210 protein-coding genes, 1 rRNA gene, 3 pseudogenes and 1 riboswitch (1 of these 215 cut by a window edge) are annotated in these 230,686 nt (G+C 47.7%); of the genes and pseudogenes, 92 read left to right on the top strand and 122 right to left on the bottom strand.

Translation table 11 applies throughout. The features are described 5' to 3' along the window. Together F5971_RS06505 and F5971_RS06500 are read right to left on the bottom strand one after the other, a co-directional pair. Nucleotides 1-85: the beginning of a transporter substrate-binding domain-containing protein gene (locus tag F5971_RS06505; RefSeq protein ID WP_193494483.1), read on the bottom strand. The gene continues 719 nt to the left of window position 1, outside the view; the window shows 85 of its 804 coding nt (coding positions 1-85); the start codon lies at nucleotides 83-85; the stop codon falls past the left edge of the window. 281 nt (nucleotides 86-366) lie between these two features. Next, complete coding sequence (locus tag F5971_RS06500) at nucleotides 367-972, bottom strand: PepSY-associated TM helix domain-containing protein (protein ID WP_193494482.1); 606 nt, start codon at nucleotides 970-972, stop codon at nucleotides 367-369. A 105-nt stretch (nucleotides 973-1,077) separates the two neighbouring features. On the opposite strand from F5971_RS06500, the gene F5971_RS06495 reads away from it, so the two are divergent. Further along, the gene (locus F5971_RS06495) at nucleotides 1,078-2,925 is read left to right on the top strand and encodes a flavodoxin domain-containing protein (RefSeq protein WP_193494481.1); all 1,848 of its coding nucleotides are present in this window, start codon (nucleotides 1,078-1,080) and stop codon (nucleotides 2,923-2,925) included. Here F5971_RS06495 and F5971_RS06490 read toward each other — a convergent pair. Then, entirely contained in the window at nucleotides 2,922-3,515 is a 594-nt protein-coding gene (locus F5971_RS06490) for an IMPACT family protein (protein ID WP_051514119.1), read from the bottom strand. The two genes, F5971_RS06495 and F5971_RS06490, sit on opposite strands and share 4 nt — an antisense overlap. Before the next feature lie 4 nt (nucleotides 3,516-3,519). Next, nucleotides 3,520-4,512: a serine/threonine protein kinase gene (locus F5971_RS06485; protein WP_343042573.1), complete on the bottom strand. Its 993-nt coding sequence runs from the start codon at nucleotides 4,510-4,512 to the stop codon at nucleotides 3,520-3,522. Between the two features lie 157 nt (nucleotides 4,513-4,669). Between F5971_RS06485 and F5971_RS06480 the strand changes: the two genes are divergently transcribed. Next, complete coding sequence (locus F5971_RS06480) at nucleotides 4,670-4,861, top strand: hypothetical protein (protein WP_193494480.1); 192 nt, start codon at nucleotides 4,670-4,672, stop codon at nucleotides 4,859-4,861. A 5-nt stretch (nucleotides 4,862-4,866) separates the two neighbouring features. Then, on the top strand, nucleotides 4,867-5,655 hold the full coding sequence (locus tag F5971_RS06475) for a hypothetical protein (RefSeq protein ID WP_051514118.1): 789 nt from the start codon (nucleotides 4,867-4,869) through the stop codon (nucleotides 5,653-5,655). Nucleotides 5,656-5,840: 185 nt separating this feature from the next. On the opposite strand, the gene gpt is transcribed toward F5971_RS06475, so the two are convergent. Then, entirely contained in the window at nucleotides 5,841-6,356 is a 516-nt protein-coding gene (gpt, locus tag F5971_RS06470; RefSeq protein ID WP_193494479.1) for a xanthine phosphoribosyltransferase, read from the bottom strand. 240 nt (nucleotides 6,357-6,596) lie between these two features. On the opposite strand from gpt, the gene F5971_RS06465 reads away from it, so the two are divergent. Beyond that, nucleotides 6,597-7,889: an NCS2 family permease gene (locus F5971_RS06465; protein ID WP_193494478.1), complete on the top strand. Its 1,293-nt coding sequence runs from the start codon at nucleotides 6,597-6,599 to the stop codon at nucleotides 7,887-7,889. Between the two features lie 62 nt (nucleotides 7,890-7,951). On the opposite strand, the gene F5971_RS06460 is transcribed toward F5971_RS06465, so the two are convergent. The 3 genes from F5971_RS06460 to F5971_RS06450 are packed head-to-tail and all read right to left on the bottom strand — an operon-like array spanning nucleotide 7,952 to nucleotide 12,175. Next, nucleotides 7,952-9,013 (bottom strand): lipocalin-like domain-containing protein, encoded by a 1,062-nt coding sequence (locus F5971_RS06460; RefSeq protein WP_193494477.1) that lies wholly within the window; start codon nucleotides 9,011-9,013, stop codon nucleotides 7,952-7,954. Beyond that, entirely contained in the window at nucleotides 9,003-11,522 is a 2,520-nt protein-coding gene (locus F5971_RS06455; protein WP_193494476.1) for an ABC transporter permease, read from the bottom strand. Before F5971_RS06455 ends, F5971_RS06460 begins: the two co-directional genes overlap by 11 nt. After that, on the bottom strand, nucleotides 11,522-12,175 hold the full coding sequence (locus F5971_RS06450) for an ABC transporter ATP-binding protein (RefSeq protein WP_036507813.1): 654 nt from the start codon (nucleotides 12,173-12,175) through the stop codon (nucleotides 11,522-11,524). The genes F5971_RS06455 and F5971_RS06450 overlap by 1 nt, the downstream gene beginning before the upstream one ends. 381 nt (nucleotides 12,176-12,556) lie before the next feature. Between F5971_RS06450 and xdhA the strand changes: the two genes are divergently transcribed. The 7 genes from xdhA to F5971_RS06415 are packed head-to-tail and all read left to right on the top strand — an operon-like array spanning nucleotide 12,557 to nucleotide 20,559. Next, complete coding sequence (gene xdhA, locus F5971_RS06445; protein ID WP_036507811.1) at nucleotides 12,557-14,023, top strand: xanthine dehydrogenase small subunit; 1,467 nt, start codon at nucleotides 12,557-12,559, stop codon at nucleotides 14,021-14,023. Then, entirely contained in the window at nucleotides 14,016-16,361 is a 2,346-nt protein-coding gene (xdhB, locus tag F5971_RS06440; protein WP_036507808.1) for a xanthine dehydrogenase molybdopterin binding subunit, read from the top strand. Before xdhA ends, xdhB begins: the two co-directional genes overlap by 8 nt. Further along, nucleotides 16,358-17,209 carry a xanthine dehydrogenase accessory protein XdhC gene (gene xdhC, locus F5971_RS06435; protein ID WP_193494475.1) on the top strand — a complete coding sequence of 284 codons (852 nt, stop codon included), beginning with the start codon at nucleotides 16,358-16,360 and terminating at the stop codon, nucleotides 17,207-17,209. The genes xdhB and xdhC overlap by 4 nt, the downstream gene beginning before the upstream one ends. Beyond that, a complete protein-coding gene (gene uraD / locus F5971_RS06430; RefSeq protein ID WP_193494474.1) occupies nucleotides 17,196-17,702 on the top strand; it encodes a 2-oxo-4-hydroxy-4-carboxy-5-ureidoimidazoline decarboxylase in 507 nt (168 codons plus the stop codon). Before xdhC ends, uraD begins: the two co-directional genes overlap by 14 nt. 16 nt (nucleotides 17,703-17,718) lie before the next feature. Next, nucleotides 17,719-18,060 (top strand): hydroxyisourate hydrolase, encoded by a 342-nt coding sequence (gene uraH / locus F5971_RS06425; protein WP_036507804.1) that lies wholly within the window; start codon nucleotides 17,719-17,721, stop codon nucleotides 18,058-18,060. Between the two features lie 3 nt (nucleotides 18,061-18,063). Further along, on the top strand, nucleotides 18,064-19,365 hold the full coding sequence (gene guaD, locus F5971_RS06420; protein WP_193494473.1) for a guanine deaminase: 1,302 nt from the start codon (nucleotides 18,064-18,066) through the stop codon (nucleotides 19,363-19,365). 3 nt (nucleotides 19,366-19,368) lie between these two features. Then, complete coding sequence (locus F5971_RS06415; RefSeq protein ID WP_193494472.1) at nucleotides 19,369-20,559, top strand: urate hydroxylase PuuD; 1,191 nt, start codon at nucleotides 19,369-19,371, stop codon at nucleotides 20,557-20,559. Nucleotides 20,560-20,637: 78 nt separating this feature from the next. On the opposite strand, the gene F5971_RS06410 is transcribed toward F5971_RS06415, so the two are convergent. Next, nucleotides 20,638-21,303 carry a TetR/AcrR family transcriptional regulator gene (locus F5971_RS06410; protein WP_237748496.1) on the bottom strand — a complete coding sequence of 222 codons (666 nt, stop codon included), beginning with the start codon at nucleotides 21,301-21,303 and terminating at the stop codon, nucleotides 20,638-20,640. Between the two features lie 200 nt (nucleotides 21,304-21,503). Here F5971_RS06410 and F5971_RS06405 point away from each other — a divergent pair, with 200 nt between their 5' ends. Continuing rightward, entirely contained in the window at nucleotides 21,504-22,052 is a 549-nt protein-coding gene (locus tag F5971_RS06405) for a DUF3087 family protein (protein WP_193494470.1), read from the top strand. Between the two features lie 83 nt (nucleotides 22,053-22,135). Here the strand turns inward: F5971_RS06405 and F5971_RS06400 are convergent, their stop codons facing one another. After that, nucleotides 22,136-23,773 (bottom strand): methyl-accepting chemotaxis protein, encoded by a 1,638-nt coding sequence (locus F5971_RS06400; protein ID WP_036507753.1) that lies wholly within the window; start codon nucleotides 23,771-23,773, stop codon nucleotides 22,136-22,138. Between the two features lie 165 nt (nucleotides 23,774-23,938). Next, complete coding sequence (gene fusA, locus F5971_RS06395) at nucleotides 23,939-26,038, bottom strand: elongation factor G (protein ID WP_193494469.1); 2,100 nt, start codon at nucleotides 26,036-26,038, stop codon at nucleotides 23,939-23,941. A gap of 518 nt (nucleotides 26,039-26,556) precedes the next feature. Between fusA and F5971_RS06390 the strand changes: the two genes are divergently transcribed. Further along, a complete protein-coding gene (locus F5971_RS06390; protein ID WP_193494468.1) occupies nucleotides 26,557-28,593 on the top strand; it encodes an NADH:flavin oxidoreductase in 2,037 nt (678 codons plus the stop codon). A gap of 68 nt (nucleotides 28,594-28,661) precedes the next feature. On the opposite strand, the gene F5971_RS06385 is transcribed toward F5971_RS06390, so the two are convergent. Together F5971_RS06385 and glpK are read right to left on the bottom strand one after the other, a co-directional pair. Next, nucleotides 28,662-29,633: a D-2-hydroxyacid dehydrogenase family protein gene (locus F5971_RS06385; RefSeq protein ID WP_193494467.1), complete on the bottom strand. Its 972-nt coding sequence runs from the start codon at nucleotides 29,631-29,633 to the stop codon at nucleotides 28,662-28,664. Nucleotides 29,634-29,666: 33 nt separating this feature from the next. Beyond that, nucleotides 29,667-31,160, bottom strand: coding sequence for a glycerol kinase GlpK (glpK, locus tag F5971_RS06380; protein WP_193494466.1), 1,494 nt, complete (start codon nucleotides 31,158-31,160; stop codon nucleotides 29,667-29,669). A gap of 214 nt (nucleotides 31,161-31,374) precedes the next feature. On the opposite strand from glpK, the gene F5971_RS06375 reads away from it, so the two are divergent. Together F5971_RS06375 and glpD are read left to right on the top strand one after the other, a co-directional pair. After that, nucleotides 31,375-32,145, top strand: coding sequence for a DeoR/GlpR family transcriptional regulator (locus tag F5971_RS06375; protein WP_036507732.1), 771 nt, complete (start codon nucleotides 31,375-31,377; stop codon nucleotides 32,143-32,145). A 115-nt stretch (nucleotides 32,146-32,260) separates the two neighbouring features. Continuing rightward, nucleotides 32,261-33,802 carry a glycerol-3-phosphate dehydrogenase gene (gene glpD / locus F5971_RS06370; protein ID WP_193494465.1) on the top strand — a complete coding sequence of 514 codons (1,542 nt, stop codon included), beginning with the start codon at nucleotides 32,261-32,263 and terminating at the stop codon, nucleotides 33,800-33,802. A gap of 87 nt (nucleotides 33,803-33,889) precedes the next feature. Here the strand turns inward: glpD and F5971_RS06365 are convergent, their stop codons facing one another. From F5971_RS06365 to F5971_RS06345, 4 genes and pseudogenes are all read right to left on the bottom strand, one after another. After that, on the bottom strand, nucleotides 33,890-34,369 hold the full coding sequence (locus F5971_RS06365; RefSeq protein WP_193494464.1) for a hypothetical protein: 480 nt from the start codon (nucleotides 34,367-34,369) through the stop codon (nucleotides 33,890-33,892). After that, nucleotides 34,366-34,662, bottom strand: a complete 297-nt coding sequence (locus F5971_RS06360) for a nucleotidyltransferase domain-containing protein (RefSeq protein WP_051514090.1) — start codon at nucleotides 34,660-34,662, stop codon at nucleotides 34,366-34,368. The genes F5971_RS06365 and F5971_RS06360 overlap by 4 nt, the downstream gene beginning before the upstream one ends. A 123-nt stretch (nucleotides 34,663-34,785) precedes the next feature. Further along, nucleotides 34,786-34,956: pseudogene (gene tdh, locus F5971_RS06355) on the bottom strand (L-threonine 3-dehydrogenase); the annotation flags it as partial. A 186-nt stretch (nucleotides 34,957-35,142) separates the two neighbouring features. Then, nucleotides 35,143-37,074, bottom strand: a complete 1,932-nt coding sequence (locus tag F5971_RS06345) for a sigma-54-dependent Fis family transcriptional regulator (protein WP_193494463.1) — start codon at nucleotides 37,072-37,074, stop codon at nucleotides 35,143-35,145. Nucleotides 37,075-37,405: 331 nt separating this feature from the next. On the opposite strand from F5971_RS06345, the gene F5971_RS06340 reads away from it, so the two are divergent. Genes F5971_RS06340 through F5971_RS06315 form a run of 6 tightly spaced genes read left to right on the top strand, consistent with a single transcriptional unit; the run spans nucleotide 37,406 to nucleotide 43,348 of the window. Further along, complete coding sequence (locus F5971_RS06340) at nucleotides 37,406-38,494, top strand: ABC transporter ATP-binding protein (protein ID WP_036507723.1); 1,089 nt, start codon at nucleotides 37,406-37,408, stop codon at nucleotides 38,492-38,494. A 2-nt stretch (nucleotides 38,495-38,496) separates the two neighbouring features. Further along, nucleotides 38,497-39,597 (top strand): ABC transporter ATP-binding protein, encoded by a 1,101-nt coding sequence (locus tag F5971_RS06335; RefSeq protein WP_036507720.1) that lies wholly within the window; start codon nucleotides 38,497-38,499, stop codon nucleotides 39,595-39,597. After that, the gene (locus F5971_RS06330) at nucleotides 39,587-40,456 is read left to right on the top strand and encodes a carbohydrate ABC transporter permease (protein WP_036507719.1); all 870 of its coding nucleotides are present in this window, start codon (nucleotides 39,587-39,589) and stop codon (nucleotides 40,454-40,456) included. The genes F5971_RS06335 and F5971_RS06330 overlap by 11 nt, the downstream gene beginning before the upstream one ends. 14 nt (nucleotides 40,457-40,470) lie before the next feature. After that, a complete protein-coding gene (locus tag F5971_RS06325) occupies nucleotides 40,471-41,265 on the top strand; it encodes a carbohydrate ABC transporter permease (RefSeq protein WP_036507717.1) in 795 nt (264 codons plus the stop codon). 11 nt (nucleotides 41,266-41,276) lie between these two features. Next, entirely contained in the window at nucleotides 41,277-41,549 is a 273-nt protein-coding gene (locus tag F5971_RS06320) for a DUF2160 domain-containing protein (RefSeq protein WP_036507715.1), read from the top strand. Nucleotides 41,550-41,608: 59 nt separating this feature from the next. Then, the gene (locus tag F5971_RS06315) at nucleotides 41,609-43,348 is read left to right on the top strand and encodes an ABC transporter substrate-binding protein (protein ID WP_193494462.1); all 1,740 of its coding nucleotides are present in this window, start codon (nucleotides 41,609-41,611) and stop codon (nucleotides 43,346-43,348) included. 95 nt (nucleotides 43,349-43,443) lie between these two features. Here F5971_RS06315 and F5971_RS06310 read toward each other — a convergent pair whose 3' ends face one another. From F5971_RS06310 to F5971_RS06300, 3 genes are all read right to left on the bottom strand, one after another. Beyond that, on the bottom strand, nucleotides 43,444-46,482 hold the full coding sequence (locus F5971_RS06310) for an efflux RND transporter permease subunit (protein WP_193494461.1): 3,039 nt from the start codon (nucleotides 46,480-46,482) through the stop codon (nucleotides 43,444-43,446). Next, complete coding sequence (locus F5971_RS06305) at nucleotides 46,482-47,564, bottom strand: efflux RND transporter periplasmic adaptor subunit (protein ID WP_193494460.1); 1,083 nt, start codon at nucleotides 47,562-47,564, stop codon at nucleotides 46,482-46,484. The genes F5971_RS06310 and F5971_RS06305 overlap by 1 nt, the downstream gene beginning before the upstream one ends. A 244-nt stretch (nucleotides 47,565-47,808) precedes the next feature. Continuing rightward, nucleotides 47,809-48,687 (bottom strand): AraC family transcriptional regulator, encoded by an 879-nt coding sequence (locus tag F5971_RS06300; RefSeq protein WP_193494459.1) that lies wholly within the window; start codon nucleotides 48,685-48,687, stop codon nucleotides 47,809-47,811. A gap of 223 nt (nucleotides 48,688-48,910) precedes the next feature. Between F5971_RS06300 and F5971_RS06295 the strand changes: the two genes are divergently transcribed. Next, nucleotides 48,911-49,837, top strand: coding sequence for a DMT family transporter (locus F5971_RS06295; protein WP_036507704.1), 927 nt, complete (start codon nucleotides 48,911-48,913; stop codon nucleotides 49,835-49,837). Between the two features lie 14 nt (nucleotides 49,838-49,851). Here the strand turns inward: F5971_RS06295 and F5971_RS06290 are convergent, their stop codons facing one another. The 6 genes from F5971_RS06290 to F5971_RS06265 all read right to left on the bottom strand — a co-directional run bounded on the left by F5971_RS06290 (nucleotide 49,852) and on the right by F5971_RS06265 (nucleotide 55,106). Continuing rightward, nucleotides 49,852-50,730 (bottom strand): DMT family transporter, encoded by an 879-nt coding sequence (locus F5971_RS06290; protein ID WP_193494458.1) that lies wholly within the window; start codon nucleotides 50,728-50,730, stop codon nucleotides 49,852-49,854. A 9-nt stretch (nucleotides 50,731-50,739) separates the two neighbouring features. Further along, complete coding sequence (locus tag F5971_RS06285) at nucleotides 50,740-51,177, bottom strand: pseudoazurin (protein ID WP_036507699.1); 438 nt, start codon at nucleotides 51,175-51,177, stop codon at nucleotides 50,740-50,742. Between the two features lie 17 nt (nucleotides 51,178-51,194). After that, complete coding sequence (locus tag F5971_RS06280; protein ID WP_193494457.1) at nucleotides 51,195-51,947, bottom strand: ABC transporter ATP-binding protein; 753 nt, start codon at nucleotides 51,945-51,947, stop codon at nucleotides 51,195-51,197. Next, nucleotides 51,944-52,978 carry a FecCD family ABC transporter permease gene (locus F5971_RS06275; RefSeq protein WP_193494456.1) on the bottom strand — a complete coding sequence of 345 codons (1,035 nt, stop codon included), beginning with the start codon at nucleotides 52,976-52,978 and terminating at the stop codon, nucleotides 51,944-51,946. Before F5971_RS06275 ends, F5971_RS06280 begins: the two co-directional genes overlap by 4 nt. A 6-nt stretch (nucleotides 52,979-52,984) precedes the next feature. After that, a complete protein-coding gene (locus tag F5971_RS06270; RefSeq protein WP_193494455.1) occupies nucleotides 52,985-54,004 on the bottom strand; it encodes an ABC transporter substrate-binding protein in 1,020 nt (339 codons plus the stop codon). Nucleotides 54,005-54,071: 67 nt separating this feature from the next. Further along, nucleotides 54,072-55,106 carry an ABC transporter substrate-binding protein gene (locus F5971_RS06265; RefSeq protein WP_036507681.1) on the bottom strand — a complete coding sequence of 345 codons (1,035 nt, stop codon included), beginning with the start codon at nucleotides 55,104-55,106 and terminating at the stop codon, nucleotides 54,072-54,074. A gap of 150 nt (nucleotides 55,107-55,256) precedes the next feature. On the opposite strand from F5971_RS06265, the gene F5971_RS06260 reads away from it, so the two are divergent. Further along, nucleotides 55,257-56,159 carry a LysR family transcriptional regulator gene (locus F5971_RS06260; protein WP_223116275.1) on the top strand — a complete coding sequence of 301 codons (903 nt, stop codon included), beginning with the start codon at nucleotides 55,257-55,259 and terminating at the stop codon, nucleotides 56,157-56,159. A 140-nt stretch (nucleotides 56,160-56,299) separates the two neighbouring features. Here F5971_RS06260 and F5971_RS06255 read toward each other — a convergent pair whose 3' ends face one another. Continuing rightward, on the bottom strand, nucleotides 56,300-56,545 hold the full coding sequence (locus F5971_RS06255; RefSeq protein WP_193494617.1) for an amidohydrolase family protein: 246 nt from the start codon (nucleotides 56,543-56,545) through the stop codon (nucleotides 56,300-56,302). Between the two features lie 45 nt (nucleotides 56,546-56,590). Here F5971_RS06255 and F5971_RS06250 point away from each other — a divergent pair, with 45 nt between their 5' ends. The 7 genes from F5971_RS06250 to F5971_RS06220 all read left to right on the top strand — a co-directional run bounded on the left by F5971_RS06250 (nucleotide 56,591) and on the right by F5971_RS06220 (nucleotide 64,160). After that, nucleotides 56,591-56,827, top strand: coding sequence for a hypothetical protein (locus F5971_RS06250; RefSeq protein ID WP_193494454.1), 237 nt, complete (start codon nucleotides 56,591-56,593; stop codon nucleotides 56,825-56,827). A 609-nt stretch (nucleotides 56,828-57,436) separates the two neighbouring features. Next, nucleotides 57,437-57,925: a universal stress protein gene (locus F5971_RS06245; protein ID WP_193494453.1), complete on the top strand. Its 489-nt coding sequence runs from the start codon at nucleotides 57,437-57,439 to the stop codon at nucleotides 57,923-57,925. Nucleotides 57,926-57,963: 38 nt separating this feature from the next. Beyond that, nucleotides 57,964-58,908, top strand: coding sequence for a tripartite tricarboxylate transporter substrate binding protein (locus F5971_RS06240; protein WP_193494452.1), 945 nt, complete (start codon nucleotides 57,964-57,966; stop codon nucleotides 58,906-58,908). A gap of 662 nt (nucleotides 58,909-59,570) precedes the next feature. After that, entirely contained in the window at nucleotides 59,571-61,079 is a 1,509-nt protein-coding gene (locus tag F5971_RS06235; protein WP_193494451.1) for a tripartite tricarboxylate transporter permease, read from the top strand. An 85-nt stretch (nucleotides 61,080-61,164) separates the two neighbouring features. Beyond that, nucleotides 61,165-62,304 carry an ornithine cyclodeaminase family protein gene (locus F5971_RS06230; protein WP_193494450.1) on the top strand — a complete coding sequence of 380 codons (1,140 nt, stop codon included), beginning with the start codon at nucleotides 61,165-61,167 and terminating at the stop codon, nucleotides 62,302-62,304. Between the two features lie 73 nt (nucleotides 62,305-62,377). Then, complete coding sequence (locus F5971_RS06225) at nucleotides 62,378-62,800, top strand: RidA family protein (RefSeq protein WP_193494449.1); 423 nt, start codon at nucleotides 62,378-62,380, stop codon at nucleotides 62,798-62,800. A gap of 67 nt (nucleotides 62,801-62,867) precedes the next feature. Next, a complete protein-coding gene (locus tag F5971_RS06220; RefSeq protein WP_193494448.1) occupies nucleotides 62,868-64,160 on the top strand; it encodes an NAD(P)/FAD-dependent oxidoreductase in 1,293 nt (430 codons plus the stop codon). A gap of 123 nt (nucleotides 64,161-64,283) precedes the next feature. Here the strand turns inward: F5971_RS06220 and F5971_RS06215 are convergent, their stop codons facing one another. The 17 genes from F5971_RS06215 to F5971_RS06135 all read right to left on the bottom strand — a co-directional run bounded on the left by F5971_RS06215 (nucleotide 64,284) and on the right by F5971_RS06135 (nucleotide 82,314). Further along, entirely contained in the window at nucleotides 64,284-64,646 is a 363-nt protein-coding gene (locus F5971_RS06215; protein WP_223116274.1) for a cupin domain-containing protein, read from the bottom strand. 138 nt (nucleotides 64,647-64,784) lie between these two features. Further along, the gene (locus tag F5971_RS06210) at nucleotides 64,785-66,062 is read right to left on the bottom strand and encodes a TRAP transporter large permease (RefSeq protein WP_193494446.1); all 1,278 of its coding nucleotides are present in this window, start codon (nucleotides 66,060-66,062) and stop codon (nucleotides 64,785-64,787) included. Nucleotides 66,063-66,075: 13 nt separating this feature from the next. Next, nucleotides 66,076-66,600 (bottom strand): TRAP transporter small permease, encoded by a 525-nt coding sequence (locus tag F5971_RS06205; RefSeq protein WP_193494445.1) that lies wholly within the window; start codon nucleotides 66,598-66,600, stop codon nucleotides 66,076-66,078. Between the two features lie 71 nt (nucleotides 66,601-66,671). After that, nucleotides 66,672-67,712 carry a TRAP transporter substrate-binding protein gene (locus F5971_RS06200; RefSeq protein ID WP_193494444.1) on the bottom strand — a complete coding sequence of 347 codons (1,041 nt, stop codon included), beginning with the start codon at nucleotides 67,710-67,712 and terminating at the stop codon, nucleotides 66,672-66,674. Nucleotides 67,713-68,014: 302 nt separating this feature from the next. After that, nucleotides 68,015-68,413, bottom strand: coding sequence for a carboxymuconolactone decarboxylase family protein (locus F5971_RS06195; protein WP_193494443.1), 399 nt, complete (start codon nucleotides 68,411-68,413; stop codon nucleotides 68,015-68,017). A 4-nt stretch (nucleotides 68,414-68,417) separates the two neighbouring features. After that, nucleotides 68,418-69,191 (bottom strand): 2-keto-4-pentenoate hydratase, encoded by a 774-nt coding sequence (locus F5971_RS06190; protein ID WP_193494442.1) that lies wholly within the window; start codon nucleotides 69,189-69,191, stop codon nucleotides 68,418-68,420. Next, nucleotides 69,188-70,648: an NAD-dependent succinate-semialdehyde dehydrogenase gene (locus F5971_RS06185; protein WP_193494441.1), complete on the bottom strand. Its 1,461-nt coding sequence runs from the start codon at nucleotides 70,646-70,648 to the stop codon at nucleotides 69,188-69,190. Before F5971_RS06185 ends, F5971_RS06190 begins: the two co-directional genes overlap by 4 nt. Before the next feature lie 71 nt (nucleotides 70,649-70,719). After that, complete coding sequence (locus F5971_RS06180) at nucleotides 70,720-72,330, bottom strand: bifunctional 3-(3-hydroxy-phenyl)propionate/3-hydroxycinnamic acid hydroxylase (RefSeq protein WP_193494440.1); 1,611 nt, start codon at nucleotides 72,328-72,330, stop codon at nucleotides 70,720-70,722. Between the two features lie 26 nt (nucleotides 72,331-72,356). Further along, a complete protein-coding gene (locus F5971_RS06175) occupies nucleotides 72,357-73,184 on the bottom strand; it encodes an alpha/beta fold hydrolase (protein ID WP_193494439.1) in 828 nt (275 codons plus the stop codon). Between the two features lie 38 nt (nucleotides 73,185-73,222). Then, a complete protein-coding gene (locus tag F5971_RS06170) occupies nucleotides 73,223-73,825 on the bottom strand; it encodes an amino acid synthesis family protein (protein ID WP_193494438.1) in 603 nt (200 codons plus the stop codon). 18 nt (nucleotides 73,826-73,843) lie between these two features. Continuing rightward, nucleotides 73,844-74,302: a VOC family protein gene (locus F5971_RS06165; RefSeq protein ID WP_193494437.1), complete on the bottom strand. Its 459-nt coding sequence runs from the start codon at nucleotides 74,300-74,302 to the stop codon at nucleotides 73,844-73,846. A 10-nt stretch (nucleotides 74,303-74,312) separates the two neighbouring features. Further along, entirely contained in the window at nucleotides 74,313-75,347 is a 1,035-nt protein-coding gene (locus F5971_RS06160) for a WD40/YVTN/BNR-like repeat-containing protein (RefSeq protein ID WP_223116273.1), read from the bottom strand. Between the two features lie 12 nt (nucleotides 75,348-75,359). Further along, the gene (locus F5971_RS06155; RefSeq protein ID WP_193494436.1) at nucleotides 75,360-76,154 is read right to left on the bottom strand and encodes an SDR family NAD(P)-dependent oxidoreductase; all 795 of its coding nucleotides are present in this window, start codon (nucleotides 76,152-76,154) and stop codon (nucleotides 75,360-75,362) included. A gap of 19 nt (nucleotides 76,155-76,173) precedes the next feature. After that, nucleotides 76,174-77,667 (bottom strand): aldehyde dehydrogenase family protein, encoded by a 1,494-nt coding sequence (locus F5971_RS06150; protein ID WP_193494435.1) that lies wholly within the window; start codon nucleotides 77,665-77,667, stop codon nucleotides 76,174-76,176. A gap of 9 nt (nucleotides 77,668-77,676) precedes the next feature. Then, nucleotides 77,677-79,218, bottom strand: coding sequence for an acetolactate synthase large subunit (locus tag F5971_RS06145; RefSeq protein ID WP_193494434.1), 1,542 nt, complete (start codon nucleotides 79,216-79,218; stop codon nucleotides 77,677-77,679). 347 nt (nucleotides 79,219-79,565) lie between these two features. Next, a complete protein-coding gene (locus F5971_RS06140; RefSeq protein WP_223116272.1) occupies nucleotides 79,566-80,978 on the bottom strand; it encodes an aldehyde dehydrogenase family protein in 1,413 nt (470 codons plus the stop codon). A gap of 58 nt (nucleotides 80,979-81,036) precedes the next feature. Further along, nucleotides 81,037-82,314 carry an alginate export family protein gene (locus tag F5971_RS06135; RefSeq protein ID WP_246187771.1) on the bottom strand — a complete coding sequence of 426 codons (1,278 nt, stop codon included), beginning with the start codon at nucleotides 82,312-82,314 and terminating at the stop codon, nucleotides 81,037-81,039. A 277-nt stretch (nucleotides 82,315-82,591) separates the two neighbouring features. Here F5971_RS06135 and F5971_RS06130 point away from each other — a divergent pair, with 277 nt between their 5' ends. Then, nucleotides 82,592-83,311, top strand: coding sequence for an IclR family transcriptional regulator (locus tag F5971_RS06130; RefSeq protein WP_246187770.1), 720 nt, complete (start codon nucleotides 82,592-82,594; stop codon nucleotides 83,309-83,311). Nucleotides 83,312-83,349: 38 nt separating this feature from the next. Here F5971_RS06130 and F5971_RS06125 read toward each other — a convergent pair whose 3' ends face one another. The 7 genes from F5971_RS06125 to F5971_RS06095 all read right to left on the bottom strand — a co-directional run bounded on the left by F5971_RS06125 (nucleotide 83,350) and on the right by F5971_RS06095 (nucleotide 89,374). After that, nucleotides 83,350-84,108 carry an iron ABC transporter ATP-binding protein gene (locus F5971_RS06125; RefSeq protein WP_193494432.1) on the bottom strand — a complete coding sequence of 253 codons (759 nt, stop codon included), beginning with the start codon at nucleotides 84,106-84,108 and terminating at the stop codon, nucleotides 83,350-83,352. After that, nucleotides 84,105-85,052 (bottom strand): iron chelate uptake ABC transporter family permease subunit, encoded by a 948-nt coding sequence (locus F5971_RS06120; protein ID WP_223116271.1) that lies wholly within the window; start codon nucleotides 85,050-85,052, stop codon nucleotides 84,105-84,107. Before F5971_RS06120 ends, F5971_RS06125 begins: the two co-directional genes overlap by 4 nt. A 4-nt stretch (nucleotides 85,053-85,056) precedes the next feature. Continuing rightward, nucleotides 85,057-86,043 (bottom strand): ABC transporter permease, encoded by a 987-nt coding sequence (locus F5971_RS06115; protein ID WP_164481312.1) that lies wholly within the window; start codon nucleotides 86,041-86,043, stop codon nucleotides 85,057-85,059. Then, nucleotides 86,018-86,929, bottom strand: a complete 912-nt coding sequence (locus F5971_RS06110) for a siderophore ABC transporter substrate-binding protein (RefSeq protein ID WP_223116270.1) — start codon at nucleotides 86,927-86,929, stop codon at nucleotides 86,018-86,020. Before F5971_RS06110 ends, F5971_RS06115 begins: the two co-directional genes overlap by 26 nt. Before the next feature lie 5 nt (nucleotides 86,930-86,934). Beyond that, nucleotides 86,935-87,732 carry a siderophore-interacting protein gene (locus tag F5971_RS06105; RefSeq protein ID WP_193494430.1) on the bottom strand — a complete coding sequence of 266 codons (798 nt, stop codon included), beginning with the start codon at nucleotides 87,730-87,732 and terminating at the stop codon, nucleotides 86,935-86,937. A gap of 106 nt (nucleotides 87,733-87,838) precedes the next feature. Continuing rightward, the gene (locus F5971_RS06100; protein ID WP_193494429.1) at nucleotides 87,839-88,897 is read right to left on the bottom strand and encodes a threonine aldolase family protein; all 1,059 of its coding nucleotides are present in this window, start codon (nucleotides 88,895-88,897) and stop codon (nucleotides 87,839-87,841) included. A 135-nt stretch (nucleotides 88,898-89,032) separates the two neighbouring features. Then, a complete protein-coding gene (locus tag F5971_RS06095; RefSeq protein ID WP_036508090.1) occupies nucleotides 89,033-89,374 on the bottom strand; it encodes an FKBP-type peptidyl-prolyl cis-trans isomerase in 342 nt (113 codons plus the stop codon). Nucleotides 89,375-89,550: 176 nt separating this feature from the next. Between F5971_RS06095 and yghX the strand changes: the two genes are divergently transcribed. After that, a complete protein-coding gene (gene yghX, locus F5971_RS06090) occupies nucleotides 89,551-90,438 on the top strand; it encodes a YghX family hydrolase (RefSeq protein WP_193494428.1) in 888 nt (295 codons plus the stop codon). A gap of 291 nt (nucleotides 90,439-90,729) precedes the next feature. Next, nucleotides 90,730-93,009 (top strand): bifunctional diguanylate cyclase/phosphodiesterase, encoded by a 2,280-nt coding sequence (locus F5971_RS06085; protein WP_193494427.1) that lies wholly within the window; start codon nucleotides 90,730-90,732, stop codon nucleotides 93,007-93,009. On the opposite strand, the gene F5971_RS06080 is transcribed toward F5971_RS06085, so the two are convergent. Then, nucleotides 93,006-93,476, bottom strand: coding sequence for an Lrp/AsnC family transcriptional regulator (locus F5971_RS06080; protein ID WP_223116269.1), 471 nt, complete (start codon nucleotides 93,474-93,476; stop codon nucleotides 93,006-93,008). The genes F5971_RS06085 and F5971_RS06080 overlap by 4 nt on opposite strands. Nucleotides 93,477-93,574: 98 nt before the next feature. Here F5971_RS06080 and rarD point away from each other — a divergent pair, with 98 nt between their 5' ends. Then, a complete protein-coding gene (gene rarD / locus F5971_RS06075; protein WP_193494425.1) occupies nucleotides 93,575-94,480 on the top strand; it encodes an EamA family transporter RarD in 906 nt (301 codons plus the stop codon). 29 nt (nucleotides 94,481-94,509) lie between these two features. On the opposite strand, the gene F5971_RS06070 is transcribed toward rarD, so the two are convergent. Next, a complete protein-coding gene (locus F5971_RS06070; protein WP_193494424.1) occupies nucleotides 94,510-95,610 on the bottom strand; it encodes an NADH:flavin oxidoreductase/NADH oxidase in 1,101 nt (366 codons plus the stop codon). Nucleotides 95,611-95,762: 152 nt separating this feature from the next. Here F5971_RS06070 and F5971_RS06065 point away from each other — a divergent pair, with 152 nt between their 5' ends. Continuing rightward, nucleotides 95,763-96,635, top strand: a complete 873-nt coding sequence (locus F5971_RS06065) for a LysR family transcriptional regulator (RefSeq protein ID WP_036507660.1) — start codon at nucleotides 95,763-95,765, stop codon at nucleotides 96,633-96,635. A 100-nt stretch (nucleotides 96,636-96,735) separates the two neighbouring features. On the opposite strand, the gene F5971_RS06060 is transcribed toward F5971_RS06065, so the two are convergent. Together F5971_RS06060 and aptA are read right to left on the bottom strand one after the other, a co-directional pair. Beyond that, nucleotides 96,736-98,229: a CoA-acylating methylmalonate-semialdehyde dehydrogenase gene (locus F5971_RS06060; protein WP_193494423.1), complete on the bottom strand. Its 1,494-nt coding sequence runs from the start codon at nucleotides 98,227-98,229 to the stop codon at nucleotides 96,736-96,738. A 36-nt stretch (nucleotides 98,230-98,265) separates the two neighbouring features. Next, nucleotides 98,266-99,609 (bottom strand): omega-aminotransferase AptA, encoded by a 1,344-nt coding sequence (aptA, locus tag F5971_RS06055; RefSeq protein WP_193494422.1) that lies wholly within the window; start codon nucleotides 99,607-99,609, stop codon nucleotides 98,266-98,268. Nucleotides 99,610-99,834: 225 nt separating this feature from the next. Between aptA and F5971_RS06050 the strand changes: the two genes are divergently transcribed. Continuing rightward, on the top strand, nucleotides 99,835-100,743 hold the full coding sequence (locus tag F5971_RS06050) for a LysR family transcriptional regulator (protein ID WP_036507652.1): 909 nt from the start codon (nucleotides 99,835-99,837) through the stop codon (nucleotides 100,741-100,743). 89 nt (nucleotides 100,744-100,832) lie between these two features. Here F5971_RS06050 and F5971_RS06045 read toward each other — a convergent pair whose 3' ends face one another. From F5971_RS06045 to F5971_RS06020, 6 genes are all read right to left on the bottom strand, one after another. Further along, nucleotides 100,833-101,615: an ABC transporter permease gene (locus F5971_RS06045; protein WP_193494421.1), complete on the bottom strand. Its 783-nt coding sequence runs from the start codon at nucleotides 101,613-101,615 to the stop codon at nucleotides 100,833-100,835. Between the two features lie 15 nt (nucleotides 101,616-101,630). Further along, nucleotides 101,631-102,410 carry an ABC transporter ATP-binding protein gene (locus F5971_RS06040; RefSeq protein WP_193494420.1) on the bottom strand — a complete coding sequence of 260 codons (780 nt, stop codon included), beginning with the start codon at nucleotides 102,408-102,410 and terminating at the stop codon, nucleotides 101,631-101,633. A gap of 50 nt (nucleotides 102,411-102,460) precedes the next feature. Further along, on the bottom strand, nucleotides 102,461-103,510 hold the full coding sequence (locus F5971_RS06035) for an ABC transporter substrate-binding protein (RefSeq protein WP_036507648.1): 1,050 nt from the start codon (nucleotides 103,508-103,510) through the stop codon (nucleotides 102,461-102,463). Nucleotides 103,511-103,945: 435 nt separating this feature from the next. After that, on the bottom strand, nucleotides 103,946-105,244 hold the full coding sequence (locus tag F5971_RS06030; protein WP_193494419.1) for a diguanylate cyclase: 1,299 nt from the start codon (nucleotides 105,242-105,244) through the stop codon (nucleotides 103,946-103,948). Beyond that, nucleotides 105,241-106,959 (bottom strand): sensor histidine kinase, encoded by a 1,719-nt coding sequence (locus F5971_RS06025; RefSeq protein WP_193494418.1) that lies wholly within the window; start codon nucleotides 106,957-106,959, stop codon nucleotides 105,241-105,243. Before F5971_RS06025 ends, F5971_RS06030 begins: the two co-directional genes overlap by 4 nt. Before the next feature lie 21 nt (nucleotides 106,960-106,980). Next, nucleotides 106,981-108,837, bottom strand: a complete 1,857-nt coding sequence (locus tag F5971_RS06020; RefSeq protein ID WP_246187769.1) for an ABC transporter ATP-binding protein — start codon at nucleotides 108,835-108,837, stop codon at nucleotides 106,981-106,983. A gap of 88 nt (nucleotides 108,838-108,925) precedes the next feature. Here F5971_RS06020 and F5971_RS06015 point away from each other — a divergent pair, with 88 nt between their 5' ends. Continuing rightward, entirely contained in the window at nucleotides 108,926-109,603 is a 678-nt protein-coding gene (locus F5971_RS06015) for a cytochrome b/b6 domain-containing protein (protein WP_036507645.1), read from the top strand. On the opposite strand, the gene F5971_RS06010 is transcribed toward F5971_RS06015, so the two are convergent. The 10 genes from F5971_RS06010 to tkt form a co-directional block, all read right to left on the bottom strand. Further along, on the bottom strand, nucleotides 109,571-112,711 hold the full coding sequence (locus F5971_RS06010; protein ID WP_193494417.1) for an efflux RND transporter permease subunit: 3,141 nt from the start codon (nucleotides 112,709-112,711) through the stop codon (nucleotides 109,571-109,573). The genes F5971_RS06015 and F5971_RS06010 overlap by 33 nt on opposite strands. Continuing rightward, a complete protein-coding gene (locus tag F5971_RS06005; protein WP_223116268.1) occupies nucleotides 112,711-113,784 on the bottom strand; it encodes an efflux RND transporter periplasmic adaptor subunit in 1,074 nt (357 codons plus the stop codon). Before F5971_RS06005 ends, F5971_RS06010 begins: the two co-directional genes overlap by 1 nt. Before the next feature lie 255 nt (nucleotides 113,785-114,039). Then, a complete protein-coding gene (locus F5971_RS06000; protein ID WP_036507643.1) occupies nucleotides 114,040-114,789 on the bottom strand; it encodes an amino acid ABC transporter ATP-binding protein in 750 nt (249 codons plus the stop codon). 15 nt (nucleotides 114,790-114,804) lie between these two features. Next, nucleotides 114,805-115,899 carry an amino acid ABC transporter permease gene (locus F5971_RS05995; RefSeq protein WP_193494415.1) on the bottom strand — a complete coding sequence of 365 codons (1,095 nt, stop codon included), beginning with the start codon at nucleotides 115,897-115,899 and terminating at the stop codon, nucleotides 114,805-114,807. 2 nt (nucleotides 115,900-115,901) lie between these two features. Then, the gene (locus F5971_RS05990; RefSeq protein WP_193494414.1) at nucleotides 115,902-117,080 is read right to left on the bottom strand and encodes an amino acid ABC transporter permease; all 1,179 of its coding nucleotides are present in this window, start codon (nucleotides 117,078-117,080) and stop codon (nucleotides 115,902-115,904) included. Between the two features lie 104 nt (nucleotides 117,081-117,184). Further along, nucleotides 117,185-118,198: an amino acid ABC transporter substrate-binding protein gene (locus F5971_RS05985; protein WP_193494413.1), complete on the bottom strand. Its 1,014-nt coding sequence runs from the start codon at nucleotides 118,196-118,198 to the stop codon at nucleotides 117,185-117,187. 443 nt (nucleotides 118,199-118,641) lie between these two features. Beyond that, entirely contained in the window at nucleotides 118,642-119,706 is a 1,065-nt protein-coding gene (gene fba / locus F5971_RS05980) for a class II fructose-bisphosphate aldolase (protein ID WP_193494412.1), read from the bottom strand. Between the two features lie 34 nt (nucleotides 119,707-119,740). Next, nucleotides 119,741-120,907 (bottom strand): phosphoglycerate kinase, encoded by a 1,167-nt coding sequence (locus F5971_RS05975; RefSeq protein ID WP_036507640.1) that lies wholly within the window; start codon nucleotides 120,905-120,907, stop codon nucleotides 119,741-119,743. Nucleotides 120,908-120,948: 41 nt separating this feature from the next. Further along, nucleotides 120,949-121,968 carry a type I glyceraldehyde-3-phosphate dehydrogenase gene (locus F5971_RS05970; RefSeq protein WP_036507638.1) on the bottom strand — a complete coding sequence of 340 codons (1,020 nt, stop codon included), beginning with the start codon at nucleotides 121,966-121,968 and terminating at the stop codon, nucleotides 120,949-120,951. Nucleotides 121,969-122,010: 42 nt separating this feature from the next. Beyond that, nucleotides 122,011-124,011, bottom strand: a complete 2,001-nt coding sequence (tkt, locus tag F5971_RS05965) for a transketolase (protein ID WP_193494411.1) — start codon at nucleotides 124,009-124,011, stop codon at nucleotides 122,011-122,013. A 241-nt stretch (nucleotides 124,012-124,252) separates the two neighbouring features. Between tkt and metK the strand changes: the two genes are divergently transcribed. Genes metK through F5971_RS05920 form a run of 9 tightly spaced genes read left to right on the top strand, consistent with a single transcriptional unit; the run spans nucleotide 124,253 to nucleotide 132,059 of the window. Then, the gene (gene metK, locus F5971_RS05960; RefSeq protein WP_193494410.1) at nucleotides 124,253-125,473 is read left to right on the top strand and encodes a methionine adenosyltransferase; all 1,221 of its coding nucleotides are present in this window, start codon (nucleotides 124,253-124,255) and stop codon (nucleotides 125,471-125,473) included. Nucleotides 125,474-125,485: 12 nt separating this feature from the next. Beyond that, nucleotides 125,486-126,238: a 16S rRNA (uracil(1498)-N(3))-methyltransferase gene (locus F5971_RS05955; RefSeq protein ID WP_193494409.1), complete on the top strand. Its 753-nt coding sequence runs from the start codon at nucleotides 125,486-125,488 to the stop codon at nucleotides 126,236-126,238. Then, complete coding sequence (gene gshB / locus F5971_RS05950; RefSeq protein ID WP_193494408.1) at nucleotides 126,235-127,185, top strand: glutathione synthase; 951 nt, start codon at nucleotides 126,235-126,237, stop codon at nucleotides 127,183-127,185. The genes F5971_RS05955 and gshB overlap by 4 nt, the downstream gene beginning before the upstream one ends. Next, nucleotides 127,185-128,141, top strand: coding sequence for an energy transducer TonB (locus F5971_RS05945; protein ID WP_051514077.1), 957 nt, complete (start codon nucleotides 127,185-127,187; stop codon nucleotides 128,139-128,141). The genes gshB and F5971_RS05945 overlap by 1 nt, the downstream gene beginning before the upstream one ends. 51 nt (nucleotides 128,142-128,192) lie before the next feature. Then, nucleotides 128,193-128,759: a YqgE/AlgH family protein gene (locus tag F5971_RS05940; protein ID WP_193494407.1), complete on the top strand. Its 567-nt coding sequence runs from the start codon at nucleotides 128,193-128,195 to the stop codon at nucleotides 128,757-128,759. A 10-nt stretch (nucleotides 128,760-128,769) separates the two neighbouring features. Beyond that, nucleotides 128,770-129,252 (top strand): Holliday junction resolvase RuvX, encoded by a 483-nt coding sequence (ruvX, locus tag F5971_RS05935; RefSeq protein ID WP_036507628.1) that lies wholly within the window; start codon nucleotides 128,770-128,772, stop codon nucleotides 129,250-129,252. Beyond that, nucleotides 129,227-129,736, top strand: coding sequence for a bifunctional pyr operon transcriptional regulator/uracil phosphoribosyltransferase PyrR (gene pyrR, locus F5971_RS05930; RefSeq protein WP_036507625.1), 510 nt, complete (start codon nucleotides 129,227-129,229; stop codon nucleotides 129,734-129,736). The genes ruvX and pyrR overlap by 26 nt, the downstream gene beginning before the upstream one ends. A 23-nt stretch (nucleotides 129,737-129,759) precedes the next feature. After that, nucleotides 129,760-130,785 carry an aspartate carbamoyltransferase catalytic subunit gene (locus F5971_RS05925; protein ID WP_051514074.1) on the top strand — a complete coding sequence of 342 codons (1,026 nt, stop codon included), beginning with the start codon at nucleotides 129,760-129,762 and terminating at the stop codon, nucleotides 130,783-130,785. Then, nucleotides 130,782-132,059 (top strand): dihydroorotase, encoded by a 1,278-nt coding sequence (locus F5971_RS05920; RefSeq protein ID WP_193494406.1) that lies wholly within the window; start codon nucleotides 130,782-130,784, stop codon nucleotides 132,057-132,059. Before F5971_RS05925 ends, F5971_RS05920 begins: the two co-directional genes overlap by 4 nt. A gap of 91 nt (nucleotides 132,060-132,150) precedes the next feature. Here the strand turns inward: F5971_RS05920 and F5971_RS05915 are convergent, their stop codons facing one another. Both F5971_RS05915 and F5971_RS05910 read right to left on the bottom strand, forming a co-directional pair. Further along, a complete protein-coding gene (locus F5971_RS05915; protein WP_036507623.1) occupies nucleotides 132,151-133,329 on the bottom strand; it encodes a PilT/PilU family type 4a pilus ATPase in 1,179 nt (392 codons plus the stop codon). Between the two features lie 25 nt (nucleotides 133,330-133,354). Then, nucleotides 133,355-134,389, bottom strand: coding sequence for a type IV pilus twitching motility protein PilT (locus F5971_RS05910; protein ID WP_036508078.1), 1,035 nt, complete (start codon nucleotides 134,387-134,389; stop codon nucleotides 133,355-133,357). Nucleotides 134,390-134,479: 90 nt separating this feature from the next. On the opposite strand from F5971_RS05910, the gene F5971_RS05905 reads away from it, so the two are divergent. From F5971_RS05905 to hemW, 8 genes are all read left to right on the top strand, one after another. Then, nucleotides 134,480-135,163, top strand: coding sequence for a YggS family pyridoxal phosphate-dependent enzyme (locus tag F5971_RS05905; RefSeq protein WP_036507622.1), 684 nt, complete (start codon nucleotides 134,480-134,482; stop codon nucleotides 135,161-135,163). A 47-nt stretch (nucleotides 135,164-135,210) separates the two neighbouring features. Further along, entirely contained in the window at nucleotides 135,211-136,044 is an 834-nt protein-coding gene (proC, locus tag F5971_RS05900; RefSeq protein ID WP_036507621.1) for a pyrroline-5-carboxylate reductase, read from the top strand. A 123-nt stretch (nucleotides 136,045-136,167) separates the two neighbouring features. Next, nucleotides 136,168-136,704 carry a YggT family protein gene (locus F5971_RS05895; RefSeq protein ID WP_193494405.1) on the top strand — a complete coding sequence of 179 codons (537 nt, stop codon included), beginning with the start codon at nucleotides 136,168-136,170 and terminating at the stop codon, nucleotides 136,702-136,704. 52 nt (nucleotides 136,705-136,756) lie between these two features. After that, a complete protein-coding gene (metX, locus tag F5971_RS05890) occupies nucleotides 136,757-137,905 on the top strand; it encodes a homoserine O-succinyltransferase MetX (RefSeq protein WP_036507619.1) in 1,149 nt (382 codons plus the stop codon). 2 nt (nucleotides 137,906-137,907) lie between these two features. Then, complete coding sequence (metW, locus tag F5971_RS05885; RefSeq protein WP_036507617.1) at nucleotides 137,908-138,498, top strand: methionine biosynthesis protein MetW; 591 nt, start codon at nucleotides 137,908-137,910, stop codon at nucleotides 138,496-138,498. Between the two features lie 19 nt (nucleotides 138,499-138,517). Next, nucleotides 138,518-138,973 (top strand): DUF4426 domain-containing protein, encoded by a 456-nt coding sequence (locus F5971_RS05880; RefSeq protein WP_193494404.1) that lies wholly within the window; start codon nucleotides 138,518-138,520, stop codon nucleotides 138,971-138,973. Next, a complete protein-coding gene (gene rdgB, locus F5971_RS05875) occupies nucleotides 138,973-139,590 on the top strand; it encodes an RdgB/HAM1 family non-canonical purine NTP pyrophosphatase (RefSeq protein ID WP_223116286.1) in 618 nt (205 codons plus the stop codon). The genes F5971_RS05880 and rdgB overlap by 1 nt, the downstream gene beginning before the upstream one ends. Beyond that, on the top strand, nucleotides 139,587-140,726 hold the full coding sequence (gene hemW, locus F5971_RS05870) for a radical SAM family heme chaperone HemW (protein WP_223116267.1): 1,140 nt from the start codon (nucleotides 139,587-139,589) through the stop codon (nucleotides 140,724-140,726). The genes rdgB and hemW overlap by 4 nt, the downstream gene beginning before the upstream one ends. Nucleotides 140,727-140,758: 32 nt before the next feature. Here hemW and F5971_RS05865 read toward each other — a convergent pair whose 3' ends face one another. The 9 genes and pseudogenes from F5971_RS05865 to F5971_RS18800 all read right to left on the bottom strand — a co-directional run. Continuing rightward, on the bottom strand, nucleotides 140,759-141,493 hold the full coding sequence (locus F5971_RS05865) for an HAD family hydrolase (RefSeq protein WP_036507613.1): 735 nt from the start codon (nucleotides 141,491-141,493) through the stop codon (nucleotides 140,759-140,761). Further along, nucleotides 141,486-142,400 carry a tyrosine recombinase XerC gene (xerC, locus tag F5971_RS05860; protein ID WP_246187768.1) on the bottom strand — a complete coding sequence of 305 codons (915 nt, stop codon included), beginning with the start codon at nucleotides 142,398-142,400 and terminating at the stop codon, nucleotides 141,486-141,488. Before xerC ends, F5971_RS05865 begins: the two co-directional genes overlap by 8 nt. A 4-nt stretch (nucleotides 142,401-142,404) precedes the next feature. After that, nucleotides 142,405-143,124, bottom strand: a complete 720-nt coding sequence (locus F5971_RS05855; protein ID WP_193494403.1) for a DUF484 family protein — start codon at nucleotides 143,122-143,124, stop codon at nucleotides 142,405-142,407. Then, nucleotides 143,121-143,951, bottom strand: coding sequence for a diaminopimelate epimerase (dapF, locus tag F5971_RS05850; RefSeq protein ID WP_193494402.1), 831 nt, complete (start codon nucleotides 143,949-143,951; stop codon nucleotides 143,121-143,123). The genes F5971_RS05855 and dapF overlap by 4 nt, the downstream gene beginning before the upstream one ends. Nucleotides 143,952-143,964: 13 nt before the next feature. After that, the gene (gene lysA / locus F5971_RS05845; protein WP_036507599.1) at nucleotides 143,965-145,227 is read right to left on the bottom strand and encodes a diaminopimelate decarboxylase; all 1,263 of its coding nucleotides are present in this window, start codon (nucleotides 145,225-145,227) and stop codon (nucleotides 143,965-143,967) included. An 8-nt stretch (nucleotides 145,228-145,235) separates the two neighbouring features. Further along, nucleotides 145,236-145,349 (bottom strand): LPS translocon maturation chaperone LptM, encoded by a 114-nt coding sequence (gene lptM, locus F5971_RS05840; protein WP_081763694.1) that lies wholly within the window; start codon nucleotides 145,347-145,349, stop codon nucleotides 145,236-145,238. A gap of 232 nt (nucleotides 145,350-145,581) precedes the next feature. Then, entirely contained in the window at nucleotides 145,582-145,806 is a 225-nt protein-coding gene (locus F5971_RS05835) for a CopG family antitoxin (protein WP_036507596.1), read from the bottom strand. Nucleotides 145,807-145,811: 5 nt separating this feature from the next. After that, nucleotides 145,812-146,066: pseudogene (locus tag F5971_RS05830) on the bottom strand (BrnT family toxin); the annotation flags it as partial. Nucleotides 146,067-146,270: 204 nt separating this feature from the next. Continuing rightward, nucleotides 146,271-146,674 (bottom strand): annotated as a pseudogene (locus F5971_RS18800) (transposase); the annotation flags it as partial. A 75-nt stretch (nucleotides 146,675-146,749) separates the two neighbouring features. Here F5971_RS18800 and F5971_RS05820 point away from each other — a divergent pair. Further along, nucleotides 146,750-146,995 carry a type II toxin-antitoxin system RelB/DinJ family antitoxin gene (locus F5971_RS05820; RefSeq protein WP_193494401.1) on the top strand — a complete coding sequence of 82 codons (246 nt, stop codon included), beginning with the start codon at nucleotides 146,750-146,752 and terminating at the stop codon, nucleotides 146,993-146,995. A 163-nt stretch (nucleotides 146,996-147,158) separates the two neighbouring features. On the opposite strand, the gene F5971_RS05815 is transcribed toward F5971_RS05820, so the two are convergent. Genes F5971_RS05815 through F5971_RS05805 form a run of 3 tightly spaced genes read right to left on the bottom strand, consistent with a single transcriptional unit; the run spans nucleotide 147,159 to nucleotide 149,355 of the window. Next, nucleotides 147,159-147,962 carry a ChbG/HpnK family deacetylase gene (locus F5971_RS05815; RefSeq protein ID WP_193494400.1) on the bottom strand — a complete coding sequence of 268 codons (804 nt, stop codon included), beginning with the start codon at nucleotides 147,960-147,962 and terminating at the stop codon, nucleotides 147,159-147,161. Beyond that, nucleotides 147,959-148,330: a GtrA family protein gene (locus F5971_RS05810; RefSeq protein WP_193494399.1), complete on the bottom strand. Its 372-nt coding sequence runs from the start codon at nucleotides 148,328-148,330 to the stop codon at nucleotides 147,959-147,961. Before F5971_RS05810 ends, F5971_RS05815 begins: the two co-directional genes overlap by 4 nt. After that, complete coding sequence (locus tag F5971_RS05805; protein ID WP_051514051.1) at nucleotides 148,327-149,355, bottom strand: glycosyltransferase family 2 protein; 1,029 nt, start codon at nucleotides 149,353-149,355, stop codon at nucleotides 148,327-148,329. Before F5971_RS05805 ends, F5971_RS05810 begins: the two co-directional genes overlap by 4 nt. A gap of 85 nt (nucleotides 149,356-149,440) precedes the next feature. Here F5971_RS05805 and waaA point away from each other — a divergent pair, with 85 nt between their 5' ends. After that, nucleotides 149,441-150,718, top strand: a complete 1,278-nt coding sequence (gene waaA / locus F5971_RS05800) for a lipid IV(A) 3-deoxy-D-manno-octulosonic acid transferase (RefSeq protein ID WP_193494398.1) — start codon at nucleotides 149,441-149,443, stop codon at nucleotides 150,716-150,718. On the opposite strand, the gene F5971_RS05795 is transcribed toward waaA, so the two are convergent. Both F5971_RS05795 and msbA read right to left on the bottom strand, forming a co-directional pair. Next, the gene (locus F5971_RS05795) at nucleotides 150,697-152,205 is read right to left on the bottom strand and encodes a glycosyltransferase family 39 protein (protein WP_036507578.1); all 1,509 of its coding nucleotides are present in this window, start codon (nucleotides 152,203-152,205) and stop codon (nucleotides 150,697-150,699) included. The genes waaA and F5971_RS05795 overlap by 22 nt on opposite strands. A gap of 9 nt (nucleotides 152,206-152,214) precedes the next feature. After that, the gene (gene msbA, locus F5971_RS05790) at nucleotides 152,215-153,972 is read right to left on the bottom strand and encodes a lipid A export permease/ATP-binding protein MsbA (protein ID WP_036507576.1); all 1,758 of its coding nucleotides are present in this window, start codon (nucleotides 153,970-153,972) and stop codon (nucleotides 152,215-152,217) included. Between the two features lie 110 nt (nucleotides 153,973-154,082). On the opposite strand from msbA, the gene lpxL reads away from it, so the two are divergent. Next, a complete protein-coding gene (lpxL, locus tag F5971_RS05785; protein WP_237748488.1) occupies nucleotides 154,083-155,000 on the top strand; it encodes an LpxL/LpxP family Kdo(2)-lipid IV(A) lauroyl/palmitoleoyl acyltransferase in 918 nt (305 codons plus the stop codon). Here the strand turns inward: lpxL and asnB are convergent. Beyond that, nucleotides 154,997-156,838, bottom strand: coding sequence for an asparagine synthase (glutamine-hydrolyzing) (gene asnB / locus F5971_RS05780; protein WP_193494397.1), 1,842 nt, complete (start codon nucleotides 156,836-156,838; stop codon nucleotides 154,997-154,999). The genes lpxL and asnB overlap by 4 nt on opposite strands. Nucleotides 156,839-156,840: 2 nt before the next feature. Then, nucleotides 156,841-157,920, bottom strand: a complete 1,080-nt coding sequence (locus tag F5971_RS05775) for a glycosyltransferase (RefSeq protein ID WP_036507574.1) — start codon at nucleotides 157,918-157,920, stop codon at nucleotides 156,841-156,843. 105 nt (nucleotides 157,921-158,025) lie between these two features. Between F5971_RS05775 and F5971_RS05770 the strand changes: the two genes are divergently transcribed. Next, on the top strand, nucleotides 158,026-158,826 hold the full coding sequence (locus F5971_RS05770; protein ID WP_193494396.1) for a glycosyltransferase family 2 protein: 801 nt from the start codon (nucleotides 158,026-158,028) through the stop codon (nucleotides 158,824-158,826). A 35-nt stretch (nucleotides 158,827-158,861) separates the two neighbouring features. After that, complete coding sequence (locus F5971_RS05765; protein WP_036507572.1) at nucleotides 158,862-159,827, top strand: glycosyltransferase family 2 protein; 966 nt, start codon at nucleotides 158,862-158,864, stop codon at nucleotides 159,825-159,827. A gap of 58 nt (nucleotides 159,828-159,885) precedes the next feature. On the opposite strand, the gene F5971_RS05760 is transcribed toward F5971_RS05765, so the two are convergent. The 5 genes from F5971_RS05760 to F5971_RS05740 all read right to left on the bottom strand — a co-directional run bounded on the left by F5971_RS05760 (nucleotide 159,886) and on the right by F5971_RS05740 (nucleotide 165,347). Beyond that, the gene (locus F5971_RS05760) at nucleotides 159,886-160,812 is read right to left on the bottom strand and encodes a CHAD domain-containing protein (RefSeq protein ID WP_036507570.1); all 927 of its coding nucleotides are present in this window, start codon (nucleotides 160,810-160,812) and stop codon (nucleotides 159,886-159,888) included. A gap of 155 nt (nucleotides 160,813-160,967) precedes the next feature. Then, nucleotides 160,968-162,020: a glycosyltransferase family 4 protein gene (locus F5971_RS05755; protein WP_193494395.1), complete on the bottom strand. Its 1,053-nt coding sequence runs from the start codon at nucleotides 162,018-162,020 to the stop codon at nucleotides 160,968-160,970. Between the two features lie 26 nt (nucleotides 162,021-162,046). Further along, on the bottom strand, nucleotides 162,047-163,171 hold the full coding sequence (locus F5971_RS05750; protein ID WP_193494394.1) for a glycosyltransferase family 4 protein: 1,125 nt from the start codon (nucleotides 163,169-163,171) through the stop codon (nucleotides 162,047-162,049). A 2-nt stretch (nucleotides 163,172-163,173) separates the two neighbouring features. Next, nucleotides 163,174-164,448 (bottom strand): Vi polysaccharide biosynthesis UDP-N-acetylglucosamine C-6 dehydrogenase TviB, encoded by a 1,275-nt coding sequence (gene tviB, locus F5971_RS05745; protein ID WP_036508062.1) that lies wholly within the window; start codon nucleotides 164,446-164,448, stop codon nucleotides 163,174-163,176. Between the two features lie 5 nt (nucleotides 164,449-164,453). Further along, a complete protein-coding gene (locus F5971_RS05740) occupies nucleotides 164,454-165,347 on the bottom strand; it encodes a mitochondrial fission ELM1 family protein (protein ID WP_246187766.1) in 894 nt (297 codons plus the stop codon). 268 nt (nucleotides 165,348-165,615) lie between these two features. On the opposite strand from F5971_RS05740, the gene F5971_RS05735 reads away from it, so the two are divergent. Continuing rightward, nucleotides 165,616-166,614 (top strand): branched-chain amino acid aminotransferase, encoded by a 999-nt coding sequence (locus F5971_RS05735; RefSeq protein ID WP_036507551.1) that lies wholly within the window; start codon nucleotides 165,616-165,618, stop codon nucleotides 166,612-166,614. A 73-nt stretch (nucleotides 166,615-166,687) separates the two neighbouring features. Here F5971_RS05735 and glnE read toward each other — a convergent pair whose 3' ends face one another. The 5 genes from glnE to F5971_RS05710 all read right to left on the bottom strand — a co-directional run bounded on the left by glnE (nucleotide 166,688) and on the right by F5971_RS05710 (nucleotide 174,637). Further along, the gene (gene glnE / locus F5971_RS05730) at nucleotides 166,688-169,597 is read right to left on the bottom strand and encodes a bifunctional [glutamate--ammonia ligase]-adenylyl-L-tyrosine phosphorylase/[glutamate--ammonia-ligase] adenylyltransferase (protein WP_036507548.1); all 2,910 of its coding nucleotides are present in this window, start codon (nucleotides 169,595-169,597) and stop codon (nucleotides 166,688-166,690) included. 282 nt (nucleotides 169,598-169,879) lie between these two features. Further along, nucleotides 169,880-171,343: an amidase gene (locus F5971_RS05725; RefSeq protein ID WP_246187765.1), complete on the bottom strand. Its 1,464-nt coding sequence runs from the start codon at nucleotides 171,341-171,343 to the stop codon at nucleotides 169,880-169,882. 62 nt (nucleotides 171,344-171,405) lie between these two features. Continuing rightward, complete coding sequence (locus F5971_RS05720) at nucleotides 171,406-172,626, bottom strand: MFS transporter (protein WP_036507545.1); 1,221 nt, start codon at nucleotides 172,624-172,626, stop codon at nucleotides 171,406-171,408. Nucleotides 172,627-172,637: 11 nt separating this feature from the next. Continuing rightward, entirely contained in the window at nucleotides 172,638-173,558 is a 921-nt protein-coding gene (locus F5971_RS05715; RefSeq protein ID WP_051514039.1) for a SphA family protein, read from the bottom strand. 74 nt (nucleotides 173,559-173,632) lie between these two features. Next, the gene (locus F5971_RS05710) at nucleotides 173,633-174,637 is read right to left on the bottom strand and encodes a helix-turn-helix domain-containing protein (RefSeq protein ID WP_193494393.1); all 1,005 of its coding nucleotides are present in this window, start codon (nucleotides 174,635-174,637) and stop codon (nucleotides 173,633-173,635) included. Nucleotides 174,638-174,915: 278 nt separating this feature from the next. Between F5971_RS05710 and F5971_RS05705 the strand changes: the two genes are divergently transcribed. From F5971_RS05705 to argA, 3 genes are all read left to right on the top strand, one after another. Further along, on the top strand, nucleotides 174,916-175,596 hold the full coding sequence (locus tag F5971_RS05705; protein WP_036507543.1) for a TIGR00153 family protein: 681 nt from the start codon (nucleotides 174,916-174,918) through the stop codon (nucleotides 175,594-175,596). Nucleotides 175,597-175,624: 28 nt separating this feature from the next. Beyond that, nucleotides 175,625-176,890 (top strand): inorganic phosphate transporter, encoded by a 1,266-nt coding sequence (locus F5971_RS05700; RefSeq protein ID WP_036507540.1) that lies wholly within the window; start codon nucleotides 175,625-175,627, stop codon nucleotides 176,888-176,890. A 97-nt stretch (nucleotides 176,891-176,987) separates the two neighbouring features. After that, nucleotides 176,988-178,340, top strand: a complete 1,353-nt coding sequence (gene argA, locus F5971_RS05695) for an amino-acid N-acetyltransferase (RefSeq protein ID WP_089503595.1) — start codon at nucleotides 176,988-176,990, stop codon at nucleotides 178,338-178,340. Between the two features lie 27 nt (nucleotides 178,341-178,367). On the opposite strand, the gene F5971_RS05690 is transcribed toward argA, so the two are convergent. From F5971_RS05690 to F5971_RS05675, 4 genes are all read right to left on the bottom strand, one after another. After that, on the bottom strand, nucleotides 178,368-179,735 hold the full coding sequence (locus tag F5971_RS05690; protein ID WP_051514031.1) for an ATP-binding protein: 1,368 nt from the start codon (nucleotides 179,733-179,735) through the stop codon (nucleotides 178,368-178,370). Beyond that, nucleotides 179,732-180,418, bottom strand: coding sequence for a response regulator transcription factor (locus F5971_RS05685; protein WP_036507538.1), 687 nt, complete (start codon nucleotides 180,416-180,418; stop codon nucleotides 179,732-179,734). Before F5971_RS05685 ends, F5971_RS05690 begins: the two co-directional genes overlap by 4 nt. Before the next feature lie 18 nt (nucleotides 180,419-180,436). Next, a complete protein-coding gene (locus F5971_RS05680) occupies nucleotides 180,437-180,724 on the bottom strand; it encodes a PepSY domain-containing protein (protein WP_036507535.1) in 288 nt (95 codons plus the stop codon). Between the two features lie 106 nt (nucleotides 180,725-180,830). After that, the gene (locus tag F5971_RS05675) at nucleotides 180,831-181,091 is read right to left on the bottom strand and encodes a hypothetical protein (RefSeq protein WP_036507533.1); all 261 of its coding nucleotides are present in this window, start codon (nucleotides 181,089-181,091) and stop codon (nucleotides 180,831-180,833) included. A gap of 142 nt (nucleotides 181,092-181,233) precedes the next feature. Here F5971_RS05675 and ilvD point away from each other — a divergent pair, with 142 nt between their 5' ends. Continuing rightward, nucleotides 181,234-183,069 carry a dihydroxy-acid dehydratase gene (ilvD, locus tag F5971_RS05670; protein WP_036507531.1) on the top strand — a complete coding sequence of 612 codons (1,836 nt, stop codon included), beginning with the start codon at nucleotides 181,234-181,236 and terminating at the stop codon, nucleotides 183,067-183,069. 58 nt (nucleotides 183,070-183,127) lie between these two features. On the opposite strand, the gene F5971_RS05665 is transcribed toward ilvD, so the two are convergent. Then, on the bottom strand, nucleotides 183,128-184,366 hold the full coding sequence (locus F5971_RS05665) for an EAL and HDOD domain-containing protein (RefSeq protein ID WP_036507529.1): 1,239 nt from the start codon (nucleotides 184,364-184,366) through the stop codon (nucleotides 183,128-183,130). Nucleotides 184,367-184,529: 163 nt separating this feature from the next. Here F5971_RS05665 and prmB point away from each other — a divergent pair, with 163 nt between their 5' ends. Next, nucleotides 184,530-185,450: a 50S ribosomal protein L3 N(5)-glutamine methyltransferase gene (prmB, locus tag F5971_RS05660; protein ID WP_036507527.1), complete on the top strand. Its 921-nt coding sequence runs from the start codon at nucleotides 184,530-184,532 to the stop codon at nucleotides 185,448-185,450. Between the two features lie 353 nt (nucleotides 185,451-185,803). On the opposite strand, the gene F5971_RS05655 is transcribed toward prmB, so the two are convergent. From F5971_RS05655 to F5971_RS05645, 3 genes are read right to left on the bottom strand one after another with little or no spacing between them, the layout of a single operon-like run. Then, a complete protein-coding gene (locus F5971_RS05655; RefSeq protein ID WP_036507520.1) occupies nucleotides 185,804-186,727 on the bottom strand; it encodes a 5-oxoprolinase subunit C family protein in 924 nt (307 codons plus the stop codon). Then, on the bottom strand, nucleotides 186,724-187,431 hold the full coding sequence (locus tag F5971_RS05650; RefSeq protein WP_223116266.1) for a 5-oxoprolinase subunit B family protein: 708 nt from the start codon (nucleotides 187,429-187,431) through the stop codon (nucleotides 186,724-186,726). Before F5971_RS05650 ends, F5971_RS05655 begins: the two co-directional genes overlap by 4 nt. Before the next feature lie 3 nt (nucleotides 187,432-187,434). Beyond that, a complete protein-coding gene (locus tag F5971_RS05645) occupies nucleotides 187,435-188,181 on the bottom strand; it encodes a 5-oxoprolinase subunit PxpA (protein WP_193494392.1) in 747 nt (248 codons plus the stop codon). Nucleotides 188,182-188,396: 215 nt separating this feature from the next. On the opposite strand from F5971_RS05645, the gene F5971_RS05640 reads away from it, so the two are divergent. Genes F5971_RS05640 through F5971_RS05625 form a run of 4 tightly spaced genes read left to right on the top strand, consistent with a single transcriptional unit; the run spans nucleotide 188,397 to nucleotide 191,821 of the window. After that, nucleotides 188,397-189,380 carry a TRAP transporter substrate-binding protein gene (locus F5971_RS05640; protein ID WP_036507518.1) on the top strand — a complete coding sequence of 328 codons (984 nt, stop codon included), beginning with the start codon at nucleotides 188,397-188,399 and terminating at the stop codon, nucleotides 189,378-189,380. Between the two features lie 50 nt (nucleotides 189,381-189,430). Continuing rightward, a complete protein-coding gene (locus F5971_RS05635; protein WP_036507515.1) occupies nucleotides 189,431-189,982 on the top strand; it encodes a TRAP transporter small permease in 552 nt (183 codons plus the stop codon). Between the two features lie 13 nt (nucleotides 189,983-189,995). Beyond that, complete coding sequence (locus F5971_RS05630; RefSeq protein ID WP_193494391.1) at nucleotides 189,996-191,294, top strand: TRAP transporter large permease; 1,299 nt, start codon at nucleotides 189,996-189,998, stop codon at nucleotides 191,292-191,294. Further along, nucleotides 191,294-191,821 (top strand): winged helix DNA-binding protein, encoded by a 528-nt coding sequence (locus F5971_RS05625; RefSeq protein ID WP_112157969.1) that lies wholly within the window; start codon nucleotides 191,294-191,296, stop codon nucleotides 191,819-191,821. Before F5971_RS05630 ends, F5971_RS05625 begins: the two co-directional genes overlap by 1 nt. A gap of 26 nt (nucleotides 191,822-191,847) precedes the next feature. Here the strand turns inward: F5971_RS05625 and F5971_RS05620 are convergent, their stop codons facing one another. Genes F5971_RS05620 through F5971_RS05605 form a run of 4 tightly spaced genes read right to left on the bottom strand, consistent with a single transcriptional unit; the run spans nucleotide 191,848 to nucleotide 195,916 of the window. Continuing rightward, nucleotides 191,848-192,867, bottom strand: coding sequence for an AbrB family transcriptional regulator (locus tag F5971_RS05620; protein WP_193494390.1), 1,020 nt, complete (start codon nucleotides 192,865-192,867; stop codon nucleotides 191,848-191,850). A 16-nt stretch (nucleotides 192,868-192,883) separates the two neighbouring features. Further along, nucleotides 192,884-194,401: a tripartite tricarboxylate transporter permease gene (locus F5971_RS05615; RefSeq protein ID WP_036507506.1), complete on the bottom strand. Its 1,518-nt coding sequence runs from the start codon at nucleotides 194,399-194,401 to the stop codon at nucleotides 192,884-192,886. A gap of 14 nt (nucleotides 194,402-194,415) precedes the next feature. Then, nucleotides 194,416-194,868: a tripartite tricarboxylate transporter TctB family protein gene (locus tag F5971_RS05610; RefSeq protein ID WP_036507503.1), complete on the bottom strand. Its 453-nt coding sequence runs from the start codon at nucleotides 194,866-194,868 to the stop codon at nucleotides 194,416-194,418. Between the two features lie 52 nt (nucleotides 194,869-194,920). Further along, complete coding sequence (locus F5971_RS05605; protein ID WP_193494389.1) at nucleotides 194,921-195,916, bottom strand: Bug family tripartite tricarboxylate transporter substrate binding protein; 996 nt, start codon at nucleotides 195,914-195,916, stop codon at nucleotides 194,921-194,923. A gap of 310 nt (nucleotides 195,917-196,226) precedes the next feature. Here F5971_RS05605 and F5971_RS05600 point away from each other — a divergent pair, with 310 nt between their 5' ends. Together F5971_RS05600 and F5971_RS05595 are read left to right on the top strand one after the other, a co-directional pair. Continuing rightward, on the top strand, nucleotides 196,227-196,892 hold the full coding sequence (locus F5971_RS05600) for a response regulator (protein WP_036507498.1): 666 nt from the start codon (nucleotides 196,227-196,229) through the stop codon (nucleotides 196,890-196,892). Between the two features lie 4 nt (nucleotides 196,893-196,896). Then, nucleotides 196,897-198,270: a sensor histidine kinase gene (locus F5971_RS05595; RefSeq protein WP_193494388.1), complete on the top strand. Its 1,374-nt coding sequence runs from the start codon at nucleotides 196,897-196,899 to the stop codon at nucleotides 198,268-198,270. Between the two features lie 63 nt (nucleotides 198,271-198,333). Here F5971_RS05595 and F5971_RS05590 read toward each other — a convergent pair whose 3' ends face one another. Continuing rightward, nucleotides 198,334-199,284, bottom strand: a complete 951-nt coding sequence (locus tag F5971_RS05590; RefSeq protein ID WP_193494387.1) for a LysR family transcriptional regulator — start codon at nucleotides 199,282-199,284, stop codon at nucleotides 198,334-198,336. A gap of 251 nt (nucleotides 199,285-199,535) precedes the next feature. On the opposite strand from F5971_RS05590, the gene rhmD reads away from it, so the two are divergent. The 15 genes from rhmD to F5971_RS05515 all read left to right on the top strand — a co-directional run bounded on the left by rhmD (nucleotide 199,536) and on the right by F5971_RS05515 (nucleotide 215,024). Continuing rightward, complete coding sequence (gene rhmD / locus F5971_RS05585; RefSeq protein ID WP_193494386.1) at nucleotides 199,536-200,720, top strand: L-rhamnonate dehydratase; 1,185 nt, start codon at nucleotides 199,536-199,538, stop codon at nucleotides 200,718-200,720. Nucleotides 200,721-200,797: 77 nt separating this feature from the next. Continuing rightward, nucleotides 200,798-201,805, top strand: coding sequence for a TRAP transporter substrate-binding protein (locus F5971_RS05580; RefSeq protein ID WP_193494385.1), 1,008 nt, complete (start codon nucleotides 200,798-200,800; stop codon nucleotides 201,803-201,805). 13 nt (nucleotides 201,806-201,818) lie between these two features. Next, nucleotides 201,819-202,298, top strand: a complete 480-nt coding sequence (locus F5971_RS05575) for a TRAP transporter small permease (RefSeq protein ID WP_193494384.1) — start codon at nucleotides 201,819-201,821, stop codon at nucleotides 202,296-202,298. Next, nucleotides 202,295-203,578 (top strand): TRAP transporter large permease, encoded by a 1,284-nt coding sequence (locus F5971_RS05570; protein WP_193494383.1) that lies wholly within the window; start codon nucleotides 202,295-202,297, stop codon nucleotides 203,576-203,578. Before F5971_RS05575 ends, F5971_RS05570 begins: the two co-directional genes overlap by 4 nt. Nucleotides 203,579-203,600: 22 nt before the next feature. Then, nucleotides 203,601-204,398, top strand: a complete 798-nt coding sequence (locus F5971_RS05565) for an aldolase/citrate lyase family protein (protein WP_193494382.1) — start codon at nucleotides 203,601-203,603, stop codon at nucleotides 204,396-204,398. A 57-nt stretch (nucleotides 204,399-204,455) separates the two neighbouring features. Next, nucleotides 204,456-205,892: an aldehyde dehydrogenase gene (gene aldA, locus F5971_RS05560; RefSeq protein ID WP_193494381.1), complete on the top strand. Its 1,437-nt coding sequence runs from the start codon at nucleotides 204,456-204,458 to the stop codon at nucleotides 205,890-205,892. A gap of 159 nt (nucleotides 205,893-206,051) precedes the next feature. After that, on the top strand, nucleotides 206,052-206,294 hold the full coding sequence (locus F5971_RS05555) for a hypothetical protein (RefSeq protein ID WP_193494380.1): 243 nt from the start codon (nucleotides 206,052-206,054) through the stop codon (nucleotides 206,292-206,294). Continuing rightward, nucleotides 206,207-206,905: a dioxygenase family protein gene (locus F5971_RS05550; RefSeq protein ID WP_343042584.1), complete on the top strand. Its 699-nt coding sequence runs from the start codon at nucleotides 206,207-206,209 to the stop codon at nucleotides 206,903-206,905. Before F5971_RS05555 ends, F5971_RS05550 begins: the two co-directional genes overlap by 88 nt. Before the next feature lie 165 nt (nucleotides 206,906-207,070). Beyond that, nucleotides 207,071-208,681, top strand: coding sequence for a methyl-accepting chemotaxis protein (locus F5971_RS05545; protein WP_193494378.1), 1,611 nt, complete (start codon nucleotides 207,071-207,073; stop codon nucleotides 208,679-208,681). Between the two features lie 169 nt (nucleotides 208,682-208,850). After that, nucleotides 208,851-209,360: a sigma-70 family RNA polymerase sigma factor gene (locus tag F5971_RS05540; protein WP_036507493.1), complete on the top strand. Its 510-nt coding sequence runs from the start codon at nucleotides 208,851-208,853 to the stop codon at nucleotides 209,358-209,360. Further along, nucleotides 209,353-210,324 (top strand): DUF4880 domain-containing protein, encoded by a 972-nt coding sequence (locus F5971_RS05535; protein WP_193494377.1) that lies wholly within the window; start codon nucleotides 209,353-209,355, stop codon nucleotides 210,322-210,324. Before F5971_RS05540 ends, F5971_RS05535 begins: the two co-directional genes overlap by 8 nt. A gap of 110 nt (nucleotides 210,325-210,434) precedes the next feature. Further along, the gene (locus tag F5971_RS05530) at nucleotides 210,435-212,864 is read left to right on the top strand and encodes a TonB-dependent siderophore receptor (protein ID WP_036507489.1); all 2,430 of its coding nucleotides are present in this window, start codon (nucleotides 210,435-210,437) and stop codon (nucleotides 212,862-212,864) included. 21 nt (nucleotides 212,865-212,885) lie between these two features. Beyond that, nucleotides 212,886-214,139, top strand: a complete 1,254-nt coding sequence (locus F5971_RS05525) for a PepSY-associated TM helix domain-containing protein (protein ID WP_223116265.1) — start codon at nucleotides 212,886-212,888, stop codon at nucleotides 214,137-214,139. Continuing rightward, the gene (locus tag F5971_RS05520) at nucleotides 214,136-214,669 is read left to right on the top strand and encodes a thiamine pyrophosphate-binding protein (protein WP_193494376.1); all 534 of its coding nucleotides are present in this window, start codon (nucleotides 214,136-214,138) and stop codon (nucleotides 214,667-214,669) included. Before F5971_RS05525 ends, F5971_RS05520 begins: the two co-directional genes overlap by 4 nt. Nucleotides 214,670-214,697: 28 nt before the next feature. Continuing rightward, nucleotides 214,698-215,024, top strand: a complete 327-nt coding sequence (locus F5971_RS05515; protein ID WP_193494375.1) for a hypothetical protein — start codon at nucleotides 214,698-214,700, stop codon at nucleotides 215,022-215,024. A gap of 192 nt (nucleotides 215,025-215,216) precedes the next feature. Here the strand turns inward: F5971_RS05515 and F5971_RS05510 are convergent, their stop codons facing one another. Further along, a complete protein-coding gene (locus tag F5971_RS05510) occupies nucleotides 215,217-216,545 on the bottom strand; it encodes an ATP-binding protein (RefSeq protein WP_193494374.1) in 1,329 nt (442 codons plus the stop codon). Between the two features lie 319 nt (nucleotides 216,546-216,864). Between F5971_RS05510 and F5971_RS05505 the strand changes: the two genes are divergently transcribed. Continuing rightward, the gene (locus tag F5971_RS05505) at nucleotides 216,865-217,170 is read left to right on the top strand and encodes a helix-turn-helix domain-containing protein (protein WP_004249763.1); all 306 of its coding nucleotides are present in this window, start codon (nucleotides 216,865-216,867) and stop codon (nucleotides 217,168-217,170) included. Then, entirely contained in the window at nucleotides 217,167-218,417 is a 1,251-nt protein-coding gene (locus tag F5971_RS05500; protein ID WP_193494373.1) for a type II toxin-antitoxin system HipA family toxin, read from the top strand. Before F5971_RS05505 ends, F5971_RS05500 begins: the two co-directional genes overlap by 4 nt. Before the next feature lie 167 nt (nucleotides 218,418-218,584). On the opposite strand, the gene F5971_RS05495 is transcribed toward F5971_RS05500, so the two are convergent. Next, a protein-coding gene (locus F5971_RS05495; RefSeq protein ID WP_193494372.1) for an IS3 family transposase occupies nucleotides 218,585-219,669 on the bottom strand; the annotation gives its coding sequence in 2 pieces (ribosomal slippage) (nucleotides 218,585-219,408 and nucleotides 219,408-219,669; 1,086 coding nt in all). Between the two features lie 166 nt (nucleotides 219,670-219,835). Here F5971_RS05495 and F5971_RS05490 point away from each other — a divergent pair. Both F5971_RS05490 and F5971_RS05485 read left to right on the top strand, forming a co-directional pair. Continuing rightward, entirely contained in the window at nucleotides 219,836-220,168 is a 333-nt protein-coding gene (locus F5971_RS05490; RefSeq protein ID WP_193494371.1) for an HVO_A0114 family putative DNA-binding protein, read from the top strand. A 10-nt stretch (nucleotides 220,169-220,178) separates the two neighbouring features. Further along, complete coding sequence (locus F5971_RS05485; RefSeq protein WP_193494370.1) at nucleotides 220,179-223,319, top strand: DEAD/DEAH box helicase; 3,141 nt, start codon at nucleotides 220,179-220,181, stop codon at nucleotides 223,317-223,319. Nucleotide 223,320: 1 nt separating this feature from the next. Here the strand turns inward: F5971_RS05485 and F5971_RS05480 are convergent, their stop codons facing one another. Then, nucleotides 223,321-224,271 (bottom strand): YicC/YloC family endoribonuclease, encoded by a 951-nt coding sequence (locus F5971_RS05480; protein WP_343042561.1) that lies wholly within the window; start codon nucleotides 224,269-224,271, stop codon nucleotides 223,321-223,323. On the opposite strand from F5971_RS05480, the gene rph reads away from it, so the two are divergent. After that, nucleotides 224,270-225,043 (top strand): ribonuclease PH, encoded by a 774-nt coding sequence (gene rph, locus F5971_RS05475; RefSeq protein ID WP_051514022.1) that lies wholly within the window; start codon nucleotides 224,270-224,272, stop codon nucleotides 225,041-225,043. The genes F5971_RS05480 and rph overlap by 2 nt on opposite strands. 51 nt (nucleotides 225,044-225,094) lie before the next feature. On the opposite strand, the gene F5971_RS05470 is transcribed toward rph, so the two are convergent. After that, nucleotides 225,095-225,868 (bottom strand): exodeoxyribonuclease III, encoded by a 774-nt coding sequence (locus F5971_RS05470; RefSeq protein WP_112157927.1) that lies wholly within the window; start codon nucleotides 225,866-225,868, stop codon nucleotides 225,095-225,097. 166 nt (nucleotides 225,869-226,034) lie between these two features. Between F5971_RS05470 and pyrE the strand changes: the two genes are divergently transcribed. Further along, the gene (pyrE, locus tag F5971_RS05465) at nucleotides 226,035-226,679 is read left to right on the top strand and encodes an orotate phosphoribosyltransferase (RefSeq protein WP_193494369.1); all 645 of its coding nucleotides are present in this window, start codon (nucleotides 226,035-226,037) and stop codon (nucleotides 226,677-226,679) included. On the opposite strand, the gene F5971_RS05460 is transcribed toward pyrE, so the two are convergent. The 6 genes from F5971_RS05460 to rrf form a co-directional block, all read right to left on the bottom strand. Beyond that, complete coding sequence (locus F5971_RS05460; protein ID WP_193494368.1) at nucleotides 226,676-227,275, bottom strand: thiamine phosphate synthase; 600 nt, start codon at nucleotides 227,273-227,275, stop codon at nucleotides 226,676-226,678. The two genes, pyrE and F5971_RS05460, sit on opposite strands and share 4 nt — an antisense overlap. After that, nucleotides 227,272-228,033: a thiazole synthase gene (locus tag F5971_RS05455; protein WP_193494367.1), complete on the bottom strand. Its 762-nt coding sequence runs from the start codon at nucleotides 228,031-228,033 to the stop codon at nucleotides 227,272-227,274. The genes F5971_RS05460 and F5971_RS05455 overlap by 4 nt, the downstream gene beginning before the upstream one ends. Before the next feature lies 1 nt (nucleotide 228,034). Next, entirely contained in the window at nucleotides 228,035-228,232 is a 198-nt protein-coding gene (gene thiS / locus F5971_RS05450) for a sulfur carrier protein ThiS (RefSeq protein WP_193494366.1), read from the bottom strand. Continuing rightward, nucleotides 228,216-229,193 (bottom strand): FAD-dependent oxidoreductase, encoded by a 978-nt coding sequence (locus F5971_RS05445; protein WP_223116264.1) that lies wholly within the window; start codon nucleotides 229,191-229,193, stop codon nucleotides 228,216-228,218. Before F5971_RS05445 ends, thiS begins: the two co-directional genes overlap by 17 nt. Before the next feature lie 92 nt (nucleotides 229,194-229,285). Further along, a riboswitch (TPP riboswitch) is annotated at nucleotides 229,286-229,387 on the bottom strand. Nucleotides 229,388-229,639: 252 nt separating this feature from the next. After that, nucleotides 229,640-230,113 carry an NYN domain-containing protein gene (locus F5971_RS05440; protein ID WP_193494364.1) on the bottom strand — a complete coding sequence of 158 codons (474 nt, stop codon included), beginning with the start codon at nucleotides 230,111-230,113 and terminating at the stop codon, nucleotides 229,640-229,642. A gap of 496 nt (nucleotides 230,114-230,609) precedes the next feature. Continuing rightward, nucleotides 230,610-230,686, bottom strand: a 5S ribosomal RNA gene (gene rrf, locus F5971_RS18795); the annotation flags it as partial.

Here is a 230,686-nt window from a genome sequence, read left to right as displayed (position 1 = left end):
CTTGAGCCCCTAGTGATAGGGTTACGCCAACAGCTGCTACCGTTGCAAGCAGTCCTCGTTTTACGTTTTTTAATACTTGTTGCATTTCACTCACCCTTTAAGTTGTAACTTTTGATTCACTCAAAGATATATTTGCAACAAAAGTGCCAGAATGACTAAAGTCTAAGCCACTTTTTATTAAAGCTTATAAAAACAATTAATTAGCTAGTCAGAGGGCTGATTTCGTTAAATCACACCCACTGGGTAAAACCTTGGCATGACGTTGATGAGATGCAAAAGAGAACCGAGACGGTGCACGGATGGCCAAAAACGTGCAGAGGAAATACACAGGCCTTCAACGGGATCTGGTGAAGGCCCGTTCGATACTTAATGCATCAAATAGAGGGATAAGAAAAACACCACCGAGCCTAAGGTAATCCAGGCACTGCTGGTAAGACGTTGCACTTTATTAATGAGCACTAACCACAAGCCTGTTAAACAAAACACCAGCATAAATATCGCGGACAGGTCCGACAATAAACGCCAAAAATCACTGACACTTTTTCCGCGGTGCACGTTATTGAGCATAACAAGCAAGGGCAAGGACAGTGTAAACACTTCGACAACGCCTTCATCTGGAAAGACTTCAATCGACTGATTGCCATGAGGGCTGTCGAGCGCAATCGCGAGAAGGGGCTCATCTTCGTCCCATTCAAACTCCATTTTGATGCCACGCACGTTGTGCTCCCGATCCAACCAGTTCAGCACCTGCAGCGCATACAGCGATGGACTGTCTTGCCAATCCATCTCAACTAAGGTGTCAGGTAAGTCAAACGATTGTTCATACTGCTTGGTTTGCCCTAAATTCCAATCGGTATGGTTTAGGAAAAAACCCGTCACTGCAAAAAATATCATCGACAAGAGAACAGGCACGGCGCTGTAAATATGCAACCATCGCACCCAGCGATTCACCACTAGCATCTTCGTATTCATTCATTCCACATCGAAAAGAAAGGTAAAGTTGCCGTATGATAATCGCACTCAAACTAAATTAACAATATAATACGAATCATTATCAGTATTTGAGTTGGGTGTTTTGTGGAAAAGTTTGCAACCCTAGTGGCCAATCGAGTCGCGATGCTTGTTGCCGCACTAAGCGGCGTTTGTCTATTCCTTCACCTTTTTGTTGGGGTTCTTTTTCATGAAGAGCGCATTCATTTAGCGCTTTCAGCCACTGATACCTTTGCGACCGCATCGCCTTTTGGCCAATATGCGTTTCATCTGGACGATTCGTTCGCCACAATTTGGCAAGGACAGCAAGTCACCCATCTTTTTAACCAACCCGAAGTGCTCACCTTGCACGCACTCATCGCCAGTGTCTGGCTGGGAGTGGCGTTGCTTTTGCTGAGTGCGGGTGTGTTGTTGCTGAATCACCGCAAACGTTTTAAGAAACACCTCGCGTTCATTGCCGCCAGCGTTACGTTACTTTTATGCTGTGACCTTCCCTTCTTTTTATCCAAAGGCATGGAAAGTCCTGTACTAGATATGTTGTTAATGCTGGGTCTTTTAGCCGCGGCGCTGGTTTTAAAAGGCCAGCTCAACGTAAGCATACAAACAAAAGGATTGGGCTTGTTGGCCTATGCCAGTCAGACAGGCAGTGCTCTGCAATTGGCCAAACAGTTGCAAGCTTCCACTCCGTCTGGATGGGATCTTCGCTGCCTATCGCAACTGACACCGCAGTGCCTCAACCAGTATCAACAGGTGCATTTTATTGTGAGCACTCAGGGAGATGGTCAAGCACCGGATACGGCCATCCCCTTTATTAAAGCACTGGAAAAGACCCCAGAGGTGTCAGGCTCTCCGTTTAGCCTTCTGGCATTAGGTGATCGCCATTACCCAAAATTTTGTGCCTTTGGTCACCACTTGGCTGACCGCTTACAAGTCAAGGGGTTACAAAAGCTGATGCCCATTACCGAAGTCGACAAAATGGACATGAACGCCATCAATACATGGTGGGCCGCCATTTCCAACACCGATGGGCTGACACAAGATGCCATTTCTATCGAGTACGATGAGTTCATGCTGACGGACAATCAATACTTGAACCCTACACAATCTCACCGCCCCGTTCATTGGCTGAGCCTATCGCAGCCTGGTTTACGTTACCAAGCCGGTGACTTACTGGCGGTAAAACCCAGCATTGTGCCAAGGCATTTGGCACAACGTATTGCAACCCTCGGCTGGTCTGCGGATCACACGGTCTCCTACCAAGGTCAGCCCTATGCCTTATTCGATTTACTCTTAACGCTGGATTGGACGGATGAGTCTGCACCCTCTCCTCAGCAATTGGTGGATCAACTCAAGCCTCTAACCGAACGTCTCTACTCCATTGCCTCATATGAAGCCGATACCTTGCGTTTATTGGTTCGCCAGCATCAACGTCAAGATGGCAGCATCGGCAATGCGTCCGGCTACCTAACAGAAGCATCCATCGGCACTCGTATTGAAGCAAGCATTCGCCCCCACCCAAGTTTCCATTTAGCGCATGAGGCTCCCCTGATCATGATCGGTGCTGGCACTGGCTTAGCGCCTTTTATTGGCTTTTTGCAACAGCGCAAAGCCCAGGGCTGCATGGCGCCGAACTGGCTGTTTTTTGGCGAGCAATACCAAGCCACAGATGCTTATCTATCCGACGAACTCAGTCGCTTTGAACAAGAGGGCATTCTGACTCACCTGACCTGCGCTTGGTCGCGTGATGATGGCGTGTATATTCAAGATCGCTTGACAGAGTATCAACACGAAGTTCGAAGCTGGGTGAGTGAACAACAGGCTCATATCTATGTGTGTGGAAGTCAAAAGGGCTTTGGCGAAGGGGTATTAGCCTTATTGCATGATTGGTTCGATGAATCGGTATTGGATGCTCAAATCCATTTAGATTTATATTAATCGTGACCACAGATACTCAACTGCCCACGCAGTTGATTGGTGAGGGTATCCACGCACACTTTGAGTGCTTCAACCTCACCGGATATCTGAAAATGGACTTGATGCTGGTATTCCACCGCTAGGGTTAAATTCAGTTGCTGCGCCTGATGACGAACGAGCGACTCATACTCATAGGCAACGCTCAGTTGAATGACGTCTTGGGGGCGCACCTCGTCCAGTTCTGCATCATTCAAAGGGTCGCTAATCGCTTGCGAATAGGCACGCACCAAGCCACCGGCTCCGAGCTTAATGCCACCAAAATAGCGCACCACGGTTGCTAGGACATTGTCCAAACCTTTATGCTGCAAGACATTGAGCATGGGCTTAGCAGCGGTGCCGGAAGGCTCGCCATCATCGGATTGACGCACCTGTCCTTTTACTAACATGGTGTAGCAAATATGCCGCGCTTCTGGGTGCTGCACCCATAACTCAGCCACCCGTTTCAGCCCTTCTTCATGACTGGCAATCGGCTCGATACGACCGATAAAACGCGACTTCTTGATTTCGAACTCGGTTTCCACTGCGCTAGCAAGGGTTTTCGTTGCGCTCATTCGATTACAAAATCCGTAAGACCGGTTCGTTTAAAGCCGATAATTGCTCACGCAGTTGCAAAATATGCTCTCCCCAATAGCGCTCAGTATTAAACCAAGGAAAGTTTAATGGAAAGGCCGGGTCTTCCCAACGTCTGGCCAACCAGGCACTGTAATGCAGCATTCTAAGGGTCCGCAAAGGCTCAATCAAATGAAGCTCACGTGGATCAAACTCTGCAAATTCCTCATACCCCGCCAGCACCTCGGCAAGCTGCAACTCGCGCTGGGTACGCTCACTTTCGCTCAACAGCATCCATAAATCTTGAATCGCGGGAGCCATGCGCGCATCATCAAAGTCGACAAAATGCGCCAAATCGTCACGCCAGAGCAAATTGCCACCATGGCAGTCTCCGTGCACACGCAGGTAGCGAATATCAGGGTAAAGTGCAAACGCCGCTTCGATCCGCTGCATGAGATCTTGCGTCAAACTTCGATAGGCCGGTTCTAATGACGCTGGAATAAACCCAGATAGCAAGCGTTCGATGCTTTGATAGCCAAAACTTTGCATATCGAGGGTTGGACGATGTGTGAAAGGTTTAGCGGCGCCCACCAAATGCATGCGTCCAAGGGTTCGACCGAGCTGATATAAATGATCGGGGTTGTCTAAGTCCGGTGCCCGTCCACCTCTACGCTCGTACAAGGCGATGGAAAAACCTTGATAATGCAAAAGACTTTGACCTTGTACACGCATGGGGGGCACGACTGACAGGTCTTGTGCCACTAACTCATCACAAAAATCATGCTCTTCTTGAATTTGAGCATCCGTCCAACGCCCTGGCCGATAAAACTTGGCAATGATCGGCACGTTTTCGTCGATGCCTATCTGATAGACCCGGTTTTCATACGAATTGAGCGCCAAAACACGACCGTCCGATAGAAAACCCTGTGCTTCAATCGCATCAAGAATAAAGTCTGGCATCAAACGCTCAAACGGGTGAGGCTGGGACAATTGGGTCACATGTGCTCCATAACAGGCCGCGACAGCCCATGAGTCGATCTATATTGGCGATCAGGATAGCCTAAACTAAAAAGACATACACGTCACACTCTTGATATGCTAAGATCAAGTTAGTGTAAGAATAAGCAAGACTAGCGCAACATATGGAGCAAATACCATGGCAACCCAAGCATACACTAGACGCGAACTAGAAAAATTCAGCGAGCTCTATACTGTTAAAGGTGATGGTGTAGCTGAACTAAAGCTTGATAAAGCCGTACACGATGAAAGATTTAAAAGCGCTATTAGAAAGCTTGCAGCCATAAAAATTAAAAATAATAATGAACAGGATGATAACGGAGCAGAGTAAACTAAATGAATGGAAGCATTGCAATACTTGTTGTTGCCACAGCCTCGGCCGGATATATTATTTCAAGCAAATGCGTTAAATATCGATATAAAATTGCACGCCAAAGTGGTCATAGACTTTATTTATCTTCTTTAACTCTTGGAACCTACTCATTATTTTTTGCAATTTTAACTACTTGGTTATTTTTACCAAAAAGCTATAGCGATAACGCACATTTTATTACAGCCATAGTTACAGTATTTAGCGCGTTAACTTATACCGAACTTTACAACCGAAATCCAAATTACAAGTCAATTTTTACAATTCTAAAATCATTTAATAATAATGGATTAAAAAACACCATATCTAAACTAAGCAAAGAGATAAAAGAGGATAAAGAAGATAACATAAGGGGGATTCAAGCACTTTGGAGGGCATGGCAAGATAATGATTTTGAATTAATATGTGCTCACGCACTATTTAATCTTAAACCAGTTGCAGTCACTCTAGACTCTAATAAAGTATATGTTGGTATGGTTGCAGATTCCATTGAGCCCTCAGATGGAGAATCGTATCTATCATTATTACCTTTATACAGTGGCCACAGAGATAAGGACTCTCAAAGTTTCAAACTGGATCGAAAATACACATCTATTATCGATGGTTTATTGAAACAAGACCCCTCTATTTTAAATTCAAAATTAGATTATATAATTGCCATTCCTACCGAACGAATTGTAACCATGCACATATTCAATGAAGATTTATATCAAGAGGTTTCTGGTTCATCAACAACAGATATAGAAAACAACTGATAAGCCTAAACGTCATCGAAATTGCTCGTGACTATTATTGCTATGTCAATGACGTCTTAGAATGAGCGTGTATGGACTCCTCCTCTTTTGCAAGCACTTTGTTTGATAGACCTTACCACTGAAGAAATACAGCAAATATCCCAGCGCTAAACTTCATTAAGCGCTGGGATACTGTCACTAAACGCTCAACTACCCGACTGTCCTTTCGTCCGATCCGCCAGTGGCGTCGAAAAGGTATGTTCCATATCCCATGGAAAACGTATCCAGGTATCTTGGCTGACTTCGGTAATAAAGGTGTCCACCAAGGGCTTTCCTGCTGGCTTGGCATAAATCGTTGCGAAGTGCGCTTTGGGGAGCATTTCACGAACATGGCGCGCGGTTTTACCCGTATCAACCAGATCGTCAATCAAAATCATGCCCTCACCATCGCCTTCAACGCCTTTTAAGACATCCAGCGCGCCTTGTTTTGCGGCTGTACCTGAGTCATCACTTTTTTGATAACTCACCACACAAATGGTGTCGATTAAACGTATGTCCATTTCACGCGCGAGAATCGCCGCGGGCACTAAGCCACCGCGAGTAATCGCGATAATGCCCTTCCACTCGCCCTTATCCAACAAACGCCAAGCCAAGGCTCTCGCATTGCGATGCAGCTCTTCCCAACCCACGGGAAAGTCCATTCGATAGTGATGTTCTGTCATATATAGGTTCCTAATCAGTCGGTTAAGTCGGGTGATGCGTCAATCAAATGCGTAAAATGATAAAATTATACGCAGGATACGTTGTATTATACGCATCATCGTCTAACTTATTAAGTTGACCAGTCGATCAATTTTTTGGCATGAGATTTGCCATTAAGTTCTCAGACACTCGGTCTTTACGACGAGATAATTATGCTGATCATGCCCAGCTGTGGCAGAAAACTCTAAAAGGGAATCCCTATGCTTGAACGACTCTTTCAGCTCCAAGCCCATAATACATCGGTTAAAAACGAGGTATTAGGCGGCATCACCACCTTTTTGACGATGGCGTACATCATTTTTGTTAACCCTTCGATGTTGGCCCAAACCGGCATGGATCAGGGTGCCGTGTTTGTTGCCACTTGTCTTGCAGCCGCGATTGGCTGTTTAATTATGGGGCTTTACGCGAACTATCCGATCGCGCTTGCACCAGGAATGGGCTTAAATGCCTTTTTCACTTACGGTGTGGTGCTGGGCATGGGCTATTCTTGGGAAGTCGCACTCGGCGCGATCTTTCTGTCCGGCGTACTGTTCATCCTGATCAGTGTGTTTCCTATACGCGAGTGGGTGATCAACTCCATTCCCTCCTCACTCAAGCTCGGTATTGCCGCAGGTATCGGTCTATTTTTGGCTATCATTGCGCTGAAAAATGCCGGAATTGTTGTGCAACACCCTGCCACCCTCGTAACACTCGGTGATCTTTCAAGCCCATCCGCGATCTACGGTTTCTTGGGCTTTTTTATCATTGCAGCGCTGGCTTACTTAAAAGTGACAGGTGCCGTGATGATTGGGATTCTGAGTGTTACGATTGTCGCGATGATTTTAGGACACAATGAGTTTGGTGGGTTAATGTCTATGCCACCTTCCATTGCGCCTACCTTCATGGCAATGGATATTGCGGGTGCATTTGAAGTGGGTATGATCAGCGTCATATTCGCCTTTTTGTTTGTCGATCTATTTGATACCTCAGGTACCCTGATCGGTGTGGGTGAGCGCGGCAAGCTCTTGGATAAAGACGGCAAACTCCCCCGCATCAAAAAAGCCTTACTTGCTGACTCAACGGCGACAGTTGTGGGTGCAAGTTTAGGTACATCATCGACCACCAGCTACATTGAAAGTGCATCGGGTGTTGCCGCAGGTGGGCGCACGGGGTTAACAGCGGTTGTAGTGGCGGTGTTGTTTTTGATCAGCTTGTTCTTCGCCCCTTTAGCTGGTTCAATCCCAGCCTATGCCACGGCAGGGGCGTTGCTTTATGTTGCGGTCTTAATGACAGGCAGCCTATCTAAGGTCGATTGGGACGATGTCTCCGAAGCCGCCCCCGTGCTAATTGCAGCATTGACCATGCCGTTAACCTTTTCGATTGCTCACGGTATTGCCTTGGCCTTTGTCAGCTATGCCATCATCAAGCTATTGTCAGGTCAGGGAAAAAGTGTCAGCGTCAGCGTCTATGCCTTAGCCGCCTTTTTCATTATTAAGTTTGTTTTCTTCCCCTAAACACAACCGCATACTCATCAAAACGGCCACTCTATGTGGCCGTTTTTTAGGTAAATCCTCGCTCAGTACCCAGTCATTTCCAAATAGCCCTTGCCCGAATGACTCCCTTCAAAACGAATAGGGCCTTCCCAATAGGCGATACCTGTTGCCATCCAAGCATTCGGATTCAGTGCTTGCGTGCGCAGGTCAATACCGAAATCGTCGACGCTCAGCTGCCATTCAACCGGAAGCCGTCTGCCCGCAACAGAATGTTGACGTAACGGCTGCATTCGAATTTGATTGGGTTGTAAAGGATGCGCCGTGCCATCGGCTGAAATATAGGTGCCGGAAAAGTAGTCTTGGCTTTGACGATGACGAAGACGAAACAACATCAACTTATCCCCCTGATCCAGATGGAGCGAAAACCAATCCCAGCCTTCTTGATCTTCGGCTAAGGGTTGGCTGCTCCACTCTCGGTCAAGCCAAGCCTCACCTGTGACACTCAACGTCTCATCGCCTATTTGGATTGAACCTGAGACCTGCAAAAAAGGTAAGCTCAAATAATACGAGGCTTGGCCTTGCGGAGATTTCACACTAACCCCCTGATTACCCTGCAACACGGGAGGTCCAACCTTGGCTAGCACCAAGTCATAACTAAACTCAGGTGTGTGTGCCGTCAATGTGAACTCACGGGCCTGATCGTCTGCTTGAATTGCCCAATGGTCGATCCACGCCGTGAAGGGGTCCATTGCAACCCCTGCTTGTCCCACACCACCACGTGCATATCGATCCGCCGAGAAATGTTGATTGGCACGTGTGAGCCCAACATGCCCAAGCCAGAGTTGCTGATTCGCCCACCCTTCGCGCTGGGGTGACGGTGAATTGGCCTGACGAAACAAGGTCCATTGAATGCCGAGTGTTTCACCTGACTCACTTTCTAGATTGGCTGTGACATACCACCACTCAATACGAAAATCCGGGTGCTGATTGAGTGCCTCAGGATAGCCAATTTCAGCGTCAGGCTCGACCTGAGCAAACCCTGTTGCATCCGATCCAAGCCCAGCAAAGCCGTGTGTCGAGGGAGCAGGTTCACAGCCCACCAAAGCCCACAAGAGCATCAGTAGGATGCCGACTTTATTGATCATCACGAAAGCCTTTTAACAGCTCACCGGGTGAGCAAAAGTGTAATTTTAAAATGGGAATCAGCGCCGCCAAACCTGCACTCACCAGTGCAGCAAGTGTTAAGTAAAACCATTGATGTGGAAACATCTGCCAAGGAAGTGCCCAACCAAAGGCGCGGATATTGATCACATTCACCAAGCAGTAGCTAATGATTAGCCCCAAGGGGATGGCTAACAAAGCCGTGATCAAGGCAAGCGCTAACAGTCTCAGCAACTCAATCAGCACCAAGTGTCGACGCGAGACACCACAGGCCCAAATCGGCGCAACCTGCGTTAAGCGCATATTCGATAAGGTCAGCAGGCTACTAAAAAGTGCAATGGCCGCAATCGCCAGTACCAACAGGTTTAGAGCCTGAGTCGCGGCAAAGGTGCGCTCAAACAGTTGCAACGAGTAACGCTTGACCGCTTGCTGATCCAAGACTTGTGTCCCCGTAAACCCGAACGTTTCTTTCAGAGCCGATATTAATCCATCTATCTGAGAAGGCTCCACACGCAGTGCAAAACTTCCACGTTCAGCATCAGGCCAGTTGTGATACAGGGTATCCAGCGACATCATCACCTGCCCCTTAGGGTTGCCATAATCACTGAAAATGGCAAGGATGGTAAATTCACGCTGCTGCATCCCCTGCAATGCAATCGAATCGCCTAAATTAAGCGCGAGCTGTCGTGCCAACTGTTCATTGATCATGACCGCAGACTCGCTTTCTATTGCTTGCCATACCTGTGGTGCTTCGCTCAGAAGGGGCCAGTGGTCGACATAGGTGCTATGCACCTGAAAGCCTCGTAACTCAATGGGGACTCCTTCAAGTTGGGTCGCAGCCCTCGCCGATGGAAGAACAGCCGTCACATTTGGAGTGCCTGCCAACCATTGTGTCACTTGCTGAGCTTGCCCTTCACTGTCTGTGCGCACGTAGACTTCGGCAGCAAGACGCTGATCGAGCCATCCGGTGAAGGTGTTACGAAACCCTTCCACCATGCCTCCCACACCAATACTCGTCGACAAGGCAAGCAAGAGTGCCACCAATGCAACGCTTAGGTTCGGAACTTGCAAGCGTGCATCCGCCCAGAGCCACTGAGTGATCATTGATTTAGCCGAACGTTGACAGAGGCTGAGGAGCCTATCCAAGATCACGGGCATCAACAGGGCTGCACTCAAAAACACCAAGGCTAAGAGTAAAAAGCCACTGAGTAAGGACTGACCTAGCCCTGCAGTGAGGACTGCCATCAGGAGAGATACAAGCCCCAATATACTTAGTCCTTTAAGCCGTCGTTGATCATTTAGCGATGGCATTGACTGACCTAAATGAACACCATCCTGTTTGATGAGTTTGATCAAAGGCACGATTGCGGCAATTAAAGTGCCACCCCACGCCATGAACACCCCCTGCTGCCACCATTGCCAAGACAGCTGTAGCTCACTTGATACTTGAGCACCGTACAAGCCAGCAAGACTGGCCGACAGATCAGGCAATAAAAGAGTGGCGATCCAATAGCCAGCCACTAACCCCGGAAGAGCAATCAAGCCACTCAGGAGTAAGAGCTCTAGCAGTAACCACGCCATCAACTCACGCTGACTAACACCGCAACTGAATACAATACGACGCAAGGTTAAACGCTGAGTGAGCGCTAGATGAATGGCCGAGTAAACCATAAGCAATCCCACCAAAAAAGCCAGCAGGCTTAATGCACTTAGATTGAGGTGAAAGCTAGCCGTTAAACGCGAAATATCATGATCACTTTGTGGCCGCACTAGGCGCAGAGTCGACGCTAACGCCTCAGGTAACGCAGAGGGGTTGTCTGCGTCTAGCAGCAGTAAACGCGAGAGCAGCCCCTCCATTCCCAGCCAGTGCTGAGCTAAATAGAGATCGGTGATCAGCTCGTTATGCGCCAACGCCGTGCTGGTATGAATGCTGACCTTTTCACCCTGCGGATTAAAGGGAAATCCATCTGCCTTAGCCTTCGCAAGCAGCGGCCTTAAACCTTCTGCCGTAGCGGGCGACATCCACACCTGCCAAGGAGGCGTTAAAAAGTCGTTTAAAGACAAGTTGTCCGGTAAGCCCGTTGAACCTTGATCAGATCTATTCAGGGATTGTAGGGTCATTGGGTCAATGCCAACAATCTGAATCTTGACATCCTTTTCTGGCAAATCCTCTAGCTTAAATAAAATCTCTAACGACAATACCCCCTCGACCAAGGGCGTCACTGCCCAACCAAGGCGTCGCAAACGAATATACTCGGACTCTTGAATGGGTTGATCACCAGCACTGACGATCTGCGCTTGATTGAGGCTATCGAATCGAGCTGCTGCCTGATCGTAACTCAGTCGCGCCTGCTGATTCAGCGCTTGTACGCCACTCCACAACGCGGTCGCGGCCAGTAATCCTAAAACAAGCGTGCTGAGTTGAACCGGGTGTCGCCACCAGTGACTGAGCAACGCGTGCAATATCCATAAGGAAGGCATCCGAAGGCGCATTACTTGAGTTGTCCTTGGCTTAAGGTCAATGAACGATCCAACCGTGCCGCCAGCAAAGAACTGTGTGTCACCATGAGTAAGCTTGTCCCCGTTTCTTTAACCAGCGCCAGCATGAGCGTGATCACCTGTTCAGCATTGACTTCATCAAGACTGCCAGTGGGCTCGTCGGCCAATAATAGAGGTGCACGCGCCGCCAGCGCACGCCCAATCGCCACGCGTTGCTGCTGTCCCCCCGATAACTGTGCCGGATAGCGTGTCAGGAGTGTCTCTAACCCTAAACTGGCGACAAGATAGGCTAGCCAGGCATCATCGACTCTATTCGCAAGGCGTGCCTGAAAGACCAGATTGTCATAAATGGTCAGACTCGGTATCAAGTTCAACTGCTGAAAAATAATGCCCAACTGATCGCGTCGAAGCTGAGACCTCTGGCGATCATTCATCTGACAAATATCTTGATCTGCAATCAAAATGCGCCCCTTATCGGCCTGCTCAAGGCCTGCAACCATGTGCAGCAGTGTGGATTTACCACACCCAGATTCGCCCATTAAGGCGACACTTTCCCCGGCGTGAAGGTTAAAATGCACATCACTAAACAACTGTAGCGGGCCCTGTGGCGTCTGATGAGACTTCGCTAAGTGCGTCACTTGCAGCATCTATCTTATCCTTAATCGCTGGATTTAAACCCATTTCGAGTTATTACGTTGAACACCATTTACGCCCTTGATTCTTTCGTTTCTCGCTACGCACCGCAAGAGAGATTGGTGCTTAAGTGCACAGAGATCTATCTTTATTCGACACACAGGGCAAAAAATGTGTCCCGCTCATTTCAATTATTTTCGACAGTTTTCGCCAAGCATTCGAAAACTGGCAAGATTAATGCAATACTTGACCAGTCAGACAAGTTTATTTTGATCTATAGTTGTACTGAAGCATCGGCTCTTTTTAGCCATTAAACCAAACATGTCATGCACGCAATAAAATAAACTTAACTATCAATAGGTTAAAAACACCATTCAATTTAAGGATGACTCGGGATGCAATTCATACTAAATCAAGAAGAGTTGACGGTTGAAAATTTTGCACCAGATACGACGCTTTTAGAGTATTTACGCACTCAGTTGATGCACCGTGGTAGCAAAGAAGGCTGTGCATCCGGTGACTGCGGTGCGTGTACCCTCGTCGTCGCTGACCCGAGTCCCGATGGGCTAACCTATCGAACCGTCAACAGCTGCATCACGTATCTTGGTAGCTTAGAGGGTCGACAAGTCATTACGGTTGAAGGCTTGAGCTCCTCAACGGGCGAGCTCCATCCTGTGCAACAAGCGATGGTCGATCATCATGCCTCTCAGTGTGGCTTTTGTACGCCTGGCTTTGTCATGTCGTTATTCAGTCTTTACAAGCAACGTGAACAGCTAACACAGCAAGAACGTCTGACACGAGAAGAGATCAACGAGCATTTAGGCGGCAACCTCTGTCGATGCACGGGCTATCGACCCATTATCGATGCGGCTTTATCCCTCAGCACCCAACCTGACGCCTTCACAGAACAGACTCAATCAATTCGAGAGGCCTTGCTCACCCTGCAAGCGTCCGCTCAAACGAATGTGCCCCAGCCCTCCTTAACAGCATCTTCTGCGTTTTTTCACTCACCCACGCAGTTGAGCGAGTTAATCGAGTGGCTTGAGGCGCATCCCGATGCACGCTTAGTGGCGGGTGGCACTGACCTTGCGCTGGACACCACCCAACAACTTAAGGATATTCCTAAGCTTATCTATACAGGCAAGGTGGCTGAGCTTAAGCGCATTGAGGTGACGGATGAGGCTCTGATTTTAGGCGCAGCAGTGACCTATCAAGAATGCCATGCACAGATGAAAATGCACTTCCCCCCTCTAGCTGCCCTATTTGTGCGTTTAGGTTCACAACAAATTCGCAATCAAGGCACCCTTGGCGGTAACATTGCCAATGCGTCTCCTATAGGCGATACACCCCCTGTACTCTTAGCCCTTGATGCTGAGTTAAGGCTCGTGTCTCCCGAGGGACAGCAAACGCTACCGATTAAGGATTTTTTTACGGGCTACCGACAAACCTGCCTACCCAAAGCTGGCATTCTTGAAAGTATTCGCATCCCCTTACTGGACCCCGCTGACGTTTTTAAAGTTTATAAAATTTCAAAACGCCTTGATGATGATATTTCGGCTGTGTGCTTTGCCTTGCGCATTCGATTAGATGACAAGGGGTGTATCTCGGACGCGCGTTTAGGCTTCGGGGGGATGGCCGCAACACCAGCACGCGCCTTGCATGCTGAGCAGGCCCTGTTAGGTCAAGCCTTTACCCTAGAAGGCATCCAAGCGGCACAGCATGCACTAACACAAGACTTTTCGCCCTTAACCGATGTCAGAGCCAGTGCTCAGTACCGACTGGAGGTGGCCGCCAATTTACTCGCCCGCGCAGTGCACGAATACCAGACAGGCACATCACTGGAGGTTAGCCATTATGCGTAATTTAACCACGTTAGATACAGCATCGGCGTCGATTCCTTCAGGGATAGGTCAAAAAATCCCCCATGAAAGTGCCGAGCGCCACGTCGCAGGCAGTGCCATCTACGTGGACGACATTCGCGAGCCGCAGGGGCTCATCTACGCCGCTGTGATACGTAGCACTGTTGCCAAGGGCAAGATTACCCGTCTGGATTTAACCCCCGTTTTACATGCGCCCGGCGTCGTCACCCTGCTTACATTGGACGATATTCCTGGAATTACGGATATTGGTCCGGTATTTCCAGGTGACCCTATTTTAACCAGCGACATCATTGCCTACGCAGGCCAACCGATTGCTGTGGTCGCAGCCAAGACCGAACGCCAAGCGCGCCAAGCCGCCCGTTTAGCCGTGATCGAGTACGCAAAGGAGCCTCCACAACTTGACGCTGAGGCCGCAGTTGCCGCTGGCGAACTGGTCAGACCCAGCCATCAGATGCAAATAGGGGAAGACATAGATCTCGCCCTAAGCAGCGCTCCGATTCGTCTTGAGGGCAAGATGTATGTTGGTGGACAAGAGCATTTATACCTCGAGGGCCAAGTGTCTATGGCCGTGCCTTGCGAAGAGGGCGGCATGCTCATTTATACATCCAGCCAGCACCCGAGCGAAGTGCAAAAACTGGTCGCAGAGGTCCTGCACATCCCGTTTAACCGTGTGACCGTTGATATGAGACGCATGGGCGGTGGCTTCGGCGGCAAAGAAACACAAGCCGCACCCTGGGCCTGCTTAGCGGCGTTGGTGGCCAACAAGATTCAGAGGCCCGTAAAACTCAGATTGCCCCGTATCGACGATATGGTGATGACCGGCAAACGCCATCCTTTTGTCAATCACTACCGTATAGGCACGGATAATCAAGGCCGCATTTTAGCCGCCGACATCACGGTCATTGGCAATGGCGGGCACTCGCCTGACTTAACCGATGCCATCGTCGATCGAGCCATGTTTCATGCGGACAACGCCTACTTTTTAAGCAATGCCCGCATTCAAGGCCACCGCGCGCGAACCAATACGGTTTCACATACGGCCTTTCGTGGCTTTGGTGGGCCGCAAGGCATGATGATTATTGAACGCGCCATGGATGATATCGCCCGTCACTTAGGCTGTGACCCCTTGGACATACGCAAACGCAACCTTTACCAAGCCGAGCGCGATGTCACGCCTTATCATCAAGACGTGGACTATGCGCCCCTACATCAGATTATCGAGACCTTAGAAGAGAGTAGCCAGTATTGGCTTCGCCGAGCCGCGATCCGTGACTGGAATGCCAAGAGCCCTGTTCTGAAAAAAGGCTTGGCGCTTACGCCTGTTAAGTTTGGTATTTCATTTACCGTGCAGCACTTGAATCAGGCTGGCGCATTGATTCATCTATACACGGATGGCAGTGTTCAGGTAAATCACGGTGGCACCGAGATGGGACAAGGGCTGCATACCAAAGTGTCGCAAATTGTTGCGCAGTGTTTAGGGATCAGCAGCGAGCACATTTTGGTCACAGCTACGCGCACGGACAAAGTGCCCAACACTTCTCCCACGGCGGCCTCCAGTGGCACCGACCTAAACGGCAAAGCTGCCGAACAAGCAGCGCTCATTTTGAAACAACGCCTAGCCGAGTATCTAGCGCAAACACTGTCAATCGATGTTGAGCAACTGCGCTTTGCGGACGACCGCATCTGGTGGACAGACACAGATTCAAAACACTTTGCGGAAGTGGTGCAAGACGCCTATTTGGCGCGAGTGCCCTTATCGGCCACGGGCTACTACAAAACACCGAAGATTTGGTATGACCGCACTCAAGCCAAAGGCCGCCCATTCTTTTACTTTGCCATGGGAGCGGCGGTGTCTGAAGTATTGGTCGACACCTTAACGGGCGAGTACCGTCTGTTGCAAACCGACATCCTTCATGACGTAGGCCAAAGTTTGAACCCTGCAATCGATATTGGACAAATTGAGGGTGGCTTTATTCAAGGCATGGGCTGGTTAACCACCGAAGAGTTGGTGTGGAATCCAGACGGTATACTGCTGAGCAACTCACCCGCGACCTATAAAATTCCGGCCATCAGTGATGCTCCGCCCATTTTCAATGTTGCCCTTTACGAACAACCCAATCCTGAAGCGACCATTTACCATTCCAAAGCTGTGGGTGAACCCCCCTTTATGCTCGCCATTTCGGTCTGGTCAGCCCTGCGAGATGCCATCAGCAGCCTGAGTGATTACCGCATAAGTCCCGATCTCGATACCCCGGCGACGCCTGAGCGTGTGCTTACAGCCATTAATGCGCTTCGCTTTGCGGCTAAGGAGGCTGAATGATTCGTTGGAGCGATGCCTTAGCCGATTATCAACGCGAGGGGCTGCCTCATGTGCTGGTCAGTGTCATCAACACCGAAGGCTCGGTCCCTCGCAATGCTGGTAGCAAGATGATTGTTGCCCCTGAGCACGCGATTGACACCATCGGCGGTGGAAACCTAGAGCAACATGCCATTGAGTTTTCACGCCAACTCTTAGCCGAAGGAAACGCCTGTCAACGCATCGAGAAAATCCCACTGGCCGCCGCCATGGGCCAATGCTGCGGTGGACACGCCACTTTACTCTTTGAATGCTTTGTAAACACCAGCACACAGGTGTGGCTGTTTGGTGCCGGCCACGTGGGCAAAGCGCTGAGTTTGATCCTATCTGAATTGCCCGTTCACCTGCATTGGGTCGATACGCGAGAAGGGTTTTTACCACAACAAAACGAACCCAATCGCACCCCCTATAGAGTACAAGACCCAACGGAGGTCTTTCAGAAAATCCCCAAACAAGCCGTGATCCTCATCATGACGCACTGCCATGCTCAGGATTACGCAATCTGCACGGCGGCACTCGCACAACAGCATGAAGGCTTTATCGGCTTGATTGGCTCCAAAACCAAAGCCGCTCGCTTTCGTCATCGCCTGCAGCGCGCAGGTTTTTCTTCTGAGCAGATACACGGCATCGAATGTCCGATTGGCATAAAAGGGACGGGAGGAAAACGCCCAATGGAAGTTGCGGTATCGATTGCTAGCCGCCTGATCGAGGTCTACAGCGCCCAAGCAAACCCTTTACCCCTCAACATTAATACTGGCGACCTTCATCAATTGACGGATACACTAAACGAGACCACTGATGACACTCAATGAATTTAACCAACTCGATACACTGGCCGCCGCCAACGCACTGCGCCAATGCTGTGTGAGTGAGGCCTGGGTGGTGCGCATGCTAGGTGCACGCCCATTTGAATATGAACACGAACTCTACGCAATTGCCGAGGCCTGCTGGCAAGGACTCGACCGAACCGATTACCTGCAAGCCTTTGAAGGCCATCCAAAAATTGGCGATGTAAGCTCCTTGCGGGCTAAATACGCCAACACCAAAGCCTTGGCAGCGGGCGAACAGGCAGCCGTTTCTGACGCGGATGAGCAAACACTCCTCGCGTTGGCCGAGGGCAATGCCGCCTATGAAGCTCGTTTTGGCTATATTTTCATTGTCTGTGCGACAGGAAAAAGTGCAGAAGAGATGCTGGGCTTACTCAACGCGCGTTTGAACAATGCACCCGATAATGAATTGGCAATTGCGGCGGCAGAGCAAAATAAAATTACTCAGATCCGTTTACAAAAAATGTTATCGACTTAAGCGGCAGGATTTTACCATGAGCCAAATCACCACCCATGTTTTAGATACCAGTCGCGGACTTCCTGCGGCTGGCATTCCGATTGTCCTTAGCCATTGGCAAGCGGCCGAATGGATTGAGATCGCCTCTGGCATCACCAATGCAGACGGACGTGTATCGGATCTTTTACCCGCTTCTCAACGCCTTAGCGAAGGCCGCTATCGTTTGCGATTTAGCTTAGATGGGTATTTTATCGAACATCAACAATCGGTTTTTTATCCACAGGTGGACATAGAATGCAATCTATCGGGCGAGGGTGAACATTACCATATCCCCCTGCTCCTCAGTCCCTTTGGCTATTCAACCTACCGAGGCTCCTAACCTATGACGTCACACGCCTTTCGCGCCTCGATTTTACATTACCTCGATGATCCTCGCCTTCAGGGTGAATCGGCTCGCGAGTATTTTGAAGATGGCTTATTGCTGATCGAAAATGGACGCATTGCGGCCTTAGGTCCCTATTCCGACCTCATCAAAACCCTGGATAGCCAGATTAGGGTTGAAGACTACAGCGGTCATTTAATCATGCCGGGCTTTATCGATTTACACACCCATTACCCTCAAACGGAAATGATTGCTGCGTATGGACGCCAACTCTTGGAGTGGTTAAACACCTACACCTTCCCAACCGAACGTAAATTCGCTGACAAAGACTATGCCAAGGCCATCGCCACATTTTTTGTTGATGAGCTGCTGCGCAACGGCACCACCACCGCAATGGTCTTTGGTACGGTGCATAAACAGTCGGTTGATGCCCTCTTCGAAGTCGCGCAAGCACAGGACATGCGCCTTTTAGCGGGCAAAGTAATGATGGATCGCAATGCGCCTGACTTTTTAACGGATACCGCCCAATCAGCCTATGACGACTCCGCTGAGCTGATCGAGCGCTGGCATGAAAAAGGCCGCCTTCACTACGCCGTTACCCCACGCTTTGCCCCCACCAGCACTCCTGAACAACTGCAAAAAGCAGGGCAGCTATTGCAAGACTACCCAGGTGTCTACTTGCAAAGCCATCTCGCTGAAAATCGTGATGAGCTGGCATGGGTTGCCACGTTGTTTCCAAATGCACGCGATTATCTGGATGCCTATGAGCAATTCGGGCTGCTTGGCCCCAAGAGCATTTACGCACACGGTATCCACTTATCAGAACATGCCTGCCAACGCTTAGCAGACTCCGGTACAGTGCTCGCCCATTGCCCGACATCCAACTTATTTTTAGGTTCAGGTTTGTTTGACATGGAGCGCATGCACGCTCAAGGTGTTCGCTTTGCCATAGGGACCGATGTGGGTGCCGGTACCAGTTTTTCTATGCTCCAAACGCTGGGGGATGCCTACAAAATCCAACAGTTGCAAAGTGTCTCATTAGCCCCTGATCAGAGCTTTTACCTAGCGACGCTAGGCGGTGCGAGAGCCTTATCACTGGAGACACATCTGGGCAACTTTTTACCGGGGAAAGAGGCTGACTTTGTCGTCATCAATCTGAAATCCACTCCCCTCATGGCGTTTAGAACCGGAACCTGTCAGAGCCTCAACGAGGTCTTATTTGTATTAAGCATGCTCGGTGATGATCGACTGATTGAAGCCACCTACATCTTGGGCAGCAAAGCCTATCAGCGGGAGAACTAAGCGATGGATCCTTATTTATCTGATTGGCTGCATTTATTACTCAGGCTGTTGCACGTCGTCACCGCCATTGCCTGGATTGGAGCCTCCTTCTATTTTGTCTGGTTAGACAATTCCTTGGAAGAGCCGCCTCAATGGAAAAAAGATAAAGGAATCAAGGGAGATCTATGGTCGATCCATGGCGGCGGCTTTTATGAAGTGGCTAAGTACCAGCTCGGCCCTGAAAAAATGCCCAAGCATCTGCACTGGTTTAAGTGGGAAGCCTACTCAACCTGGATCACGGGTATGCTTCTGCTGACGCTCATGTACTATGTGGGTGCCAGCAGCTACATGATTGATCCCGCCAAAGCGGATCTCGCACCTTGGCAGGCGATTGCAATCGGGCTAGGTACCATTGGGGTGGGATACCTGATATATGAGCTGTTGTGTCGCACGCCCTTAGTGGATAAAGAGCTGATATTAGGCCTTGTCTTATTGGCGATCATTACCTTTCTCGCCTGGGCGCTGAGTCAGGTGATTGGCGATAGAGCGGCGTATATTCATATTGGCGCGTTAATCGGAACCTGTATGGCCGCCAACGTGTTTACGACCATTATGCCCTCACAACGCGCGTTGGTCAGTGCGGTTGAAAAGGGTGAAGCGCCCGATCCTATTTATGGAATGAACGCAAAACGCCGTTCGACCCATAACAATTACGCCACCCTACCTGTTTTGTTCATCATGCTCAGCAACCACTCGCCCATGACCTATGGCCATGAGTACGGTTGGGCTATTTTAGGTGCCTTGGCACTCATTGGCGCTTGGGCACGGCACTTTTTCAATCTACGTCATCGTGGCATTGTGAAGCCTTGGATATTGATCTCGGCGTTTGGCGCCTTTGTTCTACTCGCGATAGTGGCACGGCCTCAACCAATTCAACAGGCCGATATAGGTGATGCGCAATTAAACGACTCACAAGCCTTTGCCATCGTGATTGAACGCTGTGCAACCTGTCACAGCCGTGCACCCACCGACGATATCTTTGCCATTTCGCCCGGTGGTATCATGCTCGAAACAGGTCCCGATATTTTGCGCATGCTGGATCGGATAGAAGCGCGAAGCATTCAGACGCACGATATGCCCTTTTTGAACAAAACGCAGATGACACTGGAAGAGCGCGCTTTATTAGGCGAGTGGATTCAGCGTAAGCGGTCTTAACGCTCAGACAGCTCCAAGCCAGGGACGGCTATTGTTTACAGATCATGGAGCTAATTCGGAAGTGATGTATATGTCGTTTTATGAGCGAACCGAATCAACCCTTTTCACCCCACACCCTTTCAAAATAATGTGAGTGATTGTTTCAGTCGCCTTTTCATAATCCTCGATATCCGGTTCGGGTTTATTCAAAGCAGCGGCAATTTGTATGGCAAAATCGGCATAATGTTGCGTGGTGGACCAAATCATAAACAGCAAGTGTTCAGGCGTGATTGGGTCCAGTTTTCCTTGATCAATCCAAGCTTGAAAAACAGCAACGCGCCCTGCAAACCACCCGTGGTAGTTGTCACTGAAATAGGTACTCATATTCGGAGCACCACTGATGATTTCAGATGCGAAGATACGCGACGCTAGACTGTATTCACGTGAGAAATCGATTTTCCGTCGGATATAATGGGTTAACACCTCGGCGGGATCGTCTTCAGCCGTAATTGCGCTCAGAGTTTCATCCCACAACTCGATAATGTCACTCAATACAGCGATATACAGGCCAATTTTGTTTTTGAAGTAATAGTGCAGGTTGGCTTTAGGGAGGCCCGCACGCTGCGCAATCGCATTCATGCTCGCACCCGCAAAGCCTTTTTCGGCAAACTCGATTTCAGCCGCACGAAGAATGAGTGTTTCATTTTGCTTACGGATTCGGCCAGCAGGCTTTTCTTGCTGGTGGGATACGATTTTGAATAGCAAAGTAAAACACTCCTTCATGCATCAGCTCGGTTTAATGACGCGAAGTATAAAGATTTATGTAGCGATAATCGACCCAAAAATCAGAAGCCTGCGACCTGAAATAAAGATGTACGCAGTCAAAAATGTTAACCTTATCCCCATCTTACTTCCGCGCATGATGAACCATGCCAATCCATAACAAACGATATCAGGAGACCCGTGTGTCAGACATTTTTGAGTTGGAAGCGCGTGACCCAGAGATTTATCGCAAAGAAACCCGAAAAAACACCCTGATCTTAATGGCGATTTTTATTGTTCTGGCAATGAGTCTGGCCACCTTGAGTGTGTCATTTTTCGGTCATCCTGATGGCAATAACTTTAAATGGAATGCGGCGGGGGTATTCACTGGTTTCATACTGACAACCATTATTTTTAAGCAGATTCTATTGAAGCAACCCTGGATGAGTTCATCGCTCTATGGCTGGAAACTTAAACGCTGCCTGATGAGCATCACAAATTGTATGCATCAGGTCGAAGCCGGTGTTGAACAAAACGATATCACCGCCATCAAGCTGCTGCGCTTCTATCATTTAGGCCTAATGCAAATGCACCAATTAGAGAGCAATGACGGCGGTGTTAGCGAGTTGCAGAAGCCTATCCAAAAGCTCTTGCTCAAAATTGAGGCACTAGAACTGGACCCACAACAGACACGCTTTGATTCAGCCTGGATAGACTCAATAAAGCAATCCGCTAAACAAAAATCTGTTTAACTTGATAGAAGGGTACGGCGTTTCCGCCTCACCCTTCTCACAGAAGTGTCTGGATGAGCCTTGAGTAGGCTTCAAACGCATTTCTACTGAAACCTTGCACAGCCTTGGGATAGTTTTACCGCTAGACGATTCAAGCTTTCACTGGCACCTTCTGAGAGATTTGCGGTGCGGCTAATTTGTTCAATATCCTGATTGAGTAAATGCATGGACCGGCCTAAGTGATCCGTGACACCGGTTTGCTCTTGTGTAGCCAGTGCAATATTGTGATTTAAAGAGACAATTTCTGTCACCGCTGAACTGATATCACTGAACAGCTCATCCGCTTTGCGAGCGTCATCCACACTGTGAACGGCTTGCTGACAAGCGATATTCATGACTTCGGTTGCTTTTAATGACTGTGCTTGCAACTTCTCAATGATTTGGTTGATCGACTCCGTTGCTCGCTGCGTGTTTAATGATAGAGTTCTTACTTCATCGGCAACAACCGAAAACCCTCTTCCAGCTTCACCCGCGCGAGCGGCTTCTATTGCAGCATTTAGCGCCAACAGGTTGGTTTGTTCCGAGATGTTCTTTATCACTGTCAGAACGTCTGCAATTTCTTTGGAGCCTTCGTTCAGCAGTTTGATAACCAATTGTGTCTGTTGTAGATGCTGTTCTAACTCAATCACCTTACTCATGCTGGACTTCGAAATACGATTGCCTTGTCCGCTGATCTCTTGCGCGTTGACAGCGACATCCACTGCACGACGGGTATTGGTATTCACCTGTTCTATCGCACCGGCCATTTGCTCAATGGCTGATGCTAAGGCACTGGCTTGCTGACTTTGACTGTCAACACCCTCTGCCACTTGATTGCTCACCTGCTGAGCCGCATTGGCTTGTTTTTCCAGAGCCTGCGTATCCTGAACAATTTCTTGTATCAGTTCACGAAAATGCTTGAGCATCTTATTCAAAGCATTCGCCGCCGCAGCGACTTCATCCCGACCCTTTTCATCCGCTTGCAAAGACAAATCCGATTGGGTTTCGATATTGACCAACACATCTCGTAGCCGTCGGATCGGGTCTGCAATCGATTGTTGAATGATCACACCAATGCCTCCCAAGATTAAGCTGACCAAAAGAGCCCCTAAAATATACCCCCATACCAATTGGTCTGTTAGCGTTTCAGCTTCCACTCGAACATCGCCAGCGGCTTGTATTTGCGCTTGAATATATAGATCAACGCGTTCGTTAAATAAGCCTATATTGCGTGCTTTTTCAGCATTTACGGTCGACTCGTTCAGAATGCGTATCGTTAGAGCATCACTGCCTGCATATTCAATCCACTCTTGATACTGCCGAACAGACTTTTCAAACAAATCATCCAGTTCAGCAACCAACGAATCGGGCTCACTGTCACCCTCATCAGGTCGAATCTGCTGGAATTTATGCCAATGTGACTGCGCATTTTCCATTAACTCAGTCACTGTTGTTTTCGCCTGTTCAGCCCCCATCCATCCAGTTCGATATTGATTTAAATAACTCAACCCTTCATTCATTAAAATACTTTGCACTCGAAGCACATCCGACAATACGGCCAAGTGATCATTGTAAAGTCGATGAAATAATTGATCTTTTTGAACAGATACCCAATAGTTAATACTCAAAAGTCCCAACAGAATCATGATGGGGAAGACAACTAGGATGGATAATTTCTTAGCTATACTGAGGCTGGACAACATACTCAATCTCTCTTAATAAACAGGCCTCTTTATACCCAAGTGGTATGACAGAATTGTTTCAACGAGAGAGGGATTGAATCTGAGATGGATGACTTAATAAAAAATTCAAACAAAAAAGCCCCGTCAGCGTAAACTGACGGGGCTTTTTAAAAGCAGGTTAACAACTTAGTTTTTAGCAGCCGCTGCTTTCTTTTCTTTCTCTTTCGCAACAACTGCTTCAGCAACGTTAGCTGGGCAAGGCGCGTAATGAGAGAACTCCATGGAAAACTGACCACGACCTGACGTCATGGTACGCAAAGAGCTGATATAACCAAACATTTCAGACAGCGGTACATCTGCTTTAATACGAACACCTGTCACACCGGCTTCCTGGCCTTGAATCATGCCGCGACGACGGTTTAAGTCACCGATAACATCACCCACGTGATCTTCAGGGGTGAATACGTCAACTTTCATGATTGGCTCAAGCAGTTGTGGACCGGCTTTTGGCATGGTCTGACGGAAAGCACCTTTCGCTGCAATCTCAAACGCAATCGCAGAGGAGTCAACCGCGTGGTAGGCACCGTCGAATACTTCAATCTCAACGTCCAATACAGGGAAGCCAGCCAAAGGACCTGTTGCCATCATGCCAGCAAAGCTCTTTTCAAGTGCTGGGATGTACTCTTTAGGTACGTTACCACCCACAACAGTTGATGAGAACTTGAAGCCAGAGTTTTGCTCGCCTGGACGAATGCGGTAATCGATCTTACCGTACTGACCTGAACCACCGGATTGCTTCTTGTGGGTATAGCTGTCTTCAACGGCGCGTGTGATGGTTTCACGGTACGCAACCTGTGGTTGACCCACAACCAGTTCTACACCGTAAGTACGCTTCAGGATGTCAACTTTAATATCCAAGTGCAACTCACCCATACCTTTCAGGATGGTTTCACCAGAATCTGGATCTGTCTCAACACGGAAAGTTGGATCTTCTGCAACCATTTTACCGATTGCAACGCCCATTTTCTCCATAGAACCTTTATCTTTTGGAGCAACAGAGATAGAGATTACTGGCTCTGGGAACACCATTGGCTCAAGTGTACATGGGTTCTTAGGATCACACAGCGTGTGGCCTGTTTGAGTGTTGTTCTTCAATCCAACCAGAGCGATAATGTCACCCGCCTGAGCAGACGTCAGATCGATACGGTCGTTTGCGTACATCTCAACCATACGGCCGATACGCTCAGTTTTACCTGTGTAAGAGTTCAGGATGGTGTCACCTTTGTTCAATACACCTGAGTAAATACGGATAAACGTCAGAGCACCGAAGCGGTCATCCATGATTTTGAACGCTAACGCACGGAAAGGCTCATCAGCCGAAACGATAGCGAATTCGCCAGTTTCGTTACCTTCTTCGTCAGTCAAAGGCTGTGGATTAACTTCTGTTGGAGATGGGAGGTACTCAACAACACCGTCCAATACTAACTGCATACCTTTGTTCTTGAACGCAGAACCGCAGAAAGTTGGGAAGAATGCTAGATCACGGCAACCCTTACGGATACAACGCTTGATGTCTTCGATAGATGGCTCTTCACCTTCCATGTACGCCATTAGAAGATCGTCATCTTGCTCAAGTGCAGTTTCGATCAACTGAGTGCGGTACATTTCAACATCATCCAGCATATCAGCAGGTACGTCGGTCACAGTGAAGTTTTCAGGTAAACCCGTTTCGTCCCAGATATAAGCTTTTTGGGTTAGCAGATCAACAACACCCGTAAAGGTGTCTTCACGGCCGATTGGAAGAACCATGATCAATGGGTTTGCACCCAATACTTTTTTAACTTGCTCAGTTACACGTAGGAAATCGGCACCGATACGGTCAAGCTTGTTGACGAAGATCAGACGCGATACACGTGCATCGTTTGCATAACGCCAGTTGGTTTCTGACTGAGGCTCAACACCACCAGAACCACAGAATACACCAATACCGCCATCCAATACTTTTAATGAACGGTACACTTCTACGGTGAAGTCAACGTGCCCCGGGGTATCGATTACATTGAAACGATGGCCTTTCCAGAAACAGCTTACGGCTGCTGACTGGATAGTAATACCGCGCTCGGCTTCCTGTTCCATGAAGTCGGTAGTCGATTCACCTTCGTGAACTTCACCTAACTTATGAATTTTACCGGTCAGTTTTAGGATACGTTCAGTCGTCGTAGTCTTGCCAGCATCAACGTGGGCGAAGATACCAATGTTTCTGTATAAGGATAAATCTGCTGACATAGTCATCTCAATAAGCTAGGGTTTTAATATAGTGCGACAGAATTATTCAAATACATAACGCACCAGAAGAAGTAAAAGGCCTGTATTATATATTCAAGTGGCCGTAAATCAAAATTTCAGACTCACGAACGCATCCTTGAACAGTCTGTTCAAAGAACGAATCCTACTTGAAGCCAATTTCTGCTAAGTATACAGCAAAATGGGGCCTTGCCATGCATTCTCTTTCTGTAAATCGAATTGTTTTCCGCCCCAAATCTCTCCACTCAACTGCGGCTACCCGATCCTCTGCAGCAAAGGCTTGTTGATCATCGAACGGAATCCTCTTCTCCCTCGTTGATGAGCATCCTGTGCATAGGTGTTCACATACACTGCCAATACAGGCAGCGCAATAACGACACAGCATTCCAAAAGCGACACCCTCTCAAAACAACAATGAACACATAATTGACACATATGTACATAAAGCCTAAATTTGATCAAAAAGACGCCACCCAAACACACCATGCGGGAGCACAACCATGTCAAATGATCCCTTATTACAGCCGTATCAACTGAAACACCTCACTTTACGCAACCGCATTATCATGACCTCCCACGAGCCCGCTTATCCTGAAGATGGTATGCCCAAAGGACGTTATCGTGCCTACCATGTTGAGCGAGCCAAAGGCGGCGTAGCGATGACCATGACGGCAGGGTCGGCGGCGGTGTCGAAAGACAGTCCACCTGTTTTTAACAACCTGCTGGTGTACAAGGATGAAGTGGTGCCTTGGATGAAGGATCTGACCGATGCCGTACACGAGCAAGGCGCGGCCATTATGATTCAGCTCACCCATTTAGGACGTCGCACGCGCTGGGATAAAGGCCATTGGCTTCCGGTTGTTTCCCCCTCTCACCATCGCGAAGCCGCACACAGAGCCTTCCCCAAAAAAATGGAAGACTGGGATATTGAACGCATTATTAAGGATTACGCCGATGCTGCCGAGCGTATGAAAGCCGGTGGAATGGATGGAATTGAGTTACAAGCCTATGGTCACTTGATGGATCAGTTTTGGTCGCCCTTAACCAATGAGCTTGAAGGCCCTTACGGCGGCTCGTTAGATAACCGTTTGAAGTTTACGTTTGATGTCTTAACCGAGATTCGTAAACGCGTCGGAACTGACTTTATCGTGGGTGTTCGTTACACAGGGGATGAAATGCTTGAGCAGGGCTTAAGTGCAGCCGATGGCATGACCATTTCTCATCGACTTAAAGACAGCGGTATGGTTGATTTTTTAAATGTGGTGAGAGGGCATATTGATACAGATGCAGGGCTAACCGATGTGATTCCGATACAAGGCATGACCAACAATCCGCACTTGGACTTTGCCGGTGACATCCGTGCCGCAACCAATTTCCCGGTTTTCCATGCGGCCAAAATTCCCGATGTCGCGACCGCACGCCACGCCATTGCCTCAGGAAAAGTGGACTTGATCGGTATGACCCGAGCTCACATGACCGACCCACACATCATCAAAAAAATCATCGAAAAACGTGAGGATGAAATACGCCCCTGTGTCGGTGCGAACTATTGTTTAGACCGTATTTACCAAGGCGGATCAGCCTATTGCATTCACAATGCCGCCACGGGTCGTGAAGAAAGCATGCCGCACGAAATTGAGAAAGCCCCCACTCGTAAAAAAGTGGTGATCGTCGGCGCAGGACCCGGCGGTTTAGAGGCCGCTCGAGTAGCGGGTGAGCGCGGGCATGAAGTGGTAGTCTTTGAAGCGGCCAGCCAACCGGGTGGGCAAATTCGCTTAACGGCACAAAGCGAGCGTCGCAAAGAAATGATTTCAATCATCGATTGGCGGATGGCCCAATGTGAGCGCTTAGGGGTGCGTTTTGAGTTCAACACCTGGGCCGAGTCTGACCAGGTGCAAGCCGAACACCCTGACGTGGTCATTATTGCCACGGGGGGCTTACCGCATACCGATGTGTTAGCGAAGGGCAACGAGTGGGTTGTCTCGTCTTGGGACATTATTTCGGGTGATGTTAAGCCTGGTAAAAATGTATTGGTGTTTGATGATGCAGGTGATCACGCAGGCCTTCAGGCGGCTGAAATTCTCGCTAAAAGTGGTGCTGCCGTAGAAATCATGACACCTGATCGCGCCTTTGCACCTGAAGTCATGGCCATGAACCTCGTTCCCTATATGCGCAGCTTACAAGCCTTGAACACACGCTTTACGGTAACCTTCCGTTTACACGCACTTGAGAAAGTGCCATCAGGTTTAAAAGCCTACATCGGCAGTGACTATGGCGGCGTCGAGCAAACCCGTGAGTTCGATCAAGTGGTGATCAATCATGGCATTATTCCGTTGGATGAGCTGTATTTTGAGTTAAAACCCTTGTCATCTAACCATGGAGAAACTGCTCATGAACAGCTGTTGGCTGGGCAGCCTCAAACCGTCGTGCGCAATTCTGAGGGGCAATTTCAGCTCTTTAGAATTGGCGATGCCGTCGCGACACGCAACACCCATGCCGCAATTTACGATGCGTTGCGTTTAGTGAAGGATATTTGAGTAGATATGCCCAGTGAGTCAATTAAAAGCACTCACTGGGCAGGGTTCAGAGCATATGGGTTCAGATCTTATATATCCACATGCACCAAATTCTGCGGCTGCCCTTGCGCAAACGCCAGAACATTCTCAAATGCAATGCGGAAGTAAAGCTCGTAGCTGTTACGCTCAACGTAGCCCAAGTGAGGCGAGCAGAGAGCATTGGGTAACGCCAATAAAGGTTCATTATCCAGCGTGGCAGGTTCGTGGCTGAACACATCCACTGCGGCACGCTTGGTTGGGTGAGCCTTAAGCTGACGATAAAGTGCACCGTCTTCGATCAATTCAGCACGGCTGGTATTCACCAATAAGGAATCGGCTTTCATCAGTGCTAAATCCTGCTCTGTCACGCAAGCCATTGTCGCCGGATTCAAACGTAAATGCAGGCTTACAATATCGGCGGTTTTAAAGAAATCGTCTTTCGATGCAGCCGCCTCAAAACCTTGCTCTTGCGCCAATTGCAGCGAAGGCTCACGCCCCCAGACCAATACTCGCATGCCAAACGCTTCAGCATACCGCGCAATGCGCTGACCAATTTTCCCATACCCCCAAATCCCAAGCGTTAAGCCCTGCAACACACGTCCTAACCCCAAGGAACCTGATTGTTGCCAAACACCCTGGGATAGGTTTGAGGCATAGGCAGGCAAATGTCGAGAAGCGGACATTATCAGTGCCCAGGTCAACTCCGCAGGCGCGATGGGCGAGCCGATGCCCTCTGCAACGGCCACCCCATAGTCATGACAGAGCTTAGGGTCGATGTGATTACTGACTTTACCCGTCTGGCTAATCAGTTTTAGTTTGGGCAGCTTCGCCAGTAACGCTTGGCAAATGACAGTACGCTCTCTAATAAGTACCAAGGCTTCGAAATCCACTAACTGTTCAGCCAAGCTATCAACATCGGTATAGGTCTCATTGAAGACCTGCACCTCGTGTCCTTCAAGCAATTTAAAACAGTCCAATGATTTCACAACATTTTGGTAATCATCCAGCACCGCTATCTTCATATCACACCTGCTTGCTCGAACCTTAATTAGCAGTCACAACGCTTCTGGTGTTGCTTTAACCCTAGAAACGGCATCCAACCATCGATCATAGTAGCCAGCACGAACATCTTCAATGAGCGAGGGCTGATAGTTTTCCGCCACCTTCCAAGTTTGCGACATCTCTTCAAGGCTGCTAAACAATCCCATTTGGTACGCCGCCAATAACGCCGCACCTTTTGCGGTTGTCTCTGCGGTATGACTTTTAACGACCGGAATTCCAGTCAGGTCCGCCAACACCTGCAAGAACCAACGATTCTCAACCATACCACCATCTACACGCAAAGACGTAATATCGATTCCATCCTGCGCCATGGCCCGCAAAAGATCTTCCGTTTGGAAGGCAACGCTGCGAATGGCAGCGGCCACCAATTGCGCGGCCCCTGTGTCCCGCGTCATACCAAAAATGGCGGCTCGGGCATCGGGATCCCAGTAGGGCGCGCCCAAGCCCGTAAATGCAGGGACCATAATTTCAGATTGGTCGTGACGAATACTGCGTGACATCACCTCAGAATCAGCGGACGATTTGAGAATGCCCACGCCATCCCGTAACCACTGAATAATGGCTCCCGCCATAAAAATACTGCCTTCAATCGCGTAGGTGGTTTGGTTCGCAACCCGATACGCCACTGTGGTCAATAAACGGTGCTGACTGGTAATGGCCTTATTGCCCGTATTCACAATCGCAAAGCATCCTGTGCCATAAGTGCTTTTCAACATACCGGGCTCCAAACACGCCTGCCCTACCAAGGCGCTTTGCTGATCGCCAATCATACTGGAGATTGGAATCTCGGCACCTAACCATTGTGCATCCGCCACACCAAAATTATCCGCGCTGTTTAAGACACGTGGCATCATGGCAACGGGAATTTGAAGCAGGTCGAGAAGTTCTTTATCCCAAGTCTGTGTATGAATATTGAACACTAGGGTGCGTGATGCATTGGTTGCATCAGTGGCATGCATGCGCCCTTTGGAGAAACGCCAAAGCAAAAAGCTGTCGACCGTACCAAAACACAAGTCACCCGCTTCAGCCCGCTCTCTGGCATTTTTGACAGTATTGAGCACCCAATTGATTTTGGTGCCCGAGAAATAAGGATCGAGCAGCAACCCTGTTTTCGCTTGAAACCTTTGCTCCAACCCTTCTGCTTTTAAGGTTTGGCAGAGCTGGGAGGAGCGACGGTCTTGCCAAACAATCGCATTATAGACAGGCTCTCCGGTCTTTTTATCCCAAATCACACTGGTTTCACGCTGATTCGTAATACCTATGGTCAAAATGGCGCTTGCAGGCACGTTGGATTTTGCCAGAACAGCGCGACAGGTACTTAACACCGTTTGCCATAGATCTTCAGGGTCATGCTCAACCCAGCCGTTGCGTGGAAAGTGCTGTTGAAACTCTTCTTGTGCGGTTGCAACAACCTCCATGGCTTTGGTGTAGAGGATTGCACGGCTAGACGTCGTACCTTGATCGATGGCGAGGATGTAATCAGTCATATTTATTTTCTTATTTTTTCTTGATTGTTCGAATATGAGAATTTTAATCTAATTTGAACTTATAGCTTGTTTGCTCACTTTTTTCAAGTGAACAAATTTAATCGAAAACATGTCGAATAGGCACCCGAGCAACACCGCATCCAGCCTCATTCTTTCAAGATGAATATGGTACTATTCAGGATATTTAATCGCCTAATCGACCAGTGATGATGTTATGAACCAAACCTTACGACAAGCGAGTATTCTTGAACGCATCAAACAAAAAGGCTATCAAACCATTGATGAACTCGTTGCTGCATTAGACGTCACCCCTCAAACCATCCGACGTGATTTGAATCAGATGGCCAAGCGTGGCGATATAGAGCGTCATCATGGTGGAGCGGGGCCTATTTCGAGCACAGAGAATACGGAATACCATACGCGTAAATCGCAGCTCTCTGAAGAGAAGCAAAAAATTTCGCAACTACTCGCCGATCATATCCCCGACCATGCGTCATTGTTTATCAACATAGGCACCACCAACGAGGCCATCGCCCAAGCCCTATTGAGTAAGACAGGCTTAAAAGTCGTCACGAACAATCTCAACGTTGCTTCAATACTCAGCGTCAAACCTGACTTCACGGTGATCATTGCTGGGGGTGAAGTCCGCAGTCGTGATGGCGGCATTGTTGGCGAGGCCACTCGCGACTTTATTCATCAGTTCAAATTAGACTACGGCATCATAGGTATCAGTGGTATTGATGATGAGGGCAGCTTACTCGACTTTGATTATCAGGAAGTGCGTATTGCTCAAGCCATCATAAGCAATTCTCGTTTTGTGTATCTGGCGGCTGACCACTCAAAGTTTGGCCGCAATGCGATGGTTCGTTTGGGCAATCTCACACAATGCACGGCTTTATTTACAGATCAAAAGCCACCAGAGAAAGTCAGAAACCTTATGGACAAAGCTCAGGTGCAACTTTACATCGCTAAAAAAGAAAAATAACGAACATTTGAGAACAAAAATACTTGTAAAAGCCAACATCTACTTCTATATTTATCCAATATCGAAAGCATCGAAGGATGTTTTCGTTTTTTGAACCTTAAGTGTAGAGGCAAGCATGGGCAACCCTATTCAAGATCTTGTTGTGATTGGCGGTGGTATAAATGGTGTCGGTATTGCGGCAGATGCAGCAGGCCGAGGTTTATCCGTTACCCTCATCGAAGCATCAGACCTTGCTAGCGCCACTTCGTCTTGGAGTTCAAAACTGATACATGGCGGTTTACGCTATCTTGAACATTATGAATTTCGTTTAGTTAAAGAAGCCCTTGCCGAACGTGAAGTGCTACTGAACATGGCACCTCACTTGGTTACGCCGTTACGCTTTAAACTCCCCCATCACTCAGGGCTGCGCCCAGGCTGGATGATTCGAACAGGCTTGTTCCTGTATGATCACTTGAGTAAACGCGTGTCTTTGCAAGCGTCAAAGGGTATTCGCTTTGACCCAGAGAAAGGTCCTTTGCACCCAACGTACACACGTGGATTTGAGTATAGCGACTGTCGAGTGGATGATGCGCGCTTAGTCATCATGAACGCGAAGCTTGCTGAGCAAAAAGGTGCTCAAATTGTCACTCGTCAAAGAGTAACCAGTGCTGTTAGAGAAGGAGATGTATGGGTAGTCGAGTTTGAAAACCAGCAAGGATTACGTGACACCCTCCGTGCAAAAGCACTGGTCAATGCCGCAGGCCCTTGGGTCAGCCAAGTACTTAGCAAGGTTGAAAACACACAACCTGGAAAAGGGATACGTCTGGTCAAAGGCAGCCATATTATCGTGCCCAAAATTCATGCTGAAGAAGAGGCCTATATTCTACAGAACCAAGACGGCCGCATTGTCTTCGTTATCCCCTATCTGGACGATTACTCGCTCATTGGCACAACGGACGTTGATTATGTTGGCGACCCGCGTCATTCTGAGATAGATGACGATGAAATCGATTACCTTATTCGGATCACACGTGACTATTTCACCTATCCACTGACCCGAAATGACATCGTCTGGACTTACTCCGGCGTGCGTCCTTTAATGCAGGGTGAGCGCGAGGAAGGAAAGGCTGCCGCTAAAGTCACACGCGACTATCACTTTGAAGTTGAAGATCGCCAAGGACAGGCTCCCTTGTTGTCGGTATTTGGTGGCAAACTCACCACCTATCGCAAACTGGCCGAGGCCGCCGTGAATGCCTTACAGGCGTATTTTCCAGAGGCAACACCCAGCTGGACTCACCACGCCCGTCTGCCAGGCGCTGAAGGTGTGACCTCACCTGAAGCCTATGCCATTGAGCTCAAACGAGCTTACCCATTTTTGGACACAACAACTGCACGCCGATTGGCATCCACCTACGGAAGCCTTGCCAAAAATTGGTTAGCGAATGCACAGCAGCTATCGGATTTAGGGCGCCGTTTTGGCCCTCTATTTGAAAAAGAAGTTCGCTACTTGATTGAACACGAATGGGCGAGGAGCCTGGAAGACGTGATCTGGAGACGGACTAAAACAGGCATCGGCATGGCTCCAGATATTCAAAATGAGATATCTGGAATGATTCAAACCTATTTGGGCGTTGGGCAGAGTGAAGAATCTGGTTCTCAAATAACAGTTAGTGCTTAAGCAGCGCCAATAGAGGCTCGGTAGTTTGTAGATGTCGGTACTGATAATTTATTTAGTTGCGTGGTGGTGACCTTGCCCAGGATACCTTTAATCAACGAGCTGTTTTTTATGCAAATACTCTTTAATTTGCTTAAACGTAGAAATCACATAGTCAGATTCATCTATAACCAAATTAAGCCGCTCAAGTCTATCTGCGGTTTCGTCCGGGTAGTGGTGGGCAAACTTATTTCTAAGCAGTGTAGCTGTTCCGAACAGCTCTGCTGAATTGATAGCACCCAGCTTTTCCATCAAAAGTGCTCTATCACGATTGGATTTATCTGAAATATCCTCCTGCTCTACTAAAGCAATACCACGAAAGATATGATCTTGAATCATGGCAACAGACTGAGAGTAACGTAAAATTAAAGCATCTATCGATTCTTCTTGCTCATCATTTAATAACGAAGCGGTGCTATGTGTAAGCGGAAATAAAGCAGCGACTTTGTCGAGAGAATACTGAAGCTTTAGAATACGCTGCTCACAGGCCAACAGGTTAGAACGAAGCAACTTAACAGCATTCGAATTCATAAATGGACACCTTGTCTAGCGATATCATGAATAGGCTGATCGGGCTCATCAATGTTCTTAACCAATAAATCGACCTTTGTATTACACTTTGAGCCCATCCGGTATTCCAATATCAACCGATGCTTTAGTGTCAATTTTTTGTTCGTCTGGAAAAAAACATCGATATCTCCACCACGCTTATTTAAATCCGCACGTGAGCCAAAAACATAAATTTCACCCTCTGGGTCAGCTTCATGCAGAATGGATAGAATTGCATCTTGTTCTTCTTGGCTTAGCCTGACGTTATTGCTCACAGCCCCTCCTTTTATCTAAAGATATTAGGCTTTAAAAAGCTCAGCTACAAGTATGAAGCCATCAGCTTACACTTACACGATAAACACTCCAACAAAGTCAATACTGCAACATAGCCTCATCAATCACCACTCCAGAATCACCTTACCCGACAGCCCTGAGCGCATCACATCGAAGCCCTTTTGGAACTCGTCTACCGGAAAATGGTGGGTGATCATCGGCGTGAGATCCAGTCCTGACTGAATCAAGGCCGCCATTTTGTACCAAGTCTCGAACATTTCGCGACCATTCATCCCAATTATAAATATGAACATCTGTGCCACAGATGGCGGTTTTTCGAATGCGGATCAACAGATCGTTGTGTCCTACAACAGGCGTTGGACATTCCTATCTCCTTTATTATTAGAATGAGTCACGCCATAAGATTAACCCTCTGCACGCCAAAGTGTCTAGCGTTCAAGACGCGTAAATCCACCTTAGCCTTAAAGATTCAAATACTTATACACCGTATTGCGACTCACACCCGCTGCACGAGCGGTTTTGGAGATATTTCCACCAAAACGCGCATAGAGCTGAGGAATCTGCTCGGCTAAATTGCAAGACGTATCCATATCCTCCGAGTCGCCACCGGTATTGTCCTCGTCCATTTCTGAGTTGGGAGAAAGGCGAATCTCCTCTAGAATATCGAGCGGTAAATGTTCGAGTTCTAGCAACTCACCATCGGCCATGGCTAAAGCGACCTTCAAGACATTGACCAGCTGCCGAACATTGCCAGGCCAAGGGTGAGACTCTAACAGCCTCCGCACCTCTAGGCTCATGCCCGCCGACTCGTATTCTCGGCAAATACGCTTAAAGATATATTGAATCAAGGCTGCTTTATCTTGCCGTTGACGCAAGGGCAAAATTTCAAGATTGAGTCCAGCGATACGGTAATAGAGATCCTGACGGAAACGGCCCGCCGCGATTTCGTGCTTTAAATCTCGGTTCGTCGCCGACACCAAACGAATATCAACCGGATACGACTCAGTCGAACCCAGTGGGGTAACAATTCGATCCTGCAACACACGCAATAATCGTGCTTGAACATGGATCGGCATTTCGCCAATTTCATCTAAAAATAAGGTGCCTTTATGCGCACGGCGGATCAGCCCTTGGTAGCCACGACTGCTGGCACCAGTAAAAGCACCTTTTTCATACCCAAAGAGTTCAGATTCAACCAACTCCGTTGGAATTGAGGCACAATTCACCGCCACAAAATAGGCATTGGCCCGCGAACTGTGGTAATGCAGTGATCGAACAAGCACCTCTTTACCCGCCCCCGTTTCGCCGGAGATTAAAATCGGAATGTCTTTCTCAATAATTTTTTTGGCTTGGTGCAACATTTTACGCAGAGTGTCGTCGCCCTGCTCCAACTCAGCAAAGGGGATGACATCGTCTGGCAGCGAGTTGGTTTGGGCGGGTGTGGGCTGTGCTTTCGGTTGAAGTTGCGCTTTTGGTTGTTCATAGTTGGCATGCGTTCGATAATCCGGAAGCACCAAGGCTAATGAAGGCTTAGCGGGGGGTTGCACACGAACCCACACTCGAAAGCGCCCTTGAACCATCAAGGATAAAGGAACGGTGGCCGGCTGATTGATGAGGTCCCGAACACGACAACCAAACAATTCTTCAACGTTCATCAACGCCAAATGGTCCGATAACATAATCGACGCACGTCGATTGGACGAAATAATCACGCCTTCCGAATCGATCACGACCAAGGCTGCCCAATGGCTGTCCAAGCTGCGCGTGTGAGTACTGATGGTTAAGATATGATAGTTGTCTTGAAACGCACTCAGTATCAGTTGATTTTCAACACAGAGCGACATGAGTTTGACCAACCCCAAGGTATGATCTTGAGGTAAATAGGCATCCGTGGAGATATCAAGCACCCCCACTAATGACTTTTGTGTGTCGAAGATGGGCGAAGCCGATCCTGCCATAAAGCGGTTTGCGCGTAGAAAATGCTCATCACGATTGACTTGCACCGCTTGCCCCGTCGCTAATGCCGTTCCGATGGCATTGGTCCCCACGCCCTCTTCTTTCCACAAATGACCGGGTAACAAGCCATGCTGCATCCGAGGCAAAAAACGTGAGGCTCCCCAAGTATTGAGCACCTGCCCTCGGCTATCGGCCAAGACAATAATACAAGAGGAGTTCGTCAGAATATTTTCATAATAGGGTAAGACTTCACTCTCGGTTGTCTTAACCAAATTGTGATGTTGATCCAGTAACGCTGACACCTCTCCGGCTTGGCGTTCCCCAAAATCAGGATCACTTCCATGAGACAAGCCATAAGACTCGCAGCGATACCAAGAAGCTTCAATCACCTCTTTATGAGACAAGGAGGACTCATCTGTTTCAGATACTGGGTGCATAAACGCTGTTCTTTTTATTATGAATTAGGATCACGCGATCCCCTAAAGGATTTCCCTAGTTTGAAAGCAAACGAACAAAATGTAAAGCCACTTTGATCAATTGTGTTCACTGTTAACACAAATGAACAGAATTGATCACCTGTGAGCAGAAATTTAACAGTTCCGAACGGCTATGGATTTTCATTTTATTAGACCACTCCATTAAAAAACAAAATAAATCATGAAGTTAAATATTAAAGATCGGATTTTCTTTTTATGGCACGCCCCTTGCTTTCTATATAGAGATTCTTACCCAGTCGTCATAAACATAACAATAACTATGGGTGTAAACATGTCCTTAGTGTTAGAAAATGTAACGAAAATCGTTGAGGGACAGACTTGGGTTTCTAATATCAACATGACATTAGAACCAGGCTCCTTCAACGTGCTGCTTGGCCGAACGCTGGCTGGTAAAACCACCTTAATGCGCTTAATGGCGGGTCTCGATAAGCCCTCTGAAGGTCGCATCATCATGAACGGTGCGGATGTGACGGGCAAGCCTGTTAGGGAACGCAACCTATCGATGGTTTACCAACAGTTTATTAACTACCCCAATTTAAGCGTATTTGAAAACATCGCCTCCCCTTTGCGTCTCGCCAGAATGTCTGAGAAAGAGATTAAAGAGCGCGTATATGAAACAGCCAAAATGCTGCGCATCGAGCCCTTTTTAAATAGGCTACCCCTTGAGCTGTCAGGTGGACAGCAGCAGCGTACGGCCATGGCAAGGGCCTTGGTGAAGGATGCCGAGTTGATTTTGTTTGATGAGCCCCTAGTCAACCTCGACTATAAATTGCGTGAAGAACTCCGTGAAGAGTTGCGCAGCCTCTTTAGACAACGCAACTGTATTGCTGTCTACGCGACCACTGAGCCGAATGAAGCCCTCGCATTAAGTGGAAATACCGCAGTGCTTCATGAAGGACGGCTCTTGCAGCATGGCAAAACAGCCGAGGTCTATCATCGTCCAACGTCCATCGAAACCGCGGTGATGTTTTCTGAGCCACCGATGAATATCGTGAAAAGTAAAGTCACCGAGAGTGAAGTGACCTTTGATGAGACGGTGCATTTCCAACTGAACAAAGATTTAAACCATCTCACACCAGGTATGTACAACCTCGGTGTCCGCGCATCGCATATCGGCTTAGTCCCGCATGCGGACGATGACCTAGAACTTCCGGTCACCGTTGACCTCGCTGAAATTAGTGGATCAGAGACCTTTTTGCATGTGCGCAATGACCATCTTTCCTTGGTTTTACATTTACCGGGGGTTCATGAGTATGCTGTCGATGAAAAAATTACCATCTATTTTCCGACGCACAAACTCTACGCCTTTGATTTGCAGGGTCAGTTGATTCATGCACCTGCCCGTATTTCAGGAGTTTAACCATGGCTGAAATCGTCTTAAATGCCCTCGCGCATACCTATTCCAGAAAGCCAAATGCCCCCCAAGACTATGCCATACGGCAAATGAATCAAGTCTGGGAGCAAGGGGGCGCTTACGCCCTACTCGGACCATCAGGCTGTGGTAAGTCGACCCTACTGAACATTATCTCAGGCTTGCTTGAACCCTCTGACGGCGAAATTCTGTTTGATGGCGTCAAGGTCAATAGCTTACCTCCTGAGGAGCGCAACATTGCTCAGGTGTTTCAGTTTCCGGTGATTTACGACACCATGACCGTGTTTGATAACCTCGCCTTCCCTCTGCGGAATATGAAAACACCGGCACACTTAATCCAATCCAAAGTCCATGAAATTGCCGACATACTGGAACTCAGCCCTCTACTCCATAAAAAAGCAAAAAACCTAACCGCTGATGAAAAGCAGAAGGTCTCCATGGGGCGTGGCCTAGTTCGGGACAATGTGTCCGCTATTTTATTTGACGAACCCCTCACGGTGATTGACCCACAGTTAAAATGGAAGCTGCGGCGCAAGCTCAAGCAAATTCACGATCAATTTAACATCACCATGATTTACGTCACCCACGACCAGCTGGAAGCCGCCACCTTCGCCGACAAAATTGCGGTGATGTATGAAGGCCAAATCGTTCAGTTTGGCTCACCCCACGAACTCTTCGAAAACCCCAAGCACACCTTCGTTGGCTACTTCATTGGCAGCCCAGGGATGAACTTTATGAATGTGCAACTTGAAGAGCAGCACTTCGTGTTTGAAGACATGAAGCTGAAGGTGCCCGAAAAGATTCTCGATAAGATTCAGCATTTGCCCTATGAGTCGATCAAGCTGGGGATACGTCCTGAGTTTGTTCATGTTTGGGACAAAAAGAACGATGAAGCCTACGAAGTGGATGTGATTGACAGTGAAGACCTAGGCACTTACCACATCATGACCTTCAAGCTCAGAAACCAACTGCTCAAAGCACGTTTACATGAAGATCAACGCATTCCTAAGCACAAAGCCTGGATCAGCTTTCCTGACCAGTGGCTGAAGGTATACGTGAACGAATACCTCGTGGAGGCTGATGATGAATAAAATCGAAAACAATAAAGCCTGGTTCCTAGTGCTGCCAGTCTTCGTATTGGTCGCTTTTTCCGCGATCATCCCATTAATGACCGTTGTTAACTACTCGGTACAAGATGTGTTCGACACCAATACTCGTTATTTTGTCGGAACCGAGTGGTTCAAAGCCATCTTGAATGATGCTGCGCTACAAAGTGCTTTAATGAAGCAGTTTATGTTTTCATTTACCACGCTCAGCATCGAAATTCCTTTGGGTATCGGTATCGCGTTGCTCATGCCAAAGCGAGGGATGGCGGCGTCCCTGTGTCTCGTGTTAATTGCACTTCCCCTGCTCATACCCTTGAATGTGGTGGGTACCATTTGGCAGATTTTCACACGCAGTGACATTGGCCTGATGGGCTGGAGCCTGCGCGAAATGGGCGTTGCCTATAACATCTCACGCAACCCTGTGGATGCCTGGGCCACCATTATTCTGATGGATGTTTGGCACTGGACACCTCTGATTGCCTTGCTTTGTTACAGCGGATTGCGCTCTATCCCCGAGGCTTACTACCAAGCGGCACGCATTGACCGTGCCTCGCGCTGGGCTATTTTCCGCTACATCCAATTGCCCAAGCTAACCAATGTTTTAATCATCGGTATTTTACTGCGCTTTATGGACTCGTTCATGATCTATGCCGAGCCCTTTGTCTTAACTGGTGGCGGTCCGGGCAGTTCAACCACCTTTTTAAGCCAAGCCCTGACGACCATGGCTATCGGTCAGTTTGATGTTGGACCTGCAGCGGCCTTCTCGATTATTTACTTCTTGATCATCTTAGCCGTGAGCTGGGTGTTCTACACCACCATTATGAACATGCAAAAAGAAAAATAATAAAGGATCGCCTTATGAAATCCCGTATCGCGCTAATTGTGTACATTCTCTTTATTTTGCTGCCCATCTATTGGTTATTGAACATGTCGTTCAAAACCAACCAAGAGATCCTGGGTGCCATCACCTTTTGGCCGCAAAACTTCACCTTTGAGAATTATCAAAAAATTCTAACAGACCCAAGCTGGTACAAAGGCTACATTAACTCAATGATCTATGTGTCCCTCAACATGGTCATTAGCTTAACCGTTGCCTTGCCAGCAGCCTATGCGTTCTCTCGCTACAAATTTGTGGGCGACAAACACCTTTTCTTCTGGCTGCTCAGCAACAAAATGGCACCACCGGCCGTCTTTGTTTTGCCTTTCTTTCAGCTGTATTCATCCGTCGGGCTCTTTGATACCCACATCGCGGTAGCCCTTGCGCACTGTTTATTCAACATTCCACTTGCCGTGTGGATTTTGGAAGGCTTTATGAGCAGCGTGCCGAAAGAAATTGACGAAACGGCTTATATCGATGGCTACAGTTTTCCACGCTTCTTTGCCAAGATTTTTATCCCTCTGATTGGTTCAGGGATCGGTGTGACGGCCTTCTTTTTATTCATGTTTTCGTGGATTGAATTGCTCCTCGCCAGAACCTTAACGGCGACAGAGGCCCAACCTATTCAAGTCATTATGACCCGTACCGTTGGCGCATCCGGTATTGACTGGGGCGTCTTAGCTGCCGCCGGCGTACTGACCATTATCCCCGGTATTTTTGTGATTTACTTTGTTCGTAACCATATCGCTAAGGGCTTTGCCCTCGGTCGAACCTAAGGAGACATATCATGAGCTGGATGGTTTGGACCACGCCCACAGCAGGCTTTTTTATCGGTATCGGGCTGATTTTGGCAAGCATGTCAATTTGGCAATACGTTTCGCCCTCAATTGAGCGAAAAGGGTTTCTTCCGATTAAAACCACACGTGGAGACCGCCTGTTTATTGGACTCTTAACCAGTGCCTTTATTCATTTAGGCATTGTTGGGTTTACCGACTTATCAATTTTAGTAGCCACAGCCATTTCCGCCATATGGATGGCGATCCTAATGCGCTGGGGTTAATGAAAACCAGGACGGACCAAAATTGAAAAGGACGTCGTTTTAATAAAAATGAGGTGGATATGAAAAACAATAAAACCATGCGCCTTTCTGTTCTTGCGGCCAGCTTATTATTTGCCAGTGCGCAATTGCATGCCCAAGCGGATCAGTATCGAGCTGCCGCCGAGCGATGGATCGATAGCAACTTCCAACGCTCTACATTAAGCCGAGAAGAGCAGTTGGCTGAACTCGAATGGTTTATTAAAGCCGCTGAGCCCTTCCGTGGTATGGAAATCAGAACCGTCGCCGAGGGTTTAACCACTCACGAGTATGAAGCCAATGTGCTGGCCAGAGCCTTTAGTGAAATCACGGGTATCAAGGTGACACACAATATCATCAGTGAGGGGGATGTTGTTGATACCATGCAAACCCAGATGCAATCGGATCGAAACATTTACGATGCGTTTGTAAACGACTCCGATGCCATCGGTACCCATCTTCGTTACGGTAAGACCATCGCGATTTCGGATGCGATGGAGAACGAATGGAAAAACTACACCCTGCCCACGCTGGATCTCGAAGATTTCATCGGTATTCAATACACAACAGGGCCCGACGGCAAAATCTACCAACTGCCCACTCAACAGTTTGCCAACCTCTACTGGTTCCGTGCCGACTGGTTTGAACGTGAAGACCTGCAACAGCAATTTAAAGAAAAATACGGTTACGATTTAGGCGTGCCTTTAAACTGGTCGGCCTATGAAGACATTGCGGATTTCTTCACTAACCATGTAAAAGAAATCGATGGCGTGCGCGTCTACGGCCACATGGACTATGGCCGCCGTGATCCGTCGTTGGGTTGGCGCTTCCATGACTCCTGGCTTTCCATGGCAGGTATGGGTGACCCTGGTGTGCCCTTTGGGAACCCTGTCGATGACTGGGGTATTCGCGTCAACGAAACCGGAAACCCAGTGGGCTCTAGCGTGTCTCGTGGTGGTGCCACCAACTCACCTGCGGCTGAATACGCCGTGCGTAAAATGGTGGAATGGCTGCGTGACTATGCTCCACCAGAAGCACAAGGCATGACCTTTGGTGAGGCAGGCCCCGTTCCCGCTCAAGGCAACATCGCTCAACAAATCTTCTGGTACACCGCCTTTACGGCGGATATGACAGATCCAGCATTGCCAGTGACCGACAATGAAGGCAACCCAAAATGGCGTATGGCGCCATCTCCTGTTGGACCTTACTGGCAGGAAGGCATGAAAGTCGGTTACCAAGACGTGGGCGCTTGGACCTTCTTTAACTCAACACCTGAAGATCGCCGTACCGCCGCTTGGTTATGGGCGCAATTCACTGTAGCCAAAACCACTTCCTTGGAGAAAACCATTCGCGGTTTAACACCGATTCGCCGTTCTGACATCGAATCCGATGCCATGACAGAGTTGGCTCCCAAATTTGGTGGTTTAATTGAGTTCTACCGCAGCCCGAACGAAAGCATGTGGACACCGACAGGCACCAACGTCCCTGACTACCCACGCTTGGCACCACTCTGGTGGCAAAACCTTGCACCCGCCGTAAGCGGTGAAATTTCGGCTCAACAAGCGCTGGATAATCTAGCCGCAGCGATGGACAACACCATGATGCGCCTGGCACGTGCCAATGTCTTTTCACAATATGCCCCTGTATTGAATGAACCAAGAGACCCTGAATACTGGTTTGCTCAACCGGGCGCACCTAAGCCACGCTTAGAAAATGAAAAAGAACAGGGCCGGACTCTGCCATATGATGAGTTAATGGCCAATTGGTTAGAAGCGGGGAATTAAGTGTAAGTGAAATCTAAAATTGGCAGCCTCATTTGCCCGAGGCCGCCAATTTTTTAAACCAACAGTGATTCATCAAGGCAATACGCCTTAGCGATTTAAGTTGGACGTATCCGAAATACCAGAACATAAAAGAGCGGTAAAACAACTAACGTCAAGGCTGTCGCAAAGGTAAGACCAAACATAACAGTGACGGCCATACTCTTAAAGAAAGGATCCACTAAGAGCGGAGCCACACCTAAAATGGTGGTTAATGCCCCCAGCACCACCGGTCGTGCTCGACTCAAACAGGCCTCTACAACGGCCGGATAGTGTGCTTGCCCTTCTTGAATGCGATTCCCTGCTTCATCCACTAAAACGATGGCATTTTTGACCATCATGCCGATCAAACTTAAAAACCCCAAAATAGCCATAAACTCAAATGGGGTGCGAAAGACAATCAGTCCCACCACTACACCTATCATTGCCAGAGGTGCCGTCATCCAGATCACCAAGGGCTCTCTAAAGGCATTAAACATAAACACCACAGCCAGAACCATGGCCGCAAAACCAAAGGGAGCCGATACGGCAAGCCCTTCATTGGCCTCTCGTGACGCATCGTATTCACCATACCACTTCAATTTATAACCCGGTGGTAATTCGATGGCCTCTATCTGAGGTCGAATGTGATTAAACACTTCACTTGTTGCTAAACCGGGAGCGGGATCTGCTTGCACCTTAATCGTCGCTTCTCGATTAATGCGTCGAATAATAGCGTCTTGCCAGACAACATCTACAGACTCAAGTAACTGACTCAGTGGTAGGGTTCTGCCAGCAACTGAGCTAAAGACTTCCGTATTTTGGATCGCATTCACCTGCTCTCTTTCAGCGAGAGGGGCTCGAACAATTAAGGGAATTAAATCCTCTCCTTCACGGTAAATACCAATTTGTCGACCTGTTAAAGTCTGAGCCAACGCTGCATTCACATCCAAAGCGGTTAAGGCCAATCGCTGAAGCTGTTCTTGCCTCCAAGTCGGTTCAGCAACAGGAACTTGTTGTCGCCAATCATCTTGAATAGCAATGAGACTTGGGTTTGACCCCATTAGGCTCTTCGCTTCTTCAGCCAAACGCCTTAACTCAGCTGGATGAGGACCTGTAAACGCCGCTTCAATCTTTTTGCCTCCGCCGCGACCCAACATAAACTTCCACACTTTCACGGACGTATCCGGTAACAGACTTGAAAGTTCATTTTGTAGATGCTCCACTAAACCGCTAATGCGGGCCTGATCATCGACCGTTACGAGAAGTTGAGCAAATGCGGGGTTTCTAGGTTCTGGTGAGTAGGTCAACATGAAACGTAAACCACCCCCGCCAATAAAGCCCGACGTATTCAAGACACCCTCTTGAGATGAGACGTTCGCATCCGCACGGGCCAAAACATCAGCCGTACGCTGAATGTCTGTTCCTTGAGGCAGATAGAGATCAACAACAAACTGAGGGCGTTCAGACTCAGGCATAAAACCCGGCAGTACAAACCGTGTTCCCCAGGCGGCACAGAACAGGATTAACAATACGATTGCGACAGATATAAGCCGATGTGTCAGCACCCAGTGTAATAGACCCGAGTACCACTGCGTAATCAGATGCGGTTTTACAGGCTCTATTTGAGTGGGCGCTTTAAGAAAAAGGTAACACAGCATAGGTGTCACAGTGACCGCGAACAGCCAGCTCAGTAACATGGAATAGAGGATTACCCAGAATAGAGAGCCCGCGTACTCACCCATATCGCCAGGCGACAGACCTATCGCACTGAAGGCCAAAATCCCCACCAGTGTGCCACCTAATAATGGCCAAATTGTGCTGCGCACAACTGCGGAAACAGCCTCCTTCCGATCCTCTCCTTTTTGCAGCCGAACCACTACGCCATCACTGACCACAATGGCGTTATCCACTAACATCCCTAGAGCAATAATCAATGCACCGAGAGAGATACGCTGCATTGCAATGTTATCGATCAGCATCACGATCAACGTTCCAGCAACCGTGAGCAGCAGAACAAAACCAATAATCATGCCAACGCGAAGCCCCATAAATAGGAGCAACACCACAAAAACAATCGCAACGGCTGCTAATAGATTAGCCGCAAATGCAGACACAGCTTGATCGACAGATTCAGACTGCAATGAAATAGGGTGTAATTCCATTCCGACCGGACGAAGGTTTTCCAGCTCCAGCAATCGTTGGTTAACAGCTTGTCCCATCTTAACCACATTACCGTCACGTACATTGGAAATACCTAAACCAATGGCTCTCTGCCCCTTAAACGTCATCATCATACTGGGAGGATCTGCATAGCCACGGACAATATCTGCTATATCGGAAAGACGCAGCACGGTATTATCAGCACCTAAACCGATTTGCAGGTGCTTCAAATCCTCAAATGCCGCCACACTGCGTTGGGGAATAACAGGAACACGAATACCATCCGCCAATATATCTCCCGCCACACTGATAATGTTTTGCTGTTGCAACACTTGATAGACTTGCTGAACACCCAATCCGAAATGAGCCAACCGTTCCTTAGACAGCTCAATAAAAATCTGCTCTTGAGGAGCCGCCAATAAAGCGGTTCTAGCAACCCCGGGAACGAGCGCCAGCTCTTTCGAGAGCCGATCAACATATCGATACAGTTCACGATCAGTAAAGCCTTCGGCGGTTACCGCATAGAATTGAGCATATACATCCGCAAAGTCATCATTGACTAAAATAGGCCCCGCACCGGGTGGCAAGCTGCGCTCGGCATCGGACATTTTGCGCCTGAGAATATCCCAGACCTGCTGCAGCTCTCCGTGCGTGCGTGCAAATTCAATTTTAATTTCCACTGTCACTTCGGAGTACCCCTGCTTCGAGACAGACTCCACTCGCTTCACTTCCTGTAACATCTGCACAGCCGCTTCAACGCGATCCGTTACCTCGTTAGCCACTTCTTGAGCACTTGCACCGGGATAAGGCGTGACAATAACGGCCTTGCGGATAATAAACTCTGGATCCTCAAAACGCGGTAACTGAATATAGCTAAGATAGCCTCCTAGCAAGATAAGAAGAATAATGACCCATAAACTCGTGCGCTTAGCAACGGAGTAAGCTGCAATATCCATTACTCAATGACTCCAATAAGCTCCATGGGCCGGACTTTCATTCCCTCTCTGACACTGTTTACACCCGCCGTAATAATCTGTTCGCCAGCATTCAAGCCCGATCGTATAAAGACTCGATCACCAACCAACTCACCAATCTCTACGGGGGTTAATGTTGCATGACTTTGCTGATCCACTGTCCATACGAACTGCTGGCCTTGATTATTCGGCAGAACCGCACTTAACGGAATACTGATATGCTCTCCATCCCCCTGCTGAGATGCAAATACACGTGCAGACATGCCGGGCAAAATATTGGCATCGCCTTTTTCATTGAGCGCCAAAATGACTTGATAGGTTTGAGTAACGGGATCAGACTCGGTCGAAAAGGACTTCAAGGTCACCGGAAAGGTTTGTTCTAAACCCGGAATTTCAGCATACGCACCCGTACGACGAGCAGACTGTAGCACCACTTGATCCGGCACTTGAATAACGACTTCAAGCTCAGTCGGATCTTGAATCAACACAACAGGTTGATTCGCCGATACTCGTGAAAAATTTTCAACCAATTTGCGACTGACTACGCCATCAAATGGTGCTTTAAGGAGTGTTTCTTCAAGCGCGATTCTAGCCGTACTCAAACGATTGGCCGCGAGACTTCGTTGTGTTTCAAGCCTTTCTAAGTCTCTACGAGAAATGGCTTGGGTACTGTCAAAAATAGCTTTCCCTCGACGATAATCGTTATCCGCCGATGTAAACTCAGCTTGTGCTGAGTTAAATGCCGCTCTGATTTCTCGATCATCCAAGCGCGCAAGCTCATCGCCCTGTTGAACCAGCTGTCCCTCATTGACTCGAATCTCCTCGATACGGCCCGCCACTTTGAATGCCATTTCAGCACGCTGTGCCGACCTTAGTGTTCCGTTGAAAACAAGATCTGTGGCTAATACAGCTTGCACCCTTTCAATACGGGCTGGACGAACAACCTCTTCAGAAAGGCTGGACGATGGCGGTGGAGCTGCATCACACGCAGCCAAAGCAAGCGTGCATACAAAGAGCACAAGGAGCTTAAAGGGAACCAGGTTACGAACATTAAATTGCACCACTGCGATGCCTCCTGCGTAGGTCAAACTTATTAGATATCGTCACTTTTCCAGTCAAGAACGTACTTACACAACAACCCGTTTCGTCAAACAATGGGTAAAGGATTGCTATCAACCACTAGCAGGATTAAATCTAGCCACTTGAAACACTAGTACACATTTGAATATTGTTCCAACCGTCATGTCTACTCAAACAAGACTGGTTAAGTCTATACATTTGAGATGTCTTTATAACGACAGTATTTGTTTAGACCGTAAGTGATTTTCTTAGATATGAAGGCTGCACACCCTTCACCTGCCGAAATCGATTGGATAAATGGCTCGATGAGCTGAACCCGCATTCCAGGGCGATATCCACTAAGGGCAAGGACGTCTCTTTCAACAACATTTCGGCCCGCTGTAGGCGTCTGTGCAACACGTATTGATGCGGCGCCAGGCCTTGACTCTGACGAAACATGCGCGAGAAATGGTACTCGCTAAGGCATGCCTGAGCCGCCAAGTCTCGCAACAACAAGGGTCGATTCAAATGACTTTCGATGTACTCACGCACACGCTTGAGTTGATAGGGTGCCAATCCGCCCCGTGTCTGAGGGAGCTGCCAATTGCACTGAGCATAGGTTTTGAGTAAATGAATCAGCAATAAGGTTGTCGCACTGCTCAGGGCCAGCTGATCACTGCGCTCTTGCCAATTTAGATTTAACAAAAACTGATGGTAAAGAAGGGTAATACTGGCATCTTCAGCAAAATGCATTTCATCAAGCAACAGGCTGGATGGCGACTTGTCCCACACCTGTTCAGTCAGGGTATTGAGGTGCTGGTCCGTGAAATAGAGATGCACAAACTCCAGTGGGCCGCGAATATCCCAAGCGGACTCGTGCTCCTTTGGCATCAGGCAAAAACGACCGGGCGCACCACCGTTGCGCCATCCATGTGGTGTTTTGCGGTAGCACTCGAAGCCATCGGCAACGTACAGGCTCAATGTGTGATGCTCTGACTTGTCCAGAGCAATATGATCATCGTCATTAAACCAGCGCGCCAATCCCATACCGTTCTCAAGGCTAGAGCCTGCTTTCAACACGGGTTTGTGTCGACTCATCTGCTTAAAAACTTGATAGTGTGAATGCATAACGCCCCCTGCTCAATGTTAGCCTCTCCTATTTCAGGATACTAAACATCCCTCCGGCTGCTGCCAAGCAGACATCATCCCTACCTGTTAAAAAAGCGCAAGAATATGAAAGTTAAGTGCAGCAATCTGCAAGATCAAACACAGCCATCCTCGCTATAGTGACACATCACCAATACATAACCATCGCAGAAGATTTGATCAGCTGCAGGTTTCGAGGATCAACATGAACGCTTTTTTGTATATCACTACGGTTTTAATTTGGGGCACCACTTGGATCGCTATTGCATTTCAACTTGGTGAAGTCGCTGTCACTGTCTCGGTATTCTATCGCTTTGCGCTGGCCGCATTGTTTTTGCTGACGTGTCTTGCCGTACTTGGAAAACTGCGCCGTATTAATCCCCGTGATCATCTTTTCTGTCTGATGCAGGGCATGTGTGTTTTTTGCTTCAACTTTCTACTCTTTTATACGGCGACTCAATACATCACATCGGGGCTGAACTCGGTCGTTTTTTCCATGGCCGTGATGTTCAATGCCATCAATGGCGTGATTTTCTTTCGGCTCCCCATTACTTCGCGCATTTATCTGGCAAATGGATTAGGTCTGATCGGCATGCTGCTACTCTTCTGGCCAGATCTCACGGGCGAGTCTTTCAATCTGGACGTTCTCTTCGGACTGGGCTGTGCACTCCTTGGCACCTACGGGTTCTCTCTGGGCAATATGATTAGTCTGCGCCATCAACGCAAGGGACTGGATTTACTCTCAACCAATGCCTATGCCATGTCGTATGGCGCCCTCACTCTGCTCGCGATTGTCCTGCTCACGGGTACGCCTTTCACATTGGATACGTCTTTTAGTTATTTAAGCGCTTTATTCTATCTCGCAATATTTGGCTCAGTGATAGGATTTGGCGCCTACTTCGCGCTGATTGGACGCATTGGGGCGGGCCAAGCCGCCTATGCCACTCTGCTCTTCCCACTGGTCGCTTTGGGTATCTCCACGCTCTTCGAAGGCTATGTCTGGACACTTCCAGCCGTGCTCGGTCTAGTTATGATTTTGGTGGGTAACGGGGTCATGTTTATTAAAGGGGGCTCGGTAAAACCTACAACAACCAAAATGGCTGAAGAAAAGGGGATGAAAACGGCGAACTAAGCCTCGCTTAACAACTACCCCCTTACAGGTCGTGACTCTATTTTCAGCACACCGACTCCAGCCAATACAATGATCACGACACCGACCAGCGCGATGGGATCGGGCAAGCCGCCAAAGACGCTATAGTCGAGCCCGAGCGCCCAAAAGATCGCCGTGTATTCAAATACTGCGAGCGTAGAAACCGATGTTCTCGCCATGGCTTCTGTCATAACAACATGGGCTACGCCTCCAAATAAGCCTGCACTGATCAGCCAAAAGAGGGTGTGCGTATCCAATGGTGCCCACCCTAAGAAAGCGGTCAACAAGCCGAACAGGCTGCAAATCAGTGCAAAATAAAAGGCAATACTACCCGCATGCTCTGTGTGCGTTAGCTGTTTGATTTTAACTTTTGCAATTGCGGTGGTGATCGCCATCGCCAACCCTGCCATACACCCCAGCAATGTGCTTTTGGTCATATCAGGCGATTCCAAAGAAGAATATAAGATAATCAAAACACCTAAAAACCCTGTCAATACCATGATGACCAGATAAAAAGAGGGCCTTTCTCCTAGCAGCATAACCGCCAAGGGAATCGCAAAAATCGGGGCCAAAAAGCCCAGTGCTGCGGCTAAGGATAAAGGCAAATACGCCAAGGAAATAAAGGATAGAAACATCGCTAGACAACCATACGCACTGCGCGAAAGGTGTCCTTTCCAATGCCGCGTCCGCAAGGCCGTTGGAAAGGCATTCATCCACATCAAATAGAGCACAATGGGAATCAAGGCGATACTGCTACGCCAAAAGACAATCTGCCCCACTGGCGCGTCGGCTGACGCGATCTTCACACAGAGCGCCATCCCGGCAAATAAACCCGTCGCAATGAGCCGTAGCGAAATACCCTTCCAAGCGTTCATGTCTGAGAATTACCTTGTCACAGCCACATGTTGATCAATAATCGTATTAAAACGCTCTAATGCTGCAGCGGGCAGGTCATCTGGGAGAACCAGCTGATCAATCGATGGATTGCCAACCTTGACCAGCATAACCATCCCCATGGTGTAATGGGGCGGACATCTCAGCCCATACCATCCTTCAAGGGTAAACTGCGTTGTAAAGTCTTCGTCTATTTTACTCATAAATGTTGCGGCACCTTCAGGGATAAAGTTTTTTATCGTTCCGACATTATGCCCCCGATGCTCCGGTATGAATCGAATGCTGTCTCCTGGATTAATCGCCAAAAAATCGGGCTCAAATGGCATCGGACCTGTTGCATTCATATTGAGCATTTTCACTTCGTGAAGGGTGTCAGCCGCGAGATACGGCATAAACAGCACACACGCCAGTAATAGCAAGGTTCTCATTGGAGTATCCTATGTAATTAGAAAAAATGAAGTAAGGGTCGTTGCAGTTCAGGGTCATGAATTGTTCGAGTCTTTACCCCAAACACGTCCCAAATACGATCAGGTGTGAGCACCTCTTCAGGCTTACCGATCGCAACCAGACGACTGGCGTGCATAATGATCAAACGATCACAGCGAGCGGCCTGATTCAAGTCATGCAAAGCAACGACAATGGTCGTCTTTAACGTCTCGACCAACTGCAAAATAGCCAGCTGATTTTGAATGTCTAAGTGGTTCGTCGGCTCATCCAGCAGCAGTATTTCAGGTTGCTGCGCTAGAGCTCTGGCCAGATGAACGCGCTGGCGCTCGCCACCCGAAAGAGTCTGCCAAATACGATCCCCAAGGTGCTGAATACTGAGCGCGTGCATGGCGTCGTCGACAATGTAACGATCCCGTTCTGACCAAGGGTTCAGCAGAGAAAGCCAAGGCGTCCGTCCCAGTTCAACAGCATCACGAACCTGAATATGCTCGTGTGTTTCGGCTTGCTGTGTCACAAAGGCCATCTGGCGTGCAACCTCTCCTCGTTGGAGCTGATGTATCGCTTTCCCCTTTAAGAAGACCTCACCACGACTTGGCTGAGTAATGCCCGCCAGTAAGCGTAAGAGCGTTGATTTACCCGAGCCATTAGGGCCAATCAATCCCAGAACCTCACCAGGCTGCACCTCAAAGGACAGCGGGCTGATCAAGGTTTTACCACGCAGTTGATAACTGACATTCTGAACCGAAATCATTTGTGCTTCGCCCCCCGAATCAGAATCAAGGCAAAGGCAGGTGCGCCAATCAAGGCCGTCACTACGCCAATGGGTAAGACTTGTCCAGGCACGACAATACGAGAAAGAATATCGGACATGACTAGAAACACAGCCCCCATCAAGGCGGAAACAGGCAGTAGCACAGCATGACGTACCCCGACGAGATAGCGTGCGGCATGCGGAATCACCAACCCTACAAAACCTATTGATCCAACCATCGACACCATAACGGCTGTCATGGATGCCGTTACCAAGATCAAAATTAACCGCACTCGCTTTACTGGAATCCCCAACGACGCTGCAGCCTCCGACCCAAAGGTAAAGGCATCCAGAGCGCGGGCATAGTATAGAGCGATGGCCAGACCGATGAGAGCGATAGGAACCGCAAGCCAAGCATCTCCCCAACGCACACCACTGAGATTCCCCAACAGCCAAAACATGATTCCACGGGCGGCCTCAGCATTAGCTGATTTGGTAATCATTAACGCCGAAAGTGCATGAAACAATTGAGCCCCGGCTATTCCGGCCAAGATGATCTGTCCTGTGACTCGGGAAAGTGCCAACACGAGACCGAATGACAGCAGCGCTCCCAAGAACGCCCCTGCTGACATAGATAGCATACCAGCACCTATGCCCACAATCGTGACAGCGACAGCCCCGGCAGAGGCCCCCGCAGAGATCCCTAAAATATAGGGATCAACCAGGACGTTTCGTAACAACGACTGTAAAATTACGCCGCTCACCGCTAAAGCAGCTCCACAGCAAGAGGCAATGACAGCTCGGCTCAAGCGGTACTCCCATAGAATACCGGCATCGATCAGATCAACGGCATACTGAGCACCTAAAAGTTTGTTGGCCAGTGTTTGATACACCGTCCGCAAGCTAATCGAACTTTCGCCAATGGTTACGGCCAGTAAAATAGCCGCCAGAAGAATACTGGCCGCCAGCAATAAGCCTCTGAGCAACTGAATCACAAGGCTGGCGGTTTTGTGCAAAACAAGTGTGGACATGTGCAACTATTTCCCAGCCAAATCCATTGGGCTCAAGGCCTCGACCAGATGCTCAAGCCCCTCAATCGAACGCAACGTAGCTCGCATTGCATGAGCGTCCATGACAACAATGCGATTATTCACGACAGCTGACATTTGGCGTGTCACAGGGTCTGAGCGTAAAAATTCCAACTTCTTCTGATAATCATCGGCATCGAAGCGACGACGAGTCATGTCTGCGATAACGATCACATCTGGGTTTGCTCTGGCAATGCTTTCCCAGCCCACAGAAGGCCACTCTTCCGGAGCGTCGATGACATTTTTAATGCCCAAGGTTGACATCATCCAAGCAGGTACCCCAGTTGTTCCGGCCACCCAAGGGTCCATTTGTATATCAGCGCTGGAAAACCAAAACACGGCAGAAAGAGTATTCAGATTACGCTGCTGAGCGTCGGCAATGGCAGCGGCTTCACGTCCTTGTATCTCACGAATCAGCTCATCGCCCTGCGCTTGCACATCAAACATACTTGAAAGATTTCGAATACTCTGGAACAAACTGTCCAAGCGAAATGCCGTTGGAGAACCATCCGAGTTCGACCCGACACACTCAGAGTCAAGCACATAGCTTGCAATCCCAAGTGACTGAAACTGTTCAGGCTTGCCGACTACACCCTGAGGCCCTACTGCAAACAGAAAATCTGCCGTCACAAGATTTGGGCGTTTAGAGACAACACTTTCAAAACTAGGGAAATTATCCGCCAAGCGCTCGATCTTAGCATTGACCTCCTCATACTGGTCGGCAACATCCGTAAACCAGTTAGACGTGCCGATCACCCGTTCATGCAAACCTAAGCGATACAGCAACTCAGTGGAGGCTTGCCCAACCGTAATCACACGCTCAGGTGGAGCACTCATCTGCACAGTTTTACCACAGTTTTCTATTTCCAAAGGAAAGTTTGACGCTTGACTATAATTGAGCGTTACCGCCCCCACTAAAACGCCCGTTATGGTGATAAACCGAGACAATTTCCCAAATAAAAATGACATATCTATTCTCTTCAATCTTGATGATTTTCCGCTGTTAAGAGGGCCTCTTAACGCTACAACGGCTCACTCAACTCTTATTCTTAAACGTCTCTAGCGCCGCCCCTAACCTTTCTAAACCTTCTATTGAACGAAGAGTCACTTCCATCGCATGCGCATCCATAATGATGATGCGATCATTCACCACAGCATCCATATGGCGCGTCACGGGGTCTGTACGCAAAAATTCTAATTTTTTCTCGTAATCATCGGCTTCGAAACGACGACGCTGCATCTGTGCAATGACAATAAAGTCTGGATTAGCCTTGGCGATTGACTCCCAACCAACAGATGGCCAGACCTCATTCGACTCAACAACATTGCGTATACCTAACGTGGACATCATCCAGCCAGGAACCGCTTGACTACCTGCAACCCAAGGATCCATTTCTAACGCAGCACTGGAAAACCAAAATACAGCGGACACATCACCAAGATTCTGCTCAGCCGCTTTAGCGATAGCGTTCGCTTCCCGTTGCTGAATGTCACGAATGATTTCTTCACCTTTTGGCTGTACATCAAACACTGTTGCTAAATCACGAATGCTTTTATATAGGTTATCCAGTGTAAACATTGCCGTGCGAACGCCATCCACACCACGGCTGGAATCCTGATCCAAGCACTGTGAGGCCATTACATAGGTCTGGGTGCCTAATGTATGAAACTGCTCACGTGTACCAACCACGCCTTGAGGTCCTACGCTGAACAAAAAATCAGCCGTGACAAGATCGGGCCGTTTTGACACGACACTTTCAAAACTCGGAAAGTTATCCGCCAAGCGTTCAATATTGGCATTCACCTCTTCAAACTCTTGGGCAACATCCGTAAACCAGTTAGACGTTCCCACAACCTTTTCATGTAACCCCAAGCGATATAGCAACTCGGTAGAGGCTTGCCCAACCGTAATCACGCGCTCAGGTGGAGCACTCACATTCAGTTGATAACCACAGTTATCAAGTGTTTCAGACAATTCCTGCGTTTGACTGATAGCGACGCTCGAAAGCCCAGTCATCAGACTGCCCATTAGCAAGGCACGTGAAATAGGATGTGAAAATATAACTGCCATGTAGATCTCCTTCAGTTCAAACACTGCGTGATTTAATCAGAAGGCTATTATCCTTGCAATTGCTAATGATTATCAATTGATTTAATATTAAGTCAACTTTCCTAAACGGAATACCCCCTTCTCAACTTGCGTTCAATAGGCTGGCAACGTATGTGTGATAGTTTCAATATTCGTCAAATGGAAGCCTTCAGAGCCGTTATTAAGCATGGATCCATCAGCCGTGCAGCCAATAGTTTGTTTATCACCCAATCCGCCGTTAGCAAACTCATTTCAGCACTGGAAGAGGATGTTGAGTTGACCTTGTTTGAACGGCGCTCTGGACGCCTGCAACCCACACCTGCAGCACTAAAACTCTACGAACACAGCGATGGCGTCTTTACCGAACTGTCTCAACTGGGTCGAGAAATAAAGCTTTTAAAAAAAGAAGGTCCTCGAGTCTTTTCAATTGGACTCCTGCCTGTACTGGCGAGTCGCTATTCGGCAGAGGTGTGTAAAGCGTTTCGTCAACGACACCCGACGATCCATCTTTCTCTGATGACGGGGAATACCGCCATGATCAAAGATTTACTCATTAGCCGAAAACTGGATGTAGGCATTATTTCAACCCCCATTAATCACCCTGCATTTGTCTCTGAGACGGTGTTGGGTTCCTCCTTAGTCTGTGTGATGCCGCAAGACCATCCACTCACGAGTAAAGACGTCATTCATGCACAGGATCTTCATCAGTTTGAGTTCGTTGACTACAATCCAAATGACCTATGCAGTGCAGTACAAAGCAAACTATTTGATCAGTTTAATTGCAGTCCAAAACTCACGATAAACGCAACCACAGCCTCGTTGGTCATGAACCTCGTTGAATCTGGGTTTGGCGTGGGACTGGTTCATCCTGCAACAGCCTATTGGCGAAAAACAGGTCTCTGCATCAAACCCTTTTTACCTCAAACACCTATTTCGTATTATTTTTGCCATGATCAGAACCTACACAACGCAGACCTCATTCAGTCATTCGCTGAATGCATGGATGAAGTTCATGCTCAAACCTTCGATGTCTAATCCGTACATACAACCTCACAATTTTAACTGGGCTCTCTCTCAATGACACCAAACGAAGAAAATGGCATCCAATACAGCCATAGACCTTATTAACTACGTGACTCTCCCAACTGCTTAAACTAACGCTGGATAAGAGTTTTTTAAGAGAGTCGGTATAGAGCCTTAGGTGACTCCTCAAGCACCCTAAACGCCTCCGCTGGATCAGCCACCCACGAACTTAACCACTTTAATGTTTCTGCATATGTATGCTTTTGCTCATGTCGAGTCCAAGGCCAATCGCTACCCCAGACGAGTCGATCGCTCCCTAAATACGCTAACAATGCGTGTGTATATGGCTTTAAATCAATCACTGGTGAGCGGTAGGGGGCTGACAGTTTAAGCCAAATATTGCCCTCGTTACCGGCTTATATGTGATGCTGGGATTTGGTCTTATGGGTTATTTACTAAACCGCTTAGACTTCCCACTGGCTCCAATTGTCCTAGGAGTGTTATTAGGTCCTATGGCTGAAAGCAATTTTCGCTTATCCATGTTGATTTCACAAAATGACTGGACGCTTTTCTTCACTCGTCCTATCTCTCAGGGCATTATTGCGCTACTGGTAATCGTTCTTGGCTCACAAGTATTCAAATTTTATCGACGAGAAAAGGGGCCTAATACCCTAGGCTAAATGTACATTTTGATAAAAGTGACTGCTTTCGGGTAGGTCTTCATGACCCACCCACATCCACGGACATGCGACACCATAGCACTACGCAATAAATTATAATTATCAAATTATGAGAAATGACCCAATACAGTGCAAGTATGCACAATAATGAACCGTCTCAAATACCCGCAAAAACATGAGCACATTCGGGTTGGCCAAGCGGCTATTTCACGCCCAATTAAGACTCTAGCCTTCCATCTATCCAGCTTATCTAAACAACTTCATACCAAAAACTGTTTATAAATATTGATTTATAATCAATAAATTAAACAAACATTTCTAAAAAAAGATTACTTCAATACACATACAACGACCCACTCTTACTTTTATAATTACGTTTCATCCCAGACAGTTAAGCTGTCTTTATACCTCCTAACACCTTAACTCTAGACTCAACTTTCTTTCATTTTCCTCGAATCGCTTGAACAATAACGAGGCAAAGCTGCAGGGTTAAAATGAATTATTTTCATCATAAAAGATACGTAAATGACTATAAATATAACAATCAACTATTGCTCAAGCACCAAATAATCACTATTCTCACATTATGAGATTTAACTAGGTGTAGTCATGAAAAACATTAGCGTTATCTTATATGCATCAGACATGGGGAAAGGAAGTAAGCCTGCTTTTCAAGCGGCAATTCATCAAGCATTTCTCAGTAATGCTCAGATTATTTACTTACACGTCTTGGAATCCGATGCCGGAACAGCTGAAGAACTCATTAATGCCTACATGCCGGAAGCCTTCAACAAAGTAAGACTTCAGAACATGTACACAGAGCTACGTAAGAAGATCAAGAAAAGGCTAACCGACTACCATGAAGAAGCTCTGATAAAGCAGGAAATGCCCAATATTCCAGAACCGATTATCGAAGTTGTTCAAGGAAAAGCCGATCGAGTCATTCTCGATACCGCTGACCGATTCAATGCAGATTTGATTGTTATGGGGGACAGATCAAGCTCTTCTCTGGCGCGTGTTTTTCTCGGATCAACTGCCCGAAAAGTGATACATCACAGCAACATACCCGTTTTAATCATCCCACTTGAGGCCGAATAAACAGACTCAAACCTAACTCAAACAACAAGAGGCTTAACATGAAAAAACTTACAAAAACAGTTATAGGAGGCCTTTTGGCCTGTGTCGCCGCATCGGCTCCCATTGCATTTGCAAGTGATTATCCCAATCGCCCTGTAAGATTTGTTGTCCCTTGGCCACCAGGTGACCTTGAAGATATTTTGACGCGTATTATCGCTGAAGAAATGAGCAAAGAAACAGGAAAGCCAGCAACTGTCGTGAATAGACCTGGCGGCGGAGCCGTCATCGGTGCGAGCGATGTAGCACGAGCCAGGCCTGATGGGTTGACCATAGGCTCTTTTGTAAATGACTTGCTCACATTAAAAATCATGTCTAAGTCTGTGCCTTGGGATGAGTCAACCTTCGAACCTGTCGGCATTTTTCTTGACTACCCATTTGTTATCGCCACACGAAGTGATGCCCCTTATAGCACCATTCAAGAGTTGGCTGAATACTCACAAACAAACCCAGTGTCACTCGGTCACTTTGGATATCAAGCAGGCCCAACTGCAATGACATTCAGTGCAGCAAAACAATTGGACATCAATTTTAGCTCTGACGCGCCATTTGATGCTACAGACTGCTCTGTACTAACCAATGGAGATGCTGACGTAATCAACACAACGACACAACTTATCCTCCCATGTTTAAAATCAGGAGAGGTCAGGGTCCTTGTATCCTTTACATCTGAACGAATAAATCTTGCTCCTGAAGCACCAATGCTCAGTGAAATAACGGATATTACACTGACGACTTGGAATGGCTTATTTGTTCCAAAAGGCACTCCGACTGAGATCAAACAACGCATTGCTGAAATTGCTAGGAATGCTCTGAGATCAGAGCAAGTTAAACAAATAAGTGAAACAACTGGTGCGATTATCTATTGGCAAGGCGAAGCGGACTCTCGCCAGCGTATCATAGAAGAAATAGAACTGAGCAGAGAGCTGCTTCAGTACATGAGATAAATAATCCCTGATAAAGCATTGTGAATGCGGGATGTGCTGAAGCAATGCTACATTCGGAGTCGTAGCACATGAAAATAACAAAAGCTGATCAATCTAGATCCTTAAAGGATATAAGAGTGACTTCAATACTTTATGGGAATGAAAGATACCCATTCTACATAGGCATACTTTTAATTAGTTTTGCATTGTTACTCTTTCTACCAAGTCAAGTGACAACAATGGAAGGTAAGAATTGGTATCTTCAGCCAGCGTTTGGACCAATTATTGGTCTATCTGTTATGACTTTATTTTCATTTATTTATGTATGCAGAGTCCTTATAAAAGCGTTAAAAACACACCCTAAATACTGGATAGAATACCTCTACGAAGGCTTATCAGACACACGGGTACCTATTCTGACATGTCTTCTTTTTTACATTTATATAAAGTCAATTGGAATACTAGGCTTCTTTCTATCTACGCTAATTTTTATTTGCACATTGTTATTTCTGACACGATTGATAAATCGATTTTGGCTATCCATGAGTCTAATTGCAACCATCATTATTATTTTAATTTTTAGAGTTTCTTTGGGTTTATGGATGGATAACGTTTGGCTCTATGAGTTTTTTCCCATTCCAATTTCAGACTTTTTAAACAAGTATTTTTGATGAGCTGTAGAAATGGATAATATCATATTAGGTTTCAATGAAGTTTCAACACTAAGTGTTATTCTTGCTATTATTATAGGTGCCTTAATTGGTGTCACTATTGGCTCAATACCTGGGCTAGAACCTGCAGGGGTCATTGCTATTCTGCTGCCATTGAGCTTTTCAATGGAGCCGCTAGCGGGCGTCATGTTGCTGGTGGGTGTCTATGGTGGGGCATGGTATGGAGGGGCGATACCTGCCATTCTCATGAATACTCCCGGAACACCGGTTGCCGTTCTGACAACCTATGATGGCTACCCTATGGCTCAAAGAGGCGAGGGAAAGAGAGCTCTATCTATCGCTTACACGTCTTCATTTGTGGGTGGGATGATCAGTGTCACCTCATTAGTACTGCTTGCACCAACCCTAGCCAACGTTGCTAGAAAGTTTGGATCACCGGAGTTTGCGATGCTCGCGCTCCTCGGCATGATATTTGTCGTTTTAGCCCATCGTAAGCACGTCATTGCGGCCATCATTATGTTAGGGTTCGGTTTTTTTCTTGGGACAGTTGGCTTAGACCGAGCCTATAACACTCAAGTATTTACTTTCAATCAAACCTGGTTGCTCGGCGGCATCCCTCTAGTACCAGCCGTCATTGGATTGTTTGCCATGTCGCAAGCCTTTGTACTCTTATCAAGCAAAGGCAATGATAGCTTCGAAACAAAGCTTGATGGAGGCGGATACTTTTCAGGCGTGATAGAACTCCTGAAACACAAGCTGGTTGTTCTCCGCTCGGCATTTCTTGGCGTCATTATGGGCTTAGTACCAGGTGTTGGTGAGTTTGGCTCCCAGTTTTTTTCATACACCCTGACTCAAAAGTTTTCAAAAGACCCAGACAGCTTCGGAAAAGGCAATCCTGCCGGTTTAATTTCTTCAGAAACCTCGAATAATGCTGTTACGGCTTCAGTGATGGTACCTTTGCTAGCGTTTGGTATCCCAGCCGATGCGCTAATGGCAATGCTACTGGCTGTATTTATGGTGCATAACTATATTCCAGGCCCAACTTTGTTTGTTGAAAGACCGGAGTTTATTTCAGGACTTTATATATCTTTATTTTTAATGAATATTGTCGCATTCTTTTATCTCACTTTTGCAACCAAATGGATGGTTAATTTAACACGAATTAAAGGACGTTTTATTGGAGCTGTCATTCTTGTTCTTGGTTTCATAGGCAGCTACAGCCAGAATTATCAGATTACAGATACTTTAATCGCCCTTTTCTTTGCTTGCGTTGGCTACGTATTAAGAAAGAATGACATACCGGCCATTCCAATTATTCTTGGCATGGTACTGGGCCCAGTATTTCTAACACGACTAACTCAGTCGATGGGGATATCAAATGGTGATTTATCAATATTTATTTCGCGCCCAATTAGCTTAACACTTCTGTGCATAATATTGGTTACCATATTTATTTTCGTACTCGGAAAGATACGCTCTTGGAACTTTATAAAAATTCCAAAGGTGCATAATAACCCCTAAGACTTTTATATTAAATCCCTCTCAATATACCTAACCTCACATGGTTAAACACAAATAAAAACTTATCTTATATTTAGGTAATACTATGAACGATAACACTAAGATTGATTTTATTTACCTTTCTGAACAAGACATGATTAAAGCGGGCGTTACTGATATGCCACGTTGCGTTGACACAATGGAAGAGATGTTTTCTCTGTTGTATCAGGGAGATTATCGTATGGCTGGACCCAATAGTGATTCTCATGGAGCGTTGATTACATTTCCTGACACTTCCCCCTTCCCTAGTATGCCAAAACCCACAGCCGATAGACGCTTAATGGCCATGCCTGCCTATTTAGGGGGCGACTTTCAGACCTGTGGGGTCAAGTGGTACGGCTCAAACATTGCTAACCGAGAAAAAGGCCTACCAAGGTCAATCCTGATGATGATCCTAAATGACATCGATACAGGTGCTCCTTTAGCCTTTATGTCGGCTAATTTGTTATCGGCTTACCGCACGGGAGCTATCCCAGGCGTAGGCGCACGCCACCTTGCACGCAAAGATGCTAAAGTCATTGGTCTTCTAGGACCGGGGGTCATGGGTAAAACCACAGTATCGGCTTTTATGGCTGCCTGTCCTGATATAGACACCATTAAAATTAAAGGTCGTGGCCAAAAAAGCTTAAACGATTTTATTTCATGGCTGAAATTAACCTTTCCTCAGATCACCAACATACAGGTGGTTGATACCATTGAAGAGGTCGTCAGAAATTCTGACATCATCACTTACTGCAATTCTGGAGCCGTCGGTGACCCTCTAACCTACCCAATCGTCAAACGTGAATGGGTCAAGCCCGGGGCTTTTCTGGCCATGCCAGCGAGCTGTCGATTAGACGAAGGCATGGAACAAAAAGATATACGCAAAGTACTGGATAACACCCGTCTATACGAAGCATGGTATGAAGAAGTGCCCAAACCAGCTCACAAGTATATTCCTTTAATCGGTGTTCGCTGCATGGACATGATTGCAGAAGGCAAAATCACTTTGGATGAATTGGAAGACCTCGGAAAAATTGTCGCTGGTGATGCTCCTGCTCGTCGAAATAATGAAGAGATTATCATCCTTTCTGTTGGTGGCATGCCTGTCGAAGATGTCGCGTGGGCTACGGTTGTCTATCGCAATGCAATTGCTCAAGGTATTGGTACTCAGCTTAATCTTTGGGAAACACCAGTCCTGCGATGAACCTGACCTTAGATCTATCGGCTTAACGTCAACAACAAAACTTAGCTTACAAAAAATGATTAAGGAAACGAACATGACCCAAGTAATTAAAGTAAAAACAGGTTCAAAATTTGAAGAACTTGGAAGCTATTCACGTCTAGTGGCTGTCGATAACTGGATTTACGTGTCAAATACGGCTGGCCGTAATCCTGCAACTCAACTGATTTCAGACGATGTTATTGAACAGGTAGAGCAGGTTTTTAACAATATTGAACGAGCTCTGGCCGCCGTAAACTCCAACTTAGGCGATGTCATCATGTCACGTGTATTCATTCAAGATCCAGCCGATACGCCTGCTGTTATGGAGTTTATTGGTCGAAAATTTAAAGGTATTAATCCAGCGACCACGGTTACTTGCCCCCCGCTCGGTTCAAACATCTACAAAGTCGAGTTAGAAGTAACCGCTTTTCGAGGTGCAGCAACAGCCGATGTAAAAGAAATCATGCTGTCTCAATAACCTTTGTATTAGGAGGCTAAGCCATATCAAGCTCGGATATCAACCACCTCCTCATCTGGATACGTATATGACAAAAACAGTTGAAACAATCAAAACACAGGACACAATTCCGGCATCAACCCATGTTGTCATTATTGGTGGTGGCATTATTGGTATCACAGCTGCTTTAGCCTTAGCAGAACGAAACATTCCAGTGGTACTGCTTGAAAAGGGGCACATTGCCGGAGAACAATCCTCTCGGAATCTAGGGTGGATACGTAAAACCAATCGTCATTTTCACGATGTTCCACTGGCCATAGCCGCAGATAAACTCTGGGCCGAAATGCCTAAACGCATCGGCAGAGACGTGGGATATCGACAAGCAGGCATACTGTTTCTGGCTCAAACGGAAACTCAACTGGCTATGCACGAAGCGTGGGTTCAATCTGTTGAATCATTATCCCTCGACTCTAAAATGCTCAGCACACGCGAAATAGATCAAAAAGTTCCTGGGGGACAAGGAAAATGGTTAGGAGGGGTTTACACCGCATCAGATGGACGTGCTGAACCCGCAATTACTGCGACAGCAATCGCCAAAGCGGCGATGAATAAAGGAGCAATTCTTGTTCAAAACTGTGCGGTTAGGTCACTGTCGACGTCTGGTGGAAAAATCAGCGGTGTCATGACGGAACAAGGTGAGATCCGCTGCGATCAAGTTCTGTTAGCAGGCGGAGCTTGGTCAAGGCGATTTTTAGGTAACTTAGGCATCTCCTTGCCTACACTGCCACTCATTTGTTCAGTGTTAAGAACCAAGCCAATGCAAGGCCCTACCGATATAGCCGTTGGTGGACCTGATTTTTCATTTCGAAAACATCAAGAGGGTGGTTTCATCATCACTCAGCGCGGGGCTCTCGATGCGCCTATTACGCTTGATCATGTATTACTAGGACACCGCTACCTTGAGCAATTACGAACCCAAAGGAGTTTTTTACGTATCTCGTTTGGACATGAATTTATCAAAGATCTCAAGCTGAGCCGTCGGTGGAAAGCGCAGTCCCCTTCTCCCTTCGAAACGATCAGAACACTAAACCCCCACGCCAACCCTAAACTTAATCAAGAGGCTCTTACCAACCTTCGTAATGCTTGGCCGATTTTTGAACAAGCCGAAATAGATGAAGCCTGGGCAGGGGTGATCGATGTGACCCCTGACTCTCTTCCTGTCATTGACAAGATTAGCCAAATCCCAGGACTGACGATTGCGTCGGGTTTTTCAGGACATGGATTTGGAACAGGCCCGGCCGCTGGACAATTAGCAGCAGATCTCATCTCCAATAGTCATCCAATTATTGATCCCAAGCCCTATGCTTTTGATCGATTTTGACAGGGTTAGGCGAAAGTGTATGTAGAGTTTTCTGAACCGTTATAGGGAGTAAAAGACTTATATTTGACCCAAATTGACGGTTTATCTAAGAAGAGCAGAACAAACGCTCTGCTCTTCTATGTATTAAAATGCCCAGTACACTTTTGTAAAGCCCTCTTCACCCACTTCGAACGTCACTTTCTGCCCCTTTTCAACAACCCACCCCTCTCCAATAGAGTACTGTTGACTCAATCCAGTATTCATATCAGTAATGATTACCGAGCCTTCAACAACAATGGCATGCTCTGAAAAAGGATACTCGACAAGGTATTGTCCCTTTTCACTTCTAAAAACAGCAAATGAAGAGTCAGCATTTGTTATTGACCCTATTTTCTTTTCATATACCTTTGCATCATCCTTGTCATTTTTCGTAATTGCTCCTAGCTCCGAAGCCTTTCCAATCAAATCCAATTTTTTATAATCACTCTTCAATATTGATTTCATCATACTTACCCATGACTGATATTATTTTACTTTAAATAAATATTTAACTATTGATGTAATTTATACAATACTGTTTAATAATAATCCAACTCAAAAGACAAAAGGGATTTCCCCTTGTCTCTCACTCCCCAATATAATCACTTAAATTAATTGCGGAAAAATCAGCAATATAATTAGTGTTAATAAAAATGCAGGCAAGAAAAGGCTTATTCCTCTCATAATGTTTTTAAAACCAATACTCGGATCAAGTGCATTCACAATAAAAGCATTGACTGCTATTGGTGGTGTGATAGCTCCCATGCCCGTTGCAAGGCAAACCATGATTCCAAACCATAAAGGCTCGTAACCAAGCGACAAAGCCACCGGAAGAAAAATTGGCATTGCAATCACCAAAAACCCCATTGCATCCATAATCGCACCACCTAGTAGAAAAATCAGCAGAATAGTTGCCATAATGAAAAGGGCCGAGATAGGTAACTGAGTTGCCCAGTCAGCAATAATAAAAGGAATGCGAGTGATCGCTAGAAAACGCCCAAACACCACTGCCCCAATAATAAGCATCAATATCATTGAAGAGTATATCAGTGTATTTTTCATAGAGCTCTGGAACGACTCCCACTTTAACTTTCCTTGAATAGTACATACAACAAGAGCGCCAAGACAACCAACAGCAGCAGCTTCTGTCGAGGTAAACCAACCCGCAAACAAACCACCCAATACAATTGCAAATAATAAAAATGACTCAATTACACCTGACATTTTTTTAATTTTTTGAACTAAAGGTGTTTTTTTACCAGCAGGCCCCATCAATGGATATCTATAGCAAATCAAAGCAATGGTTAGCATAAAAAATGAAACCAATATAAATGCGGGAATAATGCTGGCAAGAAACAAATCGCGAATCGCTAATTCGGCTTGTAAAGCAACAATTATCAGTACGGAGCTAGGAGGGACTATGGTTCCTAATGTCCCAGCTGCAGCAACCACCCCGGCCCTAAGGGTCGGATCATACTCATATTTTTTCATTTCGGGTAAAGCAATACTCCCAACAGCAGCCGTTGTCGCTGAATTTGATCCACAAACAGCCCCAAAACCAGCTCCTGTTAGCACTGTAGTGCTGGCCATAGATCCCTTCATGTGCCCTACCCATGCGTAGGCCGCATTCATAAGTTGTTTCGTAATTCCTGAGCGAGACAGTATTTCCCCCATTAAAATAAAAAGTGGAATAACACTCAATGGATAGGATGAAACTTGCTCCCAAATCCCTGCACTAATTAAATTAAAGGCTGCCATTGGGCCTATAATATAATAAATACCTGAAAATCCAACAATTAACATTGCAAAGCTAACGGGGACGCTCATCGCAATCAACAAGAAAAGGCTGACTACACCTATAAGAGATATAATATAATAATCCATCTAACCTTCCTCTTTAGTATCGGTTTATCAATCTATTAAGAACCAAATACACATCAATAATTAGCGTGATACTAAATGCAAAAAAACCAAAAGCAGCAATCATGATAAATCCGTAATACGGTATCTGAAGGGTTGGCGACAAGCTCTGACGATCCATAATATTGATACCAAACTTGCATAACTGCCATGACAAGACTAAAAAAAATATCGCACTCAATACAGCAATACAAAGTTGAATAAACAATGATATCTTGTTTGGTAGAACATCAATTAATGCACTCATCGATACATGTACTTTTTTACTTTGTGATTCAGCTAAAGACAGAGATATCACAACGGCGGTCAACCACCCGACTACCTCAGCAGTGCCTCCAAATGAGGTCGCGAATTGTCTAAGAAGAATGTTCGTCGCAACGATGATAACAATCGAGACGAGAGCAACCCCTGCAATACTCAGTAAAAGATTACTGACCATAGAATGCATACGGAAAATGAGTGCATTTGTGCATTGATCAGTTGATTCGGTTTCTGTATTCATTGACACGATCACCTTTCTAACTCGAATACGAGAAAAGAAGGGCTATAAAGCCCTTCGTCATTGGATTTTGGTTATTGGTTCAACTGATGATGGGCAATTCTATCCCTCAATGTGGCCACCAATTCACTTCCAGGCAACCCCATTTGATCCACCGCCGTGATACGCGCATCCAATAGCGGCTGCAACTTTTCATCCCAACGACCTGACTCGTCTTCGGTTAAGGTAACGACATTCAGGCTTTCCTCGCGTCCGGACCATTCAAGAGACTCTTTCACTCGACCATCCAAATAACCACCTGCAAACCCTGCTATTTCTGATCCCATTTCTTCGATAACGCGTTGCACAGCGGAGGGTAGTGAATCCCAGCGATCCTGTCGCATCACCACTACAAAAACAACATTGGTTAATGGATAATCAACCACGTGCTTGGCCGTGCGGGCAAAACGAAGATCCATTAGCGTTTCTCTAGAGCCTACATAGCCTGAAATAACGCCTGTCTGAAGAGCCTCACCTGTTTCTGGCATACTTAAGCCCACTGGCACCGCGCCAAGCTCACGTAACACTGCAGCACTGTCACCTGGAACTCGTAATTCTAATCCTTTGAGATTTTCAAGGCTGTCCACACGCCCTTTGCTGTGAATACGACCGGGCTCTGAAGTAAAAGCGGTCAATATTTTGAAATTATTAAACCCCAATTGCTCTGAACTGTAGATCTGCGTGAGATCATAAACCGCTTGACTCGCAACAGAAGAGCTAACATTAAGCCCAGTAACCGCACCCGCAAGGCTTAGTAAAGGGAAACGCCCAGGATCATACGAAACAGCAACCTGACCTATATCAGCAACCCCTGCATGAACTCCATCAAACATGTTCCCTGCACTTAACAATGCCCCTCCAGAGAACACACGAACTCCCACACGCCCATTGGTTCTTTCTTTAAGAACTTCAGCCCATTTATTTGCGGTGACTACGGGAAACGTCTGAGGAGGGGATTCTGAAGCATACACAAGCGAGATCTCTGCGGCGGATACATCCTTTAAAGGGATCGCAATCAGAACAGACAGACCAATAGCGGTAAAGAGTGAAAGGCGCTTCATTCGATTCTTAATCATCACTAAATCCTCAAAACATAATTAGATAAAATCTCATATAGTGATAATTAATATAAAATATAACACAAATCAACAATTATTTTAATTCTAATATCATATTGTAGGATTATGTCGCAAATAGATAAGAAATAGATTGAATTATAGTGTATGTACAATCCCTTAAATACAACAAACACTCTTTGGTAACACTCATGGGGTCAGCATAAATAGACGAGTCTGAGCGATGAGCGAGACATCCTCAGACACCACAATTTCATAACTAAATCGTTATGGAATTGTGGTTTTTTAAGTGGTGTATAAAATCACAGTTCTGATAGGTCGTTTAGATCAATGCCAGCGTCTTTAAGTACTTTGGTTGCCACACGAAACGCATCAATCGATGCGGGCACACCGGCATAAATCGCTACTTGCAACAATACTTCACGAATTTGAACAGGTGTAAGGCCATTCTTTAATGCACCACGCAAGTGAAGCTCTAATTCATGTGGTCGATTTAAAACAGCAATCATGGCTAGGTTAATTAAACTGCGCTCAGATTTTTCAAGCCCCTCTCTCTGCCAAACATTTCCCCAGCAATACTCGGTGACAAGTCGCTGCAAAGGCTTTGTAAAATGAGTGGCATTATTGATTGACTGTTCAACATACTCATCACCCAATACAGCCTTACGCGTTGCCATGCCTTTTTGATATTGATCATTCATGGTGTTACCTGTACTCCAACTCGAGAGTTTGCCCCAATAACTCTAACCGATAGCGGGAGTTGAGCTTCATGTCCAAAGGGGGAGTTAACGAACCACTCAAAAAATGTTGTCCCGCGCGTAAGGGGCCAAAACGAGGAACCAGATCACGCACCATCGTGATCATCGTTTCTAAAGGCCCCCCTATTAAGTTGAAACTCGAGCCGACCACACAACTACTCTCTGTATGCAGAGAGCAGCTTAACGTTTCAAAGTCATAATCAGGATCAAAGCGCAACAGGCGTCCTATTCGATAGAAGCGGGCAACAGCCCCATCAGCCAAGAAAGTTGGGATATCAAACGTCCATGCAGTTCTCGAGTCCGCCACTTCAAAGGCCGGAACAACATAGGCAATCGAAGCCAAAATTTCATCACGAGAGCTGCTCGCATCTACAATATCTCGCCCCAAGATAAACACAACCTCCGCCTCAAGTTTAGGCGCTATCGTCTGGGCTGCAGGCACGAGTTGATTACTCAATTGCATAAAATCGAATAATGGAGCATACACGGGCGTTTCTAACGAAAAGCGCGTCAATGCCGCTTGGTTGGCCATTGCGACTTTCCAGCCATTTAGGTGATGCCCCCGTGCCCTGTTTCGTTCAATCATTTTAACTTGTACAGCATACCCATCTTCTATACTGGCGCCCTCAAATCCAGAAAATCTTGATAGAGATAATGCTTGGCTAAGTGCATGATCTTGCTCTATGGCAATGGATTGATAATCGAGAGTTGGGGCCGTCATTCCAAGCCTCCCAAGCACACATATTTGATTTCAAGATAATCCTCAATGCCGTATTTCGACCCTTCACGCCCAATACCGGATGATTTAATGCCTCCAAAGGGAGCCACTTCATTTGAAATCAAACCGGTATTCACCCCTACCATGCCGTACTCAAGTGCTTCAGACACCTGTATATACGTATTGATGCTGGATGTGTAGAGATAAGAGGCCAGTCCAAACTCGGTGTCATTCGCCAACTCAATGGCCTCTTCAATGCTATAAAAGCGGAATAATGGCGCAACTGGACCAAAAATTTCGTCTCGATACACACGCATTTCCTTGGTTGCACCGGACAATACAACCGGATTCATAAATCGTTGTGATGGGTCAGTATGAATCTCTCGTTTCGTCACTTGCTTAGCGCCCAAAGCCAATGCTTCATCAATCATGCCACTAACGGAGGCGTAAGCTTTTGTATCGATAAGGGGTCCTAAATCTGCCCTAGGGTTTGACCCGTCAGCAACGACCATACGATCAACCGCGTCGGCAAGCTTTGCTGCGAAGCGATCATATATGCCGTCTTGAACAAGAATTCGGTTTGCACAGACGCACGTCTGACCATTATTACGATACTTCGCTATCAATGCTCCCTCTACGGCTTTATCAAGATTCGCATCGTCAAAAACAATAAATGGGGCATTACCTCCTAGTTCCAAGGAGACTTTCTTGATGTTATCTGAGCACTGTCGCATCAGTAACCGACCCACTTCGGTCGAACCCGTGAACGATAACTTTCGAACCAAAGGATGTGCGCATAAAGTATCGCCAATATCAGCCGAACGCCCATTCACGATCTGTAACACACCCGCAGGAACACCGGCTTGTTCTGATAAAACGGCTAAGGCAATGGCGGTCAGTGGCGTTTGTGTAGCAGGTTTAATAATGATAGTACAGCCAGCGGCCAGTGCAGGACCCGCCTTACGCGTAATCATTGCGGCTGGGAAATTCCAAGGGGTTATGGCTGCACAAACACCAATAGGTTCTTTTCGAACCGTTAAACGGGTTCCTGGCATCACCTCTGGGATGACATCGCCGTAGACACGTTTTGCTTCCTCTGCAAACCACTCAACAAATGAAGCGGCATAGGCAATTTCGCCCTTCGCTTCTTTAATTGGCTTTCCCTGCTCAGCAGATAGAATTTTGGCCAAATCGTCCTGATTGGCAAGTAGCAACTCGAACCATCGACGCAATATCTCCGCTCGACTCTTCCCTGTCAGTTGACGCCATGCTTTACCCGCCGAGTGTGCGGCTAAAACAGCACGTTCTGTTTCAGCCTTACCCATCATTGGTACGCTGGCCAGGATCTCGCCCGTAGCGGGATTCGTGACATTAACGCGATCACCCTGATCCGCCTCACACCACTTCCCATCAATTAAACAAAGATTAGGCATTAAATCTTTATTCGTAAGATCTATCATCACGCTATCCATCCACAATTGATTCATTTAAAAAATACTGCGGCCTTTTCTAAAGGCCGCAGCTAAAATGACTAAATTAGCTTTTTTCGAAGTGCGTCGAGGGCATAATTTAATCGATGGGGCGAAGTGATCGCAGCAACAAATCGATCTGGACGGACAATGACAATTTTATCTCTGACATCGGTAAACCAATTGGATAATTGGTTATCCACATCTTCAACACTGATTACACCATCTGCTTTGAGTCGGTCATCATAATTATTGCCACTTCGCGAACGGTTAACTTGTATATATCGGGTGTTGAGTGTTTCCCAGAATTGACGATTTTCGTCTGTCATATGTTCAAGTGGATTCGTTCTAAAACCAACAATCGCAAACCAATCACCTAATATAAAATCCAACTTCTGACGCTGACCATGTGCATCCTCAACATCGGGCTGGATGAATAACTTACCGACGTGGCTGTCTTCATACACTTCATCTGTCTCGTGATGAACCACACCGCGAACAATCTGAGCCACAGGCTTGAATTTAAACTCAGTCAAATGCTCACGCAGATTGTCTACTGAACCAGTGGCTTTGAATATCCAATCTCTTACACCTGCCAGTACCGGATTGGTCATACCTAAAACGGCACCCATATTATCCGCAAGAGCTATCAAATCGGTTGCGTGGCCTCGGCGCTCACTGTCATAGCTTTCAAGAATGGCTGGCGAGACTTTTCCTTTAATCACCGCTGCTATTTTCCAGCCAATATTAACAACATCTCGCAAGCCTGAATTCAGACCTTGTCCTGCCCAAGGTGGCGTTATATGCGCCGCATCGCCACAGAGTAGAACACGTCCTTTGATAAAGGTTTCGGCTACACGTGAATTATGGGTATAGGCGCGAATACGAACGATATCGAGTTTATCGACCGCGTCTCCGATATGCTTGCGTATGAGGCCTCTGATAACCTGTTCATCACACATTTTCTCTTCGTCTTCACCAGGGTGCAGCATGAACTCCCAACGACGGTACTGATACGGAAGATAGATGCAAACAAATGGGCGTTCAGGATCAGCATGCAGCGCCGTATAGGGTGCATCAAGGGAATCATTGGCTGCATCGACCACAATCCACTTGGCAGGATGCGTCACACCGCTATACCCTATTCCAAGATGGTTCCGCACAGGGGAGCGACCACCATCAGCAGCCACAACATACTGAGCATCAATACCGTACTGCTCTCCTGATGTATGGTCCATTACTTTCAGCGAAACCTTAAGGTCATCCTGATTAATCGACTCCATAGAATGACCCAAACGAACATCAATGCATGGATAGCGTTTAAGTCCATCTCGAAGCGTCACTTCTGTCAGCTGCTGCATAAATATATTGCGCATTGGCCACCCAAACTTAGCGGCCGATGGCTTTACTTCTGCAAAACACACCCCTCGGGCATTGTAATAGCGCAGAGGGACATTTCTGATCATATCCCGACTGGCAATCTCAGCAAGGCCAACGCCCTGCAACACTCGCATGGCTTCATCATCCATACCCACCGCACGGGGGTAGGGCAAAATTTCATTTGAGCTTTCCAAAACAATCGTATCGATTCCGTAAAGGCCCATGTAGTTAGCTAAGGTAATGCCGTTAGGACCACCTCCCACTATGACAACATCAGTTTTTTTAATCTGCACGTGACACCCCCAAAGCGCATATCTTTTTATGAGTTCAAAAAACGCAAAATGGCTGCATTAAATTTTTCCGGTTGGTCATCATGAACATAATGACTCGCCTCATTGATAACGATTGAACTGAAACAAGCATTGGTGGATATCACCTCTGCAATCGTGGCGTGAGGTAAAAAATCGGATTGAGCTCCCTTCACCAACAACGCTGGACAACGCACGGATTTGACGGCTGGCCATAAGTCGATTGGCTCAAATTTCAAGCGTGCGGTTGCTATCCCTTCCTGATCATGTTTCCAATACACTTGCCCCTTCACCTCTCTAAATGAGTTGTGTAGACGTGCTTGCAGTGACGCTTCCGTTAAATGCGGTCGACTCTTACGCCAGAAGGTTTCAGCCTCTGCCCATGAATCAAATGAGAGCGGGGTGTTTAGCATCTCACGGCGAATACGATCAGCGCCTTCTCCGTGGCTAGATGAACCAGGACCGATATCCTCAATGACAAGCTTATGAACCTTATCAGGATGCAAACGCGTATATTCCAACGCATTTGTACCCCCCAAGGAGTGCCCAATCAAAATGAACTCTGTTAAGCCCAAATGCGTTATAAAGCTCTCGATATCTTTGACATAGGTTTCAGTCTGATAGCTGTCGATATCCCCCCAATCACTCTCGCCCCTTCCACGCTGATCCAGTGCATAACAGCAGTAACCATCACCCAAAGCGAGCGCGAGTGATTGCCAAGTATTGGCGAAGCCTCGAAGGCCATGCAGCATAATGACAGGGACGCCACTCGTATCGCCCCATTGCAAATAGTGGAGTTTTAACTCACCACTCATGAAAAAAGCACTTCTGGCAGACATCGCTAACAAACCTTTTGTATTAAATTGTTGAAGCCGCTTTAATGCAGTCCATCTTCACCTTTTACGTTTTCAGCCTTTAGCCCTCCCAAACGAGCATGAAGACGTCCGCGAGTTGCAAAAGCCCATATCACAAGCAATTCATCACGCCGTGGAGCATCGTTAAATGACACTGAAATAGAGTCATAGTGTGAACGAACATATAAAGCATCTTTATGTGCCAGAGGTATATCAAGGATGGCACCCGGTCCACCGATCTTGCCCGTCGATGGAACCCAGGATTTACCGCCCCCCAAAGCGTCTCGGACAGGATCTGCCGCGGGGTTTGTTAGAAATGCATTGCCATGCTCATACTCCCCATCAGCACCAACGAGAATGGCCTTGCCATAACTAACAATTTCATTATCACCGGCCAGCTCGTTAATTCGGCGACCAAACTCCTGCCCTAACAAAGGCGAGTTTTCGATCAGTTGGGATAAGTCTTCTTTAAATTGGCCTGCAAATGGATTGTGTATAGCAGCTGCAATGACGTATTTTCTTACAGGCTCACCGTCAGCCAATATACCGGTTTCATTGGCCAAGGTTTCTTCATAAAAAGAAAACCATTTACGAATATGGTAAGCACTAAAATTGGTTTCTTTCATCGTTTTCCCCTAATTCATTTATTCAAAAATGGGATCGAGTTTAATATCACGACTCGGCGCACTGGTCATTTTGAAGCGCTGTTTTCCTAACTCGTCGTTATGCTCGGTTTCAAGAAAAAACTCCAAGCGGTTATCATCTGGGTCTGTAAAATAAACACCTTTACCCACTTCATGGTCGGTAATTTTTACTATGTTCACCTTTTTGGTCAGCAACATACCGTAGAGTTTACGAAGTGTGGTTTCATCTCCATCAATCTCTAACCCATAATGCTGGAGCCCAAGTCCACCTTGTTTCGCGCCTTCTGGAGCTTTGATGAGGGCAATATCATGGTGCTTTTGACCGAATCCCATCATGACCCAATCACTGCCATTACGGGCTGTTTCTTCCATATTAAGGACATCTGCATACCACTTTGCAGATACGTCAGGATCTCTAACAAACAGAGACAGGTGTGTCCGAACGACTTTAAACTTCATCTTCACATCCTCACTTTGTTATGACGGACTGATGCCCTGCTTCAATCTCAGCGACTGCTGACGTCCATAACACATCAGAGATTTCACTAAATTCGCGCCATTCCTTTTTCCAAGACTTACCCGCATTTGTACTGGTAAACAGATGGCCATATTTCGTGCCTATGACTATTTGATTGGAATTGTTTGGGTTTACATGCATCCCCCAAACACATGAGTTGGGCTGTAAAGGCAGTGGCAAAGTCTCCCAGGTTGCTGCCGCATCTTGCGATACCAATACTCGACTGGTGGTGCCTGGCGTTCCATCGGAAATACTTAAGTAAATTGTGTCTTCTGATCCCGCGGGCATAGCCGTTGCTCTTGCGTAATAAAGACCAAAGGCTTCGTTCGGATTCACTCCTATCCATGTCAGCCCGTCATCAAAACTGCGATAGATGGCATTAACACAGATCACAACAATGACTTTTTTGCCATGATTGGGTAATACACGAATGGAGTGTATGTCTGAGTTATACTCCCAGAGTAACCGTGAATCGACGCGCTCCCAGCTATCGCCTCCATCTACGCTCTTAAACAATCCTCCTTCCTCAAGGCCAAACCAAAGGTTGTTAGAGTCGGTAGGGTCGTATGAAAAGGCCAACAGACGTGGTTTTGACACCCCTGCACAAAATTCAGGAATTTCGACAGGCGCTCTATCCCAAGTAACACCACCATCAATTGTTCGCCAAAGAACGGCTCGTGACGGTGCGCCCGTACCCACAAAAATTCGTTTTGGATTTTTTGGGTCTACAGCAACCTTCCATACAGTTTCACCATTGAAGGGTGAGTCGACTCGTACCCACTTTTTGCCAGTATCCTCACTCACACACAAACCCGTATCTGTTCCGATATAAATCCGTTCAGGATTAGAGGGATCTAAATCTAACGAACGAGTAATAGCATCAAACTCTATATCCTGACCTAAGCCAAGACGATGCCAAGTTTGTCCATTGTCAGAGCTTTTAATAACCGCTTGACCTACTGTTGCAACAAGAATCGTACCGCTCATAATGCTAACTCCTTAGATAAAGATGCCTCGAGTAAGGCCACCGTCAATACCAATAGACTCTCCAGTGACGGCTCCCGACTTAGGTGAAGCCAAATAACCAACTAACCACGCGATTTCAACGGGACTTAAGGTGCGTCGAATCGGTGTTGCGTCGATATAGCCCTGCTCAACTTGCTCAGGTGTCTTCCCTTGTAAGGTTGCTTCTCTCTCATACAGCTCTTGTATATGAGGTGTATCAACAACACCAGGATGAATGATGTTGCACGTCACTCCATTTGGCCCCAATTGATCGGATAGATTTTTCGTCATATGAACAATTGCAAGGTTTCGCATACCTGACATGACCTTACTGCTTCGTCCGGTCAATCCGCCAATATTAATGATTCGGCCCCAGCCTGCCTTTTTCATATAAGGCGCTACAGCCTTTGCACACCGGAAATAACCAATCACTTTGGTATCTAAATCACCTAATAGCTCGCTGTCTTTGGCAAACTCAATCGAGTTTCTTACCACTCCTGATGGAGCAGCAGCCCCATTAACAAGAATGTCGACTCGACCAAACTCTTCAACCGTTTTTTCAACCATACGGTTCACTGAATCCATATCTGTCGTATCACAGCTAATCGGAAGGACTCTCCGACCCGTTGCTTTCGATATTTCAGCGGCTGTTTTTTCTAGCACTGACATTGTTCGGGAACAAATCACCACATCGCAGCCTTCTTCAGCGAGAAAAAGCGCGACATCCTTACCGATCCCCATGCCACCACCGGTTACAATTGCCACTCGATTGTGCAGTTCTAAATCCATTATCTAATCCTCAACTTTGTTAACTTAAGTCAATAAAAACGCTTTTTGTCTCGGTATAAGCATCAATGACGTTTTTACCCATTTCGCGTCCCCATCCGGACTGTTTGTAACCGCCAAAGGGTGATGCAGGATCAACCACATTCCAGCAATTAACCCATACAGATCCCGCTTTTAATTGGGCAGCAATTCGATGTGCCTGCTGGAGGTTATTTGTCCAAACACCTGCAGCAAGACCAAAGGGTGTGTTATTCGCTCGATAGACCAATTCATCAATATCTGACCAAGACATAACCGTCACGACGGGACCAAATATTTCTTCGCGTGCAATGCAGGCTTTTTCTTGTTTATCGAGAAACACCGTAGGCTCCATAAAATAGCCATCTGAGAGATAATCAGGCGTTTTGCCACCACAAATTAACTCTGCACCTTCATCTATGGCCTTCGAGATGTAACCTCTGACGATCTCATATTGATCCGAGGAAACGAGCGGTCCCATCGTCGTAGAGGGATCAAGCCCTGGACCAATGACATGTGCGGATGCATGCTTGCGTAACTCGTCTAACGTTTGCTCCAATACACTGTCGTGAACATACAAACGCGAGGCAGCTGTACAAACCTGCCCTTGGTTATAAAAAATTCCATCCGCCGCACCTTTGGCTGCACGGATAATATCTGCGTCTGGCAATATGATATTGGGAGATTTACCCCCCAACTCCAGTGACACCTTTTTCATATTGCCAACCGCGGCTTGTGCAATCAGACGGCCTACGGCTGTTGAACCCGTAAACGCAATTTTGTCAACGTCTGGATGAGCTGCTAAAGGTGCCCCTGCCCCCTCACCAAAACCAGTAACCACATTGACAACACCGCCAGGAAATCCAGCACGTTGAATCAACTCAGCCAAACGCAAAGATGAAAGTGGGGTTTGTTCTGCTGGCTTAAGAACCGCTGTGCAACCCGTTGCCAAAGCTGGACCGAGCTTCCATGCGCACATCGAGAGTGGAAAGTTCCAAGGCACGATCATCGCGCACACACCAACCGGCTCTTTAACCGTATAATTCAGCATCTGTGCGCCACTGCGAGGTGAAATAGGAATGGTGCTGCCTTCAATTTTCGACGGCCACCCGGCAAAATATCGCAGAATATTGGCCGTGATGACCACTTCCCCACTATAAGCATTGGTATAGGGCTTTCCGTTTTCCAGAGAGATAATCTGCCCAAGATGATGGGCGTCTTCCTCAACTAAGTCCGCCAGACGCAGCATTAACCGAGTACGCTCAGATGGCTGAACCCGCCCCCATACTCCCTCTAAGGCATAACGAGCAGCCTGAACGGCACGATCAACATCTTCTTTCTCAGCACTTGAGACGGTTGCAATAACCTGACGATTTGCTGGGTTTTCGACCGTGAAGCTTCCCCCAGCAATCGGCTTGACCCACTCACCTGCAATAAACAAGCTTTTTGATTCCGACAGAAAACGCTCAACATCTGGAAATATATCTATATTCGCCATGATCAATCCTCACAGTGACATTTCAATCAGTCGCGGCTCTTTCGCTTGAACTGCTTCTTTTAAAGCCAGCATCAGCTCTGCGTTGTGTGCGACTTGAACGGACTTAACCCCATAACCTTTGGATAAAGCTTGCCAATCAACCCGAGGACGATCTAATTCGGTTAACTGAAGCGAGTTGATGCCGAACGTCTCGACACCATATCGACGCAATTCATTTTGGAGGATGTTGTATTTGTGATTCGCCGCAATCAAAATGATGACAGGAAGGCCTTCTCGCGCAATGCTCCAGAGTGTCTGAATGGTGTATTGTGCACTGCCATCCGATTGCAGACAGATCACCGTATTGCCTGGCTCAGCTAGGGCTGCCCCAAAGCCAGCAGGAATACCTTGACCAATCGCACCACCCGTATTGGTCATCACACGATGCTTAGCCGCATTTGCTGAAGCGGTGAAGAAAGGATACCCGCAGGTACCCCCTTCAACCGATACGATTGAGTCCTCTGGCAATAAAGCAGACAGGATCTGCCCTATGGATTCAGGCGTTAATGCTTCTGAAGCACTCGGCAAGACGACGGCTCCTTCGCTGTTTTTAAAAGCAGGAGCATCCACTTCGTCAGCCAGCATTGATAGCGCACCCACGACATCATGTCCGACCTCGGCCAACATGGTCAGTCGATCAAGCTCAGCCAAGCGTGAAGGCAACCCTTCATACCCAAAGTATGAGATGGGTTCGGGAACACCTGCACAGATGACTTCATCGTATTGCTCCAAAACCTCAATCGCTTTTTCTGGGAAATAAGGCAAACGATCTAAATCTGGAAGACCACCCCCTCGGTAACTCACACGCGGAAAGGTTTCCGCGTACATTTTGATGCCTGGTAACTGCGCAATTCTTCCTGCCGCTTTTAACCCTTCCTCAGTAAGCCCTGTGTCACCAACGATAAAAACCAGACGCTTTCCTGAATTGATTTTTTGAGCTACGTCTAACACCCAGTCTGAAACAAAGTACCGACTCGGTGGCGTTATCTTTATTTTTCCAACCGTGGAGGTCAGCTCATTTGCCTGTAGATCCATCGGTAACATAAGCGTTGATATCGCACCTTTAGCACTCCAAGAGGCATTGACAGCCGCCGCGAAATCCTCAACCAAATGATCCGCCGATTTAGACGTACGGACAAATTTGGACACCGTGCGCGCCAGAGACTCTATATCGCTGGCCAGAGGTGGATCGTAGTTCACATGCCACGATGCATGATCACCGACTAAGTTAACAATAGGAGTGTTTGCTCGACGGGCATTGTGAAGATTGGCTATGCCATTCGCAAAACCCGGTCCAAGATGCGTCAATGTCAACGCAGGGCGCCCAGCTATACGACCGTAACCATCTGCCGCTCCCGTACACACCCCCTCGAACATGCTCAGAACAGGGCGAAATCCGGGTTCTTTATCCATAGCGGCAACCAACGGCATCTCTGTGGTGCCTGGGTTTGCAAAACAATACTCAATTCCGGCTTCAGCCGCGGCCCTAATTAAGGCTTCTGCACCATTCATAACAACCACCCTATAATTGATTAAATCTCATCTTATGAGATTTAATCAATTACTGTCAATGCAAAATAGTAAATTTTTTAACTAAAAATCAAAATGAGAGATTTTGTTAAAACTATGACTGATATTTGCTTATACCTATCTCAAAGATACTAAATGGTGAGAATGTGGCTCTACTTCAGCGCATGAAGAAGTCCAAAAAAAAAGCGGAAGCAAACCCTGACAGCCTGCTTCCGCTATGAATATCTCGTTAACGAGAAGGGGGATCGACCAAAATATTAGACGTGTCACTAAGTGCAACAGACATCATCAAATCGAACTGAAGCGGTTTAACCTATTTAATGCTCCATTCATTTGCTCAAATACAAAAGTTGATGAGACGTAAACTCCAACAAACCTTCTAACCCAAACTCAACACCAAAACCTGACATTTTGCAGCCTCCGAAGGGGGTATTGGGTTGAATTTGGGCATGCGTATTCACCCAAGCCACCCCTGACTCTAATCGTGATGCAACGACTGTAGCCGCGTTAGAATCAGGCCCCCAAACAGACCCCCCAAGTCCAACTTCACAATCATTCGCCATTGCAATAGCATCCTCTAAGTCCGTGTACTTAATGATGGGAAGTACAGGACCAAATTGTTCCTCTTTAACGACCCTAGAATGATTACTAACGTCAGTAATGATCGTAGGTGGAAAGAAATAACCCTCTCGATTCAGCCTTTCACCACCGCACATTATGTTGGCGCCATGATGTCTGGCGTCTTCAACCAAATCGATGATCAAATCGAGCTGTGCTTGATTCTGTACTGGTCCAAAAGTCGTCGACTCTTCAAAGCCATCTCCTACAACCTGCTCCTGACAGATACGAACTAACGCTGCAGACAGCGCCTCATATTCTGATTCGTGAACATAGAGACGCTTCAGCGCTGCACATGTTTGACCCATATTCAGAAATGCCGCAGCAAACACACCGGCTGCCGTTTTATTGATATCTGTTCCAGGCAACACAATGGCGGCATCATTCCCACCCAACTCCAACGTGAGGCGTTTTAACGTATCAGCTGCATTGCGCATTACACTCTGCCCTGTCGGCGTAGAACCAGTAAAAACAATCTTTTGAATCGCCGAGTGCTGAGTGATCGCACTGCCAATACCACGCTCACCTGTCACTATATTAATAACGCCTTGCGGGACGTGACGATTAATAATCTCGACCAGTTTAATGGTACTTAAAGGCGTCAGAGAGGAAGGTTTGCTAATCACGGTATTACCCGCTCTCAGCGCCGGGGCAATATGCCACACAGCAATCATGAAGGGCCAATTCCAAGGTGTAATTGAAGCCACCACCCCTAAAGGTTTACGATGCAATTCAATCCGCTTTTCAGCTGTTTCTTCAACAAGCTCAACTGGAATTTCCTGATCAGCAGCATAACGAAGCCAAGCAACACCACCTTCGACCTCACCTCGCGCTAAAAACAGTGGTTTTCCTTGCTCAGCAACAATTAATGTTGCTATTTCATCACGTGCTTCGGTCACATCATCGGCAATGCGATGAAGTATCTGCTGTTTTTCAGCATGGGAAACATTTCGCCAATGTTTAAATGCCTCAGTGGCAGCCTCGACAGCCAGGTCTAACTGCTCTGGTGTAGCATTAGCACAAGTAGCAATCGTCTCCAACGTTGATGGATTTTTTACCTCAAATGCTTGATCGGCTCCTTCCTGCCATTGTCCATTGATTAGGAGCTTGTAGTGATTAATCATTTCATTCACCTTGTTATTCGTATAATTGACACCCTACCGCGACTCAGTCTTCAGTAGTTCAAAAAGGAATTACTGCCATGATCTGCCCATAGGTATTGAGCTTTGTACTTCCTTGCGTGCCGTTAGCCGAATCGGGTTTGTAGAAACCAATCAAGGGGCTAAGGATCAGGTGATCATTAACAACCCACTCAGCCCAAAAATTTAGCTCTCTGGCATCATTATCGCCACTACCGCCTATGGTCTTATTAAAATCAAAATATCCAACTCCAACCGACAGCAGATCAGCGGGCTGTGCCGTTACACCCAAATAATGGATCACAGAATCAGTCCCAAAAGGCCCTGCATAGTTTGCGGCCACTTCTCCCTGGAACCAGGTACCATAGCCGCGGTTAAAACCAAAGAATAGTGGGTCATAGCCCGTGTTATATCGCGTATAGCGGTAATTAACACTTGGCGACCATGATAAATCCGCAAAAGTCCAACCCGCTTCAGCATACCATGCTTTACTGCTGCCACTATTGTCACCCTGGGACTGATGCACGTATTCGGCTGACAAAAACAGATTGTCAACTCCAGCACTGCCTTGATATCTCAAGCTTGTCGTCTTCTGACCATCACGAGCGGGGTTACCCCACACGTCATCAACATCCAATCCTTTAAGGTGCATGAATCCAACAACACCTAACTCCGAAACATGCTCAATATTAATACCTGCCATTTCTGGCTTTCCTTGGGCAACATTATCCGACTCAAACCAGAACAGGTCTGATCGCACCCCTAAGTCACCGCCTAACCTGACCAGAGCGGTCTTATCAAACGCTTTACGAGGTGCCAACCAGTAAGCACCTCCTCGATTTAGCTCTTCAGGACCAGCCCCTTTACCTAAATTCAGACCGTCTCCATTTAAGAGAAAACCATCACCAATCGTTATGTTTTGACGACCAACCGACACCTCAAAAAAATCCGAACGGTACCCTAAAAAAAGATCTTCGAGATCCGTCTTACGCTCTTTCCCTGTGGTGGCACCGGAAGCATCTCCGTCCCCCCAAGTACCGCTAGTCACTGCATTAATCGCTCCAAAGACCTCACCCTGGTTGAGCTGATGAGCACCTGAAAACCCATACTTAATATATCCCTCCGTCCATGAGGGGGATGAATTGCTGTTGCCATAGGTCTCTCCGCTGCTAAACACCCCCATGACCGCCTCTACATCCAGATTAATCTGGGTGGAATCACTCTCAATTAACGGATATGCCTGTACCGCGGCAGAACTACATGCCAATACAGCGACGGCTAAACGACATTTTGCACCCATTTTCCACATATTATTATTCATAGACACCCTCACAGATCATCATTTATTGACATGTGAGATTATTTACATACAGCAAGCCTATTTGCAACATAATTTTTCATATTATTCTCACAATAAGATACTGAATAAATATTACAAAACTACGCTATATCCTTTAAAAACGCCTAGATCGCTTAACTTATAAGCACTTAGCATGGCTAACACACAAAACAGGCTATTCCCTAAAATATCTCATTATGTGATAATTTTGCCACCTAAAGTGACTATAGTGAGCGGGTAGATGACAAGCCTTACCAAAATGTTAAACGTACTGGATATTTTTTCTCCTGACAGACTTGTAATCAATGTAGAAGATATCGCGCAGCAGATGTCTCTTTCGCGCGCAACGGCCTATCGCTATGTCAAAGAGCTATGTGATGTAGGTCTACTGTCGCGAGTTGACGGTAACTACACCTTAGGACCCCGTATCATTGAACTTGATTGGATGATGCGAAAGTACGACCCATTAATCTCTACTGGTCGTGAAATGATGGCAGAGCTTGCAATAACAACTGGCCTGACCGTTTACTTAAGCGTTTACTATGATGGGCATATCATTAATACACATATTGAATCCGCACAACAAAAGCTAGGGTATGCTTTTGGTCGGGGCCGCCCACTTCCTTTGTTTAAAGGAGCTCAATCTAAGGTACTGATTTCATTTCAAAAAGCAAACAGACTTAAGCGTATTTATGAAGAAATGATTCAAGATAACCCCGAGTATGATTTAAGCTGGAAAGAATTCAACCAGATCACCAAAACGATACGCAAAGATGGCTATAGCCTAACTCATGATGAGCTTAATTTAGGGTTAACAGGCATTTCTGCTCCTATCCTCAATCCTAAAACAGACGATATTCTGGGCAGCTTAGCGCTGGTCGGCAGCTCTACAGCTTTTGAGCTGTTTAATCAGGAAGCTCTGATTTCTCGCTTAAAAGAAGTCACGGCCATTATTGGGCATAAAGCACAGTCACTGTAACGTCACTCTACTAACCTTAATAACTGGCAAGCTCACTCCTAACAATAATAAAACGCAACTGGCTTGCCCCGAACCTGCTGAATGGTCATCTCCAGATCATACAAGTCCAGCATAATCTCAGGCGTAATGACGACCTCAGGGCTGCCCATATACACCAATTGCCCTTCCTTCATCGCTAAAATACAATCCGCGTAGGTGGCAGCAAAGTTAATATCATGCAGCACCAGCACAACCTGCTTGCCCATTTCATCTGCCGCACGACGCAACAGTTTCATAATACCAACGGCGTGTTTCATATCTAGGTTATTGAGTGGCTCGTCCAAGAGCAGATAACGAGTATCCTGACACAGCACCATGGCAATATAGGCGCGTTGTCGCTGCCCGCCGGACAGCTCATCCAGATAACGATGACGCAGGTCGGTTAAGTCCAGAAACACCAGCGCCTGCTCGATTTTATACAAATCCTGTTCATTGATCCGTCCCTTGCTGTAAGGATATCGACCAAAACTAACCAAGTCCTCGACCGTCAAACGTGTGCTGATTTGATTTTCCTGACGTAAAATCGCCAGAGTCTGCGCTAAACGATCACCCGCACAGTGATGAACATCCAGCTCATCCACACGAACCCAACCTTGATCTGGATGCTGCAAACGACTGATCAACCCCAGTAGCGTCGATTTTCCGGCACCGTTTGGACCGATGATGGCTGTGACACCCGCGCCTTTCAGTTGAAAACTCACCTGATCAACGACTTTTTGTGTTTGATAGGCCTTATTCAGCCCATTTACCTCGATCATCTTCTACCCTGCCGTATCACCAACATCAGAAAAAACAGTCCACCTATAAACTCAATAATCACACTCAACCCGGTTCCAAAGCTAAGCAAATGCTCCAACACCGCCTGCCCGGCAATCAAAATAATTGCCGCTAAACCAAAAGCCATCGGCAATACATACACATGTCGATGAGTACCGGCTAACGAATACGCAAGGTTGGCCACCAGCAATCCAAAAAAGGTTACCGGCCCCACCAACGCCGTCGAGACCGAAACCAATATTGCGATTGCGATCAAAATCAGCATCATCAATCGACGTGGATTTAAGCCCAGATTCACGGCTTGATCACTGCCCAGCGCCAATACATCCAAGGCATGATGGTATCGCCATCCCAAAACAGACACAAGTAACGCCATCAGCGCAGACACACCCAGCAATGCTGAATCCATTTGATTGAAACTGGCAAACATCACATCCTGCAGCAAATCAAATTCAACCGGATCCATTAACCTAGCAATCATGGCATTTAGGCTGCGAAACAAGGTGCCCAGAATAATCCCGACCAAGACCAGTACATGCAGGTGACGCTGTTGACGAATAAACAGCCAATAGAATAATAGGCACATGACACCGACCATCACCAGCACTTCACCGATCCATTTTAAAGAAGGGGATATTTGGCTGAAAAAAACCGTCCCAAAGCTGTACACCATCAGCGACTGCAGCAACAAATAGAGAAAATCAAACCCCATGATGCCGGGGCTTAAAATACGATTATGGGTAAGGGTCTGAAACAACACCGTCGAGATAGCGATACAATACGCCACCAACAGCAAGCCCAAGAGTTTTTCGCCGCGAAAGGGCAGTGTAAATGCCCAGCCAGCTCGCACATTGAGTGTCATAAAAAGGAGGCTGGCGAGGATAACACCCCCCAACAGCAACCACAGACGTATACTAGGGGACAAAGATCTAAACATGGCGTGGCTGAGTTCGCTTCAGTAACAGATAGATAAAAAACACACTACCCAGCACCCCCATCACCGTACCCACTGGCACCTCATAGGGGTAACGAAGTAAGCGGCTTAAAAGGTCGCAAAACAGCATAAAACCAGCACCGAGCAAGGCGACCCAAGGCAGACTCCGACGCAGATTATCGCCCATCAGCAGACTCACCACATTCGGTACGACCAGCCCAAGAAAGGGCACCATACCTGCTGTTGTCACCGTAATGGCCGCAATCATCGATACCAGCAACAATCCTGTAAACAGCACGACGCTATAGTTCATCCCCAAATTAGTGGTGAAGCTTCGCCCCATGCCAGCCAGAGTAAAACGGTCTGCATAGAGATAGGCCAAAACGGCACAGACCAAGGTGATCCACAACAACTCATAACGACCGCGCAGCAATACAGAAAAATCACCATTGGTCCAATTCGCCAAGGACTGCAACAGATTAAAGCGATAGGCAATAAAGGTTGCCACGGCCGCGACAACACTGGAGAACATAATGCCCACCAACGGTACCATGACAGCTGAACGTAAGGGTATTGAGCGTAGGAGCAACATGAATATCAAACTCCCCCCCATTGCAAAGGCCGTTGCAATCAAGGTCTTGGACATCACGCCCAAACCGGGAGCAAACAACGCCACCACTAGCATCCCCAGCAAAGCGGACTCCAGCGTGCCCGTAGTGGACGGCTCTACAAAACGGTTACGGGCCAGCATTTGCATCACCATACCCGCAACAGCCAAAGAAACCCCGGTGAGCATGACCGCCAAGGTTCTGGGGATTCGACTGATCAGCAAGACCTGAGTTGATTCATCGGTTAAATTCATCAACGAAAGGTCCATCACTCCAACCATCATGCTGCATAATGCTAAGAGTGCTAAAACAGCCACGCCTAGCATCAAACGCATGGAGACAATCGGCTTACTGTGCTCGTTGAAGCGCGTCATGAACTTCCTCAATCATGGCAGGCGTCGCATTCAGCCCTGACACAGTCACGTACCAAATTTGCGGATTAAGGTAGATCACTCGGTCCGCTTGCCAAGCACGAGTCTGATGCATCAGCTCATTATCGAGCAGAGTCCGAGCAGCACCCGCACCTGAATTGATGGCCGTATCACGATCCAGAACAAACAAGTACTCAGGATCTGTTTTTAGGATAAACTCAAAGGACACAGGGTCACCATGCGTACCTTCTTTAAGATTATCAACCGCTGGCGTGATCCCTAGATGTTCATGCAACCAGCCTGTGCGTGAACCCACGCCATACGCAGATACCCGCCCACCCGAGGTAATGATGACCAATCCATTTTCAATATTGGCTGCCAATTCACGGGTGTCTTGCAACTGGGTATCAATTTGTGACAGACGTGCTTCGACGTCCTCTTCTTTATCAAAGACTTTCCCTAATATTCGTGCATTTTGATAAAAATCGGGAAGAAAATCGGTATAATCGTGGGTTAAATCCAATGTAGGCGCAAGACGACTTAATTGACGAAAACTGGGTGCTGAACGGCCACCAATGATAATTAAATCGGGCTTTAAAGCCGCCAATGCCTCAAAATCCGGTTCAAATAAGGAACCTATCTGTTGGTAACGGTCATCGGCATACTGTGTTAAATGAGGTGGCAAGAAGTCCTTAGGCACCCCTACGACATCCACCCCTAAGGCATCCAACGAGTCCAAAACACCTAAATCAAATGTCACCACTCGCTGTGGAACCTGCTGAAGCCGCAACTCTCCTTGTTTATGCTGCACTAGAATCTCAGCCGAGACAGGCCCGATCAACATCACTGACAACACAACCCATCCACACACCTGTCTAAACAACTGCATCCAACTCACTCCTCATCCATAACTTGATGTCGTTCACGGTGATACGCTTCCTCATCCGCTTGTCGCTTCCAATACGGCACCGCATATAGGTGCGATTTATCGACACCACATTCCTGTCTTAACCAGTTGCGTAAGGCCACGATTTCATGGTGCTCCCCTGCAAGCCAAAATGACACGGACTTAGGATCAGGTAGCTTTGCTTCCTGCAGGGCCGGTAAGAGCTGCAAAGCGTCCGGTGTAGAAGACGCTGCAAGCCAATGCACCTCGATACCAGCGGGTACTGCACCCAACAAATGACGCACGTTTTCTGCCATCTGCAGCCAGACTTGTCCTTGAGCACTGTCTGGGAGGTTCTCCAATAATGCGGCGATACCTGGCAGGGCCGTCAAATCACCCGCTAACCAGTAAACATCCGCTGGCGGCAACATCGGGTTTGGGCCACCCGGCAAAGTAACGGCCAGTCGACTGCCAATAACCGCGCCATTTGCCCAGTCGCAAGCGGGCCCTGCCCCATGCAGCACCATATCCACTGTCATCAATTGGCGGACTGAATCGAAGTGACGCACGGTATAGGTGCGCACCCAAGGTTTACTAGAGAGATCTTCCCATCGTGGTTTACCCTGAACGATGTCGGGTATTTGAGGTGATGTCTGCCCTGCTTTAGGTAACATCAACTTGATATGTGCAGCAGGCTGCGGAACAGGATAATCCTCAAGATCACCCTGTAACTCTAAACGCATAAGTTGAGATGACAAACGCTGCTTTGAGCGCACCTCAACAATACGAGGTCGTAACTGACGCATCCTTAACTCCTTAAACCTATGTAATGATCGCCAAGTTAAGACGAATAATTATCATAAAGGTTCATGTTAACAGAGTTATTTTGTAACGAACAGTCTAGAATACTGTTTACGTTCGGTGCAATGCATCAATAAACTGCACGACCTCGCAGGGCTTAGTTTGGAAGGAACAGACTAAGCGTACCATCGCCTCATGCTCTCGTACCCGCTGCTCTGCAGGAACAAAACTGGGCGTCCACTCATAGAATATACCACCTTGGTCTCGAAGCGATTGAATCAATGCTTTGGGCATCACTGCAAATACCTCATTGCCTTGTGTTGGCCATACGATGCGGCACTTGGGGTGTTCAGCAATGCCTGCCGACAGTTGCCGTGCCTGCTGGTTAGCATGAAGTGCCAACTCCCGCCAGTGGTCGTTTTTTAGCCAAGCCAGAAACTGGGCACTGATCCAACGACTTTTGGATAACAGATGCCCAGAACGTTTACGCATATGAACAAATTTTTTGGCTAAGGTGGGTTTAAAAAAGATCACGGCTTCGGCAGTCATGGCACCATTTTTGGTTGCCCCTAGGCTCAACACATCAATGCCAACACGCCATGTCATTTCAGCCGGACTGCAATCCAAACTCACCAACGCATTTGTAAAACGAGCGCCATCCATGTGGACAATTAAGCCATACTGATGAGCAATGTCCGTGAGTTCACGCAGTTCTTCTAGGCTATAGACTTGGCCTGACTCTGTCAGCTGAGTCAGGCTGAGTACCGCGGGTTCGGCATTGTGTGGAGGATGCGCAGAGCCTTGGCTTAGTGTATGCGCTAGGGTTATAGCACTCAGCTTAGGTGCTTGCGCATCAAGCCCAAGTAAACGTGCGCCCCCTGTAAAAAACTCGGGAGCCGTTAACTCATCATTGATAATATGAGCTTGCCCATGGCACAACGCAATTTGCCAAGGCTCTAGACTACAGGCTAAAGCTAGACAGTTAGCAGCGGTACCGGTGCTGACAAAATGAACATCAGCGTCACATTCAAACCAATCGGCAATTGCTGCCCGAGCTCGATGCGTCCACTCATCATCACTGTACGCAGCAGCGATGCCCTGATTCGCCTCAACCAATGCTTGCATGATCGCTGCAGAAACCCCCGCTTGATTATCACTACCAAAATACATTCACATCACCTCAAATTAGGGGGTTAAAAGCAAAAGAATGGAGACCAATGCTAAAGGCCACCGTACCCTTAACGCTTACTCGATAGTATTACCTATCTCGGCAACGTACAAATACGAGCAAAGGAGTCGTGCTGCTTAATCGTCTCGCGTTAATACGTCGAGCAACTCGATTTCAAAAATCAGATTGCTGTTTGCGGGAATCATTGTGCCGATCTGACGTTCACCATAGGCCAAAGCAGCGGGAACCCAGAGCTTTCGTTTTCCACCGACTTTCATGTCCTTAAGGCCCAGTATCCAGCCTTGGATCACGCGCTTATTGCTCAGCACCACTTGGAAGGGTTCGCCGCGTTTGTAGGACGAATCAAACTCAGTGCCATCTTCCAACCAACCGCGATAATGCGCCGTAATCAGCGCACCACGCTCAGCGGTTTTGCCATTGCCTTCGATCAGTTCTTCGATTTTTATTTCGGGTTGCATAGTGCGCTCTTCATATAAGGAAATGAATGGCATTATAACGGCCATGGCGGCTCATGATAAACCGCTGTCGATTTTGCTTGGGCAGGAACTTTACCTCCTTAATTATCGACTAAACTGAATCACAAAACGCATACATCCACCACTCGGTTTAAAATGAATATCTCAAGGAGAAATATATGTCTCGCCTCACTGCCAAAGATTTTCATCCTGACCTACTGGAACTCTACGATGGATATGTTCACGGACGCCTCAGTCGGCGTGACTTTTTGGATCGAGCCGCACTGTTCGCTGTCGGCGGCCTTACCGCTTCGGCCATCCTAAGCTCACTCAGTCCTAATTATGCTATGGCTCAACAAATTGCCTTTACTGACCCTGACATCCATGCACAATACATTCACTATCCTTCACCCAATGGGCATGGTGAGGTTCGCGGGTATTTCGTGCGCCCAACGAACCTGCAAGAGAAGACAGCTGGTGTCGTGGTTGTCCACGAGAATCGCGGCCTCAATCCCTATATTGAAGATGTTGCCCGGCGTGTTGCAAAGGCAGGTTTCGTGGCACTAGCCCCCGATGGCTTAAGCTCAGTCGGTGGATATCCTGGAAATGATGACCAAGGTCGAGTTCTGCAGCAACAGGTTGACCCTCAGAAACTCATGAATGACTTTTTTGCGGCGATCGAATTTTTACAAGCCAGTGAGCACACCACGGAGAAAGTTGGCATCACTGGATTCTGTTACGGTGGTGGAGTTGCTAACGCAGCCGCCGTTGCATATCCTGACCTTGCCGCCGCTGTGCCCTTCTATGGACGACAGGCGAATCCAGATGATGTTACTCGGATTCAAGCCCCTTTACTCTTTCACTTTGCCGAGACAGATCCAAACATCAACGCCACTTGGCCAACCTATGAAGAAGCCTTGAAAGCCGCCGGTAAAACCTACGAAGCACACACCTATCCAGGTACTAATCATGGTTTCCACAATGACTCGACACCTCGATACGATGAAGCTGCGGCTAAGCTGGCTTGGGATAGAACGATTGCTTGGTTTAGGCATTATTTGCTTTGATATGTGGAAAAAACACCCTGTTTATAGCCCTTCCTTAATACGGAGGGCTCTAACACAAATGTATGACAGCCGTTAAAAAATAAACAGCATATCATTTATAAAAGTTCACTAACCTTCATGAAGCACTGAACACACACAACTCTGAGACACAAACACGAAGACAAAACCTAGACAAACGTCAAGTTTATAACAACAATGTATAAGCTTATTAGCATAAAATACGCCGTACCGAAGAGCTAAGAATGGCTTTGGCAAGTTGGGCTCATACAAGCTTCATAAAAGGTCAGTTGCATGGCACTCCTGAAAAAGAACTTATGGTCAATTTTTTATATTTTAACCACGTGCTTAACCCTTTACTTTGCCTATGTCTCTTATGCTCAGTGGCAGCGACTGTTCGGTAATGCTCAAAACTCCCAAGAAAATACCCTTAGGCTCATTGCCAACTCTACCCAAGCCCTATATCGAACCAATGAAATCATGCTGGATATACTCGGGCATCGTTTTCTAGAAGATGCATCCTACCAAGACAATCAGAGCGCCATGGACATTCTTGATGCCGCCCTTGAAGGCAGCCCCGCTATAATTTCTATCGCTCTTGTCGACCCACAAGGTAACATGCTTTTTGCAACCAACAACTTAGATGTGTCGAACTTTCCAAATCTGTTGGAGCAACCTCAATCTCGTGAATCATTTATTGAAGTAATGAATTCAGACACCATGGTGTTTGGACGCACCTATTTTTTCGAACCCTTTCAAGACTGGATTGTTCCCATCCGCAAAGCCATACGTAACCCAGATGGTAGCGTCTATCGTGTCATTACAGCCGCCTTACGTTTAGATGACTCGTTTGGACATCTCGTCAAAAACATTGATCAGGAAAACCGCTACCTTTCGTTGATCGTTCGAGATGATATGTACGTGCAATATGCAAGCGATAGTCAAGGAAATGAATTCTCGCGCTATCAACAATTACTGCCAACGAACAAACAACAGGCGATGATAACAGCCATTGAAAGATTGCATGGCAATATCCAAGAAGATGCATTTTGGAGGTTAGATCAACCCTTATCCTTTGTTTACACCTCCGAAAAGAGCCCACAATTAATCTCTTTCCAAAACAACACCGTCTATAAGCTCCGGTTCATGCTTATGACACCACTGGATGCGTTATGGAAAGATTTTGCTAAACTTTTTTCGGCTCATTTTTTGATTTTTTTATCCGTTGTTGGTGTGCTGTATGCCCTCTTTCGCATCATTGCCACCGCCGAAGCCAAACGCAACGCAGATTTACTTCATCAAGCAACCCATGACCAACTTACAGGACTTTTGAACCGAAGCTATCTCAACAAGAATGTGCATTATTGGATCCATCCGCAAGCCTCCCCCTTTGGACTGCTCTATCTGGATCTGGATAATTTTAAAAACATTAACGACAGCTTTGGCCATCACCTCGGAGACATGCTCTTGCAGGAGTTGGCCAAACGGTTGCATGCGGTATCACCTAAAGAAACAGCCTTGTTGCGACATGGGGGCGATGAGTTTATTTTACTGAGCAGTATTCACGACGACAGTGAGCTCGTAGACTTAGCCAATACGCTCATCGAAACAGCATCAAAGCCTTACTTAATCAACTCCATGCGTTTAAATGTCGGGGCAAGTGTTGGTATTGCCAAATACCCCGAGCATGGTGAATGTATTGACGATTTATTGCGGGCAGCCGACATCGCCATGTACGAGTCTAAGCGCCTTAAAAACAGTGTTCATCTGTTTCAAGATACGATGCAAGAGAACTACCTTCGCAATGTCAACATTGAACAAGCGCTACGCGGAGCGATAGAGAACCATGAACTTCACATGGTTTATCAACCTCAAGTCTCCACCGATGGCTCTTTCTATGGTGTGGAAGCATTGATTCGCTGGACCAATCCACGCCTTGGCAGTATTCCCCCTGATGCCTTCATTCCTATTGCGGAAGAGTCAGGGCAAATGCCAACCTTAGGGCGCTATATTATCGAAACTACCTTCGCCGATATTCAGCAAATACAACACTCACTTGGCATCTCTTTCTCTACGTCCATTAACCTCTCTGCCCGACAACTGTTGGAGCCTGATTTTGCAACCTACTTTATTAATAAGATGCAGCAAGAAAACATCGAGGGCGTTTGGCTTACACTCGAAATTACGGAAAGTTTGCTGATTGAGGATACCTCAAGCGTCTTGCCGCTTCTGCATGCTATTAAAAACAAGGGGGTGCAACTCTCAATGGATGATTTTGGAACAGGATATTCGTCCTTGAGTATGTTGCGCATGCTTCCCATTGATGAGCTTAAAATTGACAAAAGCTTTATTGATGCGGCATTAACAAGTAAAAATGCGCAGCAAATGGCGCAAAGCATTGTCACCATAGGTAAAAATCTTGAAATGGACGTGGTCGCTGAAGGGATTGAAACTAAAGAACAGTTAGAAATGCTGACGCGCTTTGGATGCGACAGGTTTCAAGGGTACTATTTTGCACGACCGATGGACAAAGATGCCTTGATTCGTTATGTGAAAGGCACCTTTTTCCCCTAACTCAGTAATACCTCCATCCCCACCTTCACTCGATCCAGCACCACAATGGTTCTAAACCATTTCACATTCGGATTGCTATGGAACAAGCGATCGCAGATCGCTTGAAACGCCGACATGCTCGGCACTGTTAATACCAGCAAAAAGTCAGCATCACCCGTAACGTAATAACACTGTTGTATCTCAGGCCCAGAAAATGTCTTCTTCAGTACGTCCAGATCCGCCGCTTGTGTTTTCTCGGCATGCACCTCGACCACGATAGTAATCACTTGGCCGAGTTTTTCGGGGTCCAAAACCGCCACATTCGCTTGAATGTAACCCGCATCCTTTAGCTTCTGAATGCGGCGTTGAACCGACGCTGTGGATAAGTGAACAACTTCGGCCAGCTCCCGCAATGGCGTGTGGCAATCCTTTTGTAAACGTTCAAGCAAAGCATAGTCAAACTTATCCAAGGATAGCGTGTTTTTCATGCGAGAAATTTTCCCATGTAGATGCCGCAAATAGAGACCTTTTATTAAGCCTTGCGTAATAGAATACCGCATTGTCTAAATTACACTAAGAATTCATTATGCACACTAGCCCCAATACCACACTTGGCGTCACGTTGAACGTCATAGGTTCGGTTTTCTTCGCACTCATGTTTGCGTACACCTCTTTGCTCACAGCACTAGAGGGTGAGGAGATTTACGGTTGGCGTATTTTACTGACCCTTCCCTGCCTCACGCTGTTTATTATTTTCAGTGGCTATTGGCCTCAGGTGACGAGTATTTTTCAGCGTTTGTATCGTGAGCGCTATTTTTGGGCGACTCGGCTCGTGTCGTCTTTTTTGGTGGGTATACAGCTCTGGCTGTTTATGTGGGCACCGGTGAATGGTTATGGGCTGGCGGTGTCATTGGGTTATTTTATGCTGCCTATTACCATGGTAATTGTCGGCCGTATTGCGTTTAAGGACCGAATGTCACGCTTTCAACAAATTGCCTGTTTTTTTGCGCTGATTGGCATTTTAAATCAACTGGCGTTGTCACAAACTCTGGCTTGGCCAACGCTGGCTGTCTGTTTAGGTTACCCTGGTTATTTTTGGCTAAGACGAAAAACGGATACAAATAATATAGGCGGACTTTGGTTTGATATGACACTCAGTTTACCTCTAAGCCTGTTCTTTATTGTTAAAGGTGGAGAGGTACTCGCCAACCTTAGCTCCGACTCAACGTTGCTTTGGCTAGTGCTTGGCTTAGGCTTAATTAGCGCCTTGGCATTAGCCTTCCAAGCATTGTCTGCCCCCCATTTAAACCTAAGTTTATTTGGACTTCTGATTTATGTTGAACCCGTCATGTTAATGCTGGTTGCCGTGCTGCTCGGCGAGACCATTACCGCGGCCGAATGGCCTACGTACATTGCGATCTGGTTAGCGGTTTTGGTGCTGATTGTTGAAGGATTTCAGGGATTACAAAAACATAAGCGGCGCATGGAGTGAGCGGTACAGGTGTACCGCTCTGGTTCTCATCAATCGTTCGATTGGTAACGTGCTAACCAATGAGCATAAGGCGTCGGCAATACCCAAGCTGGATCTTTAACGTTTAAGGCTTTCGCCGCTTTAAAGCTCCAGTGGGGATTTGCCAAGTGTGCTCGACCAATCATAACCAACGCCATTTGTTGATTGGCGATCGCACGTTCAGCCAACTCAGGCGTATCGATTCCCCAAGACGAGGCCACAGGAAGCCCCGACTCACGCTGAACACGTTCAGCAATCGGCGCTAAAAAAGCAGGCCCCCAAGGTATATTCGTATCAGGAATCGTAAAGCCGACACTTACGCTCAGCAGGTCTAAGCCTATTTCTTTCATTTGTTTGGCTAAGGTAATCGCATCCTTCAGAGTCTCTTCATCTCGGCCATCAAATTCGATCACCCCGAATCGGGCGGTTAAGGGTAAATGCTCTGGCCAAACCTCACGAACGGCTTGTAGGGTTTCTAATAAGAAGCGGCTTCTGCCGATTAAATCACCGCCGTATACATCTGTTCTAAGGTTACTGTGAGCCGAGAAAAAGCTCTGAGCCAAATACCCATGCGCAAAGTGCAGCTCTAGCCACTCGAAGCCGGCCTCTAAGGCACGACGTGCCGACGCAACGAAGTCAGCTTTGACGCGCTGGATGTCCTCAATAGACATTTTTTGAGGCTGCTTTGGCAAATTCGCACCAAACGCAATGGCCGATGGTGCAAGAGTTTGCCAACCACGAGGGTCATCTTCGGCAATATGATCATCCCCTTCCCATGGACGATTTGCACTTGCTTTGCGACCTGCATGCGCAATTTGAATGCCCGGAACAGCACCTGCCGCTTTAATGCCCTGCGCAATAGCGGCCATACCTGTTTTATGCTCATCACTCCACAGCCCCGTGCAAGCGGGTGAGATGCGGCCTTCAGGCGATACCGCTGTGGCTTCGACAATCACGAGTCCCGCCCCGCCTCTCGCTAAAGAGGTGTAGTGCGATAAATGCCACTCATTGGTAAAGCCATCTTCCGCGCTGTATTGACACATCGGCGGAACAGCAATGCGATTGCGTAAGGTAATGCTTTTGAGTGTAAAGGGAGTAAACAGTTGGCTCATGGTAAATTAGCACCTCAGGTTTATGTAAATAACCGCGTAAAAACACCGACGAAAATTAAATCAAGAATGGGTAGTTATGGATCTGTGCATTCTAGAAGAGCCAAACTATAATAAAAACATCATTACCATTATTAAAACCATAAGTATTCATTATGATCAATCCACAATGGCTCATGAGCTTCCAAGCAATTGTTGAGCAAGGAAACTTCACTCGAGCCGCCGAACATTTAAATCTCACACAAGCGGCCGTTAGCCAGCATTTACGCTATTTAGAAGATGAGTTTGGTTTATTAATTCTGCGGAAAACACGACCACTTGAGTTGACTCCAATTGGTCGCGAAGTTCTATCATATGCGCAAGAGATTAAGGATGCAGATGAACGGCTACGATTGCGCTTAAGCAGTACCGATAGTCTCGTGGGTGAGGTTGGTTTAATCACTCCCGGTAGCAGTGGATTGTTGCTATATCCGAGGTTATTGGCTTTGCAGCATCAATACGATGGTTTAGTCATTCGACATCGATTCGCACCCGATACGGAAGTGCTTCAAGCCATTCTTACGAATCAATACGATATTGGCCTTATCACCTTTGATCCGCAAGATGCCAAAATACGGGCTGAACCCATTGCGAAAGAGCCATTAGAGTTGGTGTATCCACGCAATGAAAATGTTGAAACATGGGATGACTTAATCCGCATCGGAATTATCGACTATCCAGACGGGCGCGCCATGGCTGACCGCTTGCTCAGCCGTCATTTTCCGGGAAATCCTGGAGTTAAAACCCTTCCTAGATCAGGTTTTAGCAACCAAATCAGCTTAATATTGGAGCCTGTAGCATTAGGACTGGGCTTTACCGTACTGCCCCGCTATGCACGACAAGCCTTTGCTAAACAAGATGAAATTGCCTTTAAGCACTGTGAAAACCCAGTGGTAAACACACTTTGGGCGATCTATCGGGCAGATTGGCCCTTATCACGTCGCGTCCTGAACGTATTAAACTGCGTCAAAACAACGCTGTCTTCGTGATGACAAAAGTGATGCGGTCGTCTACACGGAAAACAATTGACTCGAATCCGAAAACCGCCTTCTGAACCATCAAAAGGCGGCTGCAGTCTTTTTTCAGGACTTAACTCGGGAAGGAGAAAGACACGCCTTCACGCACGCCGCTGGATGGCCAGCGTTGAGTGATGGTTTTACGACGTGTATAAAAGCGTATCGCATCCGGGCCGTAGGCACTTAAATCACCAAAGAGCGAGCGCTTCCAACCGCCAAAGCTATGGTACGACACTGGCACTGGCAGAGGGACGTTAACACCGACCATACCCACGAGAATTTTATCGGTGAAGTAACGTGCAGCCTCACCATCACGTGTAAAGATACAAGTACCGTTGCCATACTCATGGCGATTGATCAAATCGATACCTTCTTGCAGGTTCTTGACGCGTACCACCACCAACACAGGCCCAAAGATCTCGTCGCTGTAAATCGACATGGACTCCGTCACGTGATCAAACAGGGTCGCACCAACATAGAAACCCTTTTCATGGCCTGGCACTTGGATATCTCGGCCATCGACCACTAAGGTCGCACCTTGCTCAACACCCGCATCAATATAGCCCTTCACACGATCTCGTGCTTCGGCGGTAATCAACGGCCCCATTTCATTGCTGTTGTCTAAACCTGAACCGACTTTCAGCGCCGAAATGTGGCCTTTAAGACTCGCCACTAACTGATCGGCCACCTCATCGCCCACGGCCACGGCCACAGAAATAGCCATGCAACGTTCGCCACACGAACCGTAGGCAGCTCCCATCAAGGCATTCACGGCATTATCGAGATCGGCATCCGGCATCACAATCGCGTGGTTTTTTGCACCGCCGAGTGCTTGGCAACGCTTGCCCGTCCGAGCGGCTTCATTGTAAATGTACTCCGCAATAGGCGTGGAGCCCACGAAACTCACGGCGTGTATTTTCGGAGACTGTAGCAGCGTGTCCACTGCTGTTTTATCACCATTCACAACATTCAACACCCCTTTGGGCAAACCTGCCTCTAGCGCAAGCTGGGCAATGCGCAGTGTGCTGGACGGATCCCGCTCGGACGGCTTAAGGACAAAGGTGTTGCCACACATGATCGCTGCCGGCCACATCCAGAGCGGAACCATGGCTGGGAAGTTAAAAGGGGTAATGCCGGCCACCACGCCCATGGGTTGAAACTCACTCCAACTGTCGATAGATGGCCCTGCATTCTTGCTGTGTTCACCCTTCAAGAGTTGGGGGATACCACAGGCAAACTCAACGTTCTCTATACCACGCTGCAGCTCACCTTTGGCGTCATGGAGGACTTTTCCGTGTTCTTGGCTGATCAACAGACAAATTTCATCGGCGTTTTCTTCCAAAAGTGATTTAAAACGGTACATCACTTGAGCGCGTTTGCTTGGCGGTGTATCACGCCACGTCGGATAGGCCGCTTCGGCATTCGCAATCGCCTGCTCAACGGTTTCCACACTGGCTAAACATACCTCACCACTCACTGCACCTGTTGATGGGTTGTAGAGGGCTTGACTACGACCGTCTTCGATCAGGATTTCACCACCAATTAAATGGCCAACTCGCTTACTCATTGTACGTCTTCTCCAAAATTTGACCCCAGAACTCACTTAGGCGCCATAAAGTGTTGTAAAGGCATCCCCGAGGGTATTAATAATTTGATCCATTTCACTGACGTCCATCGTGAAGGGTAAGCCTAACTGTAACGTGTCACCACCGTAACGTACATAAAGCCCCTTCTTCCAGCATTCCATAGCCACTTCCCAAGGACGACGTGTCGGTTCGCCAGGATAGGCTTCGAGCGTCATACCAGCCGCAAAGCCGTAGTTGCGAATATCGGTAATATGCTTAATGCCTTTTAAACTGTGCACTTTTTCTTCGAAGACGGGTGCTAGATGAGCGACCCGCTGAATCAGTTGTTCCTTTTCGAGAATATCCAATGTTGCCATCGCGGCAGCACAGGCAACTGGGTGACCGGAATAGGTATACCCGTGCGGTAACTCAACATTGTAATGAGCACCGCCTGCATTCATAAAGGTCTCGTAAATTTCATCCTTGATAATGACCGCACCCATGGGAATTGCCCCATTGGTAATTTGCTTGGCCACGTTGATCATATCCGGTACGACGTCAAATGCATCGGCACCAAAAGTAGCTCCCGCACGGCCTAAACCTGTGATAACTTCATCGAATATCAACAAAATTCGGTGTTTATCGCAAATCTCACGCAAGCGCTTTAAATATCCCACAGGCGGAACAATCACCCCTGCAGAGCCTGCGAAGGGCTCGACAATCACTGCCGCAATATTCGATGCATCGTGTAGCGCGACTAAATCTTCCAGCTCATTCGCAAGCTCAGCGCCTTCGGTGGGCATCCCCTTACTAAACGCCATGCTTGGGCGCCAGGTATGGTTCAGATGGTCAGACTCCATGGCCTGTCCCCACATCTTGCGATTGCCGCCAATTCCACCAAAACTAATACCGCCCCAACTGGCACCGTGATACCCCTTGGCACGGCCAATGATCCGTGTTTTCGTCGCTTCACCACGTTGACGCCAATAGGCACGCGCAATCTTGGTTGAGGTATCGGCTGACTCCGAACCCGAATTGGTAAAAAACACCTTGTTCATGCCCGCAGGCGACATATCCGCAATACGCTCTGCCAGTTGGAATGCCAATGGATGACCGTATTGGAAGGCTGGCGCATATTCAATCGTGGTCAGTTGTTTGGCCACGGCTTCGGCAATTTCAGGACGGCTATGGCCCGCACCACAGGTCCAAAGACCCGATAGACCATCAAGAATCTTTCGCCCTTCAGCATCGTATAAGTAGTTGCCTTTGGCATGGGTAATGATGCGTGGATTGGCCTTGAACTCTCGGTTTGAGGTGTAAGGCATCCAATAGGCATCGAGTTGTTTATCGGTCAATCCGGCGGCGTGTGCTTGATTCATCATCGTCCTCATTTGGGCTTCGCCCACAAAGCTCACTGTTCAGTGCAAGAAGGTGTATTAAGGACATACTAAGCAACCTCATTGGTTACATAAATCTTAACTTTTAAACTTTTAGTTTAGAAAAAAAAAAACTATTCTACACAGACCTCCTAAGGGTAACCAAACCAAGACAAACAGAGCACGAAGGCAACACAACTAGCCGTCAACCTCATCCGGACAGCGTCATTCATGAAGAAGAAAAACACCTTACGGCAAGTCTCCGATTTCGATTTAAAACTCTTACGCCTGTTCAAGACCATCGTTGAATGCGGTAGCTTTTCGGGGGCAGAGGGGGCGCTCGGCATGACAAAATCAGCGATTAGCCTGCACATGAGCGACCTTGAAAAGCGACTCGGTTTACGGTTGTGTCAACGAGGGCGCAGTGGCTTTTCTTTAACCGATGAGGGGGCCGAAGTACTAAAAGCGGCCGAGTCTTTGTTTTCATCCATCGAAGACTTTCGCAGTCAGCTCAACAAAATCAGTCATCAACTGAAAGGTGAGTTGAATATTGGTATCGTGAATAACCTTGTCACTCAGCCACAAATGAAAGTGACTCAGGCATTGGAGCACTTAAGCCAGTTCAAGGGAGATGTCAAAATCAATATTAGCATGAGCACGCCATCTGAGATTGCCAAAGGACTATTCGATGGTCGTCTGCATGTCGGCGTGATTCCTTGGACAAATACTCTGTCTGGGTTGGAATATCAGCAACTCTACGAAGAAACCTCTTACTTATATTGCAGTAAACAGCATCCCTACTTTGACACCCCTAGAGCCCTTAGCTCAACGGAGTTACGTCAAGCCAGCACAGTGATTCCAAGTTTCCCGATGACGCTAGAGGCCATTGAAATGCATCAGTCGCTCTCATGCACGGCGTCTGCTTCGGATCGAGAAGGGATTGCGTTTCTGATTTTGACAGGAGCCTATATAGGCTTTTTACCCGATCACTATGCGGCCAACTGGGTGAACAAAGGCGAAATGAAACGCCTGAACGAAGACACCCTGGCCTTTAGTACACCTTTGGCGGTGATTACGCGCACAGGGCGGCGATCAAATCTGGTGCTAGAGCAGTTTTTAGGGGCTTTGTCTCTATCCTGAACAGGCTCGCTCCCTTTGCATCTGAGCGAGCCTGTGTCTATCCATAGTTTAGCGTGTGTCTATCGTCGATAGTTTAGCGTGTTGCAAACTTACACTGCTGCCGCATTCACACCCCGGTTCGCCCAACGTGTAAAGCGCTTCTCCATCCATGCAAACAGCTCGTACATCACCACGCCCATGACCCCAATTACAATGAGGCCAGCAAACACCAATGCCATGTCCATGGATGAACTGGCCGCCATCATTAAATAGCCAATGCCCATGTTCGATGCCACGGTTTCGGATATCACGGACCCCACAAAGGCCAGCGTAATCGCCACCTTTAGGGATGCGAAAAAGTAGGGTAAAGCTCGCGGCAGTCCCACTTTACGCAAAATATCAAGCTTCGAGGCTCCCAAAGAGCGCAAAACATCTTCCAACTCTGGCTCAAGCGTTGCCAGCCCTGTCGCCACATTCACTAAGACGGGGAAAAACGAGATCAGAAAGGCCGTCAGTATAGCGGGAACAGTCCCTATGCCAAACCACACCACCAATACAGGGACAAACGCCACTTTTGGAATACTATTAAACCCAACCAATAAGGGGTACAGGGCCTTGTAGACAATCGGATAGGTACCGACCGCCACACCTAATACCACGCCCACCACCACGGCAATCGCAAACCCCACAAGGGTCGTAAAAAAGGTTTGCCAAGCATGCATCATGATCGGTTCCCAACGCGCGATGCCCGCCGACCAAACGGCAGAGGGGGCTGGGAAGAGGTACTCGGGGACGTTAAGCCCTACGCAAATAATTTCCCATATCAGTAACAACAGCAGGATGAGCATCCAACTGGCGTTTTTAATCATGAACTTTCTTCGATTAAATGCCATTTTATTCTTTCCTTCTCAGGACTTACGAATGGAGCCAATATGCTCGCGTAAGACATGGACTTGGGCTGCAAAAGGCTCAGTGTAGGTCACCGCGAGTGTACGAGGACGCTCAATGGCAATGTCTCGTTTGACCAATATCTGACCGGGGCCTTTACTCATCACATACACGGTATCAGCCAAAAACACGGCTTCACGCAGATCATGCGTCACCAAAATAACGGTAAAGGGCTGCTCCTGCCAAAGGTCTTGCAACATGCACCACAGCTCTTCACGCGTAAACGCATCCAAAGCACCAAAAGGTTCATCCAACATCAGCAACTGAGGTTTATGAATTAATGCACGGCAAATGGACGCCCGTTGCTGCATTCCACCCGACAGTTCCCAAGGGTATTTATGCTCCCAGCCTTTAAGGCCCACACGCTCAATAAGCTCCATTGCCATCGTTTCAAACTCTTTTCGTTTGCGCCTGAGCTGTGAGCGATAGGGTTGCACGATTTCTAAGGGCAACATGACATTTTCAAGCGTGGTTCGCCAAGGCAAAAGGTTCGACGCTTGAAAGGCCATACCTATGCATTTTTGAGGGCCGCCTATCTGGCGTCCATCAATATAGACATAACCTGAGGTGGGCTCTGATAAGCCGGATACCAATTTCATCAGCGTTGACTTACCACAGCCTGAAGGCCCAACCACCGCGATAAATTCATTTTGCTGAACCGACAATGATATATCTTTAATTGCCAGCGCTCCCCCTTCCTCGTAGGCTAAGCTGACTTCTTCAAACTTTACAAACGCCATAAAGACTTCTCGAATACAGAAAGGTGTCCGGTATCACCGGACACCTCATATTAATGGGGAAGGATGCGAGTGCTCTTCTCAGGTAACATCGCAAAATTGAACAGGGTCTCAGCATCTGGCGTACTGCTCAGTCCAAACGACTCAACGGCTTCATCAATGGATTGCTTGAGACGATCAAGCGTGACCGCCCCTAGACCTTCCTCACGGGTTTCATCCGTCACCACCTGAGCGTCAAGCGCTAAGGTTAAACGACGCAGCTCCAAGCCTTCATTCACCAAAGGATCACGCTTCGACACATACTTAACCGCACTTTCAGGATCCGCGATGGTTTCCAGCAACGCTTTATTAAAGGCTCGGTTAAAACCGGCCACGGCTTCAGGTTGCTCAGCCAACATTTTCTTGCTGGCAATGATGGCATTGCCATACAAAGCCACACCATAGTCGGCATAAGGCATCACGGTAATCTCATCTAAGGAGACACCGCGCGCTTCAAGATTTAACAAGCTGGTAAAGTAAAATCCTGTGATGGCATCCACTTGGCGACGGGCAAGCAGGGTTTCACGAATCGCAGGGTCTACACTTTGCCAAGTGACAGAGTCGACAGCTAAACCATTGTGTGCCGCAAAGGATGGCCAAGCTTTACGGCCTGCATCAAACACGGGCGCCGCGAGTGTTTTACCGGCAAGATCAGCGGGGGTATCAATACCAAACTCTTTGAGCGTGAAAACAGCAGCAGGGGTTTGGTTATAGAGCATATACACAGCCTGGATACCGGCGTCTGCATTGGCAGATGCGTATTCAACCAAGGCACTAAAGTCAGCAAAGCCCATATCATACGCGCCAGTTGCCACACGGGTCACCGCTCCAGCGGAGCCATTACCTGAGTCAATCGTGACATTTAGCCCTTCTTCCAAAAAGTATCCCTTTTCTAAGGCCATCAAGAAGGGTGCAGACGGCCCTTCAAAGCGCCAATCTAAGGTGAAATTGATTTTAGTAGCAGGGCTACTTTGAGCCAATCCCAAGGTCGGAAAGGTCAGCACAGCCGCCGCACCACAAAGTGCAGCCAGCTTTTTGAGTGATCGGCGTTTTGCAATATTCATGGTTCATCCTTATATCACGTTAGGCCCGAAACAAGGACAGGGCGTTGTTAAGGGGTAAATTCATCAGACGTATTAAAGGGCCAGGGAAATAGAGAACATGCTAACAAGAAGACTCTAGAATCTGACCACTCAGTCAGATTCTTACAAGCAAAGGCTGTGCCAAAGACACTATGATAAAGGTCGCTTACAGCGGAGCCCAATCGTCGGCTAGCGGTATTGCATTCAAACTTACCTATATAAGGGTCAATGTGTAATCAACTGATCCCTTAGCCGTTTGAGATTCCACGCTACACTCACACCGATTGATCAGAATAAAACCCTCGCGACGCACCAAAACGGGGATGTATATCGAACAAGGTTGCTTCAAATCAGAGCAGCTTTGCAACGATCATCAGCCTCCTCTGCACATAATGACGTTATGAAGAACCGTTACGCTTAGGCAGAGGATTGATTCCAACGTACACAATTCCGACCTTCGCGCTTGGCTTCATACATTGCAGAGTCGGCTTGGCTGAGCATATCATCGGGAGAGGTCGCATCAAGCGGAAAAGATGAAATACCGATACTCGCGGAGATAGCGAGGTCAATCTTGTCAATTCGAATCGGAGCTGCAAGGCTATCTAAGAGTTTTTTAGCAACGAGGTTGATGTGAGCAGGTACAGCACTGTTTTTAATCAATACTGCAAATTCATCCCCTGATAAACGTGCCACGGTATCAGACTCACGTACTTCGTTCAGCATCCGCTCCGCGCACACTTGCAAAACCCGATCACCTACGGCATGTCCCCAAGTATCATTAACCGCTTTAAAACCATCCAAATCAATAAAAAGTAATGCGAAACTCTGTCCGTATCGACGACTTTCGACAATGCTTTGCTGGAGCCGATCATTGAATAAACTGCGATTTGGCAATCCCGTTAAAGCATCGTGTGACGCTTGGTATGCAAGTCGTTGCTCGGCCTTTTTCTTTTCAGTGATGTCATCCAGCATCATGATGTAGTTGGAAAGATGACCATCTGGGCGATCCAACCGGTGCATTCTCATCAAAAATGTGAGTGCTTCGTCAGGGGCATGAACGGTCACTTCTTTCTCAAAGCATCCCCCTTCCTCTAATTGAATCTGTATATCAGGCCAGCAACACTGTCCCAATAAAACATCCAAGACACCATCCAATGTTTGTGTGACCAATGATGCATCGCAGGACTGCATGAGCATCGAAAACGCTTGGTTGCGTTGTTTGGCGCGAAGATGTGAGTCAAACACGGCAATGGCTGTGTGGGTAATATTAAACACTGCTTCCGATAAACGAGCCGTTTGATTAAATGCATGACGTAAAACAGCATAGTGAACCGCTTTTCGAAGTGCACGGGGTTCCTCACCTTTCACGAGGTAATCCTGAGCACCCGCCTGCAAAGCATCTTGGATCAGTTTGTTATGTAATACACTCGTCAAGATTACCACAGGAATATCAGCACAGTGACGGCGTAGCGTTCTTAAGGTTTCGATACCCTGGCTGTCTGGCAGCATCAAATCCAGTAATACAACATCAAATTCGTCCTCCTGTTGAGACAGCTGCTCAATGGCTTCTTTTAACGAGGTCACGATTTCAAGATGGAAGGTTTGACCATCCGTGATTCGAAATGCATAACGAATCAGCTCAATATCACCAGGTTCATCCTCCACGAGCAAAACTCGACAAGATTTCTCTGACTGTAAAATGGAAGTATTATTCATAAAGCTCTCGTATCGCTCTTTGGCAGTGTAAAGATCAAACGGCACCCTTGATTAATACCCTCTGATTCTGCATGGATCGATCCACCGCAACGTTCAATAATTTTTTTGCAAATAGACAGACCTATACCCGTTCCTTCATATGCACTGCGCGGATTTAAGCGTTGAAACACTAAAAAAATTCGGTCAAGCTGATTCTGCTCCAGTCCAATCCCTTGATCTTCAACTATAAATTTATAGCTGTTTTCTACCTCCTCTGCATAGAGGACAATAGTCGGTAATTGAGATGGCTGTCTAAACTTAATGGCATTACTGATAAGGTTTTGAAAAAGACGCACCCCTTCATTATGAGGCAGGTAAACCCTTGGCCATTCCCCTTCCAGAGAAATAGACGCCTGAGATTTAACAATATCCGGATGCAAATACACCAAAGCCTCCTGTACGAGTGCTAGGCTATCCTGCTCTATAATCGGCTCGCCATCATGGCCAATCCGTGAGTATTCAAGCAGTGCCATCAGCATTTCATCCATTCGCTGACCCGCTTCGAGCACATAACTCATTTGCTCTTTTGCCTCTTGATTCTCAGCAATTGAGGGGTGCGCACTCAGTATGCGACTAAAACTCACAATCATTCGTAAGGGTTGGCGCAAGTCATGAGAGGCAATGTAAGCAAACTGCTCCAATTCATCATTCGAACGTTTCAACGCATCAGAGTAATGGGTTAAATAATGCAACTCCTGCTGCTTTAAATCTAATTCCAAACGTCGTCGCCGTTCGATTAACCAACCACACAGTGCAAGTATGAGCGTGGCGCTAGCAAGAAAAAAACTAAATTTAAAGCGTTCATTTTTAACAAATGCCTGATAGTCCAACATTAACGGCTCTAAGTCACTTGTTACAACAACTAAAAGAGGCCAGTTTTTTAAGTGCTGATAATGTATTTGGCGTAAACGTCCATCCACAGGCGCCATACCGCGATAACTATAATCATCAGGCGGGGCTCCCTGCCATTGATGTAAGGTTTCAATGACTGTGCCGGGCTCAATGGCACCAAAAGGAACCCGATAAATTACCTCGCCATCAAACTTCAAAAGTGCCGTTGTTAACCCTAAACCTGCAGAAATACCTCCTAAATCATCTGCTAATCGTTCAATATCTAAAGCCGCCATCAGAACGCCAGAAAAGGTATCTTGATGACGTAATGGACGGGCAACTGCAATAAAAAGCCTAGAGTCTTTAACCCGCGAGTGCTTGGGTGAAGAGAGGTACGGAACATCATCTAAAGAGTTCTGAAAATGTTGAAAATAGGCTCGATCTGATAAATGTGGCCTTTCTTCATCTCGAGACCAAGTATCAACGTCACCTTCAGCATTGATCAATAGATAATCCAGTAGTTCTGTATTCACCTCCTTTTTAGCAAGCATGATTTTTTGAAGAGTGATAATGTCTTCAGGGGATTCAAACCATAGGTCCCTTAAAAATAACAACGAACGATCAACTTCAGACAGCTTGGCCTCAACCAACTCTTTCTGAGTCAATGCCAAGGCACGAACATTTGCCTCACTTTGCATCAATGCACGATTCAAGTAACCACGGGTCGTTTCAAAATAAAAGTAACTCAACACCGTTAATAAAAAGATCCAAAGGACCATTAATGAGATGCGGGTTAATGTCATATCGGGCATCCAGCCTGATAACCCAGTTACCAAGCGCTTCATCTCAGCCCCCTCATATTGAAATCAGTCATCCAATTGATAGCCTTTCGCTTGTATTCGAAACAATTCGGCATAACGGCCATTCAGCGCTAACAAAGAGTCATGATTACCTCGCTCAACAATACAGCCCTGTCGCATGAGGATAATGTGATCTGCACTGCGGACACTGGAAAAGCGATGCGAAATTAGAATCACCATTCGCCTCTCCGTATGGCGCCGAAAGTGTTCAAAAATCTGTGCTTCGGCTTCTGCATCCATCGCGGCGGTCGGCTCATCTAAAACAAGAATATCGGCTTTAGAGCGCATAAAAGCACGCCCCAGTGCAATTTTTTGCCACTGTCCACCAGACAGCTCTTGCCCTCCTTGAAACCATCGACCTAATTGAGTGTGGTACTGTTGGCTTAAATCGTCAATAAATTCACTGGCCAAGCCCAAACGTGCGGCTTCTTTCCAACGCGTTTCATCATCAAAGGCTGACACATCGCCCGCACCTAGATTTTCACCCACTAAGAGCTGATAGCGCACGAAGTCTTGGAAGATGACACCAACACGCTCACGCAGCACGTGCGGTGCCCAGTCGTTAAGATCATTGCCATCCAGCAAAATGCGCCCACTGGAGGGTGTATACAAACGAGTCAGCAATTTAATCAGGGTCGTTTTTCCCGAACCATTTTCGCCCACCAAGGCCAAGGATTGTCCCGGCGGCAAATGAAAACTCACATTATCTAAGGCAGGTTTTGTCGCCCCGGGGTAAGTAAAACAGACGTTCTCAAAGACAATTCCCTGCGTCGGGTCTTGTCCTTGGGTTAACACCCCTGCTTCCTTTTCCACAGGCTGCTCTAAATACTCGTAGAGATTCGAAAGATATAAGTTGTCCTCGTACATGCCACTAATCGCAGTTAGATTGGTACTGATCGCGCTTTGTCCTTGTTTGAACACCAGCAAAAACATGGTCATCTGCCCAAGCGTAATCATGCCTTGTATGGTGTCGACTACTATCCATACATATGCACCATAAAACGCCAAGGTCCCTAACAGCCCTAGTACAAATCCCCAGAGATCGCGCCGAATGATCAGGCGCTTTTCTGCACCAAACAGCGTGTTGAAAATCTCACGGTATTTATCCAAAAAACGAGGGCCTAAGCCAAAGAGCTTTACTTCTTTAATGCTATCTTCTCTGGCCAATAACGTTTCCAAATAAAGCTGTTTGCGCAACTCTGGGGAGCGCCATCGCGACAGCTGGAAAGCATCGCCCGAAAATTTAGCTTCGGAAATAAACACTGGCAATGCCGCTACAAATAGAATCAGCAATACCCAAGGCGAAAACTGAATGAGCAGAATCGAAAAACTCAAAAGCGCGAGTGAGTTTTGAATCAGGCTGAAGGTTTTGTTTACCAAGGCTAAAGGACGTGTCGAAGCCTCGCGGCGTGCACGCGTCAGCTTGTCATAGAACTCAGAGTCTTCGAACTGCGCTAATGACAGCGTTTGCGCCTTTTCTAGAATCATGACGTTCACTCGCTGCCCCATGAGTGCGCGTAATATGGATTGTTGTGCCGAGAGTCCTCGCTGTGCAGCCGCCAACATCATCAACACTAAGGCTTCTAGCAATACCCACTGAATCACGGGCTTATAGTCAACGGCCAGTCCTTGCGCATTCAGCGCAACGGAACTTACCACTTCATCAACAATCAATTGACCTAAGTAAGCAGCAACCGCTGGCAAAACACCAGCGACCAGCGTTAAGAGTGTCAACCCCACCGTCAGGGGCTTCGATGTACTCCACACCAGCTCTAACGCTCGACGACTGTACTTAAAGACTGAAAAGAAGTTTTTCAGTGTGCTATGGATAGGAGACACTGGTCGGGACACTTGAGCACGCAATTCACGTTCCTTAACACAACTTAATATATGAGTATGTTATGATTTTACAAGATTTAAGCCGTTATTGCTTATCCACAAGGAGACAATTATGAATACACCCGTCAAAGTCTGGGATTGGAGTATCCGTGTTTTTCATTGGTGTTTACCCCTTTTGCTATTTTTACTTTGGTTCTCCGCCACTCAGAGCCAAAGCTTTGATGCCTTAGAACATCATATGCTCCTCGCGCAAATACTCATGGGGTTGCTCGTGTATCGGGTTATTTGGGGATTTATCGGAACGCCTGCCGCTCGTTTCAGTCGTTTTTTGGTCGGCCCAAAAACCCTAGTTGAATACACTCAGTCCATCCTGACCCGCAAGCCTTTACACTATGTTGGCCATAACCCGCTGGGTGGCTTGATGGTCATCGTCTTACTGGGTGCGGTTGGTTTTCAGCTACTTACAGGCTTGTATACCAGTGACGACATTCTATACTCGGGTCCCCTTTACAGCAGTGCCAGCCGAGATACAACGCGCTGGATGTCCAGTTGGCATCATCAGTTTTTTGATTACATCCTGATCTTAGTGGGTCTTCACCTGCTGGCCATTCTGATACACAAACTGATGGGAGAGGGGCTGGTAAAAGCCATGTTTACGGGCAATAAGCCATCAGAAGGTGCTCAGGATTTAGCAAAACTAGAACCCACGTTGGTATCCTTTCCGTGGATACGCTTTGTCATTGCTGTTTTTTTAGCCCTAGCGAGCGTGGCTTACATCTTCTATTTTTAAGGCACTCTGCTCTTTGCGTTGCATTGGATGCAGCAAAGAGTAGATAACGGGTACCAGCAACAGTCCCACCAGGGTTGAAAAACTTAAACCAAATACGATGGCCACCGCCAGTGGCCTCAACATTTCTGAGCCTTCACCTATACCAATTGCCAACGGCAGCATCCCCGCAACAGTGGTTAAGGTCGTCATCAAAATAGGCCTTAACCGAAGTTTTGCGGCTGCAATAATCGCCTCATCTCGCAACATGCCTCGGTCACGTTGCAATTCAATATACTCAACCAGGACGATTGCATTATTAACCACAATCCCCGCCAACATAATCATGCCTAGCCAAACGGGCATCGACAGCGGCATGCCGAGCAAGACCAAACCACCCGCAACACCTATGGCTGAAAAAGGCACACTCAGAATAATAATCACGGGGTTACGCAACGACTCGTACTGCACCGCCATCACCACAAACACTAAAAACAACGCCAGGCCTAATAAAATGCCCGTTAAGGCTTGTCCCTCTTGTAAGGCTTGACCGGCTCCTCCATCAAATCGAGAGTAGCCTTCGGGCATCTGCATATCCGCTAAACGCTGATCGATCTCCTGCATCACATTCGCTAAGGAGTAACCGTTCATTAAGGAGGCGCTGACGTCCACCACTCGCATTTGACTGTCACGACGAATATTACCGGGCGCTTGCACAACCGAGACACTCACCAAGTCCGATAGATAGACAGGATCAGCATTGCGACCATTGACGAACAGCATGACAGATTCAATATCTTGTATGTCTCGAGTCAAATCTGCTGAAAAACGAATACGGATATCGTAACTACGCCCTTGCTCAACATAGTCATTTACCACACGTCCTTCCAATGCCATCAGCAGTGCGCTATTGATGTCCACTACATCAATTCCAAGTGCCGCTGCTCGTTCTCTATCCACTCTAAAATCCAGCTCTTGGGTTTCTTCTTCCGCCGAAAACGCCAAGTTTTGTAGACCCGGAACCCCTGTTAACCGCTGCAGCGTTTCACGGGCTAAGCGATTAAGCTGTTCAAGATCATCGCCCTGAATGCGAATACTGATGTCATCATCGCCACTGCTGGTACGAATACCTCGCACCCCCTGAGGCCTCAGTCTGGCCTGAATACCCGCTAACTGCAGTTCAGCAATCGCGCGGTTGGTTCGATTAATCCACTCTTGTGAACTGAGTTCCCGATCCGATAAGGGCACGAGCTGAATGGTCATTGAGGCTTGATTGGCCGCTTCACGGGTGGAGCGGCCCCATACTCCGCCACCCGATACAACAAACAAACGCTCGACTAATGGGTCTTGCTGGATAAGATGCTCAATCAGCAAAACGCGCTGATCCATCTCTTCCAACGTAATATCCGGGTCGGCAATCAATCGCGCTTGTATCTGACCATCATCCATTGCGGGAAGAAAAATTTCGGCACCCTTCAAAAAAACGGGCGCGGCATATGCTAAGCCTGCCACGAAAACAATGGGGACCATCCAGCGTACCTTGAGCACCTTAGCAATAAACGCCGAATACGCCACTTGCAGACGGTAGATGCCAGCATCCACAATTTTTCTAAACCTCGAGGTTTTATGAGTAATCACACGTGCAGATAAGGCTGGAACAAGCGTCAACGCAATCACCATCGACGCCACAACTGCCGCCGAAATGGTGATGATCAGCTCACGGAACAAAAGCCCCACTAAGCCACCGACAAATAAGAAAGGTAAAATAGCGGCTAAATTTGTCGAAGTTGACGCTAAAATTGCAGAATTAACCTCTGCTGCTGCATTCGCCGCATCCTCATGACTGCCCTCACCTTCACGTTGATGCCGATAAATATTTTCCAGCATTACAATGGTGTTATCCACCAACATTCCTACGCCGAGGGCCAATCCACCTAACGTCATGATATTCAAGGTCAGGCCACTTGCGCCCATCAAGACAAAGGTCACCATTACAGCAATAGGAATGGCGCTACCAATGATTAGCGTCCGGCGAATATTGCCCAAAAAGAAATACACCACAGACATCGCTAAAAGTGCACCGCTGACCACCGCAATCACAGAGTTATTGAGCGCTTGTTTAACAAAATACGATTGATCAGACAGGGGTTGGATAAAGATATCGGCCGGTATTAAATCCTGATCCTTTAACCACTGCATTCGCGCGTTGACATTATCAGCGACAGTGATGGTGTTGGCATCAGGCTGACTCTGAATTGATAACTGAACACTGGGAATACCATCGGCTCGAACGCGTATACCTTCATCTTTATGTGTATCCAGGATTTGAGCTATTTCATCCAGATACACCACGCTGCCGTCAGCGAGACGGATCGTCAGTTGTGCCAACTCAGCCACTGACTCAAAGCGCCCACTAATCCGACCCGCAATGTCTTGACTGGCCCCCCGTAAGCGTCCTGCGGCATCTTGACGATGGTTACGGTTCAGCGCATCAATGACATCCTCAACATCTAAGCCCAAACTGGCAAGACGTTTGGGATCTGGCAAAATCCGAATTTCTCGCTCAAGCCCACCACCGACCTCCGCCGATGCCACTCCTGGTAGGTTAATAAACCACTTTGAAAACACATCGTCCGTCCAACTACGCAACTCAATCGAGTCCTTCAGTGCCGAACTGATGGCAAATTGCATCACCGGTATCTGCGACGGGTCGCGCTTAAAGATGGTGGGTTGTTCGACACTGCTGGGTAAAAAGCGGCGGGCTCGATCTAAGCGAGTACTGGCATCTCGCAGCGCGATATCAATATCCTTACCATAGGGAAAAATCAGGTCAACACTTGAGCGCCCAAGCTCGGTTGACGATTGAATACTCACCATATCCTCTGTTACGGCAAGCTGCTCTTCTAAGAAGCGCGTCACCTGATCTTCCATCACCAGCGCTGGCACGCCCGGATCGGTCACTGTCACCCGTATTTCAGGGTAAATCAAACGTGGGAGTAAATCGATAGAGAGTCGACCTAATGAAAAAAGACCGAGTATTACCACCGCCAACGCCAGCATGGTCACCCCGACGGGGTGCTCAATTGACCAGCCCGCAAGACCCGCACCATGACGTAGGTTAGCTTTTGACATCAGCCCGCTCCATTTCGCAAGGCTAAAGGTGTCACAGGCGTGACCCGACGACCATCAGTGAGCCCCATAAAACCACGAATGACAATGGACTCGCCATTGGACAGGCCCGCAATGACTTCCACTTGATCAGCAATACGCTGTCCTAGTTGAATGGACCGTTTTTCGACCTCATTATTTGGGTTCACCACATAGACATAGTTCTCACCCTCCACTCGAATGGCTGAGAAGGGAACCATCAAACGCTCAGCGATGGCACTGGTCAAGCGTACTCGAACCAACTGGCCGGATCGAGCCGATGACGGTAAACCGGATGCCGTAATCTCTAACTGGCCACGACGTGTTATCGGATCAATATCGGGATAGATGCGGCTAATGTACGCTGGAAAGCGCGATGAGCCTGCCGTATCCAACTGTAACTCAACTGCATCACCGACCGATAACAACACCAATTCCTGCTCCGACACTCTCAGATCCACTCGTAAGACTGAGGGATCTGACAGGCTCATCAGGTGTGTATTTTTAGCAACAAATGCACCAGGCTCCACCAAACGCTGCGTCACAACGCCAGCAAACGGCGCTGTCATTTTTGCAAAAGCCATACGAACATCCAACAACTCACGTTCAGCTCGCAAAACCGCTAAATCTGTTTCACGTCGTTGCAACTCTTCTGCCGAGATCAAATTTCGTCCTGCCAAGGAGCGAGCGCGTTGCAAATCACTGTCGGCACGACTGAGTTCTGCCATCACTCGACGACGCTGGGCACTCAGCTGCGTATCATCAAGCTCGGCTAGCAACGCTCCGGCCTCTACGCGATCACCCGGATGATAGGGCAAATGCAGAAGCTGTCCTTCTTCACGCGTGAATAAATCGAACGTCTGCTTCGCTCTTAAATTTCCTGTACGTACACGATCCGCGCCCACCATTACAGGAGTCACTTCAAACAACTCGACTAGGTGAGGACGAGGCGTTGGCACAGAGGCAGGATTGGCTGCCGTTTGAGCCTCACACCCAATTAGAGCAAACATTAAGATCAGTGTTAGCATGCACCATCGATAGTGCCAAGGAGGATGCATTGAGTACCTATTCATACTATTAAAAACACACAAATACCTACGAAAATAGACATGAACCCGATCATAGAGTTCGAGCTCTGGATTCGCCACCGATCTCAGCCACTTTTCACGGCCTTATCTTTGTCACCCTGATTAATGACATCAAAATACCATAGAAGTGCGTCACTATTACGTCTATTCAACGCTCTTTTACAAAAATAAAAAAGGCCGCAGCCCTGTCAATCAGGATGCGGCCTTGTTGTCAGTCTCGGTGAATTAGTGCCCTAATACCTGACTTAAGAAGAGTTTAGTACGCTCAGACTGTGGATTATTAAAGAAAGATTCAGGGTCGTTCTCTTCAATAATTTGACCGGCATCCATAAAGATGACGCGGTCTGCCACTTTCTTGGCAAAGCCCATTTCATGCGTCACGCAAAGCATCGTCATCCCTTCACCCGCCAACTCAACCATAACGTCCAGTACTTCTTTGATCATTTCAGGATCCAACGCCGAGGTTGGCTCATCAAAGAGCATGACACGTGGGTTCATACACAAACTACGTGCGATGGCCACACGTTGCTGCTGTCCACCCGATAACTGCCCTGGAAACTTATTGGCCTGATCCGGAATCTTCACACGCTCAAGAAATTTCATTGCAATTTTTTCGGCTTCTTTCTGTGGCATTTTTTTCACCCAGATTGGAGCCAACGTACAGTTTTGCAACACGGTCAGATGTGGGAATAAATTAAAGTGCTGAAACACCATCCCCACTTCTTTACGAATTTGTCCGATGTTCTTCAAGTCATTGTTTAAAATAACGCCATCAACAATGATGTCCCCTTCTTGGTGTTCTTCAAGATGGTTAATGCAACGAATCATCGTCGACTTTCCCGATCCAGACGGACCGCAGATAACGATTTTTTCGCCCATTTTGACATCCAAATTGATGTCTTTAAGCACATGGAACTCACCGTACCACTTGTTGACGTTTTTCAGAGTAATGATGTTGCCAGTTTCTTGTGTCATAAACCAAAACCCCTGTTAGCGCTTATGGCCGGTATTAAGTTTGTTTTCTAAATAAATACTGTAGCGTGACATACTGAAACAGAAGATCCAGAACATAAAGGCCACAAATAAATACCCCTCGGCGGGATAGCCTAGCCAAGCAGGGTCTGCCAAGGCTTGACGCACCATCCCCAAGATATCCAACAGACCAATAATCACGATCAAGCTGGTATCTTTAAACAAGGAAATCAAGGTGTTCACGATTCCTGGAATCATGATCTTCATTGCCTGAGGCAGTACAACCAAAAACATTTTTTGCCAGTAACTCAACCCCAACGCATCGGCACCTTCAAATTGCCCTTTGCTAAGCGCCTGTAAGCCACCCCTCACCACTTCGGCCATATAAGCCGACTGGAACATGACAATACCGATCAAGGCTCTCATCAATTTATCAGCATCTGTTCCGCCGACAAAAAACAAGGGCAACATAACGGAGGCCATGAAAAGGATCGTGATTAGCGGGACACCGCGCCAGAACTCAATAAAGATGACACAGACCATGCGTATCACAGGCATTTCGCTTCGGCGTCCTAACGCCAGCACCACACCAATAGGAATAGCGACCACTATACCAATCAAGGCCAGCACAAGCGTCAACATCAACCCGCCCCAACGATGCGTCGGGATGACTTCAAGACCGAAGCCGCCATATAGAAGCACGTAAGCCAATACCGGATACACGGTCAATGCCAAAATGGCCCCTAGCTTCTTGAACGGAATGCGCGGGATTGAGAGCCAAATCAAGAATCCAATCAATAGAATGAACGCCAAATTGGGCCGCCAATAGCTATCCTCCGGATAGAAGCCGTACATAAACAGGTTAAAACGTACACTGATGAAAACCCAGCAGGCTCCACCACTGGTACAATCGGCTCTGGACGAGCCAACCCAATCAGCATTCACAAACGCCCAACCCAAAAATGGCACCAAAACAGACCAGAGCACATAAGCGGTCAGCAAGGTGATCACGGTATTTGGGATACTTGAGAATAGATTTTTTCTTGCCCAGCCAATCGCACCAATTTCGGTTATGGGTGCAGGACGGGCAGGTTTGGGTACAAATTCAGACATATCTATCGCTCCACCAACGCCACACGACGGTTAAACCAGTTCATAAAGGCTGATACCAGCAGACTGATGGTTAAATACACCAACATTGTCATACTGATGATTTCGATGGCTTGCCCTGTCTGATTGAGTGTTGTTCCTGCAAATACAGACACCAAATCGGGATACCCTATCGCGGTTGCCAAAGATGAGTTCTTTGTTAGGTTCAAGTATTGGCTCGTCATTGGAGGAATCATGACGCGCATAGCTTGCGGCAGAATGACTAATTTCATTCTATGCCCTTCGTTAAGACCTAGCGCTCGACAGGCTTCTGTTTGTCCATGAGAGACGGACTCAATGCCTGAACGAACGATCTCACCGATATAGGTACTGGTATAGATGGTTAACGCAAACCACAAAGCAATCAGCTCAGGAAGGATTGTGATCCCACCTCGGAAGTTAAGCCCTCTTAACTCAGGGTAATCCAACATAATTGGACGTCCAGTGATAAAAAAGCCAATCACAGCCGTACCAAACAATATGGCAATGGATGTCCAAAACACAGGGAACTGCTGACCCGTATCGCGCATTCTACGTTTTGCCCAAATAGTGAGGGCGACTACCGCCACCACAGCGGCCACTAACAGCGCGATATAAAAGGAAAACCCAGCATCAGGAACCGGTTTGGGTACGAACACACCCCGTATATTGATAAAAATGCTTTCCCCAAACGATAAGCTATCTCGTGGCCTTGGTAGAGTTTGTAGCACCACGTAATACCAAAAGAAGATCTGTAACAACAGCGGTATATTTCGTAGAATTTCCACGTAGACCATGGAGATTTTTCGCAGCAGCCAGTTCGGTGATATCCGGCTGATACCAACCACCACTCCCAAAAAGGTTGCAGCAATAACCCCCAAGAAAGAGACAAGCAAGGTGTTTAATAAGCCGACAAAGAAAGTACGACCAAACGTAAAGGTTTCGTTATATTCAATAAGTGTTTGTGAAATACCAAACCCAGCGGGTTGACTTAAAAAACCAAACCCTGTGGATATGCCTCGTTGATTTAAGTTTGTCATGACGTTACCTACAATCGTCATAACAAAATAAAGCAATAGGCCCAGAATTAACGCTTGAAAGAAAAGACTTCTCGCCGTTGGATTGTAAAACAGACGAGAAAGCCCATTACGGTTATTTGGATTCATGATGTAATCAGCCCCATAAACGGCTAGGAAAGCCCAGCAAAATCGAAGCGACCAGCACAAGCAAGGGATCTCCTTGCTCGGCTGATCATTAGGCTAATAACCGATTAACGGACAGGAGGCGCGTATTGCAGACCACCATCGGACCACAGCGCGTTCAAACCACGAGAAATGTTCAGCGGTGAGCCAGTACCAACGGTACGCTCAAACACTTCACCATAGTTACCCACTTGTTTAGAAATGTTGAATGCCCAGTCATTGCTGACGCCCAACAATTCACCCATATTGCCACTTACACCCAAGAAACGCTGGATTCCAGGGTCATTAGAGGACTTCATTTCCTCTGCATTGGCTGTTGTAATACCCATTTCTTCAGCATTGATCATGGCGTAAAGAGACCATTTCACAACGTTGAACCAAGCATCATCGCCTTGACGAACAACAGGACCTAAAGGCTCTTTAGAAATAACTTCTGGCAGAACAACGGCTGAATCTGGATCAGAAAGTTGGATTCTTAACGCGTAAAGTTGAGATTGGTCAGAGGTTAATACATCACAACGACCCGCTTCAAAACCACCAACGGTTTGATCAGATGTATCGTAAAGAACAGGCTCGTAGCTCATGCCGTTCACACGGAAGTAATCCGCCAGGTTAAGCTCGGTTGTCGTACCGGATTGGATACAAACAGACGCTCCATCCAATTCTTTGGCGGTGTCTACGCCTAAATCTTTGCTAACCAGGAAGCCTTGACCATCGTAGTAATTCACACCGGTAAAATTCAGACCCAGTGACGCATCACGTGTCAGTGTCCAAGTTGTGTTACGGGATAAAATATCGATCTCGCCTGATTGCAGTGCGGTAAAGCGCTCGGTTGCTGTGAGTGATACAAAGTTTACTTTTTCGGCATCACCAAAAACAGCCGCCGCAACTGCACGGCATACATCAGCATCGATGCCTTGCCAACGACCAGAACTGTCGGTTGCCGAGAAGCCAGGAAGACCATCACTGACACCACACTGCACTGCGCCTCTGTTTTTAACCGTTTCCAATGTGTTCGCATGAGCTCCAGCAGTTGCCATAATCGCGACTGTAGCGCCTACAAGTGTTGCAATCTTCTTCATGTAAAATCTCCCATGAACATTATTTATTGTTTTACGCAACATTAAGATGTCACGCATAAACGCCCGAGAGATAATGCAATCCGCATGCCAAAGAGGTGTAACTACTTCAGAAGGAGGAATCTTCGAGCGTTCATGCCGCTTCTATTTATTTAAAGGCTTTAGCCTTGATAGAAAATAGCGCAAAAAATGGAAGATGAACAGCAGAATTTTAGTAAAAAGCGCAGTTTTGGTGCATTATTTTTTAATAATGGTCTAAAAACCTAGTTCGCTATCTAAGGATTGAAACTAAAAATAGACTTCAAACATAAAATGCAGATCTCTTATAACCAAGGCATAAATTAACCTTTGTTAATTAAGAAATTAGTTATAGGGAAAGGGGTGTAAGTAAAAAATTTTAAAACAAAAAAAGAGGGCTAGTACAGCCCTCTTCAGCGGTAAGATGCTTAACGAACCGTCACGTCTAGCAAGCCAGCCTCATAACGATCCGCCATATTTTCAAGTGAAATCGGCGTAATTTTGCTCGCATGACCCGCCGTACCAAAGGCTTCATAACGTGCGATACATACATCTCTCATCGCCGTCATTGTTTCTTTTAGGTACTTACGCGGATCAAATTCTGATGGATGCTGCGCTAGGAAGCGGCGCACAGCGCCCGTTGAAGCCAAACGCAAGTCGGTATCAATATTCACTTTGCGCACACCGTGCTTAATCCCTTGTACGATTTCCTCTACAGGCACACCATAGGTTTCTGGAATTTCACCACCGAATTCGTTGATGATCGCCAGCCAGTCTTGTGGTACAGAGGACGAACCGTGCATCACGAGATGGGTGTCTGGAATACGCGCATGAATCGCTTTGATTCGCTCAATGGCCAGGGTATCGCCTGTGGGTGGACGGCTAAACTTGTACGCACCATGGCTGGTGCCAATAGCAATTGCCAACGCGTCAACACCGGTTTTCTTAACAAAGTCCGCAGCCTCTTCTGGGTCTGTCAGCATTTGATCGTGAGACAGGATGCCTTCGGCTCCAATGCCATCTTCTTCGCCAGCCTGCCCTGTTTCAAGGGATCCTAAACAGCCCAGTTCCCCCTCAACAGAAACACCGCAAGCGTGCGCCATTTCAACGGTGCGACGCGTCACGTCAACGTTGTACTCATAGGTTGTCGGTGTTTTGCCATCTGGGCCTAACGAGCCGTCCATCATCACAGAGGAAAAACCCATCGCGATTGAACGCTGGCAAACCGCTGGACTGGTGCCATGATCTTGGTGCATGCACACAGGAATTTGCGGAAACTCTTCAATGGCAGCCAGAATCATATGACGCAGGAAGTTTGAACCTGCATACTTACGTGCCCCAGCAGATGCTTGCACGATAACAGGTGAGTTGGTTTTTGCGGCCGCTTCCATAATTGCACGCATTTGTTCTAGGTTATTTACGTTAAACGCAGGTATGCCATAACCGTATTCTGCTGCATGATCCAGCAGCTGTCGCATAGAAATAAGAGCCATCAGAAATCCTCAACTGACTAAATTTAAAATAATTTTATTCTGCTGCACGCTGCTCAAGCATGGCGACAGCGGGCAATACCTTACCCTCTACAAATTCAAGAAATGCACCACCGCCTGTTGAAATATAAGACACTTGTGCTGCAATTTCATATTTATCGACGGCGGCCAAGGTGTCACCCCCACCCGCAATCGAGAAGGCATCGCTTTCCGCTATGGCTAAGGAAACCGTCTTTGTGCCTTCACCAAACTGGTCAAACTCAAACACACCAACGGGGCCGTTCCAAATAATCGTCCCAGCCGATTTCAGTAACGCAGCGAGATTCTGAGCTGATTGAGGACCTATATCCAAAATCATCTCATCTTCTGCGACCTCGTCCACTAGCTTAATAACAGCGTCTGCCGTCTCAGAAAACTCTTTGGCCACAACCACGTCGACAGGCAACGGAATGTTCACTTTGGCCATCAAGGCTTGAGCGGCTGGAATCAAATCATGCTCGCACAGTGATTTTCCAACAGGCTTACCTGCTGCGGCTAAGAAGGTATTCGCTATCCCACCGCCTACAATTAACTGATCGCACTGATCGGATAAGGAGTTCAGTACTTCAAGCTTTGTGGACACCTTCGACCCACCGACGATCGCCATCATCGGACGCACAGGATTCGCCAACGCCTTTTCAAGCGCATCCAGCTCATTGGCTAAGAGAGGTCCAGCACAGGCAATCGGCGCAAACTTAGCAACACCGTGCGTTGATGCCTGAGCACGATGGGCCGTACCAAAGGCATCCATAACAAAGACGTCACATAAGTCCGCCATGGCTTTAGCAAGTGCGTCATTATCCTTTTTTTCACCCGCATTGAAGCGAACGTTTTCCAGTAATACCAAGTCCCCTTCCGCCACTTCAAATGGCGTGTTAATCCAATTACGAATCAGGGGAACTGGACGCTTTAACACCCCAGACAAGTATTCAGCAACGGGCGCTAAAGAATATTTTTCGTCAAACTCACCTTCGGTTGGACGTCCCAGGTGAGACATAACCATGACTTTAGCACCGGCTTTCAATGCCAACTCAATGGTGGGTAAAGAGGCGCGGATTCTGGCATCAGAGGTAACCTTGCCATCCTTAACTGGAACATTAAGATCTTCGCGGATCAACACCCGTTTACCGGATAGATCCAAATCTGTCATCTTAAGCACGCTCATACTGAGTAGTCCTGTTTTGTCTGAGTAGTTTAATTAAAAAGTTAACGTTGATTTAACCAATACTGCGCTACATCCAGCATACGATTAGCATAAGCCCATTCATTATCAAACCAACACATCAGCTTAAGTAAGCGTCCACCTGACACCCGGGTCTGCGTCCCATCGACAATGGTCGAGCGATGATCACCGTTAAAATCAACGGAGGCATGCGGCTCTTCTGTGTAGCCAACCAAACCGAAGTGTGCAGTTGACTCCGCATAGTCTTTCAGCAAGCGGTTCACCTCTGCAGGCGTTGTCGACCGCTCAACATTGACTGAAAGATCCATTAAAGACACGTTAATGGTCGGCACCCGAACATGCAAACATTCGAAACGACCTGCAAGGTGGGGCAATAATCGATCAATGCCTTTACTTAATCCCGTATCCACTGGAATGATCGAATGCAAAGCACTTCGCGTCAAACGTAGATCGGTATGATGGTAACTATCAATCACGGGCTGATCGTTCATCGCAGAATGGATCGTCGTTGTGACACCATTCAGGATACCATAGGCTTTATCCAGCACATCCAACACCGGGATTAAGCAGTTCGTGGTACAAGATGCGGCGGATAACAAACGATGCTCAGGTTTAATCAAGTGATGATTAAAGCCATACACCACCGTTGCATCAATATCAGGTTCAGCTGGATGCGAAAACAACAAGCGCTTAGCACCGCTGCGTAAATGCTGCTCGGCAGCCTCACGGCTCGAAAAACTGCCCGAGCACTCCATCACCAAATCAATGTCCAGTGACTGCCAAGGCAATTCGTTCGCGCACGAGATTCCCAACACCTGTATTGAATCCTGGCCGATCAACAACTGATCGTGCTGATGAGAGACCGACAAGGGAAAGCGCCCATGCGTCGTATCGTAACGTGTTAGATACGCCAAGGTTTCAATATCGGCTAACTCATTGAGCGCTACAATCTTAAGATCTGATTGCAGCCCTCTTTGATACACCGCTCTAAGCAGACTTTGGCCTATACGACCGTAACCATTGATCGCAACTCGAAACGTCATTCTACTGCTCTCATCAACACGCCTGCTCAGGTGGTGGTATTGTTAAACGTTGATAACGGAGTTTGCCGTTTTTACTAGGTTATCAAGGGTAAATCCAAAGTGAGCAAACAGCTCATTTGCTGGGGCAGACTCACCGAATGACGTCATTCCCACGATCGCACCTTGCAAACCGACATATTTGTACCAGAAGTCAGCCTGAGCCGCTTCAACCGCCACTCTTGCAGTGACTGCAGCCGGAAGGACTTGTTCACGGTAAGTGGCATCTTGTTTATCAAAACGCTCAGTACAGGGCATAGAGACAACACGTACCGCTTTACCTTCAGCGCTGAGTGCATGCGCTGCGTTAACCGCCAACTCCACCTCAGAGCCTGTCGCAATCAAAATAACATCGGGCACGCCAGCACTGTCTAGCAAAATATAGCCACCGCGCGCGATGTCAGCCACCTGCTCCGTAGAGCGTGGTTGATGTGCTAAGTTCTGACGAGAGAAAATCAAAGCGCTGGGACCGTCTACGCGCATAACAGCAGATTTCCAAGCCACGGCCGATTCCACCGCATCGCAAGGACGCCAAGTTTCCATGTTCGGTGTATGACGCAGGTTAGAGATTTGCTCAATCGGCTGATGTGTTGGTCCATCTTCCCCTAAGCCGATGGAGTCATGGGTATACACGAAAATAACACGCTGTTTCATTAATGCCGCCATGCGAACTGCATTGCGTGCATACTCCATGAAAACAAGGAAGGTGGCGCCATAAGGGATGAAGCCGCCATGAAGGGCAATGCCATTCATGATTGCGCTCATGCCAAACTCACGAACACCGTAATAGACGTAGTTACCCGCCGCATCGTCTTTGCTGACGCCTTTCGCGCCAGCCCACAGCGTCAAGTTAGAACCCGCCAAGTCAGCCGACCCACCCAAAAACTCAGGCAAAATCGGTCCTAACGCATTGAGTGCATTTTGCGAGGCTTTACGCGTCGCAATGGTTTCGCCTTTAGCCGCAATGTCTGCGATCCAAGCATCAACCTGTGTTTCGAAATCCGCAGGCAAGTCGCCACTTAAACGACGCAACAGCTCCGTGGCCAACTCAGGATAGGCTGCATTATAGGCAGCTAAGCGCTCATTCCAGTCATTTTCAGCATGCTGGCCGGCTTCACGCGCATCCCAGTCATCGTAAATTTCCCCTGGAACATCAAAGGGTAGATGTGGCCACTGCAATTGCTCACGTGCCAGTAACACTTCATCGTCACCAAGAGGCGCGCCGTGACAATCTTCTTTACCCTGTTTATTGGGCGATCCAAAGCCAATAATGGTTTTGCAGCAGATTAACGTGGGTTGCTCTGTATTGGCTTGCGCCTCTTCAATTGCTGCACGGATCTGATCTGCATCGTGACCGTCAACATCAGCAATCACATGCCAGCCGTAGGCTTCAAAGCGTGCTGGGGTATTATCGGTGAACCAACCTTCAACCTCGCCATCAATTGAAATGCCGTTATTATCCCAAAATGCAATGAGTTTACCTAAGCCAAGTGTTCCTGCCAAAGAGCAAGCTTCGTGAGAAATACCTTCCATTAGGCAGCCATCACCTAAGAATGTGTAGGTGTAATGGTTGATAATGTCATGACCTTCTCTATTGAACTGAGCAGCAAGCACTTTTTCAGCGAGAGCAAAACCCACGGCATTGGTGATCCCTTGGCCCAAAGGTCCCGTAGTGGTTTCAACGCCAGGACAATAGCCATACTCTGGATGCCCAGCTGTTTTGCTGTGCAGCTGACGGAAGTTCTTCAAATCTTCGATGGAGACATCGTAACCGGACAAATGCAGCAAAGAGTATATCAGCATTGAGCCATGCCCGTTTGAGAGTACAAAACGGTCACGATCAAACCACAAAGGATTAGCCGGATTATGTTTCAGGAAGTCGTTCCATAGGACTTCAGCTATATCAGCCATTCCCATGGGGGCTCCGGGGTGACCGGATTTTGCTTTCTGGACAGCGTCCATGCTCAATGCACGAATAGCATTGGCAAGTTCACGGCGAGAGGACATTGACTCAACTCCTGGGTCTAAACCCAATTAGATTTTGGTTCGGATAATTTAGTTGCTAATTTTCGCCCAGATAGGGCTTAGCTTCAAATGCAATTCACCTAAAAGAGAGAATTTCATACGAAAACACAGAATATTTCACCCTAAATGGGCAATTCAATTATGAAAAACCTAGCCAGAGCCGTTAAAATGTCGGCAAAGGCCTAAATAAAAACCCTTACCCTTTTGAGGATATAGTCCGGATATGAGCGAATACACACTGTTTACGTCAGAATCGGTGTCTGAAGGACACCCAGACAAAATAGCTGATCAGATTTCCGATGCTGTTTTGGATGCCATTATCGCACGCGATAAGCACGCACGTGTTGCGTGTGAAACACTGGTCAAAACAGGTGTCGCCATTGTAGCAGGCGAAATCAGCACCAGCGCGTGGGTTGATCTAGAAGACCTCGTGCGTAAAGTGATCAGCGACATAGGCTACACATCATCGGATGTTGGATACGACGGTGCCACCTGCGGCGTCATTAACCTGATTGGCAAACAGTCACTCGATATCGCTCAAGGCGTTGATCGGAGCAAGCCCGAAGACCAAGGCGCAGGCGATCAAGGTTTAATGTTTGGCTATGCCACCAACGAAACCGAGTCCTATATGCCAGCCCCCATTCATTACGCGCACCGTTTGGTCGAGCGCCAAGCCGAGTTGCGTAAAAATGGCATGCTGCCTTGGTTACGTCCCGATGCAAAAAGCCAAATCACGTTCCGTTATGATGACCAAGGCAAGCCTTGTGCCGTTGATGCAGTTGTACTCTCTACCCAGCATGCACCGGATATCAATCAAGAAGATCTGCGCCGCATGGTACGCCGTGAAATTATTGAAGCCGTCATCCCGGCTGAATGGTTGTCTGACTCTACACGCTACCATATCAACCCAACGGGCAAGTTTGTAATCGGCGGCCCTGTCGGTGATTGTGGCTTGACTGGGCGCAAAATAATCGTCGATACTTACGGCGGCATGGCACGCCATGGCGGCGGTGCGTTCTCGGGTAAAGACCCTTCTAAAGTCGACCGTTCAGCGGCTTATGCGGGTCGTTATGTTGCCAAAAACATCGTTGCCTCTGGTTTAGCTGACCGCTGTGAAATCCAAGTGTCTTATGCAATTGGTGTCGCCGAACCGACGTCTGTGTCGATCAACACCTTCGGAACAGGCAAAGTGAGTGATGCACGAATTATCGAACTGGTCAAACAGACCTTCGACCTACGCCCCTATGCGATTACACGCATGCTGGATCTGTTGCATCCTATGTATCAATTAACAGCCGCCTACGGCCATTTTGGTCGTGAGCCTTTTGAAACCACCTATTCATGGACTGATGTTGATGGCAAAGAACAAAGTGAAACATTTACGGCCTTCCCTTGGGAAAAGACAGATCGAGCCGACGCACTTAGAGCTGCAGCCGGACTGTAATCAGGGCCCGTTATGAGAATCCCTCGCTTTTATGACCCTCAGCCTATGGCTGAGGGAATGCATATCGACTTAGGTGAAACCGCAACACAGCACGCCTTAAAGGCACTGCGGCTGCGTGAAGGGGATGCGCTTTCCCTATTCAACAATGACGGTCATGAATATCGAGCAGAGGTTGTTGCCACGAGCAAAACCCGGATGCAAGTCAAGATCCTTCACACTCAGTCCCCTGAGCGTGAAAGCCCATTGAAAATCGAGATAGGCCAAGCCCTATCCCGAGGTGAGCGTATGGATTATGCGATTCAAAAATCAACCGAAATGGGCTGCACTCGTATTTCACCTTTGTTCACCGAGCGCTGCGAAGTCAAACTCAGCCATGAACGGCAAGACAAACGTCAACGCCACTGGCAACAAATCGCGGTGAGCGCGTGTGAGCAATCTCTACGCTGTGTTGTTCCCGAGGTTCACTCGCCTCGCCCCTTAGCCGAATGGTTGCAGGATGTCCAAGCAGACCTTAAATTGGTGCTTCATCACCACAGCGCACAACCTTTGACTGACTTTCCGCCTCCATCCTCCGTTGCGCTTTTAATTGGCCCCGAAGGCGGACTTACAGAAGCGGAAGTTGAGCTCGCCATCGCTCAGGGCTTTTATCCCGTTGCGCTTGGCCCGCGTGTCATGCGTACTGAAACCGCTCCCGTTGCCGCCACTGCTCTACTTCACTATTTATGGGGCGACCTCGGGCCGACCCAACAGGACTCATCAAAATGACGATCAAAATAGGCATAATCATGGACCCTATTGAGTCCATTAACTTCAAAAAAGACAGTTCCTTAGCCATGCTCTGGGCCGCGCAGCGAAAAGGTTGGGATCTCTGGTACATGGAGCAAAGCGATCTTTTCTTAGAGGCCGGATGTGCAAAAGCACGCATGGCACCACTAAAAGTTGCCATGGATGCTGACTGCTGGTTCGAGAGAGGGTCCTTTGAACACATGCCTCTGCATGATTTAGATGTGATCCTTATGCGGAAAGATCCGCCCTTTGACAATGAGTTTATTTACTCAACACACTTGTTAAGTATGGCTCAGGCCGAAGGTACTCTGATCGTCAATGATCCTCAAAGCCTTCGAGACTGCAACGAAAAGCTATTTGCCACGCACTTTCCTCAATGCACCCCACCTTTGCTGGTCAGTCGCCGCGCCGATCTTTTAAAGGCCTTTCATGCCACCCACAAAGACGTCATTTTCAAGCCCTTAGACGGCATGGGCGGTTCGTCGATTTTTCGAATTCAAGAGGACGGCATGAACCTCGGTGTTGTCATTGAGACACTGACGCAGCATGGCCAACAAATGTGCATGGCGCAAGCCTATCTCCCGGCCATTAAAGACGGCGACAAGCGCATTCTGATGATTGACGGTGAGCCCGTTCCTTACGCACTTGCGCGCATTCCATCGGCAGGTGAAACCCGTGGCAACTTGGCGGCAGGCGGACGTGGCGAAGGCCGCCCTTTAACTGACCGAGATCGCTGGATCTGTGAGCAAGTCGCTCCAACCCTTAAAGCAAAAGGGTTGCACTTTGTCGGACTTGACGTGATTGGCGACTATCTCACCGAAATAAATGTGACCAGCCCAACCTGTATTCGTGAACTGGACAAGCAGTTTCAATTAGATATCGGCATGGACTTAATGAATCTAATCGAAAAAAAACTTAGGGCATAATGAGATACAAAGCAGGACAACTCATTTTATGGAACGCCCCTGAAGCAGATCGCTTCAGGGCATATCTTTTTATTGCACTCGCCTTGCATGGAATTCTGATTCTCGCAATTAGCTTTAAGCTACCGGAAACGCACAAGCCTGAACGCACACTCGACATCACCTTGGCTCGTTATATCAGTGAACAAGCACCTGATGATGTCGACTTTTTCGCGCAAAGCAACCAACAAGGCAGTGGAGACAGTGAGGAACGATTGCTTCCCTCCGTAACAGAGGAGGCACCGCTTGAGAGCGAGGAAATCAACACTCAGTCCATGCAACCTCAACCCACACCGTCTACTGACATGGAAGCCGTTGAACCCACACCGCCGACACCTGAGCCGCCCTCTGCTGAGCCGAACCCCACGGACCAGACGGGTAGCACACCGGTCATCGCAACCACGCAACCCCAAACCGAAAGAGTGACCGTTCAGCAAGAGCGCACGACCTCCAGCCAACCTCAGCCCTTATCCGGCCATTCAGCGTCACTCCTTTCCCGAAGCATGGAGATCGCGAGCCTGCAGGCGCAGTTGGAGTACGAACAACAAAAGCTGGCGAAGCGCCCCAGAATTCGCCGCTTAACATCCGCGCCTTCAACCATGGCACATACGGACGCCGTCTATTTAGACAACTGGAGGCGACGAATAGAAGCAATCGGCAACCTCAACTACCCGGATGAAGCACGCCGTAGCAACACCTATGGCAGCCTACGCTTACTGGTGGCCGTAAAACCCGATGGCAGCGTCGCTTACATAGAGATACTACAATCGTCAGGACACCAAATACTGGATGATGCCGCCACTCGTATCGTTCAACTGGCGGCTCCATTTCAGCCTTTTACGACTGAAATGAGGAAAAATACCGACCTCTTGGAAATAATTCGTACCTGGAAATTTGAGAATCGGGCGCAGGTGTACTAAGCCTAATACATACCTGCGCTTTAATTGCGTTCATTTGCCAGGGTGATAAACATGTCAGAACTACTGTCACTGAGAGACCATTTTTTAATTTCCATGCCTCATCTGAGCGATCCCCATTTCTCTCAGACACTTACGTATATCTGTGATCATAGCGAATACGGCGCAATGGGCATTATCATCAACCGTCCAGCGGGCCTATTGGTCCATGATCTTTTCACACATATTGATATCGACTACAGCCAAGTCGCCATTGCTCCAACGCCGGTCTATAACGGCGGCCCGGTCCACGAAGATCGGGGCTTTGTCTTGCATCGCTCCACTCTGCGTCCTTGGATATCTTGCCACCCGATCACTTCGGATATCAGCCTAACAACCTCTATGGACATTCTTGAAGCGCTTGCATTGGGGGAGGGTCCAAAAGAGTTTTTAGTCGCACTCGGCTACGCCGGTTGGGGCCCCGGTCAACTGGAACAAGAAATACGTGACAACGTATGGTTAAGCTGCCAAGCAAATTCAGATATACTGTTTCGGTTACCAGCTGAGGAGCGACTTCAGGCAGCAGCCAACACACTGGGTGTTAATCTACATTTGATGACATCGCATGCTGGGCACGCCTGATCGAAAGTAGATGAATCAAGACAATCAAACCGCGTTGGGCTTTGATTTTGGCACAGGCCGTATTGGTGTGGCCATTGGACAACGCCTGACAGGCACAGCCCATCCTTTACCCCCTATCTCGGCCAAAGATGGGATTCCTGATTGGAATGCCCTTGTAGGGCTTATAACGACTTGGCAACCTGAATGCCTTGTTGTGGGCCTTCCTCTGAACATGGATGGCAGTATCAGCGAAATGGCGCGCAGGGCACGCAAGTTTGCCAATCGCCTCCATGAGCGCTATAAACTCCCTTGCTACCTTATCGATGAGCGCCTCACGACACATGAGGCCAAGCAGATTCATCGTGCCCAAGGCGGAAGCACACACTACAAAAAAGACCCCGTCGATAGCATCGCTGCTCGTTTATTATTAGAAGACTGGTTTGCTTCGAACCACCTCATCCCAAGCCACACCCCATTGGAGACTGTTTATGGTATCGGGACACCTGAACGCTGAAAACTTACTAGAATCCGTTACGCAAGAGCTTCGCGTGCAAATGATGCATCGTGATCTAACTGACCCCATCATGATCGGTATTCGGACAGGAGGTGTATGGTTAGCAGAGCGGCTTCACACAGCACTTAATCTTAACAGCCCTTTGGGTGTACTGGACATTTCGTTTTACCGAGACGATTTTTCGCAGTCCGGCTTGAACCCCAAGGTTCAACCCACACAACTGCCTTGCCCAACAGAAGGGCGCGATTTGATTTTAGTCGATGACGTTATCATGTCAGGAAGAACGATTCGGGCCGCCATGAACGAACTGTTTGATTATGGTCGACCCGCCTCAATACTCCTGGTGACTCTGATTGATCTCCAGCATAGGCATTTACCGATTCAACCTGATGTCGTGGGTGAGCGCTTGACCCTAGGTGAAGATCAACAAATAAAGCTTTCTGGGCCCTTTCCCTTAGCGCTTGAAATACGTAACCGCAGCTAACTTAATTTTATTGAGTCCCGACTATGTTACCTAAAGAATACTACGACGCTATTCAGCTAACGCCTGAGGGTCAACTTAAACACTTCTTGACCATCGAGGGCTTGTCTCCTCTACTCCTGACTGAAATTCTGGACACGGCCGATTCATTTGTTGATATGAACGCCCAACAGGTCAAAAAAGTTCCGTTGTTACGGGGCAAAACAGTAGCCAACCTGTTTTTCGAGGCCAGCACCCGGACCTTATCGACCTTTGAGCTTGCCGCCAAGCGGCTCTCAGCCGATGTTTTGAACCTGAATATCAGCACATCTTCGACGTCAAAAGGGGAAACCCTGAAAGACACACTCATGACGCTACAAGCCATGCATTGTGATATGTTTGTTGTTCGCCACTCTGCCAGCGGTGCTGCTCACTTCATTGCTCAGCATGTTACACCCGATGTCGCTGTTATTAATGCAGGCGATGGCCGTCATGCCCATCCAACACAAGCCATGCTCGACATGCTGACGATACGCCAACATAAAGGTGACTTTAAAAACTTAAAAGTCGCGATTGTGGGCGACATTCTGCACTCGCGTGTCGCGCGCTCCGAAATCCATGCCCTGCGCATCCTGGGAGCAAACGAAATTCGCGTTATCGCCCCTGCCACACTCTTGCCTAAACACATTGAAAGCTTAGGCGTCAAAGTCTTTACCGAAATGTCACGCGGACTGAGAGATGTGGATGTTGTCATCATGCTCAGACTGCAACGAGAGCGTATGCAAACCGCTCTTCTTCCCAGTGAATCCGAGTTTTACAGCTTGTACGGCCTCACCGAAAACAAATTGGCCTATGCCAAGCCTGATGCCATTGTTATGCACCCAGGGCCGATCAACCGAGGAGTTGAAATTGAGTCGCGCGTGGCCGACGGCCCCCGCTCTGTCATTCTCAATCAAGTCACGAATGGAATTGCTGTGCGCATGGCTGTAATGTCGATGGCTATGAGTGGCCAACAACTCAACACCCAATCCTCTTCGTTCACTGAGTCTTCAGCAAGGACTGAATCCCTATGAATATTGTTATTGAAGGTGGACGTATCATAGATCCTGCTCAAAAGATCGATACGGTTGCAAATCTCTACATTCATCAAGGTACCATTCTGGCGATTGGACATGAGCCACCCGAAGGCTATTTCGCCGATGACACGCTGGATGCACGCAACAAAATTGTCTGCCCGGGTCTGATTGATCTGTTCACGCACTTACGCGAGCCTGGTGCTACGCAAAAGGGCAGCATTGCCAGCGAAACCGCTGCCGCAGCAGCAGGCGGCATCACCACACTCTTAACCTCGCCCGCCACGTCACCGATTGTTGATACACCCGCGGTAGCTGAGCTGATACAAGACCGCGCGGCGGATGCAGGCTTTGTACGCGTTCTGCCCATCGGGGCGCTTACACGTGGGCTACAGGGTGAACAACTGGCGCCGCTTCATGCCTTAACCCGCTCGGGATGCGTTGCGTTTACCAATGCACGATTACCCATGGTGGATAGCTTAGCGTTATTGCGCTGCCTTGAGTACGCCGCCACCTTTGATTTGCTTGTGATTTTCCAAGCGCAAGATGCCGGTTTAAGCCGTAAAGGTTGCATGCATGATGGTGCTTCATCTGCGCGCATGGGGCTTGAAGGAATACCAGAAGCCGCAGAAACCATTGAAGTCTCACGGTGCTTACTGTTAATTGAGCAAACTGGAGTAAGAGCTCACTTTGGACAACTGTCTTGTGAACGCTCGATTCAACTGATTGATGCAGCGCGCAAGCGTGGATTACAGGTCACGGCGGATGTCGCCATTCATCATCTTCTTTTATGCGACGAAGATGTCAACGGCTTTGATTCATCCTTACATGTTCAACCGCCATTACGCAGCCCGCTGGACCGTGCCGGATTAAGACAGGGCTTGGTCACGGACACCCTGTCGGCGATTTGCTCAGATCACCAACCTCTGGATGTCATTGCGAAACAAGCCCCTTTCTCGGAGACTGAGCCTGGCATCAGCGGTCTCGAAACGCTGTTACCTTTGAGTTTAAAGCTTGTGGAACAAAAGCTCATTGAGCTACCGCAACTGATTGAGAAGCTGACGCTTGGGCCTGCTAAAATCTTAGGACTGGATAGTGGAACCTTGCAGTCAGGCGTCCAAGCCGATGTGTGCATTTTTGATCCAGAGGCAACTTGGACTGTGAATGATCAGAGTTTATTGTCCATGGGTAAAAACACGCCTTACTACGGGCACAGCTTAAAGGGTCGTGTTGATTGCACACTCTTAGGTGGACGCATCGTCTTTAAGCGTTAAAACGATCACGACTGACGTAAATCCAAATGGAATAACGACACATTAAAAAGGCGGCCCTAAATGGAGCCGCCTTTTTATCAAACAAGCCGCCTTACATCTTACGAACGGTGGCCTGCCCTGTTAAATTCATGTCATCGTCTTCTTCTTGCAGTGTAAAGAGTGTTGGAATGAGCTCATCTTCCACGCCCCCTTTTGCCTGGGTAATCGTATCGGAACCCAGCTTAATGCTAAGTCTAAGATCATTCGCAGAGTCTGCATGCGTCAAGGCGACATCGTAAGAGATGACACCTTCCTTGTAGAGATGGTACAAGGACTGATCAAAGGTTTGCATACCAAGGTTCGTTGATTTTTTAATCACATCTTTAATTTCGTGAACAGATCCTTTACGAACCAAGTCCTGAATCAAAGGTGTGTTAATCATCACTTCGATGGCCGCTCTTCGGCCCTTACCATCAACCGTCGGGAGCAATTGTTGCGCAACCACCGCCTTCAGGTTGAGCGATAAATCCATCCAAACCTGATCATGCTGTGCTGACGGGAAGAACGAAATGATGCGATCTAACGCCTGGTTTGCATTATTCGCATGCAGGGTTGCCATGCAAAGATGCCCTGTTTCGGAGAAATTTAGACCATACTTCATCGTGTCCGAATCACGTATCTCCCCCATCAAAATCACGTCTGGCGCTTGGCGCAAGGTGTTTTTCAACGCGACTTCATAGGAGTCGGTATCCAGCCCGACCTCACGCTGAGTCACAATGCTCTTCTTGTGGTTATGGATATACTCGATAGGATCTTCGATAGTAATGATGTGTCCAGCGTGATGCGTGTTACGGTAATCAATCATTGACGCCAATGACGTTGATTTACCTGTTGAAGTGCCACCCACAAACAAAATGAGTCCACGCTTAATCATCGACAAATCTTTAAGCACTGGAGGCAACCCCAGCTCTTCAAGTGTCGGAATATAGGTATTGATGCGACGCATCACCATTCCAGGCGTATTGCGCTGTACAAAAGCACTCACACGAAAACGACCTATACCCGGAGCGCTAATGGCAAAATTACACTCATGCGTCCCTTCAAACTCAGCCAACTGTCGATCATTCATGGTGCTGTAGACCAGCTTACGGGCTTGGTCAGGCTTTAACGCCTCTTTGGTCAATGGCTTAATGGTGCCGTCGACTTTGATTGCTGGCGCTGCGCCAGCCGTCACAAACAGATCCGACGCTCCACGATCCGACATGACTTTGAGTAACTGTGTAAAATCCATTATCAGATACCTTTACTCTCTGAACTCAGAAGGATGCCGGGCTATTTGCTTTTTCACGCGCGGCATCACGCGAAATAATTCCTTTACTCACCAACTCAGACAAGGATTGATCCAATGTTTTCATTCCAAAGGCCGCCCCAGTCTGAATTGCAGAATACATCTGCGCTACTTTTTCTTCACGAATCAGGTTACGAACCGCAGGCGTCCCGACCATGATTTCATGGGCGGCCACTCGTCCACCCGACAGCCGCTTCAACAGGGTTTGGGATATCACCCCTTGTAACGACTCGGATAACATGGAGCGAACCATCGACTTCTCGGCAGCAGGGAAAACGTCCACAATACGATCCATCGTTTTCGCAGCTGAGGTGGTGTGAAGGGTTCCAAACACAAGGTGACCTGTTTCGGCAGCGGTGAGCGCTAAGCGTATGGTTTCCAAGTCACGCATCTCACCCACGAGAATAACGTCTGGGTCTTCACGCAAAGCCGATCGTAGCGCATTTGAGAAACTGTGCGTATCTCTGTGTACTTCACGTTGGTTAATTAAACATTTTTTACTTTCGTGTACAAATTCGATGGGGTCTTCGATGGTCAGAATATGATCTGAGCGGGTATTGTTGATGAAATCAATCATCGCCGCCAGCGTTGTACTCTTACCAGACCCCGTCGGACCGGTCACCAATACAAGACCACGGGGTTTACTCGACAAGTCTTGGAACACTTTGCCCAAGCCTAAGTCATCCATGGTCAGAACGCGACTGGGTATCGTTCGGAAAACCGCTGCCGCACCTCGATGCTGATTGTAAGCATTCACACGAAAACGAGAAAGTTTAGGAACCTCGAAGGAAAAATCGACTTCCAGGTTTTCCTCGTACTCTTTCCTTTGCCTATCATTCATGATGTCATAGACAAGTGTGTGAAGTTGTTTGTGATCCAGTGCGGGTAACTTAATACGGCGCACATCGCCATCAACACGTATCACGGGAGGCATACCAGCGCTTAAGTGCAAATCCGATGCACCTTGCTGTACAGCAAATGATAAAAGTTCTGTAATATCCATAAGTATCGAGCTCGCAGCGACTTCCATTAATGTATTTGGATGAATCCAGAATAACCCGATTAATCCGGGTACAACAAGCAGATTTTAATCATGACTATAATAGCAGAGAAAATCCAGAAGGTACGTAGTGATATTGATAATGTTTGCCTAGCCTGTCACCGGGATCCTAAATCTGTATTACTGCTTGCCGTCAGCAAAACCCGGACGGATGCTGAGATACGGGAGGCGTACACATCAGGCTTGCATGCATTTGGCGAGAACTATCTTCAAGAAGCATTGGAAAAACAAACACTTCTCAGTGATCTCGAGATAGAATGGCACTTTATCGGCCCCATACAATCCAACAAAACACGGGCAATTTCTGAGCATTTTGACTGGGTTCACAGCGTTGATCGTCTTAAAATTGCAGAGCGTTTTTCAGCACAGCGCCCTCCTCACCTCCCTCCTCTCAATATTTGCATTCAAGTTAATATTAGTGGAGAAGACACAAAATCGGGTTGCCATCCTGAGGAGTTACCCGAATTAGCACGGGCGATTGCTCAACTACCCGGTGTTCGTTTGCGGGGGTTAATGGCCATTCCTGAAGCCGAGCCAGATTCAGAACGGCAACGCACCACCTTTGCCAAGGTTAAAGCCTTAATGACTCAACTACAGACTGAAGGGCTTGATTTAGATACACTTTCTATGGGAATGTCAGGAGACTTAGCAGCCGCCATTTACGAAGGAAGCACCATCGTCCGCGTAGGCACAGCTCTATTTGGACAGCGAACTTAATTGTCTAAGTCTCTTTTTTCTAATTTTTGAACTCAACTGGAGTGCATATGTCCTTATCATCACCCTCTCGCATCGTTTTTATTGGTGCAGGCAACATGGCCCGCGCCATCATCTCGGGATTATTAAAGCAAGGCATTCCTGCTCAAAACATCACCGCATGCGAACCTTCTTTAGAAAAGCTACACGACCTTGCGGAACTTGGCTTAGAGGTTTCAACCGATAATGTTGAAAGTGCAGCCAAAGCCGATCTTCTGATCTTGGCGGTTAAGCCACAAATTATGAAGTCTGTGTGCACACCCTTGCATGCTGCCGTTCAAGCTCGCCAACCCATTATCATGTCGGTTGCAGCAGGCTTAACGCTTGACAGCTTTGAACGCTGGTTAGGTCCAAACTTAGCCATGGTGCGCTGCATGCCAAACACGCCCTCACTGATTGGAAAAGGTGCCAGTGGCTTATTTGCGAACTCACACGTACAAGCTGAACAAAAGCAGCTGGTCGAGCAGGTCATGACAGCGACAGGCCTAGCACTCTGGGTAAATACCGAAGATGCGCTGGATGCCGTGACCGCCGTGTCTGGTTCAGGGCCTGCCTATTATTTTTTGATGATGGAAGCCATGATCAAAGCCGGTGAAGCCTTAGGCTTATCCGAAGAGAATGCAAAAGCCTTAACCCTGCACACTGCGTTGGGTGCAGCAGAAATGGCCACATCCAGCGACGTTTCACCTGCCGAACTACGTCGTCGTGTGACATCGCCAAAAGGCACGACAGAGCAAGCCATTCTTCGCTTCCAGGACTGTCAATTTGAACAGATCGTTGAACAGGCAATGCAAGCCTGCCATCGTCGTGCAAAAGAACTTGCCATTGAGCTTGGAAATACCTAAGAACGGTTCATTCAGTCTTAGAAAGACTCTATACTTCGATCTATTATTGGGAAACCCACTGGCTAAGTGGGTTAATTTTAACCGCTATTCGTTAGCGATCGCCGTCTCAGACAAGGGTAAAGCATGGATCCGATATTTCTGATCATACGCACCATCGGTGAAATTTTTGCATTTATTGCGATTTTGCGCTTTTTGCTTCAAGCCGCTCAGGCTGATTTTTACAACCCGATTTCGCAGGCTGTAGTGAAGTTCACTCAAGCGCCCGTAGCCCCAATTCAAAAAGTTGTGCCCAAGATCGGACGTTTTGATTTTTCACCTTTAGTTTTGGCATTTCTGATTAAGCTGATCACCTTAGTGATTCTGGTCACACTGTCCAGCAACATTGGCCTTGATGTCCTGACACTTGCCATGCTGGCTCTAGTGGGCGTCATTGATTCACTCCTGAGTATGATTTTTTGGGCGACCATAGGGTCAGTGATTATTAGTTGGGTTGCCCCCGGCTCTCCGCACCCGGCCCCACAGATTTTACTGCAGATTACAGAGCCTTTGTTTGCCTTGGTAAGACGTGTCCTCCCCTCAATTGGTGGATTAGACTTATCACCCATCGTTATTTTCTTAGTCATACAAATTATTCAGTCGCAATTGCCTCGTGTGATGTGAAGCTCACAAACTTTTTTGTGTTCACCTCATCATCACAATACAGAGATTGATTATGCCCACTGAAATTCCACATGACTCCGTGGGTCTGGTGAGTCCCCAGACCCTTCGTTTTGACACTCCGCTGACATTGGCGTGCGGGCGCAGCCTTGACCACTATGAACTGGTCATTGAAACCTATGGCACACTCAACGCAGATGCATCCAATGCTGTTTTGATCTGCCACGCATTGTCAGGCCACCACCATGTCGCTGGATACCACTCAATGGAAGACCGTAAGCCCGGGTGGTGGGATTCAGCCGTTGGCCCAGGAAAAGCAATCGACACCAATCGTTTCTTTGTCGTTGCTCTTAATAACCTCGGAGGTTGTCATGGATCTTCTGGCCCCAACAGTCTGAATCCTGCAACCGGTAAGCCCTATGGCCCTGACTTTCCAATCGTGACCGTGGTTGACTGGGTGCACAGTCAAGCTCGCCTGGCCGATAAACTGGGAATTTACCAATGGGCAGCGGTGGTTGGCGGCAGTCTTGGCGGCATGCAAGCCTTGCAATGGTCAATAACCTACCCAGATCGCATTCGACACTGCATCGTCATTGCTGCAGCTCCCAAACTCAGTACGCAAAACATTGCGTTCAATGAAGTGGCAAGACAAGCGATCAGCAAGGACCCTCAGTTCCATAACGGACATTATTACGAGCACAACCAAGTCCCCAAAACGGGGCTTATGCTTGCGCGAATGGTCGGTCATATTACCTATCTTTCTGAAGATGGTATGAGAGAAAAATTTGGACGAGAATTACGGTCGGGTAAAATCAACTTTGACTTTAACCCACAATTTCAGATTGAGTCTTATCTTCAATACCAAGGCGAGCAGTTTTCGACCGCCTTTGATGCCAATACTTACTTGCTAATGACCAAAGCACTGGATTACTTTGATCCCGCGGCCGATTTCGATAACAATCTTACGCTGGCCCTTTCTCAGGCACAATGTCAGTTTTTTATTGCGTCGTTTACCACTGACTGGCGCTTTTCGCCTGAGCGTTCACGCGAAATCGTCGATGCGTTAATCGATGCTGGAAAGGACGTCTGCTATACCGAGATTGAAGCCGCTCACGGGCACGATGCGTTTTTAATCCCAATTCCTCGTTACATGGAAGTCTTCAGTGCCTATATGAAACGCGTGCACACAGGTGGAGGGCAGTGATCATGAGAGCCGACTTAGAAATTATTCGAGAATGGATTCAACCTAATTCACGCTTGCTAGACCTTGGCTGCGGCGAAGGCGAATTACTGGAATACTTGATCAAAGAAAAGCAAGTGAAAGGCTATGGCATCGAGATCAATCCAGACAATATCACCTCTTGCATAGAAAAAGGGGTAAATGTGATTGAAAAGGACATCGATAAGGGCTTGGTCAGCATCCGCGATGGCAGTTTCGATACGGTTGTCATGAGCCATGCCTTGCAAACCATGCATCGGCCAGATTTAATTGTTGAAGAAATGTTACGCATCGGAAAAGAATGCATCGTTACCTTCCCAAACTTTGCGCATTGGCGTGTCAGAAGCTATCTCTCTGCTCGTGGTAAAATGCCTGTATCTAAATTTCTTTCCTATACTTGGTACAACACACCTAACATCCACTTTTTCACCTTTAAAGATTTTGAGGAACTCTGCGTCGAACGCAACATCCATATACTGGACCGAACCGTAGTGGATCATGAGCATCGCCACCGTTGGTGGATTCATTTATGGCCCAATATGCTCGGTGAAATTGCGATTTATCGCATTACTCGTTAAATCCTTGGGGACAAATCTCATGTTCGACAACAACGCTTTCTCAAAAAAACTGATGATGGTATTGCTCGGTGGCGCTCTCTCCATGAGCCTACATGCTGAGCAGATGTTCAGCGATGACCGTTATGAAATTCACTATAATGCGTTTAATTCGACCTTTGTGACGCCCGACGTGGCGGCTCGTCACGGATTAACACGAAGCGGCAATCGTGGTCTGATGAATGTCGCCATACTCGAAAAGCTGGACGATGGCTCCACGCGCCCCACTACGGCACTGGTCACGGCCAAATCCAACAATTTGCTTCAACAGGGTCAGGATATCAGTTACCGCCAAGTAACAGAAAGCGATGCCATTTATTACTTGGGTGAGTTTCGCTTCACCAACGAAGAATTATTGAACTTCACACTCAGCGTGCAGCCCGATCCAAATCAACCGGCTTACCAAATTCAGTTTCAACAAACCTTTTATCAGGACTGATCGTGAAACCATCAAAAATTGTGCTTGCAAGCAGTAATGCTGGCAAGCTGAAAGAGTTCTGTGACATGCTCGCCGACTTTCAAATAGAGGTTGTGCCGCAGTCGCAGTTTAATGTCATAGATGCCGAAGAAACGGGGCTTAGCTTCGTCGAAAATGCCATTATTAAAGCACGACATGCCTGCCAGCAAACGGGACTGCCCGCTCTCGCAGATGACTCAGGCTTAGAAGTGGATGCCCTAAACGGAGCTCCAGGGATCTATTCTGCTCGCTACAGCGGCCCGAATAGCTCAGATCTGAGCAATGTCGACAAACTTCTACTGGACCTGCAAGCGATACCTGAACCTCTTCGAACGGGCCGTTATCAATGTGTACTGGTGTTTATGCGCCACGCCCTAGACCCTACCCCTTTAATTTGCCAAGGCAGCTGGGAGGGTAAGCTCCTCTTCGAACCAAAAGGCCAAGGAGGATTTGGTTACGACCCCATTTTTTACTGCCCAAAGCTGGGTTTAACCGCAGCCGAAATGAGCGCTGAAACGAAACACAGCGTGAGCCACCGAGGATTAGCGATGAATGTGCTTGTCAGTCAACTGAATCGCTGGTTGGGTGTTCCTGCGTGAAACGTCCCCCTCTATCCTTATACATTCATATTCCATGGTGCGTTCGTAAGTGTCCCTATTGCGACTTCAATTCACATGCCGCAAAACAACCACTCCCTGAACAGGAGTATGTAAACGCCTTGCGAGATGATCTCGCCGATGAATTACGTTTGCTTGATCAGGCACCCAATCTGCATTCTATTTTTATTGGTGGCGGGACTCCAAGCCTCTTCAGTGCAGAGTCTATTGCCGCGATTTTAGAGGATGTTGATCGTCAAATGGGCATTGCCTCAACGACCGAGGTCACATTAGAAGCCAACCCAGGAACATTCGAGCAGGAACGTTTTAAAGGGTTTAAAAAAGCGGGCGTTAATCGCTTATCAATAGGGATTCAAAGCTTCAATGATGCACACTTGCAACGCCTAGGCAGAATACATTCCTCAGAGAATGCGATCAATACTGCCACCTATGCCCGCACTATTTTTGATAATATCAATCTTGATTTAATGCACGGATTACCAGAGCAGACCACCGATCAAGCACTGGCCGACTTACAACAAGCCATCGCTTTGGAACCTGATCATCTGTCATGGTATCAGCTCACTCTAGAACCCAATACCGAATTTCACGCGCGTCCTCCCACCTTGCCGTTGGATGAGGCACTCTGGGAAATACAAGAATTTGGACAGGCTTTATTGGCTGAATCAGGCTATCAGCAGTATGAGATATCGGCTTATGCGCGTGCAAACAAACGGAGCCAACATAATGTTAATTATTGGCAATTTGGGGACTATTTAGGGATTGGCGCGGGTGCACATGGCAAAGTGACACAGACGTCACCGCACGGCTTGAGCATCTCACGCCATAACAAATCACGGCAACCTAAAGCCTATCTAAACCCTATGACACGCATTGCCGAGCGCACTCAGGTCGAAGCCAGTGATCTTGCCTTTGAGTTTATGCTCAATACGCTGAGGTTGCATGAAGGCGTTCCGACTCAACTCTTGTTGGAGCGCACAGGACTCAGCCTTGACGCTATTGAATCCCGTTTAAAAATGGCTCAGGCAAAAGGCCTACTCCACCCGTATGACACTCAACTTAAGCCAACTCAACAGGGTCGGCTCTTTTTAAACGACCTATTAGAGATGTTCTTATAATCTCGAATAGGTCGTTTTACAGGACTCGCTGTTTATAAAATATGCCGCTTACCCGCCTTCTGCGCGAGAGACGCCACGGCCGTCACAATCTGATCTAGGCTTACAACCTCAAAGTCAGCTCGCGTTCCACCTGGCCAAGGCACTTGATTGATGTTGACCCAGATTGTTCGCATGCCAATGTTTTGTGCCGCTTGAACATCATTAACAGGATGATCTCCGACATGAATCACCTGATCAGCACTCAGCTGCATATGATGCAGGGCTTTTTCGAACATAAGTGGATGCGGCTTTGCTTGCCCCACCTGATCCGCATTGTATTGAAAGTCAAACACATCGGCCAAGCCCGTTCGCTTCACCTCAGCATTGCCATTGCTCAATGCACCAATCATCATTCCCAGGTCGCGTAAAGCTTCTAACATTGTCCGAGCGTGCGCAAAGAGTTCGACTTCATGGCGCGCGTGAAGAAAAGCCTCAAATGCATTCCGAGCGTAATCTATTGCTTGCTGCTCAGAATAACCACTGCTCTTTAAACATTCCTCAAGCAATTTTAAACGTATTTGCGTAACGCTGTGTTCGATACCCGGGTATCTAGACAATAAATCGGCTCGCAAAGGTGATCGCTCACTTAAATCATGAAGCGAATAAACCGACGTGAAAGCGGGCGCATTAGCATCTAACCACTGCCAAAGCGTCCGATTGGCATGTTCGATCACAGGGTCAACGGCCCAGAGTGTATCATCTAAATCAAAAGTCACGGCCTTAATCATCTGCCTTTCTCCTTGCTCGTGGGTGAGCTTGTTCATAGACACTCATCAGATGCTGAAAATCAAGATGGGTATAGATTTGGGTTGTCGATATATCTGAATGGCCTAACAGCTCCTGCACCGCTCTAAGGTCATGACTAGACTCAAGGATATGACTCGCAAAGCTATGACGCAAGCGATGTGGATACACCTGCCCTTGAGTCCCTTTTATGCGCCCCCAATGGGCAAGACGCAGCTCGACTGAGCGTGTCGATAAACGACGTCCACTTTGACTCACAAAGACGGCGTCTTCTTGCGATTTAGCCCACAGAGGCTTAATTTTCAACCAGTCTTCTATGGCTTGCACCGCTAAGCGTCCAATCGGCAAAACCCGTGTTTTTTGCCCCTTACCCAACACGCGGACACTGGCATCCGCCAAATCAATATCCTGCTGATTTAGCTGAACCAACTCAGATACACGTAAGCCTGAAGAGTAAAGCAGCTCCATCATCGCAAAGTCTCTTAGCGTAAGAGGCTCATCATCCGGGCGCTTGAGCAATTCATTTAGCTGATCTGGATCGAAGGTTTTGGGTAGACGCTTAGAGGATTTAGGTGCTTGAATAGCCAGAGCAGGATTGTGAGAAACCCAATTTTCTCTGACTAAAAAACGATAAAAACTGCGCAAGGAGGACAGAAGTCGGTGTAAACTCCGTCCCGACACACCCTGTCCATGCAATACGCTGATGATATGGCGCAGTTGCTTCTCGGTTAAAGAAGCCCAGCCTGACAACTGTTCTAACTCTAGCTGCTCATACACCTTAGAGAGATCTCTAAGGTAATGCTTCACGGTATGAGCAGAATAGTGCTTCTCAGTCTCAAGATAACGTTTGAACGCTAATTGCCACAGCGCATCCGTTGACGAATCTGACACAGAACTACGCCTGAGGTTGCTGAAGAATATGGGCAACCACTCGACTTAACACCTCACCCACATAACTCAAGAAAAGTGTACCTTGACTGCTTTGGAAGTACTCCGCATCAAAGCTGCCTATCGCTAGCAAGCCCAACGTATCGCCCTTAACTAACGGAACAACCGCTGCGGACAAGACACGCGGGGCATTTTCTTGGAACAAGAAACGGTTCATCGCCTCACTGAGACGTCCACAGCTAGGCAAACTCGTTTCAATTAATGGTTGAACAATGCTGCAATCGGCCTTCGACAACATCCGTAGACTGTTTACATTCAGTGGTTTATCACTAAACAACAATAAACGAGCATCATCACCATAAAAATCTTGGCATAGGCTTTCTTCAATCGCAATCGCGACATCATCCAGCGTCTGAGCTTCCAACAGCGCCAGCACCATACGCTTCGTCTTATCAAACTGGATATCATTGTGACGCGCGATATCAATTAACTCAGACAAATGCCCATGCAGCTTTTGATTACGTTCGCGCAACAGGGATGTCTGCCGCTCCACCAACGAAACCGCTGTACCGCGTTGATGGGGTACATAGAGTTTTTCTAACAACCACGCATGTTCGGAAAAGAAATCCGGATGGCTGGATAGATACTCAGCGACCTGTGTTGCACTCAGCGATTGACTCTGTGCAACAGGTTTACTTTTAGACCCCGCTAACACTTCTTTGCTCATAGATACACCTGCCCTTCAAAAACAGTCGTCGCGGGCCCTGTCATCATCACAGATGCCCCATCACCACGCCAGCCAATATACAACTCACCACCCGGTAAAGATACTTTGACCTGAGCATCTAGAAGACCTCGCAAACGACCCGCAACAACCGCTGCACAGGCACCCGTGCCACACGCCAGCGTTTCACCGGCTCCGCGTTCAAAGACCCGCAAAGCAATATGAGAGGGAGAAAGCACCTGCATAAACCCCACGTTCACACGCTGAGGAAAACGAGGATGACGCTCAATCAATGGGCCAAGTGTTTTGACTGGGGCCGTGTCTATATCATCCACCACCAGCACCGCATGCGGATTTCCCATCGAAACAGCCGACACCTCGTATAGATTGCCTTTGACGTCTAGACTATAGACTGGTGCCTGAAGCTCCGCTGCAAAGGGAATTTCCACCGGATTTAAGCAAGGCGCCCCCATGTCGACTTCCACTAAACGATCCGGAAGCATTCTTAGAATCGCCTTACCTCTTGCGGTTTCCACGGCTATTTCATCTTTCACCGTCAAACGCTTATCTCTGACAAAGCGAGCAAAACAGCGGGCACCGTTACCACAGTGTTCCACTTCAGAACCATCCGCGTTGTAGATCCGATAGCGAAAGTCCAAATCAGGCCGTGTTGGGGGCTCAACCAGCAATAGTTGATCGAAGCCAATACCCGTATGACGATCGGCCAAGCGTCGAACCGTTTGTTCACTTAAACGAACACGTTGTGAGACGGCATCAATGACCATAAAATCATTACCGAGGCCATGCATTTTGCTAAAACGAACGAGCATTAGCGGCCTCCACTTAACGATCAACAGGGAGAATAGACTCCCCTTTAAAGAGATCTGCTACCTGCTCACGCTCGCGTACCAAAAACACTTGGTCGTCATCCACCATCACTTCGGCAGGACGCCCGCGTGTGTTGTAGTTAGATGCCATAACAAAGCCATAAGCACCCGCTGAACACACCGCCAGTACATCCCCGGCTTCGAGGTTCAATGATCGATTTTTGCCCAAAAAGTCACTGGTTTCACACACAGGACCCACCAGATCCCACGACTTCGCTGTATCAGACGACGCTTCAGACATGGTGACCGGAATAATTTCTTGATACGCACTGTAGAGCGCGGGTCGAATCAGATCGTTCATCGCCGCATCAATAATGGCAAAGTTTTTCTCACCGTTTTGCTTGAGGAACTCAACCCGAGTCAACAACACCCCAGCATTAGCTACAATTGAGCGGCCCGGCTCAAAAATCAACTGAATGGGACGGTCACCCAAGCGCTCTAACACTTTAGAAATATACTCTGATGGTGTCGGTGGAGTCTCATCGGTGTAACAAACCCCTAGACCACCACCTAAATCCAAATGATGAATGCGAATACCATCTTCATTTAGTTCATCGATCAACGCCAATAAACGATCCATTGCATCTAAAAATGGATCCATATCAGTGAGCTGGCTACCAATATGGCAATCCATCCCGACGACTTCAACAGCATCCAGTGCTGCCGCACGACGATAGACCTGACGTGCATGATCGATATCAATACCAAACTTGTTTTCTTTCAGACCCGTGGAGATATAAGGATGGGTGCCCGCATCAACATCGGGATTCACCCGGAATGAAATACGAGCCACTTTGCCCATGTCTTTGGCCACTTGGTTCACACGATCCAGCTCGGCATCGGACTCAATATTGAAACAGAAGATTCCAACCTCTAAAGCCCGTTGAATCTCATGCGCTTGCTTACCAACCCCTGAAAAAACGATTTTCTCAGGCTTGCCACCTGCCTGTAATACGCGCTCCAGTTCGCCCAATGACACAATATCAAACCCAGCGCCCAAACGCGCCAGGATATTCAAAACAGCAAGATTGGAGTTTGCTTTTACGGCATAGCACACTAAGGCATTTGTGTGCTCTAACGCCTGTGCATAACTTAAGTATGCTCGCTCAATGGCATCACGTGAGTACACATACAAGGGCGTACCATAGTCACGCGCCAAATCCGATAACGCGACCTCTTCGCAATGCAAGCGGCCATCAAAATATTCAAAACTGTCCATTACAAATCTCACTGTGGCTGTTGAGTCTCAGGGGTACTTTCAGGCATATATAAAGGCCCCTTTTGTCCGCAAGCACTCAACAACAGGAACCCTGTAAACAATACCGGCCATAATCGTTTCATGTTTGGCAATCCTCAGGGTTGGGTTCTATAAACGGGTGATTATAACCTGATGCTCTGCCCTTGACATCCTCTCGGCGCTATAAACGAAGAGAATGGGCATAGCTTCTGCTTTTGGGAAACATGTTTCTCTGGCTACGCTTCACCTGTTTTGTTCGTGGGAATTCCACCCACTCCGCCATAGGCGTGAGGAACGAGCGTCCTGCGACTGTAGGGAGCGAATTTCATGGCTTTGTTATGGCTTGGTATGCCAGGAAATATCTATCTTTTTATGATGTGCCGCACAATCTCTAAGATACAGATTGATGAGACTTTGATAGGGCACACCTGTTTCCTCTGCCATTTCTTTAAAATAATCAATGACATCCTCACCAAGCCTAATAGTGACAGTTTTTTTTAACTTTGAAACATATGGATTTTTACGCGATTTCATTTTTGAAAAATCATATTCATCTTTCATGACAGTCACCCTTCATAGAACTTGCGTTCCTTGCTGGTTGCTTTGCGCGCAGAAATGATTCGTATAGTACTTCCTTGATCACGCTCACAGTGGCACACGACCAAGACCCTAGATTCATTACTCATTCCCAACATAAGGAAACGATCTTCTGATGGGAGTGAATTTTCATCATCAAAGAACTGAATCGCGAACTCATCGTAAAAAACCGATTTCGCTTCATAAAAGGAAACCCCATGTTTTTTGAGGTTCGAGTCAGCCTTTTTTGGATCCCATGCGAATTAAATCATAAATATAATGCATGTACATTACTGTAGACTGTCAAGCTTGTAGAGCCAATCGTGGTAGAACGACCCATTACTGCCCCCCCCACACAGTCCCTTCGCCATGTGATCGGCTTTACCGTCTTAGACTACTATGTTCATCCAGTCAGTACAGGTCGGCGCACGCTGGTCGTTAAGTGCAATCGTCATCTTAGCTGACTCTGGATCAGTGATATTGCTCTTCACTTCTTTGCTGCGCTTGCCTTTGCCCATCCTCGGCTGGTTCTGCTTTAAAAAAGCATCGATCTTATTGGCAGCCACATCGAATGTTTGAATGGTTTGAGTCTTGCGATTATTACGTTCCAGTGATTCTTCACATTCACAGGTATCTTTTAATGCGGCACGGTGTCGCAAGATAAGGCTTTGAAGATGATATTGGTTTCGCAGCACCACTGGATCTCACGTCTGGAGCTAATGCCCTTGGAATAAGCAAATAATATAATTTTGAGCAGTCTCGCAGGGTCGTATGCTGGGCGACCTTCGGCATCATTTTTATAGGGCTTGTGAAAAGCCGATAAGTCGAGTTTTTCAGAGATCAGGTAATGCACCTCTTGAAGCGTTTGTCATGCGCTATCATACTAATGTTTAACTATGTAATACATTGTGCAACAAAAGGTACTGTTATGAGAACAGAAATGCTAAGTACTCGCATAGACCATGATACCAAAGTTGCTTTTACTAGCATCTGTGACGAAATAGGTCTTAGTACATCACAAGCTATTAAAATTTTTGCAAAAGCCGTGATTAATCATGGTGGTATTCCATTTGACTTACGTGTGCCTCAACCAAATGAAACAACGATTTCTGCAATGAATGAACTCGTTCAAGGTCATGGGCATAAAGCAGAATCTGTTGGTGAAAAGTGCTGATTTTAGGCTAAACTGAACTCCGAAACTTGACTTAGAACTTTTAAAGTTTCATACATCACGGCACCCGTTAATAAACTCATCCCTCGACCCTAGCAAGTCGTTACGACAACCTACATTAGCATCTATACGAATACTAAAACGTGACCAGAGCTTTTGATTATCCTTACTCTTGATCTGTCGCAGGTGTAAGACTGGGCTTTGTCGCGAGCAGGATTGATAAATTTGACATTAGCGTGTCAAACTCTGATCCAGAAAGATAAGAAAGCTCCTTTTGCCGAGTCAGTGCCAATCCTAGCGAATTCGCCTTCGCACGTCCTGGATGACACATCACCACACACCCATCCGCAACACTCTGAAACCACTGCTCAATTAAAGACGGAAAATCCGCATCAGGTGAGAGCGAATAAAGGCCCGCAAAGTGCTTAGATAGCGGAATAGCTCGCTCAGATGCAGCCGCCGAAAACCCTTTTGACATCACCCCTAAAATAATGGCTTTCAAGCGTGCATCATGACCGTAAATGGATGGATTCACTTGGCGAACCCAAGGGGTGGATTGAGGGTAGCGTTTCTGAATTTCATCTAACACCACATCGCGAATACCTCTAAAGACATGCACATGTTGATGGCCATCGATAAAATCTGGAGGTGCGCCCCAAGCCTTTTCAAACTGATCACATTGATAAGCAAACTGCTCTCTAACCCAAGCTAAATCCAGCTGATTCAACATTGACTGCTTCATCAACTTCACCAAGGGGATGCGATGCTCAAACTCCGTTAAATTAAAATGCAACCCGACGGCCACTGAGGATGCAAAGGGCTTTAAGCGTTTTGCATCGGATTGCCAACGTGGTAAAGAAGTCATGCAACTGACCGCAGACAAACGGGCATTTTCCACTAGGTCAAGAATGCCATCACTGACCTCAGCGGACATACCAAAGTCATCGGCGCACAGGACAATTGATTTCATGATGCAAACGCCCACAAACGACTCAATACAAACGTCATGACCGCTACAACCCCCAACACAATGAGTAAAGCAATATCATAGGATAAAGATGTGAACGTTAATAACGCTGCATACATGGCTTCATTGACTAAAAAGCTTGCCACCGCAACTCCCGCAAAGCGCACAAAGGTTTGGCGATGCGAAACCCCTGCAGCTTGAAATGTAAAATGACGGTGGCCAAAGTAGCTCACATTAAACGCAACGAGAAAGCCCACGACATTTGCCCACAAGGGCGCTAACCCAAGTGGAACAAGGATGAGGACAACGCACCAGTGCACAATCAAGGCACTCACGCCGACACCCGCAAAACGGAATATCTGCATGATCATACCGAGCTTGCATCCTTTGTGGAGGCTTTATCTTGAGATTCAACATGTACGGGGCGACGATAATCCGAAATCAAGTACACGGGCCGTCCTTTTACCTCTGAAAAAATGCGTGCAACGTATTCGCCTAACACACCGACAGACAAAAGCTGTACACCACCCAAAAATCCAATTCCAGCAACCAATGTTGGCCAGCCCGGCACATCCGTACCCAAAATCAATGTGCTAAGCACCACAATGACCGCATAACTCATTGCCAACAATGAAACGCTGGCGCCAATAAACATCCAAATACGAAGAGGCGCACTGCTAAAAGCCGTGATCCCCGTGAGCGCCAATGAGGATAAACGGCGTATGCCAAAACTGGTTTCACCGCTAAAGCGCGGATTGACCTTAAAAGGCACACCTATGCTGCGAAAACCCACCCAAGCAAACAAGCCCTTCATCATACGTTTACGTTCAGATAAGGAACGCAGAGCCCTCACGACTTTTGCATCCATCATGCGAAAATCCCCAGCATCGGGCTGGATTTCCACATCAGCACTTTTACTCAGCATGTGGTAAAACGCACGTGTTAACTTACGCTTGACCATTCCTTCATCCGAGCGATCGGCACGCACGCCGTAAATCATGTCATAGCCTTCTAGCCAGCGTTGATAAAAAACTTCCAGCATTTCGACGGGGTGCTGCATGTCTGAGTCCATGATGATCACCACATCACCCTCGGCATAGTCTAACCCGGCGCTCATCGCGGCTTCTTTACCAAAGTTTCTGGATAAACTCAGCAGTGAAACAGGGTACTGTTCACTGAGTTTTAACACTGTTGCTTCGGTTGCATCTCGGCTGCCATCATCAACGACCAGCACCTCAAAACGATCAGATAGCTTAGGTAAAGTGGCACATAACAGCGGAACCATTTCTTTAAGGTTGTCGGCTTCGTTATAAGCTGGCAGGATACAGGTAATCAACGGTGCTGGTTGGCCGCTTCTTGGCGTAAGCATTGACTGGTTTGACGTATTCTCTGACATGTAAAAGACCCAATTTGCATTCAGCGTAAGCGGTTAATGATAAACTATTCTTTTATAACGCATCACAGGCAACTCAGTAAGTCATATGGCACGCTTTTTTTACAATTTGATTTTACATCTGCTGCTACCTGCCATTCTATTCAAGCTCTGGCTAAGAGCTCGAAAAGCACCCGCCTATGCCCATCGTTGGACTGAACGCTTAGGGAAAGTTCACTTTCCGGCTTACGATCAGTCACCGATTTGGATTCATGCCGTGTCTGTGGGCGAGGTTCAAGCCATTGCAACCTTTGTGAAAGACTGTTTACGTGAGCACCCGTCCACCCCGATTGTCATTACCACCATGACACCAACAGGTGCCGAACGTGTCCAAGCATTATTCGGCGACCAAGTGACCCATCGTTACTGCCCTTACGACTTCCCATGGGCCATGCGGCATTTTGTTCAAGCACTTAAACCACAGCTTTGCCTGATTGTTGAGACTGAGCTATGGCCTAACCTGCTTCACGCTTGCCAAGTATCAATGATCCCTGTGATCTTGGCAAATGCCCGTTTGTCCGAACGCTCGGCAAAAGGCTATGCCAAATTCAAAGGGTTAACTCAGTCTATGCTGGACCGCATCACCCATATTGCCGTACAAAACCGCGATGATGCCGAGCGTTTTGCCAAGCTCGGAGCTCACCCAGACCGCATGAGCATTATCGGTAGTATCAAGTTTGATGTCGACATTGACCCAGAATGGTCGCACAAAGCCACGCAGTATAAACAGGCCTGGGGCACAGAACGCCCAGTCATACTGGCGGCCAGTACCCACGATGACGAAGAAGCTCAGCTTCTTAGCGCCTTCGAGTCGCTTCGCCCGCGCTATCCCGATCTTCTATTATTGATCGCGCCGCGCCATCCTGAGCGCTTTAATGCCTGCGCGGAACTTTGCGAACACACGGCTCTTAAATGGCGAAGGCTCAGTGAACACTCACTGATTGATGCTAGCACCCAAGTGTTTCTGATTGATCGCTTAGGCGAGCTTATGCCTTTTTGCAGTGCAGCCGATATCGTTTTTGTTGGTGGCTCTCTCGTGGAAAGAGGCGGACACAACCCACTTGAGCCAGCCATGCTCGGCAAACCCGTCATTATCGGCCCACACACCTTCAACTTCGCGCTGATCACGAAAGAACTCGCCAATCAAGGTGGATTGGTACAGGTGCCCGATCAATCCGCACTGGGCAAGGCGCTCGAGCATTGGCTCGATAACAAACATCAGCAACTGCATGCAGGACAGCAGGCACGAGCGTACGTCGAGCAACATCAAGGCGCGTTAGACAAACTCAAAACCCTTGCGTACGCTTATTTGTCATCCAACGCATAGCAGCCTTTTTCAGGCAGTATCATCATCCAACTGAGCGACAAAGGCTGCGCTTGAATACCGGGCCACTCCAAAGCAGCCTGCCCTGTCGAGCGCTTTACATCCCCTAACGCAGACATCCACTCATAGCTAGGCGCCTGCGTCGCATCCCCGCGCCATACGAAGACAGCACCGCGCTCCCGCACATCATCAAGGGTTACCCAAGGGGAATAGTGGAACTGGCCTTCAATTAATACCGACGGACGCGTTGGTACCCGTAACGACACCAAACCGGCTAACCAATAGTCACCAACCACTAAGGTTAAAGGACAGGACGTTTCTTGCTGCCATGCCCGCTCAAGTTCAACAGCAATCGCTTTATCCGGCCAAAGAATTCGAGTGGGTTTATTTTTCAAATACGGAAGAATTGCCAAATCTAAAAGCCTCAGCAGCGGCAACACTAAAATAAACACTGTAAATGTTTTTAAAATCCTTGACGTCTGCGCAGACGTGAAGCCTTTGGGTAAGAAAAATGCCACCAATAAACCTGACACACTCCACATAGGCGTGCCCCACATGTCGCGCAGCCCTGTCCCTGTCATCATGGCGACAAGAGTGGTTAACAGCGCAGGACCTAGACCGACCCACAGCAGAAAGCACAAGGTCTCTTGCTCTGGCTTAACTGACCAATAACGACGTCCAAACAGCCCCGCCACGGCCAATAACAACAGGATAAAGACATGATCAAGGAGTTGAACCGCAATAAACTTCAAAGGCCCTATCACATGTGCTTGCAAGGCACTGGTGGTGTTCGCTCTGTCTTGCATATAGGTCAAAGGCAGGAAGTCATGCTGCACCAACCAATACAGATGAGGCGAGAACACCAGTAATAGAACAAAGATCGCTGCAATCACCTGTCCAGAAACAATCCGTTTTCTTAAGGGAGCCTGCACAAGCATGTAAAGAAACAAGGTCGCCACCAGTACAACAATGACATATTTCGTTAGCAGTCCTAAACCCACACATAGGCCTAGGGCACACCAATCTAGATAACGCCAATGCGTAATGCCGCGATGAAAAAAGAAGATAGCCGCCGCCCAAATCGGCATTTGGGCAACATTGTGATTGTATTCAAGCGTAGGCCAAGTGAAATAGTACACTCCCATTAACAGGAGTGTACCCAGCAAAGCTTGCTGAGTACTTAAGAGGCGCCGCCCCAAGCGCCAAGCAAAAAAGACCGTTAGCAGAATATTGAGCTGACTAAGTAGAAAAGGCCCTAAATCCGCGAATAGCTGCCAAGAAATATGAACCAACCAAGCGGGTAAAGGAGGATGTTTATAGTATCCCCACTGCCACTCTTTTCCCCAAAATAAGCCCTCGACCACGTCTAAGGGCAAACTGTAGGATGCCATCCAAGGCAAGAGCGTCCATAAACACGCATGCAAAAACCAAAGACCCGCAACGGCAAAACCCAGAGAGGTGGACGCTTGCAACTTATCCTGTTGATTCATTTTCCCGCATCACATATCTGAAAACTGCATATTATAGAGCGCAGCATAACTGCCGCCTTTTGCAAGAAGCTCTGCATGAGAGCCTTGCTCGACCACCTGTCCATGCTCCATCACTAGAATACGGTCTGCACGCTCAATCGTGGATAAACGATGTGCAATAATCAACGTGGTACGATCTTGAATCACGCGCTCTAGCGCCGTTTGAATGAAGCGCTCAGACTCTGTATCCAAGGCGGAGGTCGCCTCATCTAAAATCAATAAAGGTGCATCTTTCAAAATGGCTCTCGCGATGGCGATACGCTGACGCTGACCACCTGATAACAGGAATCCATTTTCACCGATAATCGTATTGAGCCCTGCAGGTAAACGATCCGCAAACTCAGACACCATCGCCGCATCGGCTGCCGCACGTATGTCGGCTTCTGAAGCATTGGCAAGCGCACCATAGGCAATATTTTCAGCAATGGTGCCTTCAAAGAGCACCACATGCTGGTTCACTAAACCAATCTGGCTGCGTAAGCTGCTCAACCAGTAGTCTGATAAGGGCCGATCATCGAGCAAGATTTGTCCCTGTTCAACATCAAAAAACCTAGGCAATAAACTCGCCATGGTCGACTTTCCGCTGCCAGAACGTCCCACTAGAGCAACCGTCTCACCTGGCTGAATCACAAAACTAATATGCTTTAAGGCAGGCTCTTCACTGCGTGGGTAAATGAAAGAAACATCACGAAATTCAACCTTTCCCTTCGCATGTGCAAGCTTAACGGTGCCACGATCAACCTCTGGCTTTTCATCAAACAATGAAAAAAAGCTTTCGGCCGCGGCGAGGCCTTTTTGAATCGTGCTGTTCACCTCAGTGAGTTGGCGGATCGGCTTTGCCATAAAAGACGCCGCAGAAATGAACGCAATAAACGCTCCCGTTTGCATGGACTCAAGCAGCGAAGGTGACATGGCGATGTAGGTTAACAGCGCCACAACCGAAGCCACCAGCATTTGCACTATGGGGGTGGAAATGGATTGTGTGACCACCATTTTCATAAACTGACGACGATTGCGTTCAGAGACTTTGACGAAGCGTTCACGCTCTGCGTCTGCCCCCCCAAAGATGCGCACCACCTGATAGCCTTTGATGGCTTCGGAGGCAGCCGTTGAAATATCGCCCACCGAGCTTTGTATTCCATGACTCAAGCGCCTTAATCGCTTAGATGCCAATGCAACAACCGCCCCCACCAAGGGCGCAACCAAAACAAACAGTAAGGTGAGCTTCCAGTTAAGATAGAGCATGTAACCAAAAAGGCCGACGACGGTTAAGCCCTCTCTGACAATGGTTTTTAATGCATCGGTGGCAGCCCCCGTCACTTGCTCAACATTATAGGTTAACCGAGACAAGAGTTCGGCTGACGAGTGTTGCTGATAAAATGAACATGGTAATACCAACAAATGATCAAACATCTGACAACGCAGACGATTGACCAACGAGCGAGCAACGTAGGAAAAGCCATAATTTCCCAATAACGTTCCCGCACCACGAACCGCAAAAATAAGGATAATACTGAGCGCCAGCCATCCTCTTTCAGAAAAATTATTGGCTTCGACGGCATTAATAAAATTTTCTAACCACTTTGCCGCTGCTGTTTGAGTGGCGGCATAAAGAACAAACCCAAACAACGCAAGAGAGAACATTGGCCAGTCCCCTTTCACGTACTGCATTAAGCGACGATAGACTACCCAACCATTGGAAGAATCTTTTATTAACTCTTTTTGCATAGACTTCTCTGTTAGTTAATCACACAAACGGCCTAGTATAACTGCACCTTCGGCGGATATCAGGGTAGAATACGATTAAATTGCGATAAATCAGTGGAAAAGTGGCCGTCGTGACTGAAAAAAAACCTTCATTGAGTTCCTCTTTAGCCCTTTTACCCACCCGTTTATGGGTCGGGCTACTCCGTCTTCTTGTCCGTTTACCTTACTCGACTCAGCTGATATTGGGAAAATGGGTAGGTCTAGGATTGTACTTTTTAGCACGTGATCGACGTAATGTCACTGAGGTGAATGTCAGACTCTGCTTTCCTGAGCTCAATTCTGAGCAGCAAAAACAATACGTTCGAGACATTTTCATTAATAACGGCATTGGAATTTTCGAAGCCGCTATGTCATGGTGGGCACCCGATGCCTGGTTTAAAGACCGAGTAACCCTAACAGGCACCGAGCATCTTGAAGAAGCATTGGCGGAAGGGAAAGGGGTAATTCTGTTAGGCGCGCACTTTTCGACACTCGACATCGGCGGGCTGCTCTTTTCCTACTACTATCCCGTCGATGCCATGTATCGCAAAAACAATAACCCACTCTTAGAAGACGTGATCACTCAGGGACGCTTACGCTTCTTTAAGTCAGCTATCGAACGCTCCGACATTCGGACAGTTATTCGCAACCTCCGTAAGAACCACATCATCTGGTATGCTCCAGATCAAGACTTTGGACTGCATCAATCGGTTTTTGCTCCTTTTTTTGGTGTTCCTGCTGCCACCATCACGGCAACCTCGCGCATGGTTAAACTCAACGGCTCACCCATTTTGATGCTTGCTCAGCACCGCACGCCGGATAACCGCTATGAGTTAGAGATTTTTCCGATCCTTCGCCCTTTCCCAACTGGCGATGATGTCCAGGATGCAACCCTGATCAATGCTGAAATTGAAAAGGCTATACGCAAAGACCCCACTCAATATATGTGGGTACATCGACGCTTTAAGAGCCATCCAAAGGGCAAAAACTACCTGTACAAAAAGTCTTAAGTTGCTAGCAACCAATCGAGAGGATCGATGGAATACGGAGGGGCCAGCCCATCCCCTTCCAAGAACAACTTCGACCAGACGGCCAACTGCAAAAGCACTGCAAGCGCCTCAGCTAAAGACTTATCAATAGGCGCACTACTCTGAAGCCGTAATGTCAGTTCCTGAACTTGGCAGACGTCTTGGATAATCGCGCTGCTTAACAAGGCTGATGCCAGCTTCTGACGAGAAAGGCCTTGAATCCAGTCGGTCACGGGTACGCTAAACCCCTTCTTTTTACCCGATGCATTGAAGGCTTTTTGGTGCTGCTGTAACCAGGCTCTTGGCACCTGTTTGCCTAATCGTTGCTGAATTTTTAACTGTGCAGGTAAAGATAGGCCCATTAGGACGAGTCGATGATCTAAGAAGGGCACTCGACCCTCAACGCCTTTAACCATGAGCATACGATCCGCTTTCAGCAGCAAATCGTCGGCCAACCAGGTTTGCATATCAACATATTGGCGTCGAGTTAAGGGATCTAAGCCCTTACCGGCTTGCCAAGCATCGATAAAGGGCTCACGCCAGTTCTGTTTCATCCCCGCACGGACCGAAGGAGACAACAACGCACTCAAAGACGCTTTATCAAAACGTCCCCGCGTTCTAAAACCACCCGTACCTGGCGTTTTTAACGCATGCCAAGCGCTCTGAAGCCAGGGCATGCGATATCGGCCGTAGCCTGCAAACACCTCATCACCGCCTTCGCCCATCAACACGACCTTGTGCGAATGCGCCGCTGCATCCGCGAGCATTAGGGTGGGGAGAGAGGCAAAATCACCCATCAGCTCATCCATGGCCCAAATGCTATACACCCAGTGTTTAAACAGGTCGGAAGGGTCCATGCGAATTAACGCAAGCTCGATTCCAGAGGCATCCGCCGTCGCTTGAGCGGCATGCACTTCATCATGAACAGAGGTAGAGGGAAAACCCAAGCTCCAAGCTTTAGGCCGACCCGATGACAAGGCTGTGCGCCCAAGTTGCGTTGCCAAAATACCCGAATCAACACCACCCGATAAGAACAACCCCACTGGCACATCTGAGCGTAAATGCTCGGTTAATGACTGCTGCAAACACTGATCAAATTGTTCAACTGCTTCGCCCATAGAGCCTTGAAAGGCTACTTGCGTGGCCAAGGCTTCAGATAAAGACCACCAGTTTCGCAGGGTCTGACGGCCTTCGGCATCCACGCGCAGTGCTTGACCTGGCAATAGCCGCTTAATCGACGCGAAAGCCGTATCAACACCCGCATTAAAGTTAATTTGCAGAAAACGCTCCACCCCTGCAGCCTGCATTTTGACAGTGTCTAATAAGGGAAGTAACGCCTTGATTTCAGACGCAAAAGCAATCCCATCCTTCAATTGAAGATAGTACAAGGGCTTAATACCAAAGCGATCCCTGACCAACAGCAGGCTTCGTTCAACTCGATCAAATACTGCAAACGCGAACATTCCGTTCAGTTGGTCAATAAACGCCCCAGGCGCACGTGCAGCCAAGGGTAAAATCACTTCGCAATCAGACCCCGTCAGGAACTCAGCACCTTGCGACTTCAACTCCGCTCGCAACTCTATGTGATTGTAGATCTCGCCATTGGCAACCAGCACATAGCGTTGATCAGGGCTTTTGAGCGGCTGCTGCCCTTGCTCTAAGTCGATGATGGAAAGCCGAGCATGGCCTAAGCATACATCTTGATCGTCAAAGATGCCGTGTCCATCCGGCCCTCGATGCTGCAAACGCGTCAGCATCTGCGCCACTCGGGTCGAGTCGACCGAATGATTAGGCGTATAAATCCCGACAATCCCGCACATGCTTATCGCCCCTTCTGTAAAAGCTGCTCGTATAAATGACGATACTCAGACAGAATGACGTCCTCGCTGAAGCGCTCTGCTAACACTCGAAGACCCGCTGCAGACACCGCGCTAAGGTCTGTGTCAGAAGCAGTCAGTGCCTGTTGAATGGCCTGACCCATGGCATTCGCGTCATCGATTTCGACCAAAAACCCAGATACATCCGGTTCAACTAACTCTAATGCTCCATGTGTTCGCGTTGAAACAACAGGCAATCCATGCGCCCAGGCTTCTAATATCACATTCCCTAAGGGCTCGTGACGCGAAGGGCACACAAACAGATCGGCCAAGTGAAAATAAGGAGTGGTCTCACGCTGCCAGCCAAGAAGCTGTATTCTTGAAACCGCCGATGAGTCAGCCACTTGCTGGGTAATCTCATCGGATAAAGGCCCATCCCCCGCGATCAGCAAGTGTAGTGCACGCCCGTTGACCTCCGCTGGCAAATCGGAAAAGGCCTTAATGAGGGTATCAAACCCTTTATTCTCATGCAGTCGACCGAGGGCAAACACAACTAAATCATCTTGATTCAATCCCAGTTTTTGCCGCAACACTTGCAACTCAGCCTCTGGTGTAGGCGCAGGAATCGATACAAAATTACTGATGAACGACACCCGCTCCGAGGGCACACCTTCGCGCACAAGATAGTCACAAATACTCAGCGTATTGCCGACCAATGCATGAGCATGTTGATACTGTTTAGGGTTATAAAAACCACCGAGCCTTGCAACATGGACAGGCCCTTTAGACGGAGGCAGCTTCACCAAGCGCGTTGCGCGCCCCATCCAAGTTTGTACGATGTCAGGCTGAGTATTGCGAATCAAACGCTTTAAACCAAAATATGAAAAAGGATCGAAGACACTGCGCATAGGAACCGTGCTCACGCTCGGTCGCAAAGCAGACACAAGCTCACTGTCAGGAGACGTCACTGCAATCGACGTCAAATCCGAACGATCCTGGATGGCGTTGTGCATACGGATAAAAAAGTTTTCCGCCCCTCCGAATTGCTTGCTGCCAATAATTTGTAGGCTTGATATAGGTGACATAACCGATCCTATGTTCGTCAGACTTGCTATCTAAGGGCAATAACCTGAAAATAAACGCGATTATAGCAAAGCCCCCTTAAGATCCCAGTAAAATCCGGATATCACATGAACAATACGCGTTTACCCATCAGTGTTACCATCATCGCCATCAATGAGGCTGACCGTATTGGCGCCACCATAGACAGCGTGATCGACTGGGTTGACGAAGTGATTGTGGTCGACTCGGGCAGCCAAGATGGAACACCAGACGTGGCAACACAGCATGGCGCACGCTGTATACACAATGATTGGCCTGGCTATGGGCAACAAAAACGCTTTGCGGAAGACCAATCTAAAAATGATTGGATTTTCAATTTAGATGCTGACGAGCGCGTCCTTCCTGAATTACGAGACGAGATTTTGAAGTGTTTCGAATCTCCTGAGGATTTGGCCGACGGCTATTTTATGGCGATTCACGACCGTCTGTATTGCACAGACAAACTCAGTCAGTATACCCCCTACAAACCTGTCAGACTTTATCGTCAATCAAAAGGTCGCTACAGCTCCAGCCCTGTTCATGATCGTGTGATTATGAACGCGCAAACAACGACAGCAACACTGAAGGGTCGGATTGCCCATGACTCACTGCGCTCATTTCATCACCGTATTGAAAAGATGAACGAGTACAGTGAAGCGCAAGCCGCGGACATGATGACTAAAGGCCGCAAACCGTCCAAATTCCGTATTATTGTCGACTTTTGGGCCTCGTTTATTGTCGGCTACTGCTTCCGAGGCTATTGGCGTGGCGGCTTGATGGGCTATATCTATGCGGTCAATTTCGCCTATAGTCGTTTTTTACGCCAGATAAAGCTTTATGAGCAACATCACCACTCAATCGCATCTAAACAATCGTCATTGCCTAAATAACCATGCGCTAAGGCGTATACCCCTTTGGAGATCCCTTGACTGCCATTTCCGTCATCATCCCTGTGTTTAATGCTGCCCCCTATATTGAAGAAACACTCTTCAGTTTAATGGAGCAAACCTGGCAGGATTTTGAAATTGTTTGTGTTGATGATGGATCAACCGATGACTCGCTTGCGCAGTTAAATGCGATAAAGACAAAAGAGCCAAGGCTGCGCATTCTGACGCAAGCCAACGCAGGACCGGCCATCGCTCGGCAATCAGGCTTAGGCGTTGCACAGGGCGAATATGTGTATTTTATGGACAGCGACGACTTTCTGCACTCGGATACGCTCAATAGACTCTATGAGTTAGCCGTGGCCCATCAAGCTGACTGGGTTTGTCATCGTTTAAGTTACGTTGCAAAGGACCACCCAATTCAGTCGATTTATGCGGATGTCAAAGCATCGCCAGCCAAGGCCATTGAAGGGGCGAAAGGCATTCTTTCAAAAAAGATTAGTATTGTCAGCTGTGGAAAACTCTATCGGCGTAGCGTTTTCGATGATTTTCAGTTTCCTGAATTAAGCTTTGCTGAAGATTATTACTGCACCAGCCTTCTGGCTCTAAAGGCTGGAAAAATTATTTATATTCGTGACAAACTCTATTTCTATCGCCAACATGACGCTTCATTAACGGGGAGTTTGACGCAAGCCAAGGTGGCCTCGATTTTTGAAGCATCCAATCAATTGTTCACAACTCTTGAAAAGACCCAAGCCCATCAATCAGCAACCCTAAGGCTGAAAAATTATACCGCTCGCTATCAGTTTTACCCCGCATTATCCGTATTGCTGCGCCGACAAAATCTAGACGACCTTGCTCACTTTCGCGATTGCTGGACGCAGCAAGCCCATATTTCGTTAAAACACCTCACCTGGATTAAGCGCTGGATCATCTCTAATGTTCTAAGGGGTGAGTTTTTGAAAGCGATCAACATCTTTCAACGGTATGAGAAGTGGAAGGTCTAGCTCTGCTTGAGTGCATCTTTTTTTAAGGACTGTTCCAAACCTGGCCAATATTTGGCGACTAGACTTTCATGTTCCGAAGCGCCTGCAACCTATTTAAATAGCGATCCCGCTCAGCCAACCAATGATGCCATTGACGACGCAGCTTTTGGTCTTGCCAGCCTGACAGGGCGATCACGGGTTCACGAGCATTGGCGAAGACCTTAGTGATGGCTTTGGATTGTTTGCCCGTTAATAAGGTGACCTCAGCCAGCTCACGATCAATAACCCAGTGAGCAAATTCCGGCAGGTGGCTGCGGAATACCTGCATATCGTGGAAATTCCCCAGCAACTCTTGAACCTCTTTGCACCAAGCAACGAGTGCTTCCGATTTATTAATGATACCCGTAAAGGGTTCAAGCAAATAACGCAGATATTTAATCTCGATGCGCGCAAGGTGCGCGTCTTCCATCCCTGCATGCAAATGTTGGTCAATCGACTCGATACGCTGCTCAATCGTTTTATCCAGCCATTGCCCTAAGTTAACAGTCTCTTTTTGTTTGGCCCGAGGTTTTAGCCTTTGCTTTGTTGAAAAACTCAACTCATAGGACAACTGGTACGCCTGCTTACCATACTCAAGCAGATTATAGAGGGCGGGCATCTCACCTATCTGTTTTTGTGCCAAGGACAACCAATCCAGCATGACTTCGTGATCACGCACGGGATTGCTTGCCTTAGCCAAGGCTTGAAGTTGTTTACAAGTAGAGGTATTGGTTTTGACTTCACCGCGCGTCAGCTTTATCCACACCCGTAGTCGACGCAGATCGACACGCATCGTGTGCAATGCCTCGGGATCATCCTTTGACGCTTGATAATGCGCCCAAGCCGCATGAAATGCGGTTTCTTTTTCCCGAAGGATGTTTGCCAGCACCCTACCCGCTGGCTTTAGCAAGCGATTATTGCCACCATCGATTGTCTCGATCTGTATTTTCTTGCGTTTTTTATTCATAGTTATATTTTGTATGTATTCATATTTTCACAAGAATTTAAAATCCTCTGGAATTCCCCTATCTCTTAACCTCATCACTAAATGAAGCCATGAAAATTGGAAATCAGTTACTCAATAGTAGCACGCTGATGCATATTAGCATGCGATAACACAGATTAACGATCAATCACTCCCCGAACGATCTTTGCAATTCGAGGCAGCATCTGCTGATAATGATGCGCCTTTGCTTTATCGTAGGCGCATGATGCGATTTGTGGCCATTGGTCTTGCTGACGAATAGCCAGATCAAGGACTCGCGCAAGGTCATCGGGGTTGCCGGGTTCAGCGAGCCAGCCATTCACACCGGCCTCAATCAATGACTGAGGGCCTGGCACTTGTGTCGAAACCACGGGTTTGCCATGGCAAAAACCTTCTAAGATGGCGATACCAAAAGTTTCATTTAAGGAAGGGACAACCAGCAAGTCAACATCACGCATCCATTCGTCCAAGTCACTTACCCAGCCACTAAAAACGACCTGTTTTTCCAAGCCTAGCCGCTGAGTCTGTGCGTTAAGATCTGACTCCAAGGCACCTGCCCCAGCTAATTTCAGCGTCAGAGATACAGGGCTTTTCTGCTGCAACTGATGCATCGCCTGGATCAAATCCGCAATGCCTTTCTCAGGATCAAAGCGCCCAACAAACCCCAAGCAAATATCAGTTTTTTGGACTGGAGCAGTTTGAAAATGTCGATCAGGAATTGACATCAACATATTCGGCATCACAACAAGCCGAGAGGGGTCATAACCTTTAGCACCAAAATGCGTCTTCATATGCTCAGTCAGCATAACCGTCTGAGTCGCGCCTTTCATGCGTTTATGTTTATAACTGTGCGAAAAAGCGAGCTGTGGAATCCCTAAGCCAAGCCGTGCATAGCGCATCACGGTGGTTGCCCTTGAGTTATGGGTAATAATAAGATCCGGGCGATGCGCTTTAAGCCATGAGCGGGCCTTGAGAATAGACAGAGCATCATAATAGCCACGAGGCTCAAACCTGACACGTTGCGTTGATATGGACAAGCCATCCGCATACGAAGCCTTATCGGGCAGCCATATACTGACATTGGCGTCCAGTGCCAGCAGACAGTGAGTCAAGTTAACAAACGCCTGCTCCAGTCCCCCTCTTCGATCTGAGCAAAGAGCATGAACAATCCTTAGGTCTTTACAGTCCACTGTCACCCACTCCGTAAACGCCTGTTCTAATGAGCATTGGCCTTCGCATCACTTAGCATTAATAGCTCGTCATAGACTGCCAAGGTCTGCGCCACCATGTCTGCTTTTAATGGCAAGGGTTTATCCAAGTTCAGCTGACAGGATAACACCTGAACGACCCTTTCGTTCAGCGCATTAGGATCGGACATAGGACACAAACCCTCGGGGAAATAAACAGACAACATTTCACCCACGCCACCATGATCATATCCCACAACAGGGGTGCCGACACTTAGCGCTTCGATAACGGTTCGTCCAAAGGATTCAGGCTTAGTGGACAAGGACAAAACCGCATCCGAAACCGCATAAATGTCTCGGATATCGGAACGATTCCCCGTGAACAAGATTTTGTCCGAGAACCCTTCCTCTTTGACCCGCTGATAAAGCTCGGTGGCGTATGACTGACGTTTAGGGTCTTCCCCTCCGACAATTAAGCCGCAGACCGGAACGCCTGATTCAGAAAGATGCTTAATGAGTTGGATAAAGTCATGATGCCCTTTTAAACGCGTTAAGCGTCCTGGAAGGGTCAGTACTTTTTTGCCAATGAGTTGTGGATAGGCCTTTTGCCATTCTTCTCGCCACTGCTCAGATGCCTGATAGCCCGCCGGAAACTCGGCAGGATCGATGCCTCGATACACCAGTCGCACTTTGGACATGTCCGTTGTTGGGTAATTCTGACGAATATAGTCTCGAACCGTGTTAGAGACTGCTATCACACGCTCACCTTTACACATGATGCCACTGTAGCCTGACACAGAATAAAGACCATGCACAGTGGTCACGAGTTTAGGTCGTGATGAGATAGGTAAGGACTTCCACGCCAACCATGCCACCCAAGCAGGCAGTCTGGAACGTAAATGCAGAATATCGGGGCGCTCAGCCAGTAACCATTTCCGCAATGCAAATACGTGGCGCAACGTCAGAAGAGACTTACGCCCAAGCTCCCACATCACATGACGGCTGCCTTCAGCCTCCAATTGTGGGACCATACGGCCACCCGCAGAGATAACAATGGACTCATGCCCTGCCTGCACCAATCCTGCTGCAATTTCCAGCGTTCCCCGCTCAACACCGCCGCCATGGAGATCTGGCAATATCTGGACAACTTTCATTTTTACAACCGCATATCGACTTCATCTGCCGCCAGAATATATTTCAAGTCATAGAGTAGATGCTCTGGTTTACCCCACGAACGAATTTTGCTCGCACCCAGCTCTCGAAACACCTGATGCCCCACCGCAATTAAAATCGCATCATATTGACCCGCTTCGGGCTCTTGAATGGGCCTAATACCGTATTCTGCCTCGGACTCCTCAACCGCTGCCCAAGGATCGTAAATATCGATATTCGCTCCATACCCCCGCAGGGTCATTTCAATATCCGTGATTCGAGTGTTGCGCAAGTCAGGGCAGTTTTCTTTAAACGTCAGTCCCATAATCAAGATACGACTGCCCGCCACATGAATGCGCTTCCTTAGCATTCCTTTGACAAGCTCATCCGCAACATAAGCGCCCATATTGCTGTTAATCCGACGTCCAGCCAGAATCACATCGGGAATATACCCCGCCGCTTGTGCTTTATAGGTCAGATAATAGGGGTCTATGCCGATGCAATGTCCACCAACCAATCCTGGACGAAATGGCATGAAATTCCACTTGGTGCCCGCCGCTTCCAACACTTCGAGGGTGTCGATACCCAGTTTGTTAAAGATGATGGCGAGTTCATTAACGAGGGCAATATTCAGATCACGCTGAGTGTTTTCGATGACTTTGGCGGCTTCAGCTATACGAATGCTGCTGGCTTTATGTGTTCCAGCCACAATAATTTCGCGGTAGAGCGCATCCACCAAGTCAGCCACTTCGGGCGTAGAGCCTGATGTAACCTTTTTGATGGTCGTCACACGGTGGACTTTATCACCCGGATTAATACGCTCAGGACTGTATCCAGCAAAAAAGTCACGGTTATAGACCAATCCCGATACCTGCTCGATATAAGGTATGCAGTCTTCTTCCGTCGCGCCCGGATAGACCGTGGATTCATAAATCACGATGTCACCCGGCTTAACCACCTGGCCCAGTGTTTTTGAGGCACTGATCAAAGGCGTTAGATCCGGCTGTTTTTGACCGTTAATGGGGGTCGGAACCGTCACGATATAGGTATTACAGGCCTTTAAATCCGAGACGGTGGCTGTAAACGTCAACTGAGTTGCCGCCTTTAACTCTTGCGCACTGACTTCTAAGGTACTGTCTTCGCCTTGATTCAGTTCGTTGATACGATGCTGATTGATATCAAAGCCCACCACCTGACGGTATTTTCCAAATTCAACGGCCAAGGGCAAACCCACATAGCCGAGGCCGATTATTCCAAGCTTTACCTGATCAAGTGTCATTAGGCTCATATCCATCCTCTTGATAAAATCATGTTCGCACAACGCTCGGCTTCATTAAACTGTACACTCGGTAAGGGTAAGTCGCCCCCCGACCATTGTTCAAAAGACGTTATTATCCCCTTCTCCTCCAACTTTTGCAGCCCCAGCGTTAAGCGGTTTTCTCTTTTTTTAGGGACACTTAGCGTTCCAACGGCACAACCCGCCGTCAAGGCCTCGTACACCATGGAGACACTGTCCTCTGTTACCCAACACCTCTCTGTAGTGCTGAGTAACGACGGCAACCAATCCGTTGCAACCTCGTGACAGGATTTGAAGCGATCCCCAAACAAGGCTTTCAGCGCCAACTCTGTTGAAGGAGGGGTTCGTCTAGAGCTCGTTAAGGTCCATTCAACACGTGCATTGGAGGCGATGGTTTGAATTTGCGTCAACACTTGGCGCTCATCCCAAGCATATTGCTTTGAAGGCCCACCGATTAACAGCATCCCGGTGGCAGCGGACTTGGTATTGGGCTGCATCAGGTTGAGTGCTCCTTGCGTAACAAGGATATTGGGCTTGTTCGGAGGGGAGTCGTGTTCCGGAATAAGGCAAAGATCAAACCAAGACAAAGGCAATGAGGGGGTCATTAAAACAAGTGCCGGAACATTAAAATAGGCTTTAAGCGCCAACAATGTTAAATGTGTTTTATGGCCGGCCCCAATCAGTAAACAGGGGCGCTCTTGATGTATATCAGCGTGCCGATATGACTTGAATACTCCAGCTTGCAGACTCTCTCGAAATGACAAAGGTGATATCACTTCGTACTGAAGATCGGGTCTCAACCGCTGCATGGCTTTCACTAAGCCCATGGATTGGTTAACGTGTCCGGGCTTTCCATCATTAATAATACGGACTACTGCCACGCTAACCCCTTCATACTAAAATCCTCATTTTGAACCCCTTATTGACGCATACTAGCACGTTACTCCACTGGCGAGTGCTCGACCCGCAGATTTCGTCCCCTTCTTTTTAAAACAATCATGCGCACCTTATTAAGACAATCATTATCTATTTTTAATTTGAGATTCAAGAGGTAATTCCTTTTCCTTGCCGGGATGATTACAATCATGACCTTGTCACACACTCCGACAACTTAATTTTTTGAATACCCCTATAGTGAGGATACACAAGATGGCAGCTGCATTTGGTACCGTTTTTATGCCTGAAATGGCGATCTCCTGGTTTGACGGATCAAGCTGGAGTCCGGTGGAAATGGTCCCAAGTGACAGTTTGACATTGCACCCTGGCGCGCATGTGTTGCATTACTCCAGCACCTGCTTTGAAGGGCTCAAAGCCTTTAAGCATGAAGATGGCAGCGTCAATATTTTCCGCATGGATCGTAACATTGCTCGCTTAAATCAAAGCAGTCAGCTGCTTGGCTTGCCTGACTTAGATACCGAGCAAGTCGCTCGCATGATCACTCAGACAGTCGCTCGTTTTGCGGATGAAGTCCCTGCGCCACCGGGATCACTTTACATCCGTCCAACGCACTTCGGTACTGAACCCGCTATTGGCAAAGCCGCAGTACCTTCAACCATGTCCTGCTTTTTTGTTCTAGTGTCCCCCGTCGGTGACTATTTTGCAGGCGGTGATAAATCGTTACGCTTATTACTCGAAGATCAGGGCATGCGCTGTGCGCCACATATGGGCATGATTAAAAGTGGCGGTAACTATGCCAGCGCTTTGCAACCCATCATGAAAGCCCGTAATGAAGTTCAAGCAGACCAAGTCTTGTTCTGCCCAGGCGGTGATGTACAAGAAACGGGCGCCGCTAACTTTTTATTGATTGATGGTAATGAAATCATCACCAAAGCCTTGGATGAAAGTTTCTTACACGGCGTTACCCGTGACTCAATCTTAACGCTTGCAAAAGATATGGGCATGCAGGTATCCGAGCGTCAACTGACGGTGGACGAGCTTCTTGAACGAGCGGCAAAACCCGGTTGTGAAGCGGCGCTCTCGGGTACCGCTGCAGTGCTTGCACCCGTTGGCACCTTGATTTACAAAGGTCAAGAATATGCAGTGGGCACAGGTGGTATCGGTGAAACCACACTCAAACTGCGTACAGCACTGAATGATATCCAGTGGGGCAAGCGTGCGGATACACATGGCTGGCTAACACGCATCTAAAGGCTTAAGCACAGCCTGTTAACATGATTTCGCGCAGGGATGTCCTTGCGCGAAATCCATGCCCTCACCAACGTCAACTCGTCATAACTTCATCCCAAATCGTCACCACGCATTCACGCCATTTACCCAACTCCTCATCGGCAATAACGGTATTCGATTGCTCTTGTAAGCTCTGACGATGCCCAACCGACCGGAAGGTTTTATAGGCCTCACGTAGGGTCTCAGCCTGCTCTGCCGTCAAAATCTGCACACCCTCAAGTGCATCCAGAATACGAATATTGTCCGTATAGGTGTAAAGCGTGGCAAAGGTCTTCGCATGCGCCAATACCAAGAACTGAACCAGAAACTCTATGTCGACAATCCCACCTCTATCTTGCTTAAGGTCAAAGACATTCAGCGTATTACTAACCTCCTTCGAGGATAAGTGTTGGCGCATTTTTTCTCGCATATGCACCACCTCCTCAAGCAACCGAGATCGATCTCTAGGCTTCGATAGAATATCTGCACGAACCTGTTCAAAGGCCCCAGCCAATTCGGAATCCCCTGTGACCACGCGCGCGCGAATTAATGCCTGGTGCTCCCAGGTCCAAGCTTCCTTATGCTGATAATCACTAAAGGCTTTCAGACTCGAAACCAGTAAACCCGAGTTACCTGAGGGTCTCAAGCGCATATCAATTTCATAGAGCTGTCCTGAAGGAGTAAAGGTGTTCAATAGATGAATCACTCGCTGCCCCAGTCGGTTAAAGAAGACAGCATTGGACAGGCTTTTTTCACCATCGGTGGATAAATTAGGATCCGAATCATGAATAAAGACCAAGTCCAAATCTGAACCATAGGACAACTCAATACCGCCCAATTTGCCATACCCCAATACAATAAAGCGAGGCTGCAACATAGGCCCTTCATCAGTCATGGGATAGCCATGTTTCTCGACTAATCCCCGCCAAGCATTGTCTAATACTGCCGCCAGCAGCACCTCTGCTAACCAGGTTAAGTAATCACTCACTTTCATTAGAGGCAGCGCTCCTGTGATATCGGAGGCAGCTACTTTTAACACATGCGCATGTTTAAAGTAACGTAGAGCCTCCATCAATTGCTCAGTATCTTGCTCAGAAATGCGCAAGAGTTGCTGATTTAACTCCGCCTGCAAACGCGCTTTATCAGGCGGTGTAAACAAGGTTCTTGGATCAATCAGTTCATCCAGTAAGACCGGTTGTTTTGCTAAGAGAACGGAGAACCATGCACTTGCCGAACATAAACGCACCAGCTGTTGTAACGCCCCCGGATTCTCAGCCAACAACACTAAGTAGGCCGAGCGTCGTAGCACCGCTTCGATCAGCAAGAGCACACGCTCAAGTGTTTGTGTTGAGTTGTCACAAGTGGCGATGCGTTCCAGCAACTCAGGAAGAATCGTATATAAGCGTTCGCGCGCCACTTGTTGTGTTAACTGCATCGTTCTCGATTTACGCAAATCGCTTAAACGTTTGAGGGCTTCCTGCGCTTCTGGGAAGCCCTTTTCGGTTAAAAACTCCAGCGCTTGAGCCTCTTCGATTTCGCCTTCAAAGACCCACATCCATTGCTCTGCGGCTTTATCTTCCTCGTCATTTTCTTCAACAACAGGGGCGATTACGTCAGCAAAATGCCTTGAAACAGCCTGTCGATGCAAAGACAACTGCTCACTGAACGCCCTCCAGTCTAAAAAGCCCATACTAAAGGCAATTCGAGCTTGACCCAGCGCGTCATCCGGCAACTCTTGTGTTTGCTTATCTGCGATTGCCTGGATAGCATGCTCAGTATCTCGCAAGAATAAATAGGCCTGTGCCAGCTCCTGAACGGCCTCAATTGGCATACCAATTTTCTCAGGCAACAAGGGCAAAATGTTTAAAAGCTCGCGCTGCTGCAGATCACGGTCTCGCCCCCCTCGTATCAACTGAAAGGCTTGGGCAATAAATTCCACTTCACGAATACCGCCCGATCCCAACTTAACATTTTGTTCGAGACCTTTACGACGAACTTCGCGATTGATCATTTGCTTCATCTCACGCAGAGATTCAAAAGCACTAAAATCAATATACTTGCGATAAACAAAGGGCCTCAGCTCTGTAAGTAAGCGCTCACCTTCGACTAGATCTCCAGCAACAGGCCTTACTTTTACCATGGCATAACGCTCCCAATCACGCCCTTGCTCTTGGTAGTAGTTCTCCATCGCGTTAAAACTGATCGCCAAAGGGCCTGCGGAACCAAATGGACGCAGGCGCATGTCCACTCTAAACACAAACCCATCTAGCGTCAGGTTATCGAGGGCTTGGATTAGCTTTTGCCCTAAACGAATAAAGAAGTCCTGATTCTCTAAAGATGAACGCTCATGGTCAGTCTCACCGTTCTGGGGATAACAAAAAATCAAGTCGATATCCGAGGACAAGTTCAGCTCGTTTGCACCTAATTTACCCATACCCAACACAACCAACCGCTGTGGATAGGTAACCCCTTCAGAATTAGGGCGAGACTGCGGGACACCCCAACGCTTACAGGCTTTTGCATACAACCAGTTTAACGCCTCATCAATGCAAGCATCCGCAAGTGCAGAGAGCTCAATGACCGTGTTGCGCGTATCACTTTTGCGGGTCAAATCACGCCAGATGAGTCGCACCATTTCATAATTACGAAAGACGCGTAGCTGACGATGAAAAGCGGCTTCGTCCTCTAGATCGATAATGCGCTGACGCAATCGTACCGCATATTCTCCCGAGGTATACTGACGCTCTAACCCTCCCTCCGCCATCAAATCAGCTAAAGTTGATTGATGTCGAGATAATTGTTCCACAACAAAATCACTGCCGATCAAAACCTTCAAACAGTCCTGCTGAAAGGCGTCAGGGAGTGATGGCATGGATTCAAAAACGGACTGAAGGGCTTCAACCTGCTTGTGCGCAAGGGCTTGAAGCTCAGAAGGCAAGGCGGCGATGGCTGACTGAAATGACAAAATGAATTCCCCTGTGCTATGCCGAAGTTAAGGTAAAGAGAATATCAGACGTGCGCCGTTTTTAAACCTACATTTGCTTATCAACGATCAGGCTCTATGGCTGGCGTTACATTAACCTGCAGATAATCGAGTAGCTGGCGCAAAGAGATGTTGTCAGGATTTTGGCTCCTGACAATAAGATAAGGCTGTACCGCCAGCAAAGTGCTCAAAAGGTCAATGAATCACCAGACTGTCGATTATATTTACCTAGACCTTCCGGCCTAGGTAAATTCTGCACAGTTTTCAGCTAACGCAAGCATTTATTTGCGGGCGACGATGTGCCCAAGGCTGGGCCTGCTCCAACTGGTGCGCCAGTGCGAGCAGAGTAACTTCTTCACCAAAGCGTCCAACGAAGTGAGCGCCGATTGGTAACCCACCCGGTGTCCAATACAGGGGGACAGACATGGCTGGCTGCCCAGTTGCATTGAACAGTGCGGTATAGGGGGAATAGCTATGAAAGCACTCAATCAATGTCCCTATATCCTTTTGGTCATCAATCACATCTAGTGTGCCAATCAATGGCGGCTCACGTGTCAGCGTCGGCGTTAAGATAACATCAAAGTCGCACATGAAATTTGCAAAGGTACGGCCTAGAGCATGGATCCCTTCGATTGCACGCACATATTTCACCGCACCAATCCCTCCCTTATCTCTTAGGTAGATCCGTGTACGAGGCTCAAGCTCCTCCGCTTGAACAGGTGCACCGCGCATCTGTCCCAGCATATCCAAATAGCGGCGCGTATTCGGGCCGATGATATCAAATGCCATGTCATAGAACTTCAACAGATCCACTGGCAGATTGATTGGCGTGACCAAATGCCCCAAGCCTTCACACAGTGCAGCGGCATCACGTACCGCCGATAAGGCTTCGGTCGATGACGGCCAAGGCTCCATCTGTTCGACCAACGCAATCCGCAAGGGCCTAGGAGGACGCCCCATCGCCTCGAGGTAAGAACTGGGCCGAGCCGGTGCTGCGTAAGGTGCGCCCAAATCAGCGCCAGATGTCAGATCCAACAAGGCTGCACTGTCACGCACCGATAGAGTTATCGCGTGGCCAACTCCCATCCCGCCCCACCCCTCGCCAATAAGAGGTCCACTCGGCACCAGTCCACGACTGGGCTTAAGACCAAATACACCACAACAGGACGCAGGCACTCTAAGTGAACCTCCACCATCATTACCATGGGCAAAAGGCACTACACGTGATGCGACCAGTGCAGCTGAACCACCGCTTGAGCCGCCCGCACTGCGCTCGGTATCCCAGGGGTTACGAGTCGCACCGAAACGAGTAGATTCGGTGGTATAGGACGTACCAAACTCAGGCGAGGTCGTGGTACCTATGAATACACAACCCGCTCGACGCAGACGGCTGACCAATTCATCATCCAGCCCTGGACGAGCCTCACCTAATGCCAAGGAACCGTTGCTCATCCGCGCCTCCGTTAGAGGTGCAAACAGATCCTTAATCAGCGTCGGAACACCTGAGAAGGGTCCTGTTCCAGGTACCTGTCGCCTTGCTTGCTCATAGAGCGTTTCGGCTACCGCATTTAGGCTAGGCTCGACTTTCTCCAAACGCGCAATAGTTGCTTCCAGAAGCTCTTTTGGCTGCACCTCCCCTACTCGAATGAGTTCAGCGAGGGCTGTGGCATCCGATTGATCAATCAGTGCTTGTATATCCTGCATAATATTTTCCTTTAAATCTTGCATGATTTTTTCCTTACAACTCGAAAGGCCCTTTAGACATCATAAGCAGATGCCTGGTCCACAAATCAAGCCACGGGGTTATCCGTCACGCTTTGCGCTCTATGTCTAGGCATTAGATAAGAAAGCATCCAGATACACGCACCGACCAAGCTGATGAGCGCCAATATAACAATGGCATCGCGTAACTCACCAACCTGAGCCATTAAAGCCGCAACCACCAATGGACTGACGAACTGCCCCATATAAAGACAGGAAGTAAAACCACCCATTCCTCGCCCACGGGTAACGGTCGTCAGCGCATTCATAACCGGAGACATGGTATTGGGGACTAATAAACCTGCGCCGATACCGTGAATAAAAACCGCCACCAAAACGTCGTTATAGCTCTGAGCGTTGGAAAGCAACCAGAGCCCCAGCGCGATCAACAACATCAACAACGCATTACAGCCACGAATCCCCAGCAAACGACGCATCAAAGGCCAGGTCAGTGAGCCTGCAAGTGTAGCGAGCAAGCCAAAACCAGCAGAAGCACCAATCAAAGTACTGGAAGTTACCCCCATGCCAACCAACAACGCTGGTGTCTGAATGGGTACGATAAAGTTCAAAACCATACCAGTGAACACCAACAGATAACCGACCAGTAGCGCCCAAGCGTTAACCTGCTCTGGATCACTCACGGTGATCTGTTCCGTGTTTTGGCGAGGCTCCCACAGCACTTTCATCATAATTGGCACCAACAGAATCGGCAGCAGATAGAGGTAAAACGGAGTACGCCAAGAGTGCTCGCCGAGTACTCCGCCAATTACGAAGAACAGCGACCCGACTAGGCCAATCGTGACCACTTGGTAATTGATGAATCGCATACGATCCTCACCTTTCCAATAATCCGCAATCAGTGCTGCACAGCACGTCATGATCGCCGCCTCTGTACAGCCAAATAACAAACGGACACTGACGATCGTCTGCAGATCATTCAGAAATGCCGGAATAACACCCAACAAGGCATAAAGTAATGTCGCTATGACCAACAAGATCTTGCGGCCAAGTCGGTCTGCCAACCAACCCGCAACTGGTGCAAACAGTGCGATAGCCAGTGCTGGCCCAGTAATCGCCATCGGTACCAGCAGAGCGGCATTCGGTTCCATAGGACCAAACTCGGCTCCGAGCTTGGGCAGGATCGGCGCCACCATTACCGAACCGACAATGGTCAGGCTACTGCCAAGCATCAATACCAACCCTTCACGCCGCCCTGTCGCCTGACGGAACATCATATTTTTATCAGCCATCTCTACCCTCCTCAGAAGCTTTGGGCTATACGTAATGCTAGGCTGTAACCCTCGGCACGGTTTCGAGTGCCGAACTCTTTATAACCATGTAACCAAACCGCGGGCATACCCGGGCGGAAAAAACTCAAGGCGGGTCCTGCAGCGATTGTTCGAGCTCGGTTACCACTCGTTAGTGAAGGCGCTTTGTCATCGGTAAGCTGATGGTAGTAGTAGCCGCCAAGCCCCACAGTCCAATCCTTGACATGCTGACCCATTGCAAATTCGTGCCGATACTCCACGCCGTTGCGGTAATCAGTAGCACGATTACGGGTATTGAAATCCAGCTCGAAGCTGGACGATATTTCAAAACCGGTATCGGAGATGTAGGTGGCGTTGAAAATCGGGGAAAAGGTCCAATGATTTAGACCTGGTGAAACCAAGCGGTCCTTGTCATAGTCGCCAGTAGGCGCCTGAATCTGGAACTGTGCGTTCACGCCTAAGTTGCGTGATGGATGCCACTGCAATATCAAGGGTATTACCTGAATATCCGCTTGGCGAAATACATCGGCACTGCGAGAAAAAGTACCGACGGGCGTGGACACATCCAACGATGCTTCCATGTGTAAAAATGGAAACACAACTCCCCAGCCATATTTCGCACCGAGAACCTCATGATCTGTCATACGCACATGCGCTAGGGATAGTGACAAGACATCGAGTGAGAAATCCACGGGTGCATCCTTTCCCGAATTATCCTTGAAACTATTGGCAGAATAGAAGGCCGTACGCAGACCAAAGGCCCCCTTCGGCGTTGCCGGAGGCATAAAACCCGCTCCAAAATTGTACAAGCCTGCAGCCGTCGTCGGAGCACCATTCTCGGTCGCCAGCACGGATGCCGAAGGGTGGATCAGGATCGTGCCAGCAACAGCACCTATCAGCTTTTTCAGATTCATAGACTACCCTCATCGGTGTATTGTTTTTGTTGTTACAATCAACAAAAACAATACAAAGGAGTCAGTCCTATGAGTTATCCGAAATCAGCAAAATCCTTACGTGCTCTACGCAGAGTATCCGAAGGGAGCTCACCAAATAATTGTCGGTATTCAGAAGAGAATCGGCTCAGATGCCAAAACCCCCAATGCATGGCGATATCCTGTACTGCCATGTAGGAATGGGGTTGCAATAGTTCGCGATGTACGGCGTTAAGCCTCAACATACGTAAGTATGCAACAGGATTAATGCCAAGTGTTTCTTGGAAACAGTACTGTAGTTTACGTCGGCTAGCGCCCACACGATTACATAAGTCGATGATTGAAGGAGGGGCATCAGGATTGGCCAGAGCATACTCACATGCACGGTCGACAATCAACTTGCGGGCAGTTGTGGGCAATGATATAACCGCTTCGCAGTCAACAAGATCCAGCAGATGCATCAACACTGTATCACGGATACCCGCACGAATAGCGGCATAAGCCATGAGCTTTCGCCCCTGACTATCCTGCCCCCCAAAAACGCTGTCGACAAGAGCAACTAGATCTTCTCGACACGCGGGATTGGTCAGATGAAAGCAGCCTGGAGCCACACTGAGGTCCAATTTAAAATCACGTTGTTGACGTTCAAGTATGTCTTCAAGCAGCGATCTCTCTACAGCAACACATAACAGGTCAATTCCAGCGGGTGTACGTAAATCAGGTAGATGATCCCCCGATGCCGCTAAGACGCTCTGCACATTGATCTCATGACCATCACAATAGAAGTTATGAACATTCAACGCCAAGGGGAGACTGAAAGTCACCGCCCCTTCCCAAGCCTCCCCACTTTTGACCATTGCCTGATTGGAGCAATCGCGGATCAGCTGCATGCCCTGCAAATCCAGTTCAGTAATACTCCCTTCGAATAAACCTTTAGTCACTTGATTATAATGTAGTTTCCAACCACTGAAGCAGCGAGCATGATCTTCGACATTACTTGTACGTCGATGACGGAAGCCGGAAAGTTCAAACCCTAACTCTTCTGCCCGATCAAGGTGCATAACAGTAACACCCACTATCTTCTTTTGATTAAAAATTCATCAAAGCAACTTTTACGCCCGTTGGCAACTGATCTAAGCAATTTTGCCGAAATTGGATATTGGATAGCCGCAACGCAACATCAGAAAGGCGTTGGGCACGTAAGACCCTAAGCTTTAGCGGACAAACTCCCACATCATGACATCTTAATGACACTTTTATGAAGTTTTAATTACATCGACTGGGTGAGCGAGTATAATTTGACCATTACACTTTAGCTTAACTCTAGGAACCTTCCCATATGGTTAGCAAAAACCCAATCACGCAAATGTTTGGCCGCTCCCCTTTTAAGCCCATGCAAGAGCATATTGCGAAGTCTCAAGCGGCCGCCGCAGAGCTTATCCCCTTTATTAAAGCCATTCTGATTAAAGATTGGGAAACAGCGGATGCGTGCCAACAGCGCATTGCGGTTATGGAAGGCGAAGCGGATAAGATGAAGCGGGAAATTCGCCAAAACTTACCGGGCAATTTGTTTTTACCCGTTCCCCGAAATGATCTTCTTGAGCTGTTGAGAACCCAAGATAAAGTTGCAAACCGTGCCAAAGATATTGCTGGCCTCATGGTTGGACGTCGCATGGAAATCCCAGCGGTCTTGAGTGAAGAGCTCATGGCCTTTGTTGAAATTGCCGTGCAAACCACCGAACAAGCCGTTACCGCCTTGAACGAATTAGACGAACTGCTGGAAACCGGATTTCGTGGCCACGAAGTCAAAATTGTTCAGCGTTTGATCAGTGAACTTGACCGTTTAGAACATGCAACCGATGAAAAAGAGCGCGCACTTCGCGCTTCATTATTTACCGTTGAAAAGGAGTTCAATCCGATTGATGTCATGTTTTTATACAAGACCATTGATTGGATCGGTGACCTTTCTAACCGAGCACAGGTTGTGGGCAGTCGCTTGCAACAACTGCTTGCCAAATAATATTTTTCTTATTGTCTGAGATTGTTGTATGGATGTTATTGCTCAACACGGCACACTGTTAATTGTCATTGCCTGCTGTTTCGGTTTTTTTATGGCCTGGGGTGTCGGTGCGAACGATGTAGCGAACGCCATGGGAACCTCCGTGGGTTCAAAAGCCATCACCTTAAAACAAGCCATTATTATTGCCATCATTTTTGAATTTGCCGGTGCTTATTTAGCAGGAGGGGCTGTCACTGCAACGATACGTAGCGGCATCACGGATGCGGAGCTACTGGCTGACTCTCCAGACCTCCTTATTTTTGGAATGATGTCAGCATTATTGGCGGCAGGCATTTGGTTGTTAGTGGCCACTCACTTCGGCTGGCCTGTTTCAACCACGCATTCCATTGTCGGTGCCATTGTCGGCTTCGCGGCTGTTGGTATTGCCGTCGAAGCGGTTCACTGGAATAAAATCGGCACCATCGCCGCCAGTTGGATTATTTCACCTCTGACGGCAGGCTTTATCGCTTTTTGGCTGTTCCGAAGTGTCCAATACCTTATTTTGAGTACGGAAAGCCCGTACGAAAATGCCAAACGCTACGTGCCTTTTTACATTTTTCTAGTCGGCTTCATTATTTCAATGGTCACCTTTACCAAGGGTTTGACACACATTGGACTCGACTTGACCTATACCCAAGCAAGCCTTGCCTCAGCCGTGATTGGGCTTATATCCATGGGCGTTGGCGTCCTAATGATCAAACGCATCCGCCCCAACCCCGAGGATGATAAGGACTTCCACTTCACCAATGTAGAGAAGATTTTTGCCATTTTGATGCTGTTTACGGCCTGCGCGATGGCATTTGCACACGGCTCCAATGACGTTGCCAATGCGGTTGGCCCACTGGCGGCCGTTGTGAGTGTTGTTCAATCCGGTGGCGAAGTGGCCTCACGCTCAATCATGCCCTCGTGGATCTTGTTACTCGGCGGTGGTGGCATTGTTGCTGGACTCATCATGTATGGCCACAAAGTCATTGCAACGGTTGGCCAAAACATCACAGAACTCACACCCAGTCGTGGTTTTGCGGCAACGCTAGCAGCGGCCGGTACGGTTGTGGTTGCATCGGGTACAGGCTTACCCATTTCAACCACTCATACCCTCGTAGGTGCAGTGTTAGGTGTCGGCCTTGCGCGTGGTATGGCCGCGTTGAATCTTCGCATTATTGGTACGATTTTTATCTCCTGGATTGTCACTCTGCCAGCAGGTGCCTTCTTATCCATTATTATTTTCTTTATCTTAAGTGCCATTTTTCTGTAGAAGTTTTCTGGTCTGATCTAAAATGCGTTGGATTTCTGTTGAAATGTGGTATCAATAGAGATTCAACGCACTTACTGAATCGAGATTAGGCCTGATTGTGAATAAACCCTCTTCAACACAAGATGCACTGCAATACGTAAATTGGTTTAGGCACTCCTCTCCATACATCAATGCCCATCGTGATAAAACCTTTGTCTTGATGCTCAGTGGAGAAGCACTGGACGACCCTAACCTAACCAATATTATTCATGATATTGCGCTACTCAATAGCCTTGATGTCAGACTGGTGGTCGTTTATGGTTCGCGCCCTCAGATTGAAATGCGCTTACAACAACGCAATATTCCCACTCGACTTCACCATCATCAACGCATCACCGATAGCGACACACTCAGCTGCGTGATTGAGGCCGCAGGTGTACTGCGTGCAGAATTAGAAGCACTGTTTTCAATGGGTTTATCGAATACGCCCATGCATGGCTCTAGAATTCGAGTGTGCAGTGGCAACTTTGTGACGGCTAAACCCGCAGGGGTTGTTGACGGTGTTGACCTCGGCCACACGGGTGAGCCTCGTCGAGTCGATCATAAAGCCATCAATCAACAATTAGACCTCAATAATATTGTCTTGATTTCAAACCTTGGCTTTTCTCCGACAGGAGAAATTTTTAATTTATCAGTGGAAGAAGTCGCAACCCGGACCGCGATTGCGCTGAAGGCGGATAAGCTCATTTTATTTGGCAGCGAAGACGGGATACGCGACAGCCGTGGTGACCTGCGCAGTGAGCTCTTGGTCGCAACCGCGAAGCGAATGGTATCGCAGTACTTGTCACGCATTGAGGATGCCAGCCTTGCCTACACAGAAACGGCTCGATTGCTGCAAGCCGCCGCCGATGCCTGTGAACACAATGTGCCACGCTGTCATTTGATTAGTTATCAACAGGACGGCGCTCTCCTTGCCGAACTCTTTACCCGCGATGGTTCCGGCACCATGGTGATTAAAGAATCGTATGAGCAAATTCGTCAAGCGAGTATCGACGATGTCGGCGGTATTCTTGAGTTAATCGCGCCACTGGAGTCTCAGGGCGTATTAGTCAGACGCTCACGAGAACGTTTGGAAGCTGAAATAGAACGCTTCACACTGGTTGAGCGCGATAATGTCATTATTGGCTGTGCCGCTTTATATCCCTTCCTTGAAGACAAGGTCGGTGAGCTGGCGTGCGTTGCCATCGACAATCAATACCGTGGCGGTGAGCGAGGTGATCGCTTATTAGAAGCCATTGAGGCACGCGCACATGAATTGGGTCTCACGTCTTTGTTTGTGTTAACCACACGCACGGCGCATTGGTTTGTAGAGCGAGGCTTTAAACCTGCTCCCTTAGACGACTTACCCGGTGAGAAAAAAGCCTTGTATAACTTCCAGCGTAACTCCAAGGTGTTTTTTAAAACACTTTAAGCCTGCTTTCCTCTGGCGAACCTAACCTTACGCCAGAGGAATCATCATGCGAAAACGTGCACCTCCTAATTCCGGCGAGTTATCGGCCTCCAACGCCCCACCGTAGCTGCTCAGAATATCAACCGTAACGGCGAGACCTATTCCTTGCCCACTGGTCGAGGTGTCCATACGCTTGCCCCTTTCTAGAATCACACGGGACTCACCTGGCAAAATACCATTGCCATCGTCTTCGATCATCAATAACACACCATTACGCGTGGTATAGGAGGTCACTCGAACCCGGCGTTTGCCATATTTGCAGGCATTTTCCATTAAGTTACCTAACAACTCCATTAGGTCACTTTCATCGCCTTGGAACTCAGCCGCCTCTGACACCTGATTCTCAAACTGGATCTGTTTTTCAGCATAGACTTTCAATAAAACACCGCCTATGCGTTGCACAACAGGTGATATTTTAATGGGTTTAACGAGTAAGCGGCTTTGAGACTTAACCGATCGGGACAGTTGATACTGCACTATCTGCCCCATGCGTTGAGCCTGCTCTTCAATTAATTGCTTATACGCCTGGTTATCCAGCTTTTCATTACTCGCACCGGCAATAACAGCCAAAGGCGTTTTCAGGCTATGAGCCAAGTCGGCAAGTGTATTGCGATAGCGTTCTCTCTGCTGGCGCTCACTTTTAATAAGCTGATTTAGATTATCGGTAACGGCCTGCACCTCAAGAGGGTATACACCCGTCAGTCCTTCGGCATCACCTTTTTCAATGCGATTAAGATCATCGGCTAATTGATGTAAGGGTTTTAAGCCCCAGCGCATGATCACATACTGGACGAAGAGCGCGAGTAAAAAGACGCCCGATAACCACCCCCACAAACGGGTTTTGAACGCCAACATTTGCTCATTTACAGACAAATCAGCGCGTAACACAGACACCATAAAGTCAAGATCGCCTTCGGGCGACTCCCAAACGACGGGATACTGCATCAAAAAATAGCCCTGCTGGCGTAAATACCGAAAGTGCATCTGTCCAGGATCTGGGTAACGTCCCTTTAAGCTTTTCTCCGCGATTTCATTTGCCAAAAACTGAGCCGATAGCGAACGCCATAAGACCTCACCAGAGGGATTGGTCATGTAACCATAGACACCCGAGTCGGGCCGCATGAAACCCGGCTCAGGGAGCAACTCGGGCAACACCGGCTGATGATCAACCAACTCCACTGCGCTTAGAATTAAATAGACCTGAAGCTGCGCTTGAGATTGCTCGGAGGTCACCAAGCTATCATAGAAGGAGCGCTGCAGTGCAACCGCTGCAGCGGCAATCACCAAGGGCAGTAAAATGAACGAAGCCCATAATAAACGGGCTTGCAACGAACGCGGAATCAATTTGAATTTCAAGATTGCGTCTTAATATCCGGGTTAAATCGGTAACCTAAGCCTCTCACCGTCATAATCGGCTGCAATGTCTGATCAGGATCGAGTTTTTGCCGTAAGCGACGTACAAAAACCTCAAGCACATTGCTGTCTCGATCAAAATCCTGATGGTAAAGATGCTCGGTTAATTCTGTTTTAGAAATTGTTTTACCTGCATTCAGCATCAGGTATTCAACCGTACGGTACTCATAGCTGGTCAAACGAACCTCTTCGTTGTTCAAGCACACAACACGGCTGACCGTATCCAAACTGATTGGACCAAACGTCAACTGAGGCTTTGCATGACCTGCTGCACGTCTCACCAATGCATTCAATCGCGCAATTAATTCTTCTGGCTGAAATGGCTTAACCAAATAGTCATCAGCTCCCGCTTCCAAGCCTTCAACTTTATCCTGCCAGTGACCACGCGCAGTTAAAATAAGCACAGGAAAATCTCGCTGCTGTTGACGCCAAGCTCGAATGACCTCCATTCCCGATAGACCCGGCAAACCTAAGTCGACAATCGCCACATCGTAGTCGTACTCTTGCCCCTGGAAAACCGCATCTTTACCTTCGGCACACTCCTCCACGGTATAGCCTTTGTCAGCCAAAATAGAGACCAACTGCCGACGTAAATCGGGATCATCTTCAACAATCAATAACTTCATGCCTATGTCCTTACTCTACTAGGGTGCAATGATTTCACCCGTGCTCGCCTTGATTTGCACATCTCTAACACGGCCTTCATTGACAATGCGTATGTGATACACCTTGTCACCACTGGCTTCGTCCTCTTCGGCTTTGAGGACTTGTCCACCAAAGGTTTTCTGAGCGATTTCGGTTGCTTGTTTCAGACTCACGGGTGAGTTGGCGACCGTGGCAACAGAAACAAACATCAAGGGAACGACAGCTAAACATAAGAGCGATATCGATATGAGCTTACGTCGCCCTTCATTCAACAAAGCTGATGGCATTCATGGATCCTCCGTTCAGTACAACACCCGAACATTTAAGATTTAGCATTGAAGGCAATCCTAAATGAATCCAGATGAATCGCTTCTGAACAGCTCAAAAATGCCCCTATTTTTTCTGTTTGGCGTGTTCTTCTTGTTCACGAATGGATCGAACCGAGAGCATCACAAAACGAACGTTGTAGGCCAAACCTATCAAGATGGCCAGCGAGGTACAGAATACAAACAACGGGTTCACGTACGGAAAGGGCAAATACCCGCCACCCCAGAGTAACAACACAGCCAATATGGACAATGGAATACCTGTTTTCATACAGAAACGCAGAAAAGGGTCCTTTCGAATTTCTTTTTTATCAACTCGGATAGTCATGCGCGAATTTACCTGTTTAAAATGTGACAGAATAGTCGTCAACCTCTCTTGAAACAAGGCTGTCTTTGGTATACTCAGGACTGTGTTTGAATCTGTTATACTGATAAAAATCGCTCGTGAACCCTAAGCAAAGGATAACAACATGCCTGCGTATCGCTCCAAGACCTCCACAGCTGGCCGTAATATGGCGGGTGCTCGCGCACTTTGGCGCGCCACCGGAATGAAAGATGATGATTTCCAAAAGCCCATTATCGCGATTGCCAACTCATTTACTCAATTCGTTCCCGGCCATGTCCACCTAAAAGACATGGGACAACTGGTGGCACGTGAGGTGGAAAAAGCAGGCGGCGTGGCAAAAGAATTCAATACAATTGCGGTTGACGATGGGATCGCCATGGGTCACGACGGCATGCTCTACTCCTTGCCATCACGTGACATTATTGCCGACTCGGTTGAATACATGGTCAACGCACACTGTGCCGACGCCCTTATCTGTATTTCAAACTGCGATAAAATCACACCGGGAATGCTGATGGCGGCCATGCGCTTAAACATCCCCGTTATTTTCGTATCAGGCGGGCCGATGGAAGCGGGTAAAACCAAGCTTTCTGAGCACAAGCTCGATTTGGTCGATGCAATGGTCATTGCTGCTGACGACAGCGCCAGCGATGAAAAAGTCGCTGAATATGAGCGCTCAGCTTGCCCCACATGCGGCTCTTGCTCGGGTATGTTCACCGCCAACTCTATGAACTGCTTAACCGAAGCACTCGGCCTTTCTTTACCAGGCAATGGTACGACACTGGCGACTCACAGTGATCGTCGCCGTTTGTTTGAAGAGGCCGGACACCGCATTGTTGAATTGGCAAAACGTTACTATGAGCAGGACGACACTTCGGTATTACCGCGTAACATTGCCAATTTCAAAGCCTTTGAAAACGCCATGTCTTTAGACATTGCCATGGGCGGGTCAACCAATACGATTCTGCACTTATTGGCAATTGCCATCGAGGGTGAAATTGCGTTTGATTTAAAAGACATAGATCGTCTTTCACGCAGTGTTCCACAGTTATGTAAAGTCGCACCTAACACACCAAAATACCATATTGAGGATGTCCACCGCGCCGGTGGTATCTTCGCGATTCTGGGTGAGCTGGACAGAGCAGGCAAACTCCACTCAGATCTCCCTACGGTGCATAGCTCTTCGATGAAAGAAGCCTTAGAAACCTGGGATATCATGCGCAGCCCATCACCCGAAGTCCTTGAGTTTTACAAAGCGGGTCCTGCGGGCATTCCAACCCAGGTTGCCTTCAGTCAATCAACGCGTTGGCCTACCCTAGATGGCGACCGTGAAAATGGCTGTATCCGCTCTGGTGAACACGCCTTCTCGCAGGAAGGAGGCTTGGCTGTTTTATTTGGCAACATTGCCGAGGACGGTTGTGTTGTAAAAACTGCAGGTGTTGATGACTCCATTATGGTGTTTGAAGGTCCAGCCCACATTACAGAATCTCAAGATCAAGCCGTTGCCCACATTCTGGACGACAAAGTAAAAGCGGGCGATGTCGTGATTGTTCGTTACGAAGGCCCGAAAGGCGGACCGGGCATGCAGGAGATGCTCTACCCCACATCGTATCTTAAGTCGAAAGGCTTGGGTAAAGACTGCGCTTTATTAACCGATGGACGCTTTTCGGGCGGTACATCGGGGCTATCGATTGGTCACGTGTCACCCGAAGCGGCCTCCGGTGGTGCCATCGGTCTTGTTCAAAATGGAGATCGCATTCGCATCGACATTCCAAACCGACGCATTGATGTCCTCTTAAGCGATGAAGAACTGGCGGCGCGCCGTGCTGAGCGTGATCGTTTAGGTTGGAAGCCTGCGGACGAAAGACCACGCAAAGTATCAGCCGCACTTAAGGCTTATGCAAAACTGGTCACCTCTGCTGACAAGGGTGCTGTTCGCGATATATCGTTGCTGGATTAAACAGAGAATGCGTCAGCTTCGATAAGAGGCTGACGCAGATTTGAGAACCGCTGAGGGTTTAGGTGTGCATGGCATTGAGGACTTGATCCGCCCACTTCAGGCTATGACGATAGGCAACCTCGTAAAACGGCCGATCAAGCAAATCACTCAAACGATCAAATTCGCCAGTCTCATAAATTTCAGCCTCCTTCAACACTTGACCCAATGGACCTTCACGCTCCAGCAGGGCACTTTTAACATTGAGCTGTAAGGGCACCTGCTCTAATAATGAAGACATGTCTATGTCCATCATCACATCTAACTGAGACAACAAACCGACGATAAAGAAATCCATGGGGGTCTCGTACTCAAGTATCTCAGCCATCAACTCACACATTCTCGCACGAACCAACATGGTGCGCGTCAGCTCAAGCGGCTTTCCCCCTTCGCTTTTCGTCAAGAACAACATGACCCAACGCTTAATTTGCTCCATACCCAACAAGGTGATGGCGTGAGACAAAGACCTCACTTCTTTTTGCACATTAAACGCAGCCGAGTTTACAACGCGTAGGATTTTATAGGTCAACTCAGGATCTTTGAGTGCAATTTCTTCAACAGACTGCGGCGACGACTTGGGATTATTGAGTTCGTTTAAGACCTGCAAGAGCACCACTTTATTGCCAGATATTTTCTTGCCTCGCACCAAACAAGGCTTACTCAAAAAATAGCCCATGTAGAGCTCAAAGCCCATTTCAAGGCACTGTCTAAACTCGTCTTGGGTTTCAACCTTATCGGCTAAGAGCTCTAAGTTAAACGGCTTTAACTTTTTAACCAGATTGGGGATGCGATGCAAACCTATCAGTTGAATATCAAGTTTTAAAACATGAATCACCTTAAGAAGCGGATAAAACTTAGTATCGGCGGGATCAAATCCCGACAGCGCTAATCGATACCCCTGCTTCGCCAGTTGTTGTAGTCGATTAATCAACGCAGGTGTCACATCCGTATGCGCCAGCAATTGTAAAACAAACATATGGCGCGGAAGATCTGGAAGCTGATTACTCAGTAAGATTTCATCCGTGACTTTTAAAAAGAATGGAACATTTTCATTCTGATTATTGGCATTGACAGACGAATAGGAGTTGATGAGTACGGCGAGTGTCGCTTCATCATCTTTCAATCCCTGAATAAAATTGCCCTGCTCATCTCGATAGAGCAGCTCATAGGCGGCCACATCCTGACTTTTGGTATAAATTGGCTGACGCGCCATTAAGACAGGCAAATTCTGATCATTTGCATTTAATTTAATACCGGCCATCGATTACTTTTCTCCCAATACCTGTAACGCTCGGCTTAGACAGGATGCTTCCTGATATTATCGCACGCGATTCAATAATGATTTAAACATCATAGCACTCTCAGCAAGATTTCTTTACCATTACCTATCCTATGTGCCGCTAAACTCATTCTGGACCCACCTCATGTCAACTGAAACTGAACAAATCCGCCAAGATCTGCAAACTATTCGTGACTACATTCGCCTTGCAATGACACATTTTCAGAAACACAGTGTTTTCTATGGGCATGGTACGGACAATGCGTGGGATGAAGCGGTGCAGTTAGTGCTGAATGCTGTCCATCTGCCATGGGATGCCAACCCCGCTATTTTAGATGCGAAGCTTACTCAGGACGAGCGGATCAAGGTATTGGATTTTATTCGGCGTCGAGCTGAAGAGCGAATCCCCTTGCCTTACTTAGTTGGAGAAGCATGGTTTTTAGGCATGCCTTTTTATGTCGATGAGCGCGTCCTGATTCCTCGTTCACCGATTGCAGAACTCATTGAGCAGGAGTTTGATCCTTGGCTGAGACCCGGACAAGTCGACAGAATACTCGATCTATGCACAGGCAGTGGATGCATAGGGATTGCCTGCGCGTATGCGTTTCCTGAGGCCGAAGTTGATCTGGCCGACATTTCCACAGATGCCTTAGACGTTGCGCAGAGCAATGTCGAACGCCACGAACTCAACGGGCGTGTGCAGGTTATTGAGAGCGATCTTTTTAATGCCCTAAAAGGTAAGCGCTACGATCTGATTGTCAGCAACCCTCCTTATGTTGATCTTCAGGATTTATCCAATATGCCCGCTGAATTTCATCACGAGCCTGCATTGGCACTCGGATCGGGGGATCAAGGCTTGGATATTACACGGCGCATTTTAAGAGAGGCCTGTGAATATCTTGATGACGAGGGTCTGCTGGTCGTTGAAGTCGGTAATAGCGAAGCACATTTGATCGAACTCTACCCTGAAGTTCCATTCATGTGGGCAGAATTTGAAAAGGGTGGAAATGGCGTATTTATGATCTCAGCAAGGGATTTACGTCCACATATATCCTTGTTTCAGTAAGGGTTTTAACGCGATAAATCGACCGTCGAACCTGACTGACGTCAATCCACACACAACTTATACACAATATCAACACAGTTTTGCACACCCTTTACCCCCTGAAAGGCCCCATTATCTGGGCCTTTCAGGGAGTTTTCGCAACTCACTGCATTTACTAACACGCTCAGGTGTTGATAAGTGTATTATGCACATGAAACCTGAATAAGACTGTGCATAACACTGGGACACTCGGGGGGAAAGCGATTCCAGTCAGCATCAATGCTCGGTTGTGAAAAACTGATTATTTTTTGATCAACACTAAAGATGCAATGCATTGGATGGTCGGAGTGAAAGATAAAGGATTCACACAGGGCTCATTGGAATCGAGATAAAAATTGAGCATAGGCTTCAGATGCCGCAATTTGCCCACAAGCTCTAAACCGAACGGACTGACCTGGCTGCACCTGAGCCAAACGCGCACAGGCCAAGGGCGTTAAACTCCCTAGCTTCGGATAGCCACCTATCGTTTGACGATCATTTAACAACACAATCGGGCAACCATCCGGTGGAACTTGCACCGCCCCCAGCCCGATTCCCTCAGAAATCAACGAGGGTAATTTCACTTGCAACGGGTTCCCAGTGAGACGAACCCCCATCCTATCCGCGCGCAAATCCACTTTCCAAACGTGATTGAAGGCTTGAAAAAGACTGCGGCCTGAAAAAAGGTGCACTTGAGCACCGGGAATCAAATCTAAATCGGTTATCTGATCGAAGGCGCGCGGTTGAGTCTTTTTATGTACAGAGGCCGACTCGAATAGTGTCGAAGCAAACAACACATCCTCTCGACTTAACCGACTGCCATCCCCTTTATGTCCACCCAACTGCTCACGTTGCACAGAAGCGCAACTCTCGAGAAAACGCGGCGCATCAAACCCACCTTTTACCGCCAAGTAAGCCCTCAGTCCTTGCTTGGGCGATCCGAAGGCGAGACGTTGTCCTTTTTTAAGCGGTAGACTTTGCCAAAGCGGAATCGGTGATTTATCCACCGTTGCACCTAAATCGGCTCCAGTCATTGCACAATCAACATCCTCTAGGCATTCAAGGATTAAGCCACCCACGGTGATTTCCAAAACGGCACAACCCCAAGCATTATCCAATAGTTGATTGGCCAGCGCCCAAGACTCCAGATCCATCGGCCCACCCTGAGTAAGTCCCAAATGACGTACACCAAATCGCCCCGCATCCTGCAACTGTGCTAAAGGGCCTGCTTGAATAACTCGAAAGATCGGATGGCTCATCGATCATCTCCGCCAAGTCGCTTAAATTCCTGTTGAGTAATACTGACAAACTGAACCCGATCCCCGACTTGTAGATAACTCATAGCCTCACGTTGAGGGTCGAATAATCGCAAAGGTGTCCGCCCAATCACATTCCACCCACCCGGTGTTGCTTGTGGATATGCCGCCGTTTGTCGCTCAGCAATCGCAACACTGCCAACCGCTACTTGCTGACGCGGTGTGGATAAACGCGGCAAGACTAAGGCATCAGGCAGGCTGCCCATAAACGCAAAGCCTGGTGCAAATCCTAAGGCAAAAACACGAAAAGGGTTTTCAGTATGGAAAGCAATCACCTCGCCCAAGGACAAACCTTTTGCATCCTGCAACCGCTCAAGCTCAGGCCCAACACTTGAGTGGTACCACACGGGAATTTCTTTAATACTGCCTGCATGACTTATGTCCAACAGACGTAAGTCTTGAAGCAACGAAACGAGCATCTGACGGGAGACTTGAGAGGATAACTTGGTTAAGTTGTACTGAATCCAAACCGTTGTGTAAGACGGGACAATATCGATCAGCGCCTCAGAGAAGAGTGCCTCACACCCTTTCACTAAACTTAAGATCCAAGGCATATTCTCTTCGGCAATATCGTCGAACAAACGAACCGTCCATGCATCAACACCCGCATGTTCAATACGAGGGGCGAGTCGTGCTGTCTTCATCATAAATTAGCTTAACTCATCCAATGCGGTGCGAATACGCTTCACCGCCGCGATAGACTCTTCATTATCGCCATGAACACAAAGAGTATCGGCTTCTAAAGACAGCCAGGTTCCGGTATTGGATAACAAGGGTTGTTTGTGTGCGATTCGTATCGCTTGTTCGATAATAGTGTCAGGATCGTGATGAACTGCATTGGGCAAGTGCCGAGAAACGAGGAAACCTGCATCATCGTAGGCACGATCGGCAAAGGCTTCAAACATCAGGCTCATGCCCTCCTCTGCTGCCATGGCTTTAGCACGTGAGTTGTCCGCCGTAGACATGATCATCAAGGGTAAATGTTCTGAATAGGCCTTCACACCTCGCAAGATCGCACGCAGCAACGCTTCATTTTTCATCATATCGTTGTACAACGCGCCATGGGGTTTAACATAGGTCACTTCGGTGCCCTCGGCACGGCACAACGCCTGCAACGCACCCAACTGATACAGCACTAAGTTTTCAACCTGCTCAGGCGTACACTGCAATGAACGCCGACCAAACCCTTGTAAATCAGGATACGCTGGATGCGCCCCTATTTTAACCTGATGTTGTTGTGCCAAACGTATGGTTGAGCGCATGACATCTGGATCGGATGCATGGAAGCCGCAGGCAATATTCGCAAGGTGAATGTGCGGAATAACAGCTTCGTCCTGTCCCATCCGCCATGCTCCAAAGCTTTCTCCAACATCTGCATTTAAACGTAATTGGGTCATGACACGGCTCTTTCTCAGTTATTTTTAAATGAAATTTAACAAAACAAATACAATTTGCAAATAAATTATCGATAAATTGTAAAAATAATGTTGACGAATCGACGGGTTCTTGTCTACTCTCCTTAACACAAGAAGCATCGTGAATGCTCTGTGATCATTTTTCAGTGCCCCTTATGCGAAAAATAAGATAAATAAACCTTTTGAGGTCGAAAAATATGTCTACAAACCGTCTGCTGAAAACGGCACTCGCCGTTGTAATGAGTGCTAGTGCTGTCACGTCTGCCTTTGCAGCGACCAGCTGGGATATGCCCACACCCTATGGTGATCGAACCTTTCATACCGTTAATATTCGAGCATTTGCTGATGATGTTGCCGAACGAACAGGGGGAGATTTAACCATCAATGTCCATTCTAACGGCTCGTTAATCGGTCATGCCGAAATCAAAAATGCCGTTCGTCGTGGAATCGTGCCATCCGGTGAGCTCATTATGTCACGCTTGGCCAATGAAAATGCGATCTTTGATGTCGACTCTGTTCCCTTCTTGGCATCAAACTACGATGAAGCTTGGGCCTTATGGCAAGCCTCAAAAGAGATCATTTCCGAAGAGTTAGCAAAGCAACGCATCCGTCTACTCTTTGCCGTACCCTGGCCACCACAAGGTTTATATTCACAAAAAGAACTCAATGATGTTAGTGACCTTAGAAATCTTAAAATTCGTGCCTATAACCTATCTAGCGAACGCTTATCACAACTTGTACACGCCGTTCCGACTCAAATAGAAGTGCCCGATATCCCAACGGCTTTCAGTACAGGTCGCGTGGACGCGATGATGACCTCACCAGCAACGGGTGCCGATACCAAAGCTTGGGATTATCTTAGCCACTTTAACCACACTCAGTTGTGGATTCCAAAGAATATGGTCATCGTCAACGAGCAGGCCTTCTCGCGTTTAAGCCCAGAGGTACAGCAAGCCGTATTGGACGCGGCCGAAGCCGCTGAGAAGCGTGGCTGGGAAATGAGTCAAGCAGAAACGCAATCCGCCATCCAAGTGCTTAAAGACAATGGCATTCAGGTAAGCGAACCGTCTGAAGCCTTGTCAGCTGCCCTTAAAGAAATCGGCGACATCATGACACACGAGTGGCTTGAAAGAGCCGGTGCTCAAGGCCAAGCTATCCTCCAGCGCTACGCCGCTCAATAAGCATCATGACCGGATCGCCAAGCGACCGGTCTTTTTTCAGGTAACTCATCATGCATTACCGACTGCGACCTTTATATACTTTTGGGGCGTTCGGTGCCGCGGCTTGTCTGGTGCTCATCTGCAGCTTAATTACCTTACAAGTACTCGGACGCCTTCTCGATAAACTCAGTGCTTGGCTCGGCTTCGACAATCTTGGCTTAGTCATTCCCGGTTTGTCCGAAATATCCGGATTTCTTCTGGTCGGCGCGAGCTTTTTAGGCTTAGCCTATACCTTTATACATAATGGCCATATTCGCGTGACCCTGCTCATCAGCCATTTATCACCCAAAGTGCGCGTATTTGTTGAGCTTTGGTGTTTATCCTTGGCATTGGCCCTATGCGCATACCTCAGCGTGTATACCTTTCGCTTGGTTGAGGACAGTTGGAGCTTTAATGAGATGTCCTACGGATTACTACGCATCCCACTTTGGATACCTCAAACCGTCATGCTCACGGGCGTTGCACTCTTTTCGTTGGCCTTATTTGAAACGTGGTTAAATCGGCTCATTCAAGCCTTCACGCATCCAAGTGCCTTTCAAATAGACGACTCCGGACACGAATGATAGGGGCTATACTATGCTGTTAATGATGATTGTTTTGACCCTAGCCCTATTTATTTTTTTAGGATCAGGCGTTTGGGTTGCCTTCTCCCTGTTAGCACTGGGCTGGATAGGCATTAGCCAGTTCACATCAATTCCCGTTGGGGACATGATGGCCTCTGATATTTGGAGCGCCAGTTACAGTTGGGAATTAACCGCCCTCCCCATGTTTATCTGGATGGGGGAGATTCTATTTCGTTCACGCCTTGCCGAGGACATGTTCACAGGGCTCGCGCCTTGGATGCAACGCATACCCGGACGCTTATTGCACACCAATGTTGTGGGCTGCGGTCTCTTCGCTGCCGTATCAGGTTCATCTGCAGCCACCTGTGCCACCATGGGTAAAATGACGCTGCCTGAACTGACACGCCGCGGTTATGATGAACGTCTGATTATCGGAACACTGGCTGGCTCGGCAACGCTTGGCTTACTCATCCCGCCATCCATTATTCTTATTGTCTTCGCTGTCGCAACTGATCAATCCATTGCGCGGCTGTTTATGGCAGGTGTTTTCCCTGGCCTCATGCTGATCAGCTTGTTTGCAGCCTATTTGGTGTATTGGTCATGGCGCTACCCTGATCGTGTGCCTGCGGCGGATGCGCCGATTTCATTTAAAGAAAAGCTACACCGTTCTCGTCGGCTGATTCCAATGATGGCACTGATCATCGGGGTCATTGGCTCAATTTATGGAGGTCTCGCCTCCCCCACAGAAGCAGCAGCAATCGGCGTGGTCCTGTCTTTAGTGCTGGCCTATGCCAACGGCGCTTTAACTTGGCAGAGTTTTTCCGATGCCACCCTCGGTGCCGTCAAAACCTCTTGCATGATTGCGTTTATCTTAGCGGGCGCATCCTTTCTAACCGCCGCGATGGGCTTTACGCAAATCCCAAGTCAGTTAGCGGGATGGATTGCCACCTACGACCTATCGCCCTTCATGCTGTTGGCCGTGTTAACGCTGTTTTTCATTATTATGGGCTGTTTTTTAGATGGCATTTCTGTCGTCGTGTTAACCACCTCCATCATGCTGCCGATGGTTGAAGCCGCCGGTATCGACTTGATCTGGTTTGGCATCTATCTTGTTATCGTTGTGGAAATGTCGCAAATAACACCGCCCGTTGGTTTTAACTTATTTGTGTTACAAGGTATGACAGGGAAAAATATTCTACAAATTGCCTATGCGGCACTGCCTTTCTTTTTCTTAATGTTATTAGGCGTTATTTTGATTACACTCTTTCCTCAGATAGTAACTTTTTTACCTGAGGCTATGAGTAATCGCTAATGCCCCTTACACACTTAAAAAAAGACGGACTAGGGCCCATCGTGTCTTCAGAGCATCTTTCGCGTAAAGCGAAAGAGCTCTCTGAATTCGAGTTTGGTTTGATCATTGCAGGCCATGCGTTTAATCGCTGGATGGTGCGTTGCATGACGGCGGTTGGCTTTTCGGAGCTTAACTCGTTGGATATTTTAGTGCTCCACAGTGTAAATCACCGTGAACGCGCTAAGCGTTTAGCGGACATCTGTTTGGTGTTAAATATTGAAGACAGCCATACAGTCAGTTATGCCCTTAAGAAACTGACGAAACTGGAACTCCTGTCTAACCAGAAGCAAGGTAAGGAAACCTTCTTCAAAACCACAGAGTTAGGTCAAACAACCTGCATGCAATATGCCGAAATACGCGAGGCCTGTTTGGTTGAGTCTCTGGCAAGTTTAGGCATTGCTCCTGAAGATATGCATCAAATTGCGGCGTCTTTACGTGCCATGTCGGGTCTTTATGATCAAGCGGCACGTTCGGCAGCCTCTTTGTAAAGCCTATCGGTTGTATTCATCTCAACTTACGATTCAGTTTTGCTAGCGTAGCGCCCCAATAAATGACTAATTAATGGGGTGCATAAGATTAAGATGAACATCCTAAACACGTGAATAAACACAACATAGATCGGATCGATCCCTGCGACCGTCGCAATCAAGGCCATCTCACCCACTCCACCCGGCACTAAGGCTAGAAATGCATGAGACAAGGGGATATCGGTTAAAGTCCAAGTGACCGCCGCCATGATTGCAGCAATCACCATGCCGATGGCCGTGGCCAATACCGCAAACACACTGACTTTGAGCAGTTCCCGAACCTGAGTCCCAAAAAAACGACTGCCGATTGACGAGCCCAACACCACAAAGGTCATCATCATGACCCAACCGGGTAAATCGATGTCGATCCCAGACACAGCAAGAACTGCACTGATCATCAAAGGCCCCAGAAACTCAGCCATTGGGATGCGCAGCCTTCTCGCACCCCACCAACCCAACGGCACGAGCAACACCCAAAGTAGATCCAGCAGCTGCCCTACTTCTGGGCTTGAGCCCTGTAGGTTTTGTCCCGGCATAAAGTAGAAGATAAGCGTTGTACTGATCACCACCAGAGAGATACGCAGGGTCTGCGCAATGGCAATCCAACGTGCATCTCCACCTAATTGCTCACCTTGGATCACAACCGCATTCATCGTGCCTGGCAAAGATGAAAATACCGAGGTAATCAAATCTAACTTTGCAATTCGATTAAACAACCAGGTATTCACCACAAGGGTAAGTGCCACTGACACCACCATAAGCAAGACACTTGAGTACCAATGAAGGGCTTCACTGAGTAAGCTCGCTTCAAACCCGGTGCCAAGCCAAAAGCCTAAAACACCGAGAAAGAAGCGATTAACTCGACGATCAACCCGCACAGAGATGCCCTTGATGGCAAGTAACGTCACCAAGAAAAGGGGGCCTAGCATCCAAGGCAGTGGAAGATTCAGCCACCAGGCGAGATATCCGCCCAGTGCCCCAAGTACGCAGGTATAGAGTGTTTTCAAAGAGAAAGCCCTAGTGTCAATTTTTAGCTGCTGACATCTTGTGCATGGAAAAACGCATCAGTGCTAACAGGTGACGTCCAAATAAGGATAACAACAATAAGCCTATAATAGCGAGTGTTACAGGACGCTCGAGCAAATAGCTGATATCGCCACCACTGATTTGATAGGTGTGCAATAAGGTTTTTTCAGCCATGGCCCCAAGCAAGATCCCGATGACCGCTGCCGGAACGGAGTAGCCGTAACGACGCATCAACCAGCCAATCACTGCAAATGCCAGAACCGTGAACGGCCCAACAAAGTTACCCGTCAATCCAAACGACCCCATCACAGCTAAGACCAGCACAGTTGGTATCAAATAGCGCATCGGCACCTTGATGATATTCGCCAAGAGCGGAATAAATAACAGCCCCAGAATCATCAAGAAAAACACCTGCGCAAAATTGGCAAAGATAATGGCATACACGATATCAGTCTGCTCACGAATAAACTGTGGGCCGCCCGTGATATTGTGCATAGCAAAGGCCGCCAGCATCACCGCCGTTGCACCTCCCCCCGGAATACCCAGTGCCAGCAGCGTTGCCATAGAACCGGCCTCGGATGTGCTGTTGGCCGACTCGGACGCCACGATGCCTTTCGGGTTGCCCTTGCCAAAGGAATCTGGATCGGGATCACGACGTTTGGTTTCCACATATGAAAGCAGATTTGAGACAGATGAGCCCACACCAGGAACCGCACCCACAAAGACCCCCATCAAACATCCCCGCAACATGACTAAGGGGGATTGAAAGGCCATTTTGCAGCCTTGGCCGATTTTACGCAGCTCCACTTTACGCGACGCTTTGTTTTCGACAATGAATTGCTTATTGGCAATACGGAACAGCTCAGACGCGGCAAACATCCCCATCATTGCGGGAATCACCGGAATTCCGTCAAATAAATAGAAGCTTCCCAATGTACCGCGGGCCATTCCAATTTCATTGAAGCCAATGGTTCCAATCAGCAAACCAACAAGACCTGCAATCAAGCCTTTTAAAACATACTCACCACGTAAGCTGGCAATTAACGTCATCCCCCACAAGATCACCATAAACATTTCAGATGGACCCAATTTGAGCACCATCAATGAAATCGGCTGAATCATCATAAAGAGAATCAAATACCCGACCAAAACCCCAAACACAGAGGATGCCAAGGCAATGCCCAATGCTTCATTGTGCTTGCCCTTCTTGGCCATCGGGTAACCATCAAAAGCTGTGGCAATGGCAGACGATGTGCCCGGTATATTCATCAAAATAGCGGGTATACCACTGCCGAATGACCCACCTGTGAAGATAGCCGTTAAAAACAACATGGCTTGCAGAAAGTCCATGTAGAGGGTCATGGGTAAGAAAATGGCCATGGCCATGGAAATTTGCAGGCCCGGCGTGGCACCAAAAATCAAACCAATAATAATGCCCGGAATCACAATCAGCCAAGGCGTCAAACTGGTCATCAGCATAGAGAGTGCTGAAATACTCGCAGCAACATCAATCATGATACGTCACCTTGTTAATCTATCGGAAGAAACGTCATTGGCATGGGATATGGCAACATCAACGCAAAAAACAGCGCAATGGCTAAACCAAACCCAACGCTGTAGCCAATCACCCAATACCAGTTCGTTTCTTTTTTCATGCGAAGAAAAATCGCAACAAACAAAATTGTGCCTAAATCAAACCCCAGCCAAGGCAAGGACAAGACATAGACGGCAAACAAAAGAATAATTGGCAGTATCTCGCGCACAGGCTCATCATCAACCGCCTCAAATAATTTACCGCCACGCCAGCTCATCAACAGTTCAGCTAAGGCTAGCATCAGGATGGCGATTGCAACGGGCATAATCAGCAGTAGATTGGGTACGGTAAATGAAACACGAATCGCATCACTCAAATACCAAAGCGTAAATCCAACCAACCCTATTAACATACAGAGATGGCCGACATCGTATCGGGGCTTGTTCATCACTCGAATCCTGTGCTGCCCAGTGGATGGGCAGCATTAAGTTGCAGAGAAGTTAGTTTAAGAGTTGGGCATAACGACTGAAGGTTTCGAAGTTCTCTTTCATCATCTGTTTTGATTTTTCAGGACCGACCCAAATACCACCGATATCGTGACGACGTAGCTCTTCTTGCAGGTCTTTTTTGGCCAGCACATTTTGCATCGCATCGGCCAGTTTTTTATAACGCTCAGGGTGACGACGCTCAAACTCTGCACTCACGGCAAAACCGCGCATTGATCCCTGCAGTACAGGCACTTCAATGTTAAGTGGAGCTAAGGCTTCATTGACCGTTGGTACGTCCCACTGTTCAATGCGCTCATCACTCACAATCGCCAGCGGAATTAAAAACTCGCGGATGCTCTCGCTGCCTTCAGCACTGATCAAAACCAAATCCACTTGGCCACCCGCTACGGCTGTCCTCGCTTCACCACCACTGTTATAGGTCACCAGATTTAAATGGTTTTGAGGAATACCATAGGCATCCAACAGAATCCTCGCCATCAAATGCCCTGCCGAGCCCTGCACCACAGACGCACGCACTTTACCCGGTTGGTTTTTGATGGTTTCAATCACTTCAGCAAGACTTGAATAACCACTGTCTTTATTGACGGCAATCAAATCTTGGTCAAACCATTGAAAATTCACATAGGAAAAATCATCAACACTGTAGGTCGCATCACCCGCCAAAATGGTATTGGTCAGATAGGGTGCGAAGGTCGACGAAAAAAGATGGTAGCCTTCATCCGGTGCATTCAAAATGTAGTTTGCAGCGATTTGAGTACCCGCCCCTGGGCGGTTAGTCACGCGAACAGGAACACCTAACTCTTGAGAAAGATGATTCGACATGATCCGTGTCATACGATCGGCACTCCCGCCCGTACCAAAACCGACAACCGCCTCAATAGGACGATTGGGATAGTTATCAGCCGCGGCAAGGGTTGAAGAAACCAGCAGGGGAATGGCCAAAGCACATGCAGCCAGTTTGATGGATTTGCGTAAGGATATCGCCATGATGTTTAAACCTTTTAATTATTGTTTGAATAGATGCCAACTACATCACATGGACTGTAAGGGCATGATTGCACTATATGAGGCTAAACTGTCATAAAGCTGTCAAGACTGACTTATTTTCCTAATTTTAGACTAAAGTATTAACACAAAGAGACTCAGTCGATACAAGCGACCTACCTGCATTAATGAGTGGCAACATCCTTTTAGATAGCGTTAAATAATGACATGAACAATGTATTTGGAGGACAATGTCTCATACAGTGACCGCTCTTGTCTCTTTTCCTCCACCGTCTTAATACGTGGTTTTGACATGAAGATTCTGATTCTAGAAGACAACGCCATTCTTGCAGAGGGCCTGAAGACAGCCATTGAAGAAGCAGGCTACTACGTGGATTTACTAATGGATGGTATGCAAGGCATCCCTTGGCTTAAAAGCGGTCAGTACGATTTATTGATGCTGGATCTTGGCTTGCCCGGCATGGATGGAATCGAAATTCTTCGGTATTTACGTCGCCAGAAGAACCCCATACCCGTCATCATCATTACGGCAAGGGATCGACTCGATCAACGGATCACAGGGTTAGAGGAAGGTGCGGATGATTACCTCTGCAAGCCCTTTTCGCTCGAAGAGGTTGTGGCACGCGTCCGAGCCGTTATCCGCCGAAGCCGCTCATTTTCAGACAATCGCCTCAAAAATGGGGATGTAGAGTTATGTTTAGCTTCACGAACCCTCACGTTAAACGGTGAGATCGTATCCCTGCACCGACGTGAACTCGCTGTACTTGAGTACTTTATGCTGAATCGCGGACGCTTACTGAGCAAAGATCAAGTGGCCGACAGCATTGCCTCTCTGGAGCAAGACATCAGTGCAGGTGCTATCGAAACCTATGTCTCGCGTATCCGTAAGAAACTGGGGGCTGCGGTGGCCATTCGCACGGTGAGAGGCTTAGGATACATGATGGACAGCTTGGATTAATTCAATGCGCTATTCAATCCGTGCTCGACTCATACTCTGGTTTATCCTCCCGCTGATCATCTTGATTTCCTCGTCTTTGTACGTCAGCCGCATAGTGTTCGCGCAGCGGATTGATAGTAGTTTTGATACCCTGCTGCGAATGGGTGCCGAACGCTTCGAAGAGCGCTTGTTCGTTTCAGAAGGCGATGTTCGGATCAATATGAATTATTTTTCCGTAAACTCGCTGGGTACAGGAGGACAAGGCAAACTGTTTTATCGAGTAAAGGATGCCCACGGCCGCCTACTGACTGGATTTGAAGGCTTGCAAGGTCCAGTGGAGCAAAATAATGAGGCTATCTTCTACGACACAGTCTTTGCTGGAACTGAGTTGAGGGCATTGCGTTTATTTATTCCTGTGCGTGGTTCAACAACGGGGAGCCCTGTGGAGGTCATTGTCGCTGAATCACGCGAGGGACGAGAAAATTTACTGGACGCCTTTTTATCAAACCTGCTCGGCATCAACCTCGCACTGGGTATTAGTCTACTCGGCATCGCCTTATTTGCCATTCACAAAGGCCTGATCCCTTTAAAACGGATTGAGCGGGCCTTACGTCGACGCTCCGCTCAAGACCTTTCACCTTTGCAAGAAAAGGTTCCGAATGAGGTTCAAGCCTTGGTTGATAGCATTAATCATTTAATGGTCAAAATAAAGCAAAATATGCAACATATTCAACAATTTAACGCAGATGTCTCACACCAACTGCGCACGCCAATCGCTGAAATCAGTGTGTTAGCTGAAATGTCCGAAAAACAGTGCACCGACCCCGCTCTAAAACACTATTTGCAGTCCATCTGCAAAACAACGGAGTATGCCGCTCATACAACCCAGCAGCTCCTGAAGTATGCCAAAACAAAAAGTGATTTGGTGGATGCGTCTGCATTGATGCCTCATGATCTACAACCCATCTGCCGAGAAGCCTGTGCTCGCCTGCTCAATCGCCTTCTAAAACGAGACCAAGAACTTGAGTTTATCGCCAATGACCGACCATTTCTAATCCGCTGCGATCCCATTATGGTGCAATGGTTATTAACCAATTTGATCGACAACGCCAGCGTGCATGCGGGTGGTCCCCATGCGGCTTATACGGGAGTGATTCGCGTAAAATTAGAGCAAATCGACAATAGTGTGTGCTTAAGTGTCGAGGATGAAGGGGTAGGTATACCGGATGATGCCATTGCACACGTGACCGAACGCTTTTATCGCGTGAATCGGGATGAAAAAGGCAGTGGATTGGGCTTATCCATCGTGAGCCAAGTCACGCAATCGCATAATGCTCAATTGCGTCTGGGCCGGTCCGAGCAAGGTGGTTTGTCGGTTGCAGTGACCTTTCCGTTGTAGACTGGCCTCTCCATATGGGATAAGCCCTTCGGTATCACCACAATAAGAACTCAGGTTCAACGTTTAATCTCCCACAATCTTCCTCCATTGGTAGGCATTATTTCGAATAATCTCACAAAAACCAGTGATCGGCTCACCATAGACCGTATCTTTTCGGGTAAGCAAGCCAAAGGGAGCAAGCGTTTGACTCAGTGACAGTGGTAGCTTTTCAATCAAACCCGCGGTTAAGTGATCCTTTAAAACCGTTTCAGCCATCACCAGCAAAGCATCGCTTTTTTGAATCAATTGCAGCGCCGCAAATATAGAACCGCACTCAATAATGTCACGAGGAGACACCAACCCTTCTAACTCAAGCCCTTTCTCAAACGCTTGACGAGCGGGAGTCGCTATAGGCTGAAGTATCCACGGCCAGGACTCCAGCAACTCTTTAAGCGGCGGTAAATCGGCCTGTATAAGAGGATGATGACAACGAACAACGGTCACTAACTTCTCATTACCGAGTGGCTCAAAGTCAAATTGGTTATGCTGGATCGATGTGACATAGCGGGCAATGGCTAAGTCGATACTCCCCTGTTCAAGCAGTGTCACTAACTGATCGCTCGTTTCACCCATCAGGCGAATTTGTAAGAGTGGCCGTTGGCGCTTAATTTCAATGATAGACTGTGCTACCAGGTCAGGAGCGGCCCCCATAATGGCACCTACGGTAAGCTGACCTCGCCCACCTAGCTTGTAACGATGAATTTCTTCGGCGCAACGATCTAAACGTGTTAAAGCATTGTCGGCAAATTCAATCAACATGGTACCGACAGCGGTGGGATGCATGCCACGCGCGGTACGCACAAACAATGAACAGTTCAAGAATCCTTCTATTTCACTCAGCATTCGGGTAGCCGCCGGCTGAGACATATGCATCGATGCAGCGGTTTGATGTAGGTTTTCGCATTTTCCTAATGTTGCAATCATCAGCAGATGCTTATAGCGCAACCTTGTGACAAGTGACGGAAAGCTATCCATTGTTATTTCCTGACGAATTGATACCTAAACAGTATGGCAAAGCGCCAAGCCAACCTATGCGACTTTAGTCTAAACAACCCGATCCTCTTACGCCTCACTCCACTCCCCAAAGCCGCGCCACTCTAGGGCGTAGGTCCTACCAATAACAAAAAGGTATCGGACAGAGCTTGATAAGCATTGGCTGCCATGCCCACTTTTACATAGAGTTTTGCTAAAGGTCACTGTATTAAAAATATGTTAAAGGAAATTAAATGAACAACATAACTATAACGCAATTGCGTGCCTATACTGTTCGTGGTGGCGGTGCGGATTACCATGATCAAGCTGAAGGCCATTGGATCGACTCGCAAATCGCGACGCCTATGAGCAAATACCCTGAATACCGCATGACACGGCGTAGCTTTGGACTCAATGTACTCGGTACTTTAGTGGTCGAAGTTGAAGCCAGTGATGGCAGCATTGGCTTTGCGGTTACAACTGGAGGTGAAATCGGCGCTTGGATCGCTGAAAAGCATCTCGCACGTTTTGTTGAGGGTAAGCAAGTCACAGAAATCGAAAAAATCTGGGACCAGATGTTCAATGCCACCCTTTACTACGGCCGCAAAGGCGTTGTGATCAATACTATCTCCTGCATTGACTTAGCACTTTGGGATCTACTGGGTAAGGTACGACAACAACCCGTCCATCAGCTACTAGGTGGTCCTGTTCGTGATGAATTGGTTTTTTATGCCACGGGCGCACGCCCAGATCTGGCCAAACAGATGGGCTTTATTGGTGGAAAAATGCCGCTGATACATGGTCCTGCAGAAGGTGACGAAGGGCTGCGTAAAAACATTGAACACTTGGCAAAAATGCGAAGTGCCGTCGGTGATGATTTCTGGTTAATGTATGACTGCTGGATGAGCCTTGATGCAAACTACGCGACACGTTTAGCGCAAGAAGCTCAAGCCTACAACCTAAAATGGATTGAAGAAGCGCTGCCACCCGATGATTACTGGGGCTATGCTCAGCTTAAGCGCGACGTCCCTAAAGGCATGTTAGTGAACACTGGCGAACATGAGGCTACGCGCTGGGGTTTCCGTATGTTATTGGAAATGGACTGCTGTGACGTTATTCAACCGGATGTAGGCTGGTGTGGCGGAATGACGGAGCTGATTAAAATTTCAGCGCTTGCCGATGCACATAATAAGCTCGTCGTACCGCATGGCTCTTCAGTTTACAGCTACCATTTTGTGATTACTCGCCACAACAGTCCCTTTGCCGAGTTCTTAATGATGGCACCACAGGCCGATGAAGTCGTCCCCATGTTCACCCCCTTACTGTTAGATGAGCCAATACCCGAAAAGGGACGCATGTCCGCCACCAAGCTCGACAAGCCTGGATTTGGCGTTCGCCTTAACCCGGAATGTGACCTTTCTAGGCCATACCAACATTGACCATACCCTTGCCACAAATGCCCTTTTAACAATAAAAAGTAAGGGCGTTAAACCTACTGAAAGCAGAGGAACTTACAATGAAAACAAATAACACCTCACGCACTACATCCGTCATCACCACCCTGAGCGCTATTGGCTTAAGCATCATGCTGCCATTTTCTAGCGCCTATGCCGAAACAAAAATTCGATTTGCTCATCACATATCGACAGACTCGGAGCAGCACCTAGCGGCCGAAAGATTCCGCGATCTCGCCGCTAAATATAGTGATGGCGATATCAAGGTAGAAATTTACCCTTCTGGGCAAATGGGTGGACAACGGGAAATAATCGAGTCTGTTGAACTGGGTGTTCTCGAAATGGGGTATGGTGAGTCTGGCTTATATGCCAACTATGTTCCCGAGTTCGGCCTACTAACGCTACCGTACCTCTACCGCGATGTTGATCACTGGGAAAATGTCGTCACGGGTGACATTGGCCTTGGGTTGATCAATAAGCTCGTTGACACCTCTGGCGTTCGACCGCTGAACTGGATTCTGGCCGGGTACCGAGATACCTATCTAGCAAAGCGAAAAATAGAAACACCCGATAACTTTAGAAATTTAAAAATCCGAGTGCCAGAATCACCCGTCTTTGTAGGAACCTTTTCAGCATTAAGTGCCCAACCCACACCTGTTCCGATGCCTGAAGTCTACACCGCATTGCAAACAGGTGTTGTGGACGCGATGGAGGGAACTCCTGAAGTTGGCTACACCTTCCGTATATTTGAAGTGGCGGAGTCGCTGTCCAAAACGCGCCATATCCTGTTCGATGGCAGCTTTGCTATCAATGATGCTTTTTACAACAGACTCTCTGACAAAAACCGTGAGGCGGTGACGCGTGCAGCAAAAGAGGCCGCTCAGATGCAACGTAGCGAGTGGGCTGAGCGAGAGCAAGCTTGGTTTGATAAATTGGCTGAAGAAGGTATCACGATTAATGAAGTGGACGCCGCACCATTTCAAGATGCTCTGGCTCAATTTCGTCAACGCTTTGCGACGAACATCGGTTCTACTGACCTTTTAGAGTCAATTGAACAACAAGGACTCTAAAAGGAGCATGCAAATGCGTCGTTATCTAGATACTGCATTTGCCACCTTGGGAGCCATAGTCGTCACGATCTTTGCGGTGATTATGGCTTTGATTTTCATGCAGGTCATCAACCGATTCTTCCTAGGCTTACCACTTTTTTGGACAGAAGAAGTGGTCAGAATGCTGCTGGTTTGGATGGTACTGCTTGGAACGCCCGTGGTGGTTTACCAATGCGATGAGATTAAAGTAGAGCTCTTTCACTTTAAGAACAAACACTTGGAAACATGCAGATATGTCCTTGTGGCTATTTTATCAATCATTTTCTGCGCGTTCTTAGCCTATTGGGGCTACCGATTCACCTTGCGTGCTTTGGGAACGATGCAGCCATCCTTAGGGATCTCCAGAGCCTGGCTATATGCTCCGATATCGCTTGGCGGAATGCTAACGATTATTGCCTTTGTCGTTCGTCGTGATGCGTTGAATGAACAATCAGACGAAGAGGATTTAACATGACCGTTGCGTTAATGTTTATCATATTTACTGTTTTGCTTGGCATTGGCATGCCTATCGCGTTTGCGATGGGACTCAGTGCTGTTACGGTACTTCTCATCGATGGTGGCGTTCCTCTTTTGGTACTGCCTCAGCGCTTTTTCAGCTCGCTGGATAGTTTTCCCTTACTCGCGATTCCGCTGTACATCTTTGCTGGAAATCTCATGAACTATGGTGGTATCACCACGGCTATTGTCGGGTTTTCACGTTCGTTAGTGGGACATATTCGTGGTGGATTAGGGCAGGTTAACATTCTGACCAGTGTATTGTTTTCGGGTATATCGGGTTCAGCATCAGCCGATGTGGCTGCGGTTGGCGGCATGATGATTCCGGCAATGAAAAAAGAAGGTTATAAACCTGAGTGGGCTGTCGTGATTACAGCGGCCTCCGCCATCCTTGGGCCAATCATCCCGCCGAGTCTGCTCATGGTGATCTATGGTGCGATGACAGGCCTTTCAATTGGTACCTTATTTCTGGCTGGCATTGTCCCAGGGCTATTTCTGGCATTTATCATGATGGCACTGGTCTATTGGAAAGCAGATGAAATAGGAGCACCACGCCACCTTAAGGTTGGTCTTAGAGAAACAGGTAAGATATTTCTAAAAGCCGCACCTGCGCTTGTCATGCCTGTGATCATTGTAGGGGGTATCCAGAGTGGACTGTTCACTCCAACGGAAGCGGGCATCGTCGCTGTTGTCTATGGCCTTGGCTATGGTCTGATTACACATCGCTTAAATGTCAGGAACACCTATCGCTTTGCTTTCCAGTCTGTGGTGACCTCGTCAAGTATCTTGATCATTCTTGGCAGTGCCGCACTATTCAGTTGGATTATGGCCCGTGAAGGTGTGCCTGCGGCAATCGCTGCGGCACTATCCAGTATGACGAATGAACCTGCCATTGTGCTGTTGCTGATTGTATTGGCACTCATATTGGTCGGTATGTTTATCGAAACCATTTCAGCACTTATCTTGATGGTGCCCATTTTGACACCGGTTGCTCAGGCATTCGGCTTCGATATGATTCATTTCTCTGTAGTGGTCATTATTGCGCTCCTTTTAGGGTCGCTAACCCCTCCCGTGGCTTTGATCGTCTTGCTGGGCTGCAAGATTGCTAAAGTCGACTACATGAAAACCCTGCGCCCACTCATACCCTTTTTCACAGTGCTTGTGGTCGGGTTGCTGTGCATCATGTACCTGCCTTTCATCACACTTGGCCTGCCTGAACTGCTTGGGGCCTTTGACTAACATCGAGCATGAGGAAATCCTTATGAAACTTCCTGTAAATACATTTAAAGAAGCACTGCTGAAAAATGAGCCTTTGTGGGGATGCTGGGCAGGCTTTGCAACGGGATATTGTGCCGAAATACTTGCAGGGACCGGTTTCGATTGGTTACTGATTGACGGTGAACATGCACCGAATACCTTGCAGACTATTTTGGCGCAGTTACAAGCCATTGCCCCGTACCCAGTCGCACCGGTAGTGCGGAGTGTTAACCAGGATCCAGCATTAATCAAACAGTTACTGGATATTGGTGTACAGACATTAATGGTGCCCATGGTGGAAAGTGCAAGGCAAGCGGCGGCGTTAGCCACTGCCATGCGCTATCCACCGCATGGCATTCGCGGTGTCGGGGGTGGTTTGGTGCGTGCGACTCGCTGGGACGCTGTCGATGATTACCTGAATATCGCACATGAGTCGCTGTGCCTGATCGTGCAGGTGGAATCACCCAAGGGTGTTGAGCAGGCGGGCTCCATTGCAGCAGTTGATGGCGTCGATGCCGTATTCATTGGTCCAGCAGATCTGTCAATTGGTATGGGGTATCCAGGTAATCCGGGGCATCCCGATGTGCAACGAGCCATTGAACAGGTGATCAAGGCCGTTCAGGCAGTGGGGAAACCGGTCGGTATTCTTGCGCCACTTGAAGAGGATGCTCGTCGTTATCAGGCATTAGGTTGCCAGTTTATTGCGGTGGGTATCGATATCAGCCTGCTGCGCAAAGGTGCGCTTGATACCCTTGCGCGCTACAAGAAGCAGCCAACCAGTTTGCCATCCAGCACTTACTAAAAAGTTTTACTGAATGTGGCCTCAATGGGCAATTATAAACACAATAGGAGAACCAGCATGTCGCAGCCAATAATCTATCAAAACTATATTAATGGTGTGTTCGAATCGAGCCAGCAGCACCTTGAAGTCTTTAACCCCTCAAACCAACGGTTAGTATCACAGGTGCCTGCTTCAACGGCCGCCGATGTCGAGCGAGCACTGGATGCGGCACGTGCTGCACAAAAAGGCTGGGCCGCGAAGCCTGCTGTTGAGCGTGGTGCTTTTCTACACCGTTTAGCCAACAAGTTGCGCGACAATGTGGCTCATCTGGCACGTACGATTACTGAGGAACAAGGGAAAGTTCTTGGGTTGGCTGAAGTAGAGGTTAATTTTACCGCCGACTATCTAGACTATATGGCCGAATGGGGGCGTCGTATCGAAGGTGAAATCATTCAAAGCGACCGCCCAAAGGAAAATATTTTTCTTTTCCGTAAGCCGCTGGGCGTTGTGGCGGGTATTTTGCCATGGAATTTTCCGTTTTTCCTGATTGCACGCAAAATGGCACCGGCGCTTATCACGGGTAATACAATTGTCATTAAGCCCAGTGAGGAAACACCCAATAACTGTTTTGAGTTTGCGCGATTGCTGAATGAAATCGGGTTGCCTAAAGGGGTTTTCAATGTCGTCAGCGGCACGGGCGCGGAAACAGGCAATGCCCTGACGGCGAGCCAGCAGGTCGATATGATCAGTTTCACTGGCAGCGTGGAAACCGGGTCACGCATTATGGCCAACGCGGCCAGTAACATTACCAAGCTTAACCTGGAACTGGGCGGTAAAGCGCCGTCTATTGTCCTGGATGATGCGGACCTCGAATTGGCCGTAAACGCTATCCGAAGCTCGCGAATTATTAATACGGGGCAAGTGTGTAACTGTGCCGAACGGGTTTACGTTCAACGCGGTGTCGCCGATGAATTTATTGCGCGTATCGCAAACGCGATGGAGGCAACTCGCTATGGTGACCCATTGGTAGACAGGGATGTTGAAATGGGACCCATGATTAATCGCGCAGGCCTAGATAAAGTCGCGGCCATGGTTGAAACCGCTCGCAGGAACGGAGCTGAATTAATTACCGGTGGTAGTATTGCAGATCTGGGTAAAGGGTTCCATTACCAGCCTACGGTACTGACTTCGTGCCGCCAAGACATGGAGATCATGCGTAAGGAGATATTTGGTCCGGTGCTTCCCATCCAAATCATCGATAGTCTGGATGAAGCCATCACGTTAGCAAATGATTGTGAATACGGGTTAACTTCATCGATTTATACCCGAAACCTTGGACACGCCATGCAAGCCTGTCGTGAGCTTGATTTTGGTGAGACCTACATCAACAGAGAAAACTTTGAAGCGATGCAAGGGTTTCACGCAGGTGTGCGCAAGTCGGGTATAGGTGGTGCCGATGGCAAGCACGGTTTATATGAATACACCCATAGCCATGTGGTGTATTTAGAGGGCTAGATCAGCGATGATCCGATCTCAAGGGGGCGACTCACAGGGTCAGCCACCTTGATTCCAGTGGACTAGACCGCTGAAAAGTGGAAGGGGTTAGCAAGCATATTAATCCTACAATAAACTTGCTAATATCCCTGTACTCTGTACTTAAGGGAAGCAGCATTCATGTCATCCGTAAATGTGAATCGTCGTCGTTTTTTACATCGGGTTGGATTGGCCGGAGCCAGCTTGCCCTTACTGGGACTGATTGTCGGTAAAGCCACGGCTGCAGCAAGCAGCCCTACGCCTACGCCTCTTGGACAACTACTGGATCCTACTGACTGGGCTTCCGGCGCACAGGTTCACTCATCGCGGAATTCCCACCGACCAGCCTGTTCGATACGGCAACGTCTTGTAACCTATCACTAACCAAATCGCTTACCGAAGGCCCTTGTTACTTTCAGGTTGATAACCGCGTCGATATTTCCGAGCAGGAGAAGGGTCTACCGATGCAACTGTGTTTGCAGGTTGTGAATGAAGACTGTCAGCCGCTTGATGGACTTGAAGTGGAAGTCTGGCACTGCAATACCGAGGGAGCCTATTCCGGTGACACCTCTGCTAGTGATGATCGGAGACGCTTCACCAGTGGTTTCTGTACGGGCAATAATGTCACAGCTCAGCAAGCCAAATGGTTTAGAGGTGGGCAAATCACAGATAAGGATGGCAGAGTCAATTTCCAAACCTGCTTTCCTGGCTGGTATTCCGGTCGAGCGATTCACATTCACTTCCGAGTGCGAAACAAAAACCGAGATGAGATCGTATCTCAATTCTGTTTCGAGGATGCGTTTGCAGAAATGGTATGCACACAGCTCCCAGATTACAAAAATCGTGGAGCACAAAATACACCACTCTCTGGTGGCAGAGACTCCGTTTACCGATCCAACTACCAAGATTTTCTGTTTGATTTGATCAAAAATTCAGACGGTTCGTTGCTGGCGTATAAGACGATTGTTATCGCTCATACGTTAAATGCTGAATGAGCCTCCCCACTCTACTCTGTTACACATCCCACAAGGTGCAAACGTGCATCTGCAGTAATGACGCACGACACCGATCCTGAGATAAAGTGTTTTTCAACGGTTTGTACACTATGCTTAACCCATTTGTAGAAAACTATGTTTAAAAACAACAAGAGTGATTCATCTATGACTGTAAAACAAAGATTAATCGGTATGGCAGCTCTAGCGGTCTTGCTTCTGTTGGTAATCGGCGGTTTTGGTTTTTCCGGCATCGCCCAGTTGAACCAGACCACAAGCCAGTTGCAGCTGCAAGCCAAGATTTTGGGTAATCACCTGACCGCCGATATGATGCACGATGCACTGAGTTCCGATGTCCTTGCGGCCGTAATTGCCAGCAGTACCGGAGACCGACAAGCGCTCTCGGAAGCCCGCTCTGATCAACGTGAGAACGCTGCAACCTTTCGTGAAATGCTGCAATCCAATCAAAATCTGATTACTGACCAAACAACCCAGAGAGCGCTACAAACGGTATTACCCGTGCTGAATGACTACATACAATCAGCTGAACGGATCGTCTCCCTAGCGGAAACGAATCAAAATCAAGCACTCAGAGAGCTAAACGACTTTCGATCGGCTTACAGTCGTTTGGCTGATGAAATGGAAAATCTAACAGAGCTAATTGAGGGAGAAGCCGCAGCGGTAGAGGCCCGTGCCAACAGCAGTGCCCTTCGTTCCAATCTGCTCATGGGTACCGCCCTAGGAACTGGAGTCTTGTTGATGGTATTTGTCGCCTGGATTGTGAGTCGTAGCATTATCCATCCTTTGAACCAATTGGTGATAGGGGCTGAAATTGCGGCCACTGGCGATTTGAGCCAACACATTGAGATGAATGGTAAAGATGAAATTGTCAACACAGCACGAGCACTGGAACTCATGCGTGCGAATCTTGCAACCATGGTCGCCAGTATCAGTGAATCTGCGAATCAGCTATCGTCGGCTTCAGGAGCTATGACCTCCGCCGTGGTTCAGAACCGAAGCAGAGTCGACTGGCAGCAAGCCGAAATCTCACAGGTAGCGACGGCCATGCATCAAATGACAGCGACAGCACAGGATGTCTCACAGAATATCAGCCACATTGCAAATGCCGCGATGGAGGCCAACCGTGAGGGTACAGCAGGTACAGAGGTAGTCGACAAGACAATCAAAGAAATACAGAGCCTAGCTCAACAAATCGAACAATCGTCTGTTGTTATCAATCAACTCAGCGAAGACAGTGAGGATATATCGCAGGTATTGAGTACAATTACAGGGATCGCCGAGCAGACAAATCTGTTAGCCTTGAACGCAGCCATTGAAGCCGCCCGTGCTGGTGAGCAGGGTCGAGGTTTTGCGGTCGTTGCGGATGAAGTCCGCAATCTAGCAAGTCGTACCCAACAGTCTACCGAGCAAATTCAGACGACCATTCAAAAACTCCAAGGTGGATCCCGTTCTGCGGTTAAAGCCATGGAGAGCAGTCGCAACAAATCAAATGAAGTAATGGATCAGGCCCGAAACGCTGGCGCTTCTTTAGAAGCGATCGTGCGCAGCGTAGCAGACATCAATAATATGAGCATTCAGATTGCCAGTGCAGCCGAGCAGCAGAGCTCGGTCTCAGAGGACATCAGCCAGTCACTGGAACGCATTGATAGCAAGTCCCGGGAGACAACAGAGAGTCTTGAACATACAAATAATGCGGCCTCATCTGTATCGAACATTGCGTCCGAACTGAGTAAGGCGGTGTCTCGCTTCCGCTTGTGAGGTTCTCCCTATATTACTTGTAGCCCTCTTCCCTCTAGAGGTTACTGGCATTGAGCGATACCGGAAAGGATCTAATACCTGATCGGTATCGTCCACTGGACTTGTAAGCCGGCATATCGACATATAAAATGATAACCATTATCACTTTTATGTTGATTAAGGATTATTAATGCCTGACGTTAACCCAATGCAGCACAATCAGGTGGGCTCGCTGTATCGCGACCATCGCGGCTGGCTGCACCAGTGGTTACGTCAACGTCTGGGCTGCTCTGAAACGGCAGCAGATTTAGCGCAAGATACTTTCATTCGACTTTTAACAAAGGAAGCCGCTCCACAACCTGAAAGTCCTCGGGCGTATCTCAGTACCATTGCCAAAGGTCTGATGTTTAACCACTGGCGGCGTCAAGCCTTAGAACAAGCCTATTTAGAAGCACTCGCCTTACAACCCGAACACGAATCGCCTTCGTTGGAAGAGCAGCATTTAGTGGTTGAGACGCTCTTGCAACTGGCACAGATACTAGAGGGCCTACCCAATCGCGATAAACAAATATTTCTAATGGCTCGTTTAGATGGACTTAAATATCAGGAAATCGCGGACAGGCTCAATATAAATGTAAACCGGGTACAAAAAGCGATGGTCCGGTGCATGCAACAGTGTTATCGAGTCTTATATGACTAATCCACGCCTACCCACTCGCAAACTCGTGACGGAAGCAATTCATTGGCAGGTTAAGTTCGAGGCTGGAGACGTTGATGCAGTTGGACAGCTTGCGTTTACACACTGGTTATCACAAAGTCCTGAACATGCGTTGGTATGGGAACAGCTGAAGCTGGCCAATCGACACTTCTCCCGCATCTCACATCTCAGCAGTGAGAAAGCCTTACATAGCCTAAACAGTGCTGAACAGCGCTTGCACCAAAAACGCCGCACACTTAAAACACTCGCCGCGATCAGCGGTTTTGGAACAACCCTTTGGCTAACACGCGATGTCACGGGGTTCGCTCACACAGGACGCTATCTGTACGGCAAAACGATGGCAGACCTACGAACCTCCGCAGGCGAACAGAAAACACTTATACTTGATGACAACAGCCAACTCATTCTGAATACAAAATCGGCCCTAGACGTTGATTTCAATACCCAGCCGGAACTTATCCTGCACTACGGTGAACTCGCCATTGCTAACAGTGGTGGTGCACAGGTTCGGGCAGGCGCCCATCTTTTCACTCCTACCTCGGGAAGCGAGTTCACCCTATACCGGGAAGATAGCCACTGTGTCTTGCAGGTGATTACGGGGCAAGTCCAATGTATCTTCAGCAATAAGAAAGAACATCAAGTCAATGCTGGCCAGAAGATACAGCTACAAGGCATTCAGATGCTGCAAACAGCGCTAACTCCTTTTCATCTAAGTTGGCGCCAAGGCTTATTAACAGCTGAGCGTACGACATTAGGGGACTTTCTGAGGCAATTAACCCGTTACCGAGCGGGCTATTTAGGCTACGCCGATGAGGTTGCCCACCTGACCTTCTCAGGCAGTTTTCCAATCGCGGATACCGACGCGATTTTACATAATCTCTGCCAAATACTACCCATTCGTCAACACAGAGTGAGCCAATACTGGGTACGGCTCATGCCCGCGTAAAAATTATAAAAAAATAAGGCAGATTTTGTCTGTTCGTGGGGCTTATCAAATAAGAAGCACCTGTGGCAACTCGCTCAGGTGTATTGGCCACCCAACAAGGAATCTAGAGCATGCCGTTTGTCTCACCCTCTGTGCGTACATTATACAGATACCGCCCCTCTCTGAGTCATCTCGTTTTAGCGATGGGTATAGGACTCAGTGGACTCATAGCGTCACCACTGATACAGGCAGCTCCCGTATCGACGGTTAAACAAGCCTTTTCCATTCCAAGCGGTCGTCTCGACTCTGCCCTCGTACTATTTGGTCAACAAAGCGGTGTCTTAGTGTCGGTGAACGGTGATCTCAGCCAAGGCAAACAAACACGGGGTCTGCAAGGCAGCTATCCAGTTGATCAGGCCCTAGGGCTTTTGCTTCAGGGCAGTGGACTGGTCGCGGTACCGCAAAGTGGCGGGGGCTATATTATTACTCTACAAGCTATAAACGGTGCGGTCGCTTTACCTTCCGTCACGGTAACCGCCAACCAGCTTGGCGAAATTACTGAAGGCAGTGGCACTTACACCCCAGGCGCCATCGCAACCGCCACCCGTCTAGTACTCACGCCACGTGAAACACCGCAGTCCATTAGTGTCATTACACGTAACGAGATGGATGACTTCCAGCTCACAAACATCGATAAAGTCATGCAGAACACCCCTGGCATTAGTATTTTGACTTACGATAGTGAACGAACGGTATATTACGCACGCGGGTTTGCGATCAACAACTTTCAATACGATGGTATCCCAATGGAACGAAATGCGGGATATTCAGCAGGCAATACACTCAGTGACATGGCAACGTATGACCGAGTAGAAGTATTGAAAGGTGCCACTGGCTTATTAACAGGTAGCGGTGACCCAGGAGCCACCATCAACTTAATCCGCAAAAAACCTACCCGAGATTTTCAAGGGCATGTCAGCCAAAGTGCAGGCTCATGGAACAGCTATCGAACCGAAATTGATCTTTCGGGCCCGCTTAACTCAGAAGGCACCGTGCGAGGCCGAGCGGTGGCATCTTACCAAGATCAAGAATCCCACATGGATGGCTACCGCCGAAAAACACCTGTTTTTTTTGGTAGCATCGAAGCCGATATCACGCCTAGCACCCTGCTTACAGTCGGCGCTGACTATCAAGACAATAAACCGACTCGCTCAACCTGGGGCGGGATCCCAATTTATGACACTGAAGGTAACTTCAACGAACGCCCACGTTCTTTCAACAATGGCGCCAGCTGGAGCAGTTGGGAACAATACACTCGAACAGCTTTCGCGACGCTGGAGCACTACTTTGATAACGACTGGGTCGTAAAACTACAACTCAACCACCAAATCAATGGCTATGATGCTCCTCTCGGTGCTGTAGGCGGGGGCAATCCAAACCCTACTGATGGCTCCGGCACACGCATGTGGGTCGGCCGATACGTTGGGAAAACTCGGGCCAATGCAGCAGATTTCTATGCGAGCGGCCCATTTGAGTTTCTGAAGCGTGAACATGAACTGGTCGTCGGTGGTGGCTTGAGCGAACGACGCTGGACCAATAACGGAGATGGACCACATGTCGGCTACGCAACCATCCCAAGCAACTACTATGAATGGAACGGACAGGTACCAGAACCCGATTGGAATGACCCTAATGCATGGCATGGTCAAAATGATGAAACCACGCGTGAAAAAGGCCTGTACACCACGGCACGTTGGAATCTACGCGACGATCTAAAACTCATTACGGGAGCTCGCCTCTCTAACTACAAGCGTGAAACCATGCAAGAGTCAGGAGTGTTGACCCCCTACCTCGGCCTCGTCTATGACCTCAACGATACCTACTCTGTTTACACCAGCTACACCAGTATTTTTAAACCTCAATCTCGACGTGATGAGTCTGGCAATACACTCGACCCCTTAGAAGGCACCAACATAGAGCTCGGCTTGAAGGGTGCCTTCTTCAGTAATCGCCTGAACGCTAGCGCTGCCGTTTTCCAACTTGAACAGGACAACTTTGCTGAAGCCACAGGAGCGCTAACACCTGACGGAGGTGTCGCTTATCGAGCCATTAACGGTGTAAAAACTAAAGGGTATGAACTGGAGGTGTCCGGTCAGTTGAATGACTATTGGAACCTGCATGCAGGCTTCAGCAACAGTGTTTCACGTCGACAAGGCAATAAGGTTTCTACCCTCGCACCGGCCAATCAAGTCAGCCTCTTTGCCACTTACAAACCCTGGGGGCAAAATAGCAAATTGACACTCGGTAGCGGCGCACGTTGGCAAGATAAAACTTGGGGAGATGTCTACAACCCAGCCGTGGCTGGCATGGTTAAGCATACGGTGGATGACTACTGGGTTGTTGATGCTATGGCCAGCTACCGTTTTACGGATCAGTTAACAGGATCATTGAATATCAGCAACCTATTCGACGAGAAGTACTACACAATTTTCAGCGCGTATAGTACCTACACATGGGGTGAGCCCCGAAGAACCATGCTGACCATGAAATATTCCTTCTGAGACAAAACGGAAAGTGACCTAATGCCGACATCCACTTCAACTAAGTCAATGACCGAAAAACCACGCGCCAATCGTGCCAAAATCTGGTTTCTCGTGCATAGCTGGATGGCCATGCCAATTTGGGCATTTGTATTTTTCATTTGCCTAACGGGTACGATTGCTACCGTGAGTCAGGAAATCGTGTGGCTGGCTGACCCCGCCTCACGCGCCAATCCTCCGGCACAGGCGGGGAACCTGCTCAGTTTTGATGAAATTGTCGCCGTGGTGAATGAGGGTCATCCCGAAGCGATTATTCAGTCGATTTCCCGACCGGTAAAATCGCAATTTGCCCTAACGGCACGCATCAGTTATCCAGACACCACCACGCGAACACTCTACATCAACCCCTATACTGGCGTGATTCAAGGCGAAAGTTCTCGTTTTGATTTTCGACAATTTGTACGGGGCCTACATGGCTGGCTACTCATGCCCTGGACCAATGGCTACAGTTGGGGATGGTATCTGGTGAGCATCACGGCGGTTCCCATGCTCATTTCATTGATCACGGGTCTTGTTGTCTATAAACGCTTTTGGCGAGGTTTTTTAAGCCCAAGACTGCGCTTTAACGTCAATGCACGGGTTTTCTGGGGAGACTTTCATCGCTTAGCGGGGATTTGGTCTATTCCCTTTATTGCAATTATTTCGATCACCAGTATCTGGTTTCTGCTACAGGGCATACTGCAGGATAATCAAGTTTCGTTTTCAACAGCGGGGCCCCCTATCTATGTCGACAGGGCTGATGTCCCGCAACTGAGCAGCAACAGCCAGACACCGCCTTTTATCAGACTAGATGAAGCCACAGCCGCCGTCGAAACCGCCTTTCCCGATTTCCAAGCGTCTTTTGTCTCTATGCCGGGCAATGCCTACGCACACTATCGTATCGGCGGACGCAGTGTCAGTTATCCACTGCTGTTCGAGAGCGTGAGTGTGAACCCCTACAACGCCAAAATTGAGCAGACACGCCGGATTTCCGATCTGTCTTGGCTTGAAATCATCACGGGCTCCATGCGCCCGCTGCATACCGGTGATTTCGTCGGTCTGAGCTTGAAGCTGGTGTATTTCTTCTTCGGCATACTGCTGACCCTGATGGTATTCAGCGGCATGATGATCTGGAGCAAACGCACCTTCAGGGACACGGCTGCGGTCCTTCGCGAGCGAAAAATCAAACAACAACCCAACAAACAGATGGACTCCCAAATACCTGCTTATGCTTTAAAAGAAGGAGAAAGCGCATGAGTCAGCCACGTGCCTCTCAATCCCGTCATACCAAAAGTTTCTGGTTTCGCTGGCGCTTTCATCTCAGCGGATTGTTGCTGATTTTACCAATGGTCGCGATGCCGTTTTATTTTGATGATCTGGCCATGTCTCGGGGTGAAAAAGGTCTGGGCGAACGGGATCTTGGTCAACACCAAGTCGGTCCTTGGCAGATTCAGTTGGCAGAATGGGATACCAACCCACCTTGGCGAGATGGAGTGGCCAGTTATATGAAAACCTTTTCACTCTCCCTCTGTGAGACGTGCATCCCAGAGGTGAAAGCGGCCTATATGCGCATTGGTAAACCGCGTAATTTGCGTACCGCTGGTGCCATTTCATTCGGAACGCCCTATCGCCAGTTTATATCGGTTCCCATTACCGATAGCGCAACGGCCGATGCCGATATTTGGCTAACTCTGGAAGGTTGGGATGGCTCTGTGCACCAAATATCCATGCCCTTGGCTGACGCCTCACCCAGCGCCGCGACCTTTATTCAACGTCGCAATCATTAACCAAGGCACCCTAGATTGAGAACGGATTATGAGAACGAATAAACGCTTTTTTTACATAGTACTACTGATATTCAGCAGCCTAGCAACCTTACCCGTTTGGGCCCACTCTCCGTACTGTCAGTGCAAACTTGAAGGGGATTTTATTGTCTGCCAAGGTGGTTTTTCAGATGGCTCCGGCGCTGAGGGTATACAGCTAGATGTCATCACCTATGATGAAGACATTATTCTATCGAGCACGTTAGATGGACAGTCCAGCATCCGCTTCCCACGCCCTGAGGGCGATTTTTATATCTTAATGGATGCAGGCCCTGGGCATATTGTTGAAATAGATTGGCCGGAAATTGAAGGGATATAGTCTTAATCGACAGGTGTTATACCCTTCATTGAGCAGCGGAAAGTTAGGATTAAGCTCCCCAGCCTTTTTTAACTCTGCTACAGCGGCGCGTGCAGGAATACAGGCTTTTAGCACAGCCCTAGTTTCTATGGCATCTAGGCTTGGGCGGTGTGACCCCGTTGTATAGACCTCCAAATTATGGGCAAAGCGCTTTTACCATCTCTGCGGCAAATACTGGGTGAAATACAAGGGCATCACGATATTGGTTTGTTCTAACGCTGAAGAGCCTTGTGTACCCGTTAACTTAAAGGTTTTACTTGGAGTACATTTTTCAACGTAGGATGCCAACGATTTTGCTCGTGTACGTTTGCCGCTTTTTACTTCGACAGGGATGATATCGCCTTCATCTGTTGCCAAAATAAATTCGATTTCGGCACGAGCATCATTCCATGAATAACTTGGGTCAATGCCAATGGCGGTGAGTTCTTGCTGCACAAAGTTTTCAGCTACATAGCCTCTGTAGTTATAAACAGAGAGATCATAGTTTTGTTGCTTAATCTCTTTATAACTGCTGCCCAGCATATGATTGAGCAGGCCCACATCGAACAGAAACAGCTTGACCATATTTTCTTTTTTATAGGCCGCAAGTGGTGATTTCGGCAACCCTTCAATAGGGTAGTTTGGCAAGGCTAAGCGGCAACAGTTAAGCCAATGGATTGCGGTTTCAAAATCGCTATATCGAGATTTACGCTCATGGACATATTTAAATTTAAAGCGTTTAACGGACTCATCGCTCACAAGTGATAGCTGCGCTGGAATGCTATTGAACACCGATTCAATCAGTGTGGCATCGACCTTGCCGGCGTATTTACCAAAATCGCGGCGATAACCTTCAACTAAATCGGCATGAATTTTAGTGACTTTTTCAACACGCTCTAAAATGCTTGAATCTTTAAACTGATACCAAGCAGAAACAGCTTCCGGCATACCGCCCGTAAAAAAGTAGTCCGTCAGTTTATCCATCAATTTAGTGTGCACTGCCGGTGTACTTGCTTGGCCATCAAACGCTTTGATCAGCGCTTGCTCATTTGATGCGTAAATAAACTCTTGAAAGGTCAGTGGTCGTAAATTGTATTGCTCTACCTTACCAACGGGGAAAGTGTTAAGCAAACCAATATTCGAGCCGCTGGCCGCGACAAAATAGGAAGGTGTTTTTTCAGCAAAATACTTTAGTGAGGTAACGGCACGTTCACATTCGCCAATTTCATCTAAGACCAGCAGATCTGTTTCTGGGTTAAACGCCTGATTGGTCAACAGCTCAATGTTCATGAGTAGCTCATCAGGTGACAGTGAGCCATCGAACGCTTCTTTGTAGGCGGGATTTTCAAGAAAGTCGATACGAAGAATGTTGGAAAAGGTATTACCAAACAACTCTTGTAGCAGATACGTTTTGCCCGTTTGCCTTGCACCATCGATCAATAATGGCTTGCGCACAGGTTGGTTTTTCCAAGCCATTAGGGCCTTGAGTAAGGTGCGCTGCATTGTCCTTTCCTGCCAATTATGATTGTTAATCAGCCTACACTATAACCCACCTTTCACTTTTATGCGCATAAAAGTGCATTATTTTACATTTTTATGCGCATAAAATCGTGATTTTGTGGCTTATGGTGTTCAGGGGCTCGTATCATCGCCTTGGCCAACGCGCAAGGAAAACCTAAAAGTAGGATATTAATCCAATTATGGTCATTAAAATGGGAATATAGTCCAATTTATTGCGCTATAGAGTTGCTTGAATTTCATAGTGGGACTATATTCCCATTAATGATTAAATAATGGGAATACAGTCCCTATGGTTGGTGATATGGCTAAGCGTGATTTACACAATGTGCTGTTTCCAAAGCAGCGCAAAATCCTGACTCATTTTGGTGAGGATTTGCTGTTGGCGATGAAACGACGTGGTTTTACAAAAAAGCTACTGTGCGAACGAACTGGCTTTGATCATAAAACCGTGAACAAAGTCTTCGCAGGTGATCCGGGCGTTGCCATAGGTACTTACTTAAAGGTAATGGCCGTACTTGGCATGGAAAGCAACTTTGCGGAAATGGCCGCTCATGATGAAGTTGGTATCAAGCTGCAAAACATAAAATTGCTGGAAGGTTCAAGATGAGCCGTGCAATCGTCGAAGTCTATGCCGACTGGCAGCCAATTGAAGCGCCTTTGCTAATAGGGCAGCTTACTTACAGCGACTCAAGCCGAGGTGGCGTGTTTAGTTTTGCCTACGATAAAGCGTTTTTAACCTCAGCCTATCGCTTGCAAATCGATCCAATCCTGACGCTTCACTCCGGTGAACTCTACAACGATGAAGCCGATAAAAACTTCCGTGCATTTCTTGATTCGTCGCCTGATAGATGGGGACGTATTTTAATGCAACGACGTGCGGCCATTGAAGCTCGCAAGGACATTCGAGCAACAAGTCGATTAAACGAGTTGGATTACCTGTTGGGCGTACATGACTCTTACCGAATGGGTGGTATTCGATTTAAGCGAGCAGGCTCGGATGCTTTCTTAGATGACAATGCTGAATTTGCTGCGCCGCCAATGTCGTCTCTGCGAGAGTTAGAGCACGCTGCAATGCAGATTGAAAAAGACGATAACATCGACAGTGACGAGTATTATCGCTGGTTGAAGATGCTGATTTCTCCAGGCTCATCATTAGGTGGCGCAAGGCCTAAGGCTTGTGCGACAGATGAACAAGGCCATTTGTGGATTGCCAAGTTTCCCAATCTAAATGATACCTTTGACGTGGGGGCGTGGGAGATGGTCTGTTATGAATTGGCTTTGGCGGCAGGTGTTGACATGTTTCCATGTGAGATTAGGCAGTTTTCCTCTCAGCATCATACCTTTTTAACAAAACGGTTTGACCGTGACGGCGATCAACGGCTGCATTTTTCATCGGCCATGACACAGCTCCAATACTATGATGGTGAACAATCTCAAGGTGCCAGCTACTTAGAGCTTGCTGAATTTATTTCCAATTCTGGTGCACAAACAGAAGCTGATTTAGCACAGCTATGGCGTCGTATCGTGTTTAATATTGCGGTGTCCAACACAGATGATCACCTGCGTAACCATGGGTTTTTATTAACAAAGAAGGGTTGGAAATTATCACCCGCTTACGACTTAAACCCAATAGTTGGTAAGCACGGCCTGCATCTGAACATTACAGATGCAGACAACGCTTTAGACTATCAATTAGCCTTTGACGTAAAAGACTTTTTTCGGCTTTCTCAAACCCAAGCCACGCAAGTTTACGATGAAGTATTAATTGCGGTGAAGCAATGGCAAGCCGTTGCTAAGCGCCTAGGGATCAGCCGAGCCGAACAAGCCATGAAAGAATCGGCGTTTAACGTTTAATGAGTAAGAAACGATGCACCCAGTATCAGCCCGTCACCTTAGAGTGTATGGGGTTGTTATGGCCCGAAACGGAAAATATTCTTGCACTATTATCAGTAGTTGATAAGGTGTTTGGCTTATGTATAAGTGTAATCCCCCCATTTTAAGCAGCAGTTATTCGTAGAAAGTTAAGCCGCTTGCAATAGTTGTTTAGGAGGTACGCCTCCGATAGCCGTATGAGGCCGTTCATTGTTATAAAGCCAAAGCCATTCTGTCGCAAGTTGTTGTGCTTGTTCAACGCTATCAAACAGATGTAAATCGAGCCATTCGTGGCGTGCTGTCCGATTAAATCGTTCAATATACGCGTTCTGTGTTGGCTTACCTGGTTGAATGTAAAGTAGCGTGATTCGACGCTTCTCTGCCCAGTTTATCAGCTCACCAGAGATATACTCAGGACCGTTGTCACAGCGAATGGCAGCAGGCTGTCCACGCCACTCAATCATTTGCTCTAGCGCCCGTATAACGCGTAGGCTCGGCAGTGACAGATCAACCTCAATACCCAAACCTTCACGGTTGTAATCGTCAATGACATTGAAGGTGCGCAGTGACCGGCCATCGGACAGATTGTCCGACATAAAATCCATTGACCATACCTGGTTGATAGCTGTGGGTACGCTCAACGCATCCGGCTTATCACGTTTAATGCGCCTCCTTGGTTTGATTCTCAGGTTCAACTCAAGCGCTTTGTAGATGCGATAAACCCGCTTGTGATTCCAGGTGAAGTGCTTCACATTACGCAAATACAAAAAGCATAAACCAAACCCCCAGCGTCGGTGAGTTTCAGTCAGGCGTAACAACCAGTCAGCAACCAACGCATTCTCGCCGCTGAGTTTGCACTGGTAGTGAAAGCAACTTTCGCTAATACCCATAGTGATGCAGGCAAAACGAATGCTGATCCCGTGACGTTGAATGGCTGCACGTGCCATCTCCTTGCGCTGAGATGGCTTTATAACTTTCCCTCTAGGGCTTCCTTGCGGATTTCAGCCTTGAGGCGTTCTTCTGCGTACATTTTTTTAAGACGCTTATTCTCGTCCTCAAGCTCTTTGAGCCGTTTCATCATGGATGCATCCATACCGCCAAATTTGGCACGCCACTTATAAAACTGAGCGGAGCTCATACCATGTTCGCGGCATAGCTCTGGCACTGGGACACCTTTCTCGTTTTGCTTCAGAATCGCTAGGATCTGACTGTCTGTGTATCGTGATTTACGCATAGAAAACTCCTTCGTTTAATTTTAACGGAATTTTCTACTTATAACTGCTCCGATTTTTCGGGAGGATTACATAAGCGTACAGTCTTTTTATTGTTCAAACGCTGTTTTACGCACCCGCTGACTGTAGAGGAAGTAGAGAGTGCGAGCAAATTATGCGAGTAAAGCAATGAGAAACGTCAAACAATCGCGCTGCGTAATTAGTATTACAGGTCAAACGCCCGACCCTGAGTATCCCGTCGATATCTGGTTCGACTCGCTTAAATCGTTGGCCAATGTGTTGTCAAGAGAAAACCAGCAGTTGTTAAAAGTGATTGCCGAGCAGCAGCCGCAATCGATAACTGAGCTGGCAGCACTTACCGGCCGTGCAGTCAGTAATGTGTCGAGAACACTGAAAACATTGTGCAAGTACAACTTGGTTGAAATGACAAAATCACAAAATGGATTGGCGGTAAAACTACGATATCAATCGATGTTGTTATTGATCCAGCCATTAGAATAAAAGGAATATCATGCAACAAGTCGGAATTTATGAGCAGCTTATAACGCAACTTATCGAGAGTCGTATTGACCGAGAGCGATTCTATGTCGGCGAACGTGAGCTCAATAGCAGTGAAGCATCAACATGGTTATCTCGCTTCCTCTCACACATTCTTGAGTATGCGATTGATTCTGTGCCTGCGGGTGATGATCGGCTGCAACAGCAAATTACTTTGTCCAACCAATTGTTATTGTGGTTAAAAACACAAATTCAGGATGATGATTTTATCGAAGACAACTTGCTTGCCAGTCAAGGTAAAATTCTAACTGCGCTCTATGAGCTCGAAAATCCTGTCTCAGCCAATTTAAAAAATTATATTAACGACATTTTTCCGTTAACGGGCTTAAGCCAAAGCGAGCTGTTTTGTGGCAGTAATGCGGGTTTGTCGCTTGAATCTGAATTGAAGCGAGAGATTCTGTCTGCGGATAAAATTTACTGGTTAGTGTCATTTATTAAGTGGGCAGGGATCCGCATTTTTCGCAAAGAGCTAGAAGAGTTTACCTCAAGTGGGCGCGAGCTAAAAATCATCACCACCTCATACATGGGAGCAACGGATGCCAAAGCGGTGGAGTATTTGGCGAGTTTACCGAATACCGAGGTGAAGTTGAGTTACAACACTGAGCGTGAACGTTTACATGCCAAGAGCTACTTATTTTTACGCAACACGGGTTATCACACTGGTTATATCGGCTCTTCCAATCTTTCCCATTCAGCGCTAACCAATGGCTTAGAGTGGAATTTAAAAATCACTTCACAAGAAATCCCACACATTATCAATAAATCATTGAGCACCTTTGAAACCTATTGGGTTTCTAATGATTTTGAACACTTTAGTGGCGATGCAACAAGCAGTGAAAAACTCAAAAAAGCCTTGAGTCAGCAGCGCGGAGGTTTTGAGGCCAGCCCGACGCACTTCTTTGATATCTCTCCGTTTCCTCATCAAAGTGACATTTTGGAACAACTGGCCGTTGAGCGTAGTGTTCACCAGCGCTTTCGTAATTTAGTCGTTGCGGCTACCGGCACCGGAAAAACCCTGATTTCGGCCTTTGATTTTGCGCGCATTATCAAAGCCAAGCCGCAGGCTAAGTTCTTATTTGTCGCTCACCGAGAAGAAATCTTAAAACAAGCCAGAGCGGCATATCGTGGGGTGTTGCGTAACGGTACGTTTGGTGACCTTTGGGTGGGCGGACATACACCAGAGCATTATCGGCAGTTGTTTGTTTCTATTCAAACTCTGAACAATCAGCTTACTCAGCTTAACCTAACTGCTGACTATTATGACTACATTGTCATTGATGAGGTGCATCATATTGCAGCTTCAAGTTATCGCGCGCTGCTGGAGCACTTTTCCCCAACTATTTTACTCGGCCTGACTGCAACACCTGAGAGGCATGATGGCGGTGATATTTTAGCGGATTTTGGTGGCGTGATTGCGGCAGAGATCCGTTTGCCGGAAGCGATTAATCGTCGCCACCTTTGTCCATTTCAGTATTTTGCTATTGATGATGATACCGACCTTCGCAACATTGCATGGAGTCGTGGACGTTACGATATCGCTCAACTGACCAATCTGTATACCCACAACCAAGTCCGCTTTGACAAGATTTTGCTGAGTATGCAGGAGATCATCACTGATATACGCAAAATGAAAGCATTGGCCTTTTGTGTGAGCAAAGAACATGCACTGTACATGACAGAGCAACTCTTATTAAAAGGCGTTAAAGCGGATGTGTTGACCAGTGATAACAGCCTCGAGCGGCAACAAAAGCAGCAAGCGATTCGTTCTGGCAGCATTAACGTGCTTTGCGTGGTCGATATCTTTAATGAAGGTGTAGATATTCCCGAAGTCGATACGTTATTGTTTTTACGACCGACAGAAAGCCTCACCATTTTCTTGCAACAGCTTGGCCGAGGTTGGCGTTTAGCCGAAGGCAAAGAATGTTGTACCGTGCTGGATTTTGTTGGTAATTCCCGCCCAGAGTATGACTTTGCCAATAAATTTAGAGCCTTAATCGGTAAAAGTCATCGCGCGATCAGCGAAGAAATAAAGCAAGGGTTCCCCCACGCACCACTGGGTTGTCGCATTGAGTTGAGTAAGCGCACGCAAGAAATGGTGCTCAGCAACATTCGTCAAGCTTCATTAACGTTGAAGCGCCTAGTCGCAATGATCCGCCAGTATCCAGAGCATTCCACACTGCCGTTAACGCTTTCGAACTTCTTAATCCTAAATCCGCATATCGACTTGAATGAACTTTATAAACGGGGCAGTTGGTCGCAGCTGGTTCAGCAAGCTAAGGATGAAATCAACGAAAACTCAGTTGATGAAGATCTGCTGAAAATGCATAGAAAGGCTATTCATAACCGAATTTTGACCTGTGATGATCATGCCTATTTGAGTTTCTTAAAACAGCTTTGCCAAAGTAATTTTGTTATTGAAGATGCTGACCATCGTTATGCCTTAATGTGTCATTTCGATTTTTGGCAGAAAACGGGGCCTGAATGTGGATTCGATTCCATTGTTCAAAGCTTAGCGAAACTGAATGCTTGCGAGTTAAAAGCAGAGTTAATGGATGTTGTGAATTGGCAACTCGCACAAACCAAGCATGAGCAATCGGCAATGCACGCTTTGTCTGAGGTTTCACTAAGGCTGCATGCACGTTATGCGCGTGAGCAAATATTGGTGGCATTTGGTGCGACCACGTTTGAGCGTCAGCCGCCAGCACGAGAAGGTGTGTTTGTTCTGAAAGATCAAAATATTGAACTGATGTTTGTCACCTTAGACAAAAACGAAAAGCAGTTTTCACCCACTACTATGTATCACGATTACGCGATCAACGAACACCTGTTTCACTGGCAGTCGCAAAATAGCGCAAGGCCCGACAAAGGACGTGGTTTGGAGTACATCAAGCATCAAAATATTGGTAAGCGTCTGTTTTTATTTGTGCGTGAGCAAAGCAAAGATGAATACGGCCGAACCATGGGTTTTGTAAATTATGGTGAAGTGGAGTATGTATCGCATACAAGTTCACAGCCGATGAGTATTACTTGGCAATTAAAAGAGCCAATGCCGCATTTTATGTGGCAACAAGCCGCTAAGTTGGCGGTGGGGTAATCTATTCAATATTCTGCACCTGCTCTCGCATCTGCTCAATCAACACCTTCAAGTCCACCGCGTAGTGAGTCGTGAGTGTGGCAATCGATTTAGAGGCTAAAGTGTTCGCCTCACGGTTAAGCTCCTGCATTAAAAAATCCAAGCGCCGCCCACTGGCCTCCTCTACCCCCAAGACTCGCTCAACTTCCTGTAAGTGTGTCTCTAATCGATCCAACTCTTCGGCAACATCCGCTTTTTGTGCCAAGATCACTATCTCTTGCTCCAAACGGCTTGGATCTAACTGTTCCTTAAAACTCTCCAGCCGAGAGCCTAACTGCAAGGACTGGGCGGCGAGTAAATCCGGTAATTTCTGTTTAACCTTCTCTAATATCAAGCGAATATCATCTATACGATTCTGAATCAGCAGCGCTAATTGTGCCCCCTCTCTCGCCCTTGCACTTTCTAGCTCATCTACAGCAAGGTGAAAGGCAGCCAATGCAGCTTGGGACAAGGCTTCGATATTCAACGTCTGCGCTTGCAACGCACCCGGCCACTTCATCAACTCAAGAGGCGAGATAGGATGAGAAGTGTCTAGCTGATCGTTCAGCTGTTTTGACAGCACAATTAACTGGCTGACCAATGCTTGGTTAAGCTCGAGTTGATCGGTGCCCTCTTCTGCCTGATAACGCAGCGCACACTCAATTTTTCCTCTCGCAAAACGGTTTTTTAGCACATCACGCAGTAATGGCTCCAGCGAACGAAATGCTTCAGGTAATTTAAAATGCAGTTCTAAATAACGACTATTAACAGAGCGCAGCTCCCAAGTCAGCTCACAGGATTGATGGATTTGGCTTTGGCGTGCAAAAGCTGTCATGCTGCGTGTCATAATCATCGCTTCTCGTTTAGAATAGGCAATCAATTCTAACAGTCCTGAGCGTCCAGCTCTATGCATACAACTGAAAGGAAACACCATGAGTTCTCCGCTGTCTGAGCAGCTAAAAAATCTGGGTCTGGATAAACTGCGTGCCGGTGGGCGTGCACCCGACCAGTTACGCCCGATAAAAATCACTCGTAATTTCACACAGCATGCCGAAGGCTCTGTGTTGGTTGAGTTTGGAAATACCAAGGTGATCTGTACTGCCTCTGTAGACCGTGGTGTTCCTCGTTTTCTTCGTGGCTCAGGCTCCGGTTGGGTGACAGCAGAATACGGCATGTTGCCGCGTGCAACCAATACACGTAATGATCGCGAAGCCACTAAGGGTAAACAAAGTGGACGGACGCTTGAAATTCAACGACTGATTGGGCGCTCGTTGCGTGCCGCGGTAGATCTTAAAAAACTCGGTGAGAACACAATTTTAATTGATTGTGATGTCATTCAAGCCGATGGTGGAACCCGTACAGCCTCTATAACCGGAGCCTATGTAGCGCTGGTCGATGCGATTAATGTTTTACGCCGAGACAAAAATGGCGCGGTAAAAGGCAATCCGCTAAAACAAGCCATCGCTGCTATATCCGTTGGGATACACAAAGGCCAAGCCATTCTAGACTTGGACTATAACGAAGATTCTGATGCCGAAACCGACATGAATGTTGTTATGACAGACCAAGGAGGCTTCATTGAAGTTCAAGGTACAGCAGAAGGTGCCGCTTACTCGCAAGAACAGCTTAATGAAATGCTGGGGCTTGCCCAAAAAGGCATCAAAGAGTTGTTAGAGATACAAAAAACAGCGTTATCAAACACCTAAGAACAAGATACTGAGAGGGCACTGTTCGTGTCCTCTCTCATGTTTCTAAGTTTAAAATGTCAGGTCATAATCAATAATTAGAGGCGCATGTTCAGAGAAGCGCTGCTCTTTGTAAATAGACACAGACTTGACTGATTTACGCAAGTTCGGCGTGGTGATTTGATAATCTAACCGCGCACCTTCATTGAGCTTCCAGGCACGGTTATACTCCGGCCACCAAGTGTACTGTCGCTCCGCTTTATTCACCTGACGAAAAGCATCTACAAAAGCCATTTCACCAAAAACTTCTTCAATCCAGACACGCTCTTCAGCCAAAAAGCCAGACACTCGTTGATTGACGTACCAATTACTCAAATCTATTGGTTTATGTGCAATATTGAACGTGCCTGTAAAAATGAAATCACGACGCTTACGGAGTGTCTTTTTCAAGTGCCCCATAAATAAATCTAAATATTCCATTTTCGCCGCTTGCGCTTCATCACTTTTCAGACCAGATGGGATCGTCAACGATGATATGCTGAATTTGTCAAAATCCGCTTGGATAAAGCGCCCATTAAAATCACACTGTTCAAACCCAAGGCCAGTCATGATGGCTTTGGGCACATGTCGAGTGTAGATCGCGACTCCACTGAATCCATCCTCGAACGCATCAAAGAAATAGGCATGATAGCCCTCAGGATGATAGCGTTCGTCATCCAGCTGATACTCTTTGGCTCGCAAACTTTGCAAACAGACAACGTCTGCATCTTGCTTAACCATCCAGTCAAAAAAGCCTTTTTCAGCTGCTTGTTCAATACCCTGTGTATTGAATGAAATCACGCGCATAGTAAGTTAGCCCCATTGAGCAAGTAGCCAGTTATACTTATTGACTATAGATTGTATCGGGAAGCGACCAAAAATGAAATTTATATCCAATCAATTAATGACGGATATGGGATCAGACAGGTATTATTGTTCGTACACCATCAGACGAAACCAGTGAAATACTAAAATGCTTGACTATCAACGTGAGTTTATTGAGTTTGCTATTGAAAAAAATGTCCTCAGATTTGGCGAGTTCACGCTCAAGTCAGGACGTGTCAGTCCCTATTTTTTTAATGCAGGTTTATTCTGTACAGGGGAAGCACTGGCGCGTTTGGGTAAATTTTACGCAGCGGCCTTGATCAATTCCGGAATAGACTATGACGTTCTATTAGGTCCTGCCTATAAAGGTATTCCATTAGCCGCGAGCACGGCCGTCGCGTTATACACTGATCATAATATTGACACACCTTATGTGTTCAATCGCAAAGAAGCGAAGGATCATGGCGAGGGCGGTAGCTTGGTTGGCGCGCCATTGATTGGCAGAGCCTTAATTATTGATGATGTTATCACGGCAGGCACAGCCATCCGTGAAGTCATGGAGATCATACAACAGGCCAATGCGGAACCTGCTGGTGTTCTGATTGCACTGAATCGTCAAGAAAAGGGAACGGGCGAACTCTCCGCTATCCAAGAAGTAGAATTGGATTTCAACATCCCTGTTGCCAGTATTATTACACTCAATCTGTTAATTGATTACTTGCAAGAGCGCGGCGACTTAACCAAGCAATTAGACGCCATCAAACGCTACAGAGACAGCTACGGTGTTGCCTAACCGTAGCTGCTTAGCCACTCACGAATGCGCTCGGCCGGGTCAGGATGCAACGAAACATCACTCACGACGGCAATGATGTCAGCACCTGATGCTAAAACAGCGCTCGAGCGCTCCAACGTAATGCCACCTATGACACAAAGCGGAATCTGACCCAGCTGGGCTTTCCACTCAGAAATACGCTCTAGCCCTTGCGCAGACCAAGTCAACGACTTCGTTTGCGTAGGGTAAATAGGGCCTAGAGCTATGTAGTCAGGATTTAACAAGAGTGCACGCTCAAGTTCTTCTTGTGAGTGAGTGCTGATACCTAACGAAATCCCTGCTCTGCGTAACGCATTTACATCGGCTTGGATAAGGTCTTCTTGCCCTAAATGCACCCAATCAGCCCCCTCTTCTATGGCCAACTGCCAATGATCATTAATCACCAACATCATATTGGCCTCACGGGCAATGGCTAGGCTTTGACGAATGCGATCTCGTATCGTCTCATGCCCTCCTGACTTAATCCGAAGTTGTGCAAAGCGAACATCTAATCGCGCAGCCAGCTCAACTCCTTCAACAGAATCGAGCAACGGATAGAAAATGGGAAGAGACGTCATAACCAGGCCTTACCTATCACGGGGGTGGATGGAGAGGCCATATCGCGCACTTCCATCGGTCCAGCCTGATAACCTAGGGCACCAGCCTGGATAGCTAGCGAAAATGCCTGTGCCATTTTGACAGGGTCTTGCGCTTTGGCAACAGCGGTATTCAGTAGAATGGCATCGAAACCTAGCTCCATTGCTCTAGCGGCATGAGAAGGAAGACCGATTCCGGCATCTACAACTAAAGGAATGTCAGGAAAGTAGTTTCGTAAGGTTTTTAGTGCATACACGTTGTTCAGGCCTAAGCCCGAGCCAATAGGTGCTCCCCAGGGCATTAATACTCGGCAACCCACTTCAACCAATCGATCCGCTAAAACCAGATCATCCGTCATGTAAGGAAAAACTTGAAACCCATCCTCACTCAGAATCCGAGCGGCTTCAACCAATGCAAAGGGTTCTGGCTGTAATGTATCCGTATGACCGATAACTTCTAATTTAATCCAAGGTGTATCAAAGACTTCTCGCGCCATGTACGCAGTTGTCACGGCCTCTTTCACTGAATAGCACCCTGCTGTATTAGGAAGTAAACGCAAGTTCATAGACTTAATTAAAGACCAAAAATCCTGTCCTGCGCCCTGCTCACGACGTAAAGACACTGTCGCAATTTCGGCACCAGATACTTTAAAAGCGTCTTTCAATATTGCAGGAGAAGGGTAAAGTGCCGTGCCAAGCATCAAAGGATTTGTGATGTCGACATCGTAAAATCTAGCCATGTTAGCCACCTTGCATAGGGGAAACGACTTCCAGCCGATCTCCCTCTGTCAATTGTAATTGATGACGCTGAGAACGAGGTACAAACTCTCCATTCACGGCGGTTGCAATATGCTGATCTGACACACCTAACAAAACCAAGCACTCTGCCAAACTTGAGGCGTTAACTTCAACGTTCTCACCATTAAATAGTACATTCATCCATCAACTCCGGTTGTTTATGAGTCAATATGTAGTCTGCCGTCATCTCGGCTAGCGCCGGAGCCAAGAGATACCCGTGCCGATAAAGGCCATTAATAAATAGCCTGTTGCCTCTGCGTCGTATTCTCGGAAGGTTATCTGGGAAGGCTGGACGTACATCCACGCCAATTTCAAGAACCTCAGACTCGGCAAAGGCAGGATGAAGAGCGTAAGCAGCCGATAAAAGTTCTAACATCGAACGAGCAGTAATACGAGATCGATCTGAAGATTCAATCATCGTCGCACCCAGCATATACACCCCACTCCCTCGTGGTACGATATATAGAGGCATACGCGGATGAATAAAGCGAACTGGACGACTAATATTAAGTTCAGGATTCTTTAAGATTAACATTTCACCCTTAACACCGCGCAGATCCGCTAAGGTATCCTTCGCTGCCAACCCCCGACAATCGATTGTGAGTATGTCACTTAAAGGCTCCTCTTGAGTACATACAACACCCTGAGACGCTAAAGTATCGACAAGACGTGCCAGCGCAACTCTGGGGTCGAGGTGAGCTTCAGAGTCGAAATAAAGCCCCTGACGTATATGACCCGCTAAATCGGGCTCTAACTCAGCAATAGAAAGGTGATCCACCCAGCGATGCTGGCGAGTCATACTGGCAAAACGCAATAACTCATTTTTATCACGCTTGGCCGATAAAACTAACGAGCCTTTATACTCAACAGCGCCCGTAAACTTCTGCCACCAAGATGCTGCACGTGTACCCAAGCGTATGACGGGCTCTTCGGCACTCTCACCTTCGCAGAAGGGCGCTAGCATGCCACCTGCCCACCATGAGCATGCATGCGGACCTGGCGGACGATGCGTGTCGTGTAAGCTGACTTCAACACCGCGAGAAGATAGCTCATTTGCAACGCATAGACCTGCAACCCCTGCACCTACTACTTGTACTCTCATCATTCCCCCTAGATAGGTCAATATGAGCGATATGCAAATATTAAAATTAGCGGATTAAACGTATGGGGAATAAGCATGGGGGAATGGCAAAGCACAAGAAGATCACCGTTCCCTTCGCCGGTATTACCCGTATCAGGTTCGATGGGTTAGTTTATAAAACTTCTCAGCCTTTCACGGCACCCCAACGGATGCATTGATGATATAGAGTGGCTAGCAGAGTGTAAAGAGAGGTGGAGAGAGACAATTAGTGTGCTGCTTCCTTGCAGCGGAGCCACGATCCTGTGAGATAGACAGAGGCCTGAATCCTTCAGGCAATCACAATCCCTTGCGCTCTGTCTTGATGAGATTATCAAGATAAAGGCTTAGGCTGTATATAGGAGTTCTTCCTAAAGAGTCATCAATATAAAAAATACAAGGGTGGCAGTAGCAAAGAAGCTTCATATACTCTATTGCAGTAAAGAATCATCTATAGAAACCCACTCGTCCGCACTTGCAATTAACGAATGGGCGGTGAGCCCAGGAACACTAAACAAATAACTATAAACCTGATATCGCTCCCTAAGGGTGTGCAATAATAAATCAAAATCACCGTCTCCAGACAATAAAATTACTCGGTCGACAGCCTCTGCACAAAGCAATGCGTCTATAGTAATACCGACATCCCAGTCACCTTTGGCAGAGCCATCACCACGTTGAATATAGGGCTTGAGCTTTACATCAAATCCGATATGTCTCAGGGCATCCTGAAACTTTTGCTGCTGTGAATCTCCACGATCTATCGCGTAGGCAGTAGCAAGCACTATGTCGCCAAGTTCACTCGCTACCTGCCAAAAAGCACGATAATTAAACTGCCGTCCAAATACTTGACGTGTGGTGTAATAAATATTTTGAACATCGACAAAAATGGCTATTCGGGTCAAAACAGATTCTCTTGATATGAATTGGAGGATCGGGACTACCTGATGATAACCCTGAACTCATCATAGATACTATAACTGAAGCAACGAGCTAACTATAAAAGCCCCATAGCAAGATTGTACGGCATGTAATTTATCAATCTACAAACGGCTTTAGATAGATGAATATATTTCGAATTGCAAAAATACTTAATATTTAAAGAGAAAACTGTACTGGAGAGGTTATATGGAGTGAGAATCTTTGATTCTGCTATTTTGCATCCATGCAGCTGCATCCCTGCAGCCATACACCTTCCTTGAAGGAGACAGAGGCCCACTCCCTGTGGGCTGTCGCAATCCTTTGCGCTCTGTCTTGAGGCTATTTTCAGCGATTCACCTTGGTGTGTATATAGGAGTTTTTCCTAAAATCATCCCAAAGGTACTCTTTTTCATTTCAATTTAAATTCTGTAAAAGCAAAAAGCCCCTGACTCATGGAATCAGGGGCTTCTCTAAATAAATGCCTGGCGATGACCTACTCTCACATGGGGAAACCCCACACTACCATCGGCGATGACGCGTTTCACTTCTGAGTTCGG

The sequence above is a fragment of the Nitrincola alkalisediminis genome (assembly GCF_009821115.1).
GTDB classification, from domain to species: domain Bacteria; phylum Pseudomonadota; class Gammaproteobacteria; order Pseudomonadales; family Balneatricaceae; genus Nitrincola; species Nitrincola alkalisediminis.
Note: the sequence above shows the minus strand (reverse complement) of the source record. Positions and strands in the feature narration are given on the sequence as shown.

Excerpts from the sequence above, each read along its gene's own strand:
- aldA (WP_193494381.1), top strand. The coding sequence starts at position 204,456 with ATGTCGCAGCCAATAATCTATCAAAACTATATTAATGGTGTGTTCGAA.
- F5971_RS05820 (WP_193494401.1), top strand. The coding sequence starts at position 146,750 with ATGAGAACAGAAATGCTAAGTACTCGCATAGACCATGATACCAAAGTT.
- F5971_RS05995 (WP_193494415.1), bottom strand. The coding sequence starts at position 115,899 with ATGTCTGAATTTGTACCCAAACCTGCCCGTCCTGCACCCATAACCGAA.
- F5971_RS06195 (WP_193494443.1), bottom strand. The coding sequence starts at position 68,413 with ATGAATGATCAATATCAAAAAGGCATGGCAACGCGTAAGGCTGTATTG.
- F5971_RS06280 (WP_193494457.1), bottom strand. The coding sequence starts at position 51,947 with ATGATTTCGGTTCAGAATGTCAGTTATCAACTGCGTGGTAAAACCTTG.
- F5971_RS05710 (WP_193494393.1), bottom strand. The coding sequence starts at position 174,637 with ATGCACCTTGATCGGGCAGAAGAGTTAGGGTTTGAACTTTCCGGCTTC.
- F5971_RS06170 (WP_193494438.1), bottom strand. The coding sequence starts at position 73,825 with ATGAAAGAAACCAATTTTAGTGCTTACCATATTCGTAAATGGTTTTCT.
- F5971_RS06130 (WP_246187770.1), top strand. The coding sequence starts at position 82,592 with ATGTTAAACGTACTGGATATTTTTTCTCCTGACAGACTTGTAATCAAT.
- F5971_RS06490 (WP_051514119.1), bottom strand. The coding sequence starts at position 3,515 with ATGAGCGCAACGAAAACCCTTGCTAGCGCAGTGGAAACCGAGTTCGAA.
- xdhA (WP_036507811.1), top strand. The coding sequence starts at position 12,557 with ATGCAATTCATACTAAATCAAGAAGAGTTGACGGTTGAAAATTTTGCA.
- F5971_RS06070 (WP_193494424.1), bottom strand. The coding sequence starts at position 95,610 with ATGAGCCAACTGTTTACTCCCTTTACACTCAAAAGCATTACCTTACGC.
- F5971_RS06460 (WP_193494477.1), bottom strand. The coding sequence starts at position 9,013 with ATGATCAATAAAGTCGGCATCCTACTGATGCTCTTGTGGGCTTTGGTG.
- F5971_RS06250 (WP_193494454.1), top strand. The coding sequence starts at position 56,591 with ATGGGTTATTTACTAAACCGCTTAGACTTCCCACTGGCTCCAATTGTC.
- F5971_RS06235 (WP_193494451.1), top strand. The coding sequence starts at position 59,571 with ATGGATAATATCATATTAGGTTTCAATGAAGTTTCAACACTAAGTGTT.
- F5971_RS05705 (WP_036507543.1), top strand. The coding sequence starts at position 174,916 with ATGGTTAGCAAAAACCCAATCACGCAAATGTTTGGCCGCTCCCCTTTT.
- F5971_RS06160 (WP_223116273.1), bottom strand. The coding sequence starts at position 75,347 with ATGAGCGGTACGATTCTTGTTGCAACAGTAGGTCAAGCGGTTATTAAA.
- F5971_RS06105 (WP_193494430.1), bottom strand. The coding sequence starts at position 87,732 with ATGCGTCAGTTACGACCTCGTATTGTTGAGGTGCGCTCAAAGCAGCGT.
- F5971_RS06035 (WP_036507648.1), bottom strand. The coding sequence starts at position 103,510 with ATGAATATTGCAAAACGCCGATCACTCAAAAAGCTGGCTGCACTTTGT.
- F5971_RS05770 (WP_193494396.1), top strand. The coding sequence starts at position 158,026 with ATGAACAATACGCGTTTACCCATCAGTGTTACCATCATCGCCATCAAT.
- F5971_RS06325 (WP_036507717.1), top strand. The coding sequence starts at position 40,471 with ATGAAATCCCGTATCGCGCTAATTGTGTACATTCTCTTTATTTTGCTG.
- F5971_RS05895 (WP_193494405.1), top strand. The coding sequence starts at position 136,168 with ATGGATCCGATATTTCTGATCATACGCACCATCGGTGAAATTTTTGCA.
- F5971_RS05535 (WP_193494377.1), top strand. The coding sequence starts at position 209,353 with ATGACTAATCCACGCCTACCCACTCGCAAACTCGTGACGGAAGCAATT.
- ruvX (WP_036507628.1), top strand. The coding sequence starts at position 128,770 with ATGAATCAAGACAATCAAACCGCGTTGGGCTTTGATTTTGGCACAGGC.
- pyrR (WP_036507625.1), top strand. The coding sequence starts at position 129,227 with ATGGTATCGGGACACCTGAACGCTGAAAACTTACTAGAATCCGTTACG.
- F5971_RS05520 (WP_193494376.1), top strand. The coding sequence starts at position 214,136 with ATGAGTCAGCCACGTGCCTCTCAATCCCGTCATACCAAAAGTTTCTGG.
- F5971_RS06465 (WP_193494478.1), top strand. The coding sequence starts at position 6,597 with ATGCTTGAACGACTCTTTCAGCTCCAAGCCCATAATACATCGGTTAAA.
- rph (WP_051514022.1), top strand. The coding sequence starts at position 224,270 with ATGAGTTCTCCGCTGTCTGAGCAGCTAAAAAATCTGGGTCTGGATAAA.
- F5971_RS06500 (WP_193494482.1), bottom strand. The coding sequence starts at position 972 with ATGAATACGAAGATGCTAGTGGTGAATCGCTGGGTGCGATGGTTGCAT.
- F5971_RS06115 (WP_164481312.1), bottom strand. The coding sequence starts at position 86,043 with ATGACGCGCTTCAACGAGCACAGTAAGCCGATTGTCTCCATGCGTTTG.
- fusA (WP_193494469.1), bottom strand. The coding sequence starts at position 26,038 with ATGTCAGCAGATTTATCCTTATACAGAAACATTGGTATCTTCGCCCAC.
- F5971_RS06100 (WP_193494429.1), bottom strand. The coding sequence starts at position 88,897 with ATGTATTTTGGTAGTGATAATCAAGCGGGGGTTTCTGCAGCGATCATG.
- F5971_RS05675 (WP_036507533.1), bottom strand. The coding sequence starts at position 181,091 with ATGACTATCCGAGTTGATAAAAAAGAAATTCGAAAGGACCCTTTTCTG.
- F5971_RS06045 (WP_193494421.1), bottom strand. The coding sequence starts at position 101,615 with ATGGCATTTAATCGAAGAAAGTTCATGATTAAAAACGCCAGTTGGATG.
- F5971_RS05510 (WP_193494374.1), bottom strand. The coding sequence starts at position 216,545 with ATGCAGCGCACCTTACTCAAGGCCCTAATGGCTTGGAAAAACCAACCT.
- F5971_RS05565 (WP_193494382.1), top strand. The coding sequence starts at position 203,601 with ATGAAACTTCCTGTAAATACATTTAAAGAAGCACTGCTGAAAAATGAG.
- fba (WP_193494412.1), bottom strand. The coding sequence starts at position 119,706 with ATGGCTCTTATTTCTATGCGACAGCTGCTGGATCATGCAGCAGAATAC.
- F5971_RS06260 (WP_223116275.1), top strand. The coding sequence starts at position 55,257 with ATGTGTGATAGTTTCAATATTCGTCAAATGGAAGCCTTCAGAGCCGTT.
- F5971_RS05605 (WP_193494389.1), bottom strand. The coding sequence starts at position 195,916 with ATGGCGATATCCTTACGCAAATCCATCAAACTGGCTGCATGTGCTTTG.
- F5971_RS06155 (WP_193494436.1), bottom strand. The coding sequence starts at position 76,154 with ATGGATTTAGAACTGCACAATCGAGTGGCAATTGTAACCGGTGGTGGC.
- F5971_RS05835 (WP_036507596.1), bottom strand. The coding sequence starts at position 145,806 with ATGAAAGATGAATATGATTTTTCAAAAATGAAATCGCGTAAAAATCCA.
- F5971_RS05760 (WP_036507570.1), bottom strand. The coding sequence starts at position 160,812 with ATGAATAAAAAACGCAAGAAAATACAGATCGAGACAATCGATGGTGGC.
- F5971_RS06270 (WP_193494455.1), bottom strand. The coding sequence starts at position 54,004 with ATGTCATTTTTATTTGGGAAATTGTCTCGGTTTATCACCATAACGGGC.
- F5971_RS06050 (WP_036507652.1), top strand. The coding sequence starts at position 99,835 with ATGAAGAAGAAAAACACCTTACGGCAAGTCTCCGATTTCGATTTAAAA.
- F5971_RS06330 (WP_036507719.1), top strand. The coding sequence starts at position 39,587 with ATGATGAATAAAATCGAAAACAATAAAGCCTGGTTCCTAGTGCTGCCA.
- xdhC (WP_193494475.1), top strand. The coding sequence starts at position 16,358 with ATGATTCGTTGGAGCGATGCCTTAGCCGATTATCAACGCGAGGGGCTG.
- gpt (WP_193494479.1), bottom strand. The coding sequence starts at position 6,356 with ATGACAGAACATCACTATCGAATGGACTTTCCCGTGGGTTGGGAAGAG.
- F5971_RS06205 (WP_193494445.1), bottom strand. The coding sequence starts at position 66,600 with ATGAATACAGAAACCGAATCAACTGATCAATGCACAAATGCACTCATT.
- metW (WP_036507617.1), top strand. The coding sequence starts at position 137,908 with ATGAGAGCCGACTTAGAAATTATTCGAGAATGGATTCAACCTAATTCA.
- F5971_RS05955 (WP_193494409.1), top strand. The coding sequence starts at position 125,486 with ATGAGAATCCCTCGCTTTTATGACCCTCAGCCTATGGCTGAGGGAATG.
- F5971_RS05805 (WP_051514051.1), bottom strand. The coding sequence starts at position 149,355 with ATGTCAGAGAATACGTCAAACCAGTCAATGCTTACGCCAAGAAGCGGC.
- lysA (WP_036507599.1), bottom strand. The coding sequence starts at position 145,227 with ATGGACAGTTTTGAATATTTTGATGGCCGCTTGCATTGCGAAGAGGTC.
- F5971_RS05595 (WP_193494388.1), top strand. The coding sequence starts at position 196,897 with ATGCGCTATTCAATCCGTGCTCGACTCATACTCTGGTTTATCCTCCCG.
- F5971_RS05480 (WP_343042561.1), bottom strand. The coding sequence starts at position 224,271 with ATGGTGTTTCCTTTCAGTTGTATGCATAGAGCTGGACGCTCAGGACTG.
- F5971_RS05445 (WP_223116264.1), bottom strand. The coding sequence starts at position 229,193 with ATGAGAGTACAAGTAGTAGGTGCAGGGGTTGCAGGTCTATGCGTTGCA.
- F5971_RS05920 (WP_193494406.1), top strand. The coding sequence starts at position 130,782 with ATGAATATTGTTATTGAAGGTGGACGTATCATAGATCCTGCTCAAAAG.
- F5971_RS06300 (WP_193494459.1), bottom strand. The coding sequence starts at position 48,687 with ATGCATTCACACTATCAAGTTTTTAAGCAGATGAGTCGACACAAACCC.
- F5971_RS05720 (WP_036507545.1), bottom strand. The coding sequence starts at position 172,626 with ATGGCTGATAAAAATATGATGTTCCGTCAGGCGACAGGGCGGCGTGAA.
- F5971_RS06060 (WP_193494423.1), bottom strand. The coding sequence starts at position 98,229 with ATGAGTAAGCGAGTTGGCCATTTAATTGGTGGTGAAATCCTGATCGAA.
- F5971_RS06210 (WP_193494446.1), bottom strand. The coding sequence starts at position 66,062 with ATGGATTATTATATTATATCTCTTATAGGTGTAGTCAGCCTTTTCTTG.
- F5971_RS05555 (WP_193494380.1), top strand. The coding sequence starts at position 206,052 with ATGTCATCCGTAAATGTGAATCGTCGTCGTTTTTTACATCGGGTTGGA.
- F5971_RS06365 (WP_193494464.1), bottom strand. The coding sequence starts at position 34,369 with ATGAATTCGAATGCTGTTAAGTTGCTTCGTTCTAACCTGTTGGCCTGT.
- F5971_RS05910 (WP_036508078.1), bottom strand. The coding sequence starts at position 134,389 with ATGGATATTACAGAACTTTTATCATTTGCTGTACAGCAAGGTGCATCG.
- gshB (WP_193494408.1), top strand. The coding sequence starts at position 126,235 with ATGACGATCAAAATAGGCATAATCATGGACCCTATTGAGTCCATTAAC.
- F5971_RS05650 (WP_223116266.1), bottom strand. The coding sequence starts at position 187,431 with ATGATGAAGACAGCACGACTCGCCCCTCGTATTGAACATGCGGGTGTT.
- F5971_RS06225 (WP_193494449.1), top strand. The coding sequence starts at position 62,378 with ATGACCCAAGTAATTAAAGTAAAAACAGGTTCAAAATTTGAAGAACTT.
- guaD (WP_193494473.1), top strand. The coding sequence starts at position 18,064 with ATGACGTCACACGCCTTTCGCGCCTCGATTTTACATTACCTCGATGAT.
- F5971_RS05635 (WP_036507515.1), top strand. The coding sequence starts at position 189,431 with ATGCATTACCGACTGCGACCTTTATATACTTTTGGGGCGTTCGGTGCC.
- F5971_RS05815 (WP_193494400.1), bottom strand. The coding sequence starts at position 147,962 with ATGAAATCAATTGTCCTGTGCGCCGATGACTTTGGTATGTCCGCTGAG.
- F5971_RS05455 (WP_193494367.1), bottom strand. The coding sequence starts at position 228,033 with ATGGCTAGATTTTACGATGTCGACATCACAAATCCTTTGATGCTTGGC.
- F5971_RS06415 (WP_193494472.1), top strand. The coding sequence starts at position 19,369 with ATGGATCCTTATTTATCTGATTGGCTGCATTTATTACTCAGGCTGTTG.
- F5971_RS06400 (WP_036507753.1), bottom strand. The coding sequence starts at position 23,773 with ATGTTGTCCAGCCTCAGTATAGCTAAGAAATTATCCATCCTAGTTGTC.
- F5971_RS05665 (WP_036507529.1), bottom strand. The coding sequence starts at position 184,366 with ATGGCCGGTATTAAATTAAATGCAAATGATCAGAATTTGCCTGTCTTA.
- glpK (WP_193494466.1), bottom strand. The coding sequence starts at position 31,160 with ATGACTGATTACATCCTCGCCATCGATCAAGGTACGACGTCTAGCCGT.
- F5971_RS05570 (WP_193494383.1), top strand. The coding sequence starts at position 202,295 with ATGACCGTTGCGTTAATGTTTATCATATTTACTGTTTTGCTTGGCATT.
- F5971_RS05640 (WP_036507518.1), top strand. The coding sequence starts at position 188,397 with ATGTCTACAAACCGTCTGCTGAAAACGGCACTCGCCGTTGTAATGAGT.
- F5971_RS05905 (WP_036507622.1), top strand. The coding sequence starts at position 134,480 with ATGACTATAATAGCAGAGAAAATCCAGAAGGTACGTAGTGATATTGAT.
- F5971_RS05600 (WP_036507498.1), top strand. The coding sequence starts at position 196,227 with ATGAAGATTCTGATTCTAGAAGACAACGCCATTCTTGCAGAGGGCCTG.
- proC (WP_036507621.1), top strand. The coding sequence starts at position 135,211 with ATGTCCTTATCATCACCCTCTCGCATCGTTTTTATTGGTGCAGGCAAC.
- F5971_RS05590 (WP_193494387.1), bottom strand. The coding sequence starts at position 199,284 with ATGGATAGCTTTCCGTCACTTGTCACAAGGTTGCGCTATAAGCATCTG.
- F5971_RS05940 (WP_193494407.1), top strand. The coding sequence starts at position 128,193 with ATGTCAGAACTACTGTCACTGAGAGACCATTTTTTAATTTCCATGCCT.
- F5971_RS06315 (WP_193494462.1), top strand. The coding sequence starts at position 41,609 with ATGAAAAACAATAAAACCATGCGCCTTTCTGTTCTTGCGGCCAGCTTA.
- F5971_RS05915 (WP_036507623.1), bottom strand. The coding sequence starts at position 133,329 with ATGGATTTTACACAGTTACTCAAAGTCATGTCGGATCGTGGAGCGTCG.
- F5971_RS06080 (WP_223116269.1), bottom strand. The coding sequence starts at position 93,476 with ATGAAAAACACGCTATCCTTGGATAAGTTTGACTATGCTTTGCTTGAA.
- F5971_RS06475 (WP_051514118.1), top strand. The coding sequence starts at position 4,867 with ATGAATGGAAGCATTGCAATACTTGTTGTTGCCACAGCCTCGGCCGGA.
- F5971_RS06375 (WP_036507732.1), top strand. The coding sequence starts at position 31,375 with ATGAACCAAACCTTACGACAAGCGAGTATTCTTGAACGCATCAAACAA.
- F5971_RS05630 (WP_193494391.1), top strand. The coding sequence starts at position 189,996 with ATGCTGTTAATGATGATTGTTTTGACCCTAGCCCTATTTATTTTTTTA.
- F5971_RS06455 (WP_193494476.1), bottom strand. The coding sequence starts at position 11,522 with ATGCGCCTTCGGATGCCTTCCTTATGGATATTGCACGCGTTGCTCAGT.
- F5971_RS05505 (WP_004249763.1), top strand. The coding sequence starts at position 216,865 with ATGGCTAAGCGTGATTTACACAATGTGCTGTTTCCAAAGCAGCGCAAA.
- rarD (WP_193494425.1), top strand. The coding sequence starts at position 93,575 with ATGCACACTAGCCCCAATACCACACTTGGCGTCACGTTGAACGTCATA.
- F5971_RS06030 (WP_193494419.1), bottom strand. The coding sequence starts at position 105,244 with ATGAATAATACTTCCATTTTACAGTCAGAGAAATCTTGTCGAGTTTTG.
- F5971_RS06230 (WP_193494450.1), top strand. The coding sequence starts at position 61,165 with ATGAACGATAACACTAAGATTGATTTTATTTACCTTTCTGAACAAGAC.
- F5971_RS05540 (WP_036507493.1), top strand. The coding sequence starts at position 208,851 with ATGCCTGACGTTAACCCAATGCAGCACAATCAGGTGGGCTCGCTGTAT.
- F5971_RS06065 (WP_036507660.1), top strand. The coding sequence starts at position 95,763 with ATGATCAATCCACAATGGCTCATGAGCTTCCAAGCAATTGTTGAGCAA.
- F5971_RS06000 (WP_036507643.1), bottom strand. The coding sequence starts at position 114,789 with ATGACACAAGAAACTGGCAACATCATTACTCTGAAAAACGTCAACAAG.
- F5971_RS06040 (WP_193494420.1), bottom strand. The coding sequence starts at position 102,410 with ATGGCGTTTGTAAAGTTTGAAGAAGTCAGCTTAGCCTACGAGGAAGGG.
- F5971_RS06345 (WP_193494463.1), bottom strand. The coding sequence starts at position 37,074 with ATGCACCCAGTATCTGAAACAGATGAGTCCTCCTTGTCTCATAAAGAG.
- F5971_RS05460 (WP_193494368.1), bottom strand. The coding sequence starts at position 227,275 with ATGACGTCTCTTCCCATTTTCTATCCGTTGCTCGATTCTGTTGAAGGA.
- F5971_RS06135 (WP_246187771.1), bottom strand. The coding sequence starts at position 82,314 with ATGAATAATAATATGTGGAAAATGGGTGCAAAATGTCGTTTAGCCGTC.
- xdhB (WP_036507808.1), top strand. The coding sequence starts at position 14,016 with ATGCGTAATTTAACCACGTTAGATACAGCATCGGCGTCGATTCCTTCA.
- F5971_RS06320 (WP_036507715.1), top strand. The coding sequence starts at position 41,277 with ATGAGCTGGATGGTTTGGACCACGCCCACAGCAGGCTTTTTTATCGGT.
- F5971_RS05575 (WP_193494384.1), top strand. The coding sequence starts at position 201,819 with ATGCGTCGTTATCTAGATACTGCATTTGCCACCTTGGGAGCCATAGTC.
- msbA (WP_036507576.1), bottom strand. The coding sequence starts at position 153,972 with ATGCAAAAAGAGTTAATAAAAGATTCTTCCAATGGTTGGGTAGTCTAT.
- tviB (WP_036508062.1), bottom strand. The coding sequence starts at position 164,448 with ATGACACTTGATCAGGTAAAGCTTGGAATAATCGGCCTCGGCTATGTG.
- waaA (WP_193494398.1), top strand. The coding sequence starts at position 149,441 with ATGGCACGCTTTTTTTACAATTTGATTTTACATCTGCTGCTACCTGCC.
- F5971_RS05580 (WP_193494385.1), top strand. The coding sequence starts at position 200,798 with ATGAAAACAAATAACACCTCACGCACTACATCCGTCATCACCACCCTG.
- F5971_RS05625 (WP_112157969.1), top strand. The coding sequence starts at position 191,294 with ATGCCCCTTACACACTTAAAAAAAGACGGACTAGGGCCCATCGTGTCT.
- F5971_RS06145 (WP_193494434.1), bottom strand. The coding sequence starts at position 79,218 with ATGAATGGTGCAGAAGCCTTAATTAGGGCCGCGGCTGAAGCCGGAATT.
- F5971_RS05715 (WP_051514039.1), bottom strand. The coding sequence starts at position 173,558 with ATGAATCTGAAAAAGCTGATAGGTGCTGTTGCTGGCACGATCCTGATC.
- tkt (WP_193494411.1), bottom strand. The coding sequence starts at position 124,011 with ATGTCCTCTCGCCGTGAACTTGCCAATGCTATTCGTGCATTGAGCATG.
- F5971_RS06185 (WP_193494441.1), bottom strand. The coding sequence starts at position 70,648 with ATGATAGATCTTACGAATAAAGATTTAATGCCTAATCTTTGTTTAATT.
- aptA (WP_193494422.1), bottom strand. The coding sequence starts at position 99,609 with ATGATGAATCAAGCACACGCCGCCGGATTGACCGATAAACAACTCGAT.
- F5971_RS06140 (WP_223116272.1), bottom strand. The coding sequence starts at position 80,978 with ATGATTAATCACTACAAGCTCCTAATCAATGGACAATGGCAGGAAGGA.
- F5971_RS05925 (WP_051514074.1), top strand. The coding sequence starts at position 129,760 with ATGTTACCTAAAGAATACTACGACGCTATTCAGCTAACGCCTGAGGGT.
- F5971_RS06190 (WP_193494442.1), bottom strand. The coding sequence starts at position 69,191 with ATGACGGCCCCAACTCTCGATTATCAATCCATTGCCATAGAGCAAGAT.
- F5971_RS06245 (WP_193494453.1), top strand. The coding sequence starts at position 57,437 with ATGAAAAACATTAGCGTTATCTTATATGCATCAGACATGGGGAAAGGA.
- F5971_RS06125 (WP_193494432.1), bottom strand. The coding sequence starts at position 84,108 with ATGATCGAGGTAAATGGGCTGAATAAGGCCTATCAAACACAAAAAGTC.
- F5971_RS06275 (WP_193494456.1), bottom strand. The coding sequence starts at position 52,978 with ATGTCCACACTTGTTTTGCACAAAACCGCCAGCCTTGTGATTCAGTTG.
- dapF (WP_193494402.1), bottom strand. The coding sequence starts at position 143,951 with ATGCTCGTTCGTTTTAGCAAAATGCATGGCCTCGGTAATGATTTTATG.
- F5971_RS05880 (WP_193494404.1), top strand. The coding sequence starts at position 138,518 with ATGTTCGACAACAACGCTTTCTCAAAAAAACTGATGATGGTATTGCTC.
- ilvD (WP_036507531.1), top strand. The coding sequence starts at position 181,234 with ATGCCTGCGTATCGCTCCAAGACCTCCACAGCTGGCCGTAATATGGCG.
- F5971_RS05525 (WP_223116265.1), top strand. The coding sequence starts at position 212,886 with ATGCCGACATCCACTTCAACTAAGTCAATGACCGAAAAACCACGCGCC.
- thiS (WP_193494366.1), bottom strand. The coding sequence starts at position 228,232 with ATGAATGTACTATTTAATGGTGAGAACGTTGAAGTTAACGCCTCAAGT.
- F5971_RS06295 (WP_036507704.1), top strand. The coding sequence starts at position 48,911 with ATGAACGCTTTTTTGTATATCACTACGGTTTTAATTTGGGGCACCACT.
- F5971_RS06005 (WP_223116268.1), bottom strand. The coding sequence starts at position 113,784 with ATGCATCCTCCTTGGCACTATCGATGGTGCATGCTAACACTGATCTTA.
- F5971_RS05470 (WP_112157927.1), bottom strand. The coding sequence starts at position 225,868 with ATGCGCGTGATTTCATTCAATACACAGGGTATTGAACAAGCAGCTGAA.
- F5971_RS06265 (WP_036507681.1), bottom strand. The coding sequence starts at position 55,106 with ATGGCAGTTATATTTTCACATCCTATTTCACGTGCCTTGCTAATGGGC.
- F5971_RS06015 (WP_036507645.1), top strand. The coding sequence starts at position 108,926 with ATGAATACACCCGTCAAAGTCTGGGATTGGAGTATCCGTGTTTTTCAT.
- F5971_RS05500 (WP_193494373.1), top strand. The coding sequence starts at position 217,167 with ATGAGCCGTGCAATCGTCGAAGTCTATGCCGACTGGCAGCCAATTGAA.
- F5971_RS05530 (WP_036507489.1), top strand. The coding sequence starts at position 210,435 with ATGCCGTTTGTCTCACCCTCTGTGCGTACATTATACAGATACCGCCCC.
- F5971_RS06175 (WP_193494439.1), bottom strand. The coding sequence starts at position 73,184 with ATGTCTGCCAGAAGTGCTTTTTTCATGAGTGGTGAGTTAAAACTCCAC.
- F5971_RS05970 (WP_036507638.1), bottom strand. The coding sequence starts at position 121,968 with ATGACGTTTCGAGTTGCGATCAATGGTTACGGTCGTATAGGCCAAAGT.
- F5971_RS06285 (WP_036507699.1), bottom strand. The coding sequence starts at position 51,177 with ATGAGAACCTTGCTATTACTGGCGTGTGTGCTGTTTATGCCGTATCTC.
- F5971_RS05485 (WP_193494370.1), top strand. The coding sequence starts at position 220,179 with ATGCAACAAGTCGGAATTTATGAGCAGCTTATAACGCAACTTATCGAG.
- F5971_RS05865 (WP_036507613.1), bottom strand. The coding sequence starts at position 141,493 with ATGATTAAGGCCGTGACTTTTGATTTAGATGATACACTCTGGGCCGTT.
- F5971_RS06095 (WP_036508090.1), bottom strand. The coding sequence starts at position 89,374 with ATGCAACCCGAAATAAAAATCGAAGAACTGATCGAAGGCAATGGCAAA.
- prmB (WP_036507527.1), top strand. The coding sequence starts at position 184,530 with ATGTCAACTGAAACTGAACAAATCCGCCAAGATCTGCAAACTATTCGT.
- F5971_RS05680 (WP_036507535.1), bottom strand. The coding sequence starts at position 180,724 with ATGCCATCAGCTTTGTTGAATGAAGGGCGACGTAAGCTCATATCGATA.
- metK (WP_193494410.1), top strand. The coding sequence starts at position 124,253 with ATGAGCGAATACACACTGTTTACGTCAGAATCGGTGTCTGAAGGACAC.
- F5971_RS05515 (WP_193494375.1), top strand. The coding sequence starts at position 214,698 with ATGAGAACGAATAAACGCTTTTTTTACATAGTACTACTGATATTCAGC.
- F5971_RS05775 (WP_036507574.1), bottom strand. The coding sequence starts at position 157,920 with ATGTCACCTATATCAAGCCTACAAATTATTGGCAGCAAGCAATTCGGA.
- F5971_RS05615 (WP_036507506.1), bottom strand. The coding sequence starts at position 194,401 with ATGATTGATGTTGCTGCGAGTATTTCAGCACTCTCTATGCTGATGACC.
- F5971_RS05735 (WP_036507551.1), top strand. The coding sequence starts at position 165,616 with ATGGCAGCTGCATTTGGTACCGTTTTTATGCCTGAAATGGCGATCTCC.
- F5971_RS06335 (WP_036507720.1), top strand. The coding sequence starts at position 38,497 with ATGGCTGAAATCGTCTTAAATGCCCTCGCGCATACCTATTCCAGAAAG.
- F5971_RS06390 (WP_193494468.1), top strand. The coding sequence starts at position 26,557 with ATGTCAAATGATCCCTTATTACAGCCGTATCAACTGAAACACCTCACT.
- uraD (WP_193494474.1), top strand. The coding sequence starts at position 17,196 with ATGACACTCAATGAATTTAACCAACTCGATACACTGGCCGCCGCCAAC.
- F5971_RS05700 (WP_036507540.1), top strand. The coding sequence starts at position 175,625 with ATGGATGTTATTGCTCAACACGGCACACTGTTAATTGTCATTGCCTGC.
- F5971_RS06010 (WP_193494417.1), bottom strand. The coding sequence starts at position 112,711 with ATGTCAAAAGCTAACCTACGTCATGGTGCGGGTCTTGCGGGCTGGTCA.
- metX (WP_036507619.1), top strand. The coding sequence starts at position 136,757 with ATGCCCACTGAAATTCCACATGACTCCGTGGGTCTGGTGAGTCCCCAG.
- F5971_RS05810 (WP_193494399.1), bottom strand. The coding sequence starts at position 148,330 with ATGATCATGCAGATATTCCGTTTTGCGGGTGTCGGCGTGAGTGCCTTG.
- F5971_RS06110 (WP_223116270.1), bottom strand. The coding sequence starts at position 86,929 with ATGCAGTTGTTTAGACAGGTGTGTGGATGGGTTGTGTTGTCAGTGATG.
- F5971_RS05685 (WP_036507538.1), bottom strand. The coding sequence starts at position 180,418 with ATGAAGTTATTGATTGTTGAAGATGATCCCGATTTACGTCGGCAGTTG.
- F5971_RS06220 (WP_193494448.1), top strand. The coding sequence starts at position 62,868 with ATGACAAAAACAGTTGAAACAATCAAAACACAGGACACAATTCCGGCA.
- F5971_RS05645 (WP_193494392.1), bottom strand. The coding sequence starts at position 188,181 with ATGACCCAATTACGTTTAAATGCAGATGTTGGAGAAAGCTTTGGAGCA.
- F5971_RS06085 (WP_193494427.1), top strand. The coding sequence starts at position 90,730 with ATGGCACTCCTGAAAAAGAACTTATGGTCAATTTTTTATATTTTAACC.
- F5971_RS06310 (WP_193494461.1), bottom strand. The coding sequence starts at position 46,482 with ATGGATATTGCAGCTTACTCCGTTGCTAAGCGCACGAGTTTATGGGTC.
- F5971_RS05490 (WP_193494371.1), top strand. The coding sequence starts at position 219,836 with ATGAGAAACGTCAAACAATCGCGCTGCGTAATTAGTATTACAGGTCAA.
- F5971_RS05795 (WP_036507578.1), bottom strand. The coding sequence starts at position 152,205 with ATGAATCAACAGGATAAGTTGCAAGCGTCCACCTCTCTGGGTTTTGCC.
- asnB (WP_193494397.1), bottom strand. The coding sequence starts at position 156,838 with ATGTGCGGGATTGTCGGGATTTATACGCCTAATCATTCGGTCGACTCG.
- F5971_RS05655 (WP_036507520.1), bottom strand. The coding sequence starts at position 186,727 with ATGAGCCATCCGATCTTTCGAGTTATTCAAGCAGGCCCTTTAGCACAG.
- F5971_RS05725 (WP_246187765.1), bottom strand. The coding sequence starts at position 171,343 with ATGCAAGATTTAAAGGAAAATATTATGCAGGATATACAAGCACTGATT.
- F5971_RS06450 (WP_036507813.1), bottom strand. The coding sequence starts at position 12,175 with ATGCTGCAAGTGACGCACTTAGCGAAGTCTCATCAGACGCCACAGGGC.
- F5971_RS06290 (WP_193494458.1), bottom strand. The coding sequence starts at position 50,730 with ATGAACGCTTGGAAGGGTATTTCGCTACGGCTCATTGCGACGGGTTTA.
- rhmD (WP_193494386.1), top strand. The coding sequence starts at position 199,536 with ATGAACAACATAACTATAACGCAATTGCGTGCCTATACTGTTCGTGGT.
- F5971_RS06480 (WP_193494480.1), top strand. The coding sequence starts at position 4,670 with ATGGCAACCCAAGCATACACTAGACGCGAACTAGAAAAATTCAGCGAG.
- F5971_RS06200 (WP_193494444.1), bottom strand. The coding sequence starts at position 67,712 with ATGATTAAGAATCGAATGAAGCGCCTTTCACTCTTTACCGCTATTGGT.
- glpD (WP_193494465.1), top strand. The coding sequence starts at position 32,261 with ATGGGCAACCCTATTCAAGATCTTGTTGTGATTGGCGGTGGTATAAAT.
- F5971_RS05545 (WP_193494378.1), top strand. The coding sequence starts at position 207,071 with ATGACTGTAAAACAAAGATTAATCGGTATGGCAGCTCTAGCGGTCTTG.
- yghX (WP_193494428.1), top strand. The coding sequence starts at position 89,551 with ATGTCTCGCCTCACTGCCAAAGATTTTCATCCTGACCTACTGGAACTC.
- F5971_RS06340 (WP_036507723.1), top strand. The coding sequence starts at position 37,406 with ATGTCCTTAGTGTTAGAAAATGTAACGAAAATCGTTGAGGGACAGACT.
- F5971_RS05985 (WP_193494413.1), bottom strand. The coding sequence starts at position 118,198 with ATGAAGAAGATTGCAACACTTGTAGGCGCTACAGTCGCGATTATGGCA.
- F5971_RS05945 (WP_051514077.1), top strand. The coding sequence starts at position 127,185 with ATGAGATACAAAGCAGGACAACTCATTTTATGGAACGCCCCTGAAGCA.
- F5971_RS05750 (WP_193494394.1), bottom strand. The coding sequence starts at position 163,171 with ATGAAAGTTGTCCAGATATTGCCAGATCTCCATGGCGGCGGTGTTGAG.
- lptM (WP_081763694.1), bottom strand. The coding sequence starts at position 145,349 with ATGAAACGATTATGGCCGGTATTGTTTACAGGGTTCCTGTTGTTGAGT.
- F5971_RS05975 (WP_036507640.1), bottom strand. The coding sequence starts at position 120,907 with ATGAGCGTGCTTAAGATGACAGATTTGGATCTATCCGGTAAACGGGTG.
- F5971_RS05610 (WP_036507503.1), bottom strand. The coding sequence starts at position 194,868 with ATGAACAAGCCCCGATACGATGTCGGCCATCTCTGTATGTTAATAGGG.
- F5971_RS06385 (WP_193494467.1), bottom strand. The coding sequence starts at position 29,633 with ATGAAGATAGCGGTGCTGGATGATTACCAAAATGTTGTGAAATCATTG.
- F5971_RS06215 (WP_223116274.1), bottom strand. The coding sequence starts at position 64,646 with ATGATGAAATCAATATTGAAGAGTGATTATAAAAAATTGGATTTGATT.
- F5971_RS05855 (WP_193494403.1), bottom strand. The coding sequence starts at position 143,124 with ATGAGCAAAGAAGTGTTAGCGGGGTCTAAAAGTAAACCTGTTGCACAG.
- F5971_RS05990 (WP_193494414.1), bottom strand. The coding sequence starts at position 117,080 with ATGAATCCAAATAACCGTAATGGGCTTTCTCGTCTGTTTTACAATCCA.
- F5971_RS06150 (WP_193494435.1), bottom strand. The coding sequence starts at position 77,667 with ATGGCGAATATAGATATATTTCCAGATGTTGAGCGTTTTCTGTCGGAA.
- F5971_RS06025 (WP_193494418.1), bottom strand. The coding sequence starts at position 106,959 with ATGAAGCGCTTGGTAACTGGGTTATCAGGCTGGATGCCCGATATGACA.
- F5971_RS06165 (WP_193494437.1), bottom strand. The coding sequence starts at position 74,302 with ATGAAGTTTAAAGTCGTTCGGACACACCTGTCTCTGTTTGTTAGAGAT.
- F5971_RS06240 (WP_193494452.1), top strand. The coding sequence starts at position 57,964 with ATGAAAAAACTTACAAAAACAGTTATAGGAGGCCTTTTGGCCTGTGTC.
- uraH (WP_036507804.1), top strand. The coding sequence starts at position 17,719 with ATGAGCCAAATCACCACCCATGTTTTAGATACCAGTCGCGGACTTCCT.
- pyrE (WP_193494369.1), top strand. The coding sequence starts at position 226,035 with ATGCTTGACTATCAACGTGAGTTTATTGAGTTTGCTATTGAAAAAAAT.